A 225,887-nucleotide genomic window follows, 5' to 3' on the forward strand; every position below is an offset into this window, starting at 1 on the left:
AGGACCTTCTGACCCAGAACATCGACGCACTGATCTACATTCCGGCGGGTGCGGCCGCAGCGACCGTTCCGGTCAAGCTTGCCAAGAATGCCGGCGTGCCGGTGGTGAACGTTGACCGAAACGCCGACGGAGCACCCGGCGACACTTTCCTTGCAACGGATTCCGTCGCGTCCGCCAAGGCCGTCTGCGACTACATTCTGAAGCAAGCCGGCGGCAAGGGCAAAATGGTGATCATCCATGGCCAGAAGGGCACGACGCCCGAGGTCGACCGCTCCAAGGGATGCGCTGAATCCCTCAAGGCCAATCCGGACGTGAAGGTTGTTGCCGAGCAGTACTCGAACATCTGGAGCCAGGACGAAGGATTCCAAATCATGCAGAACATGCTCCAGGCAAATCCCGACGTCTCGATCGTATTTGCCCAAGCCGACGCACTCGCACTTGGCGCCGCGCAGGCAATCAAGGTGGCCAATCCCTCCCAGAAGATCGTGGTGGGCGGCTTCGACGGTGACACAGCAGCCCTCGAAGCGCTCAGCAAGGGTGTCTTCGACGTGACTGCAACGCAGCAAACGCAGAAGATGGGACGCGACGCGGTCACAAACGCCGCCAAGCTCGTCGCCGGTGAGAAGGTGCCGCCGGTACAGCTCCTGGATGCCACGCTGACGACCAAGGAAAACGTCGCAGGTTTCATCGCTAGCCACCCGTAACAAAGTCGAGGTCTTGAGGAGGTGTGCCGTGACCGATCCGGTTCTTTCCCTGAGGGGCATATCCAAGCGATATGGACCGCTCCAGGTTCTGAGGAATGTCAGCCTTGACGTCTATCCGGGCGAAGTTGTTGCACTTCTGGGTGAGAACGGAGCGGGCAAGTCAACGCTCTCCGGCATCATCGCCGGGTCACGCACGCCATCCGAAGGATCAATGACATGGCTGGGACAGCCTTATGCCCCGGCCACCCCAAGGGAGGCGATCGACAAGGGTGTCGTCCTGATCCACCAGGAGCTGCAACTCCTTCCGCAGCTTTCCATTGCAGAAAACGTCTTCATCGGACGCTGGCCCATGAAGAACGGCGTCGTCGACCGCGCCCAGATGGTTCGCCGCGCAACCGAGCAGCTCGCTCGCCTGAACCTTCATATACCAGCAACGCGCAGAGTCGCCGGCCTTTCGACCGCAAATCAGCAGCTCATCGAAATCGCGAAAGCGCTGGCTCTGAATGCCAAGCTCCTGATCCTGGACGAGCCGACCGCAGCACTCGGTGGCGCCGAGACGGAAGCTCTTTTCGAACAGGTCCGAAAACTTCGGTCCGAAGGCGTTGGCATCATCTATATCTCCCACCGCATGGAGGAGATCAGGCAGATTACCGACCGGATCGTCGTGCTTCGCGACGGGGAGCGCGTGCAGGAATTCGCCGACAGCGCGACGCCCGTGCGCACGATTGTCGAGAGCATGGTTGGACGTTCGCTCGACCGTCTGTTCCCGGCCCTGCCCGTTCCGACGGACCATACGGTACTTCAGGTGTCGGGCCTGAGTTCTCCGGACAATTCGTTCCGCGACGTTACCTTCGACGTGAAGGCAGGCGAAATCCTTGGAATTGCCGGACTGGTCGGCGCCGGCCGCACGGAACTTGTGCGCGCCATTTCGGGAGCGGATCCGATCGGTGCAGGCTCGATCAAGCTGGAAGGCGAAGAACTCAGGCTCCGCGATCCTGCCGACGCGATCGCCAAAGGCATCGTAATGGTTCCGGAAGATCGCAAGGATCAGGGTCTGGTGGTCGAGCACCGGATCGGCGAGAACATTATCTACGCCAATCTCGACATGTTGGGTGGGCGTTGGATCACACCGCGCGTCAAGCGCTCGTTCGCGGAGAAGGCGGTTGCCAAGTTCGGCGTAAAGGGTCGCGCAGAGCAACATGCTTCGGACCTGTCCGGCGGCAACCAGCAGAAGGTCGTCATCGCGAAATGGCTCATGCGCAATCCCAAGGTCGTGGTCCTCGACGAACCCACGAGAGGCATCGACGTCGGCGCCCGAGCGGGCATCTACGAGATCATCGTCAATCTTGCAAAACAGGGCGTAGCGGTCATCGTCGTGAGCTCGGACCTCGAGGAAGTTCTCGGCGTCTCAAATCGCATTCTCGTGCTTGCCCAGGGCAAGCAGGCAGGCATTCTCAATCGTGACGAGGCAAACGACGTCTCGGTCATGGAGCTCGCTACAATCTAAATAGACAGAGAAAGGAAGAGCGGTGTCCGACATCACTCTGAACGCCCCGAAGCTTTTCGATCTCAGTGGCCAGGTTGCCATCGTGACCGGAGCCGGCAGCGGAATTGGGCAGCGCATTGCCATGGGTCTTGCACAGTGCGGCGCCGACGTCGCGCTGCTCGACCGCCGAACCGACGACGGACTGGCCAACACGGCTAGACACATTCAGGCCGCCGGCCGCCGCTCCATCCAGATCGAAGCGGACGTCACGCGCAAGTCATCTCTCAGCGAGGCGGTAGCACGCACCGAGGCGGAGCTCGGCGCACTGACGCTTGCCGTCAACGCCGCGGGTATCGCCAACGCCAACCCGGCGGAAGAGATGGAAGAGGATCAGTACCAGACGTTGATGGACATCAACCTGAAAGGGGTCTTCCTTTCTTGCCAGGCCCAGGCCCGCGCCATGTTGAAGAACGGACGCGGGTCCATCGTCAATATCGCGTCCATGTCCGGCGTGATCGTCAACCGGGGACTGAGCCAGGTGCACTATAACGCTTCCAAGGCCGGCGTGATCCATATGTCGAAGTCCATGGCGATGGAATGGGTCGGCCGTGGCATCCGCGTCAACACGATCTCGCCCGGATACACGGCGACGCCGATGAACACGCGTCCCGAGATGGTCCATCAGACCAAGCTCTTCGAAGAGCAGACGCCGATGCAGCGCATGGCAACGGTCGACGAGATGGTGGGTCCGGCCGTGTTCCTGCTGTCGAATGCGGCAAGTTTCGTGACAGGCGTTGATCTGCTTGTCGACGGCGGTTTCTGCTGCTGGTGATGCCATGCCAAAGCTGATTGCCGGCAGCTGGAAAATACACGGTCTCGCTTCCTCCCTGGCCGAGATCGAGGCGCTGAAGGGACTTACGAGCGAGGCGGCGTGCGACATCGTCGTCCGCTCGCCCTTCACGCCGATCGAAATCCCCGCGAAGCGCGATCGAAGGGTTCGACCGCGATTACCGTCGCCCGACACCGTCAACGAAAGGCGCCGGGCGCCTGCTGCAGACGGCCACTGCGGCTCACAAAGCCAAGATCATTTCTGCAGCCGCTTGAAGGCAGCATGACGCAACAGGAACGCTCTGCGGCCGACGACCGATATCGCCTGGCACGTGAAAGGAAGAGAGAATGAAACGCTTCGAAAACAAGACCGTCGTCATCACGGGAGCCAGCCGCGGGATCGGCGCAGCGATCGCCAAGCGGTTTGCGAAAGAAGGCGCCAATCTCGTGGTCTCAGCAAACGAAGAGTCGGTCCATGCAGTCGCCGAGCAAATCAAAACCGATGCCGGCAATGCTATCTCCTTCGTCGGAGACGTCACCGACAAAGCCAGCGTGAAGGCTCTCTATGACGCAGCGGAGAAAGCTTTCGGCACTGTCGACGTGTCTATCCAGAACGCCGGCGTCATCACCATCGCCCGCATCGAAGACATGACAGAAGGCGAGTGGGACAGGGTCATGGCCGTCAACACCAAGGGCGTCTTCTTGTGCGCGCAGGAAGCAATTCTGCGCATGCGCAGGCTGGGACGCGGCGGCCGCATCATCAACACCGCCTCCGGCCAAGCGCGCGACGGGTTCATCTACACACCACACTACGCCGCTTCAAAAATGGGCGTCGTCGGGATCACCCAGAGCCTTGCCAAGGAAGTCGCGACCGAAAAAATCACCGTGAATGCCTTCTGCCCCGGTATCATCGAAACGGACATGTGGGCCTATAACGATCAGGCCTGGGGCAAACTCCTCGGCAACTACGGCCCCGGAGAACTCATGAAAGAATGGGTCGAAGGGATTCCCATGAAGCGGGCAGGATCTGGCGAGGATGTCGCCGGTCTCGTCACCTTCCTTGCCAGCGACGATGCTGCCTACATCACCGGCCAGACGATCAACGTCGATGGCGGTCTGATCATGTCGTAGCTTCATTCGACAATGAGGAACGGTGCGTTCACCGCGAAAAACAGATTCTCGATGGGCCGGCAGCCGGCAGCCTCTTGCAGAATACGGCATCGATCCTCTATGTTACATGCGTTCTCAGGGCGGGGTGCAATTCCCCACCGGCGGTATCGAGGCAACTCGGAGCCCGCGAGCGCCTTCGTGGAAGCGGAGGGTCAGCAGATCCGGTGAGATGCCGGAGCCGACGGTTACAGTCCGGATGGAAGAGAGCAATGCAGCGGACGCCGCCTCAAGCGCGGCGTTTCCTATGCTTGTTCGCCCAAGGGAAAATGGTGGCTTTGACAGGCCATGCACGCCGCTCACAACGGCTAACCCTTGAAAGGCAAGAAAATGGCAATTTCCAAAATCGACGATGCGGTCGCCGCTATTGCGCGGGGCGAGATCGTCGTCGTTGTCGATGACCGTGACCGGGAAAACGAAGGCGATCTCGTGATCGCGTCGCAGGCCGTCACTCCGCAAGCGATCGCGTTCATGATGAACCATGCCCGTGGCCTTATCTGCGTTGCGATGGAAGGCGACAGGCTCGACGAGCTCGATATTCCATTGATGGTTCCACGCAACACCGAGGTGCTGAAGACTGCCTTCACCGTCTCCGTAGACTACATTCCCGAAACGACGACTGGGATATCGGCCGCCGACAGGGCTGCCACCGTTCAAGCACTCGTCAGAACAGGCTCTCGCCCCGAGGATTTTGCCCGGCCAGGTCATATCTTTCCGCTTCGAGCCCACCCGAACGGCGTTCTTTCCCGCCCTGGCCACACCGAAGCAGCGGTTGATCTCGCCAAGCTTGCCGGTCTGTCCCCGTCCGGCGTGATTTGCGAGGTGGCCAACGACGATGGCACGATGGCACGCCTTCCCGAACTCGAACGGTTTTCTGAACGACATGGCCTCCATCTGATCACCATCGAAGACTTGATCGCTTACAGGGCGGCGAGTGTTCCCGTTAAGGCAGCCTGAAATCCGGTTGCCGTCTTCTTTTAGGTTTGAGCGGTCTTCCTCACATAGCCGCTCGAATCTGGTCCAGCGCTCGCGACCTTCCGATGAACGATACGAGCGTATCGCGCATCGAAAGGCGGGCGAAGGCGTGGTTGCGGCCCGCACAGTCGAGAGATCTTACATAGATTGTGTGCTTCGCCATTCGACGACATCCGCGCTTTGAACCCAGATGGTTTCCTCTTCGCCGGCGCGGCCATGCTCCAATTTATATGTGGCGACCTCGCCGAAGGTGTCGGCATATGCCAGCAGGCGCTCCAGCGACGCGTCGGGCGGCGACGCTACTCGTTCCAAAGCCTCGCGCGTCACGATCACGAGCCAGTTCGACGCAATGTCGGTCATTGGGATATGGCCGTTCTCATTGGTGACGAACGGCGGCATGTTCGGGCGCATTTTAAGCGACATTGATTTTCCTCGGTCGAACGACGGAATGTCTCCGGTGCGGCTCAACGGTCCTTCGCAGCTTCCTTGTGCCAGTGATTGGCGCAAAGATCGCGCTGGCGATCAGCACCGGCATCATCAAAGTTGGATTTCACGAGCGCAGGCCTCGGAGCAATGCGGGGTCCTGCTTAAAGCCGTCGATCTCATTCTGGGCCTTAAAGTACGCCTCTCTCCAAAGCCGGTAGCGAACCGGTTCCGTTTGGGGATCATACGGATTGTCACCCAGCAACTTTCCAGTTTTTGGCGCTAACGCGCCCATGTTTTCAGCTTGCCAGTCGTCCAGTTCCCTTCTGCTGCCTTCAAACATCGTCTACTTCCTCGTCTTTCAAAGCGTTCGCCAGTTCTGCCGCCGCATGATCGAGCCTCGCCTTTGAGCAGGGCGTTAATGAACAATAGAACGGAGCTCCGTCGGAAGACCTTGGATCGCGAAGCGATGAAGCGGTGAACCTGCAAAAGCCCTCTCCATTTTCCGAGACTTCCCGAATTGCCGATCAAGTTCATTGGCGAGGTCGGTGGGATCCGTCATTCCCTGTTGAAAGAGGCGGATCATCAGCTTGGCTGCTGCATTGAAAGGTCGAGGCGGGTCGATAAGAATATCGTCTGTATAGCCAGCATCACTCAGCACCTGCTGCAGCATGCCGAGGTCTTGGCTCGTCAGATATTTCGTAGAAAATTCGGAAGACATAAGGTCCTCCTTTCGGTCGGGGCAAGGGCATGGCGGCCCTCAAACAGCAGCGCCCGTGATGATGACTGCTGGAGGCGGGAACCATGCGCTGCCACCGGAGGCAAAGCAAATGAAATCTTTCGAAGATGCTAAAATACGCCCGACTGGCAAGCGCCCGCATTGCCGGATCAGCCGCAATGAACCCGCGACGTAGATATCGGGCAGAGCACCTTGATCGAGATCCGCTAGCTACGACAGAACTCGACAATTCCCACTCACGTCATTTCGGTGCCGAGGCAGCAGCCGACGAGGCGCTAGTGAACCGCCGACGAAGACCGCGCGTTCACGCGTGTTGCCACCTCTCCTATGTGGGTGCCGATGAGCAGTGTCGCGATGTCGTCGGAAGTACGATAACCGTCATGAAAGAATGCAAGGGCAGAAGCACATAGGAAATCCGTTGTCTTCTCATCAGGAGCGACCTGATAATAGTGGTACCATTCACCGACAGCTCGCGAGAGCACGGCAAAATCGGGTTCCCGCACCAGTCTTTGCAGCATGATTGATCTCCCATTCCTGAGACTAAATGCTAGGTCGGGCGGAATTTTCTTCAACGGAAGAAGGTGCTCCTTATTCGGAGCGAATGACCTGGACTTCAGGCGAGCCTGCAAACAGCCTGTATGCGGACGGGGTTCAGTGCCTTTGACGGTTCGTCGAGCAGCCGCCTTTCTCAACTGTGGCCCGCTTTGCGCGGATTTTCGATTGCGCCATCCTCGCTTTGTGCGCGGGCGACCTGGAAAGACGTCGCCGGATGATCATCCGTCGGATCTTCCGGCAGAAAAAATGCCAGTTCAAATATCAGGCCGCTGGTCCCATATGTGAAAAGGCTTTTTGCCTGATATTTTGCCGGGAAGGCCTTTTCGATCAGCACCGAGCCGAACCCTCTGGCGTTGGGCCGAGTGACCTCGGGCCCCCCTGATTCCTGCCAGGTCAGCAGAACCCGCCGGTCCTTGAGGGTCCAGTTAACGACAATCCGGCCCTCGTCGGTGCTGAGTGCGCCGTATTTCATCGCGTTCGTCCCGAGCTCGTGCACGACAAGCGACAGGGCCAGCGTGAGTTCCGCCGGTAGAGAAACCTGTGGACCTATTACTTCCATTCGGCTGGAATCGACCTCATGGTGGGGGCGCAGCGACTTTCGGATCGTCTCGGACATATCCGCCGAATGGGCCTCTCTTGTGAGAATGAGGTCGTAGGCTCCTGCCAGTGCCGTTAGCCTTTCGGAGAACACGGCATAACGCGAAGGATCGCTCTTCGCAAAACTCTGTCGGGCGATCGCCTGCACCAAAGCGTAGCCGTTCTTGACTCTATGGGCCATCTCCCGCGACAGCAGGTCTCTTTCGTCCTCTGCCTCCTTCGCTTGCCGGTGCCGGGTGTCCAGTTCGTCAAGGAGACTGTCCAGTGTGGCACCCACAGCACCAAGTTCATCTTTCGCCGGATTCATTCCCGTGCGCACGTCGGTCCTGCCGGCGCGCCAGTCTCCCATCACGCGAGCGATGTGGTGGATCGGTCTCACGATAAACCGGTTGCCTATGAGAACGGCGGCCAGAAAGGCGAGCAGTGCGCCGCCGATGATGGACAGCGCGTTGACTTCCGTCGCTCGGTTGATCGGTGCGAATGCCTCCTCCTTCGAGATGCTGGCGCCGATGTAGAGCGGATTGTTTGGATGCTTGATCGGGCGATATCCAAGGATCCGTTTGATTCCGTCCTGTCCTGCAACCTCGATGATACCTGGAAAATCCGCATAGATCAGGTGTTGAAAGGCAGCAGGTATGGCGGTTCCGACAAAGCGCTCGGGATATGGCACGCGTGCCAGTATCGTCCCCTTGCTGTCCGCGATCGTTATGGCGTTGCCACCCTCTACGCCGCGTTCGGCGATCCTGTCCTGCAGCCATTCCAAGCGCAGGCCCGTCACCAGCACACGTTGGGCGACCCCCTCCTTCATCAGCGGCATCGCTACTGGAAGGACTGCACCCTTCGACATCCGGCTGTCGGTGTAGGTGCCGACCACAAACCGGCCTGACGCCAGGGCTTGCCTGAAGTAGTCCCGATCCGCGAACCGGACGCCACTCGGCGGCTCGACGCTGCCGCAGACAGGATGGCCCGCCAAGTCGGTCACAAAAATCGTGCGAATATTGGACACGCTCGAGGCGACCGACCGAAGGGCCCGATCGCAAGCCGCCGCGTCGAGATCCTGGATCGCGGGCATTGAGGCAACGGCGACAAGAAGGCCATGCAGCCCTTCGATGATCCGTTCGACTTCGGAAGCCGCCAGCCGCGCGGCCTGCGCAGCGTTGCCCCTGATTTCCTCGTTGCGCTGAAGGCGTGTCTCTACTTCGTTATAAACGAGCATCGCGACAACTGGCGCTAGCGCCGCAACCGCGACTGCAACGAGCTTCAGTCTCATTCTTCCGCCCTTTGGATCGTATGGATCCGTTCCCCAACCGGGTTTCGATAGCATGACTATTCAGGCCTGACTATCCATGTGTATCATTCCTACACTGGATCGCCGTCCATGCCAGAACGTGGCTAGAGGCCCTGAATGAGACGCCCGTAGTTTAGGAAACGAAGATGGGAAGCCGCTCATGAACACAATCGTTCATCAGCGTCGCCACGCCAATGCGAACCGACTGCTGGAGAAAAGGGCTTAGACGGCACTCGAAGCTGCAGTGCATGAGAGGCGCACTCTCGCACCAGCCAATGCGCCTAGGGCGCGAGCACGTAAATAAAGGCATCTAGTTGCCCGTCCGGCGTACTAATCTTCGCCCGTTCACGGCGATACCCCGGCCCTTCGAACGCGTCGAGCCGTTCCCAGTGATCCGGGAGATCCAGCGACTCGAATAAAAGCACGTCCACTGCCGCACCACCTTCATCGAGCAGCAAGCCTGGAAAACCAAGGGCAGCTCCCCATCCGGCATCCACGAGAGTCCCTCGAACCGTCCCCTTGCGCCAGGTTCCTTCAAGGCCGGCGAGCTGGCCATGGTTCACCCGGCCAGGGGCGAGCGATCCGTAGGTTGCAAGCCGTTGTTCGATGGTCATCGTGTCATCCTGTCCAATAGGTCTGTGAGCACACACCTGGTTCTCTCGTGATGGGTGACACAGGCAGACCTTCGCGTCGCGCATCAAACTCGAACTTAAGGCGCCCCTTATGCCGATGTATATGAATGCACTCAATTACTTTCGTCTGCGCCGTTCCCGGGAGCGCGCCAGCCGGCGAGCAGGCCTCAACTCATCGATGCTCGGGAGCCACCATTCTCGCCTCCGGTTTTCTGAAACGGGATTGGCGGGCCATGTGCTGATCAGTTCGTCAAGCGTCGGCGTTCGCCACAGTCCCCAGACGTGGTCTTCCGTCGCACCCGGATAGAAATCCGCAACGGTATCTGGCTCGACGAGTTCGCCGGTGATCTCAGTGAAGACGATGACACCGTACTGTTCGGTCGCCACCGGCCGGTGCAACGGAGGCAGGTCGTTGCGCGCCAGCGGATAGCGCCGACGCTTCCTCTCGGCCGAGCGAAGCCGGGCGCGCTTGTCGTCCTCGGTTCCCTTTCGCTCTTCAGCCCTGCGCTTTCGTTCTTCGGGCTCGTTCCGCCGAGCCGCCGCCTCGATCGTCGGCCATCGCCGCCTTAGGTTGTCGAACGACCGGAAGGGCACATGCCAGACCCTAAGATCGCTGTCCCAATGGGCCCAGGGAACGTCGCGCAACTCATTGACGACAGTCCGGGAAAACGGCGTCCGGACCCTTAGGCCCGCCTCCCCGACCTCCAGATAAGGACTTTCGATCGGATCGAACTGGAAGGCGTCGCGTCCCTTCTCGTCGGCATAGGCTTCGACCTGCGTTGCCTCACGCGCCCGCCAGCGGGCGATCCGGCGACCGGCAGTTTTCCCGGGAACGAACCATGCCTTGAGGTCATCGCTCCACCGCGCTTGGGGAAAAGCCGCGCGAAAACGCTCGACCGTCAGTCGGTCGTAGGGGAATGAGGTGGTTTCCCCGATCTTCTCTTTGAAGGCGCCTTCGCGCGTCTGGTGCTCTCGACGGTTCGACATGCTGAGTTCGACTTTCCTCGAGAAACGCTCTGATGCGCCGCGCAGTTCGGTCAGCTGCGATCAGATTTATCTCCAACGCTCGACACGCATGCTGTGAATCGCAGGTCAATCATCGGTGTCAGTGGATTTCCTCATGTCAGAAGGATCGGTTGGGTGCGGGCAGCGTTGCTACATGTCACCGAGGCTTTTGCTCCTCTCTTGACGATGACAAGTAGAGGGCCTAGACGGCGGCACCGCGCTGAGATGCAGGCGGACTGGGAGAGGCCCGGCTTGACGAGGAGCCGGGTCTTTTGCCGCAGGGCGGAGCAAAGATTCCCTTAGAAGAACTGGAGAGAGGCACTTATGCGCTATATTTTTAAATCGGCTATGATCGGTCTTGCCGCACTCAGTTGCGTTACGATCAGCCATTCCTTTGCAGGCGCGCAGGAACTGGAAGTGCGGGTAGGTCCAGGTGGAGTTGGCATTTACGATCGCGACCGCGATCGGGACCGGTATTACGATCGCCGCTACAGGCCGGCTCGGCGGGCATGCGACCCGGACGATGCACTTGACAGTGCGCGCGATGCAGGTCTCCGTCGAGCTCGTATCGTTCGTGTCTCGCCACGCAGCGTCGTGGTCCAAGGCTTTACGCGCCGTGGTCCCGCACGCATCGTATTTGCCAACGTGCGCGGATGCCCCGAGATCTAAAATCTGTTTCCTGGAGCTTGAGTAAGAGCCTTCAAAGGCCCGCCACTTTCATCGGTGGCGGGCTATCTGTTTCCGAAACTCTTCGGGCGGGACCCAGTGGTCAAGGACGAAGCTCGCAACACGGCATATGCAGCGTCTGCCCGCTCCGCAGCCCCGCATTCGCTATTGTGACGTCAAAATCACGTCATTGTTAACTCAAACGATCATATTTTACCTTGTCGGACTTGGCTCTTGAATCGGTTCACGGCAGATGTGTTGCATCGCAATGAACGGAAAGGTCACCCATGACAGATTTTGCCGATAGCCGACCCCGCCCGATGGTGCCGGCACTTCAGAGAATTTACATGCCATTTAACACCATCGCTGAAACGGCTCTGCGTGTCATCGCCGGCGGACTGCTGGTGACCCATGGCTACGGCAAGATCCTGAATCCCTTCGGAGCTGTCGGCATGGTGGAAGGTCTCGGCTTCTATCCCGGTTTATTCTGGTCGCCGTTGCTGGCGGCAACCGAATTCTTCGGGGGCATTTTGATCGCAATCGGGCTGTTCACGCGGCCAGCCGCTTTCGCTGCAATGATTGTACTCCTCGTCACTGTCTATTTCCATGGCGTGGTGCGAGGCGAAGGCTTTGGTGGCGCCGAGAAATCGATCCTCTGGACTGCCATTTTCTTGTTCTTCGCGGTTCGGGGATCGAATTCGCAGTCTGTAGATGCCAAACTTGGCAAGCAGATCTGAATCCGAAGTCTAGCCACCTGGGGAAGCGGGCACGGCATCGCCGTTGCCCCTTTGTACCACCATCGCAACCCCGCACGCAGATGAAACGAGGGCGGCGAAAGGACCATGCTCAGCGCCTGCCCGCTTCCAAACGGGGCTCCTCCTTTCCGTCAGCGGCGCATCCAGATGAGCTGCAGGCCTTCCTGGCCTTGAACCTCGGTCAGAGTGGCGTAGATCGGAGTTGGGCGCTCGGATCGTCGAGCTTGACTGAATGTGATCGCGTTCGGTTTCGCGGGCCTGTTTCTGCCAGCCGGCACCGAACCCGACATTGCCGGCCAGCATCCGGAAGTCGGGAGCGTCTTCAAAGGTGCATTCGACACGGACGATATTCGCTTTGACGTTGAGGGTGAGGGTGAGGGTCTTGATGGTGCCGACACAGCCGTTGGTCGATGTTGCCGGGGTCGCGCCCATCGCGGCCTCACGATGGCTGTCGATAAAACCGGGGACGATCGGCGCGTCCGCAGGGCTGCAATGAAGTGGAGGACGGCCATGGGCCCTCTGAGGCGGGCGTCGGGCATCAGGTACGCCTGATACCAGCGAGCCTTCGGGCTGCAGCCGCATTTTTGACGGTCAGCGCGATTTTCTTGAGGAAGGCAGGACTGAAACTGCCCAGAGGCGTCGTTGACTCGAAGTTGCCATGTCGAGTTCAACCCTGTTGTACTCGTCGAGAATGATCCAGCACGGGAAATCCAGCCCTGCGCGACGGCATTCCATTTGGCTGATCGCAAGAGATAGCCGCTCCGTGTCGGGCAGTTGCGATGTGACGGGAAACATAAATACAGCTCCCGGCACCGCCGCGGTGCGAACGACAACGCAAACGGGCCTTGCCTTGCGGCCGGACTCTTCACCTGCGGTCGCCTGGCGTCTCCACAGGTAGAAAAAGCGGACGATCTGCCCAGGTTCAAGCATTATCGCCCTCGATAATATCCTCAAGACCGGTCATAAGTTCACGGTGGATGTCTTCGGGAGCATCCATCAGGTCGTATGCAACGATATGGGAACGACCGATGAGCTTGCGGTATTGTTCCGCGGTCAGAATGACGAGCTTGTCCTTGCCGCGCTTTGTCAAGGTGACGGGTTCGATCAAAGCCGCTTCAAGGATTTCACCCGAAGCGCGGTTCATGTCTGAGAAGGTGAATTGCTTCATTGCCAAGTCTCCGTACCGAATTACCTATAATACGTATTCTATGCGATTTACGCAATTCGGATGGCGATCAGCGCCAATCCCGGCGGTCAAAGGCAGCGAGGCGGCCGACCTCCTCGCTGCCGACGACGATTAATTTCGGCCGATGCGCGACACGACGGCGTGAACCGGACCCCTGCTCCCTCCGCGTCTAGGAACGATCGAAGCGGTCGGCCTTTTTGGAACGGCGGAGCGTCCAGCTTCGTCCCGTTCTGGCTCGAAAGCGGCCAGGGCGTTTGGCAATAGCTCGCGGCTATTCCCCAACGGCCGGAGCCTGCGTCGGAATGATGGCCGCGAGCTCGTTTCCGGATCTCCTGACCTCAACTGAGCTTTCGGGTTCGGGGAATGCGGCTTACTCGGGCTCAGCGCCCGGTTCTTTTACGCCATTGAGCATAGTCGTTTTGCGCTTTGTCCGTCGTTGGCGGATAAAGGCCGATCACGGCAGCGCCGTCTTGGACCTGTTCGAGAACAAAATCCTCGAAGCTTTCCATGCCGACGCATTCCTCGGCGATCTCATCGGCCAAATGCGCTGGAATGATCATGACGCCGTCACCATCGCCGACGAGCACGTCCCCGGGGAAAACGGGGGCGTCACCGCAGCAAATCGGCACGTTGATGTCGAGCGCTTCGTGGAGGGTTAGATTGGTCGGCGCCGACGGGCGCTGATGGTAAGCAGGCATATCCAACCTGCCGATGCCTTCGGCGTCGCGAAACCCTCCGTCAGATACGACGCCGGCGCAACCGCGCATCGCAAGCCTTGTAACGAGGATAGAGCCTGCCGATGCGGCCCGCGCATCTTTCCTGCTGTCCATGACAAGCACCCAACCAGGCGGGCAGGTTTCGACCGCGACACGCTGCGGGTGGTCCGCGTTGCGGAACACAGTGATGGGATTGCGATCCTCGCGCGCCGGAATGTAGCGAAGGGTGAAGGCCTGTCCGACCATGTTTTTGCCCTTCCAGGCGACCGGGTGGACATTCTGGATGAACTGGTTGCGCAGGCCGCGCTTGTAGAGCGCAGTGGCAACGGAGGCGGTCGACGCCTTCATCAATTTTGCGCGGGTTTCGTCGGAAAGAGCGTAGTCCGTCATTATCATCTCCGGCTGGAAAGATCAGTTGATCGCTGGTTCATCGACCTGAGGGCCGAATTCCGTCTTCAGGAAGTCGAAATCGCAGCCCTTGTCGGCCTGTTCGATATGCTTGGAGAATAGGAAGCCATAGCCGCGGCCGTAGCGTGGAGCCGGCGGCTTCCAGGACTGTCGGCGAAGCGCGAGTTCTTCGTCCGGCACGAGCATGTTCAAGCTGCGGTTGGGGATATCGAGCTCGACGACGTCGCCAGTCTTCAAAAGCGCCAGCGGGCCACCGACATAGGCTTCCGGCGCCACATGCAGCACGCAGGCGCCGAACGAAGTGCCGGACATGCGCGCATCCGACAGTCGTACCATGTCCCGCAGGCCGAGCTTCAACAGCGCCTTGGGCATGGGAATCATTCCCCACTCAGGCATTCCCGGTCCGCCCTGGGGGCCGGCGTTGCGCAAGACGAGAACGGTCTCCGGCGTCATCGGATAGTCGGGATCGTCGATGATCGTTTTCAGCTCGGCGTAGCTCTCAGCCACGAGAGCCGGACCTTTATGCCGGTGGAATTTCGGGTCGCAGGCGGCGGGCTTGATCACCGCGCCGTCGGGACTGAGATTGCCCTTGAGGACGGCAAGCGATCCCTCGTGATAAACCGGGTTCGACAGCGGCCGGATGACGTCGTCGTTCCAGACCTTTACCAAGTCTAGGCCCTCGGTAAGCGGCTTGCCGGTGATGGTGATCGCCGATGAATTGAGCTTGTCGCCCAGTTGCTTCATCAGCGCCCGGAGACCACCGGCGTAGTAGAAATCCTCCATGAGGTACGTCGCACCCGATGGCCGGATATTGGCAATAACGGGCGTTTCGCGTCCGATGCGGTCGAGATCATCCAGTTCCAGCGGGATCCCGGCGCGGCGCGCCATGGCAATCAAATGAATAATGGCATTCGTGGAACAGCCGGTCGCCATCGCCACGGTCACGGCATTCTCCACCGCTGCCGCCGTAACGATCATGTCGGGCGTCAGGTCCTCCCAGACCATATCGACAATGCGCCGGCCGCATTGCGTGGACATGCGCTGATGACCTGCATCGGCAGCGGGGATGGAGGAAGCGCCGGGAAGTGTCAGTCCCATAGCCTCGGCGATCGCCGTCATTGTCGATGCAGTTCCCATGGTCATGCAGTGGCCATAGGAACGGGCAATGCCCCCTTCGATCCCTTGCCATTCTTCCTTGGTAATCGTGCCGGCGCGGCGTTCGTCCCAGAACTTGAATCCGTCGGTACCGGAACCCAGATGCCTGCCCGCCCAGTTGCCGCGCAGCATCGGTCCGGCAGGCAGGTAGATAAAGGGAAGACCCATGCTGAGCGCGCCCATCACCAGGCCCGGAGTGGTCTTGTCGCAACCGCCCATGAGAACCGCGCCGTCGATGGGATGGGAGCGCAGCAATTCCTCGCTCTCCATCGCCAGCATATTGCGGTAGAGCATGGTCGTTGGCTTGACGAAATTTTCAGACAGTGACAGCGCTGGAAGCTCCATCGGGAAGCCTCCCGCCTGCAGCACGCCGCGCTTGACCCATTCCACTCTGTCCTTGAAGTGCATGTGGCAGGGCTGCGCATCCGACCAGGTGTTGAGAATGGCGATGATCGGGCGGCCCTCCCAGTCGGCGGGGTCATAGCCCATCTGCATGGTGCGCGATCTGTGACCGAAGGATCGTTGATCATCGGGGACCATCCAGCGGGCGGAGCGCAGCTGCTCGTAAGTTTTGCGTTTTTTCATGGCATTGTCCGAGAAGGCTGATGAACGGAGGCGAATACAAACAAGGAAACAGTCTTCATTCCTTCATGCCCCATTTCTGGATAGTGTGGCGTTCAATCGTCTGGAAAACCAGATTTTCGACCACCAGACCGATGACGATGACGGTCAGCAGTCCGGCAAAAACGGCCGGGATATCGAGAAGGTTGCGGTTTTCGAAGATGAACCAGCCAAGGCCGCCCTGCCCGGACGAGACGCCGAAGACGAGTTCGGCGGCAATCAGTGTGCGCCAGGCGAAGGCCCAGCCAATCTTAAGACCGGTAAGGATCGAGGGAAACGCAGCCGGGATGAGAATGCGAACGACGTAGGAGAAGCCGGACAGGCCGTAATTGGCCCCGACCATGCGCAGAGTGCGGGAGACGCCGAGAAAGCCGGAATGGGTGTTCAGCGCCACGGCCCAGAGCACGGAATGCACGAGCACGAAGACGAGGCTTGAGGCACCCAGGCCGAACCAGATGAGCGCCAGCGGCAGAAGTGAAATGGCCGGAAGCGGGTTGAACATGGCGGTCATCGTCTCGAGGAAGTCCGTGCCGATGCGCGTGTTGATCGCCAGCACGGTCAGGATGGCCGCCAGGATCGTTCCCGCCGCATATCCCATCAAAAGGATCTTCAAGGTGGTCCAGATGCGCGCCGGCAGCGTGCCATCCGCGAAGCGATCAACGAGCGTCACCAGCGTGTCGGTGAGGGTCGGAAATAGAAGCGGATTGTCCAGATAAGTGGCGTAGACCTGCCACAGGAGCGCAAGCACGGTAATCAGCAGGGCCTTTCGAACAGCGCCGATACCCCAGATGAGTTCAACTGGCCCTAGCTTCTGCTCGATCGCGGCGATGTTGGCATAGGCCGAGCGCGCGTTGGCGCTTTCTTCGGCCAGCAGGATCTGTGGTGCGCTCATGATGGCTTACTCCCGATGGCCTGGTTCAGAGAACAGAAGATCGTGGATATCCCGCTCGAGTGCAGCTGCGGTCCCGTCCTCGTTCGAGGCTTTGTCGACATCCACGACTTCCGCTTTGACGCGCCCCGGGTGGGGTGACAGAAGCAGAATACGGTTGGAGATCTTGATCGCTTCAGCGATCGAATGAGTGACGAAGATGACGGTAAACTTCGTATCATCCCAAAGCTGAAGCAGTTCGTCCTGCATCTGGCGGCGCGTCAGCGCGTCGAGCGCCGCGAAAGGTTCATCCATCAAAAGGATGTCGGGTTGCATCGCCATGCCGCGCGCAATGGCGACACGCTGCTTCATCCCGCCAGATAGGGTATGGGGAAAACTGTCGACGGCGCGCGTCAGCTTTACCTTGTCGATATAGGCGCGGGCGATTTCCTCCGCTTCCTTTGGCAGCAGCTTGCGGGCAACCAGCAGCGGAAACATCACGTTTTCCAAAACGGTCTTCCAGGGCATCAGCTGATCGAATTCCTGAAACACCATCATGCGGTCCGGACCCGGTTTCGTCACCGTCCGGCCGTTGATGCGGATGGAACCGCTGACGGGCTTCATGTATCCGCCTACGGCTTTCAGCAGCGTCGACTTACCGCAGCCCGATGGACCTAGAAGCACGAACCGGTCTGATTTCCTGACGCTGAAGGAGACTTGTTCGGTGGCGGTGACCAGGAGGTTCGGCGTCTTGTAGCGCAGCGTAACTTTCTCGACACTCAAGAGTGGTTCAGCCGCTTGCGCAATAGCCTGATGCGCCGGTGAAACAGCTGCTGCGGACTGGAACATTGACGACGTCCTCACATGAAAAGGGGGCGGGCTTATCCGGCAAAAAGCTGCCTGCCTTCTGCCGGATAGATGCTGCTCAGTTGCCGTTGAGGTCGGCGGATTCAGGCAAGTAGTAGTCGGTCCATGCTTTTGGCTGCATCTTCAGCGTCCCGATCTTGTTCAAATGCGTTGCGAACTTCATCGTCCCCTGCGGCTCGGTCCGGTAGTCGTCGATGAAACCCGGCTCGTTCATGATCGCCATGAGATCGTCGATCGACGTCTTGTCTCCGGTGATGGTCTTGTAGGCTTCGAGGGCGCCCTTTGGATCGTTCTTGATGTAGGCCACTGCTTGCTTGGTTGCCTCACGCACGGCCTTGATGATGACGGGATTGCTTTCAGCAAACCCGGTCGTCGTGAAGAACGTCGCCTGAGTGAGGGAACCTCCGATGATTTCGCGCGAGTCCGTGACGCGATGCACGCCCTTCTGTTTTAGCTCGATGTACTGGAAGGGCGGTGCTGAGAAATGGTTCTTGACTTCGTGATTGGGATTGGCGATGGCCGCGACCGCGTCCGGATGGCCAAGCTGTACGGTATTGCTGTCGAGCTTGCGGACCTGGTCTTCGCCATACTTTGCGGCGGCGGCCATCTGCAGCAGAATCGCCTGCGTCGAGACGCCGACGGTCGGAACGGCGATCTTGTCGCTCGGGCCGATATCATCGAGTGATTTGATCTTGGGATCATTGGAGACCATGATGACCGGCTGCGCGGAACTCGGAATGATGCCTTTTACGCGGCCCTTTGTACGATCCCAAAGCAGAAGAAGATTACCCGACCCCGTGTTGACGATGTCGACATTGCCTGCGAGCAATGCATCGGTCTGCGCTCCACCGCCGCTGAAGGTTCGCCATTCGATCGTGAGGCCGTCCAGCCCCTCCTTCGCAGCCTGTTTCTCAATGAGCTTTTGCGTTTCCATGACGTGGCTCGCAAGATACAGAATCCCCGGCTGCCGTGTAATGGAGATCGCGGTCTTTTCCTGAGCCGAAGCCGGAAGCGTGGTCGCGAAAAGAGCTGCGATCGCGGCAGCACCCAAAAGTCTCAACATCCTATCCTCCCACTGTAAGTTCCCAAACGTACGAAACGTGCCTCCCAGCACCGGCAGAGTGAAACACTAAAATATCAGTTGGTCAACTATGTTAATATATTAGTTTGAGATCAGGACTCTTACCGGCTATAATGCGCGTCAAAGTGAGGTTTCATGGACGCTCTGAACGATCTTTCCCCGACAATTGCGCTCAAACGCACCTCGACATCGCGCCAGCTCTACGACGTGCTGCGCGGTCGCATCATCTCGCTCGATCTGCCCCCGGGCATGCATCTGTCGCGCAGCGAGATCGCCTTGGCCTACCGCGTCAGCCAGACACCGGTGCGTGACGCTCTGCAAATGCTAGAGGCGGAGGGCCTCGTTGTGGTTTATCCGCAGTCCCGCACGGAAGTCACGCGCATCGATTTGCGCCAGGCGCGCGAGACGCAGTTCCTGCGGCTCTCTCTTGAATTGGAAGTCATTCGGTCTCTGACGGAAACCCAGCCCGAAACCGTCATCAAACAAGCCGATCGTCTGGTGGCCCTTCAAGAAACGGCGCTCAACGTGGATCATGACCTAGAACGCTTCGCGCTTCTCGATCGCCAGTTCCACCAAACCATGTTCGAAGGTGCGGGCGTTGCAGATCTCTGGGTGCTGGTCCAGTCGCGATCCGGGCATATTGATCGGCTTCGTAAGCTCAACTTGATGGATCCCGGCAAAGCCGGCACGATCTTGTGCTCCCACCGGGAAATAATGGACAATGTGCGAGATGGAGACGTCCCGCGGGCACAGGAAGCCGTACGCCGCCACCTTACAGGCACGCTTGCCACCGTCGAGACAATTCGCGAGGCACATAGTCACTTCTTTTGAGAGGTAGCCCTTCCTGTGGAGGAAATGTTGGTCTGGGCCCTGAAGGGTCAGACCGATACAGGCTCAGATTGCTTGATACCAAAAGATCAGTGTCGAACGACGCGTCCAGACTTCTCTTTAGAGAGCGAACGATCGTCGGGCTTCATGTCCGAACCTCAACAGAACACGTGCGCGGCACCGGGGTCGAATTCAAGCCGAACCCGGTCCCCAGGGCTCAGGCCGGCGATTGCCTCGTGCCCAAAAGGCAGTCGCACCGACAGGGCTTCACCGGCGGTCGTAGCCGTTGCCACATGGATATTATTGCCGAGGAAGGTGATGGCCCTGACTGTTGCACTGAGACCGTTGCCGCCATCATGACGCGATAGCCGGATGCGTTCCGGCCTCAGCATGAGAGTCCCTTTCCCGTTGGAAACCGCCTTGCCATGGACCGGGATCCGGTCAAAAACGGCCGCGCCGCCCAGTGAGATCGTCGCCTTTCCTTCTGCACTTGACAACAGGTCGCAGGAAATGAAGTCGCTGTCGCCGATGAATTCAGCGACAAAACGCGTACGCGGGTTGGCGTAGAGTTGCGGCCCAGTGCCAATTTGATCGATGATGCCGTTCGAGAATACCGCAATGCGATCGGACAGCCGCAGCGCTTCTTCCTGGTCATGGGTCACGTACAGGATCGTCACTTCAGTTTGCTGGTGGATCCGGCGTATCTCATGCTGAATTTCCTCCCGCAGCTTCTTGTCCAGCGCCGAGAGCGGCTCGTCCATCAGAAGAACCGGAGGATCGTAGGCAAGCGCCCTGGCGAGGGCGACGCGTTGCTGCTGGCCGCCCGACATCTGCACGGGCTTGCGATCCTCGTATCCTTCAAGTCTAACGAGACGCAGCATCTCCTTCACCTTGCTGTCGACCTCGGCCTTGGACTTGCGCCTGACTTTCAGTGGAAAGGCAATGTTTTCGCCAACGGTCAGATGCGGAAACAACGTGTAGCGCTGAAAGACCATTCCGATGTTGCGCTTGTGCGAAGGGGTTTCCAGCAGGGTCTTGCCGTCAAGCGTGATGTCGCCTTTTGTCGGAGTTTCAAACCCCGCGAGGATGTAAAGCGTCGTGCTTTTTCCCGACCCCGACGGTCCGAGGAAGGTCAGAAACTCACCGCGCTGAACATGCAGGTTGACATCGTGAACCGCGACAACAGGGCCGTACTCCTTGCGGATGCCTTTGATCTGAAGGAAAGCGTCATTCATGATTTCAATACCTTGCGTGCGAGAGCGACAAGCGCCATCAAGAGGATCGTCAAGAGGATGAGAAGCGTCGAGGCGGCAGCCACGACCGGCGTAAGATCCTGCCTGAGCGTGGCCCATACTTTTACCGGCAGGGTCTGCAGCGTTGGGCTTGCCATGAAGATCGCCACAACCACCTCGTCCCAGGATGTCAGGAACGAAAAGACAGCGGCGGAAAATATCCCGTGGCTGATTGCAGGCAGCGTTACGCGGATCCTCGCCTCAAGCGGCGAGGCGCCGCAAAGTATCGCCGCGTCCTCGATGGACTTATCGAAACCTTCAAGCGCGCTGGAAATGGACAGAATGGAGAACGGAAGAGCAAGGACGAGATGCGAAATCACGAAGCCCGCCAAGGTTCCACCGAGGCCCACCCTTAGAAAGAAGGCGTAGAGTGAGACGGCAAGAACGACGACGGGAAGGATCATCGGCGTCAGGAAAAGCGCCTTCAGCGCGTCACGGAACAGGAACGTTCCCCGAACCAACCCGAACGACGTTACAAGGCCGAGCAGAACGGAAAGCACGGTGACGATCGATGCAATCTTAAAGCTCGTCCAGGCCGCTTCCAGCCATCGGGGATCGGCCAGAAGTTCCCGATACCATTGCAGCGTCCAGCCAGGAGGCGGAAAGATCAGCCACTGCGAGGATCCAAAGGAAAGGGCCGCGATAAAGAAAATCGGCAGCAGCAAGAATGCAGCCGCCAGGATGGTGATCGTCAAAAGCGCGTATTTCCACCAGCCGAGACGATCGAAGTTAAGCAGCATGTCAGCGCCCTCCGGTGTTCTGGCTGCCAAAGAAACGCAGCTGAACGACATAGAGCGAAAGCGTTACAACGAGGAGTACCAGGGCAGCCGCTCCCCCCATGCCCCAATTGACCAGGGACTGGACGAACTGGGCAATCAGCTCGGCCAGCATCATGTTCGCCGTACCGCCGAGAAGCGAGGGGGTAACGAAATAGCCAAGCGACATGACGAAGACCATGAGGGCACCGGCAGCCATGCCCGGCACGGCCAGCGGCAGGAGAACGCGCGTGAGACATTGCCCCCGGCTGGCACCGCAAAGGGCAGCCGCCTGCAGGATTGCCGGGTCGATCTTCTTGATCACGCCGTAGAGCGGCAGGATGATGAAGGGCAACATGATATAGGTCATGCCGATCGTCACACCTGTCAGATTGTTGACGAGCGGCAACGGTTGATTGATGAGCCCCATGCCCATCAGCATCTTGTTGATGAGACCAGTCCGTTGCAAAAGCACCATCCAGGCATAGGTGCGCGCCAGCAGATTTGTCCACATCGAGAGCAGCAGGATCGCAAAAATCACCGATGCCAGCCTTCCAGGCATGATTGCCAGCGCCCAGGCAACGGGAAAGCCGATCGAGAGCGAAATAGTGGTCACCAACCCTGATACGATGAAGGTATTGGCGAAAATCTTGAGATAGGTTGCAGATCCAAGCAGCTCAGCGTAGTTGCCGAACCCGGGAGCCGGTTCCAATACACTTCGCAGCAACAGTGCCGCCACCGGCACGATGAAGAAGATGGCCACGAAGGTAAGAGCCGGGACGATCCCGCTGAAACCTGTTGGCCTGAGCGCTCTTGGCACCGGCGCACTCACGCTTGAAGCATCACTATAGGTCGACATGACAGTCCTTCCTGCCCGAACGTTCCGACAAGCGCCGCAGATCCTCGGGGCCGACCGAGCACGCTGCGCTTTGAGCACGGCGGGCATGGGGCCACCGTGCATTGCGCTGCATTTTCAACCTATTTTGCCTGCCATGCATACCACCGCTCGCCGATGGCATCCCGGTTTTCTGCCCAATAGCTCATGTCCGCATTGACTTGGCTGGCCGTTTGCTGATCCGGCAGTGTCTTGGCCGTCTCGGCATCCATCAACTTGGCCGATTCCAGATTGATCGGCGCGTATCCAGTGGCTTTTGCAAGCGCTGCCTGTGGTTCTGCCGAGGTTGCCAATGCGATGAATTTCATGGCCGCCTCAAGATTCGGAGCGCCTTTCGGAACGACAAGCGAATCCGCGGCGGTAATATTCTGCTCCCAGGAGGTCTCGGCGTTAACGCCGCTTTTAGCGAGGGCTGTCATGCGGCCGTTCCAGAGGCTTCCGAACGGTGCTTCGGCGGATGCCAGCAGCTGCTGCGACTGGGCGCCGCCGGACCACCAGATAATCTCCGACTTGATCGTATCGAGCTTCTTGAATGCTCGATCGAGGTCAAGCGGATAGAGCTTGTCGGCGGCAACACCGTCAGCCAGGAGCGCCGCCTCAATCACACCAGGCGCCGACCATTTATAGAAGGTGCGCTTGCCTGGAAATTTTGCCGTGTCGAACAGATCGGCCCAGGTCTTCGGGCAAGCAGCAACCGCATCCGCATTGCAGCCGATCACAAAGGAATAGTAGAAGCTGCCGACGGAATAATCCGTTACGAAACGCGGATCGAGCTTGGACTTGTCGATGACGGAGAAATCCAGCTTCTCAAGCAGTCCGTTCTTGCCTGCCTGCGCGGCATAGTCACCTTCGACATCGACGACGTCCCAGGTTACCTGGTTCGCCTCGACCATGGCCTTCAGCTTGCCGTAATCAGTGGGGCCATCTTGCACCACTTGCAGTCCGGTCTTTTCCGTATATGAGTTCGCCCAGGCTGCCTTTTGCGCGTCCTGCGTCGTCCCTCCCCAGCTTGAGAAGACGAGCGTTTCGGCTTTTGCAGGAATGGCTACTGCCATGATTGCCGCCAAGGCCGTGAATGCAATTGTGTGTTTCATGTTCCCTTTTCCTTGTTTTGGAGTGTCTAATGCGCATTCCTATGCCGGCAATCCGTTCCCGCTTTTTGGAGAGAAACTGGTTGCCTTCATAATCTTGTTTTCCGCCACTTCGATCAGATCGCGAATTTTCGGCAGAAAGGCCTGCCACTGAGGGTCAGCCATAAGGCGCACGCGCCTTGCCTCACGGTCGTCCAGGCTCGAGAACGCCCAGATGTGGACAATCTCGTTGATGGTGCCGATCTCCGAATAGAAATAACCGACGAGGTTGCCGAGATGGCTCTTTTGAATGGCGATCCCCTCCTCTTCTACAACGTTCAGATATTGCGGGATCGCACCGTTCTTCAGTCTGTAAGTCCGGATCTCGTAAAACATCGCCATCACCGCATCACGAAAGGATCAGGGATCGGGTCGTCCGAGGTCCTCAGCCAGATCGTTTTTGTCCGAGTGTAGTCGAGCGCTGCGGCCATGCCGCCTTCCCTGCCATGCCCGGACAGACCGAAGCCACCAAATGGCGCGATCGGCGAGACGGCGCGATAGGTGTTGACCCAGACGATGCCGGCGCGAATGCCCTTCATCAGGCGATGAGCACGCGTCAGGTTTTGAGTGAATACGCCAGAGGCAAGCCCGTAATGCGTATCGTTGGCAAGCGCGAGCGCTTCGGCTTCTGTTTCGAACGAGACGACGGACAGAACCGGACCGAAGAATTCGTTGACCAGCGAAGGGGAATTGACGCCGTCGCAGTCAAGAATTGTCGGCGGGAAGTAATAGCCCTCACCGCCGGGCCTGTGGCCGCCGGTGACAAGGCGGGCACCGCTTTGAACGGACTTGTCGACGAGCGCTGCTATGTGCTCCTGCTGGCGCCGTGTTGCAAGCGGACCGACCTCGGTCGCCATGTCCAACGGCGCACCGATAACGATCGCCTCAGCCTTGCCCTTCAAGAGGGTCAGGAACTCCTCCTTGACCCGCCGCTCGACAATCAGGCGCGAACCGGCGACACAACTTTGACCGGTCGCAGCAAAGATGCCTGCGACCTGAGCATTGGCAGCACTCCCAAGGTCGGCGTCGGCGAAAACGATGAAGGGTGACTTGCCGCCCAGTTCGAGCGACGTGGAGGCAAGGTTCTCCGCCGAGTTTCGCACGATATGACGCGCCGTTTCGGGGCCACCGGTGAAGGCAACATGCGCGACCTTGGGATGGCGGCTGAGTGCTGCCCCGCAGGATGCGCCAAAGCCGGTGATGATATTGACGACGCCCGCAGGAAAGCCTGCCTCGTGAATGAGGCGCGCAAATTCCAGAAGCGGCGCCGGCCCGTCTTCCGAGGCCTTGACGACCATCGTGCAGCCGGCCGCAAGAGCCGGCCCGATTTTGACGGCAGACAGGAACAGCTGGCTATTCCAGGGCACGACCATCGCAACGACACCGATCGGCTCACGGCGAAGCCAGACATCCATGTCAGGTTTGTCGATGGGAAGATAGGATCCTTCAATCTTGTCGGCGATGCCCGCGTAATAGCGATAGTAGTCCGCGACATAGGCGATCTGGGCCGACGTTTCCCGGATGATCTTTCCGGTGTCGCGAGTCTCGAGCTCTGCCAGCTTCTGTGCGTTGGCTGCGACCAGATCAGCGAGCCGGTAGATGAGCTTGCCGCGTTGCGTGGCCGTCATCTTTGACCAGGCCCCGTCATAGAGTGCCTGTTCAGCGGCGTTGACCGCCCGATCCACATCACCCTCGCGCGCTTCCGGCAAGTCAGCCCATTCCTTCCCGGAGGCCGGATCAACGCTTGGGAAGCGTGCTTCACCGTCTAGGAATTGACCATCGATATAATACTGGAAACGCTGCATAGGCTTCACTCCGCAAATGCCGGCATCACTTCGGCGATAAAGCGCTGAAGCGATGCTTTCTTGCGCTCGAAGCTCATGCCCGTATCGATCCAGAAGGAATATTCGTCATAACCCATGGCCTCATAGGTCTTGAGGCGCGAGATTACGGTTTGTGGACTTCCCACAACGTTGTTGGTGCGCATGACGGCGTCCGACAGCATCACGTTCGATCGAATATCTCCGTCCGGAATGCGTTCAATCAGGCCCTGCGTGATCGGCTTTTCGTTTTTGAACCAGGCAAAGAAATAATTGTAGTAGACGCTCAGTTCGTGGGCAGCCTGGGCGATATCCTCCTCGGTGGAACCGACATAGGTGTGCCGAAGCAGCATGATCTTAGGCCGGTCCATATCCGGGTTCGTGGCACAGGCATCGTTGAAGCGACCCATTAGTGTCTGGACTTCGTCATCACCCTGCCAAAGCGGGGTGACCTGGACGTTGCAGCCGTTGGCGACAGCGAATTCGTGGGAATTCGGATCGCGCGCCGCGACCCAGATCGGCGGATTCGGTTGCTGCAGCGGTTTCGGCGCCGACGTGGTTGACGGAAACTTGTAGAACTCGCCGTCGTGGGCGTAGTCACCCTTCCAAATACCTTTCACAGCCGGAATGAGCTCGCGCATGCGCTGGCCGGCGGCCCAGGCATCCAGACCGGGAAGCAGACGCTCGTATTCGAACGAATAAGCGCCACGGGCAATCCCGATATCGAGCCTGCCGTCGCAGATGATGTCGGTCATGGCTGCCTCGCCGGCAAGCTTGAGCGGATGCCAGAAGGGTGCGATCACCGTTCCTGTGCCTAATCTCACTCGCGACGTCCGACGCGCCAGGTCAGCGATGGTCACGAAGGGATTAGGCGCGATGGTGAAATCCATGCCGTGATGCTCGCCCGTCCAAATCGCATGCATGCCACCCTTGTCAGCGATCTCGCAGAGAGCCACGAACTCGTCATACAGGCCTTTGTGACTCTGGCTTGCGTCGAGGCGTTCCATGTGGACGAAGAGAGAAAACTTCATGCTTGTGCCACCTTCGCTGCAACCGGGCGGACCGTACCAACAGACTCATCCCCGAAATAAACCCCGAAATTGCCGATCGAACTCTCCAGTGCAAAACGCGCGATGATATCGGCCGTCGAACTTGTCTTGAATTGCTCGGCAGTGAGTGTTTTGGGCTTCAGGAATCGTCCAGCGGCCGGATCGCCTTCCGATGCAAAGGCACGGTAGACTATGTGCTGCTTTCCCTCGCTCTTGTCTTCATAGACCGAATACAGGAAACCGATCGTAACCTTCAGCCCGGTCAGATCTTCAAGATAATCTCGCAGAATTTCGGTCGGGCTGCCTTCCTTGCCGTCGCAGCCCGGCAGCGAGAGCATGTCATCGCCGAGAAGGAGAACATCGCCGTCGCGCTCCAGAACGGCACCGAGCTCAATATTGCCTTCCGCTGCGGCAGAAACGGCCCGGCTTGCAAGGATTGGAGTGAAGTAACCGCCGCGGGCATAGCCCAATCCGTTGCGGCCGGTATTCTCGAAGGCCGTGATGCGCCCCATCAGGATAACGTGGTCGCCAGCTTCCACCATCTTTTCCATGGCGCACTCGAACCACGCCGCGACATTTGCGAATATTGGACTGCCGGCCTTGCCTTCAGACCATTCGACTGCGGCGAAACGGTCCTCGACTGGCCGCGCAAAGGTGTTCGACACATCTTTCTGACTTTCCGAGAGGACGTTGATTGCAAAGTGCTTCGCACCCGTCATCGTCGCATAGTTGCGTGAGGTCTTTGCCAAGCAGACAAGCAGGAGAGGCGGATCGAGGGACACCGACGTAAATGAGTTAGCTGTAAAGCCGATCGGCCGGTCGTCGCAATCGCGGGTGGTCACGACCGTTACACCGGTCGGAAAAGCGCCGAAGGCGTCTCTCAGTGCGCGTGGATCGATGGACTCTGGCGTCATCTCGGCTCCTCCTCTCGATGTTCAAGCCATTCCGCAAGCAGCCTGTTCACGGTATGAGGCGCGGTGAGATTAACCATGTGCCGATGCCCGTCGACGATACGAGCCCAGCCATTTTGGGTCATCGCCGCCATCTGCGTCGCCATTTCCGGTGTCGAATTGGGATCGTCGGAGCCTGTCAAGAACAAAGCCGGGCAGCGGACATCTCGCCAGCGTTCCGCATAGGTATCGTCGCCACCGGCAAAGGCGCAATAGGCGATAGCGTAACCCTCGGGATCGACCATGCCCAGCCAGCCACGCGTGAGATCACGCGCGGAAAGGCTATTGTCATCGTCGCCGAACCAACGTTTCAGCGGGCCATCACGGTCGACGCCGTTGGCGCGGATCGCGGCTGCGCGAGACATGACCGCTGCTTTCGCCTCGGGATTGCGGCGATAGACGCCGTTAAGATATGCGACCCGCCGGATCCGCCTGCCGAAGGTAGCAGCAGCTCCACCGGAGATCAGAGCTCCCATGGAGTGGCCGGCAACATTGGCGGCATCGATGTTCAACTCGTCGAGAAACCGGCCGAACCAGGCAACGAAGTCCTCAAGTTTGCTTCCAGTCGGCAACTTGGCGCTTTCTCCATGTCCAGGCATGTCCACGGCGACGACACGATGCGTCTTTGCAAACATCGCGATCTGCGGGGCCCAAGCCTCGACCCGCATGCCGACACCATGGATCAGAACCAACGGTTCGCCTTCACCGGCCTCGAAGTATGAGACGCCGTTGATGGTGTGCTGGCGCTGGAAGTGCATCGATGCCTCTTCCGACGATGTGGAGTGTCTCGTTTGCATGGCGCCAGCTGACCTTTCTTAAACGCCTGCAGGATTGGTGACGTCGTGGCCAAGATCCTTGAGGTCTTGATAGCGGTCGCCGATGCGATGATGCGGACGCCCCCCAACGGACGCACCCAGGGCTACGACGATCTCGTCGGCGGCCGGGGCATCAGGAATGGCTGTCTGAATGGTTAGGTAATGCGAACGGCGGCCCTCGTCGTTCTTGTCCATCAGCGGGATCATGATCGGCGCATTGGCCGGGCCACGGGTATTGCAGAAGGCAAGATAAGACTTGGCACCGACGGCATTGCGGTAGTGATTGCCAAAACGCAGTGTGTGGATCAGCGCTGAAGCGTGTTCGATTTCACCGTCGAGACCGACGACCGCGGCTTTGCCATAACCTTCGACGGCTTCGCCCGAACCAACGGCTTCGATGATCATGCGAGTCAGCAATTCTCCGAGCACAGGGGCGCCCGCATGGATTTCCGGCTTAAGGTCCTCGACAAAGCCTTTGCCTGCCCATGGGTTCTTAACCACCGCGAAAGCCGAATACAGTTTCAGCGGCAGCGGCGCGGCTTTTTCGCCTTCGATCAAGGTAGTTTCAACTTGCAACAGCGTCTTGCGAATCTGGATGCTCATGCGACGTCCTCAGCTACATATGGTGTTATGGTATGCCATAATATTAATTCGTCAATAGCCTTATTCGGAACAAGCGGCTGCGGCGCTTCTTCAGTAGATTTTGTATCCCGATCAGTTACTTAGAGAATTCTTGCTCGATCCCGCCCCCACCTTGCGAGGCCATAGAGGCGAACCATTCCGTCTCGTTCAGAGCCTAATTTTTGCTCCTCGGCGCGTCTCCATCCGATCTCGCAAGCCGCTTGTTTCGCGAACTCCACATGATTGTCACTGAGAGCTTCGGACGGGACACGAAGACCCGCCAAGCAGTCATTTCGAGACGTTCAAGGAGAATCTCGACGACCATTGCTGTTGATGAGGTGACAAAGTGGCGATGACTGCGTGAACGCACTTTGCAACAATCGCCACACGGTAACGGCTCCGACCGCGCTCATTCTGACGCGCGTATTCGCCGATGGACCTGATTTTTGGCCGAATGTGCAGCTCCGCACCGATTTGTGGGAAGCAATGTACTATTTGAGCGAATAGAACACGCCAAACCTCTTGCTTCCGCGACGTGAGTAAGCAGCAGCGCCCGGCAATGACCGCTGTGCTTCACGTCAACGACGAAGATGTCAGACAGCCGGCGATTGGGCAGAAATCACGGCCTCGGCGATGGCTGCCGCACTTGTTACATGGTCCATCGCAGCGCGATAGGCGCCTTCACCATCGCCTCGCCTGATCGCCTCGATGATCCGCTCCATCTGTGCGGGACCCTCGACGTTGCGGTTATCCGTCTTGATCGTCATCGAGCGGAGATGATTGATCCTGACAGTCAGAAGATTGACAATACCCCAGGCAACGTGGCGATCGACCTTGCTGAAGAGCACCTGGTAAAAGGCCGAGGTACTGGCCAGCACGCCCGGCATGTCTTTTTTGCGGTAACAGTGGCGAATATCATCCAGCGCCCCCTCGAGCGCTTCAACGATTGTAGAATCGCGACGCTCGGCGCACAGGCGCGCCGCCATGCCCTCTAGCGCCCCGCGTATTTCATAGATTTGTCGCGCTTCATCAGCATCGAGCCGGGCTACGATCGGGCCCTTGTTTGGAAGATTTGCAACAAGGCCTTCCGACTCAAGATGCCGTAGCACCTCGCGAACAATCGTCCGACTGACGCCAAGCTGGGCGCAGAGATCGCGCTCCACCAGACGATCGCCGGGCATGAAATGACCGCTGTCGATTGCCTCGCGAACCTTGTCCAGCGCCAGTTCGCGCAGGGTTTTCGCGGGCCGTTCCACTTTGATCGTCGAATCTTTCAAACCAATCGCCATTGTCCGCCTCTGTCTTGATATGCCATGCTCGCCGGCGTCGCCCGGAATTGAACCGACCACACCATATTATGGCGTACCAAATACTTATCGACAGGGTCGGGCGATTGCAACTGGCGGCGCAGTTATTCGCGCACGCTGCATTTTACCCCATGCGCTCGGACGCGTAGCTCCCCGGGCTTGGCGGAAAGACGATGGTGCGGTTGCCGTTGATGAAGGTGCGGCGATGGATATGCGCGTGTATGGCGCGCGCCAGAACCTGCGCCTCGACGTCGCGGCCCAGCGAAACATAGTCTTCAGGGCTCTGGGCATGGGTGACGCGCACCGTGTCCTGTTCGATGATTGGGCCTTCATCGAGGTCTGCGGTGACGTAATGAGCCGTCGCGCCGATCAGCTTTACGCCGCGACCGTAGGCCTGCTTGTACGGATTGGCGCCCTTGAAGCTCGGCAGGAAGGAGTGGTGGATATTGATGATCTTGCCCGACATCTCGGTGCACATGCGATCAGAAAGGATCTGCATGTAGCGTGCGAGCACGATGAGTTCGGTGCCGGTTCCTTCCACCAGGTCCATGATCCTGGCTTCCGCCTGCGGCTTGTTCTCCCTGGTCACCGGAATATGGTGGAACGGTATATCATGATTGACCACCACCTTCTGGTAATCGAAATGATTGGAGACGACGCCGACAATATCGATCGGCAGCGCGCCAATTTTCCAGCGATAGAGAAGATCGTTGAGGCAATGGCCAAAGCGCGAGACCATCAGCATGACCTTCATGCGGCGCGCCCCATCGTGGATCTTAGCTTCCATCCCGAACTTTGCGGCGATCGGCTTTAGACCTTCGGTAAGCTCCGCAAGACCGAGGCCCGCTTCAGACAGGAAGCTGACACGCATGAAGAAAAGACCGGTATCGAGGTCGTCAAATTGCGACGAGTCGATGATGTTGCAGCCGGCGTCCGCCAGGTAACCGGACAAGGCGGCCACGATGCCGCGCGTTGATTTGCACGTGACCGTCAGGATGAATTGCGTCATGGCAGGCTCTCTTGGCAGTGATGTCAAAAACACAGCAGTGCACAGCGCGGAGGAAGGCCACGAAGGGCAGCGGGGAAAAGATCAGACGTCGAGGGTCGTTTCATGCTCCCAGGCGGTAAACTGCGAGCAATAGGTGTTCCACTCGCCCTGCTTTAGCTTCAGATAGGCCGCCGAGAACTCCGTGCCGAGGGCGGCTTGCAGTTCGGTGTCTTTCTCGTACGCACGAAGCGCATCCAACAGATTGAGCGGCAGTTTAGGGGCATCGGTCACAGTATGTCCGTCGCGGTACATGTCGATGTCGTGATGCGGCCCCGGATCGGCGTTGCTGCGAAGTCCAGAAAGTCCCGCCGCGATGATGATGGCCTGCAGCAGATAGGGATTGACCGCACCGTCGGGCAGCCGCAACTCGAAGCGGCCAGGGCCCGGCACGCGCACCATATGGGTGCGGTTGTTGCCGGTCCAAGTCACCGTGTTCGGCGCCCAGGTCGCACCGGAGATCGTCCGCGGCGCGTTGATGCGCTTATAGGAATTGACTGTCGGATTGGTCACCGCGGCCAGCGCCGAGGCATGTTTCATGATGCCTCCGAGGAAGGTCTTGCCCTTGGCGGAAAGACCAAACGGCATCGCTTTGTCGGCAAACGCATTGTTTCTACCCTCGAGGTCCCAGACCGAGATATGGGCATGGCATCCGTTGCCAGTCAGGCCCTTGAAGGGCTTCGGCATGAAGGTGGCGCGAAGACCGTGTTTCTCGGCAACCGACTTCACCATGAATTTGAAGAAGGAATGCTTGTCTGCCGTCTGCAGCGCATCGTCATATTCCCAATTCATCTCGAACTGGCCGTTGGCATCCTCATGATCGTTCTGATAGGGCTTCCAGCCCAGTTTCAGCATGCAGTCGCAGATCTCGGCGATGACGTCGTAGCGGCGCATGACAGCCTGCTGATCATAGCAGGGCTTTTCGGCATTATCGAACTCGTCGGAAATCTTCGAACCATCTGGCGAGATCAGGAAGAATTCCGGCTCGACACCGGTCTTGACGCGCAGGCCCGCCTTTTCAGCTTCACCAATCAGTCTCTTGAGGAGAACCCGGGGAGCCTGCTCGACCGGTTGATCTTCCATGACGCAGTCGGCTGCGACCCAGGCCACATCTTTTTTCCAGGGAAGCTGGATGACCGACGATGCGTCCGGAATGGCGAAAAGATCGGGATGGGCAGGCGTCAGATCGAGCCAGGTGGCAAAGCCCGCAAAACCCGCGCCGTCTTTTTGCATGTCTGCGATCGCTTCGGCCGGCACGAGCTTGGCGCGCTGGCCTCCAAACAGATCGGTAAAGCTGATCATGAAATATTTGATGCCGTTGTCCGCGGCATATGTCGACAGATCCAGTGTCATGTCATTCCCCTTTTTGTATTCAGACACTCAACGGAAACAAGCCGCATCCTCCCAAATGCGGCTCACTATTTCGATGCGGTTTCAGAAACCTCCCTTGCCCGGATACCAGCTCGTCCCAGCGAGCGGGATCTGCGCCATGGCAGCCGCTTCCATGGTCAGCGCGCAAAGATCTTCCGGCTCCAGGTTGTGCAGATGGTTCTTGCCGCAGGCACGAGCGATGGTCTGGGCTTCGAGCGTCATGACCTTCAGATAGTTGGCGAGGCGGCGGCCGGCGGCGATCGGATCCAGGCGAGCCGCCAGTTCCGGATCCTGTGTCGTAATGCCAGCCGGATCCCTGCCTTCGTGCCAGTCATCATACGCGCCCGCTGTGGTACCGAGCTTTCGGTATTCGTCTTCCCATCTCGGGTCGTTATCGCCCAGTGCAACCAGCGCCGCCGTACCGATGGCAACGGCATCGGCACCGAGCGCCAGAGCCTTTGCGACGTCCGCACCGGAGCGGATACCGCCCGATACAATCAGTTGCACCTTGCGATGCATTCCGAGATCCTGCAGGGCCTGAACTGCGGGGCGGATACAGGCGAGGATCGGCATGCCGACATGTTCGATGAAAACGTCCTGCGTGGCCGCAGTGCCACCCTGCATGCCGTCGAGGACAACGACATCCGCGCCAGCCTTCACCGCCAAAGCGGTATCGTAATAGGGACGCGCGCCCCCGACCTTCACGTAGATGGGCTTTTCCCAATCGGTGATCTCGCGCAGTTCCATGATCTTGATCTCAAGGTCGTCCGGGCCGGTCCAGTCCGGGTGGCGGCACGCCGAACGCTGGTCTATGCCCTTGGGAAGGTTGCGCATGTTGGCGACGCGATCGGAGATCTTCTGGCCAAGCAGCATGCCGCCGCCGCCGGGCTTTGCGCCTTGGCCGACGACCACCTCGATGGCATCGGCACGTCGCAGATCCTTGGGATTCATGCCGTAACGCGACGGCAGATACTGGTAGACCAGTATCTGTGAATGGCCGCGCTCCTCATCGGTCATCCCGCCGTCTCCGGTGGTGGTGGAGGTCCCGGCAATCGTCGCACCGCGTCCGAGCGCTTCCTTGGCATTGCCGGACAGGGCGCCGAAGCTCATGCCGGCAATGGTGATCGGCGTCTTCAGGTGAATGGGCTTCTTGGCGAAGCGCGTGCCAAGGACGACCGATGTGTCGCACTTCTCGCGGTAACCTTCGAGCGGATAGCGCGAGATCGACGCGCCGAGAAACAGCAGGTCATCGAAATGTGGAACCTTGCGTTTGGTGCCTGCGCCACGAATATCGTAGATGCCGGTCGCCGCAGCGCGGCGGATTTCCGCCAGCGTATAATCGTCGAAGGTCGCAGACTTGCGCGGCGGGGTATAGGGGTTGTGATAGCTCATGATGGTCCCTCGCCTTAATACGCGTCGGCGTTGTCGATATTGAAATTGTAAAGATTGCGGGCCGAGCCGTAACGCTTGAATTCCTCGGGCCTCACTCCGGTCACGCCCGCCTTTTCGAGGAGTTCGGCCAGCTTCGTCAGATGCTCGGGACGCAGCTCCTTTTCGATGCAGTCGGCACCCAGGCTCTTGACCGAGCCGCGCACGAAAAGCTTCGCCTCGTAAAGCGAATCGCCCAGCGCATCGCCGGCATCGCCGAGCACCACCAGATGACCGGATTGGCCCATGAAGGCGGACATGTGGCCGATATTGCCATGAACGACAATGTCGATGCCTTTCATCGAGATGCCGCAGCGCGACGCTGCATTGCCCTTGATGACCAGCAGACCGCCACGGCCCGTTGCACCCGCATACTGGGAAGCGTCGCCTTCGATCACGACTGTGCCCGACATCATGTTTTCCGCCACGCCCGGGCCTGCAGAACCATGAACGGTAACGGCTCCGCCGTCGTTCATCCCGGCGCAGTAATAGCCGACGGACCCCTTCACATCGACCGCGACAGGCGTATCGATGCCAACGGCAACCGAATGGCTGCCGCGCGGATTGACGACCTCGAAGGAAAGATCGTTCGAGCCCTGCTGGATGCTGTGCAGGGCGCTGTTGAGTTCACGCAAAGGGGTGACGGCGAGATCAATGACAGGCATGTTTTCAATAACCCTTGGAGAATGCGCAGGAGGTGCCGCTCAGGCGGCTTTCTGGTGATCCCAGAAATAGACGGTTGCAGGCTCAGGCTCCCAGACGCGCGCCGTTTCGATGCCCGGCAGGTTGACGAGCGCCCGGTATTCGGAACCGAAAGCGACGTACTGGTCCGTTTCGGCCATGACAGCCGGCTTGCAGGCAATCGGATCGCGCACGACGCCGAAGCCGGATTTGGTGCCAACCACGAAGGTGAAGAAGCCGTCGAGGTCGTCGAGCGCACCAGTCAGCGCCTGCCCGAGATCCTTGCCCTTGGCCATTTCGGAGGTGAGGTAGGCCGCTGCAACTTCCGAGTCGTTCTGGGTTTCGAAGGTCATGCCCTCCCGCACCAGCTCGCGGCGCAGGTTGTTGTGGTTCGACAGCGAACCGTTGTGCACCAGGCATTGATCGGAACCGGTCGAAAACGGGTGTGCACCGAGCGTCGTGACAGCCGATTCCGTCGCCATGCGGGTATGGCCAATGCCGTGCGAGCCGCCCATGGAGCGGACGCTGAAACGGGCGACGACATCCTTCGGCAGGCCGGTTTCCTTATATATCTCGACGCTGTCGCCGGAGCCCATGACACGCACATCGGGCCGAAGCGCGGTTAGAAGCGGCCGGATCGCCGGAAGTTTGTCCGCAGCGATCGCAATGACGGCATGGGTGCTCTTGATGCTGACCTTCGCCGGTATTCCGGCTTCTGCCAAATCATTTTCGAGTCCGGCGAAATCCGCCTCCGGCTTGGCCGACTGGATCGTCACCTTCGCTTTTCCCTCGGCAGCCGATCCGTAGATTGCGATTCCGGCAGAGTCCGGACCACGATCCGTCATGGTGATCAACATTTCCGAGAGCAGCTGCCCCAGCTGGGGCTCGAGGCTCCGGTCTTTGAGAAACAGTCCAACAATGCCGCACATGACCTGGCAACCTCCGTTCGTGTCTGAACGAGTGCTACCAGAGGGGTTGGCGATAATCAACTATGAAGAATAATTTTTTCTTTTAAGGCAATACACTAATCGCTGACGGCCTTCTGCTGCGGATAGGAAATGATCGAAAGATAGCGGCAGGGGAGCTTGACGAGTTCCTCCGGCCCATGTGGCGCATCCGCGTCGAAGAACAGGCTGTCGCCGGGTTGCATCCGGTAGAGGGCATCAGAATGGCGGTAGACCACCTCCCCTTCCAAAAGATAGAGAAACTCCATTCCGTCGTGCTGGAAGGTGGGAAAGACGTCGGATTCGGCAGTCAGGGTGATCAGATAAGGCTCGACCGTGACGCCGCTGGTATTATTGTCTATATGGCCGAGCAGGCTGTATTGATGTCCGGCGCGCGTGCCGCGGCGCTCGATATTCACCCCTTCACCCGCCTTGACGAAGGTTGCATTCCGTGGCTCCTCGAAGCGGCGAAAGAAGGCGGTCATCGGAACGCCGAGCGCCCTGGAGAGCGTTTGCAGTGTCGTCAGAGACGGCGAAATATTGCCGTTCTCGATCTTCGACAGCATACCGAGCGAGATGCCAGTCGCCGCAGACAGGTCGGTGACGGTGATGCCGAGCTTCTTGCGGAAATTGCGGACCTCGTGTCCGATCGCCATCTCGAGATTGTTGAGGCGCGGTTCGCGAACCGCGTGCGGATTCTGATCCAGCGCCACGGCATTTTCGATCTGTGTCTTGGAAGGCATGATGTCTCCGGAGAAAGCAAAATTTATCTTCTCAGGAAATCTTTCACGACTCAAAGGAAAAACCCACGCCCGTTCTCAATGGGCATGCGAGAGGCCTGTGTTTGGATGCGTTCCAGAACAGGCCGGACTTCAGAGAAAAACGCGCTCGGGTGGGTGTCAGACAATTCGCAGCCGACAGCTTGGGACTGACCGCAATATGCGCGAACCAGTCTCCTGTTATCTTAGCGCCGCGCATCCGTCGGGTTTTCACCGAACGTCGCTTTGAAGGATCTGGAGAAATGGCCGGGACTCGAAAAGCCGGTGGCAAAGGCGATCTCCGAAATCGACAGCGGGCTTTGCTCCAGCAGCCGGCGGCTGTGCCGTAGGCGCATCTGCCGGTAAGTGTCGAGGAAGGTCATGCCGCGATGCTTGAGAAAGAGGCGATCGAGATGGCGCGCGCTGATACCGGCCAGTCTCGCCATCTCGGCACGGCTGAGCGGATTTTCGATCGCAGTCTCCATCTTCTCCAACACGGTTAGAAGCGCCGGGTGATTGGTCCCGAAGCGCTTGGCGGCCGATGCCCGCTGCGGATCGCTCGGCTCGGCAACGGCAGTATGCAGGTACCAATCGCTCACCCGGCGGGCAAAATCGGCGCCCATCCGCTCGGAAATCACGGCGTGCATCATGTCGAGCGGCGCCACCCCTCCGCCACAGGTGACGCGTGCACCATCGATGACGAACCGCGCCTGGCGCGGGGAAAGATGCGGGAATGCCTCTTTCAGAACCGGGGCATGTTCCCAGTGGATCGTAAAGTCGCTGTTGTCGAGCAGGCCCGCCGATGCCAGCACGTAGGAGCCGCTCGATATGCCGCCGATCCGCAGGCCGTTTCGCGCGAACTTCCTCAGCGGCGCATGCAGGGAGGCAGTTGCGTACCAGTCTTGCGGATCGCCGCCGGCACAGACATAGATCGTATGACAGGTGCCCCCGGCCTCGGAAAGGCTGTTGCAATTGATCGTCAGGCCGGACGAACTGCAAACCGGAAGACCATCTGCCGATAACGGGATCGCTTCGTAAAGAGCACTCCCGGCAATCAGGTTTGCCGCCCGCAACGGCTCGGTCGCCGAGGCGTAGGACATCAGCGCGAAATTCGTCACGAGGACGAAGCCGATCCGCTGAAGGTTCTTCTGGTCGCCAGCGTTCATGTCCTAAATTTACATCATAATGTCCCATGAATGCAACACCGGATCACTTTCCCATGGTATGAGACCGGCAACAGGTCTTTCTTGGAAAGCAGCATCGATGCGCTACTCGGCACTGTCCATCTTCTTAAACGGGCTTTTTGGAAACAGGAACTGGGCGCCCGCCTGGCGGCAGCCCGAGCCCAAGCCGCATTACGACGTGATCATTGTCGGCGGTGGCGGACACGGCCTTGCGACGGCCTACTACCTCGCCAAGGAATTCGGCATCACCAATGTGGCGGTGCTGGAGAAGAACTATGTCGGTTCCGGCAATGTCGGCCGTAATACGACGATCATCCGCTCCAACTACCTGCTGGCGGGCAACAATCCGTTCTACGAGCTTTCCATGAAGCTGTGGGAGGGGCTCGAGCGCGATTTCAACTTCAACGCCATGGTGTCGCAGCGCGGCGTGCTCAATCTCTTCCACTCGGACGGGCAGCGCGACGCCTATACCCGCCGCGGCAACGCCATGCGGCTGCACGGCGTCGACGCCGAGCTTCTCGACCGCGCTTCGGTCGAGAAGATGCTGCCCTTTCTCGACTACGACAATGCCCGTTTCCCGATCCAGGGCGGCCTGCTGCAGAAGCGCGGCGGCACCGTTCGCCATGACGCGGTCGCCTGGGGCTATGCGCGCGGAGCCGATCAGCGCGGCGTCGACATCATCCAAGGCTGCGAGGTGACCGGCATCCGTTTAAGCAACGGGCAGGTCACCGGCGTCGAAACCAGTCGGGGCTTCATTAGCTGCGGCAAGCTGGCGCTCGCAGCAGCCGGCAATTCCTCGCAGGTCGCCCGAATGGCTGGCCTGAGACTGCCGCTCGAAAGCCATGTGCTCCAGGCCTTCGTCTCGGAAGGCCTGAAGCCTTTCATCGACGGAGTGGTCACCTTCGGCGCCGGGCACTTCTACGTTTCGCAATCCGACAAGGGCGGCCTCGTCTTCGGCGGCGACATAGACGGCTATAATTCCTATGCCCAGCGCGGCAATCTGGCGACGGTCGAACATGTGGCGGAAGCCGGAAAGGCGATGATCCCGGCGCTGTCGCGCGTCCGGGTGCTGCGCTCCTGGGGTGGCATCATGGACATGTCGATGGACGGTTCGCCGATCATCGACCGGACCCATATCGACAATCTCTACCTGAATGCCGGCTGGTGTTATGGCGGTTTCAAGGCCACTCCGGCGTCGGGCTTTTGCTTTGCCCATCTTCTCGCCCGCGGCGTCCCGCAGGAGACGGCGATGGCCTTCCGCCTCGACCGCTTTCAGCGCGGCTATCTCATCGACGAAAAGGGCCAAGGCGCCCAGCCCAACCTTCATTGATTTCGCGGATCAAGGACATTCGAAATGGCAAGTCTCGTGCCCTGCCCGCATTGCGGGTCAAGACCCAGAGAGGAATTCACCATCAAGGGCGCCGCCCTTGCGCGACCGAAGCCCGATGCCGGTCCTGACGATTGGTTCGACTACGTCTATCTGCGCGACAATCCCCGCGGTGCCTACGAGGAATATTGGCATCACACGTCCGGCTGCCGGCGGTGGCTGGTCGTCGCCCGCGATACGGTGACCCATGAGATCGCCGCATGCCGCGACGCTTCCTCTGGCGAGAAGGAAGGTACAGGCGCATGACATCCTTCCGTTTGCCGAAGGGCGGGCTGATCGACCGCTCCAAGTCGCTGTCCTTCACCTTCGACGGCAAAGCCATGCAGGGCCTTGAGGGCGACAGCCTAGCCTCTGCACTGCTTGCCAACGGCCGCCAGTTTGTCGGCCGGAGTTTCAAATATCACCGGCCGCGCGGCATCCTGACTGCAGGCGCAGCAGAGCCCAATGCGCTGATGACCATCGGCCGCGGCGGCCGCACCGAGCCAAATACGCGCGCCACCATGCAAGAACTCTATGCCGGACTCGAAGCGAAAAGCCAAAACCGCTGGCCGTCGCTCGACGTCGACATCGGCGCACTGAACAGCCTGCTGTCGCCCTTCCTCGGCGCCGGCTTCTATTACAAGACCTTCATGTGGCCTGCCGCGTTCTGGGAAAAGATCTACGAACCCATCATTCGCAAGGCCGCCGGACTGGGCAAGGCACCATATGAAGCCGATCCGGACGCCTATGATAAGTGCTGGGCGCATTGCGACCTGCTCGTCATCGGTGCCGGTCCGGCGGGGCTCGCTGCCGCGATCAGTGCCGGCCGGGCCGGCGCCCGCGTCATTCTCATCGACGAGCACTCGGTTGCCGGCGGCGCGCTTTTGAGCGAGACCGCATCGATCGGCAGCAAGGCGGCAGCCGATTTCGCAGCCGACTGCATCTGCGAACTCGAATCGTTGCCGAATGTCACCCTTCTGACCCGCACCACCGTCTTCGGCTGGTATGACGGCAATGTCTTCGGCGCCATCGAGCGGGTGCAAAAGCATGTGTCTGAACCGCAACCCAACGTCCCTGTAGAACGCCTCTGGCGCATTGTCGCCAAGCGCTGCGTTCTGGCGACGGGAGCGGAAGAGCGTCCGGTAGTGTTTGGCGGCAACGACATTCCGGGCGTGATGATGGCGAGCGCCATGCGCCACTACCTTAACCGTTATGCTGTTGCCCCCGGCAAGGCGACGGCGATCTTCACCACCAATGACAGCGGCTACGCACTGGCCCGCGATCTCGAAGCGCACGGCATTCATCTTGCCGCCATTGTCGACGCCCGCGAGCACGGCGGCAGCGGCTACTTTGGCCCGGCGCGCATCATCAGGGGTGCCGTGGTGTCGGATACCAAGGGCGGCAAGGCGTTGAGCGCAATCGATATCCGCTCAAACGGCCGCACGGAACGGCTGAATGTTGATGCCCTGGCAATGGCAGGCGGTTTCAGCCCGATCATCCACCTTGCCTGTCACCGCGGCGGCAAGCCGGTCTGGTCGGATGACAATGCAGCCTTCCTCGCACCGCGCAATCTGAACGGGATGGCACTCGCCGGCTCGGCTTGCGCCGTTAGCGGCCTTGCCGCCTGCCTTGCGGACGGCGCGCGGCAGGGCGCAGCCATGGCAGAGGGGCTCGGCTTCAAGGCAGCACCTGCTGAATTCGGCGCGGTGGAGAACGATATCGTCGCCTCGCCTGAAAAGGCGGTCTGGTCCATAGCCGGCGTGAAGGGCAAGGCCTTCGTCGATTTCCAGAATGACGTGCATCGCAAGGATTTCTGCCTTGCCGTCAGCGAGGGCTATGGCCATGTAGAGCTTGCCAAGCGCTACACCACCAATGGCATGGCGACGGATCAGGGCAAGCTTTCAAATATCAATGCCATCGGACTTCTGGCTGAAGCGCGCGGCGTCTCGCCGGCAGATGTCGGCACGACGACTTTCCGGCCTTTCTATACGCCTGTCTCCTTCGGCGCGCTGACAGGCGCCTATCACGGACATCATTTCCAGCCGGTGCGCAAATCGCCGCTGCACGGCTGGGCGGAAAAGAACGGCGCCGTCTTCGTCGAGACCGGCCTGTGGTATCGCTCCTCCTGGTTCCCGCAAAAGGGCGAACATACATGGCGCGAAAGCGTCGACCGAGAAGTGCTGAACGTGCGGCGGAATGCAGGGCTGTGCGACGTCTCAATGCTCGGCAAGATCGAGATCTGCGGCAAAGACGCGGCCCAATTTCTGAACCGGATCTATTCCAATGGCTTCCTGAACTTACCGGTCGGCAAAGCCCGCTATGGCCTAATGCTGCGCGAGGACGGCATGATCTACGACGACGGTACGACAAGCCGCCTTGAGGAAGACCGCTTCTTCATGACGACGACGACGGCCTATGCCGCAGGCGTCATGAACCACCTGGAGTTCTGCGCGCAGGCGCTGTGGCCGGATCTCGACGTTCGCCTCGCATCGGTCACCGACCAGTGGGCGCAGATGGCGATCGCCGGGCCAAAAGCCCGCTCTATTCTCCAAAAGATCGTCGACGACGACATCTCCGACGTTGCCTTCCCCTTCCTCGCAGCGAAGGAGATCTCTCTTTTCAACGGCACGCTTCACGGCCGCCTCTTCCGGATTTCCTTCTCGGGCGAACTTGCCTATGAGCTTGCGGTGGCGGCCGGTTACGGCGAAAGCGTTGCCGATGCCCTGATGGACGCCGGGAAAGTCGATGGCATCATGCCCTATGGCGTCGAAGCGCTCGGCGTCTTGCGCATCGAAAAGGGCCATGTCACACACAACGAGATCAACGGCACCGTCGTTCCGGCCGATCTCGGTTTTGCAAAAATGGTTTCGGCCGCGAAGGCCGATTTCATCGGCAAGGCCATGGTGGGGCGTGACGGTCTTGCGGCTGGCGACCGGCCGCGCCTGGTTGGTGTTGTGCCGCTCGATCCCAACCAATCCTTCCGCACGGGTTCCCACATTCTCTCCAAGGATGCGGCTGCAACGCTCGAAAACGACCAGGGCTACGTCACTTCAAGCGCGTTTTCACCCCATGTCGGATCGACCATCGGTCTTGCCCTCGTCAAGCGCGGATCCGAGCGGCACGGCGAAGAGGTGGTGGTTTGGAACGGCCTGCGCAACGAATTCACCCCCGCGCGCCTGTGCAATCCGGTTTTCTTCGATCCGCAGAACGAGAGGCTCCATGTCTGATTTCCGCCCGACCCTTCGCCCGGCGCTCGGCGCCAAACCGGTGATCTCTTCTACTGCCGTCAGCCTCTCTCCGCTTGCCGAAGGCGTCATCATTCATGTGCTCGCCCAGCCCGGCGAACGCGATGTAGCGTCCTTCCTCGACGGCCTCGCCAAACGGGCCGCCCTCGCCGTCCGTTCTGTTTCGCCCGGACAGTGGTTCATCGTTGGCGAAGAACCGATGGCATATCAGGACATGAAGGATCTGTTCGACGGGCTCGAACCGCGCGCAACCGGCGTCGACCAGAGCCATGGACGCGTGCGCATCCGGATCAGCGGCAAGTTGGCCAGGCGCGTCCTTTCGAAAGGCACGGCGGTCGATCTTGCGCCCGCCACATTCCCTGTCGGACAATCGGCAACGACGTTCATCGGACATATCGCGGCCCATATCACCTGTGTCGATGCCGACACATTCGAAATTATCGTGCTGCGAGGATTTGCCGAAAGCCTGTGGGACGACCTCGCGCGCATGAGGGCAGAATTTGGCTGAGCGCAGGTTTGTCAGGAATACCAAGGGAAGGATGGCGTACCAGCTCCGTGCAAACTCCGCTCGAGGCTTCGCCATGGCGGCGGGCAATCAAATCGTCCAGTCAGTCACCCCGCCACATCCGCCTCCACCACATCCACAGTCATCGTCCCCGCAGGATGATCCTCCGCTTCACAGAATTACAGCACATCCATGAATGCACTTGGGTCGGGAGCTGTCGAGGTCTGGCTCCTATCGTATGCGGCGAGGCTCGTTGTCAGATGAACATGCCGGGGGCCACACGTCGCGCCCTCTTGTGCCTGTCGCTCGACAGTTCAAAGGAGTTCGGACCTTGGTCCAAGTTGACGGCATTTCAATCGCGGCTAAATTGCCTCGGGCGGAAATGACCGGGGGCGGTTTAAGTGCTGGGGGTTTCATTCAGGGAAAGTGACCTGCGCTTGATGTCCGGCGCGGTCCAGGCATGGTACAGACACTTTGGCTTGGCACCCGAACCGCGATGCTCGGCCTTGCTGTGTAGTTCGGTGATCGACCTCTTCAACCAGGGTCATGGTTCCGTCGAAGATCTGACAGCCCTCTTAATCGCTCTTTACGATGGACCGAAATCCATGGAGCGCTCCATGCCATCTACCAAAGCCCATTAGCACTTGCTGACGCCTGCCGGCACGACCTCGGCTCGCTCGCGAACAGATCCAATAGCTTTCCGACCGAGCCAGACGCTGTCGTCGCCGTTCCCTCCGAAAGCATGCCCGTTCCTGATGCAGGACGAAATCGAATTATTCGTGACGGCTTCACCGGAAAAGGCAAGGAGGGTGGGTGTAACGCCTGCTTCCAATGAGCGATGATGCTGCCACTTTAACGGCTCACTGGAAAGGACGGAACTTTTCATCCTCCTGAATGTTTGCCGCAGTGGATGACGTGGCGCGTTCTCCTCCCTTATCCGAGTGCTACGGGAGATGGTCCCTCCCTCTCCAAGCACACCCAAGTGGACAAGAGCTTGTCTTCCTCCACGGCTTGCGGCGAGCCCTTGTCGCATTGCGGTTCTGCCACATGATTACGAACCGTTACGCTACGCGTTTGATCGGGATCGCCCTCTTAGCCGGCCATGGAAACCCACCTTGCATCAGCAAGGTTGGTGCCTCGTCGACGACATTTCGCGAAGATGTCGAGCGTGGGATCATAAACCTTTGTGGACACGTCCATGAGACCGAGAACACTGTGAAACAAGTTGTCATGAGAGTTTGGGAGCGCGGCATTCCGATCCAGGCATCCCATGTCAAACCCACCCGAGCGCTGCAGGTCATCGCCAATCCAAACAAGGAATGGGACATGGGTTTGCTGCGACGGCGCGAACACATATGGCGCGCCGTGCAAATAAAGGCCGTGCTCACCAAGCGACTCGCCGTGATCTGAAAGGTAGATGACCGATCCGGCAATCGTGGAAGAGCGCGCCTTCAGTTTATCGATCACCTGCGACACGATGTGATCGGTATAGAGGATCGAATTGTCATAGGCATTCTTGATTTCCTGCGCGGAGCAAGCGCCGAAGTCATTTGCCCGGCAATCTGGTACAAAGCGCCTGAAATCGTTTGGATATCTCGAGAAATAGGCCGGGCCGTGGCTTCCCAGCTGATGCAGGATCAAAACACTATCGCCCTTGACGGTGCTAAGCCAGGAATCCATGCGATCGAGAAGAATGGCGTCCAGGCATTCGCCGTCCTTGCAAAACCTTGGATCGGCAGAACTCGGGAGGAATTCGTAAGCGACGCGGTCGGTAACGTGATAACTGCCGGTATCATTGTCAAACCATGACACTGATACGTTTGCATGCGTTAGGACATCGAGTACGTTCTCTGTCTCAAGGCCCTTGCGATGTGTGTAGGCGCGGCGCGGATAGACCGAAAACATACACGGTATCGAGACGGCCGTGGACGTGCCGCAGCTCGTCGTGTTTGGAAAGTAGACGACGCCGCGCTCGCGGAGCTCGGGATTCGTATCCCGGCCATATCCGCCCAACGAAAAATCGTCTGCCCGAGCGGTTTCTCCCGCGACGATGACCGTCACCCGCGGTTTTGGCCCCAACCCGGTGGGATGTGCGTCCACTCCCAGTGGTTGCGCGGTAACCTCGGCATTCTGGGTCGCGTCTATTATGAACCGAACGGCGCTCGATATCGGAAAGAAGGGATTGAGTGGATCGAGGATGTCCCGGTGCGCCCGGCCGACCCCGGCAAAGGTTCGATAGTCGGAGCCGGCCGCCAGAGCGAAGATCCCGATGCATCCGACGATTATTGCGCTGTTGTGCCCCAGTTTCGCCAGGAATGGGCGATGCGCGACCCTTACCCAGACAACGACCAGCGATGGAAGGAGCCCGGTCATAAGGAGATGTGTGGCGAAGCGCAAAGTTAAGAGGTGCCCCGCTTCAGCACCCGTTGAGACGGCGGCGTTTCGGATCATCTCGCGATCAACGACCACACCGAACTGATCGGTGAACCAGGACGCCGCAGACGCGGTGATGATAAAGAAGATCAAAAATATCCTGGTTACGTATTTCGCAGAAAAGGCCGTGATTATGGCCATGCTCATTGCCGAGATGCCAACGGCAAAAAGAATGAACGCAAAGTGATCCTTTGCCAAATAGCCGAACGCCTTGGTCCAGAATGTCCAGTTCGTGACAAGAAGCAGATAAAGGGTCGTGACCGCGCAAATTGTCACGCTTCCGACGGTGGGCCGATAGCTATGCAAGACTTTGTTCATCCTAATGCATCCAACGCGCTCGATATCCTGGCGCGGTGCAAAAGACTGGAACTTTGGTGCTAAGGATTTCAGGCATGGTGCGCTTCCAGAGTGGGTAGCGCCTAGGTGGCTGAAGAACCTGACAGAGACCTGAACGGACGTCAGGCGACGACATTGCCGACGCCGGTCTCCTCTTCAAATGGCCTTGACATGACGCAGTTTCACCGGACGCGCGTCGCTATCGCGCCCATCGGCGTGCAACGCGTCAACGACTTGTACGAGCCGTTGAGCGATGCAGATGGCGCATATCCGCCACACGGGCATCATCGCCAGCAACATTCGAAAGCCCTGGATGGGACTGGAAATCAACCCGGTCCCGGTTCGAGCTTTAGCATCCTGGGCCTGGTATCATCGCGCGGGTTATCTCCCTAAAGATCGACCACACAGTCAGATATCGAAATTGGTCGGCAGCACAACGACATCGCGAATTGTGACATTTCGCGGCCTGGTCAGCATGAAGATGATGGCATCGGCCACCTCTGACGGTTCGATGAGGCTTCCGGATTCCTTCGCCTTTTGGAGATTTTCTTCTGGCCAGTCGGCAAGGAGCGCGCTGATCACCGGTCCGGGCGAAACCGAGCCCACGCGGATGCCCTGCTTGTTGACCTGGCGCCGCACGGTCTGAACGAAGCAGGTCATGGCCCATTTCGACGCCGAATAGACAGGCTCCCATGGAACGGGATAATGCCCCGCCACTGAACTTGTGACGATAATGTCTCCCGAGCCGCGCGCGATCATGTGCGGCAGAACATCATGGACGTTCTTCATGACTGCGTTGACGTTGAGGTTGAGCATCCGGTCAATAACGGCGGTGTCGGCCTCGATCAGGTCACCCCCGATGTAGGTGCCTGCATTGGCATGAAAAATATCGAGCTGGCCGGTCAATTTCTCGATAGACGGCATCAGGGTCGCGCAACTGGCGGGATCGAGAAGATCGATCACCAGGGGGATTGCGACATTACCGAGCTCCGCACAAACTGCGTCCAGCGCCTTCTGGTCGCGATCGACGAGCACCACGCGCGCGCCCTGCGCAACCATCGCCCTCGTGCTCGCCAGTCCGATGCCGGAGGCCGCACCCGTGACCGCCGCCACCATGCCTTCTAATTGCTTGACCATGCTCGTCTCCTTCTGCGTCAGATCAAATTCTGCAAATCCAGCCGCCACCTGACTCAATGGCTTCCCCACTGGCGTGCCGTTTCGAGGCATTGCTTCCACTCAACGACACCGTCAGTCGTTCCCGCGCTCCGCAGCGAACAGGCAGCCGCCGCATGGCCGAGCCAAAGACAGTCCTTGACTGCCCAGTCTTCGTGCAGGCCGTACATGAAGCCTGCCGCGAAGGCATCGCCCGCACCGTTCGGTCCGACAATCGCATTCCGAGGTATTTTGAAGGAGGGCACGAAGATCTTCTCTCCTGACCGCGTGACGGTGATCGCGCCTTCCGGAAAGTGGATGGCGATAAGCCGCATCGCGCCCTGGTGGAGCATGACGGCCGAGGCCGCCGCGCAGGCATCAACGTCAGTCCTGCCGTCCCGAGTGGTTTCCATCTCTGCAAGCGCCCCGATCTCTTTGTCGTTGACAATGAGCGTATCGAGATGCGGTAGGCAGGGCAGGATCAAGCCGCGCAGGCGTTCTGGCGTGACCGTGCAAAGTTCGAGATTGGTCTCAAGATGAGCGGCGCGAGCGGCTTTGAGCACTGTCACCCAGCCGTTGGCATTGTCGCCCCAGGGTGCATCCATCGTGGGATGGATGCCGGGAAGTCCGAGATGCAAGAAGCGCGCGGTGGTTCCCGAAAAATCGAAATGATCCGGCGAAAGCAGCGCCGAAACGCCGATCTGGGAAATATGTGTGCGCAGTCCACTTGCCTGCGAGATGAAGGCCTCGGTCGTATGAGTGGTCGCCTGGTCGCTGACATGCATCTGCCGATGGTCGAGACCAGCTCGCTCGGCTTCGGCGACGAGCTTTCGGCCGGCCTCGTCATTGCCCACCAATCCGATGGTTTCGACCGGGATTGCCGGGTCGAGCCTCTTGATGTCGATGGCAAGATTGCAGGCCGGGCCGCCGCCACGTTCCTCGAGCCCCCAGGCGATACCGACGCTGTCTTCCCTAGGCCATGCGTCTATCCTGCGATTTCGGTCGAGGCACCAGGTCCCGCCGGCGATGAAGCCGCGCCTTATCGTTCCGGCCATGCTCTCCTCCCTTGGCGGTGTCAATTCATCAGAACCTTTTCGGTAATGACCGTGTCGTCGGAGAGTGTCCGCATCGGCGTCTGCCCGCCTGCCTGCAGCGCGCCGTGATAGGCCTTGACCGCCTCCTCTGGTCTGAGATCACCATCCGCCACGGCCCGCATGAATTTCACCATGGCGAGCGGGTCTTCGGCGAGATTGATCTTGCGACCGAAAAGCGCCACGCGGGCGCCGTATTTCTCCGCCTGGTGGATGAGTTCGAACGTGTCGCGGGCAGTACCCGCACCGCCGCCCAGCACGCCGACGATCAGGCTCGGGTCGTAAGACGTGAGTTCCTCCAGCGCCTTCGGGCCATTGAACGGAATCTTCAGGAATTGCGGCCGCTGCGCACGTGTCAGCCCGGCCAGCGCCCGGCATATGCAATCATTTACGAAATGTGGCTGGAGATCGGGCAAAATACCGGTGTCGACGTTCGGATTGAAGACTTCGAGGAAATAATTGAAGCCGTTGTCGTGCGCGTCCTCTACGAAATCCAGGAAGGCGAGCAGCGAATTGTAGTCCGCGTCGAGATCGTTGTTAAAGGTGATCGAATAGAGGCCGAGATCGGTATGGCGCCGGTTGACCGACAGAGAAGCAGTGCGATAAGGCCGTGACGGCTGAGAGGCATAGGTCGCGCCGCGCCCCACCCAGATATCCGTCGCATCATTGGCGCGAATGGCGGGTTTAACATTGCTGCCTGCGTAAGCGCCGCTTTCCGTCAGCAGTTCGAGATTGGAGGCGGAGGTCAGCATGATATCGACGATGTCCTGGGTGATCACGGCCTTGATCTGGTCGAGGAATTCCGTCCGCGTCCGGTAGCGTGTGTAGGAGCAGTCCTTCTCGAGCCTCGGGCCGCAGGATGGAATGCTCGGCCCCATGTCGCCATCCTTCGCGTCCGCGATGATGAAATCCGTTCGCTTGTAGTTGCCGGCCCTGATCTTGGCGATTTTTGCGTCAAAGCGTGTCATGCGCTGATCCTTGGGAATCTCTGAGGCCGCCAGACCGGCGGCGGGAAGGTTTACAATTTGAGGCATCTGCCTCGCAAAGCCGTCAGGCGATCATGTAACCACCATCCACAGGCATCGACAGGCCGTTGACCATTGCTGCCTCGTCAGAGAGCAGGAAAAGAATGACCTCGGCAATGTCTTCGGGTTCGGCGAAACGGCCGACAGGAATGCGGTTGAGCATGCCGGCTGCCTTTTTTGGATCGCTCCAGGCCTTGATGGCCATGGGCGTGAGCGTCACGGTGGGATGCACGCCGTTGACGCGGATTCCCTTTGGCGCAAGTTCCTTGGCCATTACCCGGGTCAGCCCGTCGAGCGCGGACTTGGAAGCGCAATAGGCCGCGTGATCGAGAAGACCGACAAAGGCGGCGACGCTCGAGACGTTGACGATTGCGCCTTTCCGGCTGTTCTTCACCATGTCGCGGGCATATTCCTGCGAAATGATCATCGGTGCCCTCGTATTGACGGCGTAGAGAAGATCGAAGTTCTCGACCTTGAGATCGAGAAAGGACTCAAGCTCGGTCGTGCCCGCGCAATTAATCAGAAAATCGGCCGGTAGGGCCTTAAGGGCTGCAGCGCGCGTCGCGTCCGGATCGGCAAGATCGACCGCAATTGGGATACATCCGATTTCATTCTTCAGTTCCTCAAGATCGGCCGCCGAGCGCGATAGCGCGGTCACCTTGGCCCCACGCTGCGCCAGCATGACGGCAGTCGCCCGCCCGATGCCCTTGCCCGCGCCGGTCACCACCACATGCCTGTTCGAAAAATCCATCGCCAATACCTCCTACCAGCAAGTGAAGCCGCCGTCAGCCTTGACGGTCGCGCCAGTGATCAGGCTCGATGCGTCGCAGGCGAGAAAATGCACCACCGACGCAATCTCATGGGGCTGGCCCATCCGGCCCATCGGCGTGTCACGGATCCAGATGTCCATCATCGTCTTGTCGACCACGGTCTTCGTCATTTCGGTTTCGATGTAGGTTGGTGCGACGGCGTTGACGCGAACGCCACGTTCGGCCCATTCCACGGCGAGTGACGCGGTCAGGTGGTGGACGGCGGCCTTTGAGGCGTTGTAATAGGTCTGCAGCTGTGGACGGTTGACGATATAGCCGGACATCGATCCGATATTGACGATTGCACCACGGCCGGCCTTCAGCATGTAGCGGCCGAAGGCGCGATTGCACCAGAAGACGCCGTTGTAGTTCACATCGTTGACATTGAGCCAGAGTTCGTCCGGTGTATCCTCTGCGGCCGTACCGGTCCGGGCAATGCCTGCGTTGGCGACCAGCGCGTCGATGCGACCGTGCTTTGCGAAGATATCCGCAGCGGCTTTGTCGACGGCTGCGGAATGCGTGACATCGAGGACCAGCGCATCGGCTTCGACACCCTTGCCGGCCAAGGCCCGCCTGCCCGATTCGGCCACCGCTTCGTCGCGATCGATGATGACGATCCGGGCGCCCGCCTCGCCAAGCGCTTCGGCGCAGGCAAGGCCAATACCCCGTCCGCCGCCGGTCACCACAGCGGTTTGGCCATCCATCCGGAATTTCTCGAAGAACATGTCTTGCTCCGTGGCTATGCAGAATTAGAGACGCCGGCCGCCCTTTGCGTCAAACAGATGCACCCGGGCGAGGTCGATCCGCAGCGAGATAGCCTCGCCCGGCGGCGCGTCGATGCGGTCGCGAACGGCCGCCATGATGGCATCGCCGCCGAGATGTGCAAAGATCTGTGTTTCCGAGCCGGTGGGTTCGAGAACCGAGATTGTCGCAGGCATTCCGTCGGGCCGCACATCGATATGTTCTGGACGGATGCCGTAGATGACAGGCTGGCTGTGGCTCGGCGTTCCCTCTGGCACCGGCAGCACGGTGCCTTTGTCGCTGACAAAGGCCAGCCGGCCGCTTTCCATCGACAATCTGCCGGGAACGAAGTTCATCGACGGCGAGCCGATGAAACCGGCCACGAAGACATTGGCCGGACGATCATAGAGATCGAGCGGCGCGCCGATCTGCTCCACCCGTCCGTCGCGCATCACGACGATCTTGTCGGCCATGGTCATGGCCTCGATCTGGTCATGCGTCACATAGATGGTGGTCGTCTTCAGCCGCTGGTGAAGTTCCTTGATCTCGACGCGCATGGTCACGCGCAGCTTGGCGTCGAGATTGGAAAGCGGCTCGTCGAACAGGAAGACCTGCGGATCACGGACGATCGCGCGTCCCATGGCGACGCGCTGGCGCTGGCCGCCCGAGAGCTGCTTCGGGTAGCGATCAAGCAGTTTACCGAGATCGAGGATTTCGGCCGCCCTGCGGACCTTCGCTTCGATCTCGCTTTTTGGCGCGCCCTTGAGCTTGAGAGGAAAGCCCATATTGTCTGCCACGGTCTTGTGCGGATAGAGCGCGTAATTCTGAAACACCATGGCGATGTCACGGTCCTTGGGAAGGACGTCGTTGACGACCCTGCCACCGATGGCGACCGTGCCGCCGGAGATCGTCTCAAGCCCTGCAATCATCCGAAGCAGGGTGGACTTGCCGCAGCCGGACGGCCCGACCAGCACCACGAATTCGCCATCGGCGATGTCTATGCCGACACCGTGGATGACCGGCAGCGCACCATAATTCTTTGTAACGTTCTTGACGGTGACGTGAGCCATATGAGTTCCTCTATTGCGGCAGTGCGATCTGCATCTTGACTTCGCCCTTCGCAGCGGAAGCCGCGATCTCGAAAGCCCGAACGCTTTCGTCGAAATCGAATGTGCGCGTGATGAGCGGTTTCACGTCGATCGCGCCCGATGACAGCATCGCCACGCAGCGCGGAAAGACATGGGCATAGCGGAAGACATGCTCCACGCGCGCCTCCCGCACCATGGCCTTGCCGACATCGTAGTGGATCGGATGGACCTGCGAACCGATGAAGACCACACGACCGCCGGGTGCCAGCGGGTCAAATACGCCCTCGGCGCCTCCGGGATGGCCCGAGCACTCGAAAACGATCTCCACACCCCAGCCGCCGGTGGCGGCGAGGATTTCCCTGGCCAGTTCCTGCCGCGCAACGTTGACGGGTGAGATTGGACCGAGCTTGGCGGCAAGCTCCAGCTTGGCGTCATCGATGTCGCTCACGAACACCCGCGCGCAGCCGGCCGCGACAGCCGACAGCGCTGTCACCAGGCCGATCGGACCAGCGCCGATCACCAACGCTATGTCGCCCGGCCTGACCTGCGCCTTGGTGGCGGCATGTACTCCCACTGCCAGCGGTTCGACCATCGCGGCTTCGGCGAAGGACACGTTGGCGGGAAGTTTGTAGGAGAAGTCCGCCGGGTGGACGACCGTCGGCCTCAGTACGCCATGGATGGGCGGCGTCGCCCAGAAGCGGACTGCCGGATCAATATTGTAGAGGCCCAGGCGCGTCGCGCGGCTATTGGGATCGGGAATGCCCGGCTCCATGCAGACCCGATCGCCCACCTTGAGCGACGTGACCTCGGCACCGGTCTCGATCACGGTGCCGGACGCCTCGTGGCCGAGGATCATCGGCGCTTTCACCTGGAATACGCCGGTGCCGCCATGTGTATAGTAATGCACGTCGGAGCCGCAGATGCCCACGGTGTGGAGCTTGATGCGCACGTCGCGTGGGCCGAGCACCTCGTCACGCTCGATCGGGAAATCGCGCAGCGACAGCTTCATCTTCTCTTCCAGTACCAGCGCTTTCATTGTCTCTGTCCTATTGTCTCAAGAAGCATCAGCCGCGCCATACGATCAGGACCCCGAGCGCGATGGCCAGGACGTGGCAAACGGTCAGCGGAATCGATTGTTCGAGGAATCGCATCCAGAAGAGTTCGAGCGCAACGAACAGGTAGATGCCGACGAAGACGCGGTCGAACCAGTTGGTGGTGATCGGCAGGAAGCCTGTCCGCTCGGACTTGCGGCCCGCCACTTCCGGTTCGGCATCGATCTGCCCGGGGTCGAATGGCTCTTGCATCGCTCTACTCCTTGACTGCGCCGAAGGTGAGACCCGCCACGATATGCCGCTGGACCACTGCGAATATCACGAGCGCGGGGATGAGCGTGATCACGGCGATCGCCGCCATCGCCCCCCATTCGGTTCCCGTTGTCGTCACATATTCCGAAAGGCCTGTGGTGATGGTGCGCGCGTTGAAGCTGGTCAGGGTCGCGGCGAGCAGGAACTCGTTCCAGGCGAACACCCAGGTGAGGATCAGCGTGACGGCAAGGCCCGGCCGTGCAAGCGGGAAGATGACTTCGTGGATAACCTGCCATGTCGAGGCACCATCGACGGTCGCGGCCTCATCGAGTTCCTTGGGAATTCCGTCGATGGTCGGCCTCAGCGTCCAGATCGCGAAAGGCAGGTTGAACGTGCAATAGAGCAGGATCATGCCGATCTTGGTGTCGTAAAGCTTCCAGTCGCCGAACGTGATGATCTGGGTGAAGAGCAGGAAGAACGGCAAAAGAAACACCGCCGCCGGCGCCATGCGGTTGGTGATCGTCCAGAAGAAGATGTTCTCCTTGCCGGCGAGGTCGAAGCGCGAGAGCGCATAGCAAGCCATGAAGGCCAGCACCGTGACCAGAACGGCGTTGCCGCTGGATATGATCATCGAATTGAGCATGTAGCCGCGCAGCGTCTCATTGCCCAAGACGTTGACGTAATTTTTCCAGTAGATCGCGTCGAGAAACAGGCTCGGCGTCGTGAAGAGATCGACCGCCGGCTTCACCGAGATGACGAAAAGCCAATAGATCGGGAAAAGCGTCAGCAGGCTCAACAACAGCCAAAGCGCCATGTAAAGAAGGGGATTGCGGCCCTGCATCAGAATGTCCTCTTCCGTTCGCGTCGAGCCACGAGGGCGACATAGAGCAGCCAGCACATCACCAGGGTGAGGTAGAGGACGATCACCGAGATCGCGGCGCCATAGCCGTAGTCGGTCTTTGGGAAGACGATCTTCCAGATGTGCAGCCCGACATAACGGGTTGCGGCGCCGGGCCCGCCCGAGGTCAGCATCCAGACTTCGTCGACGGTGCGCAGCGCATCCATCAGGCGGATAAAGACCGTTGCGAGAATCGCCGGTCGGATCATCGGCAGTGTGACGTGCCAGAAGATCTGGCGGCGGTTGGCGCCATCGATCTGCGCCTGTTCGAACGGCTCTTTCGGCAGGGCGAGCAGTGCGGCAAGCAGTGTCAGCGTCACCAGCGGCGTCCAGTGCCAGATGTCCATAATGACGGTCAGGGTGAAAGCGGTGGTGGCGTCGCGTCCGATGTTGAGATCGTAGCCGAACCAGTTTCTCAAGAGATAGGGGATGATGCCGATGCTGGGCGTCGTCATCAGGCGCCAGACCGAGCCGACGACGATGGGCGCGACGATCAGGGGCAGTGTGTGGATCGTGCGGAAGAAGCCACGTCCGGGAAATTCCTTCATGAAGAGCTGGGCGAGGAGATAGCCCAACGCGATCTCGCTCAGCACCGCGAAGAATGCGAATTTCATGGTAAAGGCGATGGAGGTCAGGAATTCGGCGTCGAAGACAAGGCGGCGGAAATTGTTGGCGCCGTTGTAGATCATGTCGGGGCTGGCGCCGAACGGGTTCCACTGGTGGAATGCCACGTAAAGCACGTATATGAAAGGGATGATGCCGAAGATGCCGAGGATCGCGATCGTCGGGGCGAGCATCAGCCAGCCGACAGTATTTGAACGCATGAATTCGTGCTCCCGAAAGATATCCGTGCAGATCAACAGCCTGCACTAACCGGCAACTGCGCCCGGGTGGCGGTCCTGGGAGAGGCCACCCGGACGCAGGCTCTTGTCGGTGTTATTTGCGATAGCCGAGATTCTTCAGCTCTGCTTCGGCCGCCGCCGCCATCTGGTCGAGGCCTTCGTCCGGACCTACTTCGCCTAGGAGGATCTTGTAGAAGATCGGCGCCGTGGCTTCACGCACCTGCGCATGGAAGGGGAAAGGCGGCGCGCCGGCGAAGAGCTTTCCCTGGTCCTTGAGCATGGTGTAGTAGCCATTCAGCTTCTTATCCATGTCGAGGACCTTGGGATCGTCATAGGTCGCCGTATTGGTGATGCGAGGCGCGGCAATCGCCCAGTCGGGCTGGACCGAGTCCTGGCCGATGAACTGCAGGAAGAGCAAGGTCGCTTCCTTGTTCTTCGAAGTCACCGGCAAGCCGAAGGCACCGCCGTCATAGTAGCCGAGATAGCCTTTGCCGCCCTCGACCTCCTTGAGGACATCGGGTTCGGTGGGCGGAAGCGCGACGCCGACATTACCGACGACCTTGGACTTTTCTGCATCCGACGCGATCCAGGCGGCGTTCTCGCCATAAACCAGGCCCTGTGCGACGCGGCCGGCGGCGAATGTCGTCCCGACTTCCGTCCAGGTTGAAGCAGCAGATTCAGGCGGAGCGATGTCCCGCAGATGCAACCAGTATTTGATGGCGGCCTTGGCCTTGTCGCTGTTCATCTGGCCGCCATTCGCGACGGAGGCGGCATAGTTGTTTTTGGCATCGATACCCCAGTTGTAGACGCCGAATGTCGGAGCGATCGACTCGAAGAATTCGTACCAGGAGGCCGGATGACCGGTGTGCGCCTGGGCCGTCGTTCCCCAGAGCTCCATCCCGTTGTCCTTGCCGTACTTGGTGAAGAACTCAGCAATCTGCGTATATTCCTCATGGGTCTTGGCCGGAGCCAGATCCTTGCCGGTCTCCTTCTTGAAAGCTTCCTTGATTTTTGGATCATTGAAGAGGTCGGTGCGATAGAGATAGATCTTGATGAAGGCTTCCATCGGAATACCGAAGAGATCGCCGTCGGCGTTCTTGAAGTAGTTGGCAAATGTCGTGAAATGGGTTTCGTCGAATTCGGGCGCCTTCAGCGACGGATCGTCCTTCAGCGATTTCGAAATGTCGATCAGGAAGCTGCGCGCCAGATAGGCGTAGATGATGTCCTGCTCGATATAGACCATATCGTAGATGCCGGTCTTGGCTTCCATGTCCTTGATGGCCTTGTCGTACATCTGGTCCCAGGAGGTGGTCTCGATCTGGACCTTGATGCCGGTCTTTTTTTCGAATTCGGGCGCAAGCACGTCCTTGATGTAGTTGGACGGCGGCGTGCTTTCGGTCACGCCGTGCAGGACGACACCCTTGTATTTCGCGCCGGCATCCGACCAGAAATCGGCCCTTGCGGGGATTACGCTCGCAAGAACACCGATCGCAAGCGCGGCGATTCCAATTCCACTTTTCCTGATCATAATTCCTCCTCCTTTGTGCCTTTGCACCACTTGCAGGCGCTGGCCGGCAAGTACGTTCCCACGACCGACTGGGGTCGGCTCCTCCCAGGTTTCCGGCAGCACGGCTCCTCCCGGCTTCCAGATAAGGTTCGCCTTCATAGGATCGCGACCTGGCTGCTTTCCCGGTTTCGTTCCTATTGGCGCAAGAAGAGCTTAGTGCGCGGTCTTTTGCTCCGCCACGCGTGGTTTGCTCGCGACCTATACTTTTTCGCCGACTGCCATGGCCGCCGAATAGGCACGGATTTCCCGGAAGGGATCGCTTCGCGCTTGCGTTCCGATCTTGTGTGCGTTGCGCCGGTAATCCGAGGGCGTGCGCCCGCAGATCTTGAAGAACTGCCTGTTGAAATTGGCAATGTTGTTGAACCCGACCTCAAAACAAATCTCGGTAATCGGACGATAGGTCTGGGTGAGCAACGAGCAGGCGGCATAGATGCGCGCAAGGATGACGTAGCGCGCGAAGGTATGACCGGTCTGGCGCTTGAAAAAGCGCGAGAAGGCTTGCGGCTCGAGACCGCAGACCTTTGCGACCGAGGCCAGATCGATGTCGTCGCTGTAGTGCTCCAGCACATAGTGCATGGCGACGTCCAGCTCATGGGGCAGTTCCATCTGCGAAGAGGCCGGCGCGAGCCGCGACAGCCTGCGCCGTTCGCCGGGATTGCGTGCCAGCACGATCATCAGCTGCAGGAAGAGCACGACGCGCTCGGCGCCGTGGGCGGAGCCCATCTGCGCAAGCAGCCGCCGGCCTTCAAGCGCCGTGGCGCCCAAGAATTGCACGCCGTAGACCGCATCCTCATAAAGCGGCTTTATCGTGCCGAGCTCGGGACAAAATGAAGCGACGCGATCGGCCCATTCGGGGGTGAATTGGATCAGCACGTCGCGATTGCGGATCAGCTTGCCGGGCTCGATATCGCTGACCCAATTGTGCGGCACGTTCGGACCAGTCAGCACCAGGCAGCCAGGCTCGAATTCGCCGATATAGTCGCCCACCATCATGACACCCGAAGTCGTGCGGGTGAGATGCAGTTCGTATTCAGGATGATAGTGCCACTTCGCTCGGAAATAGGGGTAGTCATGCGTGCTCCAGCGAAAGGATTCTGCCGGCGGGCAGATGATCATCTCGAAATCGGGTACGATCCGCAAATCGGCTTTCATGGAAATAACCTCCTCCCGACAGGCAAGCCGTGGCTCCCCAGGCGGCTATGTCGGCATGCACGCCAAAAGAGCGGCTCCCTTGGCCAGTCGCAGCTCAAGAGCAAGCGAGCCATTGGTTCACCCTGCACGTCCGCCTTCCGTTGGCGCGGTTTTCGCCTTATATGTTGCCTGAAAAAACAAATTAGTTCATTTGAGAAAGCTGTCAACACCAATCTCCATTGGCCCCAAGTTCCGCGCACACCCCGTCCATAATTGCAGCATTTGCATGCCGAAAAACTGCATTTGCTCATTCTGGCATCGAATGCTCGACCGCCATCGATCTTGAAATCCGCTTGACAGACGCAAATGAGGGTTTATTTGTTGCGCATTGCAACATACTTTTTGATAGGGGGAGACATGGGCCGGTTAGGTATTCATTCTTTCGTGTGGACGGGCGGGCAAACCCAGTCAATGCTTGAGGAAGCAATGGAGAAATCCGCCACCTGCGGTTACAGCCTCATTGAGTTCGCCTACCTGCGACCGGAGAAATTCGATCTCGATGCACTCGCCAAGCGAGCTGCGGCGCTTAAACTCGATATTGCTGTCACCATGGGCCTTCCGGTCAGCCATGACGTGTCGAGCGAAGATGCGCAGGCGGTGCGAGCGGGCGAAGACATGCTGGCCGACGCCGTGCGCGCCGTGCGCGACATAGGCGGGAGCAAGCTCGGTGGCATCCTTTATTCCGCTCACGCGAAATACTCCCGGATGCCGACCAAAAGGGGATGGGACAGCAGCGTCGCGGCCATCGCCAAGACGGCTGGCCTTGCCCAGTCTGCAGGGATCGACCTTGTTCTCGAAGTGGTGAACCGTTTCGAGACCAATCTTCTCAACACCACCGCCCAGGGCCTCGCTTTCATCGAGCAGGTAGGCTCCGAACATGTGCGGCTGCACCTCGACACGTTCCACATGAACATCGAGGAAGCGAACCCGGCGGCGGCGATCCGGCTGGCGGGCGATAAGATCGGCTATTTTCATATCGGCGAAAGCAATCGCGGTTATCTCGGCGACGGCGTCATCAATTTCGACCTGATGTTCGATGCATTGCTCGACATCAACTACGAGCGCGACATCACTTTCGAATCCTTCTCGCGCGCTGTCGTCGATGAAGGTCTGTCGCTTGCCTGCGCGATCTGGCGCGACACCTGGACCGAAAACATGCCGCTCGCGCAGCATGCAAAGCAATTCATCGACCTCAAGATGGACGAGGCGAAACGCCGTCGCGCGACCGTTGCGCGGCCGTAACGGCGAAAGATGGGGGAAAGGCCCAGTCCGTAAAAGCCGGGCGTTTGCGGCCCAGCCGTGTTGTGTCAGTGGTCAAAAAAGAAAGGCAAGGAGAACCGCCCGTGAATGAAGTGGATCCAATCGCGTCTCCGAGCGGGATCCGCCAGCGCAATGAACTCGCGGCGATGCGGGCGCTCTATCGCCACGGCCGATTGAGCCGGGCGGAGCTTGCGCGCATCTTAGGCCTCAATCGCTCCTCGTCCGGCCATATCATCGCCGGACTAACCGCCGATGGCCTCGTCCGCGAGGTGGGAACCGCCGAGCAGGCACAGACGACCCACGCGGGGCGGCCGGGCATCATGCTCGAACTTTTGCCCGAAGCCGCCTTTTTTCTCGGCATCGAGATCGGCGTCGAACATATCACGGTGGTTGAGGTCGATCTCGCCTGCCGCATCGTCAACAACCGCATGGAGCCCTTCGACGGCCCATCCGTCGATGTCGAGACTGCGGTTTCGCGCGCGATCGCGATCGCCTTCGACACATTGCCGGCCGAACACCGCGGCCGCTGCGAGGGGCTCGGCGTCGCCGTGCCGGCGCAAATGGACCGAAAGGGGTTGATCAACACCGCCCCCCTGCTCGGCTGGCAGAACATACAGCTTGCCGATCTCGTGCGAGCCGCCGTGCCGGCACAAATGCCGGTCATGGTGGAGAATGACGCAAACGCCTTCGCGACCGGCGCGAGCTACGGTGCTCGGGAGATCCATTCGGGGGTCACGCTCTATCTCGTCATGGAAAGCGGCGTGGGCGGCGGCATCGTCGTCGACGGAACCGTGCTTCGCGGCGCGCGGGGACTTGCCGGCGAAATCGGGCATCTGCGCGTCGATGGTGCCGATGCGCCCGGCCGCAGCCTTGAGAGCGTCCTCGGTCTGGAGTGCATCTTGAGCATCTATCGTTCCGTCTCGACGCAGCCGCAACCGAACTTCGCGACTTTTCTGGCCGATGTGCGCGACCGCGTTCCCGGCGCCGTCGCCATAGCAGAAGACTGGGCGCGTGCGCTGGCTTACGGCCTGATTCAGGCCTGCAGGATCATCGATGCCGACAGGATCGTCCTCGGCGGTTCGGTCGCTGCGCTCTATCCGCTGATGGCCGCGCGCGTCCTGCATCACATCCGCTCTATGCAGGAGGAGAGCTTTCCTCTGCCCTTGATCGAAACAAATGACGATGAGACGGTGGGGCCGGCCTTCGGCGCTGCCTGCATGCTTCACCAGCGCTATCTCCTGACCGACAGCGCGCGCCCTGCCGAGGATGCTGCATGACACCGACCGGCTTAGCCCCTGATGCCCTTGGACCAACGATAACGATCGGCGAGATCCTCGTCGAGATCATGGCAACGGATCGCGGCACGGGCTTTCTCGAGCCGATCACTCTCATCGGCCCTTACCCCAGCGGGGCTCCGGCAATCTTCATCGATCAATGCGCCAGATTAGGCGGTTCGGCCGGCATCATCGCCTGCGTGGGCGAAGACGACTTCGGCCGCGTCAATGTCGCACGGCTGCGCGCAGACGGCGCCGACGTCTCGGCTATTTCGACCAGCCCAGAGTTTCCAACCGGCAGCGCCTTCGTGCGCTACCGGAAAGACGGTTCGCGCGATTTCGTGTTCAACATAGCAAGATCCGCCGCCGCCCAGATCGACCTTACCGCGGCGGCGCGCGCGCTCATTGCCCGATCGGGCCACCTGCATGTCATGGGAACCGCTTTTGCTATACCCGGCGCGATCGAGATCATCGAACACGCGATTGCGGCGATCAAGGCTCGCGGCGGCAGCATCTCCTTCGACCCGAACGTCCGCAAGGAGTTGCTCGGGCAATCCGAAACCCGCGCCCGCTTCGCAAGGCTTGTCGATATCGCCGACCTGATCCTCCCATCTGGAGAAGAGCTGTTCGTAGCGGCTGGCGTCGAGGGCGAAAGGGAGGCGGTCCATGCGCTCTTCGCCCGCAACGCCAGCGAAGTGGCACTCAAGCGCGGCGCGAATGGCTCGACCGTCTTCACACGGGAAGGCAGACGCATCGACTGCCCGGCCTTCGCAGTCGAAGAAATCGATCCGACAGGCGCCGGAGACTGCTTCGGAGGCGCCTATGTCGCGTGCCGCCGGCTCGGTATGCCGATCGAACAGGCGCTCACCTATGCCAATGCGGCCGGCGCCCGCAATGTCACGGCCAAGGGGCCGATGGAGGGGGCCGGCACCCGCGCCGAACTTGACGCCTTCATCGCCATGACACCGGGGCGCAGCACATGACATCCGTACTCGACAACCTGGCTCGCAGCCGACGCACGGGCGGCATGGCCGGCATCACTTCCGTTTGCTCGGCTCATCCCATCGTGATCCGCGCTGCGCTTCGACATGCCGTGGCGTGCGATGGTCCGGTATTGATCGAGGCGACCTGCAACCAGGTCAACCAGTTCGGTGGGTACACGGGCTTGAAGCCCCGTGATTTTGTGGCGCTGGTAGAGCAGATCGCCGGCGAAGAGCGTCTGCCGCGAAACAAGGTCATCCTCGGAGGCGATCATCTTGGCCCCAATCCATGGCGCGCAGAAGCTGCCGAGGTCGCCATGACCAAAGCAGAAGACATGATCGCCGCCTATGTCGAGGCTGGCTTCCGCAAGCTCCATCTCGATACGTCCATGGGCTGCGCGGGTGAACCGGTCGCGCTCGACGACGCGACGACAGCCGGGCGGGCGGTCAGGCTGGCGGCCGTGGCGGAACGGTGCGCGGCCTCTTCAGGCGGTGAGCCACCGGTCTATGTCATCGGAACCGAAGTGCCGCCGCCTGGCGGCGCGCATCATGTAATCACAACGCTCGAACCGACGGGCGTCGAGGCGGCGCGCAAGACGATTGCGCTGCACCGGACGCGATTTGACGAAGCGGGCCTCGGCAAGGCCTTCCACCGCGTGCTGGCGCTTGTCGTCCAGCCCGGAGTCGAGTTCGGCAATGAAAACGTCATTGTCTACGACCGGGCGAGAGCACAAACGCTTTGCGCGCTGCTCGACGAGGAGCCCGCGCTTGTCTACGAGGCGCATTCGACGGACTATCAGGGCGCGGAAGCGCTTCGCGAACTCGTCGAGGACGGGTTCGCCATCCTCAAGGTCGGGCCGGAATTGACCTTCGCACTTCGGGAAGCACTCTACGGACTCGACCTGATCGCAAGCGACTGCATCCCCGGTTATCCGAGCCGAAACCTCATGGCCGTGATGGACGGGCTGATGAGGGAGCACCCAGGCCACTGGAGAGGCCATTATCAGGGTTCGCAGGCCAAGCAGCATATCCTGCGTCATTACTCCTATTCCGATCGTATTCGCTACTACTGGAATCACCCGGCGGCAGAGGCGGCGGTCTCGCGGCTCACGAAAGCGCTCGACGGTCGGATCATCCCCGCACCTGTCTTCCGTCAGCATCTGCCCGCTTTGGTGAGGTACGCCGGAAAGCCGCTTGGGCCGCAGGAGTTGCTGATCGACGCGGTGCGGGCGGTTCTCGACGAATACCAAAGCGCTCATCAGCCAGGTCGATAACAACACGCGTGGACCAAGCGAAGCTCGCAACAAGGTTTTCATCGTCGGGACGACACCTTGCGACGAGGTCGCAAGCGCCACGGTCATCCTGGCGCTGGCGCTATCTATTACGCATGCTTTCGTCCCGGACTTTCTGCCTCAAAGCCACCGGAGGTCCGGGACTGCAGAGCATTTTAGGGACATGCGGCGGATGTCGGTCTTACGTCCGATTTAGGATTACGTCTTCTTCCTCGTCCCGCTGTCGGCCTCCGAGTGCTGCGGCAGCAGAGGCAATGAAAGCACCTATCAGCAGAGAAAGAGCGCCGAGCATCGCCGTTGTTGCCGCTGCCTCACGTGCCTCGTCTGCAGCTCTTTGAGCAGCGACCTTGGCATCCTCCACACGCTTTAAGATGGCGTCAACACGCGTCTTGGCATCGGCCTCCGAAAGGCCCGCGTGCGATGCCACGATCGTTGCGAGATAGTTTTTGTCCTCATCTGGGATCCCGCCTTGAGCGGCGCCTTGAAGAAGAATTCTCGAGACTTCAGCCGTGGCTACACCCTGGTCGGTCGTGGCCTGCGCGCGGTTTCGGTCTGGTCGAAGCAGAGCATCGGTGAAATAGGACGCCGAGAGATCGGTCGCCGGCGACTGTGAAGATCCTGCTGCGACAGCGCCAGCAAGGCTTGCGTTGGACGCCGCTTGGCCGACTGCCTGCGCGCCGGCCCCGGCAAGCGAGGTCAAAGATGACGTCAGGAAACCCACCACGAAAATCGTGGCAACCGCCCAACTGATCAAACCATGAGCGGTGTCCCGGAAGAAAACCTCGTCGGTGTGAACAGCTGCCCATCTCGTGCGGAGCCGGCCCGTGAGGTAGCCTCCTAACGCTGCCGACAACCACTGCACGACCACAAGCCAAATCGCAGCAGTCACGCCAATGGATTCTGCCGAAGCGCTCTGTCCCGTCCAAGGAGACACCATCGTCAACCCGACACCAGATCCGAGAAGCAGAAGGATCAGAGTAACGCCTGTGGCGGCAAAAGCACCACCGAGGATCGGTCCCCACGACATCGCGGACTTGGACGATTCGACAGGAGTGGCCGCGACGTCTGGACCTGTCATGGACATGGACATGGACACCTCCTATCGCATGAAGAGAACAAGGAGAATGACGATTGGCAGTGGAATGCCTAGAAGCCAAAGAAGAATACCGCGACCCATGGCGTTGCCTCCGATCTTGAGGTTTTGAAGTTATTGCAGAGACTTAACGCTGACGCCTGTTCAATGTTCCGGAGGCCTAACGACCGACCTTCGCTAGTCCTGTCCGCACCGGGCGAAGTTCGTGGCCCTGTTGTATCAGTCGATCGCTGCAAACCCGCCGGGGGCATGAACGTTAACATCGGCCACATGGCCTCGAAACCAACACTGGAACAAACTTTGCTGATCGCAGTTCGCAAATTACGAGCGACCAAGAAAAATGGACGGGCGGATGCCTCTGTGGAGGATGCCGGTATGAGTCCCAGGGCGGTCCGCCCCATTCAGGCTATTGCCATTGCGACATGTGCAAGCGGCCAACGGGTGGCCCGTTCGCGGTTCTTGTCCAGGCGAGGCTTTCGGGTTTGGTTTGGCCGACCGGAAAGCCGTCCCTCTACAGGTCTTCGCCGATTCCAACGCGTGGATTGTGTGCCGACCGCGGGACGTCGCTGTTTCTCCGGTACGACGGGGACGAATTGATACGGCTTACCGCCGGGTCTCTCGATCATCCCGAGGGGATTCGACCGGCGGGGCACTATGGCGTCGAAAGCCGCCTGCGGTGGGCGGAATGCGGACCCGGTTTGCCAGAAGAGGAAACGCAGGAGAGATGGTAGCTTGCAGAGTACTTTGCTCGCAGCGGCCGTCGTCGTCCTGGTCTGGTTCGCCTGCGGGCCGCAACCAGGATCACCCTCCCACAACCGGGATGTCCTCGTCCCTCTCCAGCCGTTCCACACCAATCATGAGGTTTCGCGCGCCACTCGACCTGATGGGGCCATCGAGTTTTGCCTGAAGCGCCCGCATGTCCCGGTTCTGGGAATGCTGGAGAAGAACGAGGATGAGGCAGGTTGCCAGTGTTGCCAGCATAGTTGTGGCCATGAGCCATTCCTTGGCTGGACCCGTCGCCAGACCGAAAATGACCCAGACTGCGATCACTGCGGCAACGGCCATCAGGGCAAGCCTGCTTCCGACGATACGCGCGGAGTGATCCGACAGGCTGCGGTGGGGATCAGCGCTTTCCTCACCAGGCTGGTCAGGCGACGCCCGGAGCGTCCTGCTGAACCGCCGTCTTCTCCTCCGCCTTTTGATCGACGCACTCGGCTTTTTCCGCCAGCATCTTGCTCATTGCTCGAAGCTCGTTCTCGCCAAGTTTTTCAATTCCGACGAACTTATTCTGCGCCTGGGATGTCAAGATGAGTTCATCGAGCTTCGCCTGAAGAGCTTTCCCGTCGCGATTTTGCGAGTTCTGCAAGACGAAGACCATCAGGAAAGTGATTATGGTGGTGGATGTGTTGATGACGAGCTGCCACGTCTCCGAGAAGTTGAAGAACGGGCCGGATATCGCCCAAATCAGAACCAAAGATACCGCAAGAATGAAGGTCCCCGGTCGGCCGGAAAGGTCGGCCACTCCTGTTGCGAACTTGGAAAAGAACCTGGACGCCATTTGCTACCTCCGCGCTGATCGTTCCCATTAACGGCCGGGAAGCGTTGCGGTTCCTCTGCGCATCGACGTCGTTTCTCTCGCGGGTACGCATGAATATGTCGGCAGTGTTCCTTTGCAGGCGGTCAATGTTCATGACCCGGCAACGGATGGGCTGCAATGCGGCTCACTGTCGGTTTGTTGATTTGGGCCCGACAAGTTGGGTAGCTGCATACCTCCAGAGCCGCACTGGGTCGTTCCCGCGCTGACACTCGGGGTTGACGCATCTAGCGCACACTCTAGCTGCAGTCCGGGCGCATCAAGATCGAGAGGATGGAAAGTGCTCCAGCAAGAACGCATGGACCGTGCCGAGCGCACGACGCCGACCGCGAAGAATATCATCGACGAAGAATACCGCCTTCATGTCGCGAAGACCAAAAGCCTTCGCGCAGCTCGAACGGCGCCACCCCGAGAAAAAACATCGTTAACAGGGGAGATGAAAATGCCTCAGCCAGATAGAATTCCAGCCATTCCGCTCCACGATGAACATGTCGTCACAGCAAGAGAGGCGCTCGAAGGGCTTTATCTGAAACTTCAGCAGGAGGCCGAAGTACGCATGGTTGCCGCAGCACTCCGTGCAGGTTGGTCCGCCGAGGAAGCGATAGATGCCATCGACGACCTTCGGAAGGAAGACGTGCCGGCCGTGAATTAACACGGCGAGGTTTGTCGCAATGATGCCGGGAAATCCGGGGGGCAAGGGTCAATGGCCAGCGTCCGCGGCAATTTTGCCGCGTTGTTCGGTTGTTTTGAAGGGCGCTCCCTCCGTTGCACCTGCATGTAGAGGAACTTTTTTATCGCTCTGGTAGTTGAAGCCACCGACCGCGTTAAATGCTGCAGATTGGAAGGCAACATCTCCTGCAGCATGTGCGGCCAAGGGCTCGCCTCTTCCTTTCTTTGGAGGCGGGCCCATGACGACTGGCCTCCCAGGTAGCCGCTCCTTCTGGCTGGATATCATTCCTCGCCAAGCCGATGCGCACCGCTTGCCGGGTAGAGGCCCATGATGCCGAAGATTGGGGAATATCCGACTTCGCGGTCAGCCGCGGCCGGCCCTTCGGACCACCTGCTGATCACCATTGATCCGCACGGCGCGCTATGATCAGGACTTTTCAGGCCTTGCCGCGCGATCTCCCATCAGTCAGGGAGGATACGTGGGAACCTCGAGTGTGCTGCCTCGTTAGGGTTAATCAATAACAACAATAGGAGGAAGTGTCATGAAACTCACGTCGTTGGCACTGATTGCCATTGGCATGGCAGCTTTGACATCCCAACCGAGCTTTGCCGACTGCGTGGACATTACCGGGTCCACAAAGACGGAGGGCCGTAGCGGCATCGCCAAAGATGGTACTCATGCTCCAATGGAAGGCAGTGAAACCACGCAAGCGCAAATGAACAAGGCTGGCGCCAATGCACCTCAGAAAGAGGGTGGAACATTGCCGTTAGCGAAGAGCCCCGATCTTGCGACGTCTCAACAGGACGTGGTGGCACAGCAACATGGCGATAAAACCGCTGCTGCGCAGGCTCAGCAAGACAAGTGCGATTAATAGGCGGGACCACATCATAGATGTGAGGGAGGTATTCGCCCGCGAGCGCCCTGGCCGCCCAAAGTTTGCGACGGAACTACAAAACGTGATTGGCGAGCTGGTCCTCCGAGATTTTTGGTGTGCAGAAAGAGCGTAGCTCCCAGAGCGGTTCGGGATGGAGAAGCTCCTGCAGCGCGAGGTGCGGACGGCAACGTTTATACCTCTGCAGTGGGAGAAAAAACTCGGCGTTTGGCCCGGCTCAACCTGCTGACAAACCCCGTCAAAATTTGGCGGGGTTTTTGTATTGATGCTTTGGCATGCGTTTAATTGCGGGTGAACGGGTGCAGACCGGCCCGTCTGCTCATATGTTTACTTCCTGCTATTTCCGGGTGAACACTTGCTGATTGGCCTTCACTATCCCGAAGATCGGCAGAATAAAAATGGACCGTATCGATGCAATGAAAGTGTTCGTCACCGCGATCGACGAAGGCAGTCTGGCAGGTGCCGCCCGGCGGCTAAAGCGATCGCCGACTGCGGTCAGCCGGGCGCTGAGCTTCCTGGAAGCCCATGTCGGCGTTGAACTGCTGCATCGAACGACCCGCACCCTCAAGCTGAGCGACGCCGGTCAGCGTTATGCCGCAGCCTGCCGGCGGGTCCTCGTCGATCTCGAGGAGGCTGACATGCTCGCCGGCGGTGAGCGTTCCGCCCCTCGTGGGATGCTGACGATTTCGGCGCCGCCAATCGTCGGGGAAGAAGTCGTGCGTCCCATTCTGGACGATTTCCTTGACCTACACCCGGCCGTTTCAGTTCGGCTTCTCCTGCTGGATCGGTTCGTCAATCTGGTGGACGAAGGTGTCGACATTGCCTTGCGCATCGGCCATCTCGCCGACTCATCGCACATCTCCACCCGGCTCGGCGGCGATGTGCGGCGCGTAGTCGTTGCATCCCCTCGCTATCTTGCCACTCATCCCCGCGTCGAAGAACCCGCAGATCTCACGAAGCACCAAATCGTCGCGTTTACCAATTTCGGTCTCGACTCGTGGAGCTTCACGCCGGCACAGGGCTCATCCATTCCCCGAACAGTCCAATTCACGCCGCGGTGCATTGTCAACAGCGTGCGGGCTGCAGCCGCTTCGGCCGCTGCGGGGCGCGGTTTGACGAGGCTCTATTCGTATCATGTCGCGGAATATGTGAGGGACGGTCGGCTGACGATCGTGCTCGCAGATGCCGAGCACCCGCCGCTGCCGGTTCACCTCCTCGCACCACAGGGTCGCATGTCCGTGCCGAAGGTCCGCGCCTTTGTCGATTTCGCCATACCGCGTCTGCGCTCGGAATTTGCACGCTTGGCAGCCCAGGCAGGTATACTCTCCTGATTATGCCGATTTGCGGACGGGTGTCACCCAAAAGCCGGCAATTCTCCCGGAGACCGGGTGGACCTAAATCAATTGCACCAACGCCGAGGGCGAAGGGCTGGCGCAGATAAAGCGCCCGCTGCAATCGAAAAGGATCCACGTCCATGAGTACTGAACGAAATGTCGTCATCATCACCGGCGCTTCACAAGGGATTGGCGCTGAATTGGTTCGCGCCTACCGCGACCGGAACTTCCGTGTCATCGCCACGTCCCGCTCGATCAAGCCCAGCACGGACCCGGATGTTCACGCCGTGCCCGGCGACATCAGTCAGCCGGCGACGGCCGAACGGATCGTGCGCGAAGGGATTGAGCGCTTTGGCCGCATCGATTCACTGGTAAACAATGCCGGCGTCTTCCTCGCCAAGCCCTTCATCGAAATGACCCAGGAAGACTATGACCTCAACCTCGGGGTCAATGTAGCCGGCTTCTTCCACATTACCCAGCGCGCAGCCGCCGAGATGCTGAAGCAGGGTTCGGGCCATATCGTCAGCATCACCACGAGCCTTGCCGATCAGCCAATGGTCGGGCTGCCCTCGGCGCTCGCCTCCTTGACCAAGGGCGGCCTGAACGCCGTGACCCGGTCTCTGGCGATGGAGTTCTCGAAGAGCGGCGTTCGCGTCAACGCGGTATCTCCAGGCGTGATCAAGACGCCGATGCATCCGGTGGAGACGCACTCGGCGCTCGCCGAATTGCATCCAGTTGGCCGAATGGGTGAAATCCGCGACATCATCGATGCCGTCCTTTACCTCGAAACCGCTGGTTTCGTGACCGGCGAAATCCTCCACGTCGATGGCGGCCAGAACGCCGGCCGCTGGTGAACTTCTCGAAAGGAGACCACAATGCCTATCGTCACCGTACAGGTTACCCGCGAGGGGACCACTCCTGACCGCAATTCGGTCACCGCCGAGGAAAAGGCCGCCATTATCAAGGGCGTCAGCGAGGTGCTGCTCAACGTGCTGAACAAACCCCTTGAGTCGACCTACGTGGTGATTGAGGAGGTCGACCTCGACAATTGGGGCTGGGGTGGCCTTCCGACCGTCCAGTATCGCGGCATGCGTGCCGCGGCAGCAAAATCCTGAGCCGCCGGCAGGGAGCTTCGCACGTGAGGGTCGGGCTTTCGCCCGGGAACTCACGACACGATTGAGATCGCTGCGTTCGTCGACCTGATGATCTACAAGGGCGCGTGCCAGGCGCCGCCCTTTTTCAAACAAGAGGAAAAACCATGACCCTCGTATCCAACAAGCAGCTCGGCTACCGACGCAGGACTGGCCTACCTGGTCCGCCAAATACATAGTCCGGGAGCGGGCCGGCGCGCCGTTGCCGTCATGAAGAATGGCGCTGCAGTCCCTCGACATGAAAGCCCTTTGTTCCTCTACATGGCGTTACAAACCCGCAGCCCCGCGGACACATCGACGATACCTGCTCTCGCTCAAATTGGCGGTGCCGTCCTCGAAGGTGAGGCTCGGCTCAGCACGAAAGGATGACCATATGAAAACGATCAAACTCGTAGCAGCTGCCCTGCTGATCGCCGGGAGCGGAGTGACGCCGCACATGGCGCAGGCTCAACAACTGGGAATTCAGCGCACCGATCTTCTGCAGCACGATCTCGACGTGCCCGGGCGCGAAGTTGTTCAGGTGCGCGTCGACTTCGAACCTGGCGCAGTTGCCGCTAAGCATTCTCATCCCGGCGAAGAGGTCGCCTATGTCCTTGAAGGCTCGCTGGAATACCAGCTCGCGGATAGGACGCCCGTCACGCTCAAGGCCGGCGAAACTTTGTTCATTCCCGCCGGAGTGGTCCACACGGCGAAAAACGTCGGCAGCGACAAGGCCTCGGAACTCGCCACATATATCGTTAAGAAAGGGACGCCACTCGTCGTACCGGTCAAGTAGAGTTCACATCTCATGGGCCCAACGACCAGCGACCCATTTTTTTTGCGACAGTCAGGCTCTATTACCGGCCAGCCTCCAGCAAGCCAATCTACTCTTGAGGTGGCCGTTTTGCCCCCGCGAGGAAATTGCGCGAGCGGGGTCGGCCGAGTGACGAACGGTGTTTTGGCAAGCGGGACAGGTCCGTTCAAGCGAGCAGTTGTTCCGCTTGCCACTCTGTTGGACGGGCACCCGGTTCATGCGATGCGACAAGGGCTCGCCCCTGAGGGTCTGGGGGTCGGGGCGAGCCCCGTCGCATCTCGCGCCGCAGCAGGTTAATCTACGGCACGTGGGTAGCTTCAGCGGTGCCGCTGCGCAAGCAGGTCGGTATCCGTCCAAGGCGAAGAATGCCATACAGCCGCGCTATGCCGATCCCGGAAATAGGGTATTCCAGCCACCTGCGGCAAACTCCAGTGCGACTGCGTAGAAAAATGCCCCGCAAGCGGCGGGGCATCGAGAAATGCGAAATCGCCGCAGAGTGGACGAGTAAGCCTAGTTTAGCTTGGAGGGGCTTGCCGTCAACTTGGACTAAGGTCCCAACTTATCGCAAGGCACGCTGGTTCTACTTGGATTCATCTGCCCGCGTCATCATAAACCGGCGGTCCGGTTGGTGCCCTTTTTCAACAGAGTGGGTCACCCCTTGCGGGCGGCGGGTTCAACGAACTGATAGCAGCCCGCGAGAGAGCGGCGATCAGTCTGTCGGGCTCACATGGCTTATAAAGCAGTTGGCCTGCGGAGAAGGCGGGTTCGCTCTCGATCGCCGCATCTGGTTCGCCAGAATAGAGAATGAAGGGGACCCTACGCTCTGCAAGGGTCTTCACGGCAAACGAGCAGACGCCATCGCTGAGGCGCGGATCGACGATGGCGATATTCGGGGTGTTCACACCCAGCCACCCGATAGCCTCGGCGCAGGTCGACAGGGTGACGACCTTGTCGGCGCCGTTTTCTTGTAGAAGCTTCTCGACGTCGAGAGCGATGATCGGCTCGTCCTCAAGAAGCAGAACAGTTCCAATTGTCATCTTGCACCCTTTGCTCTCGCAATTGTGCGCTATCAAATAGCGTACATCCGACACGGCTCGAAGTCACCTCACATTGTGAAGCGCCGGATGCGGCGCGCAGTTACAACTTGCGTGTCGTGTTATTCAGGCTGCTGTCTACGCACCGTTGCTTTTGTCCACCGCCCGCCGCCAGCAATTCCCGGTCGCGGGTTGAAAAAACTCCCGATGGGAGGTGGATAACTTTATTGTGTCGCACAGTAGCAGATTGTTTTTAAACAGAAATTCCGCCGGCGCTTTTTCCGGACTAATACCATTGGGTGAATTGCAATCGGACGTGATAAATCGCCTCATTGAAAGCGGGGATTTTGTGTTTCCTCTGCCGATACTGGTCCCCGCTTTGGCCCCTGCGTAAATTTGGGCGGTTCGAACATGCGCCTTGTTGTTGTGAACGACGTTTCCGTTGTCCGAGGTGGAGCCACGAAAGTCGCGATCCAGTGTCTGCAGGCTTGTGTGCGGGCCGCCTTGGATTGCACTTTCTTCGTCGGCGACGACGGGACCGGCCTGGAAGAGTGCGGCCTACGCGTACCTACGATCGCGCTTGGCGAGAAGCCGCTTCGAGATGGGCCTGTCATCGCCAATGTCTTCGACCGTCACTTCAACAAGCGGGCATACGAGGCGCTAGCAATGCTGTTGGGGCAATCCTGCGAAGAGACCGTCGTTCATGTGCACGGCTGGAACCAGATCCTGTCGCCTTCGATCTTCCATGCATTGGCCAAGAGCCCGGCCCGCGTCATTGTAACAGCCCACGACTTTTTCCTGAACTGCCCGAATGGCGGCCGGCTCAATTACAAGAGCGGCGAAATCTGCCCGGTCAAACCGATGTCATTCGAGTGCCTGGCAACCAACTGCGATAAACGCAACTATCTGCACAAGCTCTGGCGCTTCCGGCGCATGCTGGGGCAGATTGGCGTGGGCGACGCCTTCTGGGAGCGCATCGAGGTGATCCTCGCGCATGAGAAAATGGAAGCCTATTTGACCCCCGGGCCAATCAGGAACTTCCAGACCTTGCGCACACCCACCGAGCCTCTTACGTGGCGGCCGACGGAACCTTGGCGGCGCGAACGCATCATGTTCCTCGGCCGCATGACCTGGGAAAAGGGCGTGCGTACGCTTTGCGAAGCGCTGCGCATGACCGGTCAGGCGGCAACGCTGATCGGCCGCGGGCCGCTTCTCGACGAAATGCAGGTGACGCTTCCCCATTGCTGGGTCCCCGGCTGGCTCGATGATGCAACCGTGTCCGAGCTTGCCGACCAGGCACGGATATTCGTGATGCCGTCTCGAATGCCGGAGCCTTACGGGCTGGTGGCCGCCGAGGCGATCATGAGCGGAATCCCGGTAATCATAAGCAGCAACGCCCTCATTGCTGACGAGGTTGAGCAAAACGGCGCAGGGCTGGTGTTCAAGAGCGGCGATGCCGCCTCACTCGCCGAAGCGTTGCTGAAGGTCAAGAGCGACAGCCTTGTGCAAAAGCTTGCCGAAGGCGCCCGCGCCTTTGGCAAGAAGATTGCGCCCACCCGCCCAGAATGGGAACGCCGGATGATCGCGATCTATACGGGGGAGACTGCATTTCTCGCTGCTTAGGGGGGATCATGACGCGTGCACTCGTGACTGGCGGATGCGGCTTTGTCGGCCGGCATCTCTGTGACCGGCTTTTGGCCGAGGGCTTCGATGTGGTCTGCGTCGATTTGATGAAACCGGGAACGGGCGCAAGGCCACCGGTTTCAAGGCAGCGCTTGCATCGTCAGTTCACCTTGAATGAGCAGGATTGCCGGGCATTTTTCGAAAGCGCCCACGAGCATTTCGACTATGTGTTTCACCTCGCCGCGCTCGTCGGCGGGCGTATGACGCTCGAGAACCAGACGCTGCTCGTTGCCGAAGATCTCGCCGTCGACGCAGCGCTCTGGCGGTGGGCAGGCGAATGCCGCCCCGGAACCGTCGTCTATTTCAGCTCTAGTGCGGCCTATCCCGTGGCATTGCAGACTGAGGCGATGCAGACGAGGCTCTCCGAAGACATGATCTCTTTCGAGCGCCCGCTCGGCGTGCCCGACCTCAGCTACGGCTGGACCAAGCTTACCGGCGAGTACTTGATGAAGCTCTATGTCGAGCGCTATGGCGGCCGGGCGGTTGCCTACCGGCCATTCAGCGGCTATGGCGAGGACCAGGACCTCGCCTATCCCTTCCCGGCCATCTGCAGCAGGCTTCTCAAGGAGCGCGGCGCGCCGGAAGTCTCCGTCTGGGGAAGCGGACACCAATGCCGCGACTTCATCCACATTTCCGATTGCGTCGATTTCATCTGGAAAACGATGGACACGCTGCCATCAGGCGCAAGCCTCAACCTCTCGACGGGCAAGGCAACCTCTTTCATTGCGCTTGCCGAGCTTGTCAGCCGCGAGCTCGGCTGGACACCGCAAGTGCGAGGAACGGCAAGCCGTCCAGAAGGAGTATTCTTCCGCTGCGGCGACGTTGCGCTTCAAAAGTCGTTCGGACTCACGCCGAAAATCGGTATCGAAGAAGGCGTGCGGCGCTGCCTTAAGCATCATCACCGCCTCGAAGCTGCCTGCGTCTGACTCACGAACCTTATTGCGCAGCCTCGAATACGCGACCGGACGCAGGCAATGTGACGAACCGGCTTTGTCTGCTATTTCGAAAAGCGCAAGACGCGGCGCAGCCTCCTGGAACTGACAGCCGCGCAGCTGAACGATATCGGCGTCACGCCAGAAGCGGCCCGGGCCGAAGCGTCGAAACCCTGGTTTTGGCAGTAGCGTCCCCGCACCTATGCATGACGCTTGCCTTCGAGACAAACCGCTCCCTGATAAGCCATGGCTGCCCAGGGGCAAGTTCCACTTGCTGAGCCATAACTAACATGTTAGTCCTATCTATACTGAATAGTCAGGTTGTGGGATGTAGGTTCGTGGAGCGTTTTGGATTATCGGTCGCGCTGGCGACACCTTTCGACGGCGACGACAACATTGCAGTTTCCGCGATGATCGCTCAGGCAAAGCGCAGCTTTGCGGCCGGCTGCTCCAGCGTCACGCTGTTTGGGACGACTGGCGAAGGATCCTCGATCGGCAGCGCTGAGCGCCAGAGGGTGCTTGAGGCATTCATCGAGGCCGGTATTGATCCCTCCCAAATCGTCGTGGGCGTCCTGGTCGATGCCGTCGAGGATGCTGCCACCCAGACGGGCTATGCCCTGTCCATGGGTATCCGAAACGTTCTCCTGGCACCGCCTTGCTATTTCAAGAATGTCAGCGACGAAGGCATTTTCCGCTGGTTTTATGCCGTATTCCGCATTCTCGGGGACCAAGCCCGTGACATCATCGTCTATAACATTCCCTCCGTCACGATGGTGCCCTTGAGCGTTGCGCTGATCGGCCGCTTGCGTCAGGCCTTTCCGGCAATTGTAACGGGCGTCAAGGATTCCTCCGGCGATTGGGCCTTTACCGAAAAGCTGCTCGAGGCCCATCACGATCTCATCATCCTGATCGGCGATGAGCGTCATCTGGCCCAAGGCACGCGCCTGGGCGGCCAGGGCGCAATCTCCGGCATGGCGAATTTCATCGCCCCCGAGATCAAGCGCATGGCCGAAGAGGGAAAGGATGATCCGCGCGTGGTCGCTTTCGTGGCCGAGCTCCTGAAGTATCCCGTGACCCCCGCCGTAAAGGCGATGATCGCGCATCTGAGCGACGATGAAATGTGGCTTGCGGTCCGCCCACCGCTCGTTTCAATAACCCGCGAAGGATGCAACAAGCTTGCCCTCGCCTTTGACGCCCTGTTTCGAAAAAAGGCCGCTTAATCGTCATGTACGAAGGGGGATCCATGGATGGACTGGACGAACAGCCGACCTTGCGGGAAAGAGCTTATGAGAGCTTTACCCGGCATCTGCTGGCGCGCGATGTCCGCCCCGGTCAGTTCGTCTCCCAACGCCGCCTCGTCGAACTGACCGGACTGACGCTCGGCGCAATCCGTGAACTCATTCCAAGGCTCGAAGCCGAAGGCCTCATCAAGACGGTGCCGCAGCGCGGCCTGCAGATTGCTCATATCGATCTCAACCTGATCCGTGAAGCCTTTCAGCTTCGCGTGTTCCTGGAGAAGGAGGCGGTTGCGCTTTTTACCCGGTCGGCTTCCGACGAAACGATCGCGGGCCTCCTGAAAATGCACCGGGACATCGCCGACGCCATCAATGGCGGCAACAATTCGCATGATCTTGAGCTTCACGCCCAGGCCGTGGACTGGGGAATGCATGACGCCTTCATCGACGCGCTCGGCAACACCATCATCTCGAATGTCTACCGGGTGAATTCAATCAAGATGCGCCTTATAAGCCAGGAGCGCTTTCGTATCGACGGCCGTGTCGGACCGGTCATGGGAGAGCATCTGAAGGTTCTCGAAGCCATCGAGCGACGGTCGGCGGAAGATGCCGTCAGCGCGCTCGTCGCACATATCCATCACGCGAGGGACCGCGCACTCAGATTATAGGCAAGGCAAGCCGGCGGTGAGGAGATCTCCGGCAAGAAGAGGAGGAATGGCATGTCATCTTCAATTTGGAATCCAACTCGCCGGAGCTTTCTGGCTGGTTCTGCCGCTCTCGGCGCCGCCGGCTTTCTTGGCGTGCGGGCGGCATCGGCCGCCGTTGACTGGAAACGGTTTGCCGGCACGACGCTCGAAGTCAATCTCGTCAAGAGCCCACGCAGTGAGATCATCCTCAAATATCTCGGCGAGTTCGAGGAGCTGACCGGTATAAAGGTCAATGCCGAGGCGACGCCCGAACAGCAGCAGCGCCAGAAGACAACGATCGAACTCAGCTCCGGAAAGCCAAGCTTCGACGTCGTTCACATGAGCTATCACGTGCAGAAACGGCAGTTCGAAAAGGGCGGCTGGCTTGCCGATATAAGCGGATTTCTCAAGGATCCGTCCCTTACCGATCCGTCTCTGGTCGAGGGTGATTTCGCCGATGCGGGCCTGCAATTCGCCAAGGATTCCGACGGCCTCCTGCGCTCCCTGCCCTTCTCCGTCGACTACTGGATCGTCTACTGGAACAAGCAGCTCTTCGAGAAGAAAGGCCTTTCGTACCCCGCAACCTTCGACGAGATGGCGAACGCCGCAGAGGCCCTGACCGACGCGTCGAGCAACACGTACGGCTTCGTTGCCCGCGGACTGAAAAACGCCAACGTCCCCGTCTGGACGGCCCTCATGCTCGGTTACGGCATGACGCCCCTCGGGCCGGACGGCAAACTGCGCACCACTTCCGAGGAGGCCGTCCAGGCGGCAACGCTCTACCAGCGTCTGATGACGAAGGCAGCGCCTGTCGGCGTCTCCGGATTCAATTGGGCAGAAGCGCAATCGGCATTCCTGCAGGGCAAGATCGGCATGTGGCTCGATGGCGTCGGCTTTGCACCGCCGATCGAAAACCCGGAAAAATCCCGCGTCGTCGGCCAGGTGGGTTACGGGATCATGCCGAAGGGCCCGAAAGCGCAGGCAGCCGCAACATTTGGCGACGGTATCGGCGTAACAGCAGCAAGCAAGAACAAGGAAGCGGCCTACCTCTTCTGCCAATGGGTGGTTTCCCATGACATGGGTGCCCGGCTCCTGCAGGCCGGTGCCGGCGTTCCCTTCCGCCAGTCTATCCTTGAAGATCCCAAGGTGCGCGAAGGCGTCACCATGCCGAGTGCATGGGTCGACGCGGTCGTCGGCTCCGGCAAGATTTCGAAGCTCGCCCTGCCGGTCATCATCCCGGTCACCGAATTCCGAGACATCTATGGCGTCGGCCTGACGAACATGATCGGCGGCGCAGATCCGGCCGCCGAACTCAAGTCCGCCACGGCTCAGTTCGAGCCGGTGCTGGCCCGAAGCGAGGGATGATGACTTCGGTGAGCATTGAAGCCGAAAAAGCGACGGCAATCAGTTCAAGGAGCAAGCCCAGCGGGCTTGCTCCGAACTACTGGCCCTTCGTCGTTCCTGCCCTGATCGTAATCGCTGCCGTCATCGTTTTTCCATGGGTTTTCACCCTGTGGATGAGCGTGAACAGCTGGACGCTCGGCCAGGCACAAGCCTTTTCAGGCTGGGACAACTATCTCCGTCTCGCGACCGACACGCGTTTTTGGGATTCTCTTTGGCACACCGTCCTTTATACGGTGCTTGCGGTGATCGGACCTCTGTTTCTGGGCACGCTCGCCGCCCTCATCTTTGACGCGCAGTTCCCGCTGCGCGGACTCCTGCGCGGTATATTCGTCATGCCGATGATGGCGACACCTGTTGCCATCGCGCTCGTCTGGACGATGATGTTTCATCCGCAGCTCGGCGTCCTCAATTATCTTCTCTCATTGGTCGGAATTGGGCCTCAGGAATGGATCTACAATCAGACGAGCGTCATTCCCTCGCTGGTTCTGGTGGAAACCTGGCAGTGGACGCCGCTGATCATGCTGATCGTGCTTGGCGGTCTTGCGGCTCTGCCGCGCGAGCCGTATGAAAGCGCCGAAATCGATGGCGCCAATGCCTGGCAGAAGTTTCGCTATCTCACGCTGCCGATGATTGCCCCCTTCCTGATGGTCGGCGTCATCATCCGCAGCATCGACGCCGTAAAGAGCTTCGACATCATTTACGCGATGACGCAAGGCGGACCGGGAACGGCCTCGGAGACGATCAATATCTATCTCTACAATACGGCCTTTTCCTATTACGACATCGGCTACGGATCTGCGATGGCCGTCGTCTTCTTCGTCGTCATCGTCGCGCTCTCCTTCGTCTTGATGATGGTGCGCGCGCGGACGAACTGGTCAGACACGGAGACACGCTGATGAAGCGCAAGACGCTCGATCGCATCGGTCTTTTCTTCGTCGCCCTGGTGATGGTCTCGCCGGTCATCCTCTTCTTTCTGTGGATGATCTCGCTGTCCCTGAAATACGAAATCGACAATGGAGCCTATCCGCCGATCTTCATCCCAGAGCGATTTGCCTGGTCGAACTACGTCAAAGTCTTCGAGGAAAACAATTTCTTCTTGTATTTCTGGAATTCCATCCTTGTGACGGGAGCGGCGACATTTCTGGCGCTTTTGATTGGCGTGCCGGCAGGCTATGGAATTGCCCGGCTCAAGGCCGAGCGTTCGGCAATGGTCATCATGATCGCGCGAATGACACCCGGGCTTTCCTTTCTGATCCCGCTCTTCTTGCTGTTCCAATGGCTGGATCTCCTCGGCACACTCTGGCCACAGATCATCATCCATCTGGTGGTGACTGTGCCGATCGTCGTCTGGATCATGATCGGCTATTTCGAAACAACGCCGATGGAGCTCGAAGAGGCGGCAAGTATCGACGGGGCAACGCCATGGCAGGTCTTCCGCCTGGTGGCGCTGCCGATCGCCAAGCCCGGCATTGTCGTCGCCTTCATCCTCTCCGTCATCTTCTCGTGGAACAATTTCGTGTTCGGTATCGTGCTGGCGAGCCGCGAAACCCGGACGTTGCCGGTGGCAGTCTACAACATGCTTTCCTTCGAGCAGGTCAGTTGGGGACCGCTTGCGGCAGCAGCGCTGATCGTCACGTTGCCGGTGCTGGTCCTGACAATGTTTGCCCAGAAGCAGATCGTTGCTGGTTTGACGGCGGGCGCCGTCAAAGGCAGCTGAGTGGCGGGCATGTTGTTTTGACCAGGGAGAGGGTTTCAAAGGCAAAAGACCGACAGCCGCACGTCTTGTGCGTTGGCGCAGCTGTGCTGGATACACTGTTTCGCGTCCGAAAAATGCCGGCGGGACAAGGCAAGGTTCTGCCATATGACATGCTGCAGATAGCCGAGGGCATGGCCTCGAGCGCGGCCTATGCTGTTGTCAGGCTTGGGGGCAAGGCAAGCCTGTGGGGTGCTGTTGGGGATGACGAAACAGGCAAGCGCATTATCGCGGATCTCTCTCTAGCCGGCATCGACATAAGCGGAATGCATATCGTGCAAGGCGCAAGATCTGCGGTTTCGACCATTCTGGTTGACGACGGCGGCGAGCGTCTCATCGTCCCTTTTTACGACCCTGAACTGCATCGATCGGTCAAGCACATTTCGACAACGGAAATCGCCATTTTCGACGCTGTTTTAGTTGATGTTCGATGGCCGGAGCTCGCTCTTAAGGTCCTGGAAACGGCGCGGAGCCTGGGCAAGCCGGCGATCTTGGATGGCGACGTCGCCGCCGATGGGGTAATCGAGCGGCTGGGGCCGGCAGCGAGCCACATCGTCTTTTCGCACCCTGCAGCAGGCAAGCTGGCAGGGACGGAAGATTGTGCTGCGGCGATCGGGGTGCTCAAGCAGCGTTTCCCGCTGGCATTTATCAGCGTCACGGCGGGTGAAACCGGCGCCTATTGGTATGACGATGTCAACGATTGCGTCATGCATATGACCGCGCGACCCGCCAAAACAGTCGATACGCTTGCGGCAGGCGACATCTTCCACGGCGCATTTGCCTTTGCCGTCGCACGGCAATTGCAAATCGAAGATGCCATACGCATCTCATCGGCGGCGGCAGCACTTAAGTGTCAGGTCTTCGGCGGACGCACGGGTGCACCCGACAGCGATCAGCTTGCCGCCTGTCTGGCACAATGGACGCCGCAGATCTCACGGGTGTAACTGCACTTGTCGCGAAGGCTCAAACCGGCTGGTTCAGCCGCCATGAACCAGCGTCTTTCCAATTCACTGCTTTTAATTGTATATTTTCATTAGGATTCCCTCATTGAGGGTGTCACGATAAAGTCACGACATCTTTGTGCAAGCCTGTGCTTAGTTCTCTGAGGCGCCATGGAGCAGATCCAATGGAAACAGGATCGCGATGGAGCACCATTTCGAGGTTTGGAGAACATTGCAGGAATGAGATTGCAGTGCAGCCTTGATGCTCTTCAAGCAGGATTTAGTCGACAAGCCGGTTTCTTCTCTGCGGCGTTTCAATAGCAGGTGTGGATGCCCATCGAATTCAGACGAATAACGCATGTCGAAGCGACGCAAAGCGCAGCCATTATGGTTGAGGCGTACGCCGAGCCGCCTTGGAATGAAGAGTGGTCGATCGAGAATGCAGCTTGGCGTCTCGATGAACTGGCCACGACACCTGGCTGCCTTGGTGTGGCAGCGTTCGAGGCGAAAGAAGCCATCGGGTTCGCCTTCGCCCTTCCGCATACCTCGGTGATCGGCCGCGGCCTGCATCTTGCTGAAATAGCCGTATTGCCCAAGCATCAAAGAAAGGGAGTTGGCTCGGGTCTGCTGAGCCGCCTCCAAATCGAAGCCCGAACTATGGGTTATCTGCAGATTTGGCTCGTTTCCCAGCAGAGCGGCCGCGTTGCGGACTATTACACAGGTAATGGGTATGAGCCGTCGAACAGGCTTGGCGTTTATTCCAAACGACTTCGCTAACCGCGATGATGAAGCAATGAGCCATGGCCGAGCTTGTCGGCCGGTTAGTGCTTGTGCAGATTAATGGCGTCCACGGACAGCGTCAGGTCGGCCAGCCCCGTTTCGGCGCCATCCCCGATCTCGCGGGTAACGGCCTTCAGGGCCAGGTCAAGCCAATGCGTCGCGTTGACAAGCTCAACGTCCTGTGCCGCGTATCTTGCGTAAGTGATCATTCGGGCGAGCGCGATGAGCTCATCCAACTCCTCAATGGATCTTGCATTGTGGCTTGAGCCATCTGGATTACCTGCAGAAGTGGCGCTCATCTCGATCTCCAAAATCTCTGGAGAACATATTGGGGATGAGGGCGAAGAGCCCGTGAAAAACGCGTGACACAATCCGTAATTGCACTGAGCAGCGCATACGCTTGTTAAATGGGCGAAACAAATGTCTCGTTCAAATGCCAGGAAATCTCTCTACCAAGGGGGAAGTCACTGGTGGCGCGAACAGCTTCCAGAAGAGCAAGAGCATCAATCCGTTTCTGATCGACGACGTTTGAGACCAGCAGCGAAAGCAACTCACGCGGTGCCGCAATGTTGGCTGCGCCACAATTGGCGATGATCGATTGCCAGGTCCGTTCCTTGAAGAAGATTCGAGCAGCACTCTCCTCAAGCCTTGCCCGCATAGCAGATGCAAGTTGCTTCTCGCTTTCCAATTTGTCGAGTGTTGCCCTGACATTCACGAGCGGCACCGTCAGGGATTTGTATCCATATTCCATCGGGCCGTGGAGCAAAGCGACGTCAGCGTCATCGGCTGTCGCGCCCTTCTCGTATTCACGGAAGATGCGACCGATGCCAATCATTCCAAAGAGCTGGCATTCAGCCGCGCGAAGTGCTCCCATGCTGGCCGCCCCTAATACAGCTACATTCTGAGAAAGCGCGTAGAGGATCTCCTTGTGCCAGACCGGCGCCGTATATTCGAACCCACCGTCGATTAGCCCGATGACACTCGCGCCACGCCTCACGGCGGCAAGAACATCGCCCTGAACCGCAGGTGGGCAGACGAAGACCTCATCTCCAGCGAAGGATGCCGCATCTGGAAGGCTCGGACCGACAAAGATGACCTTCATGACATGATAGCCCTTGAAACCGCCCGATTTCCAAAGCGGCGTGCGCGCTCGCCCTCCGGATTTTCAAGGGCTGGGATAAAGATTTTCGCGACGCTAAAAGGAAGTGCGGGATCGCTGAGGGCCAGGGCGATGATTCGATCTATTTGCTTTTCGCGCAAGGCACTCAGTGTGTAGTCGAGATGTTGAGAAGGAGATGGCGGATACGCCGGCGCAATCGTCGCCGGCATCGCCGGAACGGCCTGGAAAGCAGTGCGCGTCTGCAACGGGAGAGGTGCAAGGAAGGTTTCGGGCAATATGTCATCCCGTGCACCGCTGATATAGGTCAACCGGGATTGAGCTGCTTCGGTTACAGCCCGTATGGCCGCGCGAACGGGCGATGGATGAGCGCCGCTTCCTGCCGTCACTTCGACAAAACGGACATTTGCGTCGTCATGAATATCCCGTGGGCCCAATATTGCGGTGAAGCACGGAACGGCGATATCGCTCATCATGTCGAAAAGCCGAAGGACCAACCCGGCGGTTTCGATCTTTTCGATCAATTGATCCAAGGCCGGGTCCTTGAGACCGCGTGGATCGATGCAACGCGAGTGGCGGTCTATGTCATTGCCTATCTGCCAAAGGACATAGGCATCCCGTTCTATGCGCTCGAGAATGCCATGTAGCATTGCCTCCTCGAGCGTGTTTCCGGACGCCAAGCCATCGGAGGACATCCAGAAGCGGCAATCGCGTGTCCGGTCGAGGATCGCAGCTTCGAAAGGGATATAGATCTCGGTCCCCGACAGGAGTTCCCTTCCGAGCGCCCATTCGATCTCTTCGTCATCGCCTATGTCGTTCTTGTGGCGACCGACCAGACAGTTCAGCTTTTCGACCCTGTAGCCGGATTCTTGAAGGCGACGCGCGCTTGCTTGGACAGTATCGACGGAAGGATTGCCGGCAACGGCCCGTTCCAGGGCCTCCATGACGGCCGATACCTTCGCATCGTCGTCGCTCAGGCCCTTGCCTTGAGCGACGACGATCGAGCGGGCGTTGGGAGAATAGGCACACCAGACGGGTATCCCGACGCGATCGAGACCGGTGTGACGTGCGACACGGGTAACGCCGAAGTCAACCAGAAACGGCGCGACACGAGTGAGCGTCTCTGACGGAACGATGGTCCGGTCGGAATATGAAACGACTTGAGCGGCTGTCAGAGCAGCATCTCAACCGTCGACGTGACCGGAAAACACCGTTTGCGCCGAAGAAACCGCGATGGCGAAGTCCACCTTCTTCACAAAGGTGCCTCCTGTCTTGCGGACATCCCCAACAACTTGTGCCAGCTCTCCAACCGGCGATCCAAGCGACTTCACCGTGCCTGCGTCAAGATCCGCAATCCAGAGATCCGATTGTCCTGCAACACCGAATACGACAGCTTTTTCCATGAATTTTCTCCATATGGGTTGTTTTAAAATCCGGCCTTTAAAAGGCCTTCTCGATAGAGGTCCCTCTGCCATTGTTCCTTGAAAGGAACGACAGAGAGCCATTTCTCGACATCGAAAACAGGATTCAGTGCTTCGGCGCGTTGCCGGTAAAACTGTGCCCGCTTTCGATCGCCGATCATCGCAAAGCTCGCCGCCGCGATCCGGTGAGCCGGTGCCTTGTCTTTCATTGCTTCCACGTAATCGATTGCGTCTTCATACTGCTCAAGAAAGTAACAGGCCCCTGCGGCGCACCAGAGATAGGCGTCGGGCGATATCGGGTTGAGCGAGATCGCCTTTTTGATCTTCGACAGCGCGTCCCCCGGGCGCGACGCATGTACAAGCGTGTCAGCATGGCTATAGATGACGTCGGCAAAATGCGGACTCAATTCCTCCGCCAGACTGAGGGCGGAAACGCTGTGATCGACGTCGCCGAGATAAAGCTTGGTGACCCCCAGTTCTCGATGTCCGCCGGCAAATATCGAATCCCCTTCGATGGCCTTCTCAGCGCTCGTTTCCGCCAGGCGCAACAGCTCTTCGTTTCCCTGCGCGGTCACAAGCCACTCGCTCGTATAGGTGCGGGCAAGGCCGGCAAGTGCTGGCGAGAAGTTGGAATTGTGCCGGAGAGCCTCCTTGAAGGCGCTACGTGCCTTGCGGATGTGAGGCAACGTCAGTTTGCCCATCAAGCTCGCGCCAACGAGATAGGAATGATACGCTTGAGGATTGGCCTCGATGTTCAATCTGGCCTGCTCGTTCTTCGCCAGCTCCTGCACCAGGGAAAAGGTCAGCCTCTGGGCAATGAGCCGCCTTTGTGTCGGCAGTGCATCCGATGTCATCGTAAAGCGCGTTGCCCAGATGACCTCGTCGGTGGGAAAATAGATAAGCTGGGCATAGAGCCCCTCAGTCGAAAGCCGCGTTTCAAGGAGATAGGAGATCGAATGCCGCGCAACGACCTGGGCTTTGTCCGAATCGCGACGAATTTGCTCGGCCGTGTGCGGTGCGACAATAGAAATGTTGCGAAGCGCGCAAAGCTCGATGGTGACGTCTTCGATCAGGGCGTTGGCAATAGCGAGCCCGGCAACATGTCCCTGCGGAATTGGCGGAAGCAGCACGACTCGAGGAAGGACTGACGACGACGGCTTGCCAGGCTCGATGCGAACGAGCGCGTCTTGCGGGCTCGATGGCAGGGCGTCGATTTTTGGCCTGCTTGCCTTTTCACGCCTATCCTCGTCAGCCAGGTTGGTTCCAGGTAGCCGGCGAAGCATTTCCCTGATTTCTTCATCGCCCGGATCATTCTCCAGAAGATAAAGGCCCGCGGTGGATATTGCCCGGACATCATCGTTGATTTGGGCATGTGGCAGGGCGTTAAAGAGCACTTCGCGCAGCTTCAATCTATGATTCCGACGCTCTGCCGTGATCCAGTTGTCGATCGACCTGGTTGAGGGTTTCACGCTTGCCATGAAATCCCGCTGAAGCAGGTCGCTGATCGCTCTCAATCGCCCCAATGGGGGCATTGCGCTGTCGAGAGCCTGAAGATCGACGGCAAGAGCCTCCGTGCGAAGCCGGATCGAACTGGAGGTGATCTGAAGCAGCGCCGCGTTCGTATCGTCGTCGATCTGTCGAATACGCGAGATCAATTTGCGCAGGTTAAGTCCCGACAGCTCGGCCTCGGCGTCGGCCCATAGAAACTCCGAGAGCTCATGACGGCTCAGTTCATGGGTCTTGCGGCTGAAGAGATAGGCGGCCATCACCAGGCCTTTGGCCGGATAGCGAATGGCGTTGCCATTCGCATCGCTCAGTCGTAGATCGCCAAATGTCTGCAGGTACAGCACCAAAGTGTTTATCCTCGCTCGGGCTCTATCTGACTGGAACTGTCGCGATGGTTCTCGACCGGGTTTGCAGAGCCAAGGCTTCTGGTAAGGGCAAGCAGTTTTTGACGGACGTTGGGATCTTCGATTGCCAGAAATGCCCTGCTGAGTGCCACTCCCTCCTTCGACGTCATAAACAGCGTGACATCATCCGTCTCCCGCGGCGGCTCGACATCGGGTGACGCGCTCGCATTGTTTTCGAAAAAGAACCCGACGGGGACCTTGAGAATTTCGGCAATCCTCTGGAGCCTGCTGGCACCAATTCGGTTCATGCCCTTCTCGTATTTTTGCACCTGCTGAAATGTAATACCCAAGGCGTCCGCTAAACTGCCCTGGCTCAAGCCAAGAACCTTGCGCCGGAGCCGCAGACGACCACCTACATATACATCAATAGCATTTGGAGATTTCGCCTTCACGGGGCCCCCTCATGGCTCATGCGACGTGCATCATGATGCATTCCGTCAAAAATGCAACTAAAGGTGATCTTTTCTCGAACGATATTCTTGGCGTCCCACCAAGGACCGTCTTAATGTTATGCAACCAAGTCTAACTGGTTTCAATCTAAGGTACATGACTTGGCAATAGACGTGCGACGCGTCCCAGGGCAGCTTGTTTTAGCATGAAATACTATACTGCTATTTAAAATTGTGTCACGTCGATTTCACGCATCGCCGCCAATTTTTACAGTTATGCTTCCTACGTCAATATTGGGGGCTTTCGGCCGATGGGGGGCGAGCAATCGCAGCGTCAGCGAGTTTTTCTATTGGGTCGATGCATTGTCGGTGATCACCACCGCTAAGATCGGAGTTATGAGAACTATGGAATTACCTTCTATACAGGTCAATCATGCCGATCGTCTTTTTGCCTGCCGGCAGAAGATCGAAGAGGCCGTTCACGAGATCATTTTCAGCGAGAGGCTAATGGAGTTTTCGGCAGCAGAGATCGCCATGGCGGTCGCTGATATCGCTGACGATTATATCCTGACGATTGCCAAGCAGAAATCGGCAACGCACTAGCCGGGCTTGTCATCGGATATCAGCGTTTGACGTCTGGGGCGCAAATGCCTCTTCGAAGGCCGTCAGCCTCAGCTCGTGATCCGGAAGTCCGATGGCGCCTCATCCAAGGAGGCCTGTTCGGTCACGACACTGGAAACGGACGCGCCGGCGGGTCCGTTCCAAAACTGTTTCAACATTGCGGAAACCGCCGCATCCTGTCCGGCGATCAATGCGGTCACAGAGCCGTCATCTTCGTTTCGCACCCAGCCGGTCAAGCCGAACCGCTGTGCCTGGGTCTTTGTCCATATGCGGAAGCTGACGCCCTGGACCCTTCCCGATATGTGCACGAGCGTCGCCTTGCGATCATCCGTCATTGACCACCTCCCTCAAAAGGAAATGCAAGCATCTTCTGTGCCAGAAGAACGGCGCAGAGCATCTTTCAGTCGTAGAGATAGTTCGGAAGCCAAAGTGCCATTCCCGGCCATATATACATGATGACCATGCAGAGGATGACGATCAGCATGTAGGGCATCATACCTGCAAAGATCTGGTTGAGCGTGACGTGCGGCGGTGAAACGCCCTTGAGATAGTAAGCCGACATCGCCACCGGCGGCGACAGGAAGGCTGCCTGCAGATTGACGAAGATGAGGACGCCCCAAAGGATGGGATCGATATCGAAGTGTCTCAGCATCGGCAGGAAGATCGGCACGAAGATAATGATGATCTCGGTCCATTCCAGCGGCCAACCAAGAATGAAGATGATCGCCTGCGACAGGATCATGAACTGCACCGGTGTCAGCTCAAGCGCCAGAACCCATTCTTCGATCAGCGCCTGACCTCCCAGAATGGCGAAAACGGCGGAGAAAAGCGCGGAGCCGACGAAGAGCCAACAGACCATCGCCGTCGTCTTCGCCGTCAGGAATACTGCCTCCTTGGTGCGTTTCCAGTTGAGCGTTCGGGCCTGGAATGCCAACAGGAAGGCGCCGGCCGCGCCGACTGCGGCAGACTCGGTTGCTGTCGTGATACCGAACAGGATGACGGCGAGCACGACGATAGTGAGGACCGCGAGCGGCATGACGGAAGACACCAGAAGCTTTATCACCTGAAGCCGCTCCGCACCCATGTTGTAGTAGTAGCGGGAAAGAGCCGCAGCAGCGATTGCTGCAACGAGTGCGAACGACACGTAGAAGCTCGTCGCCGTGCCATTGACCATGGCCGCGCCGGCATCCACCGCGGGCGCTCCGAGCTGCTCCAGCCCCTCCGGGGCTTCCGCCTCTCCAGAGGCCTGTGGATGGATAACAACATACCACCACACCAGCAGCAGCGTGAACGCAGTCAAGGCGAAGGGCACGAGGGCTGCACAGAAATTCTTGAGGAGCGTCCAGTAGTTGAGCCGTCCCTCAGCCGTTTCGAGTGCCATCGCCTTCGATGGCGAGGTCAATGCGCGCACAAGACCGAGCATCATGTTTTGCGAATAGGCCGCCTGAAGACTGCGCATCCAGCTTGCCACCGGAACCCGCGTCTGCTCCTCCGGCAAGGCGGGCGCGATCCTCGGATTGATCGCCGCCCAGGTGAGAATATAGGCGAGATAGAGGAACGCGAGGAAGAAACCGGGAAACATCGTGGCAGCGTAGAGCTTGACCACGGACTGCCCAGCAACCGCCGCATAGACAATGATCATCACCGAGGGCGGGATCAAGATGCCCAGCGTACCGCCAGCGGTTATGACACCGGAGGCAAGCTTCACGTCATAGCCCGCTCGCAACATCGGGCTCATGGCGATCACCCCCATCAGCACGACAACGGCGCCGACGAGACCGCTCGCAATCCCCCAGAACGTGCACACGATCAGGGTTGCCACGGCAAGCGACGCAGGAACGCGCCGGAACGACAGCTGGATGCTGTAGAACATCTTGTCGACCAGCGCGCCGCGCTCCATCACGTAACCCATCAATACAAAGAGCGGGATGGAGATCAACACGTCGTTGGTCATTGCCCCGTAGGTGCGCTGAACCATCAGATCGAAGACGCGATTGTCGATCCAGTGCTCGGCGGGATTATAGAAGGCGTAGAAGCCGAAAAGCATGCCGAGCCCCATCAGCGTGAAGGCGGTCGGGAACCCCATCATGATGACGACCACGATGAGAAGCAGCATCATCAGCCCGAGGAACGGATCGCTCACGTTTCGATATCTCCCCCCATTCCCCGTTGCCGCGCTGCCCTGTCTAGGTCGTGGGCCCGCTCGATCGCTGCCTCGCGCGTCTTTGCGTCTACGTGCTCGCTTTGCGCAAGCTGCTCGGCAACAACGTCAATCTCCTCCACGTCCTTGAGCCGGGCCGGCCACTCGCCGGTCCTCAGGCAGACGATGCAGCGAAGGATTTCGGCAAGCCCCTGCAGCATGACGAGCGCGCCTGCCACCGGAATGACCGTCTTGAAGTAATAGATCGGCGGGCCTTCTGCGGTCACCGTCGAATGCTCGCCGATCCGCCAGGAAAGCGCCGCATAGTCATAGCCGGCGTAAACAAGGGCGGCGACGCCAGGCAGGAAGAAGAGGACGTAAAGGACGAGATCGAGCCCAGCCTGGATCCGGGGCCTTAGCGAGCTATAGACGAAATCGCCGCGCACATGCGCATTCTGCGCCAGTGCGTAGGCTCCGGCGAGCATAAACAGGGTACCATAGAACATGTTGCTGGCGTCGAAGATCCATGCCGTCGGCATGTTCAGGATGTAACGCTTGAACACCTCGACGCAAACGAGCGTCATCAGGCCGATGATGAGCCAGGCCGAAGCTTTTCCGACCCACACGCTGACTGCATCCACCCTGAGCAGAAAATGCTGAACGTTCACGCGTGCCCCCGGGAAAGAGCATATCCTCACTGCAAGCATCACCGGGGCTCCTGCCCGGTGATGCTTGAATCATACCTCAGAGTTCCTTTGCCACCCCGTTCGGTCCGAAGTAGTGATCAAAGACCAAACGCCGGCCGACGACGGTGTCCTGCTCCCATCGCGTTGCCCGCTCTGCGAAGGCGATCTGCGATTGAAGAATCTCCTTGAACAGCGGGTTTTCGCCGGCCTTCTTCTTCACCACCTCGTCGTAGACCTCCAGTTGCCTTTTGAGGATCGCCTCCGGAGTCTTGTAGAACTTCACCTTGTCGGTCGTCTGCATCTCGACATAGTCTTTCGAATAGCGGTCGATCGCCTTCCAGGCCATGTCCTGAGACGCCGCCTCAACGGCATTGGTGATGATTGCCTTCATCTGTTCGGGCAAGCCGTCATACTTGGTCTTGTTGAACATGACCTCGAATTGCTCGGCATTCTGGTGATAGCTTTGCAGCATGCAGATTTTCGAAACGTCTGGAAAACCGAGGACCCGGTCGGATGAGGCATTGTTGAACTCGGCCGCGTCAAGCAGACCACGGTCAAGCGCCGCGACGATCTCGCCACCCGGCAAAGCGTTGACCGCCGCCCCAAGACCGGTGAAGACGTCGATCGAAATGCCGACGGTGCGGAATTTCAAGCCCTGGATATCCTCGGCCTTGGCGACCGGCTTCTTGAACCAGCCGAGCGGTTGTGTCGGCATTGGGCCATAGGGGAACGAGACGACGTTCGCGCCGATCGATTCATAAAGCTTGGCGAGCAGCTCCTTGCCGCCACCATATTTATGCCAGGCAAGCAGCATGTTGGCATCCATCGCAAAGCCTGGACCCGAGCCCCAGAGCGCCAGCGCCGTCTGTTTGCCGTAATGATAGACAAGCACGCCGTGGCCGCCGTCGAGCGTCCCCTGGGAGACTGCATCGAGCAGGCCGAAGGCCGGCACAACGGCACCCGCCGGCAGTACCTCGATCTTGAGATCACCGCCGGTCATGTCGTTGACCTTCTGTGCAAAATCGAGTGCGAACTCGTGAAAGATATCCTTGGAAGGCCAGGTGCTCTGCCAGCGCATGTTGACCGGTCCCTGTGCCTTGACGACGCTTGGCGCCGCCATCATCGCCGCGCCGGCCACGGCTGCGCCGCTTAGGAATTTACGGCGCGACGTTTTCCCCTCGACCTGGGTTCTGCGTTTCATTTCTTCCTCCCGAAAGCATGGGCTTTTCTCGCCCTTTGATGGGCGGGATGAGGAAAGGGCATGCCGTGTCCGACCGCGTCCCGCTCATGATCTAGGTTCTTAACTTGAGATAATACTCCTCAACGAGCCCCAAGCAAAGATTGCAGAAATGGCCACTTGAGCATTTCCTCAAATCCGCGCGAGTAATCGAAGGAAAACAGGCGATCGGGAAGGTGGTTGGTGAATATCAGCCTAGTTCTAGAAAGGAGAATTCTCAGCCTTTGCGAGCATCCGGCGGCCGCGGCGGAAGTCGATGATCGTATGTGAGAGCACGGCAGCCAGGATGATTGCACCGCCCAAGAACGTGGCGGCCGGCGGTTTTTCGGCAAAGAACAGCCAGACCCAGAAAGGTGTCAGAATGATTTCCATGGTGCCGACAAGGGCAGCTTCCGCCGGCGGCATACGTCGTGCACCCGCAAGGAACAGAACCAACGCAATGGCAAAATTCGTAGCCCCGAACGCCGCAAGCACGACCCAGTTGTGAAGATCAAGGGAACCGATCGAACCAAAAGGTGCAAAGAGGATAAGGGTGAGAAACGCACTGACGATAGTCGGGGGAAGGCTTGGCACATCGGGGTTGATGCGGGGAATGATGATGACAAGGGCAAATGAGACGGTCATTCCGAGCGCCAGAAGGTCGCCGGTTCCTGTACCGCCGCCGATTGAAGAGGCCACGATGACCGCAACTCCCGAGAAACAGACGCCTCCGGCAACGAGGGTTCGCCTTGCGACTTTCTCCTTCAGGATCAGCCAGCCGAAGAGGGCGGCAATGAACGGGGCGGTGGCGTAGATCATCGTGACGTTCGCAACGCTGGTCATATAGAGTGCGCCGATGAAGCAGGCCTGACTGAAGGTCTGACATCCAATCATCGCAAGACCCGAGGGATGGAAGACCGAGCGCCATTGACGCCTGGAAAAGCCGCCTTCCAGGAAGAGGCTCGGAACCAGGAGAAAAAGACCGCCGAACAGCGAGCGCCAGGCGATTGTCGTCCACACATCGACGGTCAAAAGCCGCGAATAGAGGCCACTGGCGCTCCAGGCAAGAGTTGCGGCGACCACAAGAGCAATGCCTTTTTCGTGCTCGCTGAGCGCGAAGGATCGTGCCTGAAGGTGGATGGTCATGCGGGATGCCTTGGGACGAGACTGAAGCGACATGATCTGTGTGCGCCCCTCATTGACATCAGGCAAACGAATAGTAGAGATGTCTGCCATCGGATTTCTTTGTGGCTGCCCATGCGTGAACCAATTGAAAGCGATCTGCTGCGGACCTTTCTGGTTGTGACCGAAACGTCGAACTTTTCGGCCGCTGCCCAGCGCATCGGCCGGACCCAGTCGGCTGTCAGCGCTCAGGTGAAACGACTAGAGGACACGATCGGCGAAACGCTTTTCGAAAGAGGCGCGCGCGGCGTTGCTCTCACAGGCGCTGGAACGCGGCTCCTTCCCTATGCCCGACGGGTGATCGACCTTCTGAACGAGGCAACGGCGACGATCCGGACCAAGCCGCTGGACGGGCCTGTTCGCATCGGTATCCCCGAAGAATATAGTCAGACCGTATTGCCGGCCGCACTTGCTGCATTCTCAGTGCGCCACCCGGCCGTCGAGGTGACGATCTCTTGCGATTACACATCCCACAATCTCGCAGCGCTCGAACGCGACGAACTGGACCTCGCCGTCGTCTTCGACTGGAGCAATCAGATCAACGGCGAGGTACTTTGCATCGACCCTACGGTTTGGGTGACCTCGCTGGTGCATCGGTTGCACGACGCCGATCCGCTGCCGATCGCAATCTACAGAAATTCAACCTGGTGTCGCGATTTTGCACTTCGTTCGCTGGAGCAGCACGGCCGCAGATATCGCATTGCCTTCATTGCCGATACAAGTTCCGGACTGAAGAACGCGGTCGCCGCCGGGCTTGCGGTAACCACGCTATCCCGTAGCAACATCCCGCCCGGATGCCGGGAACTGACGAGTGCTGACGGGTTTCCGCTGGTCGATTCATCCCGGGTGGTATTGCGCCGCAGCCGGCATCATTCCACCGCAGCGATCCGGGAACTGGCCGAAAGGGTGCGGGAGGCCTTCCAGCCTATGGCCGCCCTTGCGCCAACATGATGCGACGGCGAAGGCGTCGCCGGGTGTCGGAGGGGCTTTCGGAGAAGCTTGCCCGGTAGCTCCGGGCAAAGGCGGAAGCCGAATTGAAGCCAGTTGCGGCGGCGATATCGGCAAAAGATGCCTTGGTCTCGATCACCTTGCGACGGGCAGCATTCAACCGCAGCGCCAGATAGTGCACATGTGGCGGCGCCCCAATGCTCTCCTGAAAGAGCCCCTGCAGGTGGCGCGCGCTGATGCCGACGCGGCGCGCAAGCCTGGCCAGAACCAGAGGCTGCTCGATGTTGTCTTCCATCAACCGGATCGCGTGAGCGACGCGCGGATCGCGCATCCGCAAACTGACCGTCGATGGAGAAAGCTCGTGCTCGGAATGGAAATTCGCTTGTTCGTAGCTGAAGAGCCGGCTGACCTCCAGCGCCAGCGAATAGCCTTGCCGCTGCCGGATCACCTCGAGCATCAGATCGACGGTCGGCAATGAGCCGGCGGTGGTCAGCCGCTTGCCATCGATGACGAAGCGGTCCCTTGAGGCACGAACTTGCGGGTAGGCGAGTGCGAAATCTTCGAAATCCTCCCAGTGTATAGTTGCAGAATAGCCATCAAGAAGGCTTGCTTCGGCAAGCAGCCACGTGCCGGATTCGATGCCGGCAATCATCGTTCGGTAGCGAGCAGCCTGTGAAAGCTGCATCTTCAGGGTCAAAGTGGCATTTTGCCGCCAGTTGTAGCTTGCGAGCACGAAGAGCGGCGCCGTATCGGCCGTTGCCTTGAAGGGCGCGCAGGCGGGAACGGGGATGTCGCTGGTGGTTGGAGCGGGATCGCCATCCGGGGTCAATAGACGCCAGCGATAGATCTCGCTGCCGGCAATGCGGTTGGCGCCTCGCAACGGCTCGATCACCGAGGCGATCAGGATCAGGTTCGTTTCCGGCAAAATCAGAAGGTCGATATCGAGCCGTTCTGTCGATCGCCTCAGCATGGACTCTCCACGATTTCCGAAACTGTATCATCTAGTTCCGTTATTGCAAAGCAATGGCCGGGGCTTTGCCGCGTAATGGTCTCAATACGAGGGAGAACAAGATGCCTCTTGTGATGAACCGCGATGTCTTCATCACCTGTGCCGTGACCGGCGCCGGCGATACGGTCTCGAAATCCAGCCACGTTCCCGTTACTCCCAAGCAGATCGCGGATTCCGCGATCGACGCCGCCAAGGCTGGGGCGGCAGTCGTTCACTGCCATGTCCGTGATCCGGACACCGGTACCGCAAGCCGGCGCAACGACCTCTACAGGGAAGTCACCGATCGCATCCGCTCCGCCGAAATCGATGTCGTGCTCAATCTGACGGCCGGCATGGGCGGCGACCTGATTTTCGGCAATGTCGAAACGCCACTGCCCCTGAACCCAAAAGGGACCGACATGGCGGGCGCCAGCGAGCGCGTCAGCCATGTCGGCGAATGCCTGCCGGAAATCTGCACGCTCGACTGCGGCACCATGAACTTCAGTCTCGGCGACTATGTCATGACCAATACGCCAGGCATGCTGCGCGCGATGGCGAAAAAGATGACCGATCTCGGTGTGCGGCCAGAAATCGAGGCGTTCGATACCGGCCATCTCTGGTTCGCCAAACAGCTTGCCGAAGAAAGCCTGATCGAGGACCCGGTACTGATCCAGCTCTGCATGGGTATCCCGTGGGGGGCGCCGGACGATCTCAATACCTTCATGGCGATGGTCAACAACGTGCCGCAGAGCTGGACCTTTTCGGCCTTCTCGATCGGCCGCAACGCCATGGCCTATCCGGCAGCGGCTATTCTCGCCGGCGGAAACGTTCGCGTCGGCCTCGAGGACAATCTCTATGCCGGCAAGGGCGTGCTTGCCACCAATGCACAGCTTGTCGAAAAGGCAGTGCAGGTGGTCGAAGGCATGGGCGCGCACATCATCGGACCGGAAGAGGTCCGAAAGAAGCTGAAACTGACGAAGCGCTGAGGGCCGGATGATCAGGATCAACAAGGCAGCCTGCATAGGCGGCGGCGTCATCGGCGGCGGATGGATTGCTCGCTTCCTTCTGGCCGGTATAGACGTTGACGTCTTCGATCCACATCCTGACGCGCGCCGCATCATCGGCGAGGTCCTCGCCAATGCCGAACGGGCCTATGCGATGCTGACAGGCGCGCCACTGCCAAAACGCGGCAAGTTGGCCTTCTGCGGCAGCCTGGAAGAAGCCGTCGTCGATGCCGACTGGATCCAGGAAAGCGTGCCCGAACGGCTCGACTTGAAGCGTAGCGTGTTAGCCCAGATCGACGCGGCAGCGCGACCGGACGCCTTAATTGGCTCCTCGACGTCGGGCCTGCTGCCGAGCGATCTTCAGCAGGACATGCAGTATCCGCAACGCCTCTTCGTCGCCCATCCCTATAATCCGGTCTATCTCCTGCCGCTGGTCGAGATCGTCGGCGGCGAGAAGACGGCGATGGCGACGATCAAGGCAGCGATGGAAAAATTGCCGCCAATTGGCATGAAAGGCGTTCACATCGCCAAGGAGGTCGAGGCTTTCGTCGGCGACCGCCTTCTCGAGGCGCTCTGGCGCGAAGCCCTCTGGTTGATCCACGACGATATCTGCACAGTCGAGACACTTGACGACGTGATCCGCTATTCCTTCGGCCTGCGATGGGCACAGATGGGTCTCTTTGAGACGTATCGGATTGCAGGTGGCGAGGCTGGCATGCGCCACTTCCTCGCACAGTTCGGCCCCTGCCTCGCATGGCCCTGGACGAAGCTCACCAATGTGGTCGATCTTGACGACGCGCTCGTCGAAAAGATCGGCCAGCAGTCCGATGAGCAGGCAGAAGGCCGTTCCATTCGTGAACTCGAACGAATTCGCGACGAGAATCTCGTCGGTATCCTTCAGGCCCTGAAGGGGTCCAATGGCGGCAAGGGCTGGGGTGCTGGAAAGCTGCTTAAGGATTTCGAGCACGCGCTTTGGGCAGCGGGCGGAGCGACGAAGGCATCATCCGATCTTTCACAACCGCTGCGACTGGTCGAAACCAAGGTCAGCCCCGCATGGGTCGACTATAATGGCCATATGACCGAGCACCGTTACCTGCAGGTTTTCGGCGACACTTCGGATGCCCTCCTGCGCCTCATCGGTGTTGATCTCGCTTATGTTGAGGCGGGGCAAAGCTATTATACGGTGGAGACCCATATCCGCCATCTCGCAGAGGCCAAGCTCGGTCAGGCAATCCACGCGACCTGTCAGGTGCTTTCAGTCGATGAAAAGCGGTTGCAGGTGTTCCACACGATCCATGACACGGCGACCGGCGAGGCGATTGCAACCGCCGAGCACATGTTGCTGCATGTCAACACAAGGGCCGGCAAAGCGATACCCGCCGCAGCCGGGGTGCTTGAGAAAGCCGGGGCAATCGCCGCGGCCCATGCGGCTCTCCCCCCTCCTGAAGGAGCCGGCCGCCACGTCGGTCAGAAGCGTTGGAGTTCGTCATGAATTTTGCTCTCAACGAAGAACAGGAGATGATCGTCAAAACGGTCCGCGGCTTCGTCGAAACGGAAATCTATCCGCACGAAAACGCCGTCGAGCGCACCGGCGTCGTCGCGCCTGAACTTGGCCAGGCGATCCGGCGCAAGTGTATCGAACTCGGCTTTTACGCCTGCAATTTCCCTGAAGAGGTTGGCGGCGCCGGGCTTGACCATACCACTTTTACTCTGGTGGAGCGGGAGCTTGGCCGCGGCTCCATGGCCCTGACGGTCTTCTTCGGTCGTCCCTCGGGTATTCTCATGGCCTGCGAAGGTGACCAACGGGACCGGTATCTGCTGCCGGCTGTGCGCGGCGACCGGATCGACGCGCTTGCAATTACCGAGCCGGATGCCGGTTCGGACATGCGCGGCATGAAGTGTGCGGCCCGCCGCCATGGGAGCGATTTCATTCTCAATGGCACGAAGCATTTCATCTCGCATGCCGACGTCGCCGATTTCGTCATCGTCTTTGCCGCAACCGGCGAGGAGGAGACACAGAAGGGCACGAAGAAGAAAATCACGGCCTTCCTCGTCGACCGCGGCACGCCGGGCTTCGAGATCCTCAAGGGATACGATTCCATATCGCATCGCGGCTACCACAATTGCATCTTGAACTTCACCGATTGCCGGCTTCCCGAAAGCCAGGTGCTGGGCGGGATCCATCGCGGTTTCGATATCGCCAATGAATGGCTCTACGGCACGCGACTGACAGTCGCCGCCACCTGCGTCGGAAGGGCCCGGCGCGTCTTCGACATGGCCCTTCCCTACGCTGCCGAGCGAAAGCAGTTCGGCAAGCCGATCGGGGCCAATCAGGGCGTTTCTTTCAAACTCGCGGACATGATCACCGAGATCGATGCGGCCGATTGGCTGACGCTTGCTGCAGCCTGGCGGCTCGATCAAGGTATCGGCGCCAACCGCGAGATCGCCTCGGCAAAGCTCTACGCTTCCGAAATGCTTGCGCGCGTAACTGACGAAGCGATCCAGATCTTCGGCGGGATGGGCCTGATGGACGATCTGCCGATTGCCCGTTTCTGGCGGGATGCGCGCGTCGAGCGCATCTGGGACGGCACGTCCGAGATCCAGCGCCACATCATCAGCCGTGAGCTACTGCGGCCATTCGGAGCATGAAACGATGACCCAGCGCGCGCTCGACCGCCTGCTCAGACCTCAAACGATCGCCGTCTTCGGCGGTCGCGAGGCGCATCGGGTTATCGAGCAGTGCGACCGAATGGGGTTCGGTGGCGACGTCTGGCCCGTCCATCCAAAACTCGAAGAGGTTCATGGACGGCGCTGCTATCGTTCGATCCTGGAACTGCCCGCCGTGCCAGATGCCGCGTTCGTCGGCGTCAACAGGATGCTGACACTCGACATCGTCAGAGATCTTGCTGCAAGAGGAGCAGGCGGTGCGGTCTGTTACGCATCGGGCTTCAGCGAGGCGGCCGGCGAATTGGCCGACGGTGCGGATCTGCAAAGACGCCTGCTGGAGGCGGCCGGCGACATGCCGATCCTCGGGCCGAACTGCTATGGCCTGATCAACGCTCTTGATGGCGCATTGCTCTGGCCCGACCAGCATGGGATGCAACGTGTCGACCGCGGCGTTGCAATCCTTACCCAGTCTTCAAATATCGCGCTCAACATGACCATGCAGACGCGTGGCCTGCCCATCGCCTATCTGGTCACGGTCGGCAACCAGGCGCAGACGTCACTTTCTAGCGTCGCCTACGCGCTGCTCGAGGACCCTCGCGTCACCGCGGTCGGGCTTCACGTAGAGGGTTTCGGAAGCCTGCCTGCGCTCCAGGAGCTCGCGCTACGAGCACGCGAGCTGAAGAAGCCGGTTGTTGCACTGAAGGTCGGGAAATCCGAGCAGGCGAAACGAGCGACGGTTTCTCATACGGCTTCGCTTTCCGGCAGCGACGCGGTCGCCGATGCCGTTCTTGGCCGTCTGGGGATCGGCCGTGTCGGCTCATTACCGGAATTGTTGGAAACGCTAAAACTCCTGCATGTTGCCGGACCGCTTACCGGCAATGCGATTTCCTCGATGAGCTGTTCAGGTGGTGAAGCGTCGCTCATGGCAGATGCCGCCGTCGGTCGCGCCGTGGAATTTCGCGCCTTGCGGCCTGGGCAGGTGGCGCCGCTTCGCCTCGCGCTCGGGGAAATGGTCACCCTTTCCAATCCCTTGGACTACCACACGTTTGCGTGGGGCGATCTCGGTCGCCAGACGGACGCTTTTACAGCAATGTTTGAGGGCGGCTATGCGCTCAATCTCGTCGTGCTTGATTTCCCGCGGACCGACCGATGCGATGCTACCGACTGGACGACGACGGTCGATGCGATCGTTGCCGCTTCAGCCTCCACCGGTGGGCTTGCAGGCGTTGTCGCGACGCTTCCCGAAAACATGCCTGAAGATCGTGCCGTCGGCCTGATGACGAGAGGCGTCGTGCCTTTTTGCGGCATTTTCGAAACGCTTGCAGCAACTGAAATCGCAAGCCGCATCGGTCGGGAGTGGAGCGTTCCACCAGGGCCACGTCTTCTCGACGTGCCACAAGTCGAAGGCGAGATCGAAACGTTGGATGAAACCCATGCAAAGGCGGCGCTCTCGGCCTTTGGCTTCCCCGTCCCTGCCGGTTTCGTTGCGAATTCTCCGCAAGAGGCGATGGAGCGCTCGGACGAGCTAGGCTATCCCGTCGCGCTCAAGGGGCTCGCCATTGAGCACAAGACCGAGGCGGGTGCGGTGGCGCTCAACTTAAAGGACGCAACGGCGGTATTTGACGCAGCCACATCGATGAACGGCACCAAGGCATTCCTGGTCGAAAAGATGGTGGAGCACAGCGTCGCAGAGCTGATCATTGGAGCAACACGCGATCCTGTCTTCGGGTTGACGCTCACAGTCGGTTCGGGCGGAATTTTGGTGGAATTGCTTGAAGATTCGGCCATTTTGTCGCTTCCAACGACAAGAACAGCGATAACAGAGACGATTTCGCGTCTGAGGATCGGAAAATTGATCAACGGCTATCGTGGCCGTCCAAAAGGCGATCTCGAAGCGGTTGTCGTCGCTGTCGCAGCAGCGGCAGATTATGTCGTAAAGAATGCCGCGCATCTGGAGGAACTGGACATTAATCCGTTGATGGTTCTTCCTGAAAACAAGGGGGTTGTCGCAGTCGACGCCCTTATACGGCGAAGGAGGTAGCAGAAGTTGAGCAGCTCCATTCGCACGAGACGCGACGGCGGCATTTTCGAGGTCATCATAGACCGGCCGAAAGCGAACGCCATCGATCTTGCAACGAGCCGCGAGATGGGCGTTCTTTTCCGCGACTTTCGAGACGATTCAGCCCTGCGCGTGGCAATCATTTCCGGAGCCGGCGAAAAATTCTTTTCCGCAGGCTGGGATCTCAAGGCGGCAGCGGCGGGCGATGCCGTCGATGGCGACTACGGCATCGGAGGCTTCGGCGGGATGCAGGAACTGCGCGATCTTAACAAGCCGATCATCTGTGCGGTCAACGGCATCTGTTGCGGCGGCGGATTGGAAATTGCCCTTTCGGCGGATTTGATCGTCGCGGCTGAACATGCGACCTTTGCGCTGCCGGAGATCCGCTCGGGAACGGTTGCCGATGCAGCTTCCGTCAAGCTTCCCAAGCGCATCCCCTACCATATCGCAATGGACATGCTCCTGACCGGGCGCTGGCTCGATGTTCACGAGGCCCATCGCTGGGGCTTCGTGAACGAGGTCGTCGCGGCCGGCAAATTGATGGACCGTGCGTGGGAACTTGGCCGGCTGCTCGAAAGCGGACCGCCGCTTGTCTATGCCGCAATCAAGGAAATCGTGCGCGACGCGGAGGGAACAACGTTTCAGACTGCCATGAACAAGATCACGAAACGGCAGCTTGCAACAGTCGATACCCTCTATTCGAGCGAAGACCAATTGGAAGGCGCGCGGGCTTTCGCGGAGAAGCGAACCCCAAAGTGGAAAGGAAAGTGACGAGGCGGCGGCAACCGCCATTTTTCCCGCATGATCTCGGGCGGCGCAGGCGGAAGAGGAAACCGCATGCCGCCAGTTGCCCGAAACTTCTATCAACACATCAAGAAGAAGGAACAGGGGAATGAACGGCTATACGAAATATCTCACAAGTCGCGTGACTGCCGGTGGACTGAGCCGCCGTGAATTCATCGGACGTGCCATGGCAGCAGGCATCACGCTGGCTGTTGCCGATAAACTCTTCACTGAAAACGCACAGGCAGCGGAGCCGAAGCGTGGCGGTCATCTGAAGCTCGGCCTCGAAGGTGGGGCGGCAACCGATTCCAAGGATCCGGCAAAATTCCTGTCGCAGTTCATGTTCTGCGTCGGCCGCTGCTGGGGCGATATGCTGGTTGAATCCGATCCGCTGACGGGGGCTGCAGTCCCTGCGCTTGCCGAATCCTGGGAGCCGTCGAAGGATGCGGCGACCTGGACCTTCAAGATCCGCAAGGGCGTCAAATTCCACGACGGCAAGGAATTGACGATCGACGACGTCGTCGCGACGCTGAAGCGCCACACGGACGCCAAGTCCGAATCCGGCGCCCTTGGCGTGCTGGGATCGATCAAGGATATCAAGGCGGATGGCGGCAATCTCGTGTTGACGCTGAGCGAAGGCAATGCCGATATGCCACTGCTGCTCACCGACTATCACCTGGTGATCCAGCCAAATGGCGGCAATGACGATCCGCTCGCCTCGATCGGCACCGGCCCCTACAAGCTGACGAGCTTCGAGCCGGGTGTTCGCGCAACTTTCGAGAAGAACAAGGACGACTGGCGTTCCGACCGTGGTTATGTCGATTCCATCGAAATCATCGGCATGAATGATGCTACCGCCCGTATCGCGGCGCTGTCATCCGGCCAGGTGCACTACATCAATCGCGTCGATCCGAAGACGGTCGAACTTTTGAAGCGCGCACCGAACGTGGAGATTCTGTCGACCTCCGGCCGCGGCCACTACGTCTTCATCATGCATTGCGATACCGCGCCGTTCGACAACAATGACCTGCGCCTTGCCCTGAAATACGCCATGGATCGTGAAACCATGGTCAAGAAGATCCTTGGCGGTTATGGCAAGGTCGGCAACGATTTCCCGATCAACAATACCTATGCGCTGTTTCCCGAGGGCATCGAGCAACGTGCGTATGATCCCGACAAGGCGGCATTCCATTACAAGAAGTCCGGTCACAGCGGCTCTGTTCTGTTGCGCACCTCCGAGGTGGCCTTCCCGGGTGGAGTCGATGCGGCCGTTCTCTATCAGGAAAGCTGCAAGAAGGCGGGCATCGAGATCGAGGTCAAGCGCGAGCCCGGCGACGGTTATTGGACCAATGTCTGGAACGTCCAGCCCTTCTCGACGTCCTATTGGGGCGGGCGGCCGACGCAGGACCAGATGTATTCCACCGCCTATCTGTCGACAGCCGACTGGAACGACACGCGCTTCAAGCGTCCGGATTTCGACAAGCTGCTGTTACAGGCGCGCGCCGAACTCGATGAGACCAAGCGCAAGGACATGTACCGGACCATGGCGATGATGGTGCGTGACGAAGGCGGACTCATCCTGCCGATGTTCAACGACTTCGTGAATGCTTCCACCAAGCAGGTAAAAGGCTATGTTCACGATATCGGCAACGACATGTCGAACGGTTACGTCGCGACCCGCGTCTGGCTGGACGCCTAGCACGTGAAGGGGTTAACGCCCCTCATCTTTAACGCAGCCAGGACCGTGGGAATGCTCCCCGCGGTCCTCCCGACGTTTCAGCACGAGGCCTTTGCCATGTCCAATCCTCCGTCAGGTCACATTTTACCCGGCCTGAGGTTCAAGCAGCGTTTTCCTCTGCTTGCCCTTATTCTCGAGCGCTTCGTGCTCAGCATCATCCTGCTCTTTGCCGTCTCCGTCGTGATCTTCGGAGGCTTGGAAGCGCTGCCTGGCGATTTCGCGACAACCTATCTCGGCCAGTCCGCAACCCCTCAAGCCGTCGCCAATATCCGTCAGGAACTCGGGCTGAACCGTCCGATAACGACGCGCTATTTCGAATGGCTCGGCGATGCCCTGCGGGGTGACTTCGGCTCGTCGTGGGCCAGTAAAAATTCCGTCGGTGAGCAGATCGGCAAGCGTCTTGGCAATTCACTCTTCCTTGCGGGCTTTGCTGCGGTCATCTCGGTCCCGCTTGCCGTCGGTCTCGGTATGCTCGCCGTCCATTTCCGCAACCGTCTGCCGGACAAGATCATCAACATCATCTCGCTAGCGGCGATTTCGCTGCCTGAATTCTTCATCGGCTATCTCCTGATCCTTTTCTTCGCCGTCAAATTCGGCGTCGCGACCTTTCCGGCGACCGTCTATGACAGCATGGGCCTCGTCGACCGACTTAAAGCTATCGCCCTGCCCACGGCGACCCTCGTTCTCGTCGTCCTGGCGCATATGATGCGAATGACGCGCGCTGCCATCCTTTCCGTTATGTCTTCAGCCTATATGGAAACTGCCGAGCTCAAGGGCCTCGGTGCCTTCCGATCAATCGTCAAGCACGCAGCCCCCAACGCGCTGGCGCCGATCATCAATGTGGTGGCGCTCAACCTTGCCTATCTCGTCGTCGGCGTCGTGGTTGTCGAGGTCGTCTTCGTCTATCCCGGCATGGGTCAGTATATGGTCGACGCTGTCACGGTTCGCGACATGCCGGTCGTGCAGGCCTGCGGCCTCATCTTCGCTGCCGTCTATATCTTCCTGAACATGGTGGCCGACATCCTCGCCATCATCGCCAATCCGCGACTGAGGCACCCGCGATGAGATTGCGAAACGTTCCCATCACGGCCTGGATCGGTATGTTCGGCATTGCAACCGCCTTCACTTGCGCGATCTTTGCGCCCTTGCTTGCCCCCTATGGCGAAACGGAAGTGGTCGGCAACGTCTGGCAGATAGCCGATGGCCAGTATTTCTTTGGGCTCGACAATCTCGGCCGCGACATCCTCTCCCGTCTGATCTTTGGCGCCCGCACGACGCTGTTTGTCGCGCTTGCCGCGACGATCATCTCCTTTTCGCTCGGCATCATCTTGAGCTTCACAGCGGCCGTCTCGCGCGGATGGGTCGATATGGTCTTCTCACGATTCAACGATCTGATGATGTCGATCCCGACGCTGATCTTCGCGCTCGTCGTTCTCGCCGTGTTGCCACAGAACCTGATCGTGCTGATTCTCGTGATGGCGATTCTCGATTCCACCCGCGTTTACCGTCTCGGTCGGGCGGTCGCGCTTGATGTCGCCGTCATGGAGTTCGTCGAAGCAGCGAAATTGCGCGGCGAAGGCAAGATCTGGATCATCTTCCGCGAGATCCTGCCAAATACGCTGACACCATTGCTTGCCGAATTTGGCTTGCGCTTCGCCTTCTCGATCCTGTTCTTGTCGACGCTTTCCTTCCTCGGTCTCGGCATTCAGCCGCCGGCTGCCGATTGGGGCGGCATGGTCAAGGATAACAAGGACGGCATCATCTTCGGGATTTCCGCAGCCCTTGTTCCCGGTTCAGCGATCGCAGCTCTTGCCGTCTGCGTCAATCTCGTCGTGGACTGGCTGTTGAAACGTACGTCCAGCCTCAAGGGAGGGCGCGGCGATGCCTGAGCTTCTTTCCGTCCGCAATCTGAAAATCGAAGCGACCAGCTATCCCCCCGGCGAGCCGCCGAAGCGCGTGACGATCGTCGATGACGTGTCCTTCGACCTGAAAAGGGGCAAGGTTCTTGGCCTCATCGGCGAATCCGGCGCAGGCAAATCGACGATCGGGCTTTCTGCCCTGGCCTACGGTCGAGGCGGTGCCGAAATTACAGGCGGCGAGGTTCGTCTCGACGGCCAGAATATTCTCGCACTCAACAGGGACGGTATCCGCCGGATCCGCGGTGCGCGCGTCTGCTATGTCGCACAGTCGGCGGCAGCCGCTTTCAATCCCGCACACCGGCTTGGCGATCAGGTGATCGAGGCCTCGGTGAAACATGGGCTCATGACCAAAGAGGCAGCGAAGGAAAGGGCAATGTACCTATTTCGGGTGCTTGGCCTGCCGAACCCCGAGACCTTTGGAGATCGCTTTCCCCATCAGGTCTCCGGCGGCCAGCTGCAGCGCGCCATGACGGCCATGGCGCTCTGCCCCAATCCCGAACTCATCGTCTTTGACGAGCCGACGACAGCGCTTGACGTCACGACCCAGATCGATGTCCTTGCCGCTATCAAGCACGCGATCGAAAAGACACGCACGGCAGCACTCTACATCACCCACGACCTCGCCGTGGTTGCTCAGATTTCCGACGACATCATGGTGCTGCGCTATGGAAAGCAGGTTGAGTATGGCGGCGTGCAACAGATCATCGAGGCGCCGCGGCAAGAGTATACGCGTGCCCTCGTCAATGTGCGTCAGGCTGCTCGAGAAGAAGCACCCGACCAGTCCGATACGCTCTTGAAGATAGACCATGTGAGCGCTGAATATTCCAACGGCTTCAAGGTACTGCACGATGTCTCGCTGCATGTTCCAAGGGGCCAGACGCTTGCTGTCGTCGGCGAATCCGGTTCCGGTAAGTCGACACTCGCGCGCGTCATCACCGGTCTTCTGCCGCCGAGCGAGGGCAAGGTGACTTTCAACGGCAATGCTTTGACGTCGAATGTCAAAAGTCGCTCGCATGACGATCTGAGGCGCATCCAGCTGATCTACCAGATGGCCGACACGGCGATGAACCCGCGCCAGACCGTGCGCGACATCATCGGCCGGCCACTGACGTTCTATTACGGCCTGCGCGGGGCGGCCAAGACCGCTCGGGTCAAGGAACTGCTCGATCAGATCGAGATGGGCAACGGCTTCATCGATCGCTACCCGGCGGAGCTTTCAGGGGGGCAGAAGCAACGTGTCGCCATTGCGCGGGCACTTGCCGCAAAACCGGAACTCATTCTCTGTGACGAGCCCACTTCAGCGCTCGATCCGCTGGTCGCGGAAGGCATCCTGAACCTTCTTCTGCGGCTGCAGGAAGATACGCAGCTTTCCTACATCTTCATCACCCACGATATCGCCATCGTGCGGGCGATCGCCGACAGCGTTGCAGTGATGCATCGCGGCAAGCTCGTCCGCTTCGGACCAAAAGCCAAGGTGCTCTCCCCGCCATTCGACGACTATACCGATCTCTTGCTCAAATCCGTACCCGAGATGGAGATCGGCTGGCTTGAGCGGGTGCTCACCACACGCAGGATGGAGAGCGCCGGCAACTGAATTCAGGGGGCGGATTGTTCCCATCGGTTCAATTCCTCCGCATTTGCTGACCAGGACACCATGACCGAACGCGGCTTCACGACCATCGAAAACCATTGGATCGCCCTGAAGGACGGTACGCAGCTTGCAGCGCGCATCTGGATGCCCGACGACGCGGTGGCCGATCCCGTCCCGGCAGTCTTCGAGTTCTTGCCTTACCGCAAGCGCGACGGAACCAGCCTTCGTGATGAATCGACCTATCCCGTCTTCGCCGCTGCGGGCATTGCAGGGGTGCGCGTCGACATCAGAGGCTCAGGCGAATCCGACGATGTCATTGACGGCGAATATACCGAGCTCGAACTCGCCAATGCCTGTGAACTGATCGCCTGGATCGCTGCTCAGCCCTGGTCGAACGGTTCTGTCGGCATGATGGGTATCTCCTGGGGCGGTTTTAACAGTCTTCAGGTCGCAGCCCTTCGCCCGCCGGCTCTTAAAGCGATCATCTCCATCGCTTCGACGGTCGATCGTTTTAACGATGACATCCATTACAAGAACGGGTGCCATCTTTCGGCTCAGCTTTCCTGGGCCGCAACCATGCTCGGTTATCAATCACGCCCGCCGGATCCTGCAATCGTCGGCGACCGCTGGAAGGAAATGTGGCTGCAGCGCCTTAAGAACGAACCCTTCTTCATGGAAGAGTGGCTCAAGCATCAGCGCAAGGATGAGTTCTGGCGTCATGGCTCGATTTCGGAAGATTTTTCCCGCGTCGACATTCCCGCACTTGTCATCGCCGGTTGGGCCGATGGCTACCGCAACACGCCGCTGATGGCGGTGGAAGGTCTCGGTGGCAAGGTGAAGGCGCTCATCGGGCCTTGGGTTCACAAATACCCGCATTTCGCCTGGCCAAAGCCACGTACCGACTTTCACGGGGAGGCAATCGCCTGGTGGAACCGCTGGCTGCGTGGCGACAAAAACGGCGCCGATGCGCTGCCGCAAGTGCGCGCCTATATCCTCGACGCCATCCGGCCGGCGCGGCGCCGCGATTTCGACCCCGGCTTCTGGATCGCCAAGGATGTCTGGGAGCCGCCAAAGATGCAGTGCTTTTATGTCGAGCAGTTCGGCCGGCTGACCGAGGGGATGCCGATCCCCCAGGCGCCGGAGCATCCCGTCTATCTCCGTTCACCGCTCGATACTGGCACTGCGTCAGGCGAATATTTCACGCTGAAGCCGGATGCGGAGATGGCTCTCGACCAGCGCGGCGACGATGCAGGGTCCCTCGTTTTCGAGACCGTGCCGATTGCCGAGGACCATGACTATCTCGGCCGGCCGGAACTCACTCTCTCTCTTCGCTCAGAGGCGGCGACCGCCAATCTTTGCGCGCGTCTGGTCGATGTTCATCCCGATGGGACAGCGACACGCATCTCGTTCGGCGTGCTCAACCTTGCTCATCGCGACAGCAATGCCAGGCCGCAAGCGCTGAAGACGGGAGAACGGACCACGGTGCGCGTCGTCCTTGATGCCTGCGGCTATCGCGTCCGCCGCGGTCACCGCATCCGCCTTTCAGTCTCGACTGCCTATTGGCCGCTGATACTGCCGCCTCCGCAAGACGCTGGCGTGAGCATCGATATTGCCTCGATCGGCCTTGCGCTTCCCAAACTCGGCGACCATCAACAGATCGAGATGAAGGCGCCTGACGATCCTGATCCACTTCCGAAGTATGTCGAGCACGTTCCTGCTGCCACGAAAAGACAGGTCGTCCGTGACCTCTGCGCCAATTTTACCCATTATCAGATCCATGAGGACACCGGTCTTTTCGAGCATCCCGAGACCGGGCTTTCGACGCGGCAGCTGAGGCAAGAAGTCTGGTCGATCGCACCCGACGATCCTCTCTCGATGACCGGCACTTCAACGTGGACATGTGACATGCAGCGGCCCGGCTGGTCTGTCCGCACCGTGTCGACGGCCAGCATCTCCTGCACAAAGACGAGTTGGATGATCCGCGCCGTTGTCACGGCCTATGAAGGCGAGACTCAGGTCTTTGAAAAGATCTTCTCAGAAAAGCAGATCCCGCGGGACCTGATGTAATGTCATGCTGCAGCAAAGCGGCTGGCGGCCTCGCACACTGCCCGAAAGCCCAGGCGGGCTCCATCGCTCATATGACGCGCTCTGAGCCAGGCGTGCACCAATTGCGGCTCTTCGCGGAACCAGACCTCCACACCGGCCTTCGCAAGCTTGGCCGCGTAGTGGCGGCCATCGTCGCGCAGCGGATCGAAATGAGCGACGGTGATAAAGGCGGGCGGCAGCTCCGCAAATGAGGCGGCGGCAAGGGGTTCGGCGACAGGATCGCCTGGCGGAGCCTTCAGGCTTGTGCGGTAATAGGCGACGTCCGACGTTCTCAGCCCCGGTGCATTTTCCATTTCACTGTAGGAACCGGATACAAGGTCTCCACCAAGCGTCGGATAGATCAGCACCTGGCCAGCAATGCCGAGCAATCGCTGCTGCCGCGCTCTGATCGCCAATCCAGCGGCAAGATTGCCGCCAGCACTGTCGCCGATCAGCACGACCTGCCTGCCTGAGACGAGCAGGTGTTTCAACACCTCGAAACAATCATCCGTTTGCGCCGGCCATCGATATTCGGGCGCAAGGCGATAATCGACCGAAATGAGTTCGGCACCGGCAAAATCAGCAATCTCGGCGCAGATCGCATGATGGCTCTCAAGCGATCCCACCACAAAGCCGCCGCCATGCAGATAAAGCAGGACAGTCTCTGTCCTGATCGCCTTCGGCCGATAACGCCGTGTCGCGATCCTGTCGAGAACGAGGGCATCTTCAGTCGTCAGTCCCTCAGGCAGGGGCTGGTCGAAACGCGCACACAGAGCATCGTACCATTGCCTTTGCTGGGAAATGGGAGCCGCCACCGCATCAGCGGGATAGAAGCTGTCACAGATTGCGAGGAACTGCAAAATCCCTGTCTCTGTCGGCATCGGTTGCTGCACAGGCATACCTCTTCTCGGTCGACGTTGCGTCCGTTTTTTGCTCTGGTAAAATCCGCTTGATCGGCTTTGTGCTGGAATTCCTAAACCCGGTGGATCAGCGTGCGCCCGATGAATTTCGGCGGCTCGCCGCGCAAAACGAGGGACGTTGTTACGGCCCCGAACCTCGCGATTGAATCCACGATCGTCTCGAGGTCTCCCGGTGACGGGACCAGAACCTTCAAGAAAAAGCAGTCCTCTCCCGTCAGCCGCAGCACTTCTATGACATGCGGCATTTCGGAAAATTGCTTCAGACATGCGCGGATGTGCTCATGCGTCGTGCGAAGGCGCACGACCGCCATCATTCCCAATCCCAGCCGGGCGGCATCGATACGTGCTCCGTATCCGGCGATGATCCCACGGTCTTCCAGCCGCTTTACCCTCTCCGACGTCGCCGGTTGAGACAATCCAATCTTGCGCCCAAGTTCCGAAATCGCAATCCGTCCGTCCTCCTGCAATGCTTCAATAATGGCAATATCGGTCGGATCGAGCAGGAAGCGGCCGTTTTGGGCGGGTGTCATGCTTTGACCTTTAGTTCATCGGAAATCGGATGTGTTTTCCGATGATTGCCTATTCCAGAGACAGATGGAAGACGCCATCTTCCCGGCGTGAAAGGAGAAAACATGGCCGACATCATCATTCTGCCCGGTATTGGAGGATCAGGGGAGACACATTGGCAAACGCATTGGGAGCGGACAAATCCCCGGGCGATCCGTTTTCAACCGAAGAGCTGGGATAAGCCGGATTTACCGGACTGGGCCGCAGCGCTGGAGCGAACCGTCGCCGCCACCAAAAATGCGCCGCTGCTGGTGGCGCACAGCCTGGCGTGCCTTCTGGTCGTCCATTGGCAGCGCATTTCTTCTCTTCCCGTAGCAGGCGCCTTTCTTGTGGCAGTTCCCGATCCACAGTCCGATGCCTTTCCAGCGGAGGCTGCCGGTTTCGGCGGCCCACCTGAAGGCAAGCTCCGTTTTCCCTCTCTCGTCATTGCAAGTGCTGATGATCCTTATGGCAAGATTGAATATGCCCGGATGCGGGCGGCCGAATGGGGCAGCCACATTGTCGAGGTCGGAGCGGTCGGCCATATCAACGGCCGCAGTGGGCTTGAGGACTGGCCGAGTGGGCTAGCCCTGTTCCAGGCCTTTGCCGCGAGCATTTCCAAGAGAGCATGAGCAAGCGACTGCTGCCGAGTGGCGGCTCCAACGAACCTTCATCCGTAAGGCCGCTCGGATATCTGTAGTGATGAAGCCACGTGAGTGAACTATTTCGTGTAGAGCGCCCGCGAGCGTTCGAGATGCTTCAGAACCGCTGCCTCAGCACCATCGGCGTCGTTTGCGGCAAGCCGCTCAAGGATTTCCTCGTGCTCGACCAGTGTAAGCTTTTCCTTACCGGTCCAGATGAGCATTTCGGTGTGATATTCCTTCAGCCATGCGAGCATTGCCTCACTCACTGCGACGAATATCGGATTGCCGGAAATCTGAGCGATGCGCGTATGAAACTGCATATCCGCGGCGATGAATTCTTCTGCATGGCCCAATGCGCGGCGCTGGCGGTCGATAATGTCGCGAAGCTCGTCGACGTCGCTCTGCTTGGTACGTTGAGCGGCCTCCCGCGCCATGCCCCGTTCGAAGAAAATTCGGGCGCTCTTCAGATGCTCCAGGGAATCGGCCGACTGGGACAGCATGATCTTCGCGGTCAAATCGACCTGACGGAAGATCGATCGAGCCGTCAGTTGCAGTACCTTGGCTCGTTCACCATGGGAAATGTTCACGAGCCCCTTATTGGCAAGTGACTGCATCGCTTCGCGGATTGCAGGACGACCAACGCCAAAGCGCTCCATGAGAACGCGTTCGGACGGCATTTCATCGCCAGGCTGAAGTTCGCCTGACGTAATCATCCGCTCGAGTCGATCAAACACTTCGTCGGACAGTTTCCGGCGGACGATCTGTTCGATGGGTTGTGTCATGAGGTCTCGCTGGCTCAAAATGTCTCCTCCTACCATCTTCCATGCCGAGAACAAAGCTCAGCCCGAAATTCGCGCATCGAAAGATTCCACTTTTCATCAATTGGAATACTCATTATACCACATCATAAGTTGACGCCATGACAATCGTTCGTGGCGAGAGGAGCAACCTGCACGTCATGATGATTACGCTGACCTACCGCATCGAGACGCCTGGGAGCGTCGAATCAATGGCGGACAAGATCGCAAGCGACCAGTCGACCGGAACCTTCGTGCCCGTTCCGGGTGAAACCGAGGAGCTGAAATCGCGTGTCGCCGCTCGAGTGCTGGCGATCCGCCGCCTCGGCGATGCAGGCCGTCCAACATGGCCGGAGGTTGGCCCCGGCACTCTGCTCCACCGCGCCGATGTCGACATCGCCTTCCCGCTGGACGCGATCGGCACAGATCTTTCGGCCCTGATGACCATCGCGATCGGAGGCGTCTATTCCATCAAGGGCATGACCGGCATTCGCATCGTCGACATGAAGCTGCCGGACGCCTTCAAGGATGCCCATCCAGGACCGCAGTTCGGCATTCCTGGAAGTCGCCGCCTGACCGGGGTAGAAGCCCGTCCGATCATCGGAACGATCGTCAAGCCGGCCCTTGGCCTGCGGCCGCACGAAACGGCGGAGCTTGTCGGCGAACTCATCAAATCCGGTGTCGACTTCATCAAGGATGACGAGAAGCTGATGAGCCCGGCCTATTCGCCGCTCAAGGATCGTGTCGCAGCGATCATGCCGCGTATTCTGGATCACCAACAGAAGACCGGCAAGAAGGTCATGTATGCATTCGGCATCTCGCATGCCGACCCCGACGAAATGATGCGCAACCACGACATCGTCGCCAAGGCCGGCGGCAACTGCGCCGTCGTCAACATCAACTCGATCGGCTTCGGCGGTATGTGTTTTCTTCGAAAGCGTTCCAATCTGGTGCTGCATGCGCATCGCAACGGTTGGGACGTGCTGACGCGCGACCCTGGCGCCGGCATGGACTTCAAGGTCTACCAGCAATTTTGGCGACTGCTCGGCGTCGACCAGTTCCAGATCAACGGCATCCGGGTAAAATACTGGGAACCGGACGAAAGCTTCATTGCATCGTTCAAGGCCGTCACCACGCCGCTCTTCGACGCCTCCGATCGCCCGCTTCCGGTTGCTGGATCCGGTCAGTGGGGAGGACAGGCCCCGGAGACCTACCAACGAACCGGCCGTACCACCGACCTTCTCTACCTTTGCGGCGGCGGCATCGTCAGTCATCCCGGCGGACCGGCGGCCGGCGTTCGGGCGGTACAGCAGGCCTGGCAGGCCGCAGTCGCCGACATACCACTGGAGGCCTACGCGAAGGATCATCCGGAACTTGCGGCTTCCATTGCAAAATTCAGTGACGGAAAAGGCGCCTGATCGCGATGGACAAGCTTCTCGTCAGCTACTACGGCGATGACTTTACCGGCTCCACCGATGTCATGGAAGCCTTGGCGTCGAACGGCATTGCGACTGCGCTCTTTCTCGACATCCCTACGCCCGAAATTCTTGCCCGCTTCAAGGGTTGCCAGGCGATCGGCATTGCCGGAACAAGCCGCAGCGAGACACCCGCATGGATGCAACAGCACCTGACGCCCGCTTTCGAATGGCTGAAGTCTCTGGGCGCCGAGATATGCCACTACAAGGTCTGCTCGACCTTCGATTCCAGTGCTGAGATCGGCAGCATCGGCAAGGCGATCGAAATCGGCCGGACGACGTTCGCTCAGTCCGTTGTACCTGTCATCGTTGGTGCGCCGCAATTGAAGCGTTATACCGCCTTCGGCAACCTTTTTGCCGCCTACCAGGGCCGTATCTATCGCATCGACCGGCACCCGGTGATGAGTTGCCATCCGGTGACTCCGATGGATGAGGCCGACCTTGCCGTCCACCTGGCAAAGCAAACCCGCGTTCCCGTTGCAGTCGCCGATCTTGTTGTGCTCACATCCGCAAACGCCGACGCGTGTATCGACGAACTCGCGTCGGTTTCGGACGGGATTGTGCTCATCGATGTCGAATCCGAGTCAACGCAGGTGGCTGCAGGTAAACAGCTACTCCGTCTTACCAGCAAATCCTCGAGTTTCGTTGCCGGCTCGTCGGGGGTCGAATACGCGCTTCTCAGTGCCTGGCGGCGAAACGGCGTTATCGGCGAAAGCAGCATCGAGTTTGCCGATGTCGGCCCGGTTGACCGCCTCGCCGTCGTGTCCGGCAGCGTATCTGCGACGACCGAGCGCCAAATCCGAAATGCGGTCCATGACGGCTTTGAAAGCATTGCACTCGACCCTCTTGCACTGGTGTCGGAAGATAGCGAACGCTCGGCGGATGAAGCGGTACAGGCCGGCACTCGAAAGCTGAGAGAGGGAAAGAGCGTCATTTTCTATACCGCCCTTGGCCCTTCGGCGAACGTTGGCATCCACATCGACATGGTCCCGGGCGCTCGTCACAAGCTCGGAAGTGTGCTGGGCTCGGTCTTGCGCCGTTTGATCGAGAGCGAAGGGCTTTCGCGTGCGGTCATTGCCGGGGGCGATACCTCCAGTCACGCACTCAGGCAGTTGAGGATCGACGCTCTGACGACGCTTCTTCCGCTTCCCCACACGCCGGGTTCTCCGCTTTGCCTCGCGCATGGCAGCTATGAGCCGACGAATGGCCTGCAGATCGCTCTTAAGGGCGGCCAGGTCGGATCCGACGGCTATTTCGCGCAGATCCGCGATGGAAGGAAGAACTGAGATGAGCTTCTGGGTCGGCACCGGCTTTAACATGAACAAGCCGACGAAGCGCTCGCCGTCGCGCCCATTGCCGATGCGGACCGTGAACGTGACATTCGCATCCAGCGGTTCGTCATGCCTTCCTTCGCCGTTCGCAAGGTCGGCGCCCAGAACATGCGCTGGGAGGAGCCCGGCGTGTGGACGGGCGAAGCCTGGCCCGAATTCGATCCTTCTGGCCCTTCGGCTGAAAATGTACGGGCGATTGATCGGCTCAACAAAGAAAACCATGCGCCGTGATGTTTTATTGGTGATATGGTGATTGACTCATTATACCAGTATATGATCCTATCAGACTTGAGAACAGGTGAGGGAAATATGACTAGAATTGCCCTATTCGGCGCAGGCGGAAAAATGGGATATCGGCTCGCCAAGAACCTCAAGGGTTCGCGTTTCGACGTGCGCCATGTTGAGGTTAGCGACGCCGGCAAAGTCCGACTGAAGAATGACCTCAATCTCGAATGCATGCCGGTCGATGCCGCCCTTGATGGCGCGGAGGCGGTCATCCTTGCCGTGCCGGACACGGCGATTGGAAAAGTCGCGGCAGGCATCGTCGACAAGCTCAAGCCCGGCACCATGGTCGTGGCCCTGGACGCTGCGGCTCCCTTTGCCGGTCATCTGCCAAAGCGCGACGATCTCACCTATTTTGTCACCCATCCCTGCCATCCGCCAATTTTCAATGATGAGACGGAGATGCAGGCAAAGAAGGACCATTTCGGGGGGTTGTTCGCCAAGCAGCACATTGTTTCGGCGCTGATGCAGGGACCAGAAAGCGCATACGCGCTCGGCGAGGAGATCGCCAAGATCATCTGGGCGCCCGTCATGCGCTCGCACCGGGTTACGGTCGACCAACTTGCAATGCTCGAACCTGGCTTGTCGGAAACCGTCTGCGCATCGCTGCTCGTCGTCATGCGACAGGCCATGGACGAATGCGTCGCGCGCGGCGTGCCTGAGGAAGCCGCCCGCGACTTCCTGCTCGGCCATATGAACGTGCTCGGCGCGGTCATCTTCAAGGAAGTTGACGGCGTGTTTTCGGATGCCTGCAACAAGGCAATCGAGTTCGGCATCCCTGCGCTGATGCGCGAAGACTGGAAGAAGGTATTCGAACCACAGGAGATCGCCGAAAGCATCCGGCGTATCACCTGAACTGGCTTGGGGAGGCAACGCCTCCCCTCAACCGCCCCAAGGGAGACGGGGCGCTATTCACACCCGGGAGGAGAAAATGAGACTAACACGTAAATTGACAATTGCGGCCTTCGCCGGCGCACTCGCGCTCGCAACGGCCATTCCGGCATATTCGGCCGACCTAATCGCCATCATCACGCCGGCCCATGACAATCCCTTCTTCAAGGCCGAAGCCGTCGGCGCTGAGGCCAAGGCGAAGGAACTTGGCTACGAGGCCCTTGTCATGACGCATGACGATGACGCCAACAAGCAGTCCGAAATGATCGACACCGCAATCGGAAGGGGCGCCAAGGCCATCATCCTCGATAATGCCGGCGCAGACGCCTCTGTCGCGGCCGTCAAGAAGGCCAAGGATGCGGGCATCCCCTCTTTCCTGATCGACCGTGAAATCAATGCGACGGGGGTCGCCGTTGCCCAGATCGTTTCCAACAACTACCAGGGTGCCCAGCTTGGCGCGCAGGAGTTCGTCAAGTTGATGGGTGAAAAGGGCAATTATGTCGAGCTAGTGGGCAAGGAGTCCGACACCAATGCCGGCATCCGCTCCCAGGGATACCATGACGTCATCGACGACTATCCGGACCTGAAACTGGTCGCCAAGCAGTCGGCGAACTGGAGCCAGACGGAAGCCTATTCGAAGATGGAGACAATCCTCCAGGCCAATCCCGACATCAAGGGCGTGATTTCGGGCAACGACACGATGGCCATGGGCGCGATCGCAGCCCTCCAGGCTGCCGGTCGCAAGGACGTGATCGTCGTCGGCTTTGACGGTTCCAACGATGTCCGGGACTCCATCAAATCCGACGGTATCAAGGCGACCGTCCTGCAGCCGGCCTATGCCCAGGCGCAATTGGCCGTCGAACAGGCAGACGCCTACATCAAGAACAAGACGACACCCAAGGAAGAAAAGCAGCTCATGGACTGCGTTCTCGTTAACGCCGACAACGCTGACAAACTCGAGACCTTCGCGCTCACGAACTAACCGCAGCCGTGTCTTGCAAAGGGCGCAGCACTGCGCCCTTTGCAGTGCATATTGTATGACTCGAGGTTTATTGCATGTTGAGAATGAAGGGCGCTCTGCTCGCTGCTGTCGTGGCGGCCGCCTTGCCCGGTTGCAAGATCATCAAGACGCCGACCGCAGAGGAAAAGGCGGCTGCAGCGGCCAAGACCGCCTTCGACCCGGATGCAAAGGTCGAGGCAATCTGGCAGCCCAAGGTCGTACCCTATTTCGAGAAGCGCGCAGGCGAACTGAAGGAAGTCTTGCAGCTGGCCACCTCCAGCCCAGACCAGGCGGGAGAGAGATATGGCAACCCGCGCAAGCAGAGCAGCTCGCCGTGGACCTATGCGGTGAAATTCACCGGCAAGGTCATTGCCGCCGACACGGCATCGCGTGCAGCAACGCTCGATGTCGACGCCGATGGCGACGGAAAGGCCGACGCAAAGCTCCAGATCGGGCCGGCTCTGCGCGGCACAGCGTTGCGCGACACGCTCGCCTTCGTCAATTTCAACGAATTCAAGAACCAGATCGAGTGGGCGCAGTTTGGCAAGGCGTTCAACGAGAAGGCCAATACGGCCTTCCTGTCCGCTATCCCCCGCGACGACCTGGCCGGCAAGACAGTGACCGTCATCGGGGCCTTCCCTCTGCCAAACAGCGGACAGCTTCCACTTGTCACGCCTTGCCGACTGACGGTGTCATGATGACGGCGAGCGCCACGCCGAAGGACGACATTATCCTGCGCCTCGACGACGTGTCGAAGGTCTATTCCGGCATCGTCGCGGTCAAGCGCGCCAATCTCGAGCTGCACAGAGGTGCCGTTAACGTCCTGGTCGGCGAAAACGGCGCGGGCAAATCAACGCTGATGAAGATCATCGCCGGGGTCGAGCGCCCGACGCTCGGCCGCATCATCCTGGATGGTGAGCCGGTCTCGTTCGGGAGCCCGGCGGATGCGCAAGCTTTCGGAATCGGCATGATCTTTCAAGAACTCAATCTCTTCGCCAACATGTCGGTCGCGGAGAACATCTTCGCCACTCGCGAGATCACACGCGGCCTGTTCGGCATCGACCACAAGGCACAGGCCGCGAAAGCCAATGAATTTCTGAAGCGTCTGGATGCCGGAATCGAGGCCGAAGCGATGGTCGAGGATCTGCCGATTGGCCAGCAGCAGCTCGTCGAAATCGCCAAGGCGATGTCGCTGAATGCGCGCATCCTGATCATGGACGAACCAACCTCTGCCCTCTCGGCCGCCGAAGTCGAAGTTCTCTTTAAGGTGATTGCGGAGTTGAAGGCTCAGGGGGTGGCGATCGTCTACATTTCACACCGGCTTGAAGAGCTGATGCGCATCGGCGATTACATTACTGTGCTGCGCGACGGCCAGATTACCGGCCAGGCAATGGTTCGCGATATCGATACACGCTGGATCGTGCGCTCCATGATCGGCTCTGATGCTAAGGATTTCGCAAAGTCGGCAGATCACGCCGTCGGAGACGAGGTCTTCCGCGCCGAAAACATCAGCCTGCCGCGACCGACGGGCGGGCTTGCGGTCGACAACGTCTCGCTTTCCGTCAAAGCGGGTGAAATTCTCGGCATCTATGGTCTCATGGGCGCCGGGCGCAGCGAATTCTTCGAATGCGTGATCGGACGTCACCTGCATTCGACGGGCAAGATCTTCATCGAAGGCAAGGAAGTCCGCGCCCGCGATACCACCAGGCGTATCCGCCGCGGCCTTGCGCTCATTCCGGAAGACCGGCAGCGGGAGGGACTGGTCCAGGTGCTCTCCATCGCCTCCAACCTGACCTTGGCAAGCCTTGGTCGCTTTACCCGCCTCTTCCATATCGACAGCGGCGCCGAGAAGAACGCCATTCGCGATGCTATACGGGACCTCTCGATCAAGGCGCCCAACCCGGATTTTGAAGTAACCTCGATGTCGGGCGGCAACCAGCAGAAGGTGGTGATCGGCAAGGCGCTGATGACCAACCCAAAAGTGCTTTTGATGGACGAGCCAAGCCGCGGCATCGATGTAGGCGCCAAGGCCGATGTCTTCCGCACCATGCGCCGGCTGGCGGCGAACGGGCTCGCCATTCTGTTTTCGACTTCTGACCTCGAAGAGGTCATGGCGCTTTCCGATCGCATCGCGGTCTTGAGCAACGGCCAACTGGTGGCCGTTTTCGACCGCAGCGAGGCAAAGGAAGAAGCTATTGTCCAGGCTTCGGCCAAGGGACATGGACATCAAGGGAAACACCCGTCATGACGGCCGCTACTTCATCCACCTCATCGCCGGCGAGCGCCAACGGCTCTTTCCTCCTGACGCTGATGAAGCTCAGGACCTTCATCGCGCTCTTCGCCGTCATCGTCTTCTTCGCGATCTTCGCACCGAACTTCACCTCGACTGCGAACATGATCCTGATGTCAAAACACGTCGCGCTCAATGCCTTCCTGGCGATGGGCATGACGTTCGTCATCATCACCGGCGGCATCGACCTGTCGGTCGGATCGATCGTCGGGCTTTGCGGCATGGTCGCCGGCGGTTTGATCCTTTACGGCATCGAGCTGCCAATCGGCTACACCATCTATTTCAACCTCTTCGAGATCGTTTTGATCACGCTTTCGATTGGCCTCATCATCGGTCTGATCAACGGGCTGCTCATTACGAAGCTCAACGTTGCCCCGTTCATCGCGACGCTCGGCACCCTTTATATCGCCCGCGGTCTCGCGCTGCTTTCCTCAGACGGTCAGACCTTTCCGAACCTTGTCGGCCGGCCTGAATATGCCACGACCGGCTTCGACTTCTTTGGCGCAGGTCGGGTGCTCGGCTTGCCGGTATCGATCTGGATCCTCATCGCGCTCGCCTTGCTTGCAGCTTATGTCGCGCGCTCGACGCCGATCGGCCGTCATATCTTCGCCGTCGGTGGCAACGAGCGCGCAGCGCGCATGTCGGGGATCCGCGTCGATCTCGTGAAAATCTTCGTTTATATGTTCTCCGGCCTTTGCGCCGCCATCGTCGGCGTCGTCATCTCATCGGAACTTATGGCCTCGCACCCGGCGACTGGTGAGAGCTTCGAACTCAACGCGATCGCTGCGGCGGTTCTTGGCGGAACATCGATGTCGGGCGGCCGCGGGACGATCGGCGGAACGATTATTGGCGCCTTCGTCATAGGCATCCTGTCGGACGGGCTGGTGATGATGGGCGTCTCGTCCTTCTGGCAGATGGTCATCAAGGGACTGGTGATTATCATTGCCGTGGTTGTCGATCAGGCCCAGCGTCGACTGCAGCAACGCGTTACTCTCATGCAGATGGCAAAGGCGGGTTGAAATGACCGAATTGAAAGGTGCATTGATCGGCTGCGGCTTTTTTTCGATCAACCAGATGCACGCATGGAACGATGTCGAAGGCGCCAGGATCGTTGCGATCTGTGACCGCGATCCGGCAAGGTTGAAGGTCGTCGGAGATCAGTTCGGCATCGATCGTCGCTATAGCGATGCCGAAGCACTGTTTGCAGACGGCGGTTTCGATTTCGTCGATATTGCCACGACGGTAGAGAGCCACCGCGCCCTTGTGGAAATGGCGGCCCGGCACAAGGTGCCGGCCATCTGCCAGAAGCCGTTTGCCAAGACGCTGTCGGACGCAAAGATCATGGTCGAGACGTGCCGCAATGCCGGCGTAGCGCTGATGGTGCACGAGAATTTCCGCTGGCAGACGCCGATCCAGGCGGTTCGAAAGGCGCTGGAGGCGGGCGCAATCGGCACACCCTTCTGGGGACGTTTCTCCTTCCGCTCCGGCTATGACGTCTTCTCGGGACAGCCGTATCTAGCGGAAGGTGAGCGGTTCATCATCGAGGACCTCGGCATCCATGCACTCGACATTGCGCGTTACATCCTCGGCGACGTCTCCGCAGTCACGGCTCGCACGACGCGGGTCAATCCCAAGATCAAGGGCGAGGACGTCGCGACTATCTTGCTTGACCACAAAAACGGCGCCACATCGGTCGTCGACGTCAGCTACGCCACGAAACTCTCGACCGAACCGTTCCCCGAGACGTTGGTCGAGCTTGACGGATCAAAGGGCACGATCCGGCTCACCCAAGGTTACGGCCTCAAAGTGACCAACGCGCAGGGCACCACGACTACGAACGTGTCTCCGAAGCTGCTGCCATGGGCGTCACGGCCCTGGCATAACATTCAGGAGAGCGTGTACGCGATCCAGCAGCACTGGGTCGACCAGTTGAAGCGCGGAATGGAACACTCGACCTCCGGCGCCGACAATCTGAGGACATTCGCACTCGTCGAGGGAGCCTATGAAAGTGCGGCGAAGGGTCAGACGATCGATGTCGGAGCGATGCTGCAATGACGCTCGATCCATTTCTGCTCTACGGCACCCGTCTCGTCGAACCGAAGCCGGTCCGACTGCGTGCCGGAAAACTGGAGGCCGACCTTGCCAATGGCAGCCTGCGCACCATTCGCTATGACGGAACCGAGGTGCTGAGAGCAATCTCTTACCTTGTGCGCGACCGGGACTGGGGCACCTACAGCCCGGAGATCTCCGACCTCAAGATCAGCCAGAAGGACGATCGTTTCGAGGTCGGCTACCGGGCTCGGTGCGACGGACCGCAGAACACGACGCTCCTCGTCGACGTTCGCATCGTTGGCAGCACCGACCGGCTCGACTTCGAGGCCGAAGCTGTCTCGGAAACAGGCTTCGAGACCAACCGCTGCGGCTTCTGTATCCTGCATCCGATCGTCGGAATAGCCGGAACGCGGGCTGCCGTCGAGCACGTCGACGGCAGGATCGTCGCGACAAGGTTTCCCGATTTGATCGCGCCGTGGCAACCGTTCAAGGACATGCGCGCCATCAGCCATGACGTCATGCCTGACGTCAAGGCGGAATGCAGGATGGAGGGCGACACCTTTGAAATGGAAGACCAGAGAAACTGGTCGGATGCCTCATTCAAGACTTACGTCAGACCACTCGCCCTTCCGTGGCCTTATGCAATTCCGGAAAATCAGCCCGTCTGGCAGAAAACATCGCTCATCATCAGGGACGGCCGCCGCGGCCCACGACCCTCGGCTGCGGCCTTCGGCAAAACTATAAAACTCAAGCTCGGGGCGCGGACCGGTACGATGCCGGCAATCGGTCTCATCATTACACCCGAGGAAGCTGATGCGACGCTCTCGGCAAAGACGATACTATCGGAAATCGCTCCCCAGGAACTCCTCTTCCATTTCGATCCTGGTTCTGGACATGGCGTTGAAGCGCTCAACCGGTTCGCCGCAATCGCCGCCATTCACCGCGGCCGCTCGACGCTGGAGATCGCACTTCCCTGCAAGAAATCCCCAGCAATCGAGGCGGCCACGATTGCCCGACAGATGCAGTTGGCGGAATTCAACCCGGATGCGATCATGATCTCGCCCTCGGTCGACCGGCAATCAACGCCGCCCGGCAGCAAATGGCCCGACTGCCCACCTCTTGAAGAAGTCTACGCGGGAGCCCGCTCGGCCTTTTCGGGTATTCGCATCGGCGGCGGCATGCTGAGCTATTTTACTGAACTCAACCGCAAGCAGGTACCGGACGGACCGCTTGACTTCATCAGCCACTGCACCAACCCCATCGTGCATGCGGCCGACGATCTCAGCGTCATGCAGACATTGGAGGCGCTACCCTTCATCACCCGCTCCGTGCGCGCCACCTACGGCCGGAAACCCTACCGGATCGGCCCATCGACCATCGCGATGCGACAGAACCCCTATGGCAGCCGCACGATGGATAATCCGTCGGGTGCACGCATCCCCATGGCCAACCGCGACCCGCGCCATAACGGACGTTTCGCGGAGGCCTTTGCACTTGGTTACGCCATCCGAGCGCTGGATGCCGATCTCGAATGCCTGACGCTATCGGCGTTGACCGGTTCGTCTGGTTTGATCGCCGGTCCGACTGAACCGATCCAGGAAGGCGGCCGGCGCCCGCTGTTCAATACGGTGCGGACGCTGTCTGCATTGGCTGGTTCATCCTGGCAGGAGTGCCTGTCCTCCTCCCCCTCGAAGGTCCTGGCATTTGTCGTTAACGGCACCACAGGGGCAAGGCTTCACATAGTCAACCTGACGGGCTGCGAACAAACCATCGATCGTGGCGCGTGCACGAGAGCGTCAGGAGATGCGAGCGCAATCCTTCAACTTGCCCCCCTCGCGTCAGCGGTCTTTCCACTCGCCGATTGACCTTCAGCCTAGCAACTGCATCTATGACATCGTGCCTGGATCAGGGGAGGATCGGCGTGAAGACCAAGAAGCTTATCAATTCCGGTGCAAACGTCGTCGATGAGATGCTGCAAGGTGTCCTGGCGGCTCATCCGGACCATCTTTATGCGGCCGAGGACATGCCACGGGCGATCATTGCCAAAAACGGACCTCGCAAAGGCAAGGTCGGGCTGGTCATCGGCGGCGGATCCGGGCACGAACCGACATTCCTCGGTTTTGTGGGCAAAGGGCTCGCAGACGCTGCTGCGATAGGCAATGTATTCGCATCGCCACCGCCCGATCCCATAATCGCGTGTGCCAAAGCCGTCGACGGCGGTGCCGGTGTTCTTTTCATGTATGGCAATTATGCCGGCGACGTCATGAACTTCGATATGGCCGCCGAAATGCTTGCCCTGGACGACATAGAAGTGCGGACCGTTCTGACGACGGACGACGTTGCCTCGGCCCCTTCGGACCAAATGCACAAGCGACGCGGCGTGGCGGGCAACGTTTTCATATTCAAGGCCGCTGGTGCGGCATGCGATCTCCTGTATTCCCTCGACGACGTCGAGCGCGCCGCCCGGCACGCCAATTCGCGGACCTACACGATGGGCGTCGCGCTTTCGCCGTGCTCGCTGCCTCAGACGCTCAGACCAAACTTCCTGATCGGCGAAGGCGAGATGGAGATCGGGATGGGAATTCACGGAGAGCCCGGCGTGGCTCGCGGGCCACTGAAAACGGCCGACGAGGTGACCGACGAACTCATGGACAGCATTCTTCGGGAGATGAATGCCAGCCCCGGCGATCGTATCGCAGTCCTGGTCAACTCTTTGGGTTCGACGCCGATGATGGAACTCTACATCATGATGCGTCGCGTGAAGTCCCGGCTTGATGCTACCGGACTTGTCATCCACACCGCACTCGTCGGAAATTACTGCACGTCGCTTGAGATGGCCGGCGCCTCGATCACCGTCATGCACCTCGATGGGGAGCTTCAGCGCTTGATCGACCACCCCTGCGATTGCGCCATGTTTACGAGGTGACCAATGACGATCACAACCAGGGATTTGCAGCACCTGTTTGCGCGCATCGCCGAGGACATGGCGAAGAACCGTGACCGTCTTTGCGAGTTGGACGGAGTCATCGGCGATGGGGACCATGGCCTCGCGATGGACGCTGGTTGCCAGGCAGTCGCGAAGGCCGTTGGCGAACTCGACTCCACCCAGACTGCGCCGACGCCTATGTTCAACACCGCCGCCAAGGCATTTTTGAACGCGGTCGGCGCTTCCTCGGGGCCCTTGTATGCCACGGCATTCTTGCGCGCCGGAAATGCCGCGAAGGAAAAGCAGGCATTGAGCGCCGACGACTTCCTATCTGTTGTCGCGGCGATGGTTCAAGGCATCCATGAGCGCGGCAAGGCAGAGCTCGGCGAGAAGACGATGATGGACGCCTGGGGGCCGGCGGCCAACGCTGCGCTGGATTCCCGGCGTCGAGGAGCTTCCCTTTCCCAATGCCTGGCGGCGGCCGTTCAAGCGGCGCGCGACGGCTGTGAGGCGACGAGCGGCATGATCGCCGGCAAGGGTCGCGCGGCCCGGCTGGGTGATCGGGCGGTGGGACACGTCGACCCGGGCGCGGCGTCGGCCGTCATCATGATTGAAGCGATGGCATGGTTTGCGTCTACGCGTGATGGTTAGCTCATCATACCAGTTGACATGTCAATGACCAATCGACGGCCCGCGGTCCAGACGGCTTCGGCGTTCGTGCCGGCGTGACCTTCCTGTTCCACGCCAGTCGCCGCATCGCCATCCGCCAGTCAGGTCGCAATGCTGGTCGCAACGACACGGGGTCGTGCAGATAAGCCCGGCGAGATGTTCAGCGGCGAACGGGTGCTCACTCCAAACTTCGCCGAGATCACGGTATCCGTGCCGCCCGATAGCGCCCGCAAAGCGGGCGAGGTCTCCTGGCCACGGAAGCTTCCCCCGAACTTGGCAACGGATTTTGCCACAGTGAGGGCGCAGGAAATCGATGGGCCGGCGGCCGAAAACTGGTTGAGCCGTTCCGTGCGCAAACCGCAGCGTCCTTGTCTTCATCCACGGGTTCAACAATCATTTCGAGGACGCGGTCTTCCGTTTCACAGATCGTTCACGATTCCGGTGCACACAGCGTCCCGGTCCTCGCGACATGGCCCTCCAGGGGTAGTCTGCTCGCCTATGGCTATGACCGCGAAAGCACGAACTATACCCGCAACGCCGTCGAGAATTTGTTCCAGTATCTGGCGCGTGATCCTCAGGTCAAGGAAGTCTCGATCCTGGCGCGATGGGCAACTGAAAGAGAACCAGTCGTCCCAGTTGTCTACGATGAGGTATGCGCAGTCTCGCGCGTCCGGCGGGATAGCAGTGGAAGGTATCCGGAAGAACATGACGCGCGCGTGATAGTTGATTCGACCCTGACAAAAAGTATGCTGTGTCGCCCGGGACCGCAACGTGAAGCAGTATTGCCTGCAAAAAGCCGCCCAGCGGCCGCCTCGTGGCTCGGTCCAGTAAGCATCTGATAGGGACGCGCTTCCCGCCGCCCTCCGCAACCTCCGGCCATATTCAACGTTATTGAGGTATGACGCGGCCCTCAGCTGCGCTCCTTGGATTTGGAGGATGCGATGAAGAACATCAGCGACTGGCTTGACGAGAATGTGAATGACGAAGTGAAGGTCGATGACGAAGCCGCCATCGAACAGCAAGCCGACATCATCCGAGCGGAAGCCGAAGCCGCTGGCTATTCAGCAGAGGATCTAAACAAGGCATGTGGCGGCGACATAGCCGGGTACCTCAGAAATCGGCGAGTGGGGGCTGCTGGTACAAATGCCGACGGTAAGATGGCGGGCGACGCCTCTCCGATCATCACGCCCGGCTTCAATCAACAGTGACCCGCGAAATCACAAATGGCGCTCGCCCGCATCATGCGGGAGCAACGGGCTTGCTTTTGACGGCGCGACCCGGCGGAGCGATCTAAATTCCCTGCATTGAGAGCGTGGAACGAGCATTCAAGAAGTCTTCAAACCGAAGTAGGATCGCGTTGAACTCGTTCGCCTTCTCACAGTGGGTTTTGCCGAGCACCGCATCGCACTTGACTTTCTTCCGCAACGATAGAACATAAAGTGAACAAATGACGAGGTTTAGAAATGACCAGATCAGAGGAAGTCATCGCAAATGCACTGGCCGTCGTAGCCGCTTGTCGCGCTGAACGAGAACGTGATGCCGAAAGGCGGCAGCGCACTTTCGGCCAAATCGAGATCAGTCGGCCCATCCCTCAGATCAAAAGCCAGCAACTCAAATTGGATCTTCACTGATGATCCCGCTGACCAAAGAGGGCCTCGACTTCGAGGTGCAGGCCGCGCTTGCTTGGCATGACGACGATGCCCACGCTACGATCGCGACGCTGCTTGAGGACATCCGGCATTTGCGGAAGCAGTTGGTCCTGAGCGAGGGTGTGATGAGCCGCGGCATGACGCGAGGATGGACGCCGACGCTGGAACGGAAATGAACATGCGCCACCACAGGGGCATCAGTCTGGCGCCACCTGGGGACTACGCCATAGATCTAGCTCACGAAACCCTTGGCTCGTTGCCGGAAATGTATGTGCTGGTCGCCGCTTGCCCAGCATGCCTGAAGAACTCATCAATCGATCGCTGGGAACTCGGGCGGCAGGTTGGTAAACGCATCACCCTTGCCAATCTGGCGAAGAGGCTGAAATGTTCCGGATGCGGCAACCATGCCAGCAACGATGATGGCGAGTATCCACGACCGAATGCCAGTTATCCTGCACCGAGAAGATTACGAGCGCTGGCTGTCGCCCGAGCCTGATCCAGACGATCTCATGAAGCCCTTCCCGGCAAGCCAGATGAAGATGTGGCCGATCGGCAGGAAAGTCGGGTCGCCAAAGAACGATACGCCGGACATTCTGGACGAAATCGATCCGGACCTTGAGCCCTAGTGCTGACTCGGTTCCTGATAGATTGAGACAGTCAGCCCCTTTGCGACGGTTGCCGGCACGCTCGGCCCCGTTTTGTTGGCCCCACGAAATTCAATCGAGCCAACCAAATCCGACCAGGAAAAGTCAGGGAACGTCGACGCTGCATGTATCGATGAGGGCGTTCAAGCTGTGCCCGCAACCGCACGAACATGCTGACGGAAAAACTGCCGGAACTCCTTGAAGCTCTCAAAGCCCAGCGCGTTGGCCACTCTGACGACCGTTGACGGGGAAACCACGCAGCGGTCGGCGAGAGAATGGGCAGTTCCAAATGCGACGATTTCCGGATGAGCTAGTGCTAGGCGAGCAACGCGCTCCTGCTGCTCCGGCAGCCGAAGCCCGGTGGCGACGATGAATTGCTTCAACTCACTGATACTGGTGGGCTTCGCAGCAGTCATGATGATGCGCTCCTCATTGTCGCCGCGCCGACTTCGGCCATTTCCAAGCTAGGCGCGGAATTTAGCCTGGATGAACTCGAACGCCTTCGCCGTGTATTCCTTCGGCGCCGCAACGGCAGGATCCTGTTCCGCCTCGACAACCAGCCAACCGGCGTAGCCACTGTCCTTCACGAACCGCACAATCGGGTCGAAATCTACAACGCCGTCGCCGGGAACCGTGAACATGCCGCTCCGCACGCCGTCATTGAAACTCAGATCCTTTGACTGGACCTCGGCGCGGATTGCCTTGCGAACGTCCTTCAGATGGATATGAACGATGCGGTCGCCGAACCGCTCGATGAGCTTCGCGTAGTCGAATCCGGCTGCTGCGGCGTGTCCGGTGTCAAGAAGAAGCCCAGTTTCCGGCCCAGCCGCTCCAATGATGTCGGAGATCTCTTCGAAGGTCTCCGCGACCATCATGAGGTGGTGGTGATAGGCAAGCCTAAGGCCGTATTTGTCGAAGAGCCGCTTTGCGAACTCAGTCAGGCGGGAGGAATATCCGATCCTCTGCGTAGACGGCATGAGAAGGCGGCGGGACATCGGCTCGTCGAGCGGCGAGCCGGGCGTCATCATCGCGACCTCGCCATACACGAGGACACTGCATCCCATGGCCTTCAGAAGTTCTGCGTGCGTAGCGACGGAAGCCATCTCCTCATCGACCGACTTCTCTGCCAGTTGACCAGAATGCCATCCCGAAGCGAGGGCAAGGCCGTTACTGTCAAGCAGCGGCTTCAGGACCGATGCTTCGCGCGGAAACTTCCTTCCCAGCTCGACGCCCGCATAACCGTTGGCCGATGCATCCCTCAAGCAGGTATCAAGGGAGATATCGGCACCGAGATCTTCGAGGACGTCATTCGCCCACGACAGCGGGCTCACGGCTAGTCGTGCCTTCGACGAAGGCAGGGTTGATTGCTGGCTCATTGAATTCACTTTCGTTGTGCTGACTGTTGATCTGCAATCGGTTTGGTTCGTCGCCGTGCCGACAAGCCACAGCGACGGACAACTCGGCCTAAAGTTCTCCGGTCAGAAACTGCGCCCGGCCTCGGCCAAAAGACCAGTCCTCGTCGGTGTTCTGCGTGAAGGACACCATCACGTCGGTGGGGGCTGTCCCGGATCGTTCCTGGAGAGCCGAACAGAGGGTTTCGTAGAAGGTCGTCTTTTCTTCGGTGGACCGTGGGCGCGAGATGACTTCGACCATCACAAAACGGTCGGTCCGCGGGATATCGAGTCCTGTGTCGAGAGCACGGAGATGGCTCGGCTCGTGTTCGTTGAGGATCTGGTATCGATCCCGCTCCGGAACGTTGAACGACCTGACCATGGCGTCGTGCGCGGCATCGAGCAGCGTATCGATCTGCTCCGCGCTGCGACCGCGATAGATGTGGAACTTCATGAGTGGCATTGGGGTATCCTCGAACTGATTGTCGTTGGTCTCGGCGAGCCGTCAGGCGTCGCGTTTCATGATCCATTCGACTTCAGGAGCCGGAATGAAGCGCCACTTCCGAAGCGGCCCAGCCATCACGTTGAGGTAGTACATTTCGAAACCGTAAGGCGCTCCGCAAGGATGGTGGTACCCTCGGAACGAGGACGACGTCCCCGTCCGAAACCGCCATCGTTTCGTCCAGCTTGCCATCGTCGGTGTAAACGCGCTGGATCCCAAATCCTTCGCCCGGATTGATGCGATGGTAATAGGTCTCCTCGAGGTATGTGATCCGCGGGAAGTCATCCTCGTCATGCCGATGAGATGGATAGCTCGACCAGTGTCCCGGCGGAGTGAACACCTCCGTCACGAGAAGGCTGTCGCAATAGTCCTCGTTCTCCATCGCAATGTTGTTGATGTACCGGGTGTTCGTCCCTTTGCCCCGTTCTGTGAGCGAGATGCCATCGGGGCCAATACGCCGTGCTTCGTGGCCGCTTTTACCCGGCGCGGAGCAGACGGCAATCGTGCAGTCCGTCTCTGCATTAGCGCTCCAGTCGCGCCCATTCGGAACGTACAGGCAGTGCGGCGGCGTCTTCTCGAACACGTTCATCCGCTCGCCGAGAACACCCCAATCCTGCCCGGCGGCTGTGATCGAAGCCTTGCCCTCGACCATGACGAGGATGACTTCGTTCGTTCCCGTTTGAGCGGAGGCGTGCTCGCCTGCACGCAGCCTGTAGAGCGAGAAGCTGACATACCTCCAGCCCGCAGACTCCGGCGTGATTTCGTGTACCTTGCCATGACGGCCGAAAGGCTTGCGTAGAAGATCGCTCATTGGGGCTCCTCAATTCACCAGGCTCTGCAGGCTGATACTCCGCAGATACTGCGAGCGAGCCGCTTCTGATTTCTCAGTGCGGCCAACTTCTGGCACAGCCACGTCCCACCAGAAGCCGCCGCCGGCTTCACCGGGGCCGGGCTTCGGATCCGTGTCGATGACGATTACCGTCGGACGGTCCCTGCCTCGTGCTTTCGCGATCTGCACTTCGAGATCTGCGATGTTCTTCGCCTTGACCGCATGGGCGCCCATGGAGGCGGCATGCGCTACGAAGTCGATCTCCGGCTGCGCCTCGATGTTGCAGTCCTTGTAGAGATTGTTGAATTCCTCGCCGCCGCAATGGATCTGCAGTCGATTGATGCAGCCGTAGCCCCTGTTGTCGGTCAGGACGACGGTGAACGGGATCCGGCGCATGACCGCCGTCGCCAGTTCGGAATTCGCCATCATGTAGCTGCCGTCGCCTACGAAGCAGACGATCTCTCGCTCCGGCATCGCCAGCTTGATTCCGAGTGCACCTGCAAGCTCGTACCCCATGCAGGAGTAGCCGTACTCCATGTGATAGCCGCCCTGCGCTGGTTGCCAGAGGAGCTTCAGGGCGCCGGGCATCGTTCCCGCGGCGCACATGGCAATCGTCTGATCGGTGGAGATCCGTTGCACCGCTCCAATCACCTGGGCATCGGTCGGCAGATAACCGTCGGGCTTGTTCTCCGGCGCGGCGCAGTGCGCATCCACCTTCGACAGCCAGGAGGTTCTCGATTGCGGATCGAAGGAAGAAGCCTTGTGGGATCCGAGGCGACTAGACAGCTCCTCCAACGCCACCCGGGCATCGGCGATCAGACCGACAGCACCGTGCTTCTCGGCGTCGTATGGCTGCGTGTTGATTGACACAAGTCTCCGGCCGGGTTTGCCGAACAGTGCCCAGGAGCCTGTGGTGAAGTCCTGGAACCGGGTGCCCACACCGATGACCAGATCTGCATTGGCGCAGAGTTCGTTCGCCGCTGCGGACCCATCCACGCCCGCCGCGCCGAAGTTCATCGGATGTGACTGAGCGAGAGCGGATTTACCAGCCTGCGTCTCGACGACCGGGATGCCGTGGCGTGTCGCGAAATCGGCAAGCGTATTCTCGGCCTCGGAATATATCACCCCGCCGCCACAAACGATGACCGGGCTGGTAGCACTGCGGATGAGCTGCACTACGTCCTTGAGGTCACGCCGATCCGGCTCGGGGCGACGAATCCGCCATACCTTCGGCTCAAAAAACTCAGCGGGGTAGTCGTGAGCCTCGGCCTGCACATCCTGGCAGAAAGCGAGCGTTACGGGACCGCAGTTTGCGGGATCCGTCATGACGCGCATCGCGCGGGGCAATGCCGTCAATAATTGCTCCGGGCGATGGATCCTGTCGAAGTACTTGCTGACGGGTCGCAGGCAGTCGTTCGCGGATAGGCTGCCATCCTCGAAATCCTCGACCTGCTGGAGAACCGGGTCGGGACGACGGTTTGCGAAGACATCGCCGGGGATGAACAAAACTGGAAGCCGATTGACGTGAGCCAGTGCGGCTGCCGTGACCAGGTTCGTCGCGCCGGGTCCGATCGACGATGTGACAGCATGGGCGCGTCGGCGCTTGCTCGCCTTAGCGTATGCTATCGCGGTATGGGCCATGGTCTGCTCGTTCTGGCCGCGCCACGTGGGAAGGGCATCGCCGATGCCTTCGAGAGCTTCACCAAGTCCCGCCACGTTGCCGTGACCGAAGATCGCCCATACACCCTCGATGAAGCGGTTGCCCTCCTCGGTCATCTGGACGGAGAGAAAGCGCACCGTGGCTTGTGCCGCGGTCAATCGAATGCTCGTCATGTCAGTTTCCTTTCGCGACGCTGCGCGCCTCGTCCCAGATGCCGCAGAGGCGTTCGAAACGAGACGCCATGTCGACGACCGCGGCTTCGTCGGACAGATCGCCCTTCATCCAGGCGCGTGCCACGTCACCGAAGATCGTCCGGCCAACGGCGAAGCCCTTCACCAGCTCGAAAGACGCGGCAACCTGGAACGACGCGGAGAGTTCCGCTTCGGGAGCATCGAGGCCTAGAACGACGATCCCGCGCGTGTTGTCGTCATTGCGCTCGATCGCCCGGATTGCGTTTTCCCAGCCTGCTCTTGTCTTCATCGGCTCGAGTTTCCACCAGTCGGGATAGACGCCGATGTCGTAGAACTGCTGGATAAGTGTGGCAGTGGTGTCCTCGTCGACAGCGGAAACCTTCGACGGGATGATCTCCAATAGAAATTCCAGGCTGTTGCGACGGGAGGCCTCGTAGAGCCTCTTGACCGTCTCCTCCTGATTGGCGCGCTGCTCTGCGCTGTCGGAGGGATGGCAGAAGCAAAGGACCTTGACGACATTGTCGCGAGCCCATTCCTCCAGGCCACCGCAATCCAGGCCCAGTTCTGGTTCAAGCGTCAGCGGACGCGATCCCGGCCATTCGCAGGGTCGTCCGACCCACAGCCCGGTGCCAGCGGCCGCATGAAGTGCGCGCCGACCGATCCGATTGTCGCACAGGATGCCATATCCGGCTCTGCCGTTCTGGACACGCTGTGCGGCCTGCAGGCAGAGAAGCTTGAAATCACCGCCGCGCTCCAGCGTGTAGCCCGGCATCTCTTCGAGCTGCATGCGGTGGTCGAAGGCGAAGACATGCATGCTCGGCCAGTCGCCGCTGCGGTTCGTCGACCAGTGAATCTGTTCCAGTTCCTGATCGTTACGGAGGTCCGGACGCTTCACGCCGCGTTTCAGAAAGAACCGCAGTTCCTTCAGGCTCGGATATGCAGGAGTGCAACCATGGCGACTGACGGCGAACGCTCCGCAGGCATTTGCGTATTCCAATGCCCGGGGCCAGCTTTCGCCGTCCAGCCATCCTTTCAACAGTCCAGCAAAAAAGCCGTCGCCGGCGCCAAGGACATTGAAAACTTCGATTGGGAAACCTGGTCCCTTCTGAGCGCCATCAAGCGTGTTTGGAACCCAGTCCTCGATCGCAACAGCGCCCAAAGCGCCACGCTTGCAGATGAGGGTGGCGTCCGAGACCTGCCTCACGGCCCGTAGTGCATCGACAGTGTTGGTTGACCCGCCAGCGATGTGAAACTCTTCCTCGGTGCCGACAATGAGGTCAAAAAGATGCAGGGTCGACCGCAGCTTCTCGGTGACCGCCCGGCTTTCCACGAACCTGCTCTCGCCATCGCCGTGCCCAGCGACACCCCACAGATTTGGTCGGTAGTCGATGTCGAGCGCAGTTTTCACGTCGTGCTTGCGAGCAAGCTGCAACGCCTTCATGACAGCGGCTTCGGTGCGAGGATTTGAGAGGTGCGTTCCGGTCACCACGAGCGCCCTTGCAGTGCCGACGAACTCCCCATCGATATCCTCTTCGGAAAGGGCCATGTCGGCACAGTTCTCGCGGTAGAAGATCAGCGGGAACTGGTCTTCGTCACGTATTCCGAGAATAACGAGGGCGGTTAGCCGCTCGGGATCCGTCTTCACGCCATCGGTGTAGACGCCTTCACGCTCAAGTTGCTCGCGGATGAAGCGGCCCATGTGCTCGTCGCCGACACGCGTGATGACGGCGCTCTTAAGTCCCAGCCGGGCGGCGCCGCAAGCGATGTTTGTCGGACTGCCACCGATATACTTCCTGAAGGACCCCATGTCCTCGAGTCGGCCGCCAACCTGGGCGCCATAGAGATCAACCGAGCTGCGGCCGATCGTGATTACATCCAGGGCTTTCTTCATGACCGTTCCAGTCTTTTGATGCGAGGGATTGCGACGGGGAGAACTGGCCGTCCGCCCCGTCGTGATAAGGATCAGCCCAGTCGCACAGGCTGCTTCTTCGAGACCGACTCGATCGCGGCCAGCGCGATTGCCAATGCGTTGCGAGCGTCGATGCCGGTTGGTTGATCGCCGATCTTCCTTTCCCGCACTGCGTTCACGAAGGAGGCGAGCTGCGCCGTATAGCCCTGCACGAAATGGTCGGTGTCGCGGCGCCAGGTGTCATTCGACACCCCGTCCTTGTCGAACAGCGTCATGCTGGAGCGACGGACATCACCCATCGTGACCATCCCGCCGGAGCCGAAGACTTCGCCGCGGATGTCGTAACCGTACATCGCGCAGAAGTTCGCCTCGGCGACGGCGATGGAACCATTGTCGAAACGAATGTTGACGACGGCCGTGTCGAGGAAGCCCTTTTCGCGAGCATCCGGGCGGACGAGAGCGTCAGCCATTGCGAATACTTCGACAGGGTTCGCGCCGGGGTTCAGCCACAGGAGGGTGTCGAAGTCGTGGATCAGCGTTTCGTAGAAGATGGTCCAGAGAGGAATCTTGTCAGGATCGGCGCCGAACGGACCCGGATCGCGCGTCAGAGAACGGATGAGCTGCGGAGCGCCGACCTTGCCTGCGTCGATAGCCGCACGGCCTTCCGAGAACGCCTGATCCCAACGACGGTTGAATCCGACCTGCAGAGGAACGCCCGCTGCCTTGGCAGCAGCAATGCCACGGTCTGCATCTTCGAGGGTCAGCGCCATCGGCTTTTCGCAGAAGATTGCCTTTCCGGCTTCCGCTGCTTGCACGAGAACATTGGTATGGAACCGAGCGGGCGTCGCGATGATAACGGCGTCCAGACCCGGCTGCGCGAGCATTGCGGCGACGTCGGTATAGGAAGCATCGACGCCGAGCTTGTCAGCAAGCTTCGCCGCCGCGCCCGGTGCGGGATCCGCGATTGCTACGAGTTCAGCATCCACGAGCCTCTTGGCTACGCTCTCGCCGTGGAAGGAGCCGATGCGTCCAGCACCGATGAGACCGACGTTTACAGTTTTGACCTTGGCCATGACTTGTATCCTGTGTGGGAATTTAGAGAGTGAATGCTTCACGGAAGGCTGCGAGCGCGGCATCGGAATCTCCGGACGCCCAGGCTTCCATTCCGATCGGGCCGGAATAGCCCATGTTCTTCAAAGCCTTCGCGACGCCGTTCCAATTGACTTCGCCAGTGCCAGGCTCGCAGCGGCCGGGTACGTCGGCGACCTGGATCTCGCCGATCCATGGGAGTGACTTCCGGCACAGTTCGATCAGGTTCCCTTCGCCAATCTGCGCGTGATAGAGATCGAGATTCAGGCGCAGGCGGGAATGGTTGATGCTGGAAACAAGCGCGAGCGTGTCCTCCGCGCGCCCAAACGGAACGCCCGGATGGTCGACGGGCAGGTTCAGGTTCTCGAGCGTGAAGACCACGTTCTCTTCCTCGGCCATGTCGACGATGCGACGTAGCGTGTCCTGCGCCTTGAGCCACATCGCTCCTGTCACGGCTTCGATCGGCTGAACCGGAAGGCCACGATCACCAAGACCTGTTCCATGGAGGTTGAGGCGCTGAACACCGAGACGCTTGCCCACCTGTGCGGTCTCACGCGCGGTCTTCAGCAGTTCATCCGCACCCTCGTCATCGATAAGACGGCCCGTAAGGTAGCCGTTCATGATGGTGAACGTCGCGCCCGTTGCTTCGAGCTTGGCAAGATCATGTTCCGGCCAGTTCCAAAGGCCTACTCCGAAACCGAGTTCCTTGAGACGCGACGCGCGCCACTCGATCGGCTTGTCCCGCCACAGCATCTCGGCGCAGGCGGCCAACGGAAACGTGGATTGTTTAGCATTGCTCATTGGGGTGCTTCCCTAGATTTTGGGTATGAGTGTCCGGGGCCCGGCACCTTCGCGCCGGACCAAATTCGTGCATGTGGAAGTGATCAGATCGTGCCGCCGAGTTCCGCAGAGATCGACTGAAGTTCCTTGCCACCAGCCATCAGGTTCTGAAGGCCATCAAGGTTGATCTCGTCCTTGGCGAACGTCCCGAGGGTCTTACCGCGGTTCAACGCTGTGAATCTGTTGCCCACGGCATAGGCATGGCGCACGTTGTGGGTGATGAAGATCACGCCCAGTCCGTTGTTTCGCACCTGGTCGATGTACTTCAGAACCATTGAGGTCTGTGCCACGCCGAGAGCGGATGTCGGCTCGTCGAGGATGAGAACCTTGGCACCGAAGTAGACCGCACGGGCGATTGCCACGCACTGGCGTTCGCCGCCTGAGAGAGTGCCGACAGCTTGGCCCGGCTCGCGAACGTCAATTCCAATCTTCTTCATTTCTTCGCTGGTGATACGATCAGCGAATTCCATGTCCATGTACTTGAACGGACCAAAGCCCTTGAGCGGCTCGCGGCCCATGAAGAAGTTGCGCGTCACGGACATCAGCGGGATCATCGCAAGATCCTGGTAGACGGTGGCGATCCCTGCATCAAGCGCACCACGGGGTCCGTTGAACGCGTGAGGCTTACCTTCGACCAGGAAGTCGCCCGACGTGGGCTTGAATACGCCGGACAGCGTGTTGATCAATGTCGACTTGCCCGCACCGTTGTCGCCAAGCAGGCAGAGCACCTCCCCTGCGTGGACACTCAGCGAAACGCCGTTGAGAGCGATGATCGATCCGAAATGCTTTACGAGATTCTTGACCTCGACGAGTGGCGTCTGAGTGTTGCTCATCAGCGTTCTCCCGTCACGCGCTTGCGAATGATGTTGTTGAAGATGACCGCGGTGAGCAGCATGCCGCCGAGGAAAACCAGATACCAATCCTGGTCGATGGAGGTGTAGGTCAGGCCGATCAGGACCATGCCGAAGACGATGGACCCGAAGAACGCGCCGATTGCCGAGCCATATCCTCCGGTCAGGAGACATCCGCCGATGACCGCTGCGATGATTGCTTCGAACTCCTTCTGGAAGCCGCGGCGTGCATCTGTGGAGCCAGCGTCGAGGACGGTCAGAATGGCTACGAGAGTGGCGCACATGGCGGTGCCAATGAACAGCGTAGTCTTCACGCGAGCAACGGGGACACCGGACTTGCGCGCGGCCTTCGGGTCGCCGCCAGAGGCGAAGATCCAGTTGCCGAACCGTGTGCGGAGGAGAATCCACGTTGCGAACAGCGCAATGAAGACGAACCAGAGGATTTCCACCGGAATGCCGGGGACCTTGGGCGCACCACTTGGGAAAGTCTCAATGATGCCGTTGCTTCCGAGCCAGGAAAACAGACCCGTGAAGGCGTCGCCGGAAAAGATCGGCGCAATCGGGCTGTCAGCGACAGCTTCCTTCATGCCGCGAAGCTGGGTTGCGCCGCCGCTCGCCCACTTCAGGCCCACGAGCGTCAGACCGCGGAGAATGAAGAGGAATGCAAGCGTGACGATGAACGACGGCAGGCCCGTCCGCATGGTGAGCTGAGCGTTGACGACACCAATGACCGCAGCGAATGCGAGCGCGATCAGGATAGCGACGCTTAGCGGCAGATGAAGGACAACCAGGGCGGTACCGAAGACGAGGCCAGCGAACGCGACCATGGATCCAATGGAAAGGTCAAACTCGCCGCCAATCATCAGCAGCGCCGCACCAATCGCAAGGATTCCAAGCTGGGCTGCGGGAGCCATGAAGTTGACCACGCCTGCGAGCGTGAACATGGCGGGGTTGGCGGTGAAGAAGAAGAAGATCGTTACGAGAACCAGTCCTGCCACGGCGCCGAGTTCCGGGCGACGTGCGAGCGCGGTCATGGTCGAGACCTTCTTCAGGCGCTCGTCGGATCGGGAAGCGGTCCCGTTCTGTTCGTTGGCCAGGGTCATGGTCGTACCTCAAAGATGAAGAGTTAGTCGTGCGCCACCTGTATCCGGTCAGACCGTATCGGGATCGGATGTCGGGCGATGATGGCGGCCCCCGCAGGAGGGGCGGGAGCCGCCTCGGGTCCGCTTAGCGGATACCCTGGGAGGATTTCTCGATAACCGAGGCTGCTGCGTCCTTCTCGACAAAGCTCGGGCCGGAGGCGACGTTGCCAGCGGGGATCGTGCCATAGCGGGCATTGAGCGCAAGGAAAGTCACAGGCAGGTAGCCCTGCAGATAGGGCTGCTGGTCGACGGCGAAGAGCGCCTTGCCCTCAGACACAGCTTTCAGGAAGCCAGCCGACAAGTCGTAGGAAGCAACCTTAACCTTGTCGCCATTGCCCATCTTCTCAACGACGGCGACAGCACGCTCGCCAACGAGCGGAGCGGACAGACCGAGGACGACGTCGATGGACGGATCGGAGGTCAGGGCAGCCTGGATCTTGGATTCGATTTCGGCCGGATCGGCAGTGGTCGGCAGAACCGTGACCTTGCCGCCTTCGAAGCCCTTCTCGGTACCTGCGCAACGCTGGTCGAGTGCGGCGTTACCAACTTCCTGGTTGACGCACAGGACATGCTTCAGACCGAGCGACTTGAGCTTCGCACCAACCTTCACGCCCGCCGGAAGTTCATCCTGGCCGACATGGAGCTTGATGCCGAGCTTTTCCGCAGCAGCAATGCCCGAGTTCATGGAGATGACCGGGATGCCAGCGGCGACGGCTTTCTGAATGGCCGGGCCAAGCGCATCCGGATCAGGGTCGGAGATCACAATGCCCGCGGGATTCTGGTTGGCTGCTGCTTCGATGAGCTGGCCCATCGCGACCATGTCGAAGGTTTCCGGTGCGCGGTAGTCGACCTTGACGTTGCTGTCCTTGCCAGCCTGCATCATGCCGTTCTTCACGATCGACCAGAAGGGGTCGGATGCCTGGCCATGCGTCACGGCGATGATGCTGATCTGTTCTTCGGCTTTTGCGCCGACTGACCACGAGGCGGCGATGCCAACTGCAACCGCGCACGATGCAAGCGTCTTGATAAATGCTTTCATTTTTCTCTCCTCCGATTCCGCCACTCCAAGGCGGTGAAAGCGCTACCGGGTGCATTGTTATTGCCACCGGGTGCAAACTCTCTTGCTACCGGGTGCAAAATAGTTTGCTACCGGGTGCAAGCAGGTGCATATTATGTAAGAATGAGTTAAAAGCAAGCATTCATTTCATCGAAATCGCAAAATGGAATATATGTTCCATTTTAGGGAGGCGGCATGCGCAAAAGAGCAACGGCGAAGCAAGTGGCGGAGGCCGCAGGAGTATCGAAGTGGACAGTGATCCGCGCATTCACGCCCGGGGCCTCGATCACCGAAGAGAGCAAGCGCAAGGTGCTCGAAACCGCCGCAGCTCTCAATTACACTCCAAACCTACTCGCCAGGAGCCTTGCCACAAACACCACCGGACAGGTGGCGGTCTTCGTTGATGACTTCGCCAATCCCCAGAAGTTGCCATTCCTTGAGTCGCTGACTGAAAAGCTGCAGGCCGCTGGGCTCGTTGTGATGCTCATCAACATCAACAACCACTTCGACCACGTGAACGCGCTGCTTCATGCGGACCAACGGCAGGTGGACGCCATCATCCTTTTCGGCACGGCCTTTCGCGATGAGACTCTTACTGACCTTCAACTCGGCAACGGAATGCCACCGATGTTCGTGCTTGCACGAGATAGTCAGATCGAGGGTGTTCCTGCTGTTGTCTGCGACGCGGAACTCGCACTAAGGGAAATCGTCGATCACCTTCATGCGAAGGGCTACAAGCGTCCGGGCTTCATGAGCGGTGCGGCAGCACTCTCAACCGCATTGAGGCGTCGCCAGCACTTCGCCGAGTTCTGGGCGGAGAAGGGAGTAACGGATATCGCGCTTCTTTTCGCCGAGAAATATAGCGCCCCGGCCGGGGCCGCATCGATCAGGCGTTACCTCTCCGAGACCGCGGCTCAAGATCGTGTCGATGTACTCATGTGTGAGAACGATATTCTGGCTATCGGCGCCATGGACGAGATTCGCGGAAAGTTCGGCCTCAGAGTGCCCGAGGACATCGCAATCGTTGGCTTTGACAACTACGAATTGGGTGGTTCGTTTGCATACGGTCTCACGACCTACGAGCAACCGCGCAACGAGATGGTCGATGTGGTCCTCAAGATGATCAAGGGAAAGATCGAGCCCGAAACGATCACGCTTCCTGGAAGGCTCATCGTGAGGCGATCCGCGTAAAGCGAGGACTATTGTTGCGCGGGAACGTAGATCAATGTCGCGAGGAGCGTTGAGAGGAGCGGTATTGCACGCTTGTCCCAACGCTCATTGCGCTTTCACGGCCGTCCGACAGTAATCTATCGACTCGGTTGTCGTGATTTCAGATTTCTTGGTACCGCACGGCACCTTCGAGATCAAGTCACGTGGCAGAAAGCTAGAAGAACACGCACGGGCTCGCGGTCGTCTCTTTGACCTCGCGGAAGCGCGGCTAGGCACCTCGAGCACAGATCTACGCAAAATCCGTCCTCGTGGTCCACAACGACGCTGGCGGGACACAAGTGGTTGAGGAGGCTCGCTGGGGGCTGGCGCCAGTTTAGCGAAAGCCTGGAGGCGATCATGTTCAATGCCCGCATCGAAACGGTCGACATGCCTGACGGAAATCCATTACCAGTTAACCTTAGTTGCACTCCCGCCAGCCCTGCAACTCATTGTTAAATACCGCCCAGCATGAATGCCGCAAGAAGCGGACTTTGGTCGATTGGGCAGAAGCCTTGAAACCTCGCGACCCAAGGCTCAGGTCCAGCCTTCGATGTTGAAACACTTATGCGTTGAGGAGACAGCCCATGACCGAGCTCGAACACGAAATCTGCGGTCTACTGCCGCTTGTAAAAATCTACCTGAAGAGCAATGACGGCGGTTATACTCCTGACGCCTATCGCGGCCACAGCAAATATCACCTGGTCGGCAATGTACTGGCAGCTACGTCTGACCGACCAAGGACAACGCATTGGTCCTCTTGGCGAGCATATAGCGCAATCGACTACAGCATTCTTTACTCTCCCGAGCTAAAGTCTATACGACCATGGTCGCTGGCAAGAAGATGGGCGCTATCCGGGTAACGACCGCAGCTGGCATTACCACGGTTCTCGATTTCCGCCCCGACGGCAAGCTTCTGCAGAGCGCTTTGTCACCCAGGAAGAAATCGCGCTGCCGGACTTCCTGAACAATCGCTTAGGACAGATCTATGACCCCATAGGCGATCCGGCTGAAGCGCGCAGGGCAACTCCACCGTGCCATACCCCTGACGATGTGCGTCGGGGTATGGCACGGCCGCTAGACGAGCATCAATCGCAAGACCATATCGACAGTCTGCAACGCATCCTGAACGGTTTGGCCAAAGACCTCATTCCGGCTGTGGGCGAAGCTGTCGAGCTTTGTGCGTTGCGCTTCCATCAGGTCAGTTGCTTTCTCAAGAACCTCGACATCGGTTTCCGACCATCCCCGCGCCCTATTTCGAACAGCCAGCTTGTAGCGATCCCGCCTCGTGATCCTTCCATCATTCTGGGATGAGTAGTTTGGCTGCGCTCTGACCTCGGCGTCCGGCGCCAAAGCGTGGAAGACCTGATTGACAAGCTCGCGAGCCGAATGCGCTGCTTGCCTTTGAGCATCGGGCAGAGAGGAATTTGCGGCACGCCAAGCCCCCCGTCGCATCTCAATGAAAGCTGGCGAAAGAGCGCCGAGCGCAGCATCCAACGGATCAAGCGCGCCGCGCTTCAAGGCTTCTCGGCCATCGTCCGTGATGACGCGCCACTCTTCCGGATTCGTCAGGTCACGGTACTCGGCAACAATAAGGCCCGCGTCTTGCAGTTCCCTTGCGCAGCGATATGCCTGGGCGCGCTCCTCGATATCGAAGGTCAAGCCCGGCTCGAGTTCGCGTTCAAGGTCGCCGACACTGGCTGGCGCTGGAGTCCTTGCGCCAGATGGCCATCCGCAACGACGGACTGCCGAGCAAGTTCAAGAATGTCATGCTGGCGGCGGCCGATGTCGATGTAGACGTCTTCCGCTCGCAGATTATCGATATGGGCAAGCAGCGTCCACGATTCACGCTCTTTGTCTCGCGCCGGGTCTGGGGCAATGTCTCCCGATTGGGAGCAATCGATCCGGAGCAGTCGCCCTACAAGGAGGAAATGGCAGCCAACGACATAACGGTCATCGACCTTACCAAGGTCAAGGCTGGCGACAGACTGCATCATAGCAAGTTTGCCGAGTCACCGGAGATCGTTCAACTGATCGGCGCGCGCCTGTCTTCCGGTCAGGCATTGACCGACAGCCGACTGGGACTTGGCGATCATATTGTGGCGGCCACCGCAGGTGCGGCGCACACCGTCGGCGCTGCGGCAGGGCTGGTTGTTTCCGCCCCCGTCGCGGTCCTCGACCAGAACACCAGGCAAAATTATGCCCATCATGTCGAAACTCTGGGGATGTCCGTATCCGGTGGGGGGAGCAGTAGAACAGCCGCCAACAATTGCAATGCCAAAGTCCCAGGGACAAAGGACTGCCGCCAATAGGGGCCGATGGGGACTGCCGAGGCGGAAATAGAGATCTGAATGCAATGAGGGTCGGAATGTTCGACGCAGGCGGAACTGCGCCTTCTTGCGGGACCTACAAGGACTTGGATCTGCGCAGGCGGCCGAAGCGGAAATCGTCGGCTACGGCCGCACGAACCATCATCATTTCTCCGATCGTTTCATGCGTCAGAAGACCGATGAGATGATCAGCACCGTCCACGACCGCGATCGCCGGCACATTTCCCTGTTGCATCAAACGCAAGCTATCTTCAAGGCTTTTGCGATGATGGATTCTTGGAATGTCGGTACGCATCGCGCTTGCAACCGGCGTGTCCGGACCTTTGTCCTTCAAGGCGCGTATCATGTCCTCGCGCGTTAGCAGCCCTTCAAAGCGGCCGGCGGAATCGGTTACCGGAAACTCGCGCTGGGTTGTCGCAAGCAGCATCTCGATCGCCTCGTCGATACTCGCCGAGCGTTCAAGCTCTACGAATTTAGTGACCATCACGTCGCTGATTAGAACTCTGCTGGAGAGCTCGCGGATCTGCGCATTCTGCGCTTCAGCCGTTGCTGCGAGGTAGACGAAGATGCCGATGAAAATCAGCAGTGGATTGTAAAGAAGGCCGACGAAACCAAAAACAAAGGCTAGGCCTTGGCCGATGGTAGCGGCTATCTGCGTTGCGCGTGACCAGGTGAAGCGCGATGCGAGGGCAGCCCGCAGCACCCGTCCTCCATCCATCGGGAAGGCGGGGATCATGTTGAAAAGTACGAGGAAGATATTGACGCCGGCAAGCCTCGCCAGGAAACCGCCCCCAGGATCCTCGACATCTGTCATCTGCTCGATGCCCGCTGACGCGCCGATGGCAAGAATGATCAGCGCCGCAATCGCGACGTTGACGAGCGGGCCGGCGATGGCAATCAGCAGCTCCTGATGGGGCACCTCGGGCATGCGTTCAAGACGGGCGACGCCGCCGATCGGCAGAAGTGTGATATCAGGCGTCTTGATCCCGAAGTAGCGCGCAACGGCAATGTGACCGAACTCGTGCAGCACGACGCAGACGAAGACGGCGATGATGAAGGCGATGCCGCCCCAGGCCGCCTGCGTGCCGCCGATCCGGTAATGCGTCATCCAAATCCAGACGAGCAGCAGCGCAAAGGTAATGTGAACCCGTACGGCCGTGCCGGCGATCGTACCCATCTTGAAGGACCAACCCATCGATCATCCCCTTGAGCTTTGCGACGATTGGGCCGATTTTAGCGGCATCAGATTGCCGAGCTCCATCGGAAAAGGAAATATGATCGTCGAGGTCTTCTCGCCAGCGATCACGTTAAGCGTACTTAGATAGCGAAGCTGCATGGCCTCCGGCTGCCTGGCGAGGATTTCGGCGGCTTCAAGCAGCTTTGCTGCAGCCTGCTGCTCACCTTCGGCATTGATGACCTTGGCGCGCCGTTCGCGTTCGGCCTCCGCCTGCCGGGCGATCGCGCGGACCATGGATTCATTGATGTCCACATGCTTGATCTCGACATTGGCGACCTTGATGCCCCATGCGTCGGTCTGGGCATCCAGGATTTCCTGAATGTCGCTGTTGAGCTTGTCGCGTTCGGCCAGCATCTCGTCAAGATCATGCTTGCCGAGGACCGAACGCAGCGTTGTTTGAGCAAGCTGGCTCGTTGCCGTCATGAAGTCCTCGACCTGGATCGTCGATCTTTCCGGATCGATGACCCTGAAATAAATGACAGCGCTGACGCGGACGGAGACATTGTCATGTGAGATGACGTCCTGACCTGGCACATCGAGCACACGCGTGCGCAAGTCCACGCGGATCATTTGCTGGACATAGGGGATCAACAGAATCAAGCCGGGGCCCTTGACGCCGGTGAAGCGGCCGAGCGTGAACACGACGCCGCGCTCATATTCGCGCAGGATTTTGATCGCCGATGCGATCACGAGCAGCAAAACGAGGACGACCACAAGATAAAATGCGAGTTCTGCAAAGATGCCCATGACGCTTCCTCCTGCTTTCTGAAAGTCGCTAAGTCTCATGCCCCCGGCGGACGACGTCTAAAGTCAGCCCGTTTCGACCGGTCACCCTAACGCTATCGCCGGCGACGAGCGGTTCGCTGGAGGTTGCCCTCCAGCGTTCGCCATGCGCGATGACATATCCCGAGGCGCCCTTCCAACTGTCGACTTTGCCCGAAATACCGATCATCTGCTCGGTGCCGGTGCCGACTTTGCGCCGATGCGAAACGATTGCGAGCCGGGCAACGATGAGACTGAAAGCGAAACAGGCAATGGCGATGCCGGCCAGTACGGACGAGGAGACTTCGAGCTCGGGGAGATCCGTGTCGAACAGAAGAGCCGCACCGAGCACCAGTGCAATCCCGCCGCTGATGCCGAGGGCGCCAAAAGAGGGCGCGTGCGCCTCGGCCACTGTCAAGCCGGCACCAAGGGCCAGCAATCCAACGCCGGCGTAGCTGACCGGCAGCAATGCCAGGGCATAGAGTCCAAGCAGCAGGCAGATACTGCCGATTGTACCGGGCATCAATGTTCCCGGGGCAAGAAATTCGAAGATCAGCCCGTATATGCCAACCACCATGAGGATAAGGGCAATGTTCGGATCGGTAATCACGGAAAGCAGACGCGTTCGCCAATCCGGTTCGAGTACGTGAACGGCAAGCCCGGCGGTTTCGAGCGCGATATCCCTTTGGCCGACCCGTACCATGCGCCCTTGAGCCTGCCTCAGGAGATCCTCGATGGTGGCCGCGGTATAGTCGATGACATGCTCTCGTGCGGCGGCAGCTGATGAAAGGCTTGCAGCTTCGCGCACGGCGCGCTCTGCCCAGTCAGCATTGCGATTGCGCAGTTCGGCAAGTCCGCGAATATAGGCGACCGCATCGTTGACGGCTTTCGCTTCACTGGCATTACGCGGTGACTGCGGCTGCCTGCCCGGCTCCTTCGGTTCATCCTTGCCCGGTTCAGGGTCGCTATCGAAAGGGCTTCCGCCAAGTGAGATCGGTGTCGCTGCGCCCAGATTGGTGCCCGGGGCCATGGCTGCAATGTGGCTGGCGTAGAGAATATAAGTACCGGCACTGGCAGCACGCGCGCCACTCGGTGCCACAAAACCTGCCACAGGCACTGACGAGGCGATGATCGCGCGGATGATGTCCCGCATCGAAGTGTCGAGGCCGCCCGGCGTGTCCATCTGCAGGACGACCAGGCTCGCACTGGTTTCATCGGCATGTTGAAGACCGCGTTTCACATAGTCAGCCATCGCTGGTCCGACAGCACCGTTCAACTTCAGCACGATGGCAACGCGCTCTGCTGCAAACACAGAAGCTGTGGAGGCGAGCGGCGAAATCAGGATCAACAACAAGGCGAGTCTTGGCGACATTCGCCGCCAAATCCCTAAGCGCCTTGGCCTCTTCCATAGGATATTCATATTCGAGAATATATGGCGGGGCGGGCAAATGGTAAGGCGAACCTCTTCTCCGCCACGCACGAAGCTGACGACGGGTCCTAGGCTCCGTTCGTCTTTGATCGCTCTACCCTGAGAAGACCAGCCATCGAATACAACGATCGGCTCAAGGGCATTGTCCGGGTGAGGCCTACGCCGATTGCCGAGATCGAATCTCGGCCATGGACGCAAGACGAGAGGCTGGGGCATTCGCCATCAAGGGACCGCACGAGATGCAGGATAACGCCGCTTCATCCCAAAAAGCGCAAAAAGCGCGCGTTGAAGCCATACGCCTCACGCACATTAGGGTCCCACATTTGGACGTTCATGCAACCTTTCTAAAGCATTAAATACGGCGTCAAACATCGCCCAACAAAAGGGAGCGCGAATAATTGAGCGAGTTCGAGTGTACGCGTGGCAACAGTGCGTTGCGAACCTTATCGAGCAAAATCTGTTACCTGATCATTGCTGTCATTTTGCTGGCCTTGTGGGCAGGGACGGCTAAAAAGCACGAAGCCCATCAGGCAGAAGTCGCTGAGATTAACGGTCAACGGAACTAGTGGGCGGAAGGATCGTTCTTTCCGGTCGAGAGGGTTGAAAGGCACAAGTACTTTCGAGAACCTCCTATCGGAAGCCTAGCTCAAAAGGCGCAGGGCCGCTTGCGATCGCCCTCTGCGGGGAGTCCCATGGCCGCCCAATCCGGATCAACTCGGGTTATCTACGCAGCGCTTCTCGGCAACCTGCTGATCGCGCTCACAAAATTTACCGCGGCGTTGGTGACCGGCAGCTCGGTTATGTTGAGCGAAGGCATTCATTCGGTGGTGGACACGGGCAACGAGATGCTGCTGCTCTATGGCCTCCACCGGTCGGCGCGGCCGCCGGACGAGAACCACCCACTGGGCCATGGCCGCGAGATCTATTTCTGGAGCTTCATCGTCGCGCTTCTCGTATTCGCAGCAGGCGCAGGCCTCTCCTTCTACGAGGGGATTGCCCATATCTTGCGTCCCGAGCCGGCACGGAACATCATGGTGAATTATATCGTGATCGGCATTTCGGCCCTCTTCGAAGGCGTCGCATGGTCGATGGCGCTCCGGCATTTCCGCCGTGAGAAGGGCAAACTAGGCTATCTGACAGCAGTACGGCGTAGCAAGGATCCCACGGTATTCACCGTCCTCTTCGAAGACACGGCCGCCCTTCTTGGCCTCTTAATCGCCTTTGTCGCCATCACAGCGGCCGAACTTCTCGAAATGCCCCAACTCGACGGCCTCGGCTCCATGGGAATCGGCGTGGTGCTCGCGACGACCGCCATTTTTCTAGCCCGAGAGTGCAAGGGTCTCCTGATCGGCGAACAGGCGCTTCCGTCGGTACGCCGCCGCATCTCGGAGATCGCCAGCGAGGATCCTGATGTGGTGCGGGTCAACGATATCCTCACCGTTCATCTCGGCCCCGACGACATCATCGCCACGCTCAGCATCGAGTTCAGGGATGAGCTCACCACGCCGCTTCTCGAAACTTGCGTGCTACGGATCGAGAAGAAGATCATTGCTGAGTTGCCGCAGGTCTCATCCGTTTTCGTACGGCCGCAAGCACCGCTTGATCTCCGGCAGGAAGCGCCTTTGAATTTGAATGAGACTTGATGGACATTATGCTCGTTGATGAAGTTCACGACGGCAGCGATTTGATGTAGGACGATGCCGTTAAAGGAGCCACCAAGACCGTGGCTGAACATAATGCCTGTAGTCCAGGGAAAGCTTTGCCGGCTTTTGAACCGGCCATCGTCATGCGGCCAGCAGGATAGCAGCCATCGCGACCGCGGAGATGACGCCGACAAGATTTAGGCCCAGCGAGACGACCTCGCTTACCCGCTGCTTATCGTGCTGGCCAAGTCCATCGCCTGTACCCATGACGGCCACTGCGCCCGCAACGATCCAACATATCAACGTCAGCGAGCCGAGAAGGAGTGCCAAATTCGTCGCGTCATTCATTCGAACTTCCTCATTTGGTGCTTCCCAACCGCATCCGCATCTAATTGTTCCGGCCCTCCAAGAAAGAGTCACCGGCGGCACTGACCTCGCGAGTGGCCTTGAATGCCGCGCCATCACCTGCTGCCCGATGCCGACGGCTCTATTGGTCGCTCGCAGCAGCGCATTGGCCAGCAGAGCTTGAAGCTGTGCTAAGACCGGGGTCGGGATCGCCGCAAGCCGCGGTTGGGCGGCGCAAGGGCCCGCCCGGCGTGCCGATTTGCGACCAGCGCCCCTTCCCTTCCGTCTTCCCTCCTTCCATTATCGGATTAAATGCGCTGTTTCTGACGCCATATATCGTCAGTGAGTTTGGCGATCTGGAGCGAGGTAATAAAATGGCTCTCGCCCAATATGTGGATAGCGGGTTGTTTGCACCGCGCAAAATCGCCGACGCCTTCCGCACGACCAGAGAGGAGATCGCGCGCACGGCCGGTCTCGGCAAGGACGCAATCCAGCGCAAGGACCGTATCCGCTCCGTCAAGACGCAGCGGCGTCTGCGCCAGATGATCGAGATCGTCAACAAGGTCGAGCCGCGTTTCGGCTCGGGTCTGATGGCCTATGCCTGGTACCGCTGCGAGCCTCTGTCCGGCTTCTCGGGCCAGACTGCCATGCAGCTGGTGCGCGACGGCCGTTCGGATGAGGTGCTCGATCATATCGACGCGGTCGACGCCGGCATACATGCATGGTTCCGGCCGATGCGAATGAAGGTAAGCTCTGCCGGGTGCTGAATCCGATCTATGCTCGCCAGCCACTCTCGGGTCGGGAGCCCGCCTCTATGGCGGCCGGTTCGAAGCGAGGTTGACCGCTGGGGCCCGGGAAAACGATCTGGAGCGACTGCAGAAACAGGCAAAACAGCAGGCTCCCGATCGGCGCCGGACGCTGCTTTTCTTAGGTGGAACGTCGTATCGGATTCAGGAGGTTGGGCAATTGCTCGAAGAACGTCGTGAACAGCATGGTAGACAGCGAAAGGGCCGAACGCAGTCCTTAGAAGGATCATCGCCAAAAACTGACGAGCATTCGCGCAGCCTGCACCGACCGTTTGCGCGCTGCTATCCACGGCCTTCGGTCAAGGCCGTGGATGATTGGCATTCTGCCGAGATAGGTGTGGCCAGCTATTTGGCCGCGATTGCCTGGTTGGTCTTGTCGACATCGGCGCTCATCGCCGCGTAGGTTTCGTCGAGCGAGAGTTCGCCGACGATCAACTGGCTCATTCTCTGGACGATCAACTGGTAGATCGCTGAGGATCCCTTCATGCGCTCCATGTCGCGCGCTGCCTGCGGCACGTTCTTGCGGCTCGCCAGGAAGACGGCCATCGCATCCTTAGCATTGTTGCTCGCGAGCTTGTACTGCGGGTCCTTGATGTCGGCGCCTGTCAGAATGACGTAATTCTCGGCGACCTCACGCTGGATTTTTTCGGAACCCAGAAACTCGATGAAAGCGGCGACAGCCTCCGGATACTTGGTGCGCTTGAAACCAACAATCGCGGTGCCGCCCGGCATGGCGTAGCAGCCGGCATCGCCGCACGGGGCGCTGATCGCGGTCCAATCGAAAGCATCGCCGATCTTCTGCTGGAACGGGTTCACCATCCAGTTGCCGGCAAGATAGGTCACGACGTTGCCGTTGACGAATTCGTCGCCCATGTTCTTGTACTGGGATCCGCCGGCCGCTCCCCACATTTCCTTCGGGAAGGAACCGTCCTGTGTCCAGCTATAAAGATCCGCAATGTAACGCTTGGCGGCATCGTCCGGAAACGAGAACTTGCCGTCCTTGACGTAGGTCGCTCCATACGAGAATGCGGCGCCGGAAAAGCGATGCCCCGATCGATCCATCGTGAAGGGAATTTGGGCACCTGTGGCCTTGGCAACACGCGCGGACGCTTCCACGATTTCCTTCAACGTGGCGTTGGGTTTCGGAAGCGGTTCGCCTGCCTGTTCGAACAGCGTTTTGTTTACAAACGGCAGATTGAATGTCTGCGACGCGACATATCCGTTGATCGACTGCGGATCATTGACGCCCGGGAAGCGAAGAATGTTGAGACTGTCGCCATGCAGCTTGGCGAAACCTTCCGCGTCTTTCATGTAAGGACGCATGTCGAGGTAATATGGCGCAAGCTGCCAGTCGGAAATCTTGGCGACATCCGGCCCCTCGCCGACGGCAAGCTGCACAGGCAGTTGCTTGGAAACCGCGTCATAGCCGGACGACACAAAGTTGACCTTGACGTCGGGATGTGCGGCCTCGAATTCCTTGCTGAGTGCTTCCATTCGCTCGACGTAAGCCTGGTCGTCGTCGGTGAACAGGAAAGTAATCGTCTTGGTCTCCGCCATGGCCATGCTGGACCACGCGAAGGAACCGGCCGTCAGAACGAGCGCGAATGCTGCCGAAAGAGAGTGCTTCATTTTCATCCTCCCATGAAAATATTTTCATAAATCGCGATTGAGATCGTCGATAAACGAATTTCATATACTTGACATTCCTGCCGTCAAGCTATTTTCTGCGGCAGTTGCGCGGTTCTTTGAGCAAAACCCGAAATGAAATCGCTTAAAAGCCGTAAATGAAAAACTTTTCACTCGATTGCGGAGGAGGCGATCTGTGAACGAAGGGCCGGGCCTCGAGGCGGCTGCATACTATGTTGGCCAAGGTCAGACCGTGACGGCTTGGGCGGTTTCTGACCTCATCGCCAGCTATTTTCCTGGCATCGCTGCGCCGGCGGAAGATCGCGTCGACTATCGTTTCATCAATGGATTTGTCGACGTTGGGGATCTGCCGTGCCGCAAGGCTTTCTGGTCAACAATGGTCGGGCGGGAACTCGTTGCCGATACGTCGTGGCCGACAAAGAGCCTCTACCTACCTGGCTCGAACCGCCGCGTCGAGTTCACCGGTTTCTGGCACGTGCCGACCCATCTGCGTCGATGGCTGAGGGGCACCTTCAGGACGGCGTCGTCCCGCCTCCTGCATCTCAGGCTCAAGACCTGCGGCGGCGTTCGCATATGGGTCAATGGGCAGGAAGCGGTGCGTTTCGAACCGTTCAGGCGCAATCTGGAAGGTTCAACGGACATCGCGCTGTCGCTGGAACCCGGCGACAACCAGATTCTCGTTCACGCCGAGGACCTTGCCGAACGCGACACGACCTGGTTCTTCGAACTTGAAGTGCTGGACAAGGAGCCGCTATGCGTGCTGCTGCCTGTGGCGCTGGATCAGGACGAAGTCCGCGAACTGGAAAACCTTGCGCGCGGCGTGCGCCCTGCGCGCGACGTCTTCGTCAACCAGCCATTGGAACTGGTCTTCGATACGGCGCCAAAGCGCGATGTGCCGGTGGAGCTGAAGGTCATCGGCCACGGCCATGAGCGGCCTGTTCTCGCACACTCGCTCTTGACCCTGCGTGCCCATCAAAGCCGTCTGATAGCCGAAAATGTGTGTCGCATTGCAGATGGCTATCATGGCGTGCATCTGACGATCGGCAGCGGGCCGGGATCGGTCACGCGCGTCATCGATGCCGGCTTTCTTGCAAACATTTCTCCATCGTCGCTCAAGGCGACATTGAAGGATCGCAAGCGGCAAGCGCTCGAATACAGCGCCCGCTTCGGTGCTGATCGTGTGGCGCGCATCATTGCAATGATGGAAACCGGCTACCAAGACCAGGCGAGCTTTGACCGCATCATAAAAGCAACGCTCGCCGCTATCGATGCGCGTGAAGATTGCTCGGATTTCATCATGGTGCCGCTCCTTTGGCTGCTTGGCGCCTATGCCGCTCAAATGCCGGCCGGCACCGTCGATCGCATAAAGCACTCCGTTCTGTCTTACCGCTATTGGGTCGACGAGCCGGGCAATGACGCAATGTGGTTTTGGAGCGAAAACCACGTGCTGTGCTTTCACACAAGCCAGCTGTTGGCAGGGCTTTTCTTGCCGGAGGAGACCTTTTCAGCTTCGGGCAGGACCGGAAGACAGCAGGCAGACCTCGCCGCCGCGCGCCTGGCGCACTGGTTCGACAGCGTGGAAGCACACGGCCTTGCGGAATGGAATTCGGCGGCATACTACCCGGTCGACTTCATCGGGCTGCTGGCGCTGGAGCGCTGGGCTGAGGCGTCCATTGCCGACCGCGCGCGTGCGCAGCTCGATCTCATTTTCCGGATGATCGCTCTCCACACGCTTTCGGGTGTTCCGGCCGGATCGCAGGGCCGCGCCTACGACAAAGAGCTGCGCGCCGGCCCTCTGACCGAGCTCGCACCCTTCGCACAAGTCGCTTTCGGAACCGGTTGGCTCAACAGCGGGGTGGCGTCGTTACCGTTGTTTTGCGCCGGCAGCTACGAACCGCCTGCCGATCTTGCCGATCTTGCGAACCTGGCTCCGGGTAGAAGCGTGGAGGCTCGCTATAGTCAGGGCCTGGAGAGCGCAAAGCTCGTCCTCTTCAAGAACGAAGCGGCACAGCTTTCGACCGTCATCGATCACAAGACCGGGCAGAAGGGACATCAGCAGCATGTCATCGATGTGCGCCTTGCTGGCCATCCCATGGCAAGGCTCTGGATCAACCATCCTGGCGAGGATGATCCATGGGGCAATCAAAGGCCGTCCTATTGGGCCGGCAACGGCATTCTGCCGCGCGTCGCCCAGCATCGTGACGTCGCCCTTCTGATCGAGGAAACCCGCGACGCACGGCATGCATGGACGCACGCCTATATCGGCCGCGACGGTCTGGACGAACTTATCATCGACGCCAATTGGTTGATGGCTCGCTCGGGCACCGGTTTTTCTGCCATCTACGCATCAAACGGTCTGGACCTGATCTTTGACGGTCCAACGGCTGGTCGCGAAGTGCGTTCCTATGGGTCGCTCTGTGGCTGGGCAGCAATTGTCGGATGCGGCGATGGCGACGCGTTCACGACCTTCGTCGAGCGCATCCGCCAGACGGCGGTCTCCTTCGAGCGCGAGCGTCGACGTCTTGTGCTGACGCCAGGGGGCGGTCCGGCCATCAGTTTGTCTTATGTCGACGGGCTGTCGCTCGGTGGGCAGGCCAGGCCCTTCGCTTACGATCAGCCGCACCCAATCCTTACCTACGACAGTGCAGCATCCGACGCTGGCGCTGAAAGACCGTTCTACTCTTGAATATAGGTGCCAGCATGAACCCAACTTCTGTCGACAATGCCGCCCTTCTTTCGACCATCGACAGGGTCGCGATGGCTTTCAGCCGTCTCAAGGGCATCAGGGAAGGCCTGGTGACCGCCGTATCCACCTCGGGGATCCAGTTCGACGAATGGGATTGGGAAGTCGGCGTTGGTCTTTACGGCTTCCTAAGACGCGCGATTTCCACCAATGATCAAAAAGCGCTTCAAGACCTTGTGGCCTGGTACAGCAGCCAGATCGAGCGGGGCCTACCGCCACGCCAGATCAACAGCACGGCTCCGATGCTGCCGCTTGCCATCCTTGTTCAGCATGTCGATCGTCCCGATTTTCGCGCCCTTGTCGAAGACTGGGCCGAATGGTTGGTAAAGGAACTGCCCAAAACCGAGGACGGTGGCTTTCAACACGTTGTCAAAGAACGCCTCAACGAGGGCGAGCTTTGGGACGACACGCTGTTCATGGCCTGCCTCTTTCTCGCGCGCGCTGGCGTGCTTTGCAAACGCGACGAATGGATCGACGAAGCTGTCTATCAGTTCGTGATCCACACGCGCTACCTGTCGGATCCGGTGAGTGGGCTATGGTATCATGGCTGGACCTTCAATGGACGGCACAATTTTGCCAATGCCTTTTGGGCTCGCGGCAATGCCTGGATCACGGTGGCCATCCCGGAGCTGTTCGAGCTTGTGCCGATGCTAGGGGAGAAGGACCGGCGTTACCTTTCCAATGTTCTTGCGAGCCAGGTACGCTCGCTCAAGGCGTGCCAGAGGCCGGACGGAATGTTCACAACCTTGTTGGACGACCCCTCGTCGCCACTGGAGACGTCAGCCACCGCCGGAATTGCCTACGGCATCCTGCGTGGCGTAGATGCCGGCATTCTGGATAGCAGCGACCGGATCTACGCCGAGCGGGCGCTTTCGGCCGTGCTGGCACGCATCGACGAGGAAGGCGTGGTCCATGGTGTTTCGGACGGCACACCGATGGGCCACGACCTCGATTTCTACAGGCGCATACCGAATGTGCCGACGCCTTACGGCCAGGCGCTCACCATGCTGCTCCTGACGGAAGTCCTTCTGGAGCGCGGTCACCTGCAATGAGCGCGGCGTCTCCAATCTCGATCGATGCGGCCGGCAGCGACGATACCGCTCGATTGCAAGCAGCGATCGACCAAGCGTCGGCTTCAGGCGGCGGGCGCGTGGTTCTTGAGGCGGGTATCCATTTTTGCCGGGGGCTCCAGCTCAAATCCGGCGTCGATCTTCATCTGGCCGCCGGCGCGATCCTGCGTCCGGTCCCGGACTATGACGCGTACGCACATACGACCGTTTCGGTCATTGCCGAAAAATCAAACCGCGGCATGATCGTCGCCAAAAATGCGCGGCGGATAAGCCTGACGGGCTTTGGCCGCCTCGAAGCCGGTTGCGACAGCTTTATCGTCGGCGACGACAAGACGGTAGGGACATTCATCCCGGCCGATTTTCGACCGCGCGTTGTCGTCTTCGAGGCGTGTGACGGGGTTGAGATCAGTTCCATCCATATATCCCGCTCGCCGATGTGGACGCTACATTTTGTCGACTGCACGGATGTTGCGGTCAGGGGTGTGAGGATCGAGAACGACCATCGTCTTCCCAATACGGACGGTATCGTTCTCGATGCATGCCGCGGCGCCATCATCGAAGATTGCCTGATATCGACCGCCGACGACGGCATTTGCCTGAAGACGAGTATGGGTCCGGCGGGTGGCGCCATGGGGCAATGCGAGAATATTCTCGTCCGTCGATGCTCGATCCAAAGCTTGAGTTGCGCCCTTAAGATCGGAACGGAAACGCATGGCGATATCACAAATGCCGTATTCGAGGATTGTAATGTCTCGGCCTCCAACCGTGCGCTCGGAGTTTTCTCGCGCGACGGCGGCCGGATATCGAACGTCAGATTTTCGAGAATTGGAGTAGAGTGCCACGAAACGCTCGACGGCTTCTGGGGTTCGGGAGAAGCGTTGACGATCAATGTCGTCGACCGCGTCGCGGCGCGGACTGCCGGGGCGATCGAGAACCTGATCGTCGAAGACATAACCGGCCGAATGGAGGGGGCGATCAATTTGATTTCGACGTCTCCCGCCGGCATTCGAAACATCCGGATGGCGCGCATAAACCTGGTCCAGCAGCCCGGGCAACTGGGCACAGCGCAATTCTATGACCTGCGTCCGACGAATGCGGATTTGGCGCCGCGCGCCGATGGAGGCGGCCGCGCCAATGCCTGGACGCGCGGTTCGGACGGACGGGTGATCGGTCTTGAGCGCTATCCGGGAGGAATGCCAGCCGCCTACGTGGCCGGGGTCACGGGTATTTTTCTGGAAGAGGTGCTGATCATAAGGCCAGCACCTCTGCCGCAGGGATGGAACAAGATAGACGTCGCCGTCGAAACGGCGACACCTGATGGGAGCAGGGCATGGCAGAACTGAAGCTTTCCACCGTCAACAAGTCATATGGCGCCATCAAGGTCCTGCATGATGTCGAACTTGATATCAAAGATGGCGAGTTCGTCGTTTTTGTTGGTCCCTCCGGATGCGGCAAGTCGACCTTGCTGCGCATCATCGCGGGTCTCGAAGACATAACATCCGGCGCAATCTCAATCGGAGGGCGGGATGTAGGCCAGCTTTCGCCCGCCGAACGCAAGATCGCCATGGTCTTCCAGTCCTACGCGCTTTACCCGCATATGAGCGTTCGCAAGAACCTCGCTTTCGGCTTGGAGAACCTCAAGTTCAAGCGCGCCGAGATCGAGGCGCGGATTGCCGAAGCGGCCAGGATGCTGGCAATCGAGCCCTATCTGGACCGGCGTCCGAAGCAACTTTCAGGCGGGCAGCGCCAGCGCGTCGCGATCGGCCGGGCTATCGTGCGCGAACCGGACATCTTTCTCTTCGACGAGCCGCTTTCGAACCTCGACGCCGCACTGCGCGTCCAGACGCGAGCCGAAATCACAAAACTCCATCGTGAGATCAAAACCACGATGATCTACGTCACCCATGACCAGGTCGAGGCGATGACAATGGCCGACACGATCGTCGTGCTGCGCAGCGGACAGGTAGAGCAGGTGGGCGCTCCGCTGGAATTGTTCGATTACCCTCGAAATCTTTTTGTGGCAGGCTTTCTCGGTTCTCCACGCATGAACATCATAAAGGGTAAGGTCGCCGGTATCGGTGAAAGCGGCGTTATCGTCGACGTCGGCAACGGCGGCAAGCTGATCAGCGACGTGGATCTTTCCGGGATTCAGGTTGGCCAGGCAGTGCTTGCCGGCGTCAGGCCTGCGCACTTTGCGCGCTCCGATCAAGATGGGTTACCGTTCGTCGTCCAGTATCACGAGGGGCTTGGAACCGAAACCTATGTCTACGGCAACCTGGAGGGGCAGGACGAGCAGATCATCATTCACGAGGCAGGTCATTTCGCGCCTTCACCAGGTGACCGCGTCCTGATCAACTCCATGCCTGTGCGCGTTCATCTCTTCGATCCCGAAAGCGGCCTGGCGTTTAGCCGGCGGCAAGGCCAAGGGAGGCTCTGATATGACGACGCTCAAGGGAGGTGCGGTCCTTTATCAGGCAGGCGAAACGATCATGCGAGTGGTTGAGGCCCCCGTGAACGGGATGGAGCGCGTGCTCGGCCGGAAACGCATGCCATGGCTGTTTCTGGCACCGAATTTGGTTCTGTTCGGCATATTCACGTTCCTCCCCATCGCAATCGCCGTGGGTTACGCCTTTACGGGCGGGACGAACCTTTTCGTGTCGGACCGGCCGTTTGTCGGCTTCGACAATTTTCGCACCCTGCTTGCCTGCGATGACTATCTGAGGCCTGGAACTTGCCAGGAATCGCTTTTCTGGACGGCTGTGTGGAATACGCTTTGGTTCGTGGCATTCAACGTCGTCGCCACATTGCTCGTCGCCCTGATCACCGCACTGATACTCAATCGAGCAATTGCCGCGCGAGGCTTCTTCAGGGCAATCTTCTTTTATCCGGTATTGCTGTCTCCCGTCGTCATCGGCCTGATCTGGAAATGGTTCCTTGATCGAAATGGGCTGCTTAACGCCTTCCTGCAAATGCTCGGCGTACCCCCGGAAATCTTCCTTCTCGATGTCGGTTGGTCGCGCTTCTTCGTGGTGGTCGTCTCGGTCTGGTTTCACATGGGTTTTTACACGCTCATCCTCCTGGCCGGTCTCCAGGCCATCCCGAAGGAGCTTTATGAAGCCGCGTCAATCGATGCAGCATCGCCTCGGCGCACGCTTTTCAGGATCACGCTACCTCTGTTGGGGCCGAACGTTCTCGTCGTTCTGATTCTTCTGATGATCCGGTCCGTCCAGATCTTCGACGAAGCCTGGGTTCTTACGAACGGCGGTGGCCCGGGCACAGCCAACAGCTTTATCGTGCAATACATCTACCAGATGGCTTTCAGCAGCGATCTGCGTCTCTTCGGCCTTGCATCGGCGGCATCGGTTCTCATGGGATTGGTGCTCTTGGTACTGACGCTGATACAGCTGCGCCTTGGCCGGCGAATGGAGTCATAAAATGAATACCCTTATGAATCCCATCAGGTTTCTCACGCGCACGCGCCGGGCCGGACGCATCGACATGACCGACATATTGTCATGGATCTGGCTATTTGCCGGAACCCTTGCGGTGCTTGTTCCCGTTGTCTGGGCGGGCCTTTCCTCGCTGAAACCGGGGGCTGAGATCACCCGGTTTCCGCCGACGCTGCTTCCCCGCGCTGCGGTCGAGCAGACTGTACCCGGATTCGACAAGCCGCTTAGCCTTTGGCAGGTCACCATTGACGGCGAGAAGCGCGAAATGGCGATGGTCCGCCGTATCGGACTCAAAGCCCAAATGGTTGACCCTGTCAGTCCGGAAAAGCCCGTCAGCGTCGATGTAAAGAGTATCACGCCCGTGCAGCGGTTGACCGTAGCCACACAAAACTACGCCGATCCATTGACGCGTTTCAACTTCCTGACCTTCCTCAAGAACTCGGTGTTTGTCACGTTCGTCGCAACGGTTTTGACACTCCTGGTCAATGCCATGGCAGCATTCGCGTTGTCGAAATACCGGTTTCGCGGCGACAAGACGGTTTTCGTGATCATCATTTCAACCTTGATGATCCCGCTCGCCGTCGTCATGGTCCCGGCATATCTGGTGGTCGTTGGCGTTGGTCTTGCCGATAACCTGTGGGGCGTCATCCTTCCAACGATCGCCTCTCCGACAGCCGTGTTTTTGCTGCGACAATATATGCTGACGATTCCCGATGAACTCATTGAGGCTGCACGCGTTGATGCGGCGAGCGAATTTTGCATCTTCTGGCGTATCATTCTGCCGCTGACGGCACCTGCCTTGGCGGTGCTGGCGATCTTCTCCGTCCTTTGGCGCTGGAATGATTTCCTCTGGCCGCTTATTGTCCTCAACAGCCGCGAGAATTTTACGCTGCAGGTCGGCCTGAATGCATTTCAGGGAGAATTCTCGGTGCAGTGGCATTACATCCTTGCGATGACTTTTCTCAGCCTGCTCCCTGTGACGATCGTGTTCGTGTTTCTGCAGAAATACATCACCACAGGGATCGCCGGAACCGGGATGAAGTGATCCCGCTCAGCGTGGCGGCGCAATGCTGCCACGCAAAACGAGATGGCATCCCAGTTCCAGGCGGTGGGCCGGCCGGTGCGGATCATTGGCGATCAGCCGCTGTTCGATCAGGGACAAGGCAGCAGCACCGAGCCTGTCGGCCGGAACACTGATCGTCGACAAGGGCGGACGGCTGAACTCTCCTCGGACGATATCATCGAATCCCAGCACGGAAATCGCCTCCGGCACGCGAATGTCGCGATCAGCCAATGCCTTCAGGCATCCAAGCGCCAGGTTGTCGGCGGCGCAAAAGATAGCGGTGGCCCCTCGCATATCAGGATCCTGATCAAGCAGCGCATTGATGGCAGCCTCGCCATGCCTGGGTTCATATCCTTCAGCTTCAAGAATCATGCCGTCCCGAACAGGAAGCTGCGCGGCAAGAAACGCGTCGGAAAAGCCGTCATATCGGCGTTGGATCGTCGTTCGGCCCTTCCAGGTCAGGTGCAGAATGCGACGATGTCCGAGCGCGAGCAGATGTTCGATACCCAACCGCGCTCCGAAGCGGTTTTCCGGCGTGACCGTATCGACCAGCATGGCCGGATCTTCGCCGTTTATGATGACGACGGGCATGTCGGCAGAAGCAAGACTTCGGATGAGTTCCGGCTGATCGTCGTTCAAGATCACGATACCATCAGCGCGCTCCGAAAGCGCAATCTGCCGTACCTGACTACCATCGATTCTCCGGCCGGTGCTGACGAAGGGTACGGTTCTAATCCCGCGTCGCTCACATTCCTTCCGAAGGCCGTTGAGGATCGTCCAGCTCACCAAGTTGAGGTCGCTTTGCGGTGCGGCATCGTCGGGAATTGCAAGAAGCAAGACGCGCAACGCCGCAATTGTCGCCCTCTCCCTTCGGCGCTCAAGATAACCCAGACGCTTTGCTGAATTCAAAACCCTCTCACGCACTTCGATCGTAAGTGGGGCGGTTCCGTTCAGGGCGTGCGAGGCCGTGCTGAGGGACACATCCGCATCGCGCGCGACATCTTTGAGATTGACTTTGCGTTCCACTTTTCCGTCACGAGTTCTAATCGCGCCTTTGAAGGCATTTGAGCTAACTAGATGTTTTTACATAAAAACTTTCAAAACGCCATGTGTATTATGCCAATAACTTGCGAGATCTCCGCCGAAGATCGACCGCAAAGCTGCCGCAGGGATCTGGTCGCGGCAACCTTTCCGGGCGCCGCAACGCTGAGGCTGGCCGGTCTTCCGTCGCTGCTCGGGCTGGCGAAGGAAGTCGAGGAAAGCCTGGCGCCTTCGATCTCTCTGCTTTCGTCCCACCGTTCATGACATAGATCGAAGCCACCGACGTAGGGTGTTGTAGCGCTCGTAGCCGCGATATTGGCGCCATGCCCCTACATCGGTATGCTTGGTTGAGCCCGAGTAGAGGAAAGGACGGCGAAACAAGAGGCTTGGCCTTAGGAAGCATGCGCGCATCAGGCGACGTCCTGCCCCGCCCGTTGGTCAAACAATTTTTCCACGCGCGACGACAGGCCAGATTTCCGGTCCGGTCCGATCGCCACTCGTCACCATGACCGCGTCAACCATATTGGTGACGACACAGACATGATTTGGCACGATCCGCACCTTGTCGCCGACCGCAAGGCCGATCGCGCCCGTGCTGACCAGCCTTCCATGCTCTTCCGAAAGCTGGTCGATCGTAACGTCGTCGCGTCCTAGCACATGACCGTAACCTGCAAGGCCGAGCAAGTCTGAGGTCAGCGTCTTGGAACCGGCGTCGATCACAGCTCGATCCGGTGCGGGAACGGAGACCACCGTGGCGAGCACGTTCAGTGCACAGTCCTCCCAGCCGCAGACACCACGCGCCACGAGCGATCTGTCATTGTAGACGTAGGTTCCGGGGCGATACTCCGTCGTTATCGGGGACCGGGCCGCATGCATCATGGAGGGCGTACCGCCTGAGGAAACAACCGGAACGGTGAGTCCCCGCGCATTGATGCGGGTCGTGGCCTGCCTCATGAAACGTTCGACCTGCGCCTCGCCGCCTGCCGGCGGATAGGTCATCAGCCCGCCGAAAACGAGGCCGGGTGCCGCCTGGATCGCGACAGCCAGGTTCTCGGCCTCCTCGACCGTCGCGACGCCGCAGCGGTTCGCGCCCGTATTACATTCCACAAGCACCACCAGCGGCGCAGGCGCGGCATGGAAGGTCGCCGAGAGCCCGTCGACGACCGCGCGGCTATCGGCGACGACCGACAGATTTACTTTTCCGGCCAACGCCTTCAGGCGCTCCAGCTTGGCCGCGCCTATAATGTTGTAGGTGATCAGTACGTCGCGTATGGCGTTGCTGCCGGAAACCATCGCCTCGGCTTCCGAAACCTTCTGGCAGGTGACGCCGATTGCGCCCGCTGCAAGCTGCATCTCTGCGATGGTTGGCAACTTGTGTGTCTTGATGTGCGGGCGCACACGCAGACCGTGCCTGTCTGCATAATCCTGGAAGCGCTGGATGTTCCGCTTCGCGATGTCGAGATCGATAAGCACCGCCGGCGTGTCGATTGCCGTCAAATCTTTGGACGAGAAGGGCATGGGAGCCTCGGAGAACGGTATGAGGAATGCTGCACTGCCGGGAACCTGTCGTCAATCGACGCTGCATCTTTATGGCAGAGCCTATTGACAAGTCATTCCTCATACCTCTTGATATGTCAATCCAATAACACAGACACATGTCCGATATATTGGATTACTAGAAAAACGGTCAATCAAGGGGAACACGATGACCAATTCCTTCCTCGCCGGCACGATGTCGCTGGCCGTCGCCACTGCTCTGTTTTCTACGCCCGTCCTCGCCGATGGCAGCAAGCTCGACGAAGTGCTTGCCCGCGGCCATCTTGTCCTTGGTACAGGCAGCACCAATGCGCCCTGGCACTTCAAGAGCGCAGACGACAAGCTTCAGGGCTTCGACGTCGATATGGGCCACATCATCGCCAAGGCGCTCTTCGGCGATCCCGAAAAGATTGAGTATGTGAACCAGTCCTCCGACGCCCGCATCCCAAACATAACGACCGGCAAGGTCGACATCACCTGCCAGTTCATGACCGTTACTGGCGAACGCGCTCAGCAGGTTGCCTTCACCATCCCTTACTATCGCGAAGGTGTGGGTCTGATGCTCAAAGCGGATGGAAAATATGCCGATTATTCCGCACTGAAGGCGGCTGGCTCGTCTGTCACCGTCTCGGTCCTGCAAAATGTCTATGCAGAGGCCATGGTGCATGCTGCTCTGCCGGAGGCGAAGGTGGATCAATATGAATCCGTAAACCTCATTTATCAGGCGCTGGAATCTGGACGCGCTGATACAGTTGCGACAGACCAGTCGTCGCTCGCCTGGTACATGACGCAGAATCCGGGCCGCTACAAGGATGCCGGCTACGGCTGGAGCCCGCAGACCTATGCCTGCGGCGTCAAGCGCGGCGATCAGGATTGGCTGAACTTCGTCAACACCGCTCTGCACGAAGCCATGACCGGCGTTGAGTTCGACACCTACGCCAAATCTTTCAAAACCTGGTTCGGCAAAGACCTGACCCCGCCTCAGATCGGCTTCCCAGTCGAATTCAAATAACAGCCGTGTGGAGCGGGACCTCATTCCCGCTCCCTCGGCCTCAGGGGAAGGCACGCCATGGGTTACACTCTGAATTTCGCGGCCGTTTGGCGTAATTTCGATTTCCTGTTGAGCGGGCTCGCGCTTAGCCTTGGCCTTGCGGTGATCTCGATCCTGATTGGAGCGGTGATCGGTCTTTTTTCGGCCTTCGCGCTGACGTCGAAGAACCGCTACGGGGTCGCAGCAGCGCAGGTCTATGTCACGGTGATCCGCAACCTGCCGATCCTCGTTCTGGTGCTATTTGCCTATTTCGCGCTGCCGCAGATGGGCGTCCGCCTCGATAAAATGGAAAGTTTCGTGCTGGTTCTCTCCCTATATTCGGGTGCTTATCTCGCCGAAGTGTTTCGGGCCGGGTTATTGTCAATTCCAGGAGGTCTGACGGAAGCCGGGCTCGCCATCGGCCTGACGGGGATGCAAATCCGCAGCTCCATCATCGCTCCACTGATGCTGCGTAACGTGCTGCCGTCGCTGTCTTCAACAATCATTTCGCTCTTCAAGGACACTTCGCTCGCCGCCGCCATCGCTGTGCCTGAGCTGACATTTGCGGCCCGCAAGATCAACGTCGAGAGCTTCCGCGTCGTGGAAACCTGGATGGTCACGTCCGCCTTCTATGTCGCAACCTGTTTCCTCATCGCCGCCTTGATGCGTTTCGTCGAGGGCCGTCTGGCCCTGCCGAGGTAAGCCCGGATGTCCCACACCTTTCTCGAACAACTGTGGATCGCCCGATACGTCATCATCAACGGCCTCGCCATGACTGTATCGATCTCTCTGCTGGCCATCCTCGCGGGTTCCGTACTCGGCGTTTTCGTCGGCTTGGCGCTCGTCTACGGCGGCGCAGTTTTGCGCTCAGTGGTCCGCGCCTATACGGACGTTATTCGCGGCACGCCGGTGCTCGTGCTCGTACTGGCGAGCTATTATGTCTCCTCCGCCGCCGGAGTTGATCTCGGGCCGTTTTCGGCAGGTGTCCTCGCACTTACGATCTTCTGCTCCTCGCATGTCGGCGAAATCGTGCGCGGAGCCCTTCAGGCAATCCCCAAGGGACAGACCGAAGCCGCCAAGGCGATCGGCCTGACCTTCACCCAGACCTTCACCTCCGTGCTATGGCCGCAGGCCATGCGCCAGTTCTTGCCGTCCTGGGTGAACACGGCTGCCGAGATGGTAAAGGCCTCGACCCTGCTCTCTGTCATCGGTGTGGCGGAGCTTCTCCTGCGCACGCAGGAGATCATCTCTCGCAATTTCATGAGCCTGCAGTTCTATTTCCTGGCTGGCACTCTTTATTTCATTGTCAACTACGGCATCGAGCAGTTCGGCAAATATGTCGAGCGCAAGACCGCCCTGCCGTCCTGAAGAGGCTCCCGCAATGGTCAAGACCATTCTCGACATCAAGGGTCTGCGTAAGACCTACGGCATCCACGAAGTCCTCAAGGGCATCGATTGTAGCGTCCAGGAAGGCGAGGTCATTTCTATCATCGGCTCGTCCGGCTCTGGCAAGACGACTTTGCTTCGCTGCATCAACATGCTCGAAGAATTCCAGAGCGGCACGATTAGCCTGGACGGTGAGGAGATCGGCTATCGCGTCGAAGGCGTAACCCGGCGTCGCAAAAGCGAGAAAGAAATTGCACGCCAGCGTTCGCTGACCGGCATGGCGTTTCAGCAGTTCAATCTCTTCCCCCACATGAGTGCGGCTGAAAACATTATGCTTGGCCTCGTCAAGGTGAAGAAAATGACGAGGCCGGAAGCCCGCGCCATTGCCGAAAAATGGCTCGACCGCGTTGGCCTCGCCGCTCGCATGAACCATTATCCCGGTCAGCTTTCCGGCGGCCAGCAGCAGCGCGTCGCGATCGCCCGTGCCATCGCCATGTCGCCGCGGCTGATGCTGTTTGATGAGGTGACCTCTGCGCTGGACCCCGAACTCGTCGGTGAAGTGCTTCAGGTCATCAAGGGGCTTGCGGCCGACGGCATGACCATGCTGCTCGTCACCCACGAGATGCGCTTCGCCTACGAAGTTTCGTCGCGCGTCATCTTCATGAACCAAGGCGTCATCTGCGAGGAAGGCGACCCGAAGAAAATGTTCGTCAGTCCGAAGACAGAGCGGCTCGCCGAGTTCCTCAAAACCTCAAGTTTCAACTAGAAGAGAGATCGAATGACAATCAAGCGTTACGGTGCTGGCGAAACCGGGGCCGGCGGACAACCTCTGCCCTTTGCCCGGGCGACGGAAGCAGCAGGCTGGCTCTATGTCTCGGGCCAGGTTCCTATGGAAAAGGGCGAAATCGTGCCCGGCGGTATTGTCGCACAGACTCGCAAGGCGATCGAGAACATGATCAGTATTCTCGACGAAGCCGGTTACGGTCTGGAGGATGTCGTGCGCGTTGGAGTATGGCTCGATGACCCCCGCGATTTCTGGAGCTTCAATGGCGTCTACGCTGAATTTTTTGGCGGGAATGCACCGGCACGCGCTTGTGTTCAGTCGCGGATGATGGTCGATTGCAAGGTGGAAGTCGATTGCGTGGCCTATCGCGCCGATCGCGCCTGACAGCAACTCCGGAGAAGAGCATGACCGAAGCCTCCGGCGACACGGTATCACGACGGACGCGGGGACTGGATCGCGCCTTCGAGATTCTTGAGTTCCTGCGTGTGAAGCGTCGGCCCATGCGCCCGAATGAGATCGCTGCGGAAATCGGCGCGCCGCGCTCCTCTATCTACGAGCTCGTCAACCTGCTGCTCAACCACGGTATGTTGGATTATCAGGGCGGCGACGGCCGGGTCTTTCTCGGCCGCCGCCTCTATTTCCTCGGCACGGCATATGCCGAGCAGTTCGACCTTATGCGCGAGTGCGACCGTATGCTGGTTCATCTCGCCGAAGAAACGCGTGAGACGGCGCAGATGTGTCTGCTCGAGGGCAACAAATATACGGTTGCGATGATGCGCGAGGGCATCCGGCCGTTCCGAATCTCCTCGAATGTCGGCGAACTCGTTTCCATTCCCTGGACCGCGTCGGGCCGCCTCCTCGTCTCAAACCTTTCGGATCAGGAAATCCTTGGACTTATCCCGCCGGAGGATTTCGTTTTGCCGAACGGCCGGCGGCTGGAGCCGGCGGATTTCATCGCCCAGGTAAGGCAGGCAGCACGCGATGGATATTTCACCTTCAATAGTGAAGTGGAGAATTTTACCCATTGTTTGGCTGTCCCGATTTATCAGGCTGATGGCGCCTGCATCGCCACGCTGTGCCTGGTTGCCCCGCGCGAGGACGGGCTGCGCAATCGCGCTGCCTATCTCGACAGCCTGTTGAACGCGGCACAAGAGATTTCCGAAAAGCTCGGATTCAATTCGCTTTCCAGACGCGCTTCCACATCGCGCGTTTGAAGAGTAGCAGCACTCCGGCCTCGATTTCGCGACGGCCGCACCGGTTGCGGCTTAAGAGTGTGATATCTTGGGCCCCGGGGTCCTAATCCTTGCGGATCAGATGGAAGATGGGCTAGAGACTACAATGCGCTTCGGCCATAAACGTGCCGATTGCGCATGAATTGGGAAGCGCGGCACCCGCCCGCGAAAGAAACCTGGGGCGAGGAAGACCTCGCTGACATGTAGATTTGTTGCAGACCGAAAAGCTGTTTTACCGAGCGCGAGTGGCCTTGTGGCGCGCCAAGGCCGTCTTGGGGCGGGGCGGCACGGCTTGGCCCATGACGGTGGAAGTATCACATCACATCGATGCATCCGAGCCTGACGCTAATGGGTTTTGCGATTACCATTACGAGTACGATGTGTTTGAGTTCACAGATGGGTTTGTAACCTTTCTGGCGCGTGCATATAGCGACCAGCCTGAGAAGGCGGCCATGATGACGCGGATCGAAGGGCAAGACCATCATCATCTCCTGACAAAGCGAGATCTGCGTCATCCGCTGTTTCTCAAGGCCGCAGCCTATCTGCGCGTAGCCGGCAAAACCGACCTCGATTGGCTTGACACAAAGAGCCGTGCCTATGTCCCGTTGACGTAGGAGATGGGGTGTGTCGCGGCAATAATCGTATTCGTTCTGCAGCACTCCAAAGTAAAGCCAGCAACAAACAGCTGGACTTCGGCGCGGGCCGGTCTCAGATGTCGACGACCAGCCCCTTGGCTTTCAAAACCGGTTCAAGCTTGCTGACTTCGATCACCGACTTGCCCTGCTTATAGGCGTCGATATAGCCGGCTTCGGCATCCTCGCGGGCCTGCGATAACCGGGCTGCATCCTGGACTTCAGCGCGCCGGACAACGACCAGGCCATCGGCATCCCCCACGATGATATCGCCGGGATTAATGATCTCCCCACCGACGATGATCGGATCATTCACGGCGGCGATCGTTTCTTTGACAGTGCCCTTGATGCAGACGCTGAGCGAGAAAACCGGGAAGCCGAGTTCCCTCAGCTGAAGCGTATCGCGCACTCCAGTGTCGGTCACCAGTCCGCCGATGCCCTTGGCAAGGCAGGCATTGGCCAGAACGTCGCCGAAAGAGCCGGCCTCCTCGTATTCGCCGGCCGACACGACGATAATGTCGCCTGGCTTTGCGTAGTTGATGGCAAGCTGCAGCATGATGTTGTCACGCGGCGCACATTTTACGGTGAAGGCCGGACCGCACAGCTTCATGCAATAATCAACCGGCTTAAGGCGAGAGGAAAGCGCTCCCTTGCGTCCTTGAGCTTCGTGGATTGTTGCTGGCGAGAATTTGGAAAGTGCCTCGACATCAGCCTTGCTTGGCCGTTCAGCGATGTCTCTGATGTGGATCATAAAAAACTCCCTGGGTAAGACCGACGGCGAGCACGTCCCGCCGCCTGCAGTCTTCAATGTTTTGAGATCAAGTTTTGGCCGGACCGAGCGAGTGGTGACTTACGGAATCGGCTCGAACTTCAGCTCGGAGAGCGGTACCACCTTGTCGGTCCGCGTCATCTTGTATTCGGTGTTCTGGCCAAGCCACTTGTCCCAGATCTTATTGAGCTCGCCCGACGTATCGAGCTTGCGAAGCACCTCGTTGATCTTGGCGGTCAGGTCCGGATTGTCCTTGGCCATACCGATGCCGATCGGCTGGAACAACATTGGTTCCTCGATCATCCGCATTTCTTTGCCCTTGGTCTTCGATTCGTTGACGAACTTGGTCGTCGTCATGGTATTGGCCACCATACCCCTCGCCTTGCCCTGCTGAACGGCAAGATAGGCCGAAGCGGTGTCCTGGAATGTCAGGGGCTCGGACTTGTTGAGCTTGATCGACATTTCGGATGTGGAGCCCTTGGTCGAGGCAATTCTCTGACCCGCGAAATCCGCCTTGCTTTTGCCAGGATCGGAGGCCGGGACAATGAGCATTTCCTTCGCGAGATAGTAGGGATCACTGAACTGAATCTGCTCGGCCCGGCTCAATGTATAAGCGAGATTAGCAACCGTAATGTCGACGCGGCCAAGCTTGACCTCCGGCACGCGCGCTTCAACCGAGACCGGCTTAATCTCGGCCTTGACGCCCAGTTCCTTGGCGATGGCGTTGCAAAGATCGACGTCGAAGCCGACCATTTGACGCGTCTTCAGATCGGGGGACGCAAAGGGTGGGACGTCGGCAAAGGTCGCGCAGCGCAGAGTCCCTGCGGATTTGATTTTCTCCAGCTGATCCGCTTTCGCTGGCGAGATTGCGCCAGCTAAGGCGACACCCAGGATAAGGTATTTCCAGTTCATTGCTGTTCTCCTTTGTTATGATGATTAGGTTAATGCCGTAGATCGGCCAGGAAGCGCTGGGCGCGAGGATGGCGCGGGCTCTTGAAGAAGTCTTCGGGAGACGCCGTTTCAAGGATCTGCCCCGCGTCGATAAACCAGATGCGGTCTGCGACATCGCGGGCGAAGCCCATTTCGTGGGTGACGCAGAGCATGGTCATGCCTTCGGCCGCCAGGCTTTTCATCACGCTCAGCACTTCGCCAACCATTTCCGGATCGAGCGCGCTCGTGGGTTCATCGAAGAGCATCACCGGCGGCTCCATGGCGAGTGCGCGGGCAATGGCGACACGCTGCTGCTGTCCGCCAGACAACTGACCTGGATAGGAATGGGCCTTGTCGGCAGACCAACACGCTCGAGAAGCTTGATCGCCTTATCCCGCGCCGCGGCGGGCGCAACACCCTTCACCCTGATCGGCGACATCGACACGTTGTCGAGCACCGACAGATGCGGAAAAAGATTGAAGCTCTGGAACACGAAACCGATGCGGCTGCGAAGTAGATTGAGTTCTTTCGCACGCATTGGCGCATGAATATTGCGGCCGTCGAGTGTTATTGATCCGCTGTTGATCTCCTCAAGCCGGTTGATGGTGCGGATCAGTGTGGACTTTCCCGAACCGGACGGTCCGCATATGACCACGACCTCTCCCTGGGCCACCTCGGCATCAATGTCCTTCAAAACCGGATAGTCGCCATAGCTCTTGCAGACATTCGACAGGCGGATCGTCTGCAACTCCTGCGTCGATGGAATTGAAGTGCTCATAGCTGCTCCGATACGATTTTTGAGGTCGCAACCAAGGGTGCTGCGCGCAGGCTGGATGGACCGGCGCGCCGGCGCGCGATGCGCCGCTCGAGACGATTTGCGACGTGGGTCAGGCTCCAGCAGATTGCGTAGTAGACAATCGCGAGAATGAGGAACACCTGGAAAGGCTGTGTCAGAAGCTGGTTGTTGACCTGACTGGCCGCGAAGGTGAGATCCGGCACGTTGATCACATATCCGAGCGTCGTGTCCTTGATTGTCGAGACAAACGTCGAGATGATGCTCGGTATCATATTGTAGAGCGCCTGCGGCAGGATGATGTAGCGCATCGCACTAAGGTAACCGTGTCCGAGCGCTCGAGCGGCTTCCATTTGGCCGTGCCCGAGCGCGACGATGCCCGCACGGACCACTTCACTCAAGAAAGCGCCCTGATAGACCACCAGCGTCGTGAGCATGGTCACGAAACTCGGAACATCCGCCCCAGTCCAGAGCGGGACGAGGAAATAGCTCCAAAGGATGAGCATCAACAAAGGTACGCCGCGGGTGACATAGACGAGAGCGGTAACTGGCCAGCGCAGCGTTGGCCATTTCGACAACCTGGCCAGTGCGAAAAGGATGCTGACAGGAAAAGCGAGAGCGATGCTGAGTGCCGAAAGGATGAGTGTGTTGGCGAGCCCACCCAGCGGCCCGTTTGGATACTGGCCGATCAACAGCAGCAGCCAGTAGTCTTTGACGATCGCGATGATTGTTCGGCCGCAGGCGCCAGGGTGGCGCCGGAAGCCTCGATTTCGCTGCGGACGATGCGGGCAAGCTCCAGCGAGCCGGGCGTATCGCTATGGACAAGAATCGACCGGGCCGGAATTGCGATGACAGTGCCGTCGATGGCCTCGACGGTACCATCGGTCAGGAACTGGCGAACGCGCGCCCGAACCGAGGCCTCGTCCTTGACCAGGGCGCCCGGCAGACCGCGGGCCACCAGCTTGCCACCTTCGTCATAGGCGCGGTCTGCCAGAAACAGCGCCAGGGTCTTGAGCTCGGCGCGTTTCGCCGCTCTTTCGATTTCGCTATCCGGAGAAGCGAATACCACGAGGCGTGGGTCTACAGTGAAAATGGCATCCATCATCAGATCGGCGAGCACGGGATCGCGATTGACCATATTGCCCATGGCCGCATGAAAGCTGAAATGGCCGACGGTGACGCCTTCGCTTTTGGCGATCGCGATCAGCGCGCCGAGCTGGTAGAGCATCTGCTGGCGAAGTTCATCCGCATGGAATGGAATCTCGCGCCGCCCGAAACCGGCACGATCCGGCAAGCCCGGATGCGCACCGATGCCGACGCCGTGTTGTTTCGCAAGACGCACCATGCGCGCCATCGTGTCCGGGTCACCGCCATGAAAGCCGCAGGCGATGTTGGCCGATGATACGATCTTCATCATCGCCTCGTCATCGCATAGCCGGTAAGGACCGAAACCTTCGCCCATGTCGGAATTCAGATCGAACTTCACCGCCTCCTCCTATTGAGCCGTTGAACTATCGTCATGCCATCGCCCTCAAAGCGCGCTTGACCATCTGTGACGTTCGCTGGACATCCTCGACATACCGGGCAACGGCCTGCTCAACGGCACGCGCTTCGGCATGCGTCGAGCGCACGAACCGCAACCGGCTGCCAACGCGCGCCTGGCCGAGCCGCCACAGATCGCATTCGATGACTCCGGCGATTTTCGGATAGCCACCCGCCGTGTTGGCGTCGCTCATCTGAATGATCGGCTCCCCTCCAGGCGGGACCTGGATCACCCCCGGAACGACGCCATGGGAACGCATCTCGATCGTCTTCGTGGGCTTGATTGGCTCCCCGGACAGACGATAGCCGGTGCGGTCGCTGCGAGATGAAATACGCCAGACTTGGCTCCAGAAAGCCTCGCCATCTGAGACAAACAACTCTTGCTCGCCGGCGGCTATGGCACGGACCGGCAACGCGCCGTCGATGGGCGCGGGAAAGACATCGCCGAGCGCGACGGCCGGCTCGACGACGGCGATACCGTTGACCGGCAGCGGGAGTTCATCAAGTGTTGAGCCGATTTCTATCCGGTCTCCGTTGATGAGAGGACGCCCGGCATTGCCGCCGAATCCGCCGCGAAGCGCCGTGCTTCGCGAGCCCATGAGAACCGGAACATCCAGCCCTCCCCCGACCGCGATATAAGCGCGCGCCAGCGTCTGCGGCTGTTTCAGTTCGAGAACCTGGCCCGCCTCAGCGACATGCGTGCACCATGCAAGCAGTTCCCTGCCATCGAGCACCGGTTGGCCGTCGGCGCCTGTTACGGCGAAGACGGTGTGCCTGTCGAAGCGCAATTTGAATGGAAAGGTCTGCACCTCTATCGCCGCCGCATCTTCATCGTTGCCAACGAGGATGTTGCCGATCCTGACGGCGAACGGATCCATGGCGCCGCCGGCAGACACACCGATATCGCGATAGCCGGGGCGGCCAAGATCCTGCACCGTATTGAATGGGCCGGTTTCGACGATCTCGATCATAGCTCGATCCTTGCCGGCACGAAGCGCACGGTATCGCCCGGCGCCATCAGGGCCGGTATCGAGGAAGCCGGATCGAACATCTGCAGTTCCGCATAGCCTATGGAGTTCCATCCATTCGGTCCGGTCAGCATCGCAACGCCGGTCTGCATTCCGCCAATCGTCACGCAGCCCTTCTCCATCCTCAGCGATGGGACTGTCTTTCTGGGCATGTGTATCCGGGGATCGAGACCATGCAGATAGCCAAATCCCGGGGCGCTGCCCAGGGCGAATACGCGATAGGTCGCTTCATAGTGAATGCGTACCACGTCCCGGTCGCTTAGTCCGGAAAGCTCGCACAGGGCGGGAAGATCAGTCGCATATGGACCGCCGTAGTGGACCGGAATTTCGATCGTCTTCCCTGCCAGATCGAGGCTTTGGGCGTTATTCCATGCCTCCAGCAATCGGTTGACGACGATTTCGGGATCCTCGGGCGTCTCCTTGCAGATAGCCAGCAAATTGGTCATGCCGGGTATCACTTCCGCGATGTCCGCCCAACCCTTTACTGTTTGCGACAAGGCCCAGATCCATCGCTGGGAGGGAAGATCGAAATCGCCCGAGGTTTCAAGCAGGAAGGATCGCGCCCCAATGAAGGAGACCCGCGCCCGGCCTTTGGCGGCCGGGACGATTTCGCGTTGCGGCGCAAGGATGTTCAAAGTGGCAATCATGATTGCTGCTCGATTTCAAACAGGGGCTCACCGAATCCGACCAGGGCATCGCGCTCTGCCAGCAGCCTCGTCAGCAAACCACACCGTCCAGCGGTAATGGGAAGCAGGACGGAACCGATGCGGATGAAACCGATCACGTCCTTGTCGGAAACCTCATGCGGCAGTTGCTTGACGTCGACTGGTGCTGCGGGATGCAAGACGCAGAAGCGGCCCGCCATCGGCGCCTTCACGATCGCTGACAGTGCCGCCATCAAACCCGGCTGCGCGTTTCCTTTCAGGGCGACTTGGGTACCCTCTTGCTTCGAAACGACGATGCGCAGCTGTCCGCCCGGCCCGGAGATTTCCAGGCCGTCCACGCCGGCTGCCGTCAGCGCGTCCGTCAGGACTGCAATGGTCGCAGGATCGCTGAAGTCGATCGCGCTCATGCCGCCCTCCGCTGCTTGAGCCATTGCTCGAGGTAGTGGATATCCGTCTCGCCACGCACGAAGGCTTCATCCTCGAACAGCGCGCGCAGGAGTGGAAGGTTGGTAGCGATCCCTTCAACGCGTGTGGCAGCCAGCGCCTCTCGCATTTTCGCCATCGCTTCCGCCCGGATCGGCGCATGAACGATGAGTTTGGCGATCAACGAGTCGTAATAGGGCGAAACCCGGTAGCCGGCATGAATATGGGTGTCGACGCGAATGCCTGGTCCCTCAGGCAACGCGAGATCAGCGATAGTGCCGGCCGAAGGCAGGAAGCTGTCGGGATCCTCGGCATTGATGCGGCATTCGAAGGAATGCCCCTCGCATCTCACGTCGTTCTGAAGCAAATCCAGGGGTTCACCCTGCGCAACCCTTATCTGGGCATGGACGATATCGATGCCGCTGGTCATTTCCGTGACCGGATGTTCCACCTGCAGGCGCGTATTCATCTCGATGAAATAGAAGGCGCCATTTTCGTAGAGGAATTCGAAGGTTCCGACGCCTCGGTAGCCGATCTGCCGACAGGCTTCCGCGCAAGCCATCCCGACAGGCCGGATCGCATCCGGCGAAATCCCTGGCGCCGGCGCCTCCTCCACCACCTTCTGGTGACGTCGCTGCATCGAACAATCGCGATGCCCGAGCCAGACGGCATTGCCATGGGTGTCGCAAAGCACCTGTATCTCGATATGGCGCGGATGCTGGAGGAACTTCTCCATGTAGAGCACGGGGGATCCGAAGGCTTGACGGGCTTCCTCCCGGGTCAAGGTGATCGCCTCGTGCAGCGAGCAGGCCTCCGGTACGACGCGCATGCCTCTTCCGCCTCCGCCGCCGGCGGCCTTGATGATCACGGGATATCCGATCTCCTGCGCGATGCGCTCGATGGAAGCGGGATCGTCGGGAAGCGACGCATCCGGACCGGGCACGCACGGCACGCCGGCGGCGATCATCGCCCGCTTAGCCGATATCTTGTCGCCCATGGTGGCAATCGATGAAGTTTCCGGACCGATGAAAACAAGGCCCGCCTCCTCGATAGCTTCGGAGAACGCAGCGCTTTCCGACAGGAAGCCATAGCCCGGATGGATGGCCCCCGCGCCGGTCAGACGCGCTGCCAGGAGGATCGCATCCTGATTGAGATAGCTCTTGGCCGCATTCGCAGGACCTATGCATAGAAAGCTCTCGGCAGTCTTGCCGTAAAGCGCCTGCCTGTCTGCCTCGGAACAGATGGCCACAGTCTTAAGGCCGAGTTCACGGCAGGCGCGCTGGATCCGTGCGGCGATCTCGCCCCGATTGGCAATCAGAACCGTATCGAAACGTTGCTTAGGCGACGCAGTGTCATCGAGAGGCTCGGCCATTACGCTATCTCCGCCAGCACGTCGCCCGTCTCGACTTCTCCGCCGTCGACTTCGGTCAGTTGCGCAATGCGGCCGGCATGCGGCGCGGCAATTTTGTTGAAGACCTTCATCGCTTCGATGATGAAAAGGGTTTGTCCTTCCTCCACCACGTCGCCGACCTTGACGAACGGCTCCTGGCCTGGTGCAGGCGCCCGATGCAGGACGCCGAAGACAGGTGCCTTCACGGGGAAGGCCGAGGTCTCGGCAGTTGCCGAAGACGCCTCGCGAGCGGACTCGATGGAACCAACTGCTGCCGCCTTCGGCGCTTGCGCCGCGCCCCGTGATGCTGCCTGATCGGGCGTGCGGAAGATCCGAACCGTGACGCCTTTTTCCGTCACCGTCAGCTCGCTAATGTTCGATCGCCCGACAAAAGCGATTAGCGTCTTTATCTTCGACAGGTCCATAAGCACACTCGGTATTCGAATTGCCTCATCACGATCCGGACAAATCGGACCGCGTTCGGCTGAATTCTCCCTAACACGATGACCTGCACGATGGGGTCAGAAGAACTTTTGATGGACGGCCTTAATTCGCAAAGAAAGGCATTGGAGAGTGCTTCCGCGTCACGGCCGACCTGTCGGCGTTGTCGCAGTTCTTAACGTGCGGCTGAAGGCATTTAGCTCGGCTGGACAGCCGCCTGGGGGAACGTCGAGCGACCGTCGATCGATGAGCACGCCAACACGGACATTTTTGTGCCCACCAACAGGGGATTCCCGAGGTAGATGCAGGCACATGGATCAAGGCCAAAGCGCGAAATCAGAAAGGGAGGAGGCCGATCGCCATACCCTTGCAAAGGCCACCGCATCTTTCTGGAACCGTGGCTCGAAGTGTTCGCCTTGAACGGATTCGGGCCGTGGGCACGCAATTTATCCGGGTTGATAGGCATCATTTCATCCGCATAGGGCAAGCCAAACAGTGCTCGCTTCAGCTTCGGGCGGGTACCCCGGCTGTCCAAGAAATAAGTGGCGTGGTGCTTCAGTTATAGGACTTCGTTGATATAACGGGGCGTAGAATTATTCACCAAATGGTGCTAGTTTGTATGCTGCCAGGGAGCCAGATCATGCGATCGACTATTAACCTCGACGACACGCTTTTGGAAAAGGCTAGGTCCTTAACCGGCACAAAGGAGACCGCTGCGCTCGTTCGCCAGGCGTTGGAGACACTTGTTCGTGTGGAGTCCGGAAAACGTCTCATCGCGCTCGGAGGAACCATGCCCGATGCCGAGGCCGCCCCGCGCCGCCGGAGCACAGCAGCCAAGTGATACTAGCGGACACCTCGATCTGGATTGATCATTTCCGCCATGTCGATGCCGAGCTGCGCAGGATTATTCAGGACGATCGCCTACTTTGCCACCCGACCGTGATCGGCGAGCTTGCACTCGGCAGTCTTCGGGATCGCGGCAGTGTCATTGCTTTTCTGGCGGCGCAGCGCGGAGCGGTTGTCGCCAGCCACGACGAAGTCATGACAATGATCGATCGCCACCGCATTTTCAGCATGGGCATTGGCTACACGGATGCGCACTTGCTGGCATCGGTCCTTCTTGACCAGCGAGCGGCGTTATGGACGAGAGACAAGCGTCTACAGGCAGCGGCCGAAAAGGCGGGCGCTTCACTTTACATACCGGTCAACCTGTCCCACTAAATTCTGAAACAATATTGCTACGAGGTTTTTCGGACAGGTTTTCGATCCCTACCGCCTTGAGGGGAAAAGACCGACGACCATCAGAGGAAAAGTGCCGCAAATTCAACGGCACCGGCGATATGTCAAGGATTCAGCGCGTTGTTGAAATCATGCAGTCCAACCATCGGCATCATGGGGTCTGACGGCGAAGGCAGAAAACCGACTGCCTCATAGAAGGCTCGCGCATCATCGGAAACCGCATGTACCAACACGCCGCAAATACCGAGGATTTCAGCGGCATTGAGCAGACGCAGGCCCGCATCGCTACCAATGCCCTATCGAGACCGCGTCCTTGATAGGTCCGGTCGATGGCGAGGCGGCCGAGAAAGGCAACCGGAACCGGGTCGGGCATGTTGCGTCGGAAACAGTCAGGTGCTTCCGGCTGCTCAACGGCGCCGGACGCAAGCGCATAGTAGGCGATCACGCGGTTGCCCTCGCACACGACGAATGTGCGCGATGCGCCGCCTGCCGATTGGCGCGGGCGCGGCGACGAAGCCAATCGTCCAGTTCAACGACGCCGGAAATGAATTCCGCCAGTTCGTGGTGGTCGGCCAGTGGTGTCGGTGCGCTGCGGGTCACGCCGCTTTCCACTGCGCGTTGGTCGTCATAGCGCGTTTCAATCGCTCATTGGGTTGCGCGGGCGCATCGAGCCGGGCAAGGTACTCGGCATAGATTTCGGGGCTAACCGTGAATTTCGTACGGTCGAGCAGAACTTCCTCGGCGCGGCGCTCGGAAGCCTCCAGCATGAAATCCGTGCGCGTCTTGCCCAGCACCTCGGCGGCGCGATCGATAAGGTTAAGGGTCGCCGGCTTGATGCGGATATTCAGCGGCACGCTGGCATCCGGGCTTTTACTGGTGTGGGATGGCATGGGGAACTCCTTTAACCTACCCATTATAATGTAACGACATCGTCGTTACACGGGCCATAACGACGGTGTCGTTACAGCCGCGACTCTCGCCTTTCCTACGATTTCCATCGCTCCCCGTTGAGCAGCGGAAGGATTTCCTTCCGCACAATCCCGAAGGCATGAACCGCATCCTCATATGATTTCAATGATGAAAATGACAGAACTGCAAAAGTTGGCATACTAAAAAAGTTGCAGTTTGATTAAGTCAATATCGGCAGGAAGCACGGTGAGCCGGTCCGCTGTCGCTGTTGCGCCCATCAAAATAATACGCTTCCGTTGGAACGCGGATTTCAACCGGTGCGGCAGGGCCAACGACGCGAAATTGCAAACTGTCCTGGCCATCAATCGGACTGACACGGGCCAACAGCATGCATCCGTAGCTCTTTGCGTCCGGGAAAATCCTGGGACAGAAGCTTTTCGATGATCAATACTTCCCTTTTTGGAGAGGGGACGCCAGCTTTTGGTGTTGGTCGACATACCACTGGTCCCTATTCTTCGACGACCGCTCCAAACACCATCCTTGCCATAAAAGTCCGAGGCATATCCCTAAGTTCTTGGGGAAAGTGGCACCGAGTTGCAACCGGTGAGCGGCGACCCCACGGCACGTCCTTCTGATGACAGTTGAAGTCGACCACTCCGAGCCTGTTGGCTTCGATGGACGTTCAATATCTGTCGCGCGACGAGCTGTGTTGCGTGGACCATCTCGCGGTCCTGTGTCCAGCCAAGGCTCAGGCGAGCATTTCCGCGACGGTCACCGTCCGGTGCTCCCGGCCTGCCTGGGCGATCGCCAGCACCGTCGCGAGCGTCATCGCGCCATCTCGGGCGGAAATGAGCGGTTCGGCCTTGCCTTCGATCACATCGGCGAAATGGTTGAGCTGGTTTTCGTAGGCGCGGCTGCCGTCGAGGGTAACGTGCTGGCGCACCAGAGGATGCTGCCAGTGACCGGCTTCCGACTCATGCCGCCAGATATCCATGCCTGGTATCGACAGCGCGGCCTTCGTGCCCGCGAGATGATAGGAATTTTCTGGTTGGTGCGGAAAGTAGAGCGCCTGGCCGGCCGCCGTATCCCAGTTGAACGGCGATACGGCCGCATCGCTCATCAAAAGCGTCCCGAGAGCGCCGCTCGCGAAGCGGACACTGACGCTCGCCGTATCCTCGACTTCAAACGACCGTATGGCGTTAGATGTGAATGCCATGACCTCGTTGATATCGCCGCAGATGAATCGGAGGCAGTCGATGTCGTGGATGAGGTTGATGAGGAGCGGGCCGCCTCCTGGCCGGCGGCGCCACGCCACGTCGAAGTAGGGAGTCGGCTTGTCCGTCAACCACATGGCGTTGACCGCGACCAGCCGACCGAGCGCGCCGTCGCGAACAATCTGACGGGCCTTGGCAATATCCGGGCTGTGGCGCCGGTGATGACCGATGAGCACCGGCACGCCCGCCTTCTCGACCTCCGTGACGAGCCGCATCGCGGCTTCGAGCGAGTCGGCGATCGGTTTTTCGACCATACAGGGAACGTTGCGCTCGACGCATGCGAGCGCCGCTTCCACGTGCAGGGCGTTCGGCAGGGCGATGATGGCACCGTCTGGCTCCATCCGGTCAAGCATCTCGCGCATGTCCGTGAAAAACCGCGCGCCTAACTCGTCGGCGACGGATTTCGCCGCCTCGGAGACGTCTGCGATGCCGACCAGTTCTACTCGGGGATTGGCGCGCAGCATCGCGGCATGTTCTCGCCCGATCAGCCCTGCTCCCATCAGCACGATTTTCTGGGACACGAAATCGCTCCTTTGCTTGAGGGCGGACCGTCTCGCATTGACGATCGCCCAAGGTTTCTCTGCGGTGATCGTCGGAAAGCCAAAAACGAGAGAGACGAGGATCTACTCGACCAGCATGGGCTGTACATAGGCATTCTCGTATGTCTTGCGAGCGGTCGTCAATCTGCTCTCTCAAGTCCTCCAACCAAGATTCTCTGGAAAGCATTGACCACCAGGTCTCCTGCTTCAGCAACACTGAATTAGGGGGCGCCAAGGCGCAACTCACAGAAGAATGTTAGCAGGCGCCAAAACGACGACAAATATTTATCCCCATAATCTATAATTATAGTTTGCTATTTCTCTTCCTTCCCTTTCTCCGACGCTAGGCTTTGAGCGTGATTTTATTCGGCGCGAAGGCCAGGGAAAAAAGGGGCATCACCATGAATATCAAAAATCTACTGACTGCAGTCGTGATCGGCGTCAGCAGCCTGACCATCGCAGCTGCCACTGCTGATGCAGCGAACAGGAAGGTTGTGGTCGCTTATCAGACCGACGCCCTTCCCTCGTCCGTGGCCATCGCCAATGGTGACTTTGCGAAGGAGACCGGATACGAAATCGACTTCCGCAAATTCAATTCCGGCGCCGAGATCTTCGCCGCCATCGCCTCCGGTGATGTACAGATCGGCTATGTCGGCTCGAGCCCGTTTGCAGCTGCGGCCTCACGCGGGCTGGAGGTCAAGGCCTTCTACCTCTCGTCGATCTCGGGCATCGACGAAGCGCTTGTCGTGCGCAACGACGCAGGCATTGAGAGCCTCGATGATCTGAGGGGCAAGAAGCTTGCAGCAGCGCCGGTTTCCACCGACCACTATCAACTGCTCGCGCTTATCAAGTCACTCGGCCTGTCCGAGAGGGATGTTCAGGTCTTCGCAATTCCCCAGCCTGAGATCGTTGCGAGCTATAACCGCGGCGACATCGACGGCGGCTTCGTCTGGGATCCGGCGCTGACCGAACTCAAGAAGAACGGCAAGGTGCTCGTTACATCCAAGGATGTCGCCGACAAGGGCGCGCCGACTTTCTCCGCCTGGGTGGCGACATCGCAATTTGCGGCAGACAATCCCAAATTCCTGAAGAGCTTCGCTTCGGTCATCACGAAGAACTATGCGTCGTTCGCGGCCGACAAGGCGGCATGGGGTCCAGCAAGCGACAATGCCAAGTCGCTTGCCAAGCTCCTGGGCGGCACCGCTGAACAGCAGGCTGCGGCTCTCAAGAACCTGACGCTCTTGACGCCAGAGGTGCAGGCGTCCGACGCGTGGCTTGGCGGCGGCGAGAAATCTGGCGCGGCGAAGATCCTCAAGGACACCGCAACCTTCCTCAAAGAACAGGGCAAAGTGTCCGAGGTCCTGCCGAACTACGGCAACTTTGTCACCGCCGACGCGCTGAACAACGCCACGAACTGATCCTCCCTGACGCTGGCGCGCAATCCGGTGCGCCGGCGTCGAACCTTATGGAATGACAGATGCTGAAAGTCGATCATGCCAGCGTTTTCTTTGCGGCCCGCGATGGCCGCACCGTTCATGCGCTGGATCGGGTATCGTTCGATATTCCCGAGAGCGGTTTCGTCGTCGCGCTCGGCGCTTCGGGGTGCGGCAAGTCCACCCTGCTCAACGCCATCGCAGGGTTCCTTCCGCTCTCGGAAGGAGCAATCACACTCGATGGCCGCGCCGTCCAGCGCCCTGGCGCCGATCGCGGCGTCGTATTCCAAAAGGATTCGCTTCTTCCATGGACGTCCGTCGTCGAAAACGTGGCCCTCGGTTTGAAGTTCGCTGGCGTCAAAAGGCAGGCGCGAAATGACCAGGCATTGGAATTGCTCCACCTCGTCGGCCTTGCCGAATTCGCCAAATCCTTTCCCTACGAGCTTTCCGGCGGCATGCGCCAGCGCGTCGGAATCGCGCGTGCTCTGGCGACCGATCCGGATATCCTGTTGATGGATGAGCCCTTCGGCGCGCTCGACAGCCTGACGCGGGAGCAGACGCAGGAACTCTTGGTTTCTGTCTGGGCAAAAACGGCCAAAAAAGTCTTCTTCATCACCCACTCGATCGAAGAAGCGCTGTTTCTCGGCACTCAGGTCCTGTTGATGTCGCCGCGGCCGGGCCGCGTCGTAGCTCATTTCGATCTCGATTTCGTAAAGCGCTTTGCCGAAACCGGCGATGCCCGCTCCATCAAGGCCTCGCCGGAGTTCGCGGAGTTACGCGAGGAGATCCGCAGCATTCTTCATCGAGGCGACGATGTCAGGAGCGCCGCATGAGCGAGGTAGCAGATACATCACCACTTGCCACGGTGCTTGCGAGGCCACAGGTCAAGGTCGTGAAAATGGCGAGTTTCGGCGTCGGCGAACAGGCGACGGTTTCGATCAGCATCGCAACGGGAGTAGCGATTGTCGTTCTCTGGTGGCTCGTCTCAGAACTCGGTCTCGTTCCACATCTTTTCCTTCCGCGGCCCGACGAGGTCCTCACTCAGATCAGCGTCGTCTATCGCGATGGTTATGCGGGTGCCTCCCTGTTCGAGCATATTCGTGCCAGCCTGTTCCGCATCGTCGTTGCCGGGATCGTCGCGGTTGCCGCGGGCATTCCGCTGGGGCTGCTGATGGGGCTCAATCGTTGGGCAAAGGGCATTCTCGATACGCCCATCGAGTTCTACTGGCCGCTTCCTCCCCTCTCCTATCTACCTTTGATGATCATCTGGCTCGGCATTGGCGAGACATCGAAAATCACGTTGCTGGTGCTCGCGATGTTCGCTCCCATCTGCCTATCGGCCCAGGCCGGTGTCCGCTCCTTGCCGATCGAGCGCGTCAACGCGGCCCGCTCGCTCGGTGCAACCCGCCTGCAGCTTTTCATAGATATCGTACTGCCATCGGCACTGCCTGAAATCTTGACCGGAGTGCGAATCGCCGTCGGCATCGGCTGGGGAACCCTTGTCGCTGCCGAGTTGATCGCCTCCACACGCGGTATCGGCTTCATGATCATGTCGGCCTCCCAATTCCTCGCAACCGACGTCGTCTTCGTTGGCATCGGCATTATCGCCATCTGCGCTTTCGCCTTTTCCGCCGCGATCCGGTTTTTGGAGGCTCTGCTGGTGCCTTGGAAGGGGAAACTTTGATGAAGCATAGCGGGACAGCGGGTGAGAAAGCGACGGAATGACAGACGATATTCCGGATCATTCGGACCACCCGTCAGAAAAACGTTGGCCACGAGCGTTCTGGCTCGCTTGGGCGGCATTGATTGCGCTGCCGGTGGTTATCATCTGGATTTGGGCGGATTAGTTTTCAGAGAGCTTACTGGCGTGGCGGCGCTCCCACCTTGGCCGACCCGAGAAACGCCGGAATTGACTGATGGTTCACAGGGGTCAGATTGCGCCCGCCGAGAGCTGCAGCAGGACGTTTGCGGGGTCTGCATCGCTCACACTGCCGCTGGAATATGGATACGGATATCCGGTGCTGTGGGCAATCTTCGCAAGGAACGCCGCTGGTAGCCGGATAGACGGTGCTGCGCAGCCGCACGTAAAACATCCGCTCACGGACCGCGGCGCGAAGCTCTCGGGCCTTCGCTCGGTGCCCATGCTTCCGGCAGCAGGTCGGCTCGAAGCAGATGCGCCAGCACCGTCGCATCGATGTTGTCCGTCTTTGATCGTGGCGTCGGCGATCGCCGAGGCATCAACGCCGATGACAGCCGAGGGATCCTCATGTATGGTCGCCGCCCGGTGGGGTGCCGGCACTCAGCAGGACTTCGGCCCGGTGCACGGTTCAATGGTAGCATGCGAGTTGGTCAATGTGGGAGTTCGCGGATGCTTGAGTTGTTGGCCTTGGAGCCTGAATGCTTCTACTGGGCAAGACGCAGGGAAACCGGAGGCGCCTGGGAGGTCGTGCAAGTTTCAACAGTTTTCGGCGCCGGCCGCGACTATTGGACGGTCGCCAGAACCGGATCGGATGTCCACCACATGGTGGACGACTTCGAATTTCTGGCGAGGGTTGCCTTGCCGGAGGCCGATATCATTCCTCTATCGCAGGCCGCCGAGTGAGCATTGAATGGTGGCAAAGGCGATGGCGGCCGGCAATGGCTGCATCCAAATTTCGTCCGCCGCCCCAGCGTCTATTGCATGCCGAGCCTACCGAACTGGCCCGGCCGGCGCGTGCTGCGATCGGCGACGTGAGCGATGATGGGCAATCGGCTAACGAAACCGATCTTCCCGCCGCGAAGCGTATCGCTGTCTCGCTGGAACGGCGGGCTTTAGGAACGGAACCGCAGTTACGGCTGGCGCTTTAAAGCGCCAGCATTGGCTGAACAGGAGGTGGGATTCGAAAACCAGCGGCCATCTTGCGCACCGAAATGCAGCAAGACTCGCTATGGTTGAATGCCGAGCGGTAAGGGCCGGCTACTTCGCAAACTCGCGATAAGGCTCGACCGTCGGTGCGTGCGTATCGATCGTATCGCCCACCTTGGCTGCCATTGGCAGACTCTTTTTTTCCGCCTCCCATACCATCCTGAAACGATCTCACTTGCGACCGCCCCCTACCCCTCGTCGACGGCGTCGCGGTAGCGTGGCCATTCACCTATCTCTCGCCCATCCCGCGCCTGGCAGGTGACGATGCTGCGTTTCGTAAGATCGATGCGCAGTCGACCGACAGCGAGGTGCTCGACATCCCCTCCGGCTGGATACGGTCACAGATACCGAGCATTCCGGCACCGAGCACGACCGTCATGCGGCTCGCGGGCGATAGACGATGGAGCTTGCGTTCCGTGGCCAGCGCAACCGTGAAGCCTCCGTTTTCCGCGGCTCATATCCGTTTTCCGCAATAATTTCGGCAGCCCCTTCATGTCTCGATGCTGCAATCGCCAGCAAGCGGTTATCGGATTAGTTGACTCTAATTCTCAAGGAATGTAGGCGCTTGCGCCTCTTAGTCTCAAAATCCGAAGCGCACTCATGCTCCTGACCGACATTGTTTCCGAAATCGCTCGCAGAGAAGATCACGCGGCGCTTCTTTTCGGCAGCGGACGAAGCCTTTCCTACGCGGAACTCGATGGTCAAACGCGACGCTTCGCAAACCGGTTGGGACAGGGACAAAAGCGGCTCGTCGCGATTGCTGCAGAAGCCTCGGAGCATGCGATCGTCGCCTATCTCGCAGCACTGCGGGCAGGACACGCGGTCGCCATGCTGCCACCCTGTGATGAGAGGCTGTGGGATGATTTTCTTAACGCCTTCCAACCGGATTTCATCTTCCGTCCAGCCAATGGCCGCTGGCGTCTCATCGAGGAGCCCCGGCCCGGAAATGGCAGCCGGGCGATCCACCCTGATCTCGCTCTGCTGCTCATGACATCAGGCAGTTCGGGCGCTGCCAAAGCAGTGCGTCTTTCCTATGCCAATCTCGACGCCAACTCACGCTCGATCGCGGACTACCTCGAACTCTCGTCCACCGACCGTGCCGCGTTGGTCCTGCCCCTCCACTATTCTTACGGACTGTCGGTTCTTAATTCCCATCTGCTTGCGGGCGGCAGCGTTTTCTTTCCCGGCATTTCTGTAGTGGACGGCGACTTCGCCCGCATCATCGACGAGAGCGGCTGCACAAATCTCTCTGGCGTACCCTATTCCTATGAACTCCTGGAGAGGTCGAACTTCCGCAGCTCAGAGAGCAAGGCGCTGCGTGTCATGACCGTAGCAGGGGGCAAGCTCAACGCCGATCTGATCCGCCTTTACCGTGACCATATGCGTACGAATGGCGGTCGCTTCTTCGTCATGTATGGCCAAACCGAGGCGACGGCACGCATCTCTTTCGTCCCGCCGGAAAGCTTATCCGACAAGGAAGAGCGCATTGGGATTGCCATACCCGGGGGCAGCCTCACGCTCGTCGATGACGAAGGAACGCCAATTACCCAGCCAGATACGGCCGGAGAACTCGTCTATCGGGGTCCTAACGTGATGATGGGCTACGGTATGCAGCGCAGCGACCTTGCGCGCGGCGCCGAGATCGAAGCGCTGAATACTGGCGACATCGCCGTGCAAGACGATCATGGCTTCTTCCGTATCGTCGGGCGAAGAAGCCGCTTTGCCAAGATTGCTGGCCTCAGGATCGGCTTCGACATCATGGAACAGGCGCTGCTGCGCGAGGGCATTTCGGCCGCGGTAATCGGCGACGACGCGGGGCTGCACGCCTACGTGATCAGTGCGGACTCTGTGAAAAGAGCACAGCGCATCCTCGCGCAGGCCAGCCACCTTCCGGCCAATCTGATTTCCGCGACAGCTCGCGACAGTTTTCCAAGGCTGGCTTCGGGCAAGATTGACTATGCCTGCCTCCAGGAAGAAACGCGGAAAAGGCGGACGGAACCCCGCGCGGTGTCTGGCAATGTGCTTGATGCTTATGCCCGTGTATTCTATCCACTCGCCGTCAGTCGCAAGGACAGCTTCGTTTCACTCGGCGGAGATTCACTCCGTTTCCTGCAGCTGGTCATGGAGCTCGAACAGCTCGGCGTTGATATTCCTGACGGCTGGGAACGCATGACAATCGCCGAGCTCGGCACGCACCATCCGGCGGTGCTCTCGTCGAAGCGCCACGGAGCAAGGGGGTTGCCGACCGACTTGGTGTTGAGAGCAATTGCAATCCTGCTGGTGGTGATTCAGCATGAGATGCTCTGGCCTGTTCCCGGCGGCTCCGGCGTGATGATGCTGCTGGTCGGCTTTAGCCTGGCGCGCTTTCAATCGACCCATTTGCTCGCCGGCCGGCTTAGTCTGGCGCTGAGACCCGCAATCAATGTGCTGATCCCATATTTCCTGATCGTCGCCGCTTATGCAGTCATCTGGCAGACAATTCCCTGGGCTTCGGTCACGCTGACCGGCAATTTCGGCTACGCCGAGCCTGAGCGCCACGAGATGATCCCCTATCTCTACTGGTTCATCGAAGCCTATGTACAGGCGCTTTTTGCCTTCGCGCTTCTCTTCGCCATACCGGCTGCGCGCAGGTTCGCGCAGACGCAACCTTTCACCTTCTCACTCGGCCTGTTGGGTTTTGCTATCGTGGCGCGCTTTTCGCTGCCGCTGGTCATTGAAATCGGTGGACGTCAGATCTTCGCACTCTATTGGGTTTTCCACCTCTGTGTTTTCGGCTGGTGCGCGGGCTTCGCCGACAGCCCGGCAAAGAGGCTGGTTTTGATAGCGTTAGCTGCTCTGGTGCTAAGCTATCTCGCCTTCTGGGAGACCGTCTGGATCGGAACGACGATCAAATATTTGACGATCTTTGCAGCGCTTCTTGCTCTTGTTTATATGCCGCGCATTCGATTACCGGCGGATACGGGACGCCTCGTGACGCTGATTGCCACATCAGCCTTTCCGATCTACCTGTTACACCGTTACGTCCCGGAATTGCTGATGCTGCCTGCGGCAGGCATTCTACATGTTGCAGCCTTTCATCTCATGGCGATCGCAGGCGGGGTCGTGGCCGGTATCGCTGCCAACTACGCGATGGCGGGGGTTCGCAACCTGCTCACCAGATACTCGATCGAGCGCCAGACGGAGTTGCGTTCCGCCTAGCTTCCGACTGGCTTTAGCCAAGCTCATCTTGTCGCAATACTGCTGCAAGCGATTTGTCCGTGACAATCGCGTAAGATCCAAAATTGTCCGCGGATATCACATAGCCCGTTCAGACCCCCCTTTATTGATGTGCTAGGTAAACGCCTCCGTCGGTGCTCAAGCCTCAATTTAAGGTTTTTTCCTGCCAATGCCTACGTGTCTCCGGGGTGGAGAATGCTCCCAAGGCAAGACGCTTGTGATTGTATGCCGCAACGGAGCTATGGGGGAGCGAGTTGATCAAGATTGAAGGCCTTGATCAACTTACCAGGGAGCCAACCAGAACAGCGCCCGCGTTGGCCTTCTGAACGAGTGAACCGCTGCGAACCGAAATTTGGCGCGCCGGCTGACCGGTTTCCTCATAGAAGCTCAAAACGAAATCAAACACGGCCCCTCTCGCCCTGGTGCGCTCGGCCGTGTCAACAGGTTAGTGCGCATGGTTCCAAGGATTGAGGATACTCACGCCAGTCGGCTCAAAATCAGCGGCGTTGCGCGTTACGACCGTCATACCGTGGACAAGGGCTGTTGCCGCAATATACGCATCGTTGATCGATTGGGGATCTGGAACATGTAACCTGGCCGCCATCTTCGCGACGGAGCTATCCACCGCCAGGATCCGATCTTCGAAGGTCGGCAAAACTTGCGTTTCAAGCCAGGCTCTAAAAAGAGCGCCCTGTTCCACATCGCGGCGTTCCTTTTGCAAAACACCGATTTCAAGCTCATGAATTGTGACTGCCGATATGAAAAGGGTTGCCGTCTCCAGCGATTCGACCCACCGCGCAACGTTGGGATCCGCTTTGCCAAGCCGAACCTTGCGCAGTTCGGAAATGACGTTTGTATCCAGTAACAACATCAATCAAGGTTCACCGGCGCCGCACGCTCAAGACGCGACGGAATTTCCAGCTCAATGTCAGCAAGTTCAGACATGGCAAGCAGATCCGCAATATTCTGCCTTTTCCCAGTAAGACGATGATAGTCCTCGATGCTCAGCAGAACCTGCGCTGTTCTTCCCCGGTTCGTGATGAACACCGGCCCTTGGCGCGTCGCCTTCTGCGCCTGATTGGCGTTTTGCTGAAATTCGCGGCTCGATATGGTTGTGACCGACATGGCAACACTCCTCGCGAATATCTAATGTTGACACATTAGAACATAGCGAGCGTATTGCAAGCTTTAAAGGCCAAGAACGGCTCCGACCGATCTAACCTGGCATGGCGGCCCCGTTAGATCCGGCCCTACCGGGCGCTGTTCACAAGGACATCACGGGGTGGTTTGTGTAGAGGCGACCCTGACGGGCGCCCGTTAAATCAGGCCATTCAGACCTGGAATTTTCCACTTATGTTCCCTGTGGGAAGAAGGAAGAATTCCATGAAGGCACCGAAGTTTTCGGAAGCGCAGATCGCGTTCGTGCTGAAAAAGGCGGAGGACGGGACGCCGGTCGGTGACGTCTGCCGCAAGGCAGGCATTTCGGACGCGACCTTTTACAATTGACGCAAGAAGTATGCCGGCCTGATGACCTCGGAAATGAAGCGGCTGCGTCAGCTCGAAGAGGGGAACGCCAAGCTGAAGCGGATCGTTGCCGACCTGTCGCTGGACAAGGCCATGCTCCAGGACGTTCTGTCAAAAAAGCTTTGAGGCCTGCCCCCCAAGCGCCAGTTTGTCGACACGAACAAGGCGGACTGGAAGGTCTCGATCCGGCGTGCATGTTCGGTGTTGAAGATCGATCGCTTGCTTTATGTCTACAAGTCCGGGCGCGGCGGGCAGGCCGTCTCGTAGATGTCGTTGATTAATCTCGCTTTCAGAAATCACAGGCTGAAGTTTTGCGGAGCGCCTTTGCCGGAGGACCTCTTTACAAGACGTCAATTCGACGTTCAGCGATTCCTGCTAATGCCGCCGATCCATATTGAAGCGGTTGCCGCCGCGAAACGCGGCGGCAACCTCCTTTCAGACAAATTGAAAAATCCGAAGCCGACAGAGTCGACGCGTCCACATCGGTGAGCAAGATCGTGATTCCGCCGACGTCGATGCGTGCACTGCCGGTTCCCTCATCCGGTCCGATGGTGAGATCACCGAAATCGTCGGCCAAAGGCAAATCCGCAGGTGCCTTTGTGCGGCGCTCAAGGGAAGGCTCGCTTATATATAGAAGCTTATCAGAATGCGGATGGCTCACCCTAAACAAGGAAGGTCCCTGTCCCGGAAATAGCACGGCGCACCGGGTACGGCCGGCGCCGCATCGCTACGATGACAGGCGGATTTTTTGGAGTTTGCCACGAGTATGGAAAGGAAGAGCATTGAGACCAGCGAGGCGGATCGCGCAGCAGTGCAACGATCATTGCACGTCACAGGAGGGCTGCGGCCACGCGACCCGTTATCCTAACATTCCAGACAGAAAAATGTTCCTGGCTCGAAGCAGTGCTTCGCCGGCATCGCTTCAAACTCCGTGTCGCGACGAACTCGATCGGATCCGCGACGAGCTTCGCATTCAGCGGGAACTTGCGCGGCGTTCGTGAAGGACGATTTCCAAAAAAGAGCCCCGCTGTTGGCGGGGCAATGGGGAAAGTGACGAATACCCTCATAGGGTGGGCGGCTCTTATAAAATGGGTAAGACGATCTGCCGGTAAACTAACCGAAGGTATTAGTACGGTTTTGGACAAAGGGCCTCGACGAAATCGGGGCTAGTTTGTCGACGACGGAGAGGCGTCAGAAGACGTTCAAAAGATGAACCCCTGATAGGGGTCACGGTTTCTGTACGCTAACAAACCGATGCGCGAAGGCGGACCGCACGGCCACGTGCAGGGGCTAAAGCACAGGAGAGATTGGCCGCACGATCCATTCCGCCGAACATCCGAGACGGTCGAATTGTTCCTAGTCCTCCGGCGCCTTAATTTAGATTAACCGACACGAAACCCGTGTGCGATGCAAAGATCGCCTCAGCGTTGTAGCCGCGCTCGACACCCCTGCGGCATTCCGGTAGTTATTGCGCATGCGAACTGAAGGTTTTCCCGCGGCATCGAGGCGCCGACCGAGACCAAGCAAATGCGCTGCAGTCGATCGCAACTTTGATGTTTTGACCGGGCCGATTGCGGGCTATGCGATATCGGCTTCCAAGGAGCTTCTGCCGATGAGCCTGCCAACGGATGCTTTGAGTCCCAAACGCCATATGGGCATCGACCTGTTTCGGGTCGTCTCCTTCGTTGCTGTTGTCGCAGTTCACGCGCGCGGCTTTTACCTCGGGCTGCGGGCAACAGAGTTTTTCTTGCTCGTTCCACGTTTCGCAGTGCCCTATTTCTTTCTTGTGGCTGGATATTTTCTCAGCCGGAAACGCTTGTCCTTGGTTTCCACGGCCAAGCTTTATCTTACCCGGCTATTCCCTGTGTTTGCCGGATGGGTGCTCATATACCTTCTGGCGCATGAGCTAATTTTTGGCGATAGCGGGATTGCGGGCGTCCGACAGCTTCTCGTTGAAGGCGTTCCCGCTTACCATCTTTGGTTCCTGCCGTCTTTGGGTGTGAGCGCTGTTACCTTCGCCCTGTGTCTGAAGGTCTCAGGCATAAGAGGAGCACTCGTCGCCGGGATATTGCTCTACTGCCTGGGAGTGCCCTTCGTGGAACTGAATGTGGAGGGGCCCTTACCCTGGAACTTCCGCGACGGACCATTTTTTGGCTGCATCTTCATCGCGATCGGCTATTGGATCGGCAAGTCCGGCCTATCGCTGACGATAAAGCAGTCTGTCGCCATCGCATCGGCCGGATTTCTGCTTCAGTGCCTCGAGAGCTTTTTATTGTGGCGCTTTTTCCAGGTGCCGCCCACACGTGACATCGATTATTTCATATCGACCGTCCCTTACGCCGTCGGGATTTTTTTCCTGGCTCTTGGTTGTCAAAGCCACGTGCCGGGCACCGTCGCAAAACTTGGCGAGAAGACGCTCGGATCGTACTGTATCCACCTTTTGTTCCTGTGGATGGTTCAGACCGAGTTTGTGCCGTCTTCCGTCGCACGCGTGTTAATCACCATTATCATCGTCAGCATCGCTTCGCTCATTGCTAGCAACCTGATGTCAAAGATAAAGCTTTTGTCCCTGCTCGTGGAGTAACTACCGTTTAATGCAGCCGATGCCACCGTCGCCTGTCGGCCCGAGCAGAGATGGAAGGGGCATTGGCGGCCGTTCGGCGGACGGCTGGTTGAGTGGCATCTTCGCTTTTTCGGTCAGGATCTCGAGCATCCCGAGCACGACATGAGACATGGTGCGATAGAAGCGCTGCTTTGGAGTTAGCCGGCGTATTCTTGTGCGGGGTATTGACGTTATTTTGGACTTTTGTTTCTGGGCTAGGTCCGAGCGTGACGACTTTCGCAGGCGGGCTGCGTATCTGGGAGCCACCACCATCGTTCACTACCTGCCAACGAGGAGAAGAAATTATATGCCGATTGGCCGCTCGGAATGCGGCCGACGCATTCCGCATCTCTGATGAAATGATCTCGAAGTGGTCCCCAGATGTTTGAGCCTCCGGCGGATGATGAACTCCTTGTGTAAGAGTTTTGCGTGCCGCAGTGGCAGACGTCAGCAAATTATACGGTTGAGACCGGTCAGGAGATTTAGGACTCTTTGCCATAAAGGAGGCGCACAATATGTCCCTTCAAGATTTACTTCCCCTCGATGAAAGCCAGATCGACATGGTCACCACGGTGGTTCACCAGTGGTGCAAATGTCATCATGTTCCGATAGAGAGCGGCCGCTGTCAGTCTCGCACTCGGAGGAGAGTATTCGTCTCAAGCGCTCGCCTAAGCCCTCGGCCGCTCCACGCGGATCGAGCAGTTCAAGCGGCCGATAGAATAGTATCCCCACTGAAATCGCGATGGATATTTGCGCATGCGCGATTTAATTGTTGGATGGCAAAGCCGCCGCGTTCCAGGCGCCTCTTCGGGCCGCCCACCAACCATCGCGGACGCGACCGCGAAAGCCTCGCGATCCGGCGCAGCCGAACCTTCCGCTTGGTCCCATGCCCGCGCGCATTGAGCCCTGTCTGGCGCTCACAAAAGCAAGCCGCCGAAGGGACCGGACTGGGCTTTCGAAATAAAATGGGACGGGTACCGTTTAGCCGTCCACATAGAGCCGAAAGGCGGTTGCAACCGGCAAGTCCGATCCTGCCGCTTCACCTTCGACCAGCTCTGCTTGCCTGACAGGCCGCGGCCTGAGCGCACCGCTTATTCGAGCCGAATCTTGGCGACCGTCACCGTCATTACTTCTGTGACGTGTCCGCACTCTTCCCAGCGAGGCGATGACCCTTTAGGGTGGCCGAACGTACGCCCGACCATCCCACCCGGAGGCTCCCTATGGCCGAGATCTTGTTGTTCCACCACGCACAGGGGCTGACCCCGGGTGTGCGCGCGTTCGCCGACGACTTGCGGGCTACCGGTCACATCGTGCACACGCCGGACCTGTTCGACGGACGCACGTTCCAGAGCATCGATGAGGGTCTCGCCTACATCGGTGAGATCGGATTCGACGACATGCGGGAGCGCGGCGTCAGTGTCGCCGACGAACTGCCTCCCGAGCTCGTCTATGCCGGGTTCTCGTTCGGTGTGCTGCCGGCGCAAAAGCTGGCACAGACACGGCCCGGAGCCCGCGGAGCCCTGCTCTTCTACTCTTGCCTGCCGATCAGTGGCGAGTGGGCCTTCGGACCCTGGCCAGACGGCGTCGCGGTCCAGATTCACGGCATGGAAAACGACCGGATCTTCGTCGGCGAGGGCGACATCGACGCCGCCCGCGAGATCGTGGAGAAGGTCGAGGACGCGGAGCTTTTCCTGTACCCCGGCGATCAGCACTACTTCGCCGACAGCTCGCTCTCATCGTATGACGCGGATGCAACCGCACTACTCACCATTCGAGTGCTTGAGTTCCTGGATCGCGTTTGATCCATGCCGGCGTCTTGGCTTGAGCTCAATTCCGAAAGGTCGTCCCGCAACAGCGCTTACTTTCCGGCTGCGATAGCGATCGATCCTTGTAACTTCGTCGTTCTTCGATGGGCGAGAAAGGCAATCCGCAATCGATCCATTTCAAAATCCGCTTTCGGCAATTCCACGATTGCAGCCAACCGAACCCTTAAAGAACAACTACTTGAGACTTTCAATGACCGGTGCTGGCGCGAAGGAGACCGGACTGGCTTGAGCTTCCGGCCCCAATCGGCCATCGCGTTGCGTCCGGCTCCCTTTCCACTTTTCTTTGAATTCTCGACTGTTTTGCCAGAAACTTCTATTAAAGCCCGATCTAAGCGTCTTTTATGGGAAATCATGGACGAATCTTTTATTTGTGCGATATGCGGCACCCAACATGACGGGCTGACAACGAACTGGGCGTTCAAACTGCCCGATGTTGTTTGGAGTATTCCCGAGGACGTCCGGTCCGAAAAGGCAAAGTTCGACAGTGACCTCTGCCAATTTGGCGAACGGTATTTTATGCGATGCATCCTGTTCGTGCCGTTTAGAGATCGACCGAGCGAGTTCGGCTGGGGTCTCTGGGCCGAGGTCGAATGGCCCACTTTCAAGAGATATCTTGAGCTTTACGAAGCTGACGGGTCAACTGAAGCCGCCTACGAGGGTTCGCTGGCGAACGCACTTGACGCCTATCCAGAGTCATTTGGCGCGGCCGTCGAGATTCATTTTAGAGGGCCATCTGAACGCCCTACGCTTCACCTAAAATCTGGTGATCCAAGCCCGTTCGCGGAAGAGCAGCGAACAGGCATTAGCGACACGCGATACCATGAGATTTTGAAGCTTATCACGCCTGTGTGCTGAACATCGTAACGGCAGCTTCCGGCCCGAAGCGGACTTACCCCTTGAGCATGAAACAATCAATGGTTACTATCAAAAGCTGGGAGCCCATCCAAACTTACTGCCGGGTTTAAGGGCATTTGAGCATTTTTTCGACGACCAGGTTCATCAAGGTCGAAGCGTAATCGGCGGACTTCGACAAGAACATTGGATCGTCTTATGCTGAACGCTTCGGTTAGGTTCTCTCCCTTGAATATTGCTACTCTGAAAAAGGCTCTGCGTAGCGGGTACCCGCATATCAAGTCTTCGCACCTCGACGAGGCGATTGCGGCATCCTTCGGATTTAACTCCTATGCCGCTATGCGACCGGTTCTTCACGATGTCAGTACGTATGCCCGGTTAGTGGTGAATACTAACCATCTGCTTCTTGTGCTGCGTTTAGAGGACCTGGGATATCGGGATATCGCTCCAGAGGAGTTGCGCCGTCTCATTTGGAAGATCGCGTTTCCACAGGCCTGGCATGACGGCGAGATTGAAAAGGCTATACAGGAGCGAAGGCGACCACCCGCTGCCAACGCCTAGCGGTTTTTTTTGCGTTTCGTCCGCTATCGGCAATGTGGTCACCGGAGGTTCCGGCATGGATATGCCCAGTCTATCCGCCAGAACCGCTTAGACCGCTCGAACTTCGGCAAGCCGCTTGACTGCGTACTCGTCCTGCCAGCAAACGGCGGCTTCCCATGCGGCTGACGCTTGCGCGGCGACGTCATGCGTTCCGTCGTCAAGATCGGCAGCGTTGCCGGGCAGCACTAGGTCAAGGTCGGGGACGTCGACATGTGACTCATCCCAGTCGACCAACGCGACCCGATCTGCGGTCATGAGAACGTTGCCAGGGTTGTTGGGGTTGCCGTGGACAACGCATGTCTGACGCCCGATTAGTCGTGCCCACGCTGCTCGACATCGAATGACGCCCTCAGGCGGCATCGCGGCAAGGTTGATCCTCGTTCCGGTTTCCGCATGGAGGAGGTCGGTCGACGATTGCCAGCCTGGGCGCTGTGGCCAGCCCTGCGTCAACCGATGCAGCTCGCGGAGCGTGTCGGCCACACGACGCCAGTCGAACTCCGTCTCGGGCGGTCCGCCCTCTATGTATTTCATCACCACCAGACCATCGACGAACAGGCGGCCATCAGTCGTCGGGATCGGCACTGGAACGGCCATACCTTCACGGTCGAGGTGTTGGAGCAGCTCGGTTTCCCATGCGAGATCAGCGTCGGTCCTGGAGCCGAGACGACCGACCGCGATCTGCCCGTTGACGCGAACGCTCCACACGTCGTTGGCAACCCCTCCGGTAAGTGGTTCGATGCGAGCGGCGTCTTCACCCCATTGCTCGAGTGCTTTCCATCCCATTTTCGATGTCCTTGGCGGCCATGATTAAATTGACGGAAGAAATAGAGAAAGTCTACGACGCCACGATGTCCGCAATTGGCGAATATCATTGAAAAACTCGATGGATTAGCCGTTCATCCGGCCGTTTCGGCCCTTTTACGCAGCGAGCTATCGGCTATCTGCCCTGCGCTTCTGCGCAGGGTATCGATTATGCCACTTTTATACGGCGATGACGCCGTGCGGCGACCTTTTTGTCTGCGTTTGGCCAGTCTCCTGAGGTTTTGGGCGGTTTGCGGCAAGCAGGCATTCGTCTCGGGCACCGCACGGACCCCGCAGCCTCGAACGCGCCATCCGGAGAATGCGTTTGAGATGAGCAAAGAGCATTTCGACTTTCTTACGACGATGCCGAGACTGCTCATATTCAGGCGTGGCCGCAATCGCTCGGGCGCATCTGGGCGATATTGATAATGAATTGCAGAGCGCGCCAGCCAAGATGCGGAATATGCTCATGGCGGCGCATTTGAGCCATGACACTTCTTCCGCAATCGGCCCCAAAGCGGACGACATGTCGTTGACGCGACGTGAAACCTGACATCCAAATCCGCAGAGATGTTGTCAGGTTTCTACGGGCGCGACAGAGATGGTCAGTCGGTACTCAGCGCCTTCATGACCATATGGCTATCGACATATTGGACCATGCTGGCAATCTTGCCGTCCCGGACTTGGTACAGGTGAGCGAAGCTTGCCGTCATAGACCTTCCGGTAGCCTTGTATGTGCCGGAATAGACGCCGAAGGCGGCAACCCGGTCATCATGCCCGATATAGGTGTGAACGTCAGCGCGATAACCGAGCCACTCGGTGGCGAGCCGGTGAAACACGCCTGCAACGATCGCGTCGGGTCCCACATAGGTACCGGCGTAGGGGAAACCTTCGGCTTCCGTCCACGTCGCATCGGGTGCCAGGGCTGCAAGTAGATTGCGGCCGTTGTCTTCCGAAGAGCCCTCATAGGTGGCCCGGATGATTTCGAGATTAGCTCTCATGGCGATCAGCCCCACTTCATTTCGCCGGTCGCGACCTTGGAGCCGATATCGAGCGCAACGCCCATGCCGAGGTTGGGGAAACGGCTTTCCATGGCGGCCTTCAACGTTGCGGAGTCCTTGGCCTTGACCAGTTCCTCCTCGAAGGCCTTCAGGTAGGCGATAGTATGTTCCACACCCGAGAGGTCGGTCTTGGCGTCGGGCATCATGTGTCCGGCCACGACGACAGCCGGCTTGCGCGCGGCGAGCTTTTCGAGATTGGCAACCCAGGCGGCGCGCAGTTCCGCGCTGTTGGTATCTGCCGTCCAGACGTGGACGCCGTTGAAGATCATCACGCCGCCGAACACGGCATTCAGCGATGGCACGAAGAGGTAGCGACGATTGGCCATGCCTTCCGCATCGACAATCTCGATGGTCTCGCCATCAACAGTCAGCGTCTTTCCGTCAAAGGCTTCCGGCATGACGATGTCAGCCAGGGTCTGGGGACCGTTTTCCTTGAGCTGCGGCCCCCAGACGGCCAGCTTCTTTTCGACACTCGCCTTGATCGCATCGACCGTCGCCGAGGCGGCGATCACCTCGGCATCGGGGAAAGCTACCTTGATCGGGCCGAGGCTGAAGTAATAGTCCGGATCGGACTGGCTGATGTAAATCGTGGTCAGCTTTTTGCCCGTGGCCTTGATGGCGTCGGTGAGCGCATTTCCATCGGGCAGCGTGAAGCCGCCATCGATCAGTACGGCTTCGTTCGCGCCGGAAACCAGAACGGGGGCGCGGAAGAAGCCATTCTGCCCTGCAGGGAAATGCTTCCAAGTCAGGCTTCCTGCTGCGTGGCCGAGGCCTGCGGGAGCAAGTACGGCAGTCGCGCCAGCGGCGAGAGTGGTTTTCATGATGGTTCTCCTGGTGAACATGGTCCTGGTATCCTGTCTTGGTTTATTCATGCGACTTAACAACATCGATTGGCGCCCGGGCTACCTAGAGCGCCTTCGCCCCGGCGTTGGCGATCGCGCCATCATCAGCGGGCATGCCGCCACTGACTCCGATCGCACCAACCACCTGGCCATCGACAACGAGAGGCACTTCGCCTTCGACCGGAAAAGCTCCCGGCACGGCAAGCAGATTGCTCTGGTTGTTATGAAGGATCATATCCCCGATCGCCTTTGTCGGGGTCTTGATACCGTTGGCGGCTTTCGCCTTGCCAAGTGCTGCGTCGATCGTGCCGATGCCGGCATCGTTGGAGCGTTTGAGATAGACGAGGTTGCTGCCGGAATCCACTATGGCAATCGTCATCTCAAAGCTCTTCCTGCGCATTTCCGCGAGGGCGGCCGCTGCTACCTGCTTGGCTCGGTCGATGCTGATCGGCGCTCCGTAGGGTGGCACATTCTGGGCGAAGCCGGGCGTCGCCGATACTACGCCGAGCATGAAGACGGCCAGTGCTGTATGGATCGTACGCTGGATCATCATCGAGGTTATCCTTTCATCGGATGGCTGTTGCGAGCGAGACCCGCGGATGACCTGTGTTGGACAGCCTGGCGACGAGATCGCTGTCACTGAACAGGTCCTGCGCCTTGAGCAAAGTCCGATGCGCGCCGTCGTCCACGATCAATCCGGTACGCCGTTGACTGCGAACTCACGCATCAGAGCGCGCGCTGAGGCCATGCGCTCTCGGTTAGCAGCCAGCAGATCGGAATCGGGAGAAGCGAGGCGGGGTGCCGCCGCACCAAGCCCGACACTGGCCAGCACGTTCTGCAGTTCGGACATGTCCGTGACATCGCGGCCTGAAATATAGCGCGCCTCCTGGATGTACCGGAGCGCATCGAGCTCGTGCTTCGGTGCTGTCAGGGCAACGGCAGTCAGTGCCAGTGTGGCCGGAGCGGAATCCAGCATACCGCCTGTTGCGAGAACCTGGCTCCGATAAAGATCGCTAAACCGCTGCCCCGTGAGGCTTCCGATGCGCTGGTCGTTTGACCAGGCGAAGGCGGCGAATCGCTCGTCCATCGACCTAGCGCCGGAATCGGAAAACAGACCGGTCGGGGCGAGCGTGATTGTCAGATCAGGTACCGCGGCGAGCTGCGCGAGCAGCGGCGATGCGCCATAGCACCAACCGCAAAGGGGATCGAAGAGAGGGGTGATGTGGCTCTTGCCAGTCATGTCGGCTCCTTCGTGGCCATAGATGACATGCGCCGATTAGAACGAGAAGATCGATAAAAATGACAGAATGTATGCTAAAAACTGACAATAAAATCGGAGGGCACTATGCAGAAGCGATCAATTTCAATCGCCTAGCCTATTTTGTGGCCGTCGTTGACGCGGGATCGTTTACGAGAGCTGCGGAATACCTGGGCATCACCAAGGCGGTTGTCAGCCAGCAGGTCGCGAAGCTTGAACAGGAGGTCGGCACCACCTTGCTGATGCGCACCACGCGGCGGGTGCAGGCGACTGAAGCTGGGCTGTTTTTTCATGCCCGATGCGTCTCGATCCTGCGCGAGGCAGGGGACGCCCTGGGAGAGTTGGCTCAAGGCAGGACCAGACCCAAGGGCCTTCTGAGGATCACCGCCCCCTACGACTACGGCACCTCGGTCGTCGTGCCCTTGGTCACCGCCTTCAGCCAGCGCTATAACGATTGCAAGGTGGAACTGAACCTCAGCGACAAGATGGTTGATCTGGTTGCCGACAACATGGACCTTGCCATTCGCGTCGGCTGGCTGGCTGATTCCAGCATGCAGGCACGGCGGATCGGCTCATTCCGGCAACTCCTGGTGGGATCGCAAGCCTTCGCCGGGGAGATAGCGGCACTGAGCGCGCCGATTGACTGCGCGCCTCTGCCCTTCGTGGCTAACAACGCTTTGAGAGAGCCGCTCGAATGGACCTTCACGCGCAGCGATGGAGAGGTCAGGAGCGTCCGCTTTAAGGCGGACATCGCGATCAATACCACGCCAGCGGTCATGGAGGCGGTCCGACAGGGCGCAGGTCTATCGGTCCTTCCAGATTTTCTCGCGACCGCCGGCCTGTTGGCCGGAGACCTCATTCCCGTCCTGCCTGAATGGCAGCTCCCATCCGGCGGCGTTTACACAGTCTATCCGGCGGCGCGATTTCGGCCGCCCAAAGTTTCCGTGTTTGTCGACATGCTGATCGCAGCATTGAAGGTTTGAACTTCTCGAATGTCGCGTAAACAATCGAAAATTTCACCTCGGATGTTGTAATGAACTCCGCCAAGTCTGCGGAGCGTTGTCTGGGTCTGCCCCATTGCGGACCTAGCCATACTTCGTTTCGATTTGGGTTCTGTTCTTCAACGTGCTCATAATACCGCCTGACCGCCCACGTATACGACTTGGAGTAAGACATGGGCGACAAAACCTTACGTCTGCATTTCCCCCAATGGCAGGGGTGGGAATATAGAGGCCTATCATTTTGGCTCCCAGTTGCTGGCCATGCTCGCACCTGCTGCCGATGGTCCGGTTGAAACTGTCGAAGTAGCGGAACCCAGCGGCTCCATTCTCCCCTTGGAGAACGGCATCGTTGCCCGCAGAACGCTCCTGCGGCAGATCGATTCCGCAGAACGAATATTGAAGAAGGAAGTACCGGATACGGTCGTCGTTCTGGGCGGCGACTGTTTGGTAGACCTCGCACCGTTTGCCTATCTCAACGAGCGGTAGGGAGGTGATCTTGCCTCGACGTCATAGGGCCCCCCGCAGTTCCGCTCACTTAACTTCACAAATGCCCAATATCGCTCCAGATGCCATTGTTGGGGTGCCACGCGGACGGATGGCCATTCCGCATGTCATACGTCTCCTGAACGATGTCGCACATCAGGTCGAAGTGGTGGGGTTGGGTATCACGGAACATCTGCCGTGGGACGCGCTAATCATTAGAGATATGCGGCGGCAACTTCCGCTGATTGGAAGGACGAACTTAGGGGAAGCGTGACGGACGCTCTGGCGTGCCATGGCCGCTTTTGGCGCTTTCCCGCCGAGCCTTTCATCGCTGTCGGCCCATTGCGATCGTTCTACTTTCAATCAATTAGGCGCAATCTGTCCGCGTGGACTCCGAAACTGTTGCCGCGGCCGATGACGAAAATGCGCCTACCGGGTGCGAGCCCCTGCCTGACGTTTGGGACGCCACAAACTCTGTTAAATAGGAAAGGCAGCTCCTGGAAAGGCTCTTGCCTTGATGGCCTTCCGGGTCTGCCATTGCCGCGACTATGGCCCGCTGGCCTTTGTTCATATGGCGGCGGCGCTCGTTGGCTGACCAAATCTATTCTACAATTTCTAGGACTTGCTCAGAACGGAAGGACAAATTTAACTTGCGTGCATCAATGTATGTATCGTTCAGCTAATACATAGGGCAAATCAAATGTTTGTTGTGTCGATACTTGAGGGTGGGGACGAGCGTAACTTTCTCGCTACAGGTCTGACATTCCAAGGCGAGTTTGTGTTCATAGATGCTGCCGGGGTAAAGCATCGCTTTCGACGTGCCGACATTTCAGAAATCCTTCCGGTCTACGATACTAAAGCGTGCCGTGATTTGCCGACGCGTTGGTGCGGTTGGCCTCAGCCTTGCAAAGTGCTGCCTGAAACGGCAACCCGGCAATAACGCCCTCGGCTTCGTCGCCCGCTTTGATTTTATCAACGTCGCCGGGCGCGTATATCAGAACAAGCCGCGCCTCGAATATGCGATTTCCAGAAACCGTGCGATTTATGGAAGGGCTTTCGTACTTGCGTCCGCGCCCGCTGCATTCGGTAGCACAGCCGCTTAACGGGGCCCATTGCGGAAGCTCGCGCCGCGAGGTCGCATCCGGGTTAGGTGGAGAGCGTCACGAGATTCCCGCCCTTTTAAGCCCTGACCTACAATTGCCGCGCCGTTCAGCACCTACTTCCGACTTGCGGCGAAGGCTCATGCGGTCAAATTAATCGCCGTAGTATGGTAACTTCTCTTTCGGCAGCTTGGGGGCACGTTCGCCAGTCCCCGGCCCACTCTCAATCAGATTGTAAAATAGATTGAGGATCGCCATTGCAACCAGCACTGCTGGAACCCAGACCGGCATAAGAACATGAAAATCGTCGGCAGATAACTGAATCCGGCCCAATGCAAGACCTTCATCGTCCAGAACACCGTGATAACCGCTAGAACGAAAATCACTGTCCACTTTACCATGAATGAAACTGCGGTCCTTGCGAGCGTCAGCACTTCAATCCTCCGCCAGAACCGGTTATCGAATTTTCGCCGGACTTGTACGTCCATATGCGACCTATGATAGCATAGAGAACTCGACTTGGGAGCGAAGTTTGGGATGCGGCAATCCAGCTTCGGGGCCAACGCGGCAGGTCCATGTCTGCTATTGGCGGCGCAATCCGGCCGACTGCAGAATGGGTATTGTTATGCCGAGCTTGCCATCCCGCCCTATCGGAAATCTCAAGCTTTGGGATGCTGGCTCGGCATAGTCTCCGGCTCGGGATAAATTCCGCATCTCCACATCGATACGCTGAAGGTGAAGAGCCGAAACTTCCACCGACATAGGGGGTGCCGGAGTACGAGCGCCTCGAGCCGGTGCAAAAAGTGGTTCGAACAGCCAGAATCTGGATCGTTCTGCTCGGGGGTTCGACGCCTCGTCGTTAGCACGCCGGAACTTGCCGACCGGTTCAGCGTTGCCGTCGTTGAGGAGGAGTTCCAATGTCAGTCCCTTTCGAGCCTATTGTACCGCGGACGGCCCCGCTGCCGGATCCTGACCATATTCCCGGCGATGAGTCGCTTCCCGATCCCGAACCCGATAAGGGCGCCGCGCCAGTCGGCCGGATGTCGGCACACTGTCCAACAGGGGAACGCCACGTCCGTCTTCAATCCGAGGGTCGGCCATGAGCGAAGATTGGAGAGCTGAACTCAAGGAAGCGCTCGAGGACTTCGTAGATACCTATGTCGTTAGGGGCGCGAAACAGGCTGACGTCTACGATGCTATCCTCGAGGAGATCGGCAATCTTCGGGCGAACTACGAGCGGGATCCTGATCCAGCCGAAGATCGTGCGCGAGCCGATGTCGAGGAACCGTCGAACGACTGGCCCGGCGCTCAGCGCTGAGCACCAGGCAATAAAAAAGGCCGGGGCGAAACCGCACCGACCTTCTCGACATCGCTCCTCACACCAGTGCCAGTACATCCGTGGTCAAAAGCAGATAAGCGACTTCGGCAGTCGCGAACGCTCGCGTGGAGCGCTCACCAGCAACGCCGATGAGCTGTAGATAGCCGATGATTGTGTTGGTTTCAAGGGCGCGGAGGGGATGCGACGTCGATCTTCTAGCCGATCTCGGCGAAACGAGGCCGGGATCGCTATTATAGTCTCTGCTGGAACCTTCGCTAGGAACGGAGGTTAATTGCGCGAGGTCACGGTGTGCCAATCGGACACGACGGAGATGATGAACGCACCGGTTTTTCCGATTTCTCGGTGCGGGCAACGAAACGCCAGGCGAGCATCTAACCCGTCCGCCGCGACCTTATCCCTCTGAAAGGCAACCTCGCCATGATCAATCCGCCGAGCACTCAGCCAGATAGTCCGGAAAGAAAGGTCGAGCTCGACCAAACTGTCGACTACGCCGTCCAGATCCTCGTGGAGGAGGCCCACCTCGTCGGTTGGACCCGCGTCGAGTTCCTGACCGCAATCCTCGACGCCGCGAACGCCCGGTTGTCGGCGATCGAAGAGGAACGCGAACTTGAAGAAGGCGGCAACTGAAGATCGCGACCTACAACGTCAACGGGTGAACGGTCGTCTCGAGGTTCTTCTTGGATGGTTCGCTGAGGCGTCGCCCGACGTCGTATGTTTGCAAGAATTGAAAGCGCCTCAAGAGCAACCCGTATCCGGGGCCAAGTTCGACTACAAGCTACGTTGGTTTGAGCGGCTCCATGACTATGCTGCCGAGTTGCTGGCGCTTGAGGTGCCCGTTGTGCTTGCCGGCGATTATAACGTCATGCCAGGGCGTTCGACGTCTACAAGCCCGAGCGCTGGGTGAACGACACATTGTTCCGTGTCGAGGTCCGTGATGCCTTCAAGAACCTTGTCGCCCAAGGTTAGACGGATGCACTTCGCAAACTGCACCCGGACGAGCGTATTTGCCTGTCGGCCCGAGGCGTTTGGCCCGCGAAAGACGAGAGGGGTTAAAAAAGAGCAGCGATTTTGATCATGATGTCGGATCGGGGGCGGCTCGTGCGTCATCGTATCATCAGGTCGGGCTCTCGATCTGAAGGACAACGACCAGGAGGACGACGCGATGTCTAAGAACACCATTTGTCTATGGTACAACAAGGACGCTGAGGAAGCCGCCCGCTTCTATGCCGACACCTTCCCAGACAGCAAGATCGGAGCCATCATCCGCGCGCCCGGCAAATATCCCGACGGAGAAGAGGGAGCCGTGTTGGTCGTCGAGTTCACGGTGGCGGGTGTTGCGTGCATCGGATTGAACGGCGGCCCCACATTCAAGCACAGCGAAGCCTTCTCATTCCAGATCAGCACCGAGGATCAGGAAGAAACAGATCGCTATTGGAACGCCATCGTCGGCAATGGCGGTCAGGAAAGCGAATGCGGCTGGTGCAAGGATAAGTGGGGAGTATCCTGGCAGATCACGCCTCGCATTCTAATGGACGCGCTTGCAGCAGGTGGCGAACAAGCAAGGCGCGCATTCGACGCGATGATGACGATGAGGAAAATCGACGTAGCTGTGATCGATGCGGCACAAAAAGGGGATAACGCGCTATGACCACCGAGAAGATCAAAGGACCTGCTTCCTATTTTCCATCAATCGAGAAGAAATACGGCCGTCCTATCGATGACTGGCAAGAGCTCGTGCGAAAGCACTATCCTGCGAAGCACATGGAACTTGTCGGTATGCTGAAGAGCGAACACGGAATGGGCCACGGTCATGCAAATGCGATCGTGGCGCACACTCTCGCGGAAGACAAGCAGCCAGCCTCTTAACGGAGTGTGGTGCGAGGCGAAACGTCTTGTCTGCTTCCGGCCCAAAGCGGCGATCAGGTGGTGATCGCGCAGACTGAGTTCGCGAGGGCTTTTGGCTCTAGTCGAACGCTAGCTCGCTGCTTGCAAATCCAGCAGCCATGCGCCCTGGAACAGGATAAAGATTGCGTGCACTTGTCGTGCCGGTAAACCCAGAGAAGCGGACCTCGCCTGAGGTCAGAATTGATTACACGACACTGTCGTGTCATGCTATAAGGAGAACAGAAAGGGTTTCATCATGCGCACCAGCAAATCAATCACCCTGACCCTTGGCAAACAGCAGCAAGTGCTGGATTCCCTGGTGAGCTCCGGCGAGTACGACTCCGCTAGCGAAGCGGTTCGCGCAGCACTGCGTGCGCTTGCGCGTGAGCGGGACGCCGTGAACACGATCTGGCGGGAGAAGGTGCGCGAGGCGCTCGAGGATCCGCGCCCACGTGTTCCGGCCGAGAAGGTCTTTGCCGACCTGCGCGCCTTCCATGACGAGCAGGTGAAAGCCGATACGCGTGGCGCATAGGATCGAGTTTCGCGAAGCGGCCGTCGAGGATCTCAAGGCGCTCTACCTCCACATTGCATCTGAGTCTGGCCGCGAACGAGCCGGAGCCTACATCGGCCGGATTGAGGCGACCTGTATGTCGCTGGCAACCTTTCCGGAGCGGGGCACGGTGCGCGCGCACATTCATCCGGATTTGCGCATCATTGGTTTTGAGCACAGCGCGTCGATCGGATTCATCGTGCACGACGGCATCGTAGATATCCTGCGGACCCTGCCGAAGGGCATGAATTTTCCGGACGATTAGTCGTGATAGATGAGTCCTGTGATTGATTTCGCTGAGTGGACTTGTGGCGCGGAAATGAATAAACCTTTCACGGACGACTGCCCAAGTTCGGTTGAATAGACGGTCAACCATTCCCTCAGTGTCATCTCTGGCATCAACTCGCGCCCCCCAAACTACGGTGCAAGTGGCATACTGCCTTGCGCGTCGAAATGCGAAAGCTCGATGTGCGTCCAGAACGGATCGTTATCGGCAAGGGCTGCTCGGAAGACATGATCGCTACAATTTGCCGCGCTGTTCTGCGCCCATTTTCCGCCGTGGTCACCGTGACGCCGGTTTCGGTCTGTACAAGATCGAGCCGCTGGCAAAGGGCGAAAAGATCGTCAAGGCAGCAATGACAAGGGGTCGAACAGCCTGATTTTTAAGCCAATTTGGCGCTTGACACTTTTTTAGGCGCTCCTTATGTTTTTTGAACCAAATGGTAAAAAAAGGGGAGCAAATCAATGACCAAAGACATCTTGATTTCACGCCGTACAGTGATCGCATCGGGCATTGCCCTCGGGGTCAGCGGGTTCGCGCCGCTGGCACGAGCCGCCCCGATGAAGGTTGCCGGCATTCATGCCTCGCCGGTCGAGAACGCTTGGAATTCCTGTCTGCATAAAGCCTTGCAGGATGCAGCCAAGGAAGGTGTCATCGAATATGTTTTCTCCGAAGGAGTTTCCGGCATAGACTATGCGCGCGCCATGCGCGAATATGCCGAACAGGGCAACAAGTTGATCATCGGCGAGGCCTATGCCGTCGAAAAAGAAGCGCGGCAGGTGGCCGCCGACTATCCGGAGACCGCTTTCGTGCTGGGGTCGAGCGGCGCTGAGGCCGGCGGCAATTTCGGCGTCTTCGGAACCTGGAACCACGACGGCGCCTATCTAGCCGGAATGCTGGCCGGCAAGATGACCAAATCCAATATCGTCGGTTCGGTCGGCGCGATTCCGATCCCCGAAGTCAACATGCTGATCAATGCCTTCGCGGAAGGCGTCAAGGCCGTCAATCCCGATGCAAAGCATCTGGTTTCTTTCATCGGCACCTTCTTCGATCCGCCGAAGGCCCGCGAAGCCGGCCTTGCCCAGATCGACGCCGGCGCCGACATTCTGTTCGGCGAGCGCATCGGCACCGCGGACGCCGCGAAGGAACGCGGCATCAAATCGGTGGGCTCGCTGATCGACTACACGCCGCGCTATCCGGACACCGTGTTCGCCAATGCCATGTGGTACTTCCGCCCGATCCTCAATGCGGCAATCGCCGATGTCGCAGCCGGCAAGCCGGTCGGCAAGAACTACACCCTTTATGGCCTGATGAAGGAAGGCGGCAGCGATATCGTCTTCGTCAAGGGGGTGGCACCGGCCGACGCCGAAGCTGCGATGGAAGCCAAGCGGGCGGAAATAAAGGCTGGCACCTTCGAAGTCCCGAAGATGATGGACGAGCCGAAGTAGTTCGACCGATGCGCCGTGACGCGACCGACCTGGCACAGGCGATCAGGAATGGCAGCCTGACCTCTGTCGAAGCGATGCAGGCCTCGCTTGCCTCGGCGGGGGACCATAAAACCCTCGGCACTATTGCTCATCTCGACGAAGCGGTGGGCATGGCGTCGGCCGAAGCCATGAATCAAGAACGGCGCTCGGAGCCGGGCCGCTTTGCAGCCCGGCCGTTTGCCGGCGTGCCGACGCTGGCGAAGGATCTGGGGGGGCCTTTCGAAGGCTTGCCGGTAACGGCCGGGTCCCGTCTCTTCGAAAGAGCGGGCAGCGAGCCGGATTCGGATCTCGCCAACCGTTTCCGCCAAGCGGGTCTCTGCCTGTTCGGGGTGACGACAAGCCCGGAATTCGGCCTTTCGCTGGCGAGCGAACCGGCGGCTGGGCCGATCTGCCGCAACCCGCTCGATCCGGCGCGCACGCCCGGCGGTTCCTCCGGCGGCGCAGCGGCGGCGGTCGCAGCCGGCATTGTAGCGATTGCCCACGCAACGGATGCCGGCGGTTCCATCCGCGTGCCAGCGGCGTGCTGCGGTCTTGTCGGCCTGAAGCCAAGCCGCGGCGCCATGCCCGCCGGCCCGTCCTTCGGCAATCATCTCGGCGGCATCGCCAGCGAACTTGCCGTCTGTCGCTCGGTGCGGGATACAGCGCTGATTTTCGATACGCTGCATGGTAAGGCAAAGGGACCATTCCCCGATCCGGAGACCGTCGCGGATAGAGGTGGCCGGTTGCGGGTCGGCCTGCTGGCAGAGACCGGCTCAAAATATCCGACGGACAGTAAGCGGCTCGAAACAATCATGGATGCTGCGCGCACGCTGGAGGCGGATGGACATCAGATCGTCCCGCTCGGCTGGGCCGAATTCGAGCAAAGCGTCGATGCCAGCAGTCGCGCGCTCGGCGACATCATCGCAGTCAATCTCGCTTCCTTCATCGATACGCTCGAGCTCGATATTTCACGCGCCGAACCTTTGACCCAGGCATTCATTGAACGCGGGCATGCGCTCACAGGACCGACACTCTGGGCTTCGCTGAATGGCGCCGTGCACACCAGCCGCGCGCTTTGGATTATCTTCGACAGGGTCGATTGCCTGTTGATGCCGATGCTTGCGAAGGCGCCCCTCGCGATCGGGTCATTTCCGTTCGATCATGGCGATACCGAGCTGCAGCTTGAGCGGATGGCTGCCTTTGCTCCACTTGCCTCTCTCGCCAATATTTCAGGATTTCCGGCCTTGACCCTGCCCTTTGGAACCGATGCGGACGGCTTGCCCCTGCCGGTCCAGATCATGGCTCCGATGGGCCACGAGCCGCTTTTGCTGTCGATCGCCGCACGATTGGAGGCCGAGGAACGCTGGCAGCATCGTTTTCCCGTGGCAGGGCTTGCAGCATGACAATTCCGGTTCTCGAAATCGAAGGCGTCAGCAAGCGCTTCGGCACTAATCTGGCCAATGACGACATCTCGCTGACGCTTGCCAAGGGCGAAATCGTAGCCCTGCTTGGCGAAAACGGCGCGGGCAAGACCACGCTGATGAGCATCCTCTTCGGTCATTATATGCCGGATGCCGGCCGGATTCTGATCGACGGTGCCGAACTCCCGCAGGGCAAGCCTCGCGCCGCGATCCGCGCAGGCGTCGGCATGGTCCACCAGCATTTCTCGCTGGCGCCCAATCTGACCGTTCTCGAAAACGTCATGACCGGTACGGAAAAGCTCTGGTCCTGGCGTTCGGGCACATCCTTCGCGCGGAAAAAGCTTCTCGCCATTTCTGAACGCTTTGGCCTCAAGGTCGATCCGGACGCGCGTCTTGGAGACCTGTCGGTCGGCGAGAAGCAGCGCGTCGAGATCCTCAAGGCGCTCTATAACGACGCCCGCATCCTGATCCTAGACGAGCCAACGGCGGTACTGACCAATATCGAGGCCGAAAAGTTATTCACGACGCTGAAGGAAATGGCCCGCCAAGGCCTGTCGCTGATCTTCATCTCCCACAAGCTCGATGAGGTGATGGCTGCGGCCGACCGTATCGTCGTCTTGCGCAGCGGCAAGATGGTTGCCGAACGCAAGGCATCCGAAACCAGCAAGGCCGAACTCGCCGAGCTGATGGTCGGCCGCCGCGTAACGCGGCCGGTACGCGAGCCATCGACGCCCGGCACGGTTGCGCTGGAGGCCGCCGATGTCACGGTGAAGATCGACGGCGTCGAGCGGCTGAAGTCCGTCAGCTTCCATCTGCGCGAAGGCGAAATCCTCGGCATCATCGGTGTCTCGGGCAATGGCCAGGCGGCGCTGGCGCATCTTCTCTCCGGCACGATCTCGCGCTCATCCGGCGATCTCCTGCTTTTCGGGGAACCTATCGGCAATCTGGGCGTGGGCGATGTCGTCAATGCCGGCATTGGCCGCATCCCGGAAGACCGCAACGAGGAAGGCGTGATCGGCGAAATGGCGATCTGGGAAAATGCCGTGCTGGAGCGCGTTTCCTCGCCGGCGTTTTCGCAACGTGGACTTGTGAACCGCGGGGCCGGCATGGCCTTTGCCAAGGAGATCATCGACCAATTCGACGTCCGCGGCGGCAGCCCTGCAAGCCGCGCGCGGCTGCTTTCGGGCGGCAATATGCAAAAGCTTATCCTCGGCCGCAATCTGCACCGGCGCCCGCGCATCCTGATCGCCGCCCAGCCGGCGCGCGGCCTCGATGAAGGTGCGGTGGCAGCCGTGCATGCGCGTCTTCTAGAGGCTCGCCGGCAAGGGACCGCTGTGCTTTTGATCTCGGAGGATCTGGACGAGGTGATCGCGCTTGCCGATCGCATCCAAGCGGTCGTGGGCGGCAGGCTTTCGCCACCCGTCGAAGCGGAAGTCGCGGATGCACGCGAACTCGGACTGATGATGGCCGGCGAATGGCAGCAATCCCCAGAGGCCGATCATGCGGTTTGAGCGTCGCGAGCATCGTCCACTTTATCTCCTCGTCCTGACGCCGCTGCTCGCCGTGGTCGCAGCGCTGGCACTCTCCGGCATTTTGATCGCGATTGCCGGTGCACCGGTATTCGAGGCCTATTTGCGCATCCTAACGGGCGCCTTCGGCTCGCGGCTTTCGGCAACCGAGACATTGACGCGGGCCACGCCGCTGATGCTAACCGGGCTTGCGGCCGCCGTCGCCTTCCGGGCAAGGCTCTGGAACATCGGCGCCGAGGGTCAGTTCTATCTTGGTGCCATCGCGGTTGCCGCAGCGAGTGCCAAGCTGTTTGGCAATCTCCCCGCTCCCGCTCTTATTCCCTTGCTGCTGCTTGTCGGTGCCGTCGCAGGCATGGTCCTGATCCTCATTCCGCTGTGGCTGCGCCTGCGCTTTTCGGTCGATGAGGTCGTGACCAGTCTGCTCATGAACTTCGTCGTCCTGCTCTTCGTCTCGATGCTGATCGACGGGGTGCTCAAGGATCCCCTCGCTTTCGGCTGGCCGCAGTCGCAATCGGTCAGCGATCACGCCATGCTGCCGAAGCTGGTTGCCCGCTCTCGCCTGCATATCGGACTTGCGATCGCGATTGCGCTGGCGATCATCGTCCATTTCATCCAGTCGCGCACCGTGTTCGGCATGCAATCGCGCGCCGCCGGGCTCAATCCGGCCGGCGCTGTTTTCGCCGGCGTTCAGCTTGGCAGAACGCTGGTGAAGGTCGCCTGCCTGTCGGGTGGGCTTGCGGGCCTCGCGGGAGCGATCGAGGTCATGGGCGTCAAGGGCTATGTGACGACCGACCTGTCGCCCGGTTTCGGCTATTCCGGCATCGTTGTCGCGATGCTTGCCAACCTCAATCCACTCGGCGTCGTCTTCGCCGCCATTTTCACGGCTATGATGTTCGTGGGCGCGGATGGCATGAGCCGTGGTCTCGGCATCCCGACCTATATCGCCGATGTCACGGTGGCGCTGTCGCTGCTGACGATGCTGATCGCATTGTTCTTTACCCAATACAGGATCCGGCGATGATGCAACTGTTCGACATCATCGCCTCCGCCGGGCTCTGGGCGGCAATCTTGCGGATCGCCACGCCGCTGATTTTTGGCACGCTCGGCGCACTGCTCTGTGAACGGGCTGGCGTGCTCAATCTCGGCATCGAAGGCATCATGACCATCGGCGCGATGATCGGCTGGCTTTCCGTCTATCACGGCGCCGATCTCTGGACCGGCCTGCTGATCGCCGCGGTGGTCGGCGGGGTCTTCGGCCTGCTGCATGCGGGCCTGACGGTATCGCTGGGCCTCTCCCAGCATGTCTCCGGTCTTGGCGTCACGCTGTTTGCCTCCAGCTTCAGCTATTATGTCTTCCGGCTGATCGTGCCGCTTGCCAATACCCCGCCCACCATCGTGCCGTTCCAGCCGATCGCCATTCCTGGCCTCTCGACGCTGCCCTTCATCGGGCCGGCCTTCTTCACGCAGACGGCGCCGACCTATCTCGCGATCGCCATTGCCCTGCTGATGGCCTACATCATCTTCCGCACACCCGTCGGGCTTGCGATCCGCATGACCGGCGAAAATCCGCATGCGGCGGAAGCACAGGGTGTCAATCCGATGAAGGTGCGCTATGGCGCGGTTATTGCTGGAAGCGCGCTCATGGGAATGGGCGGCGCCTTCCTGACATTGTCGGCGTTCAACAGCTTCTTTCCCACCATGGTGCAGGGACGCGGATGGATCTGCATCGCGCTCGTTGTCTTCGCCTCCTGGCGGCCGGGTCGCGCGCTGTTCGGTGCCCTGCTCTTCGCCTTTTTCGATGCCTTCCAGCTTCGGCTGCAAACCGCGCTGAGCGGGCTCGTGCCCTATCAGCTTTTTCTGATGACTCCCTATATTCTTTCCATCGCCGCGCTTGCCGTCATGGCCCGCCGTGCCCGCGTCCCGCAGGCGCTGATGCAACCCTATCGCCGCGGCGAACGTTGAAACCGCTCGCATCCAATGAGGCTCCGATGTTCGATCTGATCGTCAGAAATGCAAATCTCGCCGATGGCCGAACCAGCATCGATATCGGCATCCAGGGTGGCAGGATCATCGCTGTCGAGCGCAATCTCCAGGCGCAAGCGGGGGAAGAAATCGACGCAGCCGGCCGGCTGGTCAGTCCTCCTTTCGTCGATCCGCATTTCCACATGGACGCCACCCTGTCGCTCGGACTGCCGCGCATGAACGTATCCGGCACCCTGCTCGAGGGCATCGCGCTCTGGGGAGAGCTGCGCCCGATCGTGACGAAGGAGGAACTGGTCGATCGTGCGCTGCGCTATTGCGATCTGGCGGTGACGCAGGGGCTGCTCTTCATCCGCAGTCATGTCGATACTAGCGATCCCAGACTGGTGACCGTCGAGGCGATGATCGAGGTTCGCGAAAAGGTCGCGCCCTATATCGATCTGCAGCTGGTCGCCTTCCCCCAGGACGGTTATTACCGCTCGCCGGGCGCGATCGACGCGCTCAACCGTGCCCTCGATATGGGAGTCGATATCGTCGGCGGCATTCCCCACTTCGAACGGACGATGGGCGAAGGTACGGCTTCGGTCGAGGCGCTCTGCCGCATCGCCGCCGATCGCGGCCTGCCGGTCGACATGCATTGCGACGAAACCGACGATCCGCTCTCGCGCCATATCGAGACGCTGGCCGCGGAAACCATCCGCTTCGGCCTGCAGGGACGCGTCGCCGGCTCGCATCTGACCTCGATGCATTCGATGGACAACTACTACGTCTCCAAGCTGATCCCGCTGATGGCGGAGGCGCGGATCAACGTGATCCCCAATCCCTTGATCAACATCATGCTGCAAGGCCGGCACGACACCTATCCGAAGCGCCGCGGCATGACCCGCGTGCGCGAATTGATGGATGCCGGTCTCAATGTCTCCTTCGGGCACGATTGCGTCATGGATCCCTGGTACTCGATGGGATCGGGCGACATGCTGGAGGTCGGCCACATGGCGATCCACGTCGCGCAGATGGCCGGCATCGAGGACAAGAAGAAGATCTTCCATGCGCTGACGGTCAACTCGGCAAAGACGATGGGCCTTGAAGGCTATGGCCTGGAAATCGGCTGCAACGCAGACCTCGTCATCCTCCAGGCGCAGGATACGCTGGAAGCGCTGCGGCTGAAGCCGAACCGGCTCGCGGTCATCCGGCGCGGCAAGGTCATCGCCCGTTCGGCACCGCGCATCGGCGAGCTTTTCCTCGATGGGCGTCCTGCAAAGGTCGATGGCGGCCTGGATTACGCTCCTCGCCATTGAGATGCCGGCCGGCACAATTCAGACGCCGCGCTTGTTGCTCCGGAGCAGGACGTGCAGTTGCGGCCGAACACGGCCCTCGAGCCACCGGTCCCCCGTTACCTTGTCGCCCAGCCAGAGAATTCGGTCCATGATGGCGTCGATATCGAGCCTGCATCACCGTCATCGGGTGGCGACGGGTGTGATTGCCAGACTGGAGGGCCACCAGCGTGCTGGATGACAAGCGGGAAGAGATCATCGGCACGACGATCAACAGATATTACCTGACGCGAACTCGTCCGGCAGTTTCGCAGTTGGTCGGGGATGTGCAAACGAACTGCATGTCGGCTGGGCTCAAACCGAAGCGATCAAGCGTATCTACGAAGAACACCGAATAATTTTCTTCGACGAAGGCCTGGCTCCAGATCGTGGAATTAAGGTTCGTTAGGTAAGCGAAGTAGGTGACGTACGGCTGCGCAACGTCCAACGTTCGTGCCGAAATCACAACAAGAGACTTGGGGGACTATATGGTTGACGAGGTTGCAAATGACGCGGAGAAGGCCAGGATTGAGGCGTTGTTTCGCAAGCCAGTGCCTTGGTACAACGATCCCAAAACTCTTCGAACGTTTGTGATGATTGGCGCGATCATCGGCGCCCTCCTCCATCTTTATTTTAGGTATCGTTAACACACTCATGCCCGCCTTGATGGGAATCGAACCAACCACCCTGCTGCTACGAAACCTTTCGGTGGCCCCACCGGAACGTAGCCGGGATCAAATTGCCTGCGAGGTAAAATCGTCATTTGCGACCTCATTTGGTTAAGGGCACTGCATTCACGTCTAAAAGTTCACTTCCGTGATAGATTAGACTCACGCTTAGAGCATGCGGCTTCCCGAACCATCCGCCCAGGCGACCGAAGGATTTCGAGCAAGGTTCTGCGTGGGAGGGACAAAACGCAGCCATTTCCGTGATCGCCGGCGGAAAGTTGGGTTGGGTCCTTTGTGCTAGCTGCTCAAAACCATTCTTTTTTAGAATGTCGATGGCCGCACTTACTGATGTCGACCGAGCGAGCACTCTCGTTAAGCAGACGTTGATGAGCAGCGATCCGCTAAAGTCCTCCCATCTGAGTACCTCGTCATCAGTTGAAATCACGCATGAGAGACGGTCGGGCCGAGTCTTGATCGTCCAAATGAGCGGAAGTGGGAGTCCGCCCATCTTTCTTAAACTTCTGAAATCTCCGATCCTCGTTTGAACCGCCCACTGATCGTCGCTTTCTGAAACTTCATTGTAAGAACGCAGGTACAGTGATGCCGCGACTCCGAAGAAGGTACACGTCACCACGACAATAACCAGCGTCAACAATGTCCTCATGGACTGCGAGTACCCCTGATCGAGATCAACCTGAGCTTGACAGGGTGCCTATTTCCGGCGGGCCTTATCGTTCGGTTGTGCGTATAGTAAGATTTTACTTTGACGCGAGCAAAGACGAAATTGCAACCTCATTTCACTTGGCCGAATGCCAGGCTCCGCCTCAAACTTGCGGTCACTATGATATTGTCCGACCTACCTTAGCCCAAAGATCGGCCTTCCTTTTCGAAGCCCGTCCTCGCGGCCGTCGCAGCCCCAGAAAGGCCCATGAATCATGTAGCTTGATGCCCACAAACGTGTTGTTCTTTACCCGGGTTATTCAACAGATCAGCAAAACCCCACTTCGACGGAAACGCAGCTCGATCTCGGTAAAGAATTCATGGCGCGGCATGGTTGGCACTTGGCCGACACATTCGTTGATGCTGGCGTCAGCGGTTCGTCATTCGAAACGAGGCCCGGGCTTCAAGCGGCGCTGGCCGGATTGAACAGCGGAGTCTACGACGTTTTTCTCTGCCTGACGCTCGATCGGCTTCCCGCGATCTGGAGCATAGTGCGCGCGTCTTGAAAGTTCTCCATTTTTACGATGTCGAGCTTTGGACCGTCCATGGTGCCGCGGCGGTCTCGTCGATGGAATTGGGGTTACGAGCAGTTCTCAATCATGAGGTGCTTGAACAGGTACGCTACCGACCGCGCGAAGGCATGAAAACGGTGGCGAAGCATGGCAGAGTGCCAGGTGGCCTTTGCTACGGTTACAGGGTACGGCGGGGGTTCGACGACGACGGCAACCCGGTTCGCGTGCGCTCGATCGATCCTGATGAGGCGGCGACGATCGTTTGGATTTTTAAGGAGTACGCGAAAGGTTTGAGCCCGGTCAGGATCACCGACGAACTCAACGCGCGCGGGATACCCGGACCGCGCGGCCGTGCGTGGCAAGGGACTGCTATCGGCGGTCATCGCAATCGTGGCAGCGGCATTCTCAACAATCAGGCCTATATCGGACTGATCGTCTTTAACCGCCTCGCCTACCGGAAAAATCCTGCAACCGAACATCGGGTGTCAGGGGAGAATGCCGCGGAGCTGCATGTCGTCCAGGAGGTTCCGTCACTCAGAATCATCGACGATACCCTTTGGCAAGAAATTAAGAGGCGGCAAGCGAACTGGCGCGCGGGGATGCGGAGCAGTCGAGTGTTTCCGGGGTATTCCGGGCCCACGACATGATGACATGCTAGCTAGTGCGCGTGCGTGCCAAGAATCGGCGTCATCATCTTGACGTGCGCGTCGATCCGCTCGAGCACCTTTATCGGAACGACCCCGCGCTCCGGCAGCGACCACCAGGTTTGGTTCACCCGCTCAACGGTTTCGGTCACCGCTTTGAGAACGGCAGCCTCCGGCAAGCGCGCACGATTAGCGAAGGCTTTCCATCGTCGCACGTTCATCGCCTTGAAGGAGCGCTCGCCAGCTAGCGACAGCGCCATGGCATCTGCCGGGATATAAGGAATGGTAGAGAGTACATCATAGACCGGCGCGAGCTCCGGCTTGTCGCCCGCCCCGCGATAGATCAGTGACCAGTTCTTCAGGTGCATGTCGCCATTGCCGGTGACGGCAGCCAGAGCCAGCCGGCGGACGAATTCGAGCGCGGCTGCGGAGGAGACCGCAACGCCAAGGGCTGCTGCGATATCGTGATAGGCTGCACCTTCGTATTTGCGCGAAGGATAAACGCCGAAGACCTGCGCGAAATCCTCAATATGTATCCGTTCAGCGCCAGCGCTGCGATCGAAGCGTTTGACGAGCAGGACTTTTCCATCGAAGAGCGTCTTGAATTCTTCCGGAATGCTTTCGAATTCCGATTGCTCGACAAGCTCGCGTTCCGGCACGTCCATGCCGATTGCTTCGGCCAAAGCGAGATTGGCATATTCATTCTCCGAGACGCCAGGAAACGATGTCGACGGAAACTTGGCGATGTACGAGCCTTGCTCGTCTCCCAACGGCAGGGTCAGGCCGCCGCCTTTGCCTGTGTTCTTGATGACTGAAAGCTTCATCTGCACGCCGGCGAGCGAAAACCGGGCCTTCGGTTTCGGACGTGACGAATCCTCGAGCGGAGGAGCTGCACCTTTGCTGGGCACGATGCGGACAGCACCCGGCAGATCCGACCCGAGTGCGATGAGCAGATCGAAATCGTTACCGGCGCGAACGCTGCCAGCGTGGTGCTTCTCCATCGCCTCGCGCAGCTTGTCCTCTGGAAGAAGATTCGCGAAAAACGCCGGCAAGGCTCTGGCGACAGGCTTGGGATCTTTACGCAAACCTCCGGTGACCGCGCGGAAGGACAGGCTCAGCACGGGCAAACCGCCCGCCGCGCGATAGCTTTCCTCGAAACTGAACGCATTGAAGTCGCCAGGCGTCCTGACAATCGTGCCGACCTTGAGATCGTTCAGCAGTACCTCAAGCGATGAGATTGATCTTGGATCGAGATACGCCTCAGGCATCGGCATCACCATCGGGGCTGGCGACGAAGGCAGGCAAATCGTCGCCGTCATCATGTGGCCGCGTTAGTGCATCGACCGCCGGAACCATCGCCTGCGGAATGAGCATCAGTTCGAGACCGAGCGCGCGCGCAATGTTGATCAGGGTCGTCGTGCGGGCAGCGCTGCTTCCGGCTTCGATCTCGCGGTAGCGTGGACGCGAGATACCTGCCATATCGGCGACCTGCTCTTGAGTAAGTCCCAATCCCTTGCGCGTCGTCTTCAAAAGCCGACCGATTTTCAGAAGCGCTTCAGACTCCGGTTTCATGTGATACCTAAACTTATCATTCGCTCTCAGATGATACCTATAAATATCATTTCCATTCGGTTTTCAAGAGATGTGATAAGTATGCGGATCATTAAATATGTAAAAGATCCGTTTAAAGATCATACGCATAGCTAACCGTCGATTGAAGCGCCAAGAGACCTCGCCCAACATACATTTTTTGTTAAAGGCCGCCTTCTATTCCCGCTCGCCCTCGGCAATGCGGTCGAGAGAAATGGAATGAGCATGCCCAAACAAGATCTTCATCACGTCATTTTCAGCGAAAAATCTCGGAGTTTGCGAGGTGCGTATCGCGCCAATCGCATCAAAGAGTGCTAGAGAACGTCCGTCCCTATTTGATCAGCCTGATCATCTACCGCAAGCCGCCACCGATCCTGAATGGCCGCATCGACTGTACGACGATCGGACAGGTCTGCGGGATCGAAGGCGAATTGACGGCAGAACTGAAGAAGCAGCTCCGACCAGGCTTGGATGCGACCATCCGATGCCTCGGCGCACCGCCGGCCGCCGAAGGCGTTCGGCCCACAAAGTCCACCACTCGAGCAAGCAAGGCAACGGCGACAAAGGCGCCAGCTACCGCCTCCTCCACCAGAAAGCCAAAACGCGCTGCGGCTGACGGCACCTTTGCTCAACCGGCCTCCGCACCGCGGGGGCCTGCACCGAAACCAATCAGCCCGTTTCCGGAACCATTGTTTGAAGCAACCGAGGACCCGGCAAGTTTTGGTGCCATAAAAGGCTTGCTGCCTCATGCGCCACATAACTTACGAGATATTCTCGCGACCCATATCCTAAAACAGACCGGGTCCTACGAGCAGGCCAGTTATGCAATCCAGGACACGCCTGACGTGGTGCAACAACACTACGCTCGCTTGCTGCCGCAAGAGAAGGCGGCACTCGCAGCGAAAATTCTGAACCAGGTCTGGGAAGCCGCATAGCATGCCGGTTGACGATCAAGTGTGGAAATGTTTTCTGCACCTGACGGTGGCGGGTGGTTACGCCTTGAAAGGAATTGAACTGACGGCCCGTGATTGGGATGCGGTTAAAACCTCTATCCAAAACCTGGCGCCCAGGATGCTGTAATATTGTCTTAAAAGGCTTTTGTAATAGCAGCGGAGTCCACTTTATCACTGCGAAGATCATTCCATTACGGTCATGAACGCCGGTACTTGTTGTTCGAAGAATTTCGAAAACGAGGCAATGCGCGGTGGCAGCGCCTGGTATGGGGGGTAATATAGGGTCAGCCACAAGTCCGGCGGCGACCAGTTCCGCAGGACATGGACCAGCCTTCCCGTGTGCAGATGCTCGGCCACATGAAACCTCGGGAGCATGGCAACCCCGGCCCCTTCAGCAGCCATATCGGCCAGAACACCTCCATTGTTGGCACTGAACGTGCGGCCCGCCGATATCGTCGCACTGCCGCCGCCGTCCGACAAGGACCAAGTCTCCCGTTTGCTTTCGCCACTGTAGGCAAGGCAATCGTCGAGTGTCAGCTCATTGGGATGTTCCATTTCTTCAAATCGACTTCCTGGCGCAGCAACGAGAATGCGGCGCACGACGCTGATCTTCCGCCAGATCGTGAACTTGTCCGATGGAGCGGCAGAGATGCGGATCGCGAGATCGTAGTCGTCATCGATGATGTTTACGAGACCGTCCGTCAGGGAGATTTCGAAAGTGATCTTCGGATAGCGCTCCCTGAAGCCCGACAAGATAGGGGGCAGGATTTGCTGACCGAACCAGGTCGGTGCACTGATCCGAAGCCGACCGTGATCGGCCTTGTGGGTGTTCATCACATCTTTGCGGGCATTTTCGAGCGCCTGTACCGCGGGTTGTATCTGGGCAGCAAAAATCGCGCCGTCGGTCGTGAGCGAGACCTGCCGCGTCGTCCGGACAAAGAGCTGTACGCCGAGGTCTTCTTCCAGGGCGGCGATTGCACGCGTGACAGCTGCGGGTGTCATGTCCAGTTCGCGCGCGACCTGGGCAAAGTTCCGCTTTTCGGCAGCCAGCAGAAACGTTCGGAGGGCCTTGTAGTCATTCATTCGATTATTTCACCTACCGCAATTCATTCGCAAGTTTTATTGCAATTCCGAGCGCTGATCAACTGGGGTAGTTTTCTAATCACACCAGACAAACGAAGTCAGCCACCGAAGGGCAACCATCATGATCAACGAAATCAACGGACTGCATCACATCACGTCGATGGCATCTGACGCCCGTCAGAACAACACGTTTTTCACCGACACCCTGGGGCTACGCCGCGTAAAGAAGACCGTGAACTTCGACGATCCGAACGTCTACCACCTCTACTACGGCGACGAGGCTGGTACCCCCGGCACTGTCATGACCTACTTCCCATTCCCGGACGTGATGCGCGGCAGACCAGGCGTTGGCGAAGTGAGCGAGACGCAGTTCGCAGTCCCGAAAGGCTCCCTCTCCTTCTGGCAGGATCGTCTGACCGCTAAGGGAGCCGGCCTTCTCGAAGCCGACACCACCTTCGGTGCCAACCGCCTGCGGTTCAACGGTCCGGACGGTGAAGGTCTTGCCCTGATCGAAACGGCAGACGACGCCCGCACTGCGTGGAACGGATCCGGCATCGCCGACAGCGTCGCCATCCGTGGTTTCTCCGGCGCGCGTTTCCGCCTGCACGACACAGCCGCCACCGCCGAACTGCTCGGGTTCATGGGCTACCAGCGCGCCGAGACGGAAGGTGATGTCACCCGCTTTATTATCCCAGGCGGAAACGGCGCCGACACGATCGACCTCGAGGCGCTTTCCCAGACTCCTTTTGCACGACAGGGAGCAGGCTCGGTCCACCACATCGCCTTTGCCGTCGAGAACCGCGCCAAGCAGCTCGAAGTCCGAAAGGCGCTGATGGACACGGGCTACCAGGTCACTCCTGTGATTGACCGCGACTACTTCTGGGCGATCTACTTTCGTACCCCGGGAGGCGTGCTATTCGAAATCGCCACCAACGAACCCGGTTTCGACCGTGACGAAGACACCGCGCACCTTGGCGAGGTTCTGAAATTGCCGGCCCGCTACGAGCCTTACCGTGCCCAGATCGAGGCTGGGCTTACGCCACTTGCAGCCTAATGTTCCAACCAGGTCGCTTTCCGACAATCCAGTGTCCCAACGTTCAAGACGCGGAGCGATCCCTGCCCCATTGCCTATCGTCAACCCAACGAAAAGGAAACACGAGATGTCTAACAAGCTTCAGGTCCTGACCCCCCAGAACAGCCAGATCATCTTCATCGACCAGCAGCCGCAGATGGCCTTCGGTGTCCAGTCGATCGACCGCCAGACCCTGAAAAACAACGTTGTGGGCCTTGCCAAAGCAGCAAAAATTTTCAACATCCCGACCACGATCACGACCGTCGAGACGGACTCTTTTTCTGGCAACACCTTCCCTGAACTGCTCGCCGTCGTCCCCGACAACGACATTCTCGAGCGCACCTCGATGAACTCGTGGGATGATCAGAACGTCCGCGATGCACTTGCCGAGAACGCCGCCAACGGCCGCAAGAAGATCGTCGTTGCTGGCCTGTGGACCGAGGTCTGCAACACCACCTTCGCACTCTCCTGCATGAACGACACCGACTATGAGATCTACATGGTCGCAGATGCTTCCGGCGGCACCTCGATCGATGCACACAAATACGCCATGGACCGCATGGTTCAGGCAGGTGTCGTTCCGGTCACGTGGCAGCAGGTTCTGCTCGAATGGCAGCGAGACTGGGCACGCAAAGAAACCTACGACGCGGTTACCTCATTGGTGAAGGAGCATTCCGGTGCCTACGGCATGGGCATCGACTACGCAGTCACGCACGTTCACGGCGGCTCCGAGCGGGTCAGCCATGGCAAGCGGATCGGGCCGAACCCCGCGAAGTAAAGCCTGCATCGCTCCGGCAGGACGCCACCTGCCGGAGCGAATTGCTTCCCCCAAGCGAAGGTCTCCTCATGAAAATCTATCTCCTGTCACTCGGTGCCGGCCTCCTGGTGGGCGTGATCTACAGCCTGCTCAATGTCCGCTCGCCTGCCCCCCCGGTCGTGGCTCTCATCGGGCTGCTCGGGATCCTTGTCGGCGAGCAGATCGTGCCGCTGGCAAAAAGCATCTGGGCTCGCGAGCCTGCTGCCCTTTCCTGGCTTCATCAGGTAAAGCCGCACATGTTCGGTCCCCTCCCGAAAGGCGGGCTGAACGTGGTGGAGGCGACCTCCCCCCGCGAAGATCCGACCTCGGGGAAAAGCTGATGACGACGCGCCGCACCTTCCTGGGCGCAGCTTCGAGCCTCGCCTTTTCAAATCTGTTTTCACCGGCCAATGCCGCCGATCCCATCAAGACCGGAGCCGCTTCCATGCACGCAGACATCGTTCTTCACAACGGATTGATCACGACGCTTGATCGCGCAAATCCGAACGCCACTGCGATCGCCGTCAAGGACGGTCTATTCATGGACGTGGGCACCGACAGGGAAATCATGGCGCTCGCCGGACCGGACACGAAAATTGTCGACCTCAAGGGCAAGCGCGTGCTGCCGGGCCTGATCGACAACCATACCCACGTCGTGCGCGGTGGTCTCAACTTCAACATGGAGCTCCGCTGGGACGGCGTCCGCTCGCTCGCCGATGCGATGGATATGCTGAAGCGGCAGGTCGCCATCACGCCTGCCCCACAATGGGTGCGTGTGGTCGGTGGATTCACCGAGCACCAGTTCGCCGAAAAGCGCCTGCCGACGATCGACGAGATCAATGCTGCCGCACCCGATACGCCGGTCTTCCTGTTGCACCTCTACGACCGCGCATTGCTCAACGGCGCTGCCCTTCGCGCCGTCGGCTACACGAGGGACACACCGAACCCGCCAGGTGGAGAAATCACCCGCGATGCCAACGGCAATCCGACGGGGCTGCTGCTCGCCAAGCCGAATGCGGGCATTCTTTATTCGACTCTCTCCAAGGGGCCGAAGCTTCCTTTCGAATACCAGGTCAATTCCACCCGCCACTTTATGCGGGAACTCAACCGGCTGGGCATTACCGGGGTTATCGACGCGGGCGGCGGCTTCCAGAACTATCCGGACGACTACGCGGTCATTCAAAAGTTGTCGGACGAAGACCAGCTCACAGTGCGTCTCGCCTATAACCTGTTCACGCAGAAGCCGAAGGAAGAGAAGCAGGACTTCCTCAACTGGACGCAGTCAGTCAAGTACAAGCAGGGCAACGACTATTTCCGCCACAACGGTGCGGGGGAGATGCTGGTCTTCTCCGCTGCGGACTTCGAAGATTTTCGCCAGCCCCGCCCGGATATGCCGCCCGAAATGGAAGGCGAACTGGAAGAGGTTGTTCGGGTGCTGGCCGAAAACCGCTGGCCCTGGCGTCTTCACGCCACCTATGACGAAACGATCAGCCGTTCGCTCGACGTTTTCGAGAAGGTCAACAAGGATATCCCGCTCGAAGGCCTGAACTGGTTCTTCGACCATGCCGAGACGATCTCCGACCGCTCGATCGACCGCATCGCAGCACTCGGCGGCGGCATCGCCACGCAGCATCGCATGGCCTATCAGGGCGAATATTTCGTCGAGCGATACGGTCAGGGCGTCGCAGAAGCGACGCCGCCGATCAGACGCATGCTCGACAAGGGTGTCAATGTCTCGGCCGGCACGGATGCGACGCGCGTCGCCTCCTATAATCCCTGGGTCTCGCTTTCATGGATGGTGACCGGCAAGACCGTCGGCGGCATGCAGCTATATCCCCGCGCCAATTGCCTCGACCGTGAAACGGCACTGCGCATGTGGACCGAAAAGGTTACCTGGTTCTCCAACGAGGAAGGCAAGAAGGGCCGGATCGAGAAGGGCCAGTTCGCCGATCTCGTCGTGCCGGATAAGGACTTTTTCTCTTGCTCGGAAGACGAGATTTCATTCCTGACATCGGATCTCACCATGGTCGGCGGCAAGATCGTCTACGGTGCCGGCGACTTCAAGCCGCTCGACGAAAACGACGTGCCGCCCGCCATGCCTGACTGGTCGCCGGTGCGCAACTTCGGCGGCTATGCTGCCTGGGGCGAGCCGGAAGGCGCCGGCAAACGTTCACTTCGTCGCGCGGCGATATCGTCATGCGGGTGCGCCAGCGATTGCGGCGTGCATGGCCACGACCACGCCCGCGCCTGGACCTCGAAACTGCCGATCGCTGACCTTAAGGGCTTCTTCGGTGCGCTTGGTTGCTCGTGCTGGGCGGTGTGAAGAAGGATATTTAATTGCGATAATCGCAATTAAATCGAAAGTATTGATGCAATTGTTGGCGGCAATCTTTCCGGCCAATATCGCTCCACCAGCCGCAATCAACGCCGATCGGTTCAACCGGGCCAATATTATAGGAGCAGACATGATTGACCATTCTCCATCCTCAAATCTCAACAGCGGTGCTCTTGCGGGAATCGTTGCCGCGCCTGCGACGCGGGTCGTCGCGCTTCTCGCGCTCTGTGCGGCCTATATCCAGGGACCGCTCAACAAGATCTTCGATTTCAACGGCGCACTGGCAGAAATGGAGCATTTCGGCCTGCATCCGGCCGGGTTCTTCGCGGTGGCAGTCATCACCTTCGAGCTTGCCGCCTCGGCCATGGTCGTGTCGGGCTTCCTGCGTTGGATCGGGGCGCTGGCTTTGGCAATCTTCACGTTGCTCGCAACCTTCATCGCTCTCCGGTTCTGGGAAATGCCTGATGGCATGGACCGTATGATGGCCACCAATGCCTTCTTCGAACATCTCGGTCTCGCCGGCGCCTTCATCATCGTCGCAACAATGGATCTGACAAAGGTAGCACGCAAATGAGCGCCGCAAAATTCTCCGGGGGCAGCTTCGCTCCCCTTGCACAGCCGGTCTTTGCAGTCCTCTGGGCCGCCACCGTCCTCGGAAATACCGGAAGCTTCATGCGCGACGTCGCAAGTTCCTGGCTGATGACTGATCTGTCCGCCTCGCCGGCGGCGGTCGCGTTGGTTCAGGCTGCCGGAACCCTGCCGATCTTCCTCCTGGCCATACCGGCGGGCGTCCTCACCGACATTCTCGATCGTCGCAAGTTCCTGATCGCAGTTCAGGTGCTGCTCGCCTCCGTCAGTATCACACTGATGGTTCTTGCCCACACCGGGATGCTCTCTGTCAGCGCCCTGATCGGCCTGACCTTCCTCGGCGGCATCGGTGCGGCGCTGATGGGACCGACTTGGCAGGCGATCGTGCCTGAACTGGTTCAGCGCCAAGACGTCAAAAGCGCGGTCGCGCTCAACTCTCTGGGCATCAACATTGCCCGGTCGATCGGACCGGCGACCGGCGGCCTGCTGCTTGCCGCGTTCGGTGCGGCGATTACCTACGCGGCCGATGTCGCGAGCTATATCGTGGTCATTGCCGCCTTGATGTGGTGGCCACGAGCGAAGAACGCTAATGACGCGCTTGCCGAAGGTTTCCTCGGCGCCTTCCGCGCCGGTCTTCGCTACACCCGTGCCAGCCGCCCGCTGCATGTGGTGCTGCTGCGTGCCGCCATCTTCTTCGCTTTTGCAAGTGCGGTATGGGCTCTGCTGCCGCTTGTCGCCCGGCAAATGCTCGGTGGCGACGCACGCTTCTACGGCATCCTGCTCGGCGCAGTCGGTGCTGGAGCGATCGGCGGCGCCTTGGTGATGCCGAAGCTTCGCGAGCGCTTCGACGCCGACGGTCTGCTTTTGGGGTCCGCCATCGTGACTGCGTTGGTTATGGGAGCACTGTCGCTTGCTCCACCGCAATCCCTCGCGGTCGTCATCCTTCTTTTCCTTGGCGGCGCGTGGATCACGGCGCTGACGACCCTGAACGGCGCGGCGCAGTCCATCCTTCCAAACTGGGTCCGTGGGCGCGGTCTGGCGGTCTATCTGACCGTATTCAACGGCGCCATGACTGCCGGCAGCATCGGCTGGGGTGCGGTCGGCGAGGCCGTGGGCATCCCGGTGACGCTTCTGATCGGCGCTGTCGGATTGCTTGTTGCAGGGTTCATCTTGCACCGCCTCAAACTGCCGTCCGGCGATACGGACCTGGTGCCGTCCAACCACTGGCCGGAGCCGCTGGTTGCCGAACAGGTTGCCCATGATCGCGGGCCGGTCCTGATCCTCATCGAATACAATGTCGAAAAACATCATCGCATCGCCTTCCTGCACGCGCTGGATGAGATGTCCCACGAAAGGCGGCGTGACGGAGCATACGGGTGGGGCGTCACGGAAGACTCTGCCGATCCGCAGAAGATCGTGGAATGGTTCATGGTGGAGTCCTGGGCGGAACATCTTCGCCAGCACAAGCGGGTGTCGAAGGCTGACGCCGATCTTCAAGGCCAGATCCTTGCCTATCACTCAGGACCGGACAATCCCGTCGTCCGGCATTTCCTGACAATCAACCGGCCCGGCGCCGCATAAAGTAACCGCGAGAGGCCGTCGCCTTCATTGTTGCAAGAATCGCAATTAAATCGAAATTATTGATGCAATTGTCGCACGTTGCCTTTGGCGGCACTATGTCTCCATCAGACGAACAGAGCGTCGCCTGAGGGCAAAACGACAGGATAGCAGGACGCTGAAATGACCCACAATTTCCATTCCATCACGCGCCGCGGCGCATTGCTTTCCGGCGCTGCCGCCACCGCGGCGATCGCGCTCCCCACATCGTTTGGCTTTGCGGCCAACGCTGCCTCCACCACTACCCCAATCGAAGGAGATAATACGATGGGCTACATCACCACCAAGGACGGCGTGGAAATCTTTTACAAGGATTGGGGGTCGAAGGATGCCCAGCCGATCGTCTTTCACCACGGCTGGCCACTCTCATCGGATGACTGGGACGCACAGATGCTGTTCTTTCTCTCCAAGGGCTATCGCGTCGTCGCCCATGACCGCCGTGGTCACGGCCGCTCCGCGCAGGTCTCTGATGGACACGACATGGACCACTACGCCGCCGATGCCTTTGCCGTCGTCGAAGCGCTGGACCTGAAGAATGCCGTCCATATCGGCCACTCGACGGGCGGTGGCGAGGTCGCACGTTATGTAGCCAAGCACGGCGAACCGAGCGGCCGTGTCGCCAAGGCGGTCCTGGTTTCCGCAGTACCGCCTTTGATGCTGAAGACTGCTGCCAATCCGGAAGGCCTGCCGATCGAAGTCTTCGACGGTTTCCGTTCCGCGCTGGCCGCCAACCGCGCGCAGTTCTTCCGCGACGTCCCCGCTGGCCCGTTCTACGGCTTCAACCGCGAAGGCGCGACCGTAAACGAAGGCGTGATTCAAAATTGGTGGCGGCAGGGCATGATGGGCGGCGCGAAGGCGCACTACGACGGCATCAAGGCCTTTTCGGAAACCGACCAGACCGGCGACCTGCAGGTGATCACTGTGCCAACGCTGGTTCTGCATGGCGAGGACGACCAGATCGTGCCGATCGCAGATGCTGCGCACAAGGCCATCAAGCTCCTGAAGAACGGCACGCTGAAGACCTATCCCGGCTTCTCGCACGGAATGTTGACCGTCAATGCCGATATCCTGAACGCCGACCTCCTCGCCTTTGTCAAAGGCTAACCTGTCAATCCGGGTGCGGCGTGTTGCCAGCCGCATCCGGACAACTTTGAAGTTGCCATCCAATGGATTCCGGGACCAAGGAGCGGCCAAAGCTGAGATCGACGGCAAATGGCCGTGTGAGAGATGGCATCGCCGCATTACTGCTCGACCGTGGAGCGTGTTAGTGTCGGTTGCGTGAGCGCCACTCTAACGGAGTGACTCCTACGTCCCTCGTAAAGTCTTCCACGAACGTCTTCTCGTCCAAAAAACCGCACGTTTCGGCCACTCGGGCGACGGCTTCACCGGTTCTGCTCAGTTGTGACTTGGCCCTGCTGATGCGACATGCCGAAATCCATTCGAGGACAGATTGCCCAGTCGTCTCCACAAAGCCGGAATAGAGTTCATCCACCGAAAAACCAGTCGCCTCGGCAATATCATCGATCGATTTGTCGCCCGATAGGTTTGCAGCTATGTACATCTTGATGCGCTTTTCCTGCGTGGGAGATAGCCGGCCGGTAGTCGAAAGACGCTGGGCAGGCGACCGTCCGTAACGATGCGCGAGATGAGCGTTGAACGCCAGCCCAACATGCGGAAGCAGCGTGTCCCTCCCTTCGTCCGGCATGTCGAACATCGGCATCAGTGCTGACCCAAGATTGCGGATGACCTGGTCGTCAATCCCGCGACAGGTCGTCAGGTCATCAACATAGGGTTCTGCTGCTTCCTCCGCGAGTTCGACAAGATGCGCGCGCGGGATATGGAAGACGAGCGCTTCGAAGTGACCGCGAACCGAAATTGCGGCACCGTCTTTCAGACTGATCAGGCAGATCGAGCCCTTCGGATACCTCTTCAAAGGTGCCGGGGGTCGGTCCGGCCGGATGTCGGAATGGTAGACATCGACGAGATAGAGCATGACCAGAAAGGCATCGTCCGGCGGAAGCAAGACCGGATGGTCTCCATTTTCATAAAAATGGCCAAGATGGACGACAGAGAGCGTCGCCTCGCGAAGAGGTCTGATCACCAGCGCCCTTGCTGCCTCGATACCAAAACATGCCGCAATTCTCTCGCTGGCCGTCAACGCTTCACTCACATTTGTCTCGATCGTCTTCGGTGGGGGACTGTTTACTTGTATTGCAGGATCCCGCGTTTTCTGGGTTTCTATACGTCTTTCGAACGTCTATCTTGTAGAAAAGCATCCTCGTCGAGGAGATTCGGCCGATTACCAGAAGACAGCGCTGTGCGGGAGCTACCGCGGCGGCCATATCCGGCATCCAGCGTCTTCGAGATGAAAGCAGTGCGTCTTGGTCCTTGTTTCCACCAGTCAAAATCGATCTTCCGCTGGCCACGTGACGGACGGGTTCGGGTGCCCTTTGAAGCAGTTGTCGATCAACCAGACCCTGATAAGCTCGGACATCGCGATCTTCCGCAAGGGAACGAGCGACATGCAGCTCGATCAGGTCGAGACATCGGCAAGCGATCGAGGTTTTGTGGTCGGCGTATCTTCGCTCGGTGGCCACACGCGGCGCATCTTCCACGAACATCATGCCACGATCCACGACTTCGCTGAGAACTCGATCTATATTCGCGATCTGTCGCAAAGCTACAAAGCAGATTTCAGCAATCCTTTCGATTTCGTGCTGTTCGAAATTTCGCCTGCGTCTCTCACCAGGATCGCCGATGAGGCGGAGTTGTCCGGCGTGACGTCGTTGTCAGCCGAAGCCGCATCAAAGGATATTGTGCTTGCCAATCTTGCTCGCGCGCTGATCCCCGCACTCGAAAAACCGGAGGAAGCAAGCGCGCTGTTCGTCGATCAGATGGCGACAGCGATCGGCACCTACGTGGTCCAACGCTACGGCGGCCGGCCGGCTGTGACCGTCAGCAGAACACGACTCCTTTCACGCTCGCATGAGGATCTGGCGAAAAGTATCCTTCTCGAAAACCTCGAAGGTGACATCTCGATCCTGGAAGTTGCGCAGGCTTGCGATCTGTCTCGCGGGTATTTCATTCGCGCATTTCGGGAAACAACCGGGATGACACCATATCAGTGGCTTCTCAGCGAACGGATAAATCGCGCCCGAGAATTGCTTCGAGCCTCGAACGCGCCGCTTGCCGAGGTCGCTATCGCCTGCGGCTTTGCGGATCAAAGCCATTTCACCCGCGTTTTCTCAAATATCGTCGGCGTGACACCTGGCAACTGGCGCCGAAAGTTTTAATGCAGATATACCTTCTCAAATGCGATGTAGTTACCGCTGTCGGTTGAACGCGACTGACAGAATTTGCCTGGTCCTCATTTAAGGCAAATCGGGTACTTCGCCTGCCACCCGCGCTTCGGACCGTCATTGTTTCATCCTAACGCCTTGAACGGATTGGAACCGCCGACCCGTTATTTCGGCCATGTGAGATGACAGTGATTTGTGGCACTGTGGTCTGAACACACGCGATCGTCTGCCGGAACGCGCCTTGCCTGCCGGCGACAACGGTTCCGATCGGCGTGTCATCGCAGGAGCTTCCGATCGGCGTCCAGTTCGTCCAACCGTCGTTCGAAGATGTGGACGCCGCTCAAGCTCGCTCAATTGATAGAGGCTGAATTCGGCGGCTTCGTTCCGCCGACGGACTTTTGAGCCGCAATTTGCGCCGCTGCGCAACTCCAGCCAACTCCGCAACTGACTACGTGAAATGACCATTCCGAGCCAAAGCGGGTGCCCTCGAATTGCCGATCCAATGTCAGTGCGCTGGCAATTCCCGTCAGCCAATAGGTCCTTTGGTATGTCGCTGATCTTAACGAGATCCCATATCGGCTGCGGCCATGCATCACTTACCGCAATGCGGTGGCATATCGCGTCAAAATCGCGCTATCGTGATCGTGCACACGATTGTCATCGGCGGGCGGCTCCCAACGTGAGCTGCCCCAATGCCTTACATCGGCCCTCAGGTGGCGCTGCATATATCGTGCGACGCTCGAGCTCGCGTGATTGAGAACGAGGTCCAACGACGAAGGCAACCTATCCTGGAGAATAGGTTTTCGCCCTCGAGAGTTTTTGATATCTGTCCTGCATCACACAACGCGCGAGTAACCAAAGCACGGCGAAATCGCTCGCGACATTGGGGGATGTCATGGGTAGTAGGACTGGCAACGTCGGCCACCACAGGCGGATGCTCAACGATCCCGCGATTGTTGTCGGGATCACACATAAGCAGCGCCAGCCAACGAGCGCGCAACCATGAGCTTGCCTAGCTCCTGCGATCCGCTCGAGAGCTCGCCGGCTGAGACAATCGAGGCGCGCCGGGACGAAACGCCGGCTGCTGACCAGAATCCTGCAAACGAGATGTCGCGCGTTCTGAGGACTGCGCCAATTCATCTTGCGGCAGACCCGTCCGGCGGTGCAATCGCCCACTGGAATCACGGCCCCTTGCATGATGTCGTCGAGCCCATGACCGACCACGTCATCATGGCTTACAACGGCGCGATACAGCGTATGGAACGGCGGTCCGGAAGATCGATCGTGAGCGGAACGTTTCGTCGCGGGGTTGTCATCATCATCCCGGCCGGATCAAGCTCCCGATGGGATATTCCAAAACCGGTTGATGTCGTTCAGCTTTATCTTCCCCGCGCGACATTGACGCGCATTGCCGACGAAAC

222 protein-coding genes, 16 pseudogenes and 1 riboswitch (2 of these 239 running past the window's edge) are annotated in these 225,887 nt (G+C 59.2%); of the genes and pseudogenes, 124 read left to right on the plus strand and 114 right to left on the minus strand.

What is annotated here, in order from left to right; translation table 11 throughout:
- From A3C3_RS0100335 to ribB, 6 genes are all read left to right on the plus strand, one after another.
- Positions 1-704: the 3' portion of a sugar ABC transporter substrate-binding protein gene (locus A3C3_RS0100335; RefSeq protein WP_022712632.1), read on the plus strand. It extends 226 nt beyond the left edge of the window; only the last 704 of its 930 coding nucleotides appear in the window; its start codon lies beyond the left edge, outside the window; its stop codon occupies positions 702-704.
- Positions 705-732: 28 nt separating this feature from the next.
- Positions 733-2,211 (plus strand): sugar ABC transporter ATP-binding protein, encoded by a 1,479-nt coding sequence (locus A3C3_RS0100340; RefSeq protein WP_028739261.1) that lies wholly within the window; start codon positions 733-735, stop codon positions 2,209-2,211.
- Between the two features lie 22 nt (positions 2,212-2,233).
- Complete coding sequence (locus tag A3C3_RS0100345) at positions 2,234-3,022, plus strand: SDR family oxidoreductase (protein ID WP_022712634.1); 789 nt, start codon at positions 2,234-2,236, stop codon at positions 3,020-3,022.
- A gap of 4 nt (positions 3,023-3,026) precedes the next feature.
- Positions 3,027-3,305 carry a hypothetical protein gene (locus A3C3_RS46515; RefSeq protein WP_022712635.1) on the plus strand — a complete coding sequence of 93 codons (279 nt, stop codon included), beginning with the start codon at positions 3,027-3,029 and terminating at the stop codon, positions 3,303-3,305.
- A gap of 61 nt (positions 3,306-3,366) precedes the next feature.
- Entirely contained in the window at positions 3,367-4,149 is a 783-nt protein-coding gene (locus A3C3_RS0100355) for a glucose 1-dehydrogenase (RefSeq protein WP_022712636.1), read from the plus strand.
- A gap of 106 nt (positions 4,150-4,255) precedes the next feature.
- Positions 4,256-4,400, plus strand: a riboswitch (FMN riboswitch).
- Between the two features lie 115 nt (positions 4,401-4,515).
- Positions 4,516-5,142 (plus strand): 3,4-dihydroxy-2-butanone-4-phosphate synthase, encoded by a 627-nt coding sequence (gene ribB / locus A3C3_RS37355; RefSeq protein ID WP_022712637.1) that lies wholly within the window; start codon positions 4,516-4,518, stop codon positions 5,140-5,142.
- Between the two features lie 156 nt (positions 5,143-5,298).
- On the opposite strand, the gene A3C3_RS37360 is transcribed toward ribB, so the two are convergent.
- From A3C3_RS37360 to A3C3_RS37370, 7 genes are all read right to left on the minus strand, one after another.
- A complete protein-coding gene (locus A3C3_RS37360; protein ID WP_022712638.1) occupies positions 5,299-5,583 on the minus strand; it encodes a hypothetical protein in 285 nt (94 codons plus the stop codon).
- Between the two features lie 127 nt (positions 5,584-5,710).
- Positions 5,711-5,926 (minus strand): hypothetical protein, encoded by a 216-nt coding sequence (locus tag A3C3_RS0100370; RefSeq protein ID WP_022712640.1) that lies wholly within the window; start codon positions 5,924-5,926, stop codon positions 5,711-5,713.
- A gap of 75 nt (positions 5,927-6,001) precedes the next feature.
- The gene (locus A3C3_RS0100375; RefSeq protein WP_022712641.1) at positions 6,002-6,304 is read right to left on the minus strand and encodes a hypothetical protein; all 303 of its coding nucleotides are present in this window, start codon (positions 6,302-6,304) and stop codon (positions 6,002-6,004) included.
- A 293-nt stretch (positions 6,305-6,597) separates the two neighbouring features.
- Positions 6,598-6,840: a hypothetical protein gene (locus tag A3C3_RS0100380; RefSeq protein ID WP_022712642.1), complete on the minus strand. Its 243-nt coding sequence runs from the start codon at positions 6,838-6,840 to the stop codon at positions 6,598-6,600.
- A gap of 170 nt (positions 6,841-7,010) precedes the next feature.
- Entirely contained in the window at positions 7,011-8,744 is a 1,734-nt protein-coding gene (locus A3C3_RS37365; protein WP_022712643.1) for a sensor histidine kinase, read from the minus strand.
- Between the two features lie 299 nt (positions 8,745-9,043).
- Entirely contained in the window at positions 9,044-9,376 is a 333-nt protein-coding gene (locus tag A3C3_RS0100390; RefSeq protein ID WP_022712644.1) for a gamma-glutamylcyclotransferase family protein, read from the minus strand.
- A gap of 135 nt (positions 9,377-9,511) precedes the next feature.
- Positions 9,512-10,381 (minus strand): hypothetical protein, encoded by an 870-nt coding sequence (locus tag A3C3_RS37370; protein ID WP_022712645.1) that lies wholly within the window; start codon positions 10,379-10,381, stop codon positions 9,512-9,514.
- A gap of 342 nt (positions 10,382-10,723) precedes the next feature.
- Between A3C3_RS37370 and A3C3_RS0100400 the strand changes: the two genes are divergently transcribed.
- Positions 10,724-11,068 carry a hypothetical protein gene (locus tag A3C3_RS0100400; RefSeq protein ID WP_022712646.1) on the plus strand — a complete coding sequence of 115 codons (345 nt, stop codon included), beginning with the start codon at positions 10,724-10,726 and terminating at the stop codon, positions 11,066-11,068.
- A 284-nt stretch (positions 11,069-11,352) separates the two neighbouring features.
- On the plus strand, positions 11,353-11,802 hold the full coding sequence (locus A3C3_RS0100405) for a DoxX family protein (protein ID WP_022712647.1): 450 nt from the start codon (positions 11,353-11,355) through the stop codon (positions 11,800-11,802).
- A gap of 149 nt (positions 11,803-11,951) precedes the next feature.
- Here the strand turns inward: A3C3_RS0100405 and A3C3_RS41010 are convergent.
- From A3C3_RS41010 to A3C3_RS0100445, 7 genes and pseudogenes are all read right to left on the minus strand, one after another.
- A pseudogene (locus tag A3C3_RS41010) lies at positions 11,952-12,252 on the minus strand (DUF736 domain-containing protein).
- Between the two features lie 490 nt (positions 12,253-12,742).
- Complete coding sequence (locus A3C3_RS0100420) at positions 12,743-12,988, minus strand: type II toxin-antitoxin system prevent-host-death family antitoxin (protein ID WP_022712648.1); 246 nt, start codon at positions 12,986-12,988, stop codon at positions 12,743-12,745.
- 398 nt (positions 12,989-13,386) lie between these two features.
- Positions 13,387-14,112, minus strand: coding sequence for a ribonuclease activity regulator RraA (locus A3C3_RS0100425; protein WP_022712649.1), 726 nt, complete (start codon positions 14,110-14,112; stop codon positions 13,387-13,389).
- Between the two features lie 21 nt (positions 14,113-14,133).
- Positions 14,134-15,870: an L-arabinonate dehydratase gene (gene araD, locus A3C3_RS0100430; protein WP_022712650.1), complete on the minus strand. Its 1,737-nt coding sequence runs from the start codon at positions 15,868-15,870 to the stop codon at positions 14,134-14,136.
- A 55-nt stretch (positions 15,871-15,925) separates the two neighbouring features.
- Positions 15,926-16,798: an ABC transporter permease gene (locus A3C3_RS0100435; protein WP_022712651.1), complete on the minus strand. Its 873-nt coding sequence runs from the start codon at positions 16,796-16,798 to the stop codon at positions 15,926-15,928.
- A gap of 6 nt (positions 16,799-16,804) precedes the next feature.
- Complete coding sequence (locus tag A3C3_RS0100440; protein ID WP_022712652.1) at positions 16,805-17,623, minus strand: ABC transporter ATP-binding protein; 819 nt, start codon at positions 17,621-17,623, stop codon at positions 16,805-16,807.
- A 76-nt stretch (positions 17,624-17,699) separates the two neighbouring features.
- Positions 17,700-18,704, minus strand: a complete 1,005-nt coding sequence (locus tag A3C3_RS0100445) for an ABC transporter substrate-binding protein (RefSeq protein WP_022712653.1) — start codon at positions 18,702-18,704, stop codon at positions 17,700-17,702.
- 153 nt (positions 18,705-18,857) lie between these two features.
- Here A3C3_RS0100445 and A3C3_RS0100450 point away from each other — a divergent pair, with 153 nt between their 5' ends.
- Positions 18,858-19,553, plus strand: coding sequence for a GntR family transcriptional regulator (locus A3C3_RS0100450; RefSeq protein ID WP_022712654.1), 696 nt, complete (start codon positions 18,858-18,860; stop codon positions 19,551-19,553).
- 155 nt (positions 19,554-19,708) lie between these two features.
- Here A3C3_RS0100450 and A3C3_RS0100455 read toward each other — a convergent pair whose 3' ends face one another.
- From A3C3_RS0100455 to A3C3_RS0100545, 18 genes are all read right to left on the minus strand, one after another.
- Positions 19,709-20,785: an ABC transporter ATP-binding protein gene (locus A3C3_RS0100455; protein ID WP_022712655.1), complete on the minus strand. Its 1,077-nt coding sequence runs from the start codon at positions 20,783-20,785 to the stop codon at positions 19,709-19,711.
- Positions 20,782-21,582, minus strand: a complete 801-nt coding sequence (locus A3C3_RS0100460) for an ABC transporter permease (protein ID WP_022712656.1) — start codon at positions 21,580-21,582, stop codon at positions 20,782-20,784. The genes A3C3_RS0100455 and A3C3_RS0100460 overlap by 4 nt, the downstream gene beginning before the upstream one ends.
- A 1-nt stretch (position 21,583) precedes the next feature.
- Positions 21,584-22,456 (minus strand): ABC transporter permease, encoded by an 873-nt coding sequence (locus A3C3_RS0100465; protein ID WP_022712657.1) that lies wholly within the window; start codon positions 22,454-22,456, stop codon positions 21,584-21,586.
- 119 nt (positions 22,457-22,575) lie between these two features.
- Positions 22,576-23,586, minus strand: a complete 1,011-nt coding sequence (locus A3C3_RS0100470) for a polyamine ABC transporter substrate-binding protein (protein WP_022712658.1) — start codon at positions 23,584-23,586, stop codon at positions 22,576-22,578.
- A gap of 39 nt (positions 23,587-23,625) precedes the next feature.
- On the minus strand, positions 23,626-23,958 hold the full coding sequence (locus A3C3_RS0100475) for an NIPSNAP family protein (protein WP_028739266.1): 333 nt from the start codon (positions 23,956-23,958) through the stop codon (positions 23,626-23,628).
- A gap of 5 nt (positions 23,959-23,963) precedes the next feature.
- Complete coding sequence (locus A3C3_RS0100480) at positions 23,964-25,427, minus strand: aldehyde dehydrogenase (RefSeq protein ID WP_022712660.1); 1,464 nt, start codon at positions 25,425-25,427, stop codon at positions 23,964-23,966.
- Between the two features lie 5 nt (positions 25,428-25,432).
- A complete protein-coding gene (locus A3C3_RS0100485) occupies positions 25,433-26,473 on the minus strand; it encodes an LLM class flavin-dependent oxidoreductase (protein ID WP_022712661.1) in 1,041 nt (346 codons plus the stop codon).
- Complete coding sequence (locus A3C3_RS0100490) at positions 26,470-27,405, minus strand: flavin reductase family protein (RefSeq protein ID WP_022712662.1); 936 nt, start codon at positions 27,403-27,405, stop codon at positions 26,470-26,472. Before A3C3_RS0100490 ends, A3C3_RS0100485 begins: the two co-directional genes overlap by 4 nt.
- Positions 27,402-28,199 carry an alpha/beta fold hydrolase gene (locus tag A3C3_RS0100495; protein WP_022712663.1) on the minus strand — a complete coding sequence of 266 codons (798 nt, stop codon included), beginning with the start codon at positions 28,197-28,199 and terminating at the stop codon, positions 27,402-27,404. The genes A3C3_RS0100490 and A3C3_RS0100495 overlap by 4 nt, the downstream gene beginning before the upstream one ends.
- Positions 28,200-28,256: 57 nt before the next feature.
- Complete coding sequence (locus A3C3_RS0100500; protein WP_022712664.1) at positions 28,257-28,859, minus strand: amino acid synthesis family protein; 603 nt, start codon at positions 28,857-28,859, stop codon at positions 28,257-28,259.
- Positions 28,860-29,470: 611 nt separating this feature from the next.
- Positions 29,471-30,166 carry a GntR family transcriptional regulator gene (locus tag A3C3_RS0100510; protein WP_022712665.1) on the minus strand — a complete coding sequence of 232 codons (696 nt, stop codon included), beginning with the start codon at positions 30,164-30,166 and terminating at the stop codon, positions 29,471-29,473.
- Between the two features lie 142 nt (positions 30,167-30,308).
- Positions 30,309-31,193: a formyltetrahydrofolate deformylase gene (gene purU, locus A3C3_RS0100515; protein WP_022712666.1), complete on the minus strand. Its 885-nt coding sequence runs from the start codon at positions 31,191-31,193 to the stop codon at positions 30,309-30,311.
- Between the two features lie 81 nt (positions 31,194-31,274).
- Entirely contained in the window at positions 31,275-32,582 is a 1,308-nt protein-coding gene (gene glnT / locus A3C3_RS0100520) for a type III glutamate--ammonia ligase (RefSeq protein ID WP_028739268.1), read from the minus strand.
- A gap of 81 nt (positions 32,583-32,663) precedes the next feature.
- Positions 32,664-33,992 (minus strand): FMN-binding glutamate synthase family protein, encoded by a 1,329-nt coding sequence (locus A3C3_RS0100525; RefSeq protein WP_022712668.1) that lies wholly within the window; start codon positions 33,990-33,992, stop codon positions 32,664-32,666.
- Positions 33,993-34,006: 14 nt separating this feature from the next.
- Positions 34,007-34,693 (minus strand): GltB/FmdC/FwdC-like GXGXG domain-containing protein, encoded by a 687-nt coding sequence (locus tag A3C3_RS0100530; RefSeq protein WP_022712669.1) that lies wholly within the window; start codon positions 34,691-34,693, stop codon positions 34,007-34,009.
- A 39-nt stretch (positions 34,694-34,732) separates the two neighbouring features.
- Positions 34,733-35,638, minus strand: coding sequence for a class II glutamine amidotransferase (locus A3C3_RS0100535; protein ID WP_022712670.1), 906 nt, complete (start codon positions 35,636-35,638; stop codon positions 34,733-34,735).
- A gap of 95 nt (positions 35,639-35,733) precedes the next feature.
- Positions 35,734-36,396 (minus strand): helix-turn-helix domain-containing protein, encoded by a 663-nt coding sequence (locus tag A3C3_RS0100540; protein WP_022712671.1) that lies wholly within the window; start codon positions 36,394-36,396, stop codon positions 35,734-35,736.
- Between the two features lie 221 nt (positions 36,397-36,617).
- Positions 36,618-37,577: a GlxA family transcriptional regulator gene (locus A3C3_RS0100545; protein WP_022712672.1), complete on the minus strand. Its 960-nt coding sequence runs from the start codon at positions 37,575-37,577 to the stop codon at positions 36,618-36,620.
- Between the two features lie 97 nt (positions 37,578-37,674).
- Here A3C3_RS0100545 and A3C3_RS0100550 point away from each other — a divergent pair, with 97 nt between their 5' ends.
- The 4 genes from A3C3_RS0100550 to soxG are packed head-to-tail and all read left to right on the plus strand — an operon-like array spanning position 37,675 to position 42,714.
- Positions 37,675-38,925, plus strand: a complete 1,251-nt coding sequence (locus tag A3C3_RS0100550; protein ID WP_022712673.1) for a sarcosine oxidase subunit beta family protein — start codon at positions 37,675-37,677, stop codon at positions 38,923-38,925.
- Between the two features lie 24 nt (positions 38,926-38,949).
- On the plus strand, positions 38,950-39,228 hold the full coding sequence (locus tag A3C3_RS0100555) for a sarcosine oxidase subunit delta (protein ID WP_022712674.1): 279 nt from the start codon (positions 38,950-38,952) through the stop codon (positions 39,226-39,228).
- Entirely contained in the window at positions 39,225-42,188 is a 2,964-nt protein-coding gene (locus A3C3_RS0100560; protein ID WP_022712675.1) for a sarcosine oxidase subunit alpha, read from the plus strand. Before A3C3_RS0100555 ends, A3C3_RS0100560 begins: the two co-directional genes overlap by 4 nt.
- Positions 42,181-42,714, plus strand: a complete 534-nt coding sequence (soxG, locus tag A3C3_RS0100565; RefSeq protein ID WP_022712676.1) for a sarcosine oxidase subunit gamma family protein — start codon at positions 42,181-42,183, stop codon at positions 42,712-42,714. The genes A3C3_RS0100560 and soxG overlap by 8 nt, the downstream gene beginning before the upstream one ends.
- 1,089 nt (positions 42,715-43,803) lie before the next feature.
- On the opposite strand, the gene A3C3_RS0100575 is transcribed toward soxG, so the two are convergent.
- From A3C3_RS0100575 to A3C3_RS0100635, 13 genes are all read right to left on the minus strand, one after another.
- Entirely contained in the window at positions 43,804-45,462 is a 1,659-nt protein-coding gene (locus A3C3_RS0100575) for a phosphoethanolamine transferase (RefSeq protein WP_022712678.1), read from the minus strand.
- Between the two features lie 426 nt (positions 45,463-45,888).
- On the minus strand, positions 45,889-46,617 hold the full coding sequence (locus tag A3C3_RS0100580; protein WP_022712679.1) for an SDR family oxidoreductase: 729 nt from the start codon (positions 46,615-46,617) through the stop codon (positions 45,889-45,891).
- 53 nt (positions 46,618-46,670) lie between these two features.
- Entirely contained in the window at positions 46,671-47,687 is a 1,017-nt protein-coding gene (locus A3C3_RS0100585) for a carbohydrate kinase family protein (protein ID WP_028739269.1), read from the minus strand.
- A 20-nt stretch (positions 47,688-47,707) separates the two neighbouring features.
- The gene (locus A3C3_RS0100590; protein WP_028739270.1) at positions 47,708-48,691 is read right to left on the minus strand and encodes a beta/alpha barrel domain-containing protein; all 984 of its coding nucleotides are present in this window, start codon (positions 48,689-48,691) and stop codon (positions 47,708-47,710) included.
- Between the two features lie 82 nt (positions 48,692-48,773).
- A complete protein-coding gene (locus A3C3_RS0100595; protein ID WP_022712681.1) occupies positions 48,774-49,499 on the minus strand; it encodes an SDR family oxidoreductase in 726 nt (241 codons plus the stop codon).
- Positions 49,500-49,511: 12 nt separating this feature from the next.
- A complete protein-coding gene (locus A3C3_RS0100600) occupies positions 49,512-50,282 on the minus strand; it encodes an SDR family NAD(P)-dependent oxidoreductase (RefSeq protein WP_022712682.1) in 771 nt (256 codons plus the stop codon).
- A gap of 24 nt (positions 50,283-50,306) precedes the next feature.
- A complete protein-coding gene (locus tag A3C3_RS0100605; protein ID WP_022712683.1) occupies positions 50,307-51,368 on the minus strand; it encodes an ABC transporter ATP-binding protein in 1,062 nt (353 codons plus the stop codon).
- A 10-nt stretch (positions 51,369-51,378) separates the two neighbouring features.
- Positions 51,379-52,422, minus strand: a complete 1,044-nt coding sequence (locus A3C3_RS0100610; RefSeq protein ID WP_022712684.1) for an NAD(P)-dependent alcohol dehydrogenase — start codon at positions 52,420-52,422, stop codon at positions 51,379-51,381.
- A 28-nt stretch (positions 52,423-52,450) separates the two neighbouring features.
- Positions 52,451-52,690 (minus strand): DUF2160 family membrane protein, encoded by a 240-nt coding sequence (locus A3C3_RS0100615; protein ID WP_022712685.1) that lies wholly within the window; start codon positions 52,688-52,690, stop codon positions 52,451-52,453.
- Positions 52,691-52,694: 4 nt separating this feature from the next.
- Entirely contained in the window at positions 52,695-53,531 is an 837-nt protein-coding gene (locus A3C3_RS0100620) for a carbohydrate ABC transporter permease (protein ID WP_022712686.1), read from the minus strand.
- Positions 53,531-54,412, minus strand: coding sequence for a carbohydrate ABC transporter permease (locus tag A3C3_RS0100625; protein ID WP_022712687.1), 882 nt, complete (start codon positions 54,410-54,412; stop codon positions 53,531-53,533). The genes A3C3_RS0100620 and A3C3_RS0100625 overlap by 1 nt, the downstream gene beginning before the upstream one ends.
- A 112-nt stretch (positions 54,413-54,524) precedes the next feature.
- Positions 54,525-55,958 (minus strand): extracellular solute-binding protein, encoded by a 1,434-nt coding sequence (locus tag A3C3_RS0100630; RefSeq protein ID WP_028739272.1) that lies wholly within the window; start codon positions 55,956-55,958, stop codon positions 54,525-54,527.
- 237 nt (positions 55,959-56,195) lie between these two features.
- Positions 56,196-57,149, minus strand: coding sequence for a helix-turn-helix domain-containing protein (locus tag A3C3_RS0100635; protein WP_022712689.1), 954 nt, complete (start codon positions 57,147-57,149; stop codon positions 56,196-56,198).
- Positions 57,150-57,545: 396 nt separating this feature from the next.
- Here A3C3_RS0100635 and A3C3_RS0100640 point away from each other — a divergent pair, with 396 nt between their 5' ends.
- From A3C3_RS0100640 to A3C3_RS0100655, 4 genes are all read left to right on the plus strand, one after another.
- Positions 57,546-58,430 carry a sugar phosphate isomerase/epimerase family protein gene (locus A3C3_RS0100640; protein ID WP_028739273.1) on the plus strand — a complete coding sequence of 295 codons (885 nt, stop codon included), beginning with the start codon at positions 57,546-57,548 and terminating at the stop codon, positions 58,428-58,430.
- Positions 58,431-58,531: 101 nt separating this feature from the next.
- Positions 58,532-59,725, plus strand: a complete 1,194-nt coding sequence (locus A3C3_RS0100645; RefSeq protein WP_022712691.1) for an ROK family transcriptional regulator — start codon at positions 58,532-58,534, stop codon at positions 59,723-59,725.
- Entirely contained in the window at positions 59,722-60,705 is a 984-nt protein-coding gene (locus A3C3_RS0100650) for a tagatose kinase (protein ID WP_022712692.1), read from the plus strand. The genes A3C3_RS0100645 and A3C3_RS0100650 overlap by 4 nt, the downstream gene beginning before the upstream one ends.
- Complete coding sequence (locus tag A3C3_RS0100655; protein ID WP_022712693.1) at positions 60,702-61,976, plus strand: D-tagatose-bisphosphate aldolase, class II, non-catalytic subunit; 1,275 nt, start codon at positions 60,702-60,704, stop codon at positions 61,974-61,976. Before A3C3_RS0100650 ends, A3C3_RS0100655 begins: the two co-directional genes overlap by 4 nt.
- A 199-nt stretch (positions 61,977-62,175) precedes the next feature.
- On the opposite strand, the gene A3C3_RS0100660 is transcribed toward A3C3_RS0100655, so the two are convergent.
- Positions 62,176-63,084 carry a membrane protein gene (locus tag A3C3_RS0100660; protein ID WP_022712694.1) on the minus strand — a complete coding sequence of 303 codons (909 nt, stop codon included), beginning with the start codon at positions 63,082-63,084 and terminating at the stop codon, positions 62,176-62,178.
- Between the two features lie 323 nt (positions 63,085-63,407).
- Between A3C3_RS0100660 and A3C3_RS42975 the strand changes: the two genes are divergently transcribed.
- The gene (locus A3C3_RS42975) at positions 63,408-63,818 is read left to right on the plus strand and encodes a GFA family protein (protein WP_267903818.1); all 411 of its coding nucleotides are present in this window, start codon (positions 63,408-63,410) and stop codon (positions 63,816-63,818) included.
- A 70-nt stretch (positions 63,819-63,888) separates the two neighbouring features.
- Here the strand turns inward: A3C3_RS42975 and A3C3_RS0100665 are convergent, their stop codons facing one another.
- Together A3C3_RS0100665 and A3C3_RS0100670 are read right to left on the minus strand one after the other, a co-directional pair.
- On the minus strand, positions 63,889-64,290 hold the full coding sequence (locus tag A3C3_RS0100665; RefSeq protein ID WP_312866122.1) for a low affinity iron permease family protein: 402 nt from the start codon (positions 64,288-64,290) through the stop codon (positions 63,889-63,891).
- Positions 64,235-64,645, minus strand: coding sequence for a low affinity iron permease family protein (locus A3C3_RS0100670; protein WP_022712696.1), 411 nt, complete (start codon positions 64,643-64,645; stop codon positions 64,235-64,237). Before A3C3_RS0100670 ends, A3C3_RS0100665 begins: the two co-directional genes overlap by 56 nt.
- A gap of 334 nt (positions 64,646-64,979) precedes the next feature.
- On the opposite strand from A3C3_RS0100670, the gene A3C3_RS48370 reads away from it, so the two are divergent.
- Positions 64,980-65,333 (plus strand): hypothetical protein, encoded by a 354-nt coding sequence (locus A3C3_RS48370; RefSeq protein WP_022712697.1) that lies wholly within the window; start codon positions 64,980-64,982, stop codon positions 65,331-65,333.
- 48 nt (positions 65,334-65,381) lie between these two features.
- Here A3C3_RS48370 and A3C3_RS44915 read toward each other — a convergent pair whose 3' ends face one another.
- Positions 65,382-65,555: a hypothetical protein gene (locus A3C3_RS44915; protein ID WP_022712698.1), complete on the minus strand. Its 174-nt coding sequence runs from the start codon at positions 65,553-65,555 to the stop codon at positions 65,382-65,384.
- A gap of 337 nt (positions 65,556-65,892) precedes the next feature.
- Between A3C3_RS44915 and A3C3_RS0100690 the strand changes: the two genes are divergently transcribed.
- From A3C3_RS0100690 to A3C3_RS0100710, 5 genes are all read left to right on the plus strand, one after another.
- Complete coding sequence (locus A3C3_RS0100690; protein ID WP_022712700.1) at positions 65,893-66,222, plus strand: hypothetical protein; 330 nt, start codon at positions 65,893-65,895, stop codon at positions 66,220-66,222.
- A 419-nt stretch (positions 66,223-66,641) separates the two neighbouring features.
- On the plus strand, positions 66,642-67,574 hold the full coding sequence (locus A3C3_RS0100695; protein ID WP_022712701.1) for a LysR family transcriptional regulator: 933 nt from the start codon (positions 66,642-66,644) through the stop codon (positions 67,572-67,574).
- Positions 67,575-67,717: 143 nt separating this feature from the next.
- Positions 67,718-68,431 carry an SDR family NAD(P)-dependent oxidoreductase gene (locus A3C3_RS0100700; protein ID WP_022712702.1) on the plus strand — a complete coding sequence of 238 codons (714 nt, stop codon included), beginning with the start codon at positions 67,718-67,720 and terminating at the stop codon, positions 68,429-68,431.
- A 21-nt stretch (positions 68,432-68,452) separates the two neighbouring features.
- Positions 68,453-68,692 carry a tautomerase family protein gene (locus A3C3_RS0100705; RefSeq protein ID WP_022712703.1) on the plus strand — a complete coding sequence of 80 codons (240 nt, stop codon included), beginning with the start codon at positions 68,453-68,455 and terminating at the stop codon, positions 68,690-68,692.
- Between the two features lie 409 nt (positions 68,693-69,101).
- Entirely contained in the window at positions 69,102-69,503 is a 402-nt protein-coding gene (locus tag A3C3_RS0100710) for a cupin domain-containing protein (RefSeq protein WP_022712704.1), read from the plus strand.
- 656 nt (positions 69,504-70,159) lie between these two features.
- Here the strand turns inward: A3C3_RS0100710 and A3C3_RS0100715 are convergent.
- On the minus strand, positions 70,160-70,558 hold the full coding sequence (locus A3C3_RS0100715) for a response regulator (protein ID WP_210309102.1): 399 nt from the start codon (positions 70,556-70,558) through the stop codon (positions 70,160-70,162).
- Positions 70,559-70,966: 408 nt separating this feature from the next.
- Here A3C3_RS0100715 and A3C3_RS0100720 point away from each other — a divergent pair, with 408 nt between their 5' ends.
- The 10 genes and pseudogenes from A3C3_RS0100720 to A3C3_RS0100760 all read left to right on the plus strand — a co-directional run bounded on the left by A3C3_RS0100720 (position 70,967) and on the right by A3C3_RS0100760 (position 79,966).
- Positions 70,967-72,178 carry a glycosyltransferase family 4 protein gene (locus A3C3_RS0100720; RefSeq protein WP_022712706.1) on the plus strand — a complete coding sequence of 404 codons (1,212 nt, stop codon included), beginning with the start codon at positions 70,967-70,969 and terminating at the stop codon, positions 72,176-72,178.
- 8 nt (positions 72,179-72,186) lie between these two features.
- Complete coding sequence (locus tag A3C3_RS0100725) at positions 72,187-73,164, plus strand: NAD-dependent epimerase/dehydratase family protein (RefSeq protein WP_022712707.1); 978 nt, start codon at positions 72,187-72,189, stop codon at positions 73,162-73,164.
- 96 nt (positions 73,165-73,260) lie between these two features.
- A pseudogene (locus tag A3C3_RS42980) lies at positions 73,261-73,359 on the plus strand (DUF1127 domain-containing protein); the annotation flags it as partial.
- 101 nt (positions 73,360-73,460) lie between these two features.
- Positions 73,461-74,390 carry a dihydrodipicolinate synthase family protein gene (locus A3C3_RS0100730; protein ID WP_051154408.1) on the plus strand — a complete coding sequence of 310 codons (930 nt, stop codon included), beginning with the start codon at positions 73,461-73,463 and terminating at the stop codon, positions 74,388-74,390.
- Between the two features lie 23 nt (positions 74,391-74,413).
- A complete protein-coding gene (locus A3C3_RS0100735) occupies positions 74,414-75,073 on the plus strand; it encodes a GntR family transcriptional regulator (RefSeq protein WP_033419551.1) in 660 nt (219 codons plus the stop codon).
- A gap of 51 nt (positions 75,074-75,124) precedes the next feature.
- Entirely contained in the window at positions 75,125-76,456 is a 1,332-nt protein-coding gene (locus A3C3_RS0100740; protein WP_022712710.1) for an ABC transporter substrate-binding protein, read from the plus strand.
- On the plus strand, positions 76,456-77,391 hold the full coding sequence (locus A3C3_RS0100745) for a carbohydrate ABC transporter permease (protein WP_028739278.1): 936 nt from the start codon (positions 76,456-76,458) through the stop codon (positions 77,389-77,391). Before A3C3_RS0100740 ends, A3C3_RS0100745 begins: the two co-directional genes overlap by 1 nt.
- The gene (locus A3C3_RS0100750) at positions 77,391-78,212 is read left to right on the plus strand and encodes a carbohydrate ABC transporter permease (protein WP_022712712.1); all 822 of its coding nucleotides are present in this window, start codon (positions 77,391-77,393) and stop codon (positions 78,210-78,212) included. Before A3C3_RS0100745 ends, A3C3_RS0100750 begins: the two co-directional genes overlap by 1 nt.
- 17 nt (positions 78,213-78,229) lie before the next feature.
- The gene (locus A3C3_RS0100755) at positions 78,230-79,192 is read left to right on the plus strand and encodes a PfkB family carbohydrate kinase (RefSeq protein ID WP_022712713.1); all 963 of its coding nucleotides are present in this window, start codon (positions 78,230-78,232) and stop codon (positions 79,190-79,192) included.
- Positions 79,193-79,519: 327 nt separating this feature from the next.
- On the plus strand, positions 79,520-79,966 hold the full coding sequence (locus tag A3C3_RS0100760) for a GNAT family N-acetyltransferase (RefSeq protein WP_022712714.1): 447 nt from the start codon (positions 79,520-79,522) through the stop codon (positions 79,964-79,966).
- A 44-nt stretch (positions 79,967-80,010) separates the two neighbouring features.
- Here A3C3_RS0100760 and A3C3_RS37390 read toward each other — a convergent pair whose 3' ends face one another.
- The 6 genes from A3C3_RS37390 to A3C3_RS0100790 all read right to left on the minus strand — a co-directional run bounded on the left by A3C3_RS37390 (position 80,011) and on the right by A3C3_RS0100790 (position 84,809).
- Positions 80,011-80,268 carry a hypothetical protein gene (locus A3C3_RS37390; protein WP_033419533.1) on the minus strand — a complete coding sequence of 86 codons (258 nt, stop codon included), beginning with the start codon at positions 80,266-80,268 and terminating at the stop codon, positions 80,011-80,013.
- Positions 80,269-80,372: 104 nt separating this feature from the next.
- Entirely contained in the window at positions 80,373-81,071 is a 699-nt protein-coding gene (locus A3C3_RS0100770) for a TfuA-like protein (RefSeq protein WP_022712716.1), read from the minus strand.
- Positions 81,068-82,222, minus strand: a complete 1,155-nt coding sequence (locus tag A3C3_RS0100775; RefSeq protein ID WP_028739279.1) for a YcaO-like family protein — start codon at positions 82,220-82,222, stop codon at positions 81,068-81,070. The genes A3C3_RS0100770 and A3C3_RS0100775 overlap by 4 nt, the downstream gene beginning before the upstream one ends.
- Positions 82,223-82,270: 48 nt before the next feature.
- Positions 82,271-82,489, minus strand: coding sequence for a hypothetical protein (locus tag A3C3_RS0100780; protein WP_022712718.1), 219 nt, complete (start codon positions 82,487-82,489; stop codon positions 82,271-82,273).
- A 23-nt stretch (positions 82,490-82,512) separates the two neighbouring features.
- Positions 82,513-84,357, minus strand: coding sequence for a peptide antibiotic resistance protein (locus A3C3_RS0100785; RefSeq protein ID WP_028739280.1), 1,845 nt, complete (start codon positions 84,355-84,357; stop codon positions 82,513-82,515).
- Between the two features lie 8 nt (positions 84,358-84,365).
- Positions 84,366-84,809, minus strand: coding sequence for a helix-turn-helix domain-containing protein (locus A3C3_RS0100790; protein ID WP_022712720.1), 444 nt, complete (start codon positions 84,807-84,809; stop codon positions 84,366-84,368).
- A gap of 402 nt (positions 84,810-85,211) precedes the next feature.
- Between A3C3_RS0100790 and A3C3_RS0100795 the strand changes: the two genes are divergently transcribed.
- On the plus strand, positions 85,212-85,409 hold the full coding sequence (locus tag A3C3_RS0100795) for a hypothetical protein (protein ID WP_022712721.1): 198 nt from the start codon (positions 85,212-85,214) through the stop codon (positions 85,407-85,409).
- Between the two features lie 68 nt (positions 85,410-85,477).
- On the opposite strand, the gene A3C3_RS0100800 is transcribed toward A3C3_RS0100795, so the two are convergent.
- The 5 genes from A3C3_RS0100800 to A3C3_RS0100820 all read right to left on the minus strand — a co-directional run bounded on the left by A3C3_RS0100800 (position 85,478) and on the right by A3C3_RS0100820 (position 90,615).
- Positions 85,478-85,762 carry an acylphosphatase gene (locus A3C3_RS0100800; protein WP_022712722.1) on the minus strand — a complete coding sequence of 95 codons (285 nt, stop codon included), beginning with the start codon at positions 85,760-85,762 and terminating at the stop codon, positions 85,478-85,480.
- A gap of 65 nt (positions 85,763-85,827) precedes the next feature.
- Positions 85,828-87,570 (minus strand): TRAP transporter large permease, encoded by a 1,743-nt coding sequence (locus A3C3_RS0100805; RefSeq protein WP_022712723.1) that lies wholly within the window; start codon positions 87,568-87,570, stop codon positions 85,828-85,830.
- Complete coding sequence (locus A3C3_RS0100810) at positions 87,567-88,274, minus strand: TRAP transporter small permease subunit (RefSeq protein WP_033419534.1); 708 nt, start codon at positions 88,272-88,274, stop codon at positions 87,567-87,569. The genes A3C3_RS0100805 and A3C3_RS0100810 overlap by 4 nt, the downstream gene beginning before the upstream one ends.
- 37 nt (positions 88,275-88,311) lie before the next feature.
- Positions 88,312-89,454, minus strand: a complete 1,143-nt coding sequence (locus tag A3C3_RS0100815; protein WP_022712725.1) for a TRAP transporter substrate-binding protein — start codon at positions 89,452-89,454, stop codon at positions 88,312-88,314.
- 237 nt (positions 89,455-89,691) lie between these two features.
- The gene (locus A3C3_RS0100820; protein ID WP_028739282.1) at positions 89,692-90,615 is read right to left on the minus strand and encodes a DMT family transporter; all 924 of its coding nucleotides are present in this window, start codon (positions 90,613-90,615) and stop codon (positions 89,692-89,694) included.
- Positions 90,616-90,726: 111 nt separating this feature from the next.
- Here A3C3_RS0100820 and A3C3_RS0100825 point away from each other — a divergent pair, with 111 nt between their 5' ends.
- A complete protein-coding gene (locus A3C3_RS0100825) occupies positions 90,727-91,602 on the plus strand; it encodes a LysR substrate-binding domain-containing protein (RefSeq protein ID WP_028739283.1) in 876 nt (291 codons plus the stop codon).
- On the opposite strand, the gene A3C3_RS0100830 is transcribed toward A3C3_RS0100825, so the two are convergent.
- Positions 91,577-92,569, minus strand: a complete 993-nt coding sequence (locus A3C3_RS0100830) for a GlxA family transcriptional regulator (protein WP_022712728.1) — start codon at positions 92,567-92,569, stop codon at positions 91,577-91,579. The genes A3C3_RS0100825 and A3C3_RS0100830 overlap by 26 nt on opposite strands.
- Before the next feature lie 101 nt (positions 92,570-92,670).
- On the opposite strand from A3C3_RS0100830, the gene bcoG reads away from it, so the two are divergent.
- From bcoG to A3C3_RS0100880, 10 genes are all read left to right on the plus strand, one after another.
- Entirely contained in the window at positions 92,671-93,573 is a 903-nt protein-coding gene (gene bcoG, locus A3C3_RS0100835; RefSeq protein WP_022712729.1) for a 3-dehydrocarnitine:acetyl-CoA trimethylamine transferase BcoG, read from the plus strand.
- 7 nt (positions 93,574-93,580) lie between these two features.
- Positions 93,581-95,083, plus strand: coding sequence for a carnitine 3-dehydrogenase (locus A3C3_RS0100840; RefSeq protein WP_022712730.1), 1,503 nt, complete (start codon positions 93,581-93,583; stop codon positions 95,081-95,083).
- On the plus strand, positions 95,080-96,240 hold the full coding sequence (locus A3C3_RS0100845; RefSeq protein ID WP_022712731.1) for an acyl-CoA dehydrogenase family protein: 1,161 nt from the start codon (positions 95,080-95,082) through the stop codon (positions 96,238-96,240). The genes A3C3_RS0100840 and A3C3_RS0100845 overlap by 4 nt, the downstream gene beginning before the upstream one ends.
- Positions 96,241-96,244: 4 nt before the next feature.
- Complete coding sequence (locus tag A3C3_RS0100850) at positions 96,245-98,299, plus strand: acetate--CoA ligase family protein (RefSeq protein WP_022712732.1); 2,055 nt, start codon at positions 96,245-96,247, stop codon at positions 98,297-98,299.
- Positions 98,300-98,305: 6 nt separating this feature from the next.
- The gene (locus tag A3C3_RS0100855) at positions 98,306-99,088 is read left to right on the plus strand and encodes a carnitinyl-CoA dehydratase (protein ID WP_022712733.1); all 783 of its coding nucleotides are present in this window, start codon (positions 98,306-98,308) and stop codon (positions 99,086-99,088) included.
- 121 nt (positions 99,089-99,209) lie between these two features.
- Complete coding sequence (locus A3C3_RS0100860; RefSeq protein ID WP_022712734.1) at positions 99,210-100,799, plus strand: ABC transporter substrate-binding protein; 1,590 nt, start codon at positions 99,210-99,212, stop codon at positions 100,797-100,799.
- A gap of 96 nt (positions 100,800-100,895) precedes the next feature.
- Entirely contained in the window at positions 100,896-101,903 is a 1,008-nt protein-coding gene (locus A3C3_RS0100865) for an ABC transporter permease (RefSeq protein WP_028739284.1), read from the plus strand.
- The gene (locus A3C3_RS0100870; protein WP_022712736.1) at positions 101,900-102,727 is read left to right on the plus strand and encodes an ABC transporter permease; all 828 of its coding nucleotides are present in this window, start codon (positions 101,900-101,902) and stop codon (positions 102,725-102,727) included. The genes A3C3_RS0100865 and A3C3_RS0100870 overlap by 4 nt, the downstream gene beginning before the upstream one ends.
- Positions 102,720-104,351 (plus strand): ABC transporter ATP-binding protein, encoded by a 1,632-nt coding sequence (locus A3C3_RS0100875; RefSeq protein WP_022712737.1) that lies wholly within the window; start codon positions 102,720-102,722, stop codon positions 104,349-104,351. Before A3C3_RS0100870 ends, A3C3_RS0100875 begins: the two co-directional genes overlap by 8 nt.
- A gap of 60 nt (positions 104,352-104,411) precedes the next feature.
- Positions 104,412-106,415 carry a CocE/NonD family hydrolase gene (locus A3C3_RS0100880; protein ID WP_022712738.1) on the plus strand — a complete coding sequence of 668 codons (2,004 nt, stop codon included), beginning with the start codon at positions 104,412-104,414 and terminating at the stop codon, positions 106,413-106,415.
- A gap of 2 nt (positions 106,416-106,417) precedes the next feature.
- Here A3C3_RS0100880 and A3C3_RS0100885 read toward each other — a convergent pair whose 3' ends face one another.
- Together A3C3_RS0100885 and A3C3_RS0100890 are read right to left on the minus strand one after the other, a co-directional pair.
- The gene (locus tag A3C3_RS0100885) at positions 106,418-107,314 is read right to left on the minus strand and encodes an alpha/beta hydrolase (RefSeq protein ID WP_145611661.1); all 897 of its coding nucleotides are present in this window, start codon (positions 107,312-107,314) and stop codon (positions 106,418-106,420) included.
- Positions 107,315-107,406: 92 nt separating this feature from the next.
- A complete protein-coding gene (locus A3C3_RS0100890) occupies positions 107,407-107,883 on the minus strand; it encodes an Lrp/AsnC family transcriptional regulator (RefSeq protein WP_022712740.1) in 477 nt (158 codons plus the stop codon).
- Between the two features lie 102 nt (positions 107,884-107,985).
- Here A3C3_RS0100890 and A3C3_RS0100895 point away from each other — a divergent pair, with 102 nt between their 5' ends.
- On the plus strand, positions 107,986-108,531 hold the full coding sequence (locus A3C3_RS0100895; protein WP_022712741.1) for an RBBP9/YdeN family alpha/beta hydrolase: 546 nt from the start codon (positions 107,986-107,988) through the stop codon (positions 108,529-108,531).
- 89 nt (positions 108,532-108,620) lie between these two features.
- Here the strand turns inward: A3C3_RS0100895 and A3C3_RS0100900 are convergent, their stop codons facing one another.
- A complete protein-coding gene (locus A3C3_RS0100900; protein WP_022712742.1) occupies positions 108,621-109,325 on the minus strand; it encodes a transcriptional regulator NanR in 705 nt (234 codons plus the stop codon).
- Positions 109,326-109,501: 176 nt separating this feature from the next.
- Between A3C3_RS0100900 and oiaX the strand changes: the two genes are divergently transcribed.
- The 11 genes from oiaX to dhaL all read left to right on the plus strand — a co-directional run bounded on the left by oiaX (position 109,502) and on the right by dhaL (position 122,238).
- Positions 109,502-110,758 (plus strand): 3-oxo-isoapionate-4-phosphate decarboxylase OiaX, encoded by a 1,257-nt coding sequence (oiaX, locus tag A3C3_RS0100905; RefSeq protein WP_028739285.1) that lies wholly within the window; start codon positions 109,502-109,504, stop codon positions 110,756-110,758.
- A 5-nt stretch (positions 110,759-110,763) separates the two neighbouring features.
- Positions 110,764-112,101 carry a four-carbon acid sugar kinase family protein gene (locus tag A3C3_RS0100910; protein WP_022712744.1) on the plus strand — a complete coding sequence of 446 codons (1,338 nt, stop codon included), beginning with the start codon at positions 110,764-110,766 and terminating at the stop codon, positions 112,099-112,101.
- 354 nt (positions 112,102-112,455) lie between these two features.
- A complete protein-coding gene (locus tag A3C3_RS0100920; protein WP_022712746.1) occupies positions 112,456-113,283 on the plus strand; it encodes a phosphogluconate dehydrogenase C-terminal domain-containing protein in 828 nt (275 codons plus the stop codon).
- A 76-nt stretch (positions 113,284-113,359) separates the two neighbouring features.
- Positions 113,360-114,301 (plus strand): D-ribose ABC transporter substrate-binding protein, encoded by a 942-nt coding sequence (locus A3C3_RS0100925; RefSeq protein ID WP_022712747.1) that lies wholly within the window; start codon positions 113,360-113,362, stop codon positions 114,299-114,301.
- Positions 114,302-114,375: 74 nt separating this feature from the next.
- Positions 114,376-115,017: a DUF2291 family protein gene (locus tag A3C3_RS0100930; RefSeq protein ID WP_028739286.1), complete on the plus strand. Its 642-nt coding sequence runs from the start codon at positions 114,376-114,378 to the stop codon at positions 115,015-115,017.
- Positions 115,017-116,567: a sugar ABC transporter ATP-binding protein gene (locus A3C3_RS0100935; protein WP_028739287.1), complete on the plus strand. Its 1,551-nt coding sequence runs from the start codon at positions 115,017-115,019 to the stop codon at positions 116,565-116,567. The genes A3C3_RS0100930 and A3C3_RS0100935 overlap by 1 nt, the downstream gene beginning before the upstream one ends.
- Positions 116,564-117,628 (plus strand): ABC transporter permease, encoded by a 1,065-nt coding sequence (locus A3C3_RS0100940; protein WP_022712750.1) that lies wholly within the window; start codon positions 116,564-116,566, stop codon positions 117,626-117,628. The genes A3C3_RS0100935 and A3C3_RS0100940 overlap by 4 nt, the downstream gene beginning before the upstream one ends.
- A 1-nt stretch (position 117,629) precedes the next feature.
- Positions 117,630-118,664, plus strand: a complete 1,035-nt coding sequence (locus tag A3C3_RS0100945; protein WP_022712751.1) for a Gfo/Idh/MocA family protein — start codon at positions 117,630-117,632, stop codon at positions 118,662-118,664.
- Positions 118,661-120,526: a D-apionate lactonase gene (gene apnL, locus A3C3_RS0100950; protein WP_022712752.1), complete on the plus strand. Its 1,866-nt coding sequence runs from the start codon at positions 118,661-118,663 to the stop codon at positions 120,524-120,526. Before A3C3_RS0100945 ends, apnL begins: the two co-directional genes overlap by 4 nt.
- Positions 120,527-120,582: 56 nt before the next feature.
- Positions 120,583-121,587 (plus strand): dihydroxyacetone kinase subunit DhaK, encoded by a 1,005-nt coding sequence (locus tag A3C3_RS0100955; RefSeq protein ID WP_022712753.1) that lies wholly within the window; start codon positions 120,583-120,585, stop codon positions 121,585-121,587.
- 3 nt (positions 121,588-121,590) lie between these two features.
- Positions 121,591-122,238: a dihydroxyacetone kinase subunit DhaL gene (dhaL, locus tag A3C3_RS0100960; RefSeq protein ID WP_022712754.1), complete on the plus strand. Its 648-nt coding sequence runs from the start codon at positions 121,591-121,593 to the stop codon at positions 122,236-122,238.
- Between the two features lie 119 nt (positions 122,239-122,357).
- Here the strand turns inward: dhaL and A3C3_RS48375 are convergent, their stop codons facing one another.
- Positions 122,358-122,612, minus strand: a complete 255-nt coding sequence (locus A3C3_RS48375; protein WP_022712755.1) for a hypothetical protein — start codon at positions 122,610-122,612, stop codon at positions 122,358-122,360.
- 12 nt (positions 122,613-122,624) lie between these two features.
- Between A3C3_RS48375 and A3C3_RS48380 the strand changes: the two genes are divergently transcribed.
- Positions 122,625-123,095 (plus strand): alpha/beta hydrolase, encoded by a 471-nt coding sequence (locus tag A3C3_RS48380; RefSeq protein WP_376774859.1) that lies wholly within the window; start codon positions 122,625-122,627, stop codon positions 123,093-123,095.
- A gap of 102 nt (positions 123,096-123,197) precedes the next feature.
- A complete protein-coding gene (locus A3C3_RS0100975; RefSeq protein WP_022712757.1) occupies positions 123,198-123,464 on the plus strand; it encodes a hypothetical protein in 267 nt (88 codons plus the stop codon).
- A gap of 264 nt (positions 123,465-123,728) precedes the next feature.
- Here the strand turns inward: A3C3_RS0100975 and A3C3_RS44920 are convergent, their stop codons facing one another.
- The gene (locus tag A3C3_RS44920) at positions 123,729-123,884 is read right to left on the minus strand and encodes a hypothetical protein (RefSeq protein WP_156890767.1); all 156 of its coding nucleotides are present in this window, start codon (positions 123,882-123,884) and stop codon (positions 123,729-123,731) included.
- A 2-nt stretch (positions 123,885-123,886) separates the two neighbouring features.
- On the opposite strand from A3C3_RS44920, the gene A3C3_RS0100985 reads away from it, so the two are divergent.
- Both A3C3_RS0100985 and A3C3_RS41025 read left to right on the plus strand, forming a co-directional pair.
- Positions 123,887-124,081, plus strand: coding sequence for a hypothetical protein (locus tag A3C3_RS0100985; protein ID WP_022712759.1), 195 nt, complete (start codon positions 123,887-123,889; stop codon positions 124,079-124,081).
- 231 nt (positions 124,082-124,312) lie between these two features.
- A pseudogene (locus A3C3_RS41025) lies at positions 124,313-124,531 on the plus strand (SOS response-associated peptidase family protein); the annotation flags it as partial.
- 161 nt (positions 124,532-124,692) lie between these two features.
- Here the strand turns inward: A3C3_RS41025 and A3C3_RS0100995 are convergent.
- The 11 genes and pseudogenes from A3C3_RS0100995 to A3C3_RS0101045 all read right to left on the minus strand — a co-directional run bounded on the left by A3C3_RS0100995 (position 124,693) and on the right by A3C3_RS0101045 (position 135,992).
- Positions 124,693-124,965 (minus strand): MurR/RpiR family transcriptional regulator, encoded by a 273-nt coding sequence (locus tag A3C3_RS0100995; protein ID WP_022712761.1) that lies wholly within the window; start codon positions 124,963-124,965, stop codon positions 124,693-124,695.
- A gap of 48 nt (positions 124,966-125,013) precedes the next feature.
- Positions 125,014-125,925, minus strand: coding sequence for a myo-inosose-2 dehydratase (gene iolE / locus A3C3_RS0101000; protein WP_022712762.1), 912 nt, complete (start codon positions 125,923-125,925; stop codon positions 125,014-125,016).
- Between the two features lie 88 nt (positions 125,926-126,013).
- Positions 126,014-126,403, minus strand: a complete 390-nt coding sequence (locus tag A3C3_RS0101005) for a tautomerase family protein (RefSeq protein ID WP_022712763.1) — start codon at positions 126,401-126,403, stop codon at positions 126,014-126,016.
- A 42-nt stretch (positions 126,404-126,445) separates the two neighbouring features.
- Positions 126,446-127,253, minus strand: a pseudogene (gene iolB, locus A3C3_RS41030) (5-deoxy-glucuronate isomerase).
- Between the two features lie 9 nt (positions 127,254-127,262).
- Entirely contained in the window at positions 127,263-129,104 is a 1,842-nt protein-coding gene (iolD, locus tag A3C3_RS0101015; RefSeq protein WP_022712764.1) for a 3D-(3,5/4)-trihydroxycyclohexane-1,2-dione acylhydrolase (decyclizing), read from the minus strand.
- A 1-nt stretch (position 129,105) separates the two neighbouring features.
- A complete protein-coding gene (locus A3C3_RS0101020; protein ID WP_022712765.1) occupies positions 129,106-131,013 on the minus strand; it encodes a bifunctional 5-dehydro-2-deoxygluconokinase/5-dehydro-2-deoxyphosphogluconate aldolase in 1,908 nt (635 codons plus the stop codon).
- 71 nt (positions 131,014-131,084) lie between these two features.
- Positions 131,085-132,104, minus strand: coding sequence for a Gfo/Idh/MocA family oxidoreductase (locus A3C3_RS0101025; protein ID WP_022712766.1), 1,020 nt, complete (start codon positions 132,102-132,104; stop codon positions 131,085-131,087).
- 22 nt (positions 132,105-132,126) lie between these two features.
- Entirely contained in the window at positions 132,127-132,921 is a 795-nt protein-coding gene (locus A3C3_RS0101030) for a TIM barrel protein (RefSeq protein ID WP_022712767.1), read from the minus strand.
- Between the two features lie 83 nt (positions 132,922-133,004).
- Positions 133,005-133,793, minus strand: coding sequence for an ATP-binding cassette domain-containing protein (locus A3C3_RS0101035; protein ID WP_022712768.1), 789 nt, complete (start codon positions 133,791-133,793; stop codon positions 133,005-133,007).
- Positions 133,793-134,914 carry an ABC transporter permease gene (locus A3C3_RS0101040; protein WP_022712769.1) on the minus strand — a complete coding sequence of 374 codons (1,122 nt, stop codon included), beginning with the start codon at positions 134,912-134,914 and terminating at the stop codon, positions 133,793-133,795. Before A3C3_RS0101040 ends, A3C3_RS0101035 begins: the two co-directional genes overlap by 1 nt.
- A 124-nt stretch (positions 134,915-135,038) precedes the next feature.
- Entirely contained in the window at positions 135,039-135,992 is a 954-nt protein-coding gene (locus A3C3_RS0101045) for a sugar ABC transporter substrate-binding protein (RefSeq protein ID WP_022712770.1), read from the minus strand.
- Positions 135,993-136,205: 213 nt separating this feature from the next.
- Between A3C3_RS0101045 and A3C3_RS0101050 the strand changes: the two genes are divergently transcribed.
- Together A3C3_RS0101050 and A3C3_RS44925 are read left to right on the plus strand one after the other, a co-directional pair.
- Positions 136,206-137,201, plus strand: a complete 996-nt coding sequence (locus A3C3_RS0101050) for a LacI family DNA-binding transcriptional regulator (protein WP_022712771.1) — start codon at positions 136,206-136,208, stop codon at positions 137,199-137,201.
- A 602-nt stretch (positions 137,202-137,803) separates the two neighbouring features.
- Positions 137,804-138,079, plus strand: coding sequence for a hypothetical protein (locus A3C3_RS44925; RefSeq protein WP_145611663.1), 276 nt, complete (start codon positions 137,804-137,806; stop codon positions 138,077-138,079).
- 214 nt (positions 138,080-138,293) lie between these two features.
- Here A3C3_RS44925 and A3C3_RS0101060 read toward each other — a convergent pair whose 3' ends face one another.
- On the minus strand, positions 138,294-138,878 hold the full coding sequence (locus A3C3_RS0101060; protein WP_145611666.1) for a pPIWI-associating nuclease domain-containing protein: 585 nt from the start codon (positions 138,876-138,878) through the stop codon (positions 138,294-138,296).
- Between the two features lie 32 nt (positions 138,879-138,910).
- Here A3C3_RS0101060 and A3C3_RS37400 point away from each other — a divergent pair.
- Positions 138,911-139,528 (plus strand): annotated as a pseudogene (locus A3C3_RS37400) (alpha/beta hydrolase); the annotation flags it as partial.
- 94 nt (positions 139,529-139,622) lie between these two features.
- Here the strand turns inward: A3C3_RS37400 and A3C3_RS0101070 are convergent.
- Genes A3C3_RS0101070 through A3C3_RS0101080 form a run of 3 tightly spaced genes read right to left on the minus strand, consistent with a single transcriptional unit; the run spans position 139,623 to position 142,917 of the window.
- Positions 139,623-140,741, minus strand: a complete 1,119-nt coding sequence (locus A3C3_RS0101070; RefSeq protein ID WP_022712775.1) for a site-2 protease family protein — start codon at positions 140,739-140,741, stop codon at positions 139,623-139,625.
- A gap of 3 nt (positions 140,742-140,744) precedes the next feature.
- Positions 140,745-141,530: a slipin family protein gene (locus tag A3C3_RS0101075; protein WP_022712776.1), complete on the minus strand. Its 786-nt coding sequence runs from the start codon at positions 141,528-141,530 to the stop codon at positions 140,745-140,747.
- A gap of 28 nt (positions 141,531-141,558) precedes the next feature.
- Positions 141,559-142,917, minus strand: a complete 1,359-nt coding sequence (locus tag A3C3_RS0101080) for an NfeD family protein (protein ID WP_022712777.1) — start codon at positions 142,915-142,917, stop codon at positions 141,559-141,561.
- A gap of 749 nt (positions 142,918-143,666) precedes the next feature.
- Between A3C3_RS0101080 and A3C3_RS0101085 the strand changes: the two genes are divergently transcribed.
- Positions 143,667-144,617, plus strand: coding sequence for a cation diffusion facilitator family transporter (locus tag A3C3_RS0101085; RefSeq protein ID WP_022712779.1), 951 nt, complete (start codon positions 143,667-143,669; stop codon positions 144,615-144,617).
- Between the two features lie 141 nt (positions 144,618-144,758).
- Here the strand turns inward: A3C3_RS0101085 and A3C3_RS0101090 are convergent, their stop codons facing one another.
- Entirely contained in the window at positions 144,759-144,965 is a 207-nt protein-coding gene (locus tag A3C3_RS0101090; protein ID WP_022712780.1) for a hypothetical protein, read from the minus strand.
- A 371-nt stretch (positions 144,966-145,336) separates the two neighbouring features.
- Between A3C3_RS0101090 and A3C3_RS37405 the strand changes: the two genes are divergently transcribed.
- The gene (locus A3C3_RS37405; RefSeq protein ID WP_022712781.1) at positions 145,337-145,729 is read left to right on the plus strand and encodes a DUF2384 domain-containing protein; all 393 of its coding nucleotides are present in this window, start codon (positions 145,337-145,339) and stop codon (positions 145,727-145,729) included.
- 384 nt (positions 145,730-146,113) lie between these two features.
- Here the strand turns inward: A3C3_RS37405 and A3C3_RS0101100 are convergent, their stop codons facing one another.
- A complete protein-coding gene (locus A3C3_RS0101100; RefSeq protein WP_022712782.1) occupies positions 146,114-147,397 on the minus strand; it encodes an ABC transporter substrate-binding protein in 1,284 nt (427 codons plus the stop codon).
- Between the two features lie 193 nt (positions 147,398-147,590).
- Here A3C3_RS0101100 and A3C3_RS0101105 point away from each other — a divergent pair, with 193 nt between their 5' ends.
- Genes A3C3_RS0101105 through A3C3_RS0101130 form a run of 6 tightly spaced genes read left to right on the plus strand, consistent with a single transcriptional unit; the run spans position 147,591 to position 155,722 of the window.
- Positions 147,591-150,101, plus strand: coding sequence for a hypothetical protein (locus A3C3_RS0101105; protein WP_022712783.1), 2,511 nt, complete (start codon positions 147,591-147,593; stop codon positions 150,099-150,101).
- 14 nt (positions 150,102-150,115) lie between these two features.
- Positions 150,116-151,210 carry a beta-galactosidase BglB gene (bglB, locus tag A3C3_RS0101110; protein ID WP_022712784.1) on the plus strand — a complete coding sequence of 365 codons (1,095 nt, stop codon included), beginning with the start codon at positions 150,116-150,118 and terminating at the stop codon, positions 151,208-151,210.
- Positions 151,207-152,571, plus strand: coding sequence for a polygalacturonase PglB (pglB, locus tag A3C3_RS0101115; protein WP_022712785.1), 1,365 nt, complete (start codon positions 151,207-151,209; stop codon positions 152,569-152,571). The genes bglB and pglB overlap by 4 nt, the downstream gene beginning before the upstream one ends.
- Complete coding sequence (locus A3C3_RS0101120; RefSeq protein ID WP_022712786.1) at positions 152,559-153,665, plus strand: ABC transporter ATP-binding protein; 1,107 nt, start codon at positions 152,559-152,561, stop codon at positions 153,663-153,665. Before pglB ends, A3C3_RS0101120 begins: the two co-directional genes overlap by 13 nt.
- A 1-nt stretch (position 153,666) precedes the next feature.
- Positions 153,667-154,662, plus strand: coding sequence for a carbohydrate ABC transporter permease (locus A3C3_RS0101125; RefSeq protein ID WP_022712787.1), 996 nt, complete (start codon positions 153,667-153,669; stop codon positions 154,660-154,662).
- A 13-nt stretch (positions 154,663-154,675) separates the two neighbouring features.
- Positions 154,676-155,722, plus strand: a complete 1,047-nt coding sequence (locus A3C3_RS0101130; protein WP_028739290.1) for a carbohydrate ABC transporter permease — start codon at positions 154,676-154,678, stop codon at positions 155,720-155,722.
- A gap of 6 nt (positions 155,723-155,728) precedes the next feature.
- Here the strand turns inward: A3C3_RS0101130 and A3C3_RS0101135 are convergent, their stop codons facing one another.
- Both A3C3_RS0101135 and A3C3_RS0101145 read right to left on the minus strand, forming a co-directional pair.
- Positions 155,729-156,766, minus strand: coding sequence for a LacI family DNA-binding transcriptional regulator (locus A3C3_RS0101135; RefSeq protein ID WP_022712789.1), 1,038 nt, complete (start codon positions 156,764-156,766; stop codon positions 155,729-155,731).
- A gap of 453 nt (positions 156,767-157,219) precedes the next feature.
- Entirely contained in the window at positions 157,220-158,299 is a 1,080-nt protein-coding gene (locus tag A3C3_RS0101145) for a D-TA family PLP-dependent enzyme (protein ID WP_022712791.1), read from the minus strand.
- 187 nt (positions 158,300-158,486) lie between these two features.
- On the opposite strand from A3C3_RS0101145, the gene A3C3_RS0101150 reads away from it, so the two are divergent.
- From A3C3_RS0101150 to A3C3_RS0101180, 7 genes are all read left to right on the plus strand, one after another.
- Positions 158,487-159,329, plus strand: coding sequence for a transporter substrate-binding protein (locus tag A3C3_RS0101150; protein WP_022712792.1), 843 nt, complete (start codon positions 158,487-158,489; stop codon positions 159,327-159,329).
- A gap of 57 nt (positions 159,330-159,386) precedes the next feature.
- Positions 159,387-160,049, plus strand: a complete 663-nt coding sequence (locus A3C3_RS0101155) for an amino acid ABC transporter permease (RefSeq protein WP_022712793.1) — start codon at positions 159,387-159,389, stop codon at positions 160,047-160,049.
- A 6-nt stretch (positions 160,050-160,055) separates the two neighbouring features.
- A complete protein-coding gene (locus A3C3_RS0101160) occupies positions 160,056-160,715 on the plus strand; it encodes an amino acid ABC transporter permease (protein ID WP_022712794.1) in 660 nt (219 codons plus the stop codon).
- 13 nt (positions 160,716-160,728) lie between these two features.
- Entirely contained in the window at positions 160,729-161,499 is a 771-nt protein-coding gene (locus A3C3_RS0101165; RefSeq protein ID WP_022712795.1) for an amino acid ABC transporter ATP-binding protein, read from the plus strand.
- A gap of 12 nt (positions 161,500-161,511) precedes the next feature.
- Positions 161,512-161,901, plus strand: a complete 390-nt coding sequence (locus A3C3_RS0101170; protein WP_022712796.1) for a RidA family protein — start codon at positions 161,512-161,514, stop codon at positions 161,899-161,901.
- A 20-nt stretch (positions 161,902-161,921) separates the two neighbouring features.
- Positions 161,922-162,731 (plus strand): IclR family transcriptional regulator, encoded by an 810-nt coding sequence (locus A3C3_RS0101175; RefSeq protein ID WP_022712797.1) that lies wholly within the window; start codon positions 161,922-161,924, stop codon positions 162,729-162,731.
- Between the two features lie 317 nt (positions 162,732-163,048).
- On the plus strand, positions 163,049-163,363 hold the full coding sequence (locus A3C3_RS0101180) for a hypothetical protein (protein ID WP_028739292.1): 315 nt from the start codon (positions 163,049-163,051) through the stop codon (positions 163,361-163,363).
- Between the two features lie 94 nt (positions 163,364-163,457).
- Here A3C3_RS0101180 and A3C3_RS0101185 read toward each other — a convergent pair whose 3' ends face one another.
- From A3C3_RS0101185 to A3C3_RS0101230, 10 genes and pseudogenes are all read right to left on the minus strand, one after another.
- Positions 163,458-164,132 (minus strand): 4-carboxy-4-hydroxy-2-oxoadipate aldolase/oxaloacetate decarboxylase, encoded by a 675-nt coding sequence (locus tag A3C3_RS0101185; RefSeq protein WP_022712799.1) that lies wholly within the window; start codon positions 164,130-164,132, stop codon positions 163,458-163,460.
- 99 nt (positions 164,133-164,231) lie between these two features.
- Positions 164,232-165,062 carry an ABC transporter substrate-binding protein gene (locus A3C3_RS0101190; RefSeq protein ID WP_022712800.1) on the minus strand — a complete coding sequence of 277 codons (831 nt, stop codon included), beginning with the start codon at positions 165,060-165,062 and terminating at the stop codon, positions 164,232-164,234.
- Positions 165,063-165,091: 29 nt separating this feature from the next.
- Positions 165,092-165,858: pseudogene (locus tag A3C3_RS41035) on the minus strand (amino acid ABC transporter ATP-binding protein).
- Positions 165,855-166,601, minus strand: coding sequence for an amino acid ABC transporter permease (locus A3C3_RS0101200; protein ID WP_028739293.1), 747 nt, complete (start codon positions 166,599-166,601; stop codon positions 165,855-165,857). The pseudogene A3C3_RS41035 and the gene A3C3_RS0101200 overlap by 4 nt, the downstream one beginning before the upstream one ends.
- Positions 166,562-167,359, minus strand: coding sequence for a 5-oxoprolinase subunit PxpA (locus tag A3C3_RS0101205; RefSeq protein WP_022712802.1), 798 nt, complete (start codon positions 167,357-167,359; stop codon positions 166,562-166,564). The genes A3C3_RS0101200 and A3C3_RS0101205 overlap by 40 nt, the downstream gene beginning before the upstream one ends.
- Positions 167,360-167,390: 31 nt before the next feature.
- Positions 167,391-168,386, minus strand: coding sequence for a 5-oxoprolinase subunit C family protein (locus A3C3_RS0101210; protein WP_022712803.1), 996 nt, complete (start codon positions 168,384-168,386; stop codon positions 167,391-167,393).
- Positions 168,383-169,090, minus strand: coding sequence for a 5-oxoprolinase subunit PxpB (pxpB, locus tag A3C3_RS0101215; RefSeq protein WP_022712804.1), 708 nt, complete (start codon positions 169,088-169,090; stop codon positions 168,383-168,385). Before pxpB ends, A3C3_RS0101210 begins: the two co-directional genes overlap by 4 nt.
- Positions 169,087-169,515, minus strand: a complete 429-nt coding sequence (locus A3C3_RS0101220) for a hypothetical protein (RefSeq protein ID WP_022712805.1) — start codon at positions 169,513-169,515, stop codon at positions 169,087-169,089. Before A3C3_RS0101220 ends, pxpB begins: the two co-directional genes overlap by 4 nt.
- Complete coding sequence (gene accC, locus A3C3_RS0101225) at positions 169,512-170,903, minus strand: acetyl-CoA carboxylase biotin carboxylase subunit (RefSeq protein ID WP_022712806.1); 1,392 nt, start codon at positions 170,901-170,903, stop codon at positions 169,512-169,514. Before accC ends, A3C3_RS0101220 begins: the two co-directional genes overlap by 4 nt.
- Positions 170,903-171,346, minus strand: coding sequence for an acetyl-CoA carboxylase biotin carboxyl carrier protein (locus A3C3_RS0101230; RefSeq protein ID WP_022712807.1), 444 nt, complete (start codon positions 171,344-171,346; stop codon positions 170,903-170,905). Before A3C3_RS0101230 ends, accC begins: the two co-directional genes overlap by 1 nt.
- A gap of 656 nt (positions 171,347-172,002) precedes the next feature.
- On the opposite strand from A3C3_RS0101230, the gene A3C3_RS0101235 reads away from it, so the two are divergent.
- Positions 172,003-172,203, plus strand: a complete 201-nt coding sequence (locus A3C3_RS0101235) for a type II toxin-antitoxin system VapB family antitoxin (protein ID WP_028739294.1) — start codon at positions 172,003-172,005, stop codon at positions 172,201-172,203.
- Entirely contained in the window at positions 172,200-172,583 is a 384-nt protein-coding gene (locus A3C3_RS0101240; protein ID WP_022712809.1) for a type II toxin-antitoxin system VapC family toxin, read from the plus strand. Before A3C3_RS0101235 ends, A3C3_RS0101240 begins: the two co-directional genes overlap by 4 nt.
- A 122-nt stretch (positions 172,584-172,705) precedes the next feature.
- Here A3C3_RS0101240 and A3C3_RS41040 read toward each other — a convergent pair.
- From A3C3_RS41040 to A3C3_RS0101255, 3 genes and pseudogenes are all read right to left on the minus strand, one after another.
- Positions 172,706-173,201 (minus strand): annotated as a pseudogene (locus A3C3_RS41040) (GNAT family N-acetyltransferase).
- A complete protein-coding gene (locus tag A3C3_RS0101250) occupies positions 173,198-173,491 on the minus strand; it encodes a type II toxin-antitoxin system TacA family antitoxin (RefSeq protein WP_022712810.1) in 294 nt (97 codons plus the stop codon). The pseudogene A3C3_RS41040 and the gene A3C3_RS0101250 overlap by 4 nt, the downstream one beginning before the upstream one ends.
- 767 nt (positions 173,492-174,258) lie before the next feature.
- A complete protein-coding gene (locus tag A3C3_RS0101255) occupies positions 174,259-175,284 on the minus strand; it encodes a Gfo/Idh/MocA family protein (RefSeq protein ID WP_033419554.1) in 1,026 nt (341 codons plus the stop codon).
- Between the two features lie 440 nt (positions 175,285-175,724).
- On the opposite strand from A3C3_RS0101255, the gene tauA reads away from it, so the two are divergent.
- Genes tauA through A3C3_RS47840 form a run of 4 tightly spaced genes read left to right on the plus strand, consistent with a single transcriptional unit; the run spans position 175,725 to position 178,603 of the window.
- Entirely contained in the window at positions 175,725-176,741 is a 1,017-nt protein-coding gene (tauA, locus tag A3C3_RS0101260) for a taurine ABC transporter substrate-binding protein (RefSeq protein ID WP_022712812.1), read from the plus strand.
- Between the two features lie 59 nt (positions 176,742-176,800).
- Positions 176,801-177,589 carry a taurine ABC transporter ATP-binding protein gene (locus tag A3C3_RS0101265; RefSeq protein WP_022712813.1) on the plus strand — a complete coding sequence of 263 codons (789 nt, stop codon included), beginning with the start codon at positions 176,801-176,803 and terminating at the stop codon, positions 177,587-177,589.
- Positions 177,586-178,440, plus strand: a complete 855-nt coding sequence (locus A3C3_RS0101270) for an ABC transporter permease subunit (RefSeq protein WP_022712814.1) — start codon at positions 177,586-177,588, stop codon at positions 178,438-178,440. Before A3C3_RS0101265 ends, A3C3_RS0101270 begins: the two co-directional genes overlap by 4 nt.
- A gap of 37 nt (positions 178,441-178,477) precedes the next feature.
- The gene (locus tag A3C3_RS47840) at positions 178,478-178,603 is read left to right on the plus strand and encodes a hypothetical protein (RefSeq protein WP_022712815.1); all 126 of its coding nucleotides are present in this window, start codon (positions 178,478-178,480) and stop codon (positions 178,601-178,603) included.
- Between the two features lie 216 nt (positions 178,604-178,819).
- Here the strand turns inward: A3C3_RS47840 and A3C3_RS48385 are convergent.
- Positions 178,820-178,986 (minus strand): annotated as a pseudogene (locus tag A3C3_RS48385) (IS110 family transposase); the annotation flags it as partial.
- A gap of 138 nt (positions 178,987-179,124) precedes the next feature.
- On the opposite strand from A3C3_RS48385, the gene A3C3_RS0101285 reads away from it, so the two are divergent.
- The 3 genes from A3C3_RS0101285 to A3C3_RS0101300 all read left to right on the plus strand — a co-directional run bounded on the left by A3C3_RS0101285 (position 179,125) and on the right by A3C3_RS0101300 (position 182,859).
- A complete protein-coding gene (locus A3C3_RS0101285; RefSeq protein WP_022712817.1) occupies positions 179,125-179,358 on the plus strand; it encodes a hypothetical protein in 234 nt (77 codons plus the stop codon).
- Between the two features lie 35 nt (positions 179,359-179,393).
- Positions 179,394-179,603, plus strand: coding sequence for a hypothetical protein (locus A3C3_RS0101290; RefSeq protein ID WP_022712818.1), 210 nt, complete (start codon positions 179,394-179,396; stop codon positions 179,601-179,603).
- Between the two features lie 658 nt (positions 179,604-180,261).
- The gene (locus A3C3_RS0101300; protein ID WP_022712820.1) at positions 180,262-182,859 is read left to right on the plus strand and encodes an AMP-binding protein; all 2,598 of its coding nucleotides are present in this window, start codon (positions 180,262-180,264) and stop codon (positions 182,857-182,859) included.
- A gap of 463 nt (positions 182,860-183,322) precedes the next feature.
- Here the strand turns inward: A3C3_RS0101300 and A3C3_RS0101310 are convergent, their stop codons facing one another.
- Both A3C3_RS0101310 and A3C3_RS0101315 read right to left on the minus strand, forming a co-directional pair.
- On the minus strand, positions 183,323-183,748 hold the full coding sequence (locus A3C3_RS0101310; RefSeq protein ID WP_022712821.1) for a type II toxin-antitoxin system VapC family toxin: 426 nt from the start codon (positions 183,746-183,748) through the stop codon (positions 183,323-183,325).
- Positions 183,748-184,002, minus strand: coding sequence for a type II toxin-antitoxin system Phd/YefM family antitoxin (locus tag A3C3_RS0101315; protein WP_022712822.1), 255 nt, complete (start codon positions 184,000-184,002; stop codon positions 183,748-183,750). Before A3C3_RS0101315 ends, A3C3_RS0101310 begins: the two co-directional genes overlap by 1 nt.
- A 258-nt stretch (positions 184,003-184,260) precedes the next feature.
- Between A3C3_RS0101315 and A3C3_RS46540 the strand changes: the two are divergent.
- Positions 184,261-184,659: pseudogene (locus A3C3_RS46540) on the plus strand (transposase); the annotation flags it as partial.
- An 82-nt stretch (positions 184,660-184,741) separates the two neighbouring features.
- Here A3C3_RS46540 and A3C3_RS0101330 read toward each other — a convergent pair.
- The gene (locus tag A3C3_RS0101330; protein ID WP_022712823.1) at positions 184,742-184,978 is read right to left on the minus strand and encodes a hypothetical protein; all 237 of its coding nucleotides are present in this window, start codon (positions 184,976-184,978) and stop codon (positions 184,742-184,744) included.
- Between the two features lie 1,035 nt (positions 184,979-186,013).
- On the opposite strand from A3C3_RS0101330, the gene A3C3_RS0101335 reads away from it, so the two are divergent.
- The 5 genes and pseudogenes from A3C3_RS0101335 (at position 186,014) to A3C3_RS0101355 (ending at position 190,242) form a co-directional block, all read left to right on the plus strand.
- Positions 186,014-186,985 (plus strand): acyltransferase family protein, encoded by a 972-nt coding sequence (locus A3C3_RS0101335; protein ID WP_022712824.1) that lies wholly within the window; start codon positions 186,014-186,016, stop codon positions 186,983-186,985.
- Between the two features lie 794 nt (positions 186,986-187,779).
- Positions 187,780-188,011 (plus strand): annotated as a pseudogene (locus A3C3_RS46545) (non-homologous end-joining DNA ligase); the annotation flags it as partial.
- Between the two features lie 170 nt (positions 188,012-188,181).
- Positions 188,182-188,805 (plus strand): dienelactone hydrolase family protein, encoded by a 624-nt coding sequence (locus A3C3_RS0101345; protein ID WP_267903803.1) that lies wholly within the window; start codon positions 188,182-188,184, stop codon positions 188,803-188,805.
- 249 nt (positions 188,806-189,054) lie between these two features.
- Entirely contained in the window at positions 189,055-189,684 is a 630-nt protein-coding gene (locus A3C3_RS0101350) for a DUF2199 domain-containing protein (protein WP_198019842.1), read from the plus strand.
- Positions 189,685-189,879: 195 nt separating this feature from the next.
- A complete protein-coding gene (locus A3C3_RS0101355; protein ID WP_022712828.1) occupies positions 189,880-190,242 on the plus strand; it encodes a hypothetical protein in 363 nt (120 codons plus the stop codon).
- A gap of 87 nt (positions 190,243-190,329) precedes the next feature.
- Here the strand turns inward: A3C3_RS0101355 and A3C3_RS0101360 are convergent, their stop codons facing one another.
- The 6 genes and pseudogenes from A3C3_RS0101360 to A3C3_RS37420 form a co-directional block, all read right to left on the minus strand.
- The gene (locus A3C3_RS0101360; RefSeq protein ID WP_022712829.1) at positions 190,330-191,064 is read right to left on the minus strand and encodes a phosphotransferase enzyme family protein; all 735 of its coding nucleotides are present in this window, start codon (positions 191,062-191,064) and stop codon (positions 190,330-190,332) included.
- Between the two features lie 239 nt (positions 191,065-191,303).
- A pseudogene (locus tag A3C3_RS43020) lies at positions 191,304-191,490 on the minus strand (transposase); the annotation flags it as partial.
- A gap of 197 nt (positions 191,491-191,687) precedes the next feature.
- A complete protein-coding gene (locus A3C3_RS0101370) occupies positions 191,688-192,083 on the minus strand; it encodes a nuclear transport factor 2 family protein (protein ID WP_028739298.1) in 396 nt (131 codons plus the stop codon).
- 5 nt (positions 192,084-192,088) lie between these two features.
- A complete protein-coding gene (locus A3C3_RS0101375; protein WP_028739299.1) occupies positions 192,089-192,985 on the minus strand; it encodes an MBL fold metallo-hydrolase in 897 nt (298 codons plus the stop codon).
- A gap of 64 nt (positions 192,986-193,049) precedes the next feature.
- The gene (locus A3C3_RS0101380) at positions 193,050-193,538 is read right to left on the minus strand and encodes a GlcG/HbpS family heme-binding protein (RefSeq protein ID WP_028739300.1); all 489 of its coding nucleotides are present in this window, start codon (positions 193,536-193,538) and stop codon (positions 193,050-193,052) included.
- 5 nt (positions 193,539-193,543) lie between these two features.
- A pseudogene (locus A3C3_RS37420) lies at positions 193,544-194,225 on the minus strand (DsbA family protein).
- A gap of 71 nt (positions 194,226-194,296) precedes the next feature.
- Here A3C3_RS37420 and A3C3_RS0101390 point away from each other — a divergent pair.
- On the plus strand, positions 194,297-195,226 hold the full coding sequence (locus A3C3_RS0101390) for a LysR family transcriptional regulator (protein ID WP_022712833.1): 930 nt from the start codon (positions 194,297-194,299) through the stop codon (positions 195,224-195,226).
- 279 nt (positions 195,227-195,505) lie between these two features.
- Complete coding sequence (locus tag A3C3_RS46550) at positions 195,506-195,730, plus strand: arginase family protein (RefSeq protein WP_245278809.1); 225 nt, start codon at positions 195,506-195,508, stop codon at positions 195,728-195,730.
- Positions 195,731-196,980: 1,250 nt separating this feature from the next.
- Here A3C3_RS46550 and A3C3_RS0101405 read toward each other — a convergent pair.
- Positions 196,981-197,220: a hypothetical protein gene (locus tag A3C3_RS0101405; RefSeq protein WP_145611670.1), complete on the minus strand. Its 240-nt coding sequence runs from the start codon at positions 197,218-197,220 to the stop codon at positions 196,981-196,983.
- Between the two features lie 706 nt (positions 197,221-197,926).
- Between A3C3_RS0101405 and A3C3_RS0101410 the strand changes: the two genes are divergently transcribed.
- The 15 genes and pseudogenes from A3C3_RS0101410 to A3C3_RS41055 all read left to right on the plus strand — a co-directional run bounded on the left by A3C3_RS0101410 (position 197,927) and on the right by A3C3_RS41055 (position 211,136).
- Positions 197,927-198,145: a hypothetical protein gene (locus tag A3C3_RS0101410; RefSeq protein ID WP_022712837.1), complete on the plus strand. Its 219-nt coding sequence runs from the start codon at positions 197,927-197,929 to the stop codon at positions 198,143-198,145.
- 438 nt (positions 198,146-198,583) lie between these two features.
- Positions 198,584-198,793 carry a hypothetical protein gene (locus tag A3C3_RS0101415; RefSeq protein ID WP_022712838.1) on the plus strand — a complete coding sequence of 70 codons (210 nt, stop codon included), beginning with the start codon at positions 198,584-198,586 and terminating at the stop codon, positions 198,791-198,793.
- Positions 198,790-199,129, plus strand: a pseudogene (locus tag A3C3_RS41050) (exodeoxyribonuclease III); the annotation flags it as partial. The gene A3C3_RS0101415 and the pseudogene A3C3_RS41050, both read left to right, overlap by 4 nt.
- Before the next feature lie 199 nt (positions 199,130-199,328).
- Positions 199,329-199,814 carry a VOC family protein gene (locus A3C3_RS0101425; RefSeq protein WP_022712840.1) on the plus strand — a complete coding sequence of 162 codons (486 nt, stop codon included), beginning with the start codon at positions 199,329-199,331 and terminating at the stop codon, positions 199,812-199,814.
- Positions 199,811-200,032: a DUF4287 domain-containing protein gene (locus A3C3_RS0101430; protein WP_022712841.1), complete on the plus strand. Its 222-nt coding sequence runs from the start codon at positions 199,811-199,813 to the stop codon at positions 200,030-200,032. The genes A3C3_RS0101425 and A3C3_RS0101430 overlap by 4 nt, the downstream gene beginning before the upstream one ends.
- Before the next feature lie 274 nt (positions 200,033-200,306).
- Positions 200,307-200,582, plus strand: coding sequence for a ribbon-helix-helix domain-containing protein (locus A3C3_RS0101435; RefSeq protein WP_022712842.1), 276 nt, complete (start codon positions 200,307-200,309; stop codon positions 200,580-200,582).
- On the plus strand, positions 200,572-200,865 hold the full coding sequence (locus A3C3_RS0101440) for a type II toxin-antitoxin system RelE/ParE family toxin (protein ID WP_022712843.1): 294 nt from the start codon (positions 200,572-200,574) through the stop codon (positions 200,863-200,865). Before A3C3_RS0101435 ends, A3C3_RS0101440 begins: the two co-directional genes overlap by 11 nt.
- Before the next feature lie 479 nt (positions 200,866-201,344).
- Positions 201,345-202,328: a BMP family protein gene (locus A3C3_RS0101450; protein ID WP_022712845.1), complete on the plus strand. Its 984-nt coding sequence runs from the start codon at positions 201,345-201,347 to the stop codon at positions 202,326-202,328.
- A gap of 8 nt (positions 202,329-202,336) precedes the next feature.
- Positions 202,337-203,749, plus strand: a complete 1,413-nt coding sequence (locus A3C3_RS0101455; RefSeq protein WP_022712846.1) for an amidase — start codon at positions 202,337-202,339, stop codon at positions 203,747-203,749.
- Entirely contained in the window at positions 203,746-205,278 is a 1,533-nt protein-coding gene (locus tag A3C3_RS0101460) for an ABC transporter ATP-binding protein (protein WP_028739303.1), read from the plus strand. Before A3C3_RS0101455 ends, A3C3_RS0101460 begins: the two co-directional genes overlap by 4 nt.
- Positions 205,268-206,317, plus strand: coding sequence for an ABC transporter permease (locus A3C3_RS0101465; protein WP_022712847.1), 1,050 nt, complete (start codon positions 205,268-205,270; stop codon positions 206,315-206,317). The genes A3C3_RS0101460 and A3C3_RS0101465 overlap by 11 nt, the downstream gene beginning before the upstream one ends.
- Positions 206,314-207,258: an ABC transporter permease gene (locus A3C3_RS0101470; protein WP_022712848.1), complete on the plus strand. Its 945-nt coding sequence runs from the start codon at positions 206,314-206,316 to the stop codon at positions 207,256-207,258. The genes A3C3_RS0101465 and A3C3_RS0101470 overlap by 4 nt, the downstream gene beginning before the upstream one ends.
- A 26-nt stretch (positions 207,259-207,284) precedes the next feature.
- Positions 207,285-208,574 (plus strand): amidohydrolase family protein, encoded by a 1,290-nt coding sequence (locus A3C3_RS0101475; protein ID WP_022712849.1) that lies wholly within the window; start codon positions 207,285-207,287, stop codon positions 208,572-208,574.
- 1,708 nt (positions 208,575-210,282) lie between these two features.
- Positions 210,283-210,483: pseudogene (locus tag A3C3_RS46560) on the plus strand (recombinase family protein); the annotation flags it as partial.
- The gene (locus A3C3_RS41055) at positions 210,480-211,136 is read left to right on the plus strand and encodes a recombinase family protein (protein ID WP_051154411.1); all 657 of its coding nucleotides are present in this window, start codon (positions 210,480-210,482) and stop codon (positions 211,134-211,136) included. The pseudogene A3C3_RS46560 and the gene A3C3_RS41055, both read left to right, overlap by 4 nt.
- An 11-nt stretch (positions 211,137-211,147) precedes the next feature.
- Here the strand turns inward: A3C3_RS41055 and A3C3_RS0101500 are convergent, their stop codons facing one another.
- Both A3C3_RS0101500 and A3C3_RS0101505 read right to left on the minus strand, forming a co-directional pair.
- Positions 211,148-212,401, minus strand: coding sequence for a type II toxin-antitoxin system HipA family toxin (locus A3C3_RS0101500; protein WP_028739304.1), 1,254 nt, complete (start codon positions 212,399-212,401; stop codon positions 211,148-211,150).
- Positions 212,394-212,705, minus strand: a complete 312-nt coding sequence (locus A3C3_RS0101505; RefSeq protein WP_022712854.1) for a helix-turn-helix transcriptional regulator — start codon at positions 212,703-212,705, stop codon at positions 212,394-212,396. The genes A3C3_RS0101500 and A3C3_RS0101505 overlap by 8 nt, the downstream gene beginning before the upstream one ends.
- 237 nt (positions 212,706-212,942) lie before the next feature.
- Here A3C3_RS0101505 and A3C3_RS44930 point away from each other — a divergent pair.
- Together A3C3_RS44930 and A3C3_RS44935 are read left to right on the plus strand one after the other, a co-directional pair.
- Positions 212,943-213,445 (plus strand): annotated as a pseudogene (locus A3C3_RS44930) (hypothetical protein); the annotation flags it as partial.
- Positions 213,446-213,659: 214 nt separating this feature from the next.
- The gene (locus tag A3C3_RS44935; protein ID WP_022712856.1) at positions 213,660-213,803 is read left to right on the plus strand and encodes a hypothetical protein; all 144 of its coding nucleotides are present in this window, start codon (positions 213,660-213,662) and stop codon (positions 213,801-213,803) included.
- Between the two features lie 56 nt (positions 213,804-213,859).
- Here A3C3_RS44935 and A3C3_RS0101520 read toward each other — a convergent pair whose 3' ends face one another.
- On the minus strand, positions 213,860-214,759 hold the full coding sequence (locus A3C3_RS0101520) for a LysR family transcriptional regulator (RefSeq protein ID WP_022712857.1): 900 nt from the start codon (positions 214,757-214,759) through the stop codon (positions 213,860-213,862).
- A gap of 121 nt (positions 214,760-214,880) precedes the next feature.
- Between A3C3_RS0101520 and A3C3_RS0101525 the strand changes: the two genes are divergently transcribed.
- From A3C3_RS0101525 to A3C3_RS0101555, 7 genes are all read left to right on the plus strand, one after another.
- Positions 214,881-215,813, plus strand: a complete 933-nt coding sequence (locus A3C3_RS0101525; RefSeq protein WP_022712858.1) for a VOC family protein — start codon at positions 214,881-214,883, stop codon at positions 215,811-215,813.
- A gap of 106 nt (positions 215,814-215,919) precedes the next feature.
- Entirely contained in the window at positions 215,920-216,609 is a 690-nt protein-coding gene (locus A3C3_RS0101530) for a hydrolase (RefSeq protein ID WP_022712859.1), read from the plus strand.
- A gap of 68 nt (positions 216,610-216,677) precedes the next feature.
- Entirely contained in the window at positions 216,678-216,968 is a 291-nt protein-coding gene (locus tag A3C3_RS0101535; protein WP_022712860.1) for a XapX domain-containing protein, read from the plus strand.
- Positions 216,968-218,950 carry an amidohydrolase gene (locus tag A3C3_RS0101540; RefSeq protein ID WP_022712861.1) on the plus strand — a complete coding sequence of 661 codons (1,983 nt, stop codon included), beginning with the start codon at positions 216,968-216,970 and terminating at the stop codon, positions 218,948-218,950. The genes A3C3_RS0101535 and A3C3_RS0101540 overlap by 1 nt, the downstream gene beginning before the upstream one ends.
- A gap of 142 nt (positions 218,951-219,092) precedes the next feature.
- Positions 219,093-219,536 (plus strand): DoxX family protein, encoded by a 444-nt coding sequence (locus tag A3C3_RS0101545; RefSeq protein ID WP_028739305.1) that lies wholly within the window; start codon positions 219,093-219,095, stop codon positions 219,534-219,536.
- Positions 219,533-221,131, plus strand: a complete 1,599-nt coding sequence (locus tag A3C3_RS0101550) for an MFS transporter (RefSeq protein WP_022712863.1) — start codon at positions 219,533-219,535, stop codon at positions 221,129-221,131. Before A3C3_RS0101545 ends, A3C3_RS0101550 begins: the two co-directional genes overlap by 4 nt.
- Before the next feature lie 303 nt (positions 221,132-221,434).
- The gene (locus A3C3_RS0101555) at positions 221,435-222,271 is read left to right on the plus strand and encodes an alpha/beta fold hydrolase (protein ID WP_033419559.1); all 837 of its coding nucleotides are present in this window, start codon (positions 221,435-221,437) and stop codon (positions 222,269-222,271) included.
- 160 nt (positions 222,272-222,431) lie between these two features.
- On the opposite strand, the gene A3C3_RS0101560 is transcribed toward A3C3_RS0101555, so the two are convergent.
- Positions 222,432-223,337 (minus strand): helix-turn-helix transcriptional regulator, encoded by a 906-nt coding sequence (locus A3C3_RS0101560; RefSeq protein ID WP_022712864.1) that lies wholly within the window; start codon positions 223,335-223,337, stop codon positions 222,432-222,434.
- A 289-nt stretch (positions 223,338-223,626) separates the two neighbouring features.
- On the opposite strand from A3C3_RS0101560, the gene A3C3_RS0101565 reads away from it, so the two are divergent.
- The 3 genes and pseudogenes from A3C3_RS0101565 to A3C3_RS0101570 all read left to right on the plus strand — a co-directional run.
- Positions 223,627-224,460 (plus strand): AraC family transcriptional regulator, encoded by an 834-nt coding sequence (locus tag A3C3_RS0101565; RefSeq protein WP_022712865.1) that lies wholly within the window; start codon positions 223,627-223,629, stop codon positions 224,458-224,460.
- 245 nt (positions 224,461-224,705) lie between these two features.
- Positions 224,706-224,868 (plus strand): annotated as a pseudogene (locus A3C3_RS46565) (amidase); the annotation flags it as partial.
- A 600-nt stretch (positions 224,869-225,468) separates the two neighbouring features.
- Positions 225,469-225,887: the 5' end (the start) of a helix-turn-helix domain-containing protein gene (locus A3C3_RS0101570; RefSeq protein WP_022712866.1), read on the plus strand. The gene runs 532 nt beyond the window's last position; only the first 419 of its 951 coding nucleotides appear in the window; its start codon is at positions 225,469-225,471; its stop codon lies off the right edge, out of view.

Origin of the sequence: Rhizobium mongolense USDA 1844 (assembly GCF_000419765.1) — a bacterium.
Classification (GTDB): Bacteria; Pseudomonadota; Alphaproteobacteria; order Rhizobiales; family Rhizobiaceae; genus Rhizobium; species Rhizobium mongolense.

What these genes read in the sequence shown, in the direction of transcription:
- A3C3_RS0100450 (WP_022712654.1), top strand. Translation starts at nt 18,858, where the DNA reads ATGGACGCTCTGAACGATCTTTCCCCGACAATTGCGCTCAAACGCACC.
- A3C3_RS0101265 (WP_022712813.1), top strand. Translation starts at nt 176,801, where the DNA reads ATGCTGAAAGTCGATCATGCCAGCGTTTTCTTTGCGGCCCGCGATGGC.
- A3C3_RS0100535 (WP_022712670.1), bottom strand. Translation starts at nt 35,638, where the DNA reads ATGTGCGGCATTGTTGGACTGTTTCTCAAAGACCGGAGCCTCGAGCCC.
- A3C3_RS0100920 (WP_022712746.1), top strand. Translation starts at nt 112,456, where the DNA reads ATGACTAGAATTGCCCTATTCGGCGCAGGCGGAAAAATGGGATATCGG.
- dhaL (WP_022712754.1), top strand. Translation starts at nt 121,591, where the DNA reads ATGACGATCACAACCAGGGATTTGCAGCACCTGTTTGCGCGCATCGCC.
- A3C3_RS0101080 (WP_022712777.1), bottom strand. Translation starts at nt 142,917, where the DNA reads ATGTCGCCAAGACTCGCCTTGTTGTTGATCCTGATTTCGCCGCTCGCC.
- A3C3_RS0100420 (WP_022712648.1), bottom strand. Translation starts at nt 12,988, where the DNA reads ATGAAGCAATTCACCTTCTCAGACATGAACCGCGCTTCGGGTGAAATC.
- A3C3_RS0100870 (WP_022712736.1), top strand. Translation starts at nt 101,900, where the DNA reads ATGAGATTGCGAAACGTTCCCATCACGGCCTGGATCGGTATGTTCGGC.
- A3C3_RS0101120 (WP_022712786.1), top strand. Translation starts at nt 152,559, where the DNA reads ATGGCAGAACTGAAGCTTTCCACCGTCAACAAGTCATATGGCGCCATC.
- A3C3_RS0100390 (WP_022712644.1), bottom strand. Translation starts at nt 9,376, where the DNA reads ATGACCATCGAACAACGGCTTGCAACCTACGGATCGCTCGCCCCTGGC.
- A3C3_RS48370 (WP_022712697.1), top strand. Translation starts at nt 64,980, where the DNA reads ATGGACCGTGCCGAGCGCACGACGCCGACCGCGAAGAATATCATCGAC.
- A3C3_RS0100840 (WP_022712730.1), top strand. Translation starts at nt 93,581, where the DNA reads ATGATCAGGATCAACAAGGCAGCCTGCATAGGCGGCGGCGTCATCGGC.
- A3C3_RS0101310 (WP_022712821.1), bottom strand. Translation starts at nt 183,748, where the DNA reads ATGTTGTTACTGGATACAAACGTCATTTCCGAACTGCGCAAGGTTCGG.
- A3C3_RS0100735 (WP_033419551.1), top strand. Translation starts at nt 74,414, where the DNA reads ATGGATGGACTGGACGAACAGCCGACCTTGCGGGAAAGAGCTTATGAG.
- A3C3_RS0101300 (WP_022712820.1), top strand. Translation starts at nt 180,262, where the DNA reads ATGCTCCTGACCGACATTGTTTCCGAAATCGCTCGCAGAGAAGATCAC.
- A3C3_RS0100590 (WP_028739270.1), bottom strand. Translation starts at nt 48,691, where the DNA reads ATGACACGCTTTGACGCAAAAATCGCCAAGATCAGGGCCGGCAACTAC.
- A3C3_RS0100425 (WP_022712649.1), bottom strand. Translation starts at nt 14,112, where the DNA reads ATGACGGACTACGCTCTTTCCGACGAAACCCGCGCAAAATTGATGAAG.
- A3C3_RS37370 (WP_022712645.1), bottom strand. Translation starts at nt 10,381, where the DNA reads ATGTCGAACCGTCGAGAGCACCAGACGCGCGAAGGCGCCTTCAAAGAG.
- glnT (WP_028739268.1), bottom strand. Translation starts at nt 32,582, where the DNA reads ATGACACTGGATCTGTCGACATATGCCGCGGACAACGGCATCAAATAT.
- A3C3_RS0100705 (WP_022712703.1), top strand. Translation starts at nt 68,453, where the DNA reads ATGCCTATCGTCACCGTACAGGTTACCCGCGAGGGGACCACTCCTGAC.
- A3C3_RS0101190 (WP_022712800.1), bottom strand. Translation starts at nt 165,062, where the DNA reads ATGAACTGGAAATACCTTATCCTGGGTGTCGCCTTAGCTGGCGCAATC.
- A3C3_RS0100510 (WP_022712665.1), bottom strand. Translation starts at nt 30,166, where the DNA reads ATGGCGATTGGTTTGAAAGATTCGACGATCAAAGTGGAACGGCCCGCG.
- A3C3_RS0101270 (WP_022712814.1), top strand. Translation starts at nt 177,586, where the DNA reads ATGAGCGAGGTAGCAGATACATCACCACTTGCCACGGTGCTTGCGAGG.
- A3C3_RS0101290 (WP_022712818.1), top strand. Translation starts at nt 179,394, where the DNA reads ATGGCTGCATCCAAATTTCGTCCGCCGCCCCAGCGTCTATTGCATGCC.
- A3C3_RS0100975 (WP_022712757.1), top strand. Translation starts at nt 123,198, where the DNA reads ATGAAGAACATCAGCGACTGGCTTGACGAGAATGTGAATGACGAAGTG.
- bcoG (WP_022712729.1), top strand. Translation starts at nt 92,671, where the DNA reads ATGCCTCTTGTGATGAACCGCGATGTCTTCATCACCTGTGCCGTGACC.
- A3C3_RS0101415 (WP_022712838.1), top strand. Translation starts at nt 198,584, where the DNA reads ATGATCAATCCGCCGAGCACTCAGCCAGATAGTCCGGAAAGAAAGGTC.
- A3C3_RS0100910 (WP_022712744.1), top strand. Translation starts at nt 110,764, where the DNA reads ATGGACAAGCTTCTCGTCAGCTACTACGGCGATGACTTTACCGGCTCC.
- tauA (WP_022712812.1), top strand. Translation starts at nt 175,725, where the DNA reads ATGAATATCAAAAATCTACTGACTGCAGTCGTGATCGGCGTCAGCAGC.
- oiaX (WP_028739285.1), top strand. Translation starts at nt 109,502, where the DNA reads ATGATGATTACGCTGACCTACCGCATCGAGACGCCTGGGAGCGTCGAA.
- A3C3_RS46515 (WP_022712635.1), top strand. Translation starts at nt 3,027, where the DNA reads ATGCCAAAGCTGATTGCCGGCAGCTGGAAAATACACGGTCTCGCTTCC.
- A3C3_RS0100810 (WP_033419534.1), bottom strand. Translation starts at nt 88,274, where the DNA reads ATGCTTGCAGTGAGGATATGCTCTTTCCCGGGGGCACGCGTGAACGTT.
- purU (WP_022712666.1), bottom strand. Translation starts at nt 31,193, where the DNA reads ATGACGCAATTCATCCTGACGGTCACGTGCAAATCAACGCGCGGCATC.
- A3C3_RS0100465 (WP_022712657.1), bottom strand. Translation starts at nt 22,456, where the DNA reads ATGTCGACCTATAGTGATGCTTCAAGCGTGAGTGCGCCGGTGCCAAGA.
- A3C3_RS0101035 (WP_022712768.1), bottom strand. Translation starts at nt 133,793, where the DNA reads ATGAGCAACACTCAGACGCCACTCGTCGAGGTCAAGAATCTCGTAAAG.
- A3C3_RS0100400 (WP_022712646.1), top strand. Translation starts at nt 10,724, where the DNA reads ATGCGCTATATTTTTAAATCGGCTATGATCGGTCTTGCCGCACTCAGT.
- A3C3_RS0100895 (WP_022712741.1), top strand. Translation starts at nt 107,986, where the DNA reads ATGGCCGACATCATCATTCTGCCCGGTATTGGAGGATCAGGGGAGACA.
- A3C3_RS0100860 (WP_022712734.1), top strand. Translation starts at nt 99,210, where the DNA reads ATGAACGGCTATACGAAATATCTCACAAGTCGCGTGACTGCCGGTGGA.
- A3C3_RS0100555 (WP_022712674.1), top strand. Translation starts at nt 38,950, where the DNA reads ATGGCAAGTCTCGTGCCCTGCCCGCATTGCGGGTCAAGACCCAGAGAG.
- A3C3_RS0100490 (WP_022712662.1), bottom strand. Translation starts at nt 27,405, where the DNA reads ATGACGCCAGAGTCCATCGATCCACGCGCACTGAGAGACGCCTTCGGC.
- A3C3_RS0100405 (WP_022712647.1), top strand. Translation starts at nt 11,353, where the DNA reads ATGACAGATTTTGCCGATAGCCGACCCCGCCCGATGGTGCCGGCACTT.
- A3C3_RS0101150 (WP_022712792.1), top strand. Translation starts at nt 158,487, where the DNA reads ATGACCAATTCCTTCCTCGCCGGCACGATGTCGCTGGCCGTCGCCACT.
- A3C3_RS0101250 (WP_022712810.1), bottom strand. Translation starts at nt 173,491, where the DNA reads ATGCCATCCCACACCAGTAAAAGCCCGGATGCCAGCGTGCCGCTGAAT.
- A3C3_RS0101255 (WP_033419554.1), bottom strand. Translation starts at nt 175,284, where the DNA reads ATGGGAGCAGGGCTGATCGGGCGAGAACATGCCGCGATGCTGCGCGCC.
- A3C3_RS0100885 (WP_145611661.1), bottom strand. Translation starts at nt 107,314, where the DNA reads ATGCCGACAGAGACAGGGATTTTGCAGTTCCTCGCAATCTGTGACAGC.
- A3C3_RS0100815 (WP_022712725.1), bottom strand. Translation starts at nt 89,454, where the DNA reads ATGAAACGCAGAACCCAGGTCGAGGGGAAAACGTCGCGCCGTAAATTC.
- pxpB (WP_022712804.1), bottom strand. Translation starts at nt 169,090, where the DNA reads ATGATTGCCACTTTGAACATCCTTGCGCCGCAACGCGAAATCGTCCCG.
- A3C3_RS0101075 (WP_022712776.1), bottom strand. Translation starts at nt 141,530, where the DNA reads ATGGGCATCTTTGCAGAACTCGCATTTTATCTTGTGGTCGTCCTCGTT.
- A3C3_RS0101555 (WP_033419559.1), top strand. Translation starts at nt 221,435, where the DNA reads ATGGGCTACATCACCACCAAGGACGGCGTGGAAATCTTTTACAAGGAT.
- A3C3_RS0100560 (WP_022712675.1), top strand. Translation starts at nt 39,225, where the DNA reads ATGACATCCTTCCGTTTGCCGAAGGGCGGGCTGATCGACCGCTCCAAG.
- A3C3_RS0101070 (WP_022712775.1), bottom strand. Translation starts at nt 140,741, where the DNA reads ATGGGTTGGTCCTTCAAGATGGGTACGATCGCCGGCACGGCCGTACGG.
- A3C3_RS0100845 (WP_022712731.1), top strand. Translation starts at nt 95,080, where the DNA reads ATGAATTTTGCTCTCAACGAAGAACAGGAGATGATCGTCAAAACGGTC.
- A3C3_RS0101160 (WP_022712794.1), top strand. Translation starts at nt 160,056, where the DNA reads ATGTCCCACACCTTTCTCGAACAACTGTGGATCGCCCGATACGTCATC.
- A3C3_RS0100935 (WP_028739287.1), top strand. Translation starts at nt 115,017, where the DNA reads ATGACGGCGAGCGCCACGCCGAAGGACGACATTATCCTGCGCCTCGAC.
- A3C3_RS0101535 (WP_022712860.1), top strand. Translation starts at nt 216,678, where the DNA reads ATGAAAATCTATCTCCTGTCACTCGGTGCCGGCCTCCTGGTGGGCGTG.
- A3C3_RS0101145 (WP_022712791.1), bottom strand. Translation starts at nt 158,299, where the DNA reads ATGCCCTTCTCGTCCAAAGATTTGACGGCAATCGACACGCCGGCGGTG.
- A3C3_RS0101370 (WP_028739298.1), bottom strand. Translation starts at nt 192,083, where the DNA reads ATGAGAGCTAATCTCGAAATCATCCGGGCCACCTATGAGGGCTCTTCG.
- A3C3_RS0100795 (WP_022712721.1), top strand. Translation starts at nt 85,212, where the DNA reads ATGGAATTACCTTCTATACAGGTCAATCATGCCGATCGTCTTTTTGCC.
- A3C3_RS0100930 (WP_028739286.1), top strand. Translation starts at nt 114,376, where the DNA reads ATGTTGAGAATGAAGGGCGCTCTGCTCGCTGCTGTCGTGGCGGCCGCC.
- A3C3_RS0101100 (WP_022712782.1), bottom strand. Translation starts at nt 147,397, where the DNA reads ATGAAGCACTCTCTTTCGGCAGCATTCGCGCTCGTTCTGACGGCCGGT.
- A3C3_RS0101025 (WP_022712766.1), bottom strand. Translation starts at nt 132,104, where the DNA reads ATGGCCAAGGTCAAAACTGTAAACGTCGGTCTCATCGGTGCTGGACGC.
- apnL (WP_022712752.1), top strand. Translation starts at nt 118,661, where the DNA reads ATGACGCTCGATCCATTTCTGCTCTACGGCACCCGTCTCGTCGAACCG.
- A3C3_RS0100825 (WP_028739283.1), top strand. Translation starts at nt 90,727, where the DNA reads ATGCGTGAACCAATTGAAAGCGATCTGCTGCGGACCTTTCTGGTTGTG.
- A3C3_RS0101355 (WP_022712828.1), top strand. Translation starts at nt 189,880, where the DNA reads ATGCTGAACGCTTCGGTTAGGTTCTCTCCCTTGAATATTGCTACTCTG.
- A3C3_RS0100730 (WP_051154408.1), top strand. Translation starts at nt 73,461, where the DNA reads ATGTTAGTCCTATCTATACTGAATAGTCAGGTTGTGGGATGTAGGTTC.
- A3C3_RS0100650 (WP_022712692.1), top strand. Translation starts at nt 59,722, where the DNA reads ATGACACCGACCGGCTTAGCCCCTGATGCCCTTGGACCAACGATAACG.
- A3C3_RS0101045 (WP_022712770.1), bottom strand. Translation starts at nt 135,992, where the DNA reads ATGAAAGCATTTATCAAGACGCTTGCATCGTGCGCGGTTGCAGTTGGC.
- A3C3_RS0101525 (WP_022712858.1), top strand. Translation starts at nt 214,881, where the DNA reads ATGATCAACGAAATCAACGGACTGCATCACATCACGTCGATGGCATCT.
- A3C3_RS0100625 (WP_022712687.1), bottom strand. Translation starts at nt 54,412, where the DNA reads ATGCGTTCAAATACTGTCGGCTGGCTGATGCTCGCCCCGACGATCGCG.
- A3C3_RS0100830 (WP_022712728.1), bottom strand. Translation starts at nt 92,569, where the DNA reads ATGCTGAGGCGATCGACAGAACGGCTCGATATCGACCTTCTGATTTTG.
- A3C3_RS0100470 (WP_022712658.1), bottom strand. Translation starts at nt 23,586, where the DNA reads ATGAAACACACAATTGCATTCACGGCCTTGGCGGCAATCATGGCAGTA.
- A3C3_RS0101185 (WP_022712799.1), bottom strand. Translation starts at nt 164,132, where the DNA reads ATGATCCACATCAGAGACATCGCTGAACGGCCAAGCAAGGCTGATGTC.
- A3C3_RS0100455 (WP_022712655.1), bottom strand. Translation starts at nt 20,785, where the DNA reads ATGAATGACGCTTTCCTTCAGATCAAAGGCATCCGCAAGGAGTACGGC.
- accC (WP_022712806.1), bottom strand. Translation starts at nt 170,903, where the DNA reads ATGGCCGAGCCTCTCGATGACACTGCGTCGCCTAAGCAACGTTTCGAT.
- A3C3_RS0100435 (WP_022712651.1), bottom strand. Translation starts at nt 16,798, where the DNA reads ATGAGCGCACCACAGATCCTGCTGGCCGAAGAAAGCGCCAACGCGCGC.
- A3C3_RS0100900 (WP_022712742.1), bottom strand. Translation starts at nt 109,325, where the DNA reads ATGACACAACCCATCGAACAGATCGTCCGCCGGAAACTGTCCGACGAA.
- A3C3_RS0100610 (WP_022712684.1), bottom strand. Translation starts at nt 52,422, where the DNA reads ATGAAAGCGCTGGTACTGGAAGAGAAGATGAAGCTGTCGCTGCGCGAT.
- A3C3_RS46550 (WP_245278809.1), top strand. Translation starts at nt 195,506, where the DNA reads ATGCTCGCACCTGCTGCCGATGGTCCGGTTGAAACTGTCGAAGTAGCG.
- A3C3_RS0101430 (WP_022712841.1), top strand. Translation starts at nt 199,811, where the DNA reads ATGACCACCGAGAAGATCAAAGGACCTGCTTCCTATTTTCCATCAATC.
- A3C3_RS0100750 (WP_022712712.1), top strand. Translation starts at nt 77,391, where the DNA reads ATGAAGCGCAAGACGCTCGATCGCATCGGTCTTTTCTTCGTCGCCCTG.
- A3C3_RS0100630 (WP_028739272.1), bottom strand. Translation starts at nt 55,958, where the DNA reads ATGATCAGGAAAAGTGGAATTGGAATCGCCGCGCTTGCGATCGGTGTT.
- A3C3_RS0101520 (WP_022712857.1), bottom strand. Translation starts at nt 214,759, where the DNA reads ATGAATGACTACAAGGCCCTCCGAACGTTTCTGCTGGCTGCCGAAAAG.
- A3C3_RS0100380 (WP_022712642.1), bottom strand. Translation starts at nt 6,840, where the DNA reads ATGCTGCAAAGACTGGTGCGGGAACCCGATTTTGCCGTGCTCTCGCGA.
- A3C3_RS0100745 (WP_028739278.1), top strand. Translation starts at nt 76,456, where the DNA reads ATGACTTCGGTGAGCATTGAAGCCGAAAAAGCGACGGCAATCAGTTCA.
- A3C3_RS0101410 (WP_022712837.1), top strand. Translation starts at nt 197,927, where the DNA reads ATGAGCGAAGATTGGAGAGCTGAACTCAAGGAAGCGCTCGAGGACTTC.
- A3C3_RS0101550 (WP_022712863.1), top strand. Translation starts at nt 219,533, where the DNA reads ATGAGCGCCGCAAAATTCTCCGGGGGCAGCTTCGCTCCCCTTGCACAG.
- A3C3_RS0100880 (WP_022712738.1), top strand. Translation starts at nt 104,412, where the DNA reads ATGACCGAACGCGGCTTCACGACCATCGAAAACCATTGGATCGCCCTG.
- A3C3_RS0100700 (WP_022712702.1), top strand. Translation starts at nt 67,718, where the DNA reads ATGAGTACTGAACGAAATGTCGTCATCATCACCGGCGCTTCACAAGGG.
- A3C3_RS0100600 (WP_022712682.1), bottom strand. Translation starts at nt 50,282, where the DNA reads ATGTTCTTCGAGAAATTCCGGATGGATGGCCAAACCGCTGTGGTGACC.
- A3C3_RS37405 (WP_022712781.1), top strand. Translation starts at nt 145,337, where the DNA reads ATGGCTCTCGCCCAATATGTGGATAGCGGGTTGTTTGCACCGCGCAAA.
- A3C3_RS0100720 (WP_022712706.1), top strand. Translation starts at nt 70,967, where the DNA reads ATGCGCCTTGTTGTTGTGAACGACGTTTCCGTTGTCCGAGGTGGAGCC.
- A3C3_RS0101450 (WP_022712845.1), top strand. Translation starts at nt 201,345, where the DNA reads ATGACCAAAGACATCTTGATTTCACGCCGTACAGTGATCGCATCGGGC.
- A3C3_RS0100495 (WP_022712663.1), bottom strand. Translation starts at nt 28,199, where the DNA reads ATGCACTTCCAGCGCCAGCACACCATCAACGGCGTCTCATACTTCGAG.
- A3C3_RS0101220 (WP_022712805.1), bottom strand. Translation starts at nt 169,515, where the DNA reads ATGAGCGCGATCGACTTCAGCGATCCTGCGACCATTGCAGTCCTGACG.
- araD (WP_022712650.1), bottom strand. Translation starts at nt 15,870, where the DNA reads ATGAAAAAACGCAAAACTTACGAGCAGCTGCGCTCCGCCCGCTGGATG.
- A3C3_RS0100995 (WP_022712761.1), bottom strand. Translation starts at nt 124,965, where the DNA reads ATGACTGCTGCGAAGCCCACCAGTATCAGTGAGTTGAAGCAATTCATC.
- A3C3_RS0100890 (WP_022712740.1), bottom strand. Translation starts at nt 107,883, where the DNA reads ATGACACCCGCCCAAAACGGCCGCTTCCTGCTCGATCCGACCGATATT.
- A3C3_RS0100690 (WP_022712700.1), top strand. Translation starts at nt 65,893, where the DNA reads ATGAAACTCACGTCGTTGGCACTGATTGCCATTGGCATGGCAGCTTTG.
- iolD (WP_022712764.1), bottom strand. Translation starts at nt 129,104, where the DNA reads ATGACGAGCATTCGATTGACCGCGGCACAAGCCACGGTGCGCTTTCTC.
- A3C3_RS0100480 (WP_022712660.1), bottom strand. Translation starts at nt 25,427, where the DNA reads ATGCAGCGTTTCCAGTATTATATCGATGGTCAATTCCTAGACGGTGAA.
- A3C3_RS0101435 (WP_022712842.1), top strand. Translation starts at nt 200,307, where the DNA reads ATGCGCACCAGCAAATCAATCACCCTGACCCTTGGCAAACAGCAGCAA.
- A3C3_RS0100485 (WP_022712661.1), bottom strand. Translation starts at nt 26,473, where the DNA reads ATGAAGTTTTCTCTCTTCGTCCACATGGAACGCCTCGACGCAAGCCAG.
- A3C3_RS0100670 (WP_022712696.1), bottom strand. Translation starts at nt 64,645, where the DNA reads ATGGCGTCCAGGTTCTTTTCCAAGTTCGCAACAGGAGTGGCCGACCTT.
- A3C3_RS0100725 (WP_022712707.1), top strand. Translation starts at nt 72,187, where the DNA reads ATGACGCGTGCACTCGTGACTGGCGGATGCGGCTTTGTCGGCCGGCAT.
- A3C3_RS0101380 (WP_028739300.1), bottom strand. Translation starts at nt 193,538, where the DNA reads ATGATGATCCAGCGTACGATCCATACAGCACTGGCCGTCTTCATGCTC.
- pglB (WP_022712785.1), top strand. Translation starts at nt 151,207, where the DNA reads ATGAGCGCGGCGTCTCCAATCTCGATCGATGCGGCCGGCAGCGACGAT.
- A3C3_RS0101125 (WP_022712787.1), top strand. Translation starts at nt 153,667, where the DNA reads ATGACGACGCTCAAGGGAGGTGCGGTCCTTTATCAGGCAGGCGAAACG.
- A3C3_RS0100710 (WP_022712704.1), top strand. Translation starts at nt 69,102, where the DNA reads ATGAAAACGATCAAACTCGTAGCAGCTGCCCTGCTGATCGCCGGGAGC.
- A3C3_RS0101085 (WP_022712779.1), top strand. Translation starts at nt 143,667, where the DNA reads ATGGCCGCCCAATCCGGATCAACTCGGGTTATCTACGCAGCGCTTCTC.
- A3C3_RS0101235 (WP_028739294.1), top strand. Translation starts at nt 172,003, where the DNA reads ATGCGATCGACTATTAACCTCGACGACACGCTTTTGGAAAAGGCTAGG.
- A3C3_RS0100945 (WP_022712751.1), top strand. Translation starts at nt 117,630, where the DNA reads ATGACCGAATTGAAAGGTGCATTGATCGGCTGCGGCTTTTTTTCGATC.
- A3C3_RS0101030 (WP_022712767.1), bottom strand. Translation starts at nt 132,921, where the DNA reads ATGAGCAATGCTAAACAATCCACGTTTCCGTTGGCCGCCTGCGCCGAG.
- A3C3_RS0101130 (WP_028739290.1), top strand. Translation starts at nt 154,676, where the DNA reads ATGAATCCCATCAGGTTTCTCACGCGCACGCGCCGGGCCGGACGCATC.
- A3C3_RS0101090 (WP_022712780.1), bottom strand. Translation starts at nt 144,965, where the DNA reads ATGAATGACGCGACGAATTTGGCACTCCTTCTCGGCTCGCTGACGTTG.
- A3C3_RS0100695 (WP_022712701.1), top strand. Translation starts at nt 66,642, where the DNA reads ATGGACCGTATCGATGCAATGAAAGTGTTCGTCACCGCGATCGACGAA.
- A3C3_RS44925 (WP_145611663.1), top strand. Translation starts at nt 137,804, where the DNA reads ATGACCGAGCTCGAACACGAAATCTGCGGTCTACTGCCGCTTGTAAAA.
- A3C3_RS0100770 (WP_022712716.1), bottom strand. Translation starts at nt 81,071, where the DNA reads ATGAAGGTCATCTTTGTCGGTCCGAGCCTTCCAGATGCGGCATCCTTC.
- ribB (WP_022712637.1), top strand. Translation starts at nt 4,516, where the DNA reads ATGGCAATTTCCAAAATCGACGATGCGGTCGCCGCTATTGCGCGGGGC.
- A3C3_RS0101375 (WP_028739299.1), bottom strand. Translation starts at nt 192,985, where the DNA reads ATGTTCACCAGGAGAACCATCATGAAAACCACTCTCGCCGCTGGCGCG.
- A3C3_RS0100780 (WP_022712718.1), bottom strand. Translation starts at nt 82,489, where the DNA reads ATGGAAAAAGCTGTCGTATTCGGTGTTGCAGGACAATCGGATCTCTGG.
- A3C3_RS0100655 (WP_022712693.1), top strand. Translation starts at nt 60,702, where the DNA reads ATGACATCCGTACTCGACAACCTGGCTCGCAGCCGACGCACGGGCGGC.
- A3C3_RS0101170 (WP_022712796.1), top strand. Translation starts at nt 161,512, where the DNA reads ATGACAATCAAGCGTTACGGTGCTGGCGAAACCGGGGCCGGCGGACAA.
- A3C3_RS0100550 (WP_022712673.1), top strand. Translation starts at nt 37,675, where the DNA reads ATGCGCTACTCGGCACTGTCCATCTTCTTAAACGGGCTTTTTGGAAAC.
- A3C3_RS0100740 (WP_022712710.1), top strand. Translation starts at nt 75,125, where the DNA reads ATGTCATCTTCAATTTGGAATCCAACTCGCCGGAGCTTTCTGGCTGGT.
- A3C3_RS37365 (WP_022712643.1), bottom strand. Translation starts at nt 8,744, where the DNA reads ATGAGACTGAAGCTCGTTGCAGTCGCGGTTGCGGCGCTAGCGCCAGTT.
- A3C3_RS0100445 (WP_022712653.1), bottom strand. Translation starts at nt 18,704, where the DNA reads ATGTTGAGACTTTTGGGTGCTGCCGCGATCGCAGCTCTTTTCGCGACC.
- A3C3_RS0100545 (WP_022712672.1), bottom strand. Translation starts at nt 37,577, where the DNA reads ATGAACGCTGGCGACCAGAAGAACCTTCAGCGGATCGGCTTCGTCCTC.
- A3C3_RS0101475 (WP_022712849.1), top strand. Translation starts at nt 207,285, where the DNA reads ATGTTCGATCTGATCGTCAGAAATGCAAATCTCGCCGATGGCCGAACC.
- A3C3_RS0101460 (WP_028739303.1), top strand. Translation starts at nt 203,746, where the DNA reads ATGACAATTCCGGTTCTCGAAATCGAAGGCGTCAGCAAGCGCTTCGGC.
- A3C3_RS0101165 (WP_022712795.1), top strand. Translation starts at nt 160,729, where the DNA reads ATGGTCAAGACCATTCTCGACATCAAGGGTCTGCGTAAGACCTACGGC.
- A3C3_RS0101545 (WP_028739305.1), top strand. Translation starts at nt 219,093, where the DNA reads ATGATTGACCATTCTCCATCCTCAAATCTCAACAGCGGTGCTCTTGCG.
- A3C3_RS0100940 (WP_022712750.1), top strand. Translation starts at nt 116,564, where the DNA reads ATGACGGCCGCTACTTCATCCACCTCATCGCCGGCGAGCGCCAACGGC.
- A3C3_RS0100595 (WP_022712681.1), bottom strand. Translation starts at nt 49,499, where the DNA reads ATGGATTTTTCGAACAGGCATGTGGTGGTGACCGGCGCGGGCAAGGGC.
- A3C3_RS47840 (WP_022712815.1), top strand. Translation starts at nt 178,478, where the DNA reads ATGACAGACGATATTCCGGATCATTCGGACCACCCGTCAGAAAAACGT.
- A3C3_RS0100370 (WP_022712640.1), bottom strand. Translation starts at nt 5,926, where the DNA reads ATGTTTGAAGGCAGCAGAAGGGAACTGGACGACTGGCAAGCTGAAAAC.
- A3C3_RS0100475 (WP_028739266.1), bottom strand. Translation starts at nt 23,958, where the DNA reads ATGTTTTACGAGATCCGGACTTACAGACTGAAGAACGGTGCGATCCCG.
- A3C3_RS0100865 (WP_028739284.1), top strand. Translation starts at nt 100,896, where the DNA reads ATGTCCAATCCTCCGTCAGGTCACATTTTACCCGGCCTGAGGTTCAAG.
- A3C3_RS0101335 (WP_022712824.1), top strand. Translation starts at nt 186,014, where the DNA reads ATGAGCCTGCCAACGGATGCTTTGAGTCCCAAACGCCATATGGGCATC.
- A3C3_RS0101540 (WP_022712861.1), top strand. Translation starts at nt 216,968, where the DNA reads ATGACGACGCGCCGCACCTTCCTGGGCGCAGCTTCGAGCCTCGCCTTT.
- A3C3_RS37390 (WP_033419533.1), bottom strand. Translation starts at nt 80,268, where the DNA reads ATGAGCGCCACTTCTGCAGGTAATCCAGATGGCTCAAGCCACAATGCA.
- A3C3_RS0100925 (WP_022712747.1), top strand. Translation starts at nt 113,360, where the DNA reads ATGAGACTAACACGTAAATTGACAATTGCGGCCTTCGCCGGCGCACTC.
- A3C3_RS0101315 (WP_022712822.1), bottom strand. Translation starts at nt 184,002, where the DNA reads ATGTCGGTCACAACCATATCGAGCCGCGAATTTCAGCAAAACGCCAAT.
- A3C3_RS0101530 (WP_022712859.1), top strand. Translation starts at nt 215,920, where the DNA reads ATGTCTAACAAGCTTCAGGTCCTGACCCCCCAGAACAGCCAGATCATC.
- A3C3_RS0100800 (WP_022712722.1), bottom strand. Translation starts at nt 85,762, where the DNA reads ATGACGGATGATCGCAAGGCGACGCTCGTGCACATATCGGGAAGGGTC.
- A3C3_RS0100375 (WP_022712641.1), bottom strand. Translation starts at nt 6,304, where the DNA reads ATGTCTTCCGAATTTTCTACGAAATATCTGACGAGCCAAGACCTCGGC.
- A3C3_RS0100660 (WP_022712694.1), bottom strand. Translation starts at nt 63,084, where the DNA reads ATGTCCATGTCCATGACAGGTCCAGACGTCGCGGCCACTCCTGTCGAA.
- A3C3_RS0100440 (WP_022712652.1), bottom strand. Translation starts at nt 17,623, where the DNA reads ATGTTCCAGTCCGCAGCAGCTGTTTCACCGGCGCATCAGGCTATTGCG.
- A3C3_RS0100760 (WP_022712714.1), top strand. Translation starts at nt 79,520, where the DNA reads ATGCCCATCGAATTCAGACGAATAACGCATGTCGAAGCGACGCAAAGC.
- A3C3_RS0100985 (WP_022712759.1), top strand. Translation starts at nt 123,887, where the DNA reads ATGATCCCGCTGACCAAAGAGGGCCTCGACTTCGAGGTGCAGGCCGCG.
- A3C3_RS0101050 (WP_022712771.1), top strand. Translation starts at nt 136,206, where the DNA reads ATGCGCAAAAGAGCAACGGCGAAGCAAGTGGCGGAGGCCGCAGGAGTA.
- A3C3_RS0101425 (WP_022712840.1), top strand. Translation starts at nt 199,329, where the DNA reads ATGTCTAAGAACACCATTTGTCTATGGTACAACAAGGACGCTGAGGAA.
- A3C3_RS0101500 (WP_028739304.1), bottom strand. Translation starts at nt 212,401, where the DNA reads ATGCCTGAGGCGTATCTCGATCCAAGATCAATCTCATCGCTTGAGGTA.
- A3C3_RS0100640 (WP_028739273.1), top strand. Translation starts at nt 57,546, where the DNA reads ATGGGCCGGTTAGGTATTCATTCTTTCGTGTGGACGGGCGGGCAAACC.
- A3C3_RS0100355 (WP_022712636.1), top strand. Translation starts at nt 3,367, where the DNA reads ATGAAACGCTTCGAAAACAAGACCGTCGTCATCACGGGAGCCAGCCGC.
- A3C3_RS0101230 (WP_022712807.1), bottom strand. Translation starts at nt 171,346, where the DNA reads ATGGACCTGTCGAAGATAAAGACGCTAATCGCTTTTGTCGGGCGATCG.
- A3C3_RS0101155 (WP_022712793.1), top strand. Translation starts at nt 159,387, where the DNA reads ATGGGTTACACTCTGAATTTCGCGGCCGTTTGGCGTAATTTCGATTTC.
- A3C3_RS0100715 (WP_210309102.1), bottom strand. Translation starts at nt 70,558, where the DNA reads ATGACAATTGGAACTGTTCTGCTTCTTGAGGACGAGCCGATCATCGCT.
- A3C3_RS0100605 (WP_022712683.1), bottom strand. Translation starts at nt 51,368, where the DNA reads ATGGCTCACGTCACCGTCAAGAACGTTACAAAGAATTATGGTGCGCTG.
- A3C3_RS44935 (WP_022712856.1), top strand. Translation starts at nt 213,660, where the DNA reads ATGCCGGTTGACGATCAAGTGTGGAAATGTTTTCTGCACCTGACGGTG.
- A3C3_RS0101020 (WP_022712765.1), bottom strand. Translation starts at nt 131,013, where the DNA reads ATGAAGAAAGCCCTGGATGTAATCACGATCGGCCGCAGCTCGGTTGAT.
- A3C3_RS0100620 (WP_022712686.1), bottom strand. Translation starts at nt 53,531, where the DNA reads ATGCAGGGCCGCAATCCCCTTCTTTACATGGCGCTTTGGCTGTTGTTG.
- A3C3_RS0100540 (WP_022712671.1), bottom strand. Translation starts at nt 36,396, where the DNA reads ATGCCTTCCAAGACACAGATCGAAAATGCCGTGGCGCTGGATCAGAAT.
- A3C3_RS0101040 (WP_022712769.1), bottom strand. Translation starts at nt 134,914, where the DNA reads ATGACCCTGGCCAACGAACAGAACGGGACCGCTTCCCGATCCGACGAG.
- A3C3_RS0100615 (WP_022712685.1), bottom strand. Translation starts at nt 52,690, where the DNA reads ATGCAAGAGCCATTCGACCCCGGGCAGATCGATGCCGAACCGGAAGTG.
- A3C3_RS0101470 (WP_022712848.1), top strand. Translation starts at nt 206,314, where the DNA reads ATGATGCAACTGTTCGACATCATCGCCTCCGCCGGGCTCTGGGCGGCA.
- A3C3_RS0100530 (WP_022712669.1), bottom strand. Translation starts at nt 34,693, where the DNA reads ATGCCTGTCATTGATCTCGCCGTCACCCCTTTGCGTGAACTCAACAGC.
- A3C3_RS0101455 (WP_022712846.1), top strand. Translation starts at nt 202,337, where the DNA reads ATGCGCCGTGACGCGACCGACCTGGCACAGGCGATCAGGAATGGCAGC.
- A3C3_RS0100500 (WP_022712664.1), bottom strand. Translation starts at nt 28,859, where the DNA reads ATGAGCATCCAGATTCGCAAGACGCTGTTGCAAGTTGAAACTACCTTG.
- A3C3_RS0100575 (WP_022712678.1), bottom strand. Translation starts at nt 45,462, where the DNA reads ATGAACAAAGTCTTGCATAGCTATCGGCCCACCGTCGGAAGCGTGACA.
- iolE (WP_022712762.1), bottom strand. Translation starts at nt 125,925, where the DNA reads ATGAGCCAGCAATCAACCCTGCCTTCGTCGAAGGCACGACTAGCCGTG.
- A3C3_RS0101465 (WP_022712847.1), top strand. Translation starts at nt 205,268, where the DNA reads ATGCGGTTTGAGCGTCGCGAGCATCGTCCACTTTATCTCCTCGTCCTG.
- A3C3_RS0100580 (WP_022712679.1), bottom strand. Translation starts at nt 46,617, where the DNA reads ATGGTCAAGCAATTAGAAGGCATGGTGGCGGCGGTCACGGGTGCGGCC.
- A3C3_RS0100635 (WP_022712689.1), bottom strand. Translation starts at nt 57,149, where the DNA reads ATGAAAGCCGATTTGCGGATCGTACCCGATTTCGAGATGATCATCTGC.
- A3C3_RS0101180 (WP_028739292.1), top strand. Translation starts at nt 163,049, where the DNA reads ATGACGGTGGAAGTATCACATCACATCGATGCATCCGAGCCTGACGCT.
- A3C3_RS0101210 (WP_022712803.1), bottom strand. Translation starts at nt 168,386, where the DNA reads ATGATCGAGATCGTCGAAACCGGCCCATTCAATACGGTGCAGGATCTT.
- A3C3_RS0100585 (WP_028739269.1), bottom strand. Translation starts at nt 47,687, where the DNA reads ATGGCCGGAACGATAAGGCGCGGCTTCATCGCCGGCGGGACCTGGTGC.
- A3C3_RS0101505 (WP_022712854.1), bottom strand. Translation starts at nt 212,705, where the DNA reads ATGAAACCGGAGTCTGAAGCGCTTCTGAAAATCGGTCGGCTTTTGAAG.
- A3C3_RS0100850 (WP_022712732.1), top strand. Translation starts at nt 96,245, where the DNA reads ATGACCCAGCGCGCGCTCGACCGCCTGCTCAGACCTCAAACGATCGCC.
- A3C3_RS0101175 (WP_022712797.1), top strand. Translation starts at nt 161,922, where the DNA reads ATGACCGAAGCCTCCGGCGACACGGTATCACGACGGACGCGGGGACTG.
- soxG (WP_022712676.1), top strand. Translation starts at nt 42,181, where the DNA reads ATGTCTGATTTCCGCCCGACCCTTCGCCCGGCGCTCGGCGCCAAACCG.
- A3C3_RS0101005 (WP_022712763.1), bottom strand. Translation starts at nt 126,403, where the DNA reads ATGCCACTCATGAAGTTCCACATCTATCGCGGTCGCAGCGCGGAGCAG.
- A3C3_RS0101285 (WP_022712817.1), top strand. Translation starts at nt 179,125, where the DNA reads ATGCTTGAGTTGTTGGCCTTGGAGCCTGAATGCTTCTACTGGGCAAGA.
- A3C3_RS0100875 (WP_022712737.1), top strand. Translation starts at nt 102,720, where the DNA reads ATGCCTGAGCTTCTTTCCGTCCGCAATCTGAAAATCGAAGCGACCAGC.
- bglB (WP_022712784.1), top strand. Translation starts at nt 150,116, where the DNA reads ATGAACCCAACTTCTGTCGACAATGCCGCCCTTCTTTCGACCATCGAC.
- A3C3_RS0101360 (WP_022712829.1), bottom strand. Translation starts at nt 191,064, where the DNA reads ATGGGATGGAAAGCACTCGAGCAATGGGGTGAAGACGCCGCTCGCATC.
- A3C3_RS0100525 (WP_022712668.1), bottom strand. Translation starts at nt 33,992, where the DNA reads ATGAGCTATCACAACCCCTATACCCCGCCGCGCAAGTCTGCGACCTTC.
- A3C3_RS37360 (WP_022712638.1), bottom strand. Translation starts at nt 5,583, where the DNA reads ATGTCGCTTAAAATGCGCCCGAACATGCCGCCGTTCGTCACCAATGAG.
- A3C3_RS0100460 (WP_022712656.1), bottom strand. Translation starts at nt 21,582, where the DNA reads ATGCTGCTTAACTTCGATCGTCTCGGCTGGTGGAAATACGCGCTTTTG.
- A3C3_RS0100820 (WP_028739282.1), bottom strand. Translation starts at nt 90,615, where the DNA reads ATGACCATCCACCTTCAGGCACGATCCTTCGCGCTCAGCGAGCACGAA.
- A3C3_RS0101390 (WP_022712833.1), top strand. Translation starts at nt 194,297, where the DNA reads ATGCTAAAAACTGACAATAAAATCGGAGGGCACTATGCAGAAGCGATC.